Source organism: Bordetella genomosp. 6 (assembly GCF_002119705.1).
GTDB lineage: Bacteria > Pseudomonadota > Gammaproteobacteria > Burkholderiales > Burkholderiaceae_B > Bordetella > Bordetella bronchiseptica_F.
The window spans coordinates 1860643-2087634 of record NZ_CP021107.1 but is presented as its reverse complement, the minus strand read 5'-3'; the positions used below and the strand labels follow the sequence as shown (position 1 = coordinate 2087634).

At 68.5% G+C, this 226992-nt stretch carries 200 protein-coding genes and 1 pseudogene (2 of these 201 cut by a window edge); 83 read left to right on the top strand and 118 right to left on the bottom strand.

Annotated features, from left to right (window positions below; translation table 11 throughout):
• From CAL11_RS09780 to CAL11_RS24355, 4 genes are all read right to left on the bottom strand, one after another.
• Window positions 1-1145 carry the 5' portion of a capsule biosynthesis protein gene (locus CAL11_RS09780; protein ID WP_033463016.1) on the bottom strand. Its footprint begins 25 nt before the window's first position, so the window shows 1145 of its 1170 coding nt (coding positions 1-1145); the start codon lies at window positions 1143-1145; the stop codon falls past the left edge of the window.
• A 41-nt stretch (window positions 1146-1186) separates the two neighbouring features.
• On the bottom strand, window positions 1187-1921 hold the full coding sequence (locus CAL11_RS09775) for an ABC transporter ATP-binding protein (protein WP_086092790.1): 735 nt from the start codon (window positions 1919-1921) through the stop codon (window positions 1187-1189).
• On the bottom strand, window positions 1921-2691 hold the full coding sequence (locus CAL11_RS09770; protein ID WP_003811217.1) for an ABC transporter permease: 771 nt from the start codon (window positions 2689-2691) through the stop codon (window positions 1921-1923). Before CAL11_RS09770 ends, CAL11_RS09775 begins: the two co-directional genes overlap by 1 nt.
• A gap of 61 nt (window positions 2692-2752) precedes the next feature.
• Entirely contained in the window at window positions 2753-3016 is a 264-nt protein-coding gene (locus CAL11_RS24355) for a hypothetical protein (protein WP_157668849.1), read from the bottom strand.
• Here CAL11_RS24355 and CAL11_RS09765 point away from each other — a divergent pair.
• The 3 genes from CAL11_RS09765 (at window position 3015) to CAL11_RS09755 (ending at window position 8747) form a co-directional block, all read left to right on the top strand.
• Window positions 3015-4328: a glycosyltransferase family 2 protein gene (locus tag CAL11_RS09765; protein WP_086092789.1), complete on the top strand. Its 1314-nt coding sequence runs from the start codon at window positions 3015-3017 to the stop codon at window positions 4326-4328. The genes CAL11_RS24355 and CAL11_RS09765 overlap by 2 nt on opposite strands.
• 26 nt (window positions 4329-4354) lie before the next feature.
• Entirely contained in the window at window positions 4355-6439 is a 2085-nt protein-coding gene (locus CAL11_RS09760) for a glycosyltransferase (protein WP_086092788.1), read from the top strand.
• A 139-nt stretch (window positions 6440-6578) separates the two neighbouring features.
• On the top strand, window positions 6579-8747 hold the full coding sequence (locus CAL11_RS09755) for a capsular biosynthesis protein (RefSeq protein ID WP_086092787.1): 2169 nt from the start codon (window positions 6579-6581) through the stop codon (window positions 8745-8747).
• Between the two features lie 223 nt (window positions 8748-8970).
• On the opposite strand, the gene CAL11_RS09750 is transcribed toward CAL11_RS09755, so the two are convergent.
• Complete coding sequence (locus CAL11_RS09750) at window positions 8971-9471, bottom strand: Dps family protein (protein ID WP_033466321.1); 501 nt, start codon at window positions 9469-9471, stop codon at window positions 8971-8973.
• Between the two features lie 131 nt (window positions 9472-9602).
• The gene (locus CAL11_RS09745; protein WP_086092786.1) at window positions 9603-11117 is read right to left on the bottom strand and encodes a CoA-acylating methylmalonate-semialdehyde dehydrogenase; all 1515 of its coding nucleotides are present in this window, start codon (window positions 11115-11117) and stop codon (window positions 9603-9605) included.
• A 137-nt stretch (window positions 11118-11254) separates the two neighbouring features.
• Between CAL11_RS09745 and CAL11_RS09740 the strand changes: the two genes are divergently transcribed.
• On the top strand, window positions 11255-12142 hold the full coding sequence (locus tag CAL11_RS09740; RefSeq protein ID WP_086094545.1) for a LysR family transcriptional regulator: 888 nt from the start codon (window positions 11255-11257) through the stop codon (window positions 12140-12142).
• A gap of 4 nt (window positions 12143-12146) precedes the next feature.
• On the opposite strand, the gene CAL11_RS09735 is transcribed toward CAL11_RS09740, so the two are convergent.
• The 6 genes from CAL11_RS09735 to CAL11_RS09710 form a co-directional block, all read right to left on the bottom strand.
• Window positions 12147-13100 (bottom strand): LysR substrate-binding domain-containing protein, encoded by a 954-nt coding sequence (locus CAL11_RS09735; RefSeq protein ID WP_033466314.1) that lies wholly within the window; start codon window positions 13098-13100, stop codon window positions 12147-12149.
• 51 nt (window positions 13101-13151) lie between these two features.
• The gene (gene recG / locus CAL11_RS09730) at window positions 13152-15149 is read right to left on the bottom strand and encodes an ATP-dependent DNA helicase RecG (RefSeq protein ID WP_244172952.1); all 1998 of its coding nucleotides are present in this window, start codon (window positions 15147-15149) and stop codon (window positions 13152-13154) included.
• Window positions 15150-15257: 108 nt separating this feature from the next.
• The gene (locus CAL11_RS09725) at window positions 15258-15644 is read right to left on the bottom strand and encodes a Rid family detoxifying hydrolase (protein WP_033466310.1); all 387 of its coding nucleotides are present in this window, start codon (window positions 15642-15644) and stop codon (window positions 15258-15260) included.
• 176 nt (window positions 15645-15820) lie between these two features.
• The gene (locus CAL11_RS09720) at window positions 15821-18604 is read right to left on the bottom strand and encodes an autotransporter outer membrane beta-barrel domain-containing protein (protein WP_279629044.1); all 2784 of its coding nucleotides are present in this window, start codon (window positions 18602-18604) and stop codon (window positions 15821-15823) included.
• A gap of 226 nt (window positions 18605-18830) precedes the next feature.
• Window positions 18831-19634, bottom strand: coding sequence for a 2,5-didehydrogluconate reductase DkgB (gene dkgB, locus CAL11_RS09715; RefSeq protein WP_086092783.1), 804 nt, complete (start codon window positions 19632-19634; stop codon window positions 18831-18833).
• A gap of 79 nt (window positions 19635-19713) precedes the next feature.
• Complete coding sequence (locus CAL11_RS09710) at window positions 19714-20877, bottom strand: MFS transporter (RefSeq protein ID WP_068926004.1); 1164 nt, start codon at window positions 20875-20877, stop codon at window positions 19714-19716.
• A gap of 101 nt (window positions 20878-20978) precedes the next feature.
• Between CAL11_RS09710 and CAL11_RS09705 the strand changes: the two genes are divergently transcribed.
• Window positions 20979-21881 carry a LysR family transcriptional regulator gene (locus tag CAL11_RS09705; RefSeq protein WP_086092782.1) on the top strand — a complete coding sequence of 301 codons (903 nt, stop codon included), beginning with the start codon at window positions 20979-20981 and terminating at the stop codon, window positions 21879-21881.
• Window positions 21882-21942: 61 nt separating this feature from the next.
• On the opposite strand, the gene CAL11_RS09700 is transcribed toward CAL11_RS09705, so the two are convergent.
• Window positions 21943-22719 (bottom strand): ferredoxin--NADP reductase, encoded by a 777-nt coding sequence (locus CAL11_RS09700; RefSeq protein WP_033466299.1) that lies wholly within the window; start codon window positions 22717-22719, stop codon window positions 21943-21945.
• Between the two features lie 322 nt (window positions 22720-23041).
• On the opposite strand from CAL11_RS09700, the gene CAL11_RS09695 reads away from it, so the two are divergent.
• The 3 genes from CAL11_RS09695 (at window position 23042) to CAL11_RS09685 (ending at window position 26666) form a co-directional block, all read left to right on the top strand.
• Window positions 23042-24091, top strand: a complete 1050-nt coding sequence (locus CAL11_RS09695; RefSeq protein ID WP_033466297.1) for a Fe(3+) ABC transporter substrate-binding protein — start codon at window positions 23042-23044, stop codon at window positions 24089-24091.
• Between the two features lie 123 nt (window positions 24092-24214).
• Window positions 24215-25885: an ABC transporter permease gene (locus CAL11_RS09690; RefSeq protein ID WP_086092781.1), complete on the top strand. Its 1671-nt coding sequence runs from the start codon at window positions 24215-24217 to the stop codon at window positions 25883-25885.
• A gap of 4 nt (window positions 25886-25889) precedes the next feature.
• Window positions 25890-26666: an ABC transporter ATP-binding protein gene (locus CAL11_RS09685; RefSeq protein ID WP_033466294.1), complete on the top strand. Its 777-nt coding sequence runs from the start codon at window positions 25890-25892 to the stop codon at window positions 26664-26666.
• Between the two features lie 19 nt (window positions 26667-26685).
• Here CAL11_RS09685 and CAL11_RS09680 read toward each other — a convergent pair whose 3' ends face one another.
• Together CAL11_RS09680 and CAL11_RS09675 are read right to left on the bottom strand one after the other, a co-directional pair.
• Window positions 26686-27591: a pirin family protein gene (locus CAL11_RS09680; RefSeq protein WP_086092780.1), complete on the bottom strand. Its 906-nt coding sequence runs from the start codon at window positions 27589-27591 to the stop codon at window positions 26686-26688.
• 77 nt (window positions 27592-27668) lie between these two features.
• Window positions 27669-28367: a pirin family protein gene (locus tag CAL11_RS09675; protein ID WP_033466290.1), complete on the bottom strand. Its 699-nt coding sequence runs from the start codon at window positions 28365-28367 to the stop codon at window positions 27669-27671.
• Window positions 28368-28526: 159 nt separating this feature from the next.
• On the opposite strand from CAL11_RS09675, the gene CAL11_RS09670 reads away from it, so the two are divergent.
• Window positions 28527-29471, top strand: coding sequence for a LysR family transcriptional regulator (locus CAL11_RS09670; RefSeq protein WP_033466352.1), 945 nt, complete (start codon window positions 28527-28529; stop codon window positions 29469-29471).
• Window positions 29472-29480: 9 nt separating this feature from the next.
• On the opposite strand, the gene ntrC is transcribed toward CAL11_RS09670, so the two are convergent.
• The 5 genes from ntrC to rdgB form a co-directional block, all read right to left on the bottom strand.
• Window positions 29481-30968, bottom strand: a complete 1488-nt coding sequence (ntrC, locus tag CAL11_RS09665; RefSeq protein WP_167382479.1) for a nitrogen regulation protein NR(I) — start codon at window positions 30966-30968, stop codon at window positions 29481-29483.
• On the bottom strand, window positions 30968-32035 hold the full coding sequence (glnL, locus tag CAL11_RS09660; protein ID WP_086092778.1) for a nitrogen regulation protein NR(II): 1068 nt from the start codon (window positions 32033-32035) through the stop codon (window positions 30968-30970). Before glnL ends, ntrC begins: the two co-directional genes overlap by 1 nt.
• A gap of 63 nt (window positions 32036-32098) precedes the next feature.
• Complete coding sequence (gene glnA, locus CAL11_RS09655; protein ID WP_086092777.1) at window positions 32099-33511, bottom strand: type I glutamate--ammonia ligase; 1413 nt, start codon at window positions 33509-33511, stop codon at window positions 32099-32101.
• 185 nt (window positions 33512-33696) lie between these two features.
• Window positions 33697-34917 (bottom strand): radical SAM family heme chaperone HemW, encoded by a 1221-nt coding sequence (gene hemW, locus CAL11_RS09650; protein ID WP_086092776.1) that lies wholly within the window; start codon window positions 34915-34917, stop codon window positions 33697-33699.
• Window positions 34918-34938: 21 nt separating this feature from the next.
• On the bottom strand, window positions 34939-35589 hold the full coding sequence (gene rdgB, locus CAL11_RS09645; protein WP_086092775.1) for an RdgB/HAM1 family non-canonical purine NTP pyrophosphatase: 651 nt from the start codon (window positions 35587-35589) through the stop codon (window positions 34939-34941).
• Between the two features lie 117 nt (window positions 35590-35706).
• Here rdgB and CAL11_RS09640 point away from each other — a divergent pair, with 117 nt between their 5' ends.
• Window positions 35707-37509, top strand: a complete 1803-nt coding sequence (locus tag CAL11_RS09640) for an EAL domain-containing protein (protein WP_086092774.1) — start codon at window positions 35707-35709, stop codon at window positions 37507-37509.
• 180 nt (window positions 37510-37689) lie between these two features.
• Here the strand turns inward: CAL11_RS09640 and CAL11_RS09635 are convergent.
• Together CAL11_RS09635 and CAL11_RS09630 are read right to left on the bottom strand one after the other, a co-directional pair.
• Window positions 37690-39075: pseudogene (locus tag CAL11_RS09635) on the bottom strand (methyl-accepting chemotaxis protein); the annotation flags it as partial.
• Between the two features lie 82 nt (window positions 39076-39157).
• Window positions 39158-40063 (bottom strand): LysR family transcriptional regulator, encoded by a 906-nt coding sequence (locus CAL11_RS09630; protein WP_086092772.1) that lies wholly within the window; start codon window positions 40061-40063, stop codon window positions 39158-39160.
• A gap of 124 nt (window positions 40064-40187) precedes the next feature.
• Between CAL11_RS09630 and CAL11_RS24350 the strand changes: the two genes are divergently transcribed.
• Window positions 40188-40325, top strand: a complete 138-nt coding sequence (locus tag CAL11_RS24350; RefSeq protein ID WP_157668848.1) for a hypothetical protein — start codon at window positions 40188-40190, stop codon at window positions 40323-40325.
• A gap of 2 nt (window positions 40326-40327) precedes the next feature.
• Window positions 40328-41704: an MmgE/PrpD family protein gene (locus tag CAL11_RS09625; RefSeq protein WP_086092771.1), complete on the top strand. Its 1377-nt coding sequence runs from the start codon at window positions 40328-40330 to the stop codon at window positions 41702-41704.
• 132 nt (window positions 41705-41836) lie between these two features.
• Here CAL11_RS09625 and rph read toward each other — a convergent pair whose 3' ends face one another.
• Window positions 41837-42574, bottom strand: coding sequence for a ribonuclease PH (gene rph / locus CAL11_RS09620; RefSeq protein WP_033462313.1), 738 nt, complete (start codon window positions 42572-42574; stop codon window positions 41837-41839).
• A gap of 137 nt (window positions 42575-42711) precedes the next feature.
• Here rph and CAL11_RS09615 point away from each other — a divergent pair, with 137 nt between their 5' ends.
• From CAL11_RS09615 to CAL11_RS09600, 3 genes are all read left to right on the top strand, one after another.
• Complete coding sequence (locus CAL11_RS09615) at window positions 42712-43638, top strand: YicC/YloC family endoribonuclease (RefSeq protein ID WP_033462298.1); 927 nt, start codon at window positions 42712-42714, stop codon at window positions 43636-43638.
• A gap of 273 nt (window positions 43639-43911) precedes the next feature.
• Window positions 43912-44256, top strand: coding sequence for a type II toxin-antitoxin system RelE/ParE family toxin (locus CAL11_RS24345; RefSeq protein WP_157668847.1), 345 nt, complete (start codon window positions 43912-43914; stop codon window positions 44254-44256).
• Window positions 44253-44537: a helix-turn-helix domain-containing protein gene (locus CAL11_RS09600; RefSeq protein ID WP_003811141.1), complete on the top strand. Its 285-nt coding sequence runs from the start codon at window positions 44253-44255 to the stop codon at window positions 44535-44537. Before CAL11_RS24345 ends, CAL11_RS09600 begins: the two co-directional genes overlap by 4 nt.
• A gap of 58 nt (window positions 44538-44595) precedes the next feature.
• Here CAL11_RS09600 and CAL11_RS09595 read toward each other — a convergent pair whose 3' ends face one another.
• Complete coding sequence (locus CAL11_RS09595) at window positions 44596-46086, bottom strand: AMP nucleosidase (RefSeq protein ID WP_086092770.1); 1491 nt, start codon at window positions 46084-46086, stop codon at window positions 44596-44598.
• Window positions 46087-46330: 244 nt separating this feature from the next.
• On the opposite strand from CAL11_RS09595, the gene CAL11_RS09590 reads away from it, so the two are divergent.
• Window positions 46331-46930 carry a C40 family peptidase gene (locus CAL11_RS09590; RefSeq protein WP_086092769.1) on the top strand — a complete coding sequence of 200 codons (600 nt, stop codon included), beginning with the start codon at window positions 46331-46333 and terminating at the stop codon, window positions 46928-46930.
• Window positions 46931-46934: 4 nt separating this feature from the next.
• Here CAL11_RS09590 and CAL11_RS09585 read toward each other — a convergent pair whose 3' ends face one another.
• Complete coding sequence (locus CAL11_RS09585) at window positions 46935-47705, bottom strand: SDR family oxidoreductase (protein WP_003811135.1); 771 nt, start codon at window positions 47703-47705, stop codon at window positions 46935-46937.
• 236 nt (window positions 47706-47941) lie between these two features.
• Here CAL11_RS09585 and CAL11_RS09580 point away from each other — a divergent pair, with 236 nt between their 5' ends.
• The 5 genes from CAL11_RS09580 to CAL11_RS09560 all read left to right on the top strand — a co-directional run bounded on the left by CAL11_RS09580 (window position 47942) and on the right by CAL11_RS09560 (window position 52890).
• Entirely contained in the window at window positions 47942-48658 is a 717-nt protein-coding gene (locus tag CAL11_RS09580) for a c-type cytochrome (protein WP_086094543.1), read from the top strand.
• Window positions 48655-49572, top strand: a complete 918-nt coding sequence (locus CAL11_RS09575; protein ID WP_068925980.1) for a c-type cytochrome — start codon at window positions 48655-48657, stop codon at window positions 49570-49572. The genes CAL11_RS09580 and CAL11_RS09575 overlap by 4 nt, the downstream gene beginning before the upstream one ends.
• Before the next feature lie 136 nt (window positions 49573-49708).
• Window positions 49709-50341, top strand: a complete 633-nt coding sequence (gmk, locus tag CAL11_RS09570; protein WP_164872511.1) for a guanylate kinase — start codon at window positions 49709-49711, stop codon at window positions 50339-50341.
• Between the two features lie 41 nt (window positions 50342-50382).
• Window positions 50383-50586, top strand: a complete 204-nt coding sequence (rpoZ, locus tag CAL11_RS09565; protein ID WP_003811126.1) for a DNA-directed RNA polymerase subunit omega — start codon at window positions 50383-50385, stop codon at window positions 50584-50586.
• Between the two features lie 24 nt (window positions 50587-50610).
• Window positions 50611-52890 carry a RelA/SpoT family protein gene (locus CAL11_RS09560; RefSeq protein ID WP_033462289.1) on the top strand — a complete coding sequence of 760 codons (2280 nt, stop codon included), beginning with the start codon at window positions 50611-50613 and terminating at the stop codon, window positions 52888-52890.
• 12 nt (window positions 52891-52902) lie between these two features.
• Here the strand turns inward: CAL11_RS09560 and glnQ are convergent, their stop codons facing one another.
• From glnQ to glnH, 3 genes are all read right to left on the bottom strand, one after another.
• The gene (gene glnQ / locus CAL11_RS09555) at window positions 52903-53631 is read right to left on the bottom strand and encodes a glutamine ABC transporter ATP-binding protein GlnQ (protein ID WP_033462287.1); all 729 of its coding nucleotides are present in this window, start codon (window positions 53629-53631) and stop codon (window positions 52903-52905) included.
• Window positions 53628-54287: a glutamine ABC transporter permease GlnP gene (glnP, locus tag CAL11_RS09550; RefSeq protein ID WP_033462284.1), complete on the bottom strand. Its 660-nt coding sequence runs from the start codon at window positions 54285-54287 to the stop codon at window positions 53628-53630. The genes glnQ and glnP overlap by 4 nt, the downstream gene beginning before the upstream one ends.
• A 68-nt stretch (window positions 54288-54355) precedes the next feature.
• Entirely contained in the window at window positions 54356-55108 is a 753-nt protein-coding gene (gene glnH, locus CAL11_RS09545) for a glutamine ABC transporter substrate-binding protein GlnH (protein ID WP_033462282.1), read from the bottom strand.
• A gap of 187 nt (window positions 55109-55295) precedes the next feature.
• Between glnH and CAL11_RS09540 the strand changes: the two genes are divergently transcribed.
• On the top strand, window positions 55296-56327 hold the full coding sequence (locus CAL11_RS09540; protein ID WP_086092768.1) for a C45 family autoproteolytic acyltransferase/hydolase: 1032 nt from the start codon (window positions 55296-55298) through the stop codon (window positions 56325-56327).
• 13 nt (window positions 56328-56340) lie between these two features.
• On the opposite strand, the gene CAL11_RS09535 is transcribed toward CAL11_RS09540, so the two are convergent.
• On the bottom strand, window positions 56341-59964 hold the full coding sequence (locus CAL11_RS09535; RefSeq protein WP_086092767.1) for a hydantoinase B/oxoprolinase family protein: 3624 nt from the start codon (window positions 59962-59964) through the stop codon (window positions 56341-56343).
• Between the two features lie 78 nt (window positions 59965-60042).
• Entirely contained in the window at window positions 60043-60555 is a 513-nt protein-coding gene (locus CAL11_RS09530) for a winged helix DNA-binding protein (protein ID WP_033462277.1), read from the bottom strand.
• A 143-nt stretch (window positions 60556-60698) separates the two neighbouring features.
• Between CAL11_RS09530 and CAL11_RS09525 the strand changes: the two genes are divergently transcribed.
• The 8 genes from CAL11_RS09525 (at window position 60699) to CAL11_RS09490 (ending at window position 68287) form a co-directional block, all read left to right on the top strand.
• Window positions 60699-61631: a LysR family transcriptional regulator gene (locus tag CAL11_RS09525; RefSeq protein WP_033462275.1), complete on the top strand. Its 933-nt coding sequence runs from the start codon at window positions 60699-60701 to the stop codon at window positions 61629-61631.
• A gap of 164 nt (window positions 61632-61795) precedes the next feature.
• Window positions 61796-62500 (top strand): DUF4286 family protein, encoded by a 705-nt coding sequence (locus CAL11_RS09520; RefSeq protein ID WP_050458068.1) that lies wholly within the window; start codon window positions 61796-61798, stop codon window positions 62498-62500.
• Window positions 62501-62520: 20 nt separating this feature from the next.
• Window positions 62521-63486: a TRAP transporter substrate-binding protein gene (locus CAL11_RS09515; RefSeq protein WP_086094542.1), complete on the top strand. Its 966-nt coding sequence runs from the start codon at window positions 62521-62523 to the stop codon at window positions 63484-63486.
• A gap of 13 nt (window positions 63487-63499) precedes the next feature.
• On the top strand, window positions 63500-63991 hold the full coding sequence (locus CAL11_RS09510; RefSeq protein WP_086092766.1) for a TRAP transporter small permease: 492 nt from the start codon (window positions 63500-63502) through the stop codon (window positions 63989-63991).
• Complete coding sequence (locus CAL11_RS09505; protein WP_086092765.1) at window positions 63984-65282, top strand: TRAP transporter large permease; 1299 nt, start codon at window positions 63984-63986, stop codon at window positions 65280-65282. The genes CAL11_RS09510 and CAL11_RS09505 overlap by 8 nt, the downstream gene beginning before the upstream one ends.
• 229 nt (window positions 65283-65511) lie before the next feature.
• Window positions 65512-66486, top strand: coding sequence for a TRAP transporter substrate-binding protein (locus CAL11_RS09500; RefSeq protein ID WP_068927766.1), 975 nt, complete (start codon window positions 65512-65514; stop codon window positions 66484-66486).
• Window positions 66487-66492: 6 nt separating this feature from the next.
• On the top strand, window positions 66493-66993 hold the full coding sequence (locus CAL11_RS09495; protein ID WP_033462270.1) for a TRAP transporter small permease: 501 nt from the start codon (window positions 66493-66495) through the stop codon (window positions 66991-66993).
• Complete coding sequence (locus CAL11_RS09490) at window positions 66986-68287, top strand: TRAP transporter large permease (RefSeq protein ID WP_086092764.1); 1302 nt, start codon at window positions 66986-66988, stop codon at window positions 68285-68287. The genes CAL11_RS09495 and CAL11_RS09490 overlap by 8 nt, the downstream gene beginning before the upstream one ends.
• 25 nt (window positions 68288-68312) lie before the next feature.
• Here CAL11_RS09490 and fhaC read toward each other — a convergent pair whose 3' ends face one another.
• The 6 genes from fhaC to CAL11_RS09460 form a co-directional block, all read right to left on the bottom strand.
• Entirely contained in the window at window positions 68313-70067 is a 1755-nt protein-coding gene (gene fhaC, locus CAL11_RS09485) for a filamentous hemagglutinin transporter protein FhaC (RefSeq protein WP_086092763.1), read from the bottom strand.
• Window positions 70060-71190 (bottom strand): fimbrial protein, encoded by a 1131-nt coding sequence (locus tag CAL11_RS09480; RefSeq protein ID WP_086092762.1) that lies wholly within the window; start codon window positions 71188-71190, stop codon window positions 70060-70062. Before CAL11_RS09480 ends, fhaC begins: the two co-directional genes overlap by 8 nt.
• Window positions 71171-73792, bottom strand: a complete 2622-nt coding sequence (locus tag CAL11_RS09475) for a fimbria/pilus outer membrane usher protein (RefSeq protein WP_086092761.1) — start codon at window positions 73790-73792, stop codon at window positions 71171-71173. The genes CAL11_RS09480 and CAL11_RS09475 overlap by 20 nt, the downstream gene beginning before the upstream one ends.
• 63 nt (window positions 73793-73855) lie before the next feature.
• Window positions 73856-74680 carry a fimbrial biogenesis chaperone gene (locus CAL11_RS09470; RefSeq protein WP_086092760.1) on the bottom strand — a complete coding sequence of 275 codons (825 nt, stop codon included), beginning with the start codon at window positions 74678-74680 and terminating at the stop codon, window positions 73856-73858.
• Window positions 74681-74842: 162 nt separating this feature from the next.
• On the bottom strand, window positions 74843-75448 hold the full coding sequence (locus tag CAL11_RS09465) for a fimbrial protein (RefSeq protein WP_033462260.1): 606 nt from the start codon (window positions 75446-75448) through the stop codon (window positions 74843-74845).
• A 351-nt stretch (window positions 75449-75799) separates the two neighbouring features.
• Window positions 75800-86410: a hemagglutinin repeat-containing protein gene (locus CAL11_RS09460; protein ID WP_086092759.1), complete on the bottom strand. Its 10611-nt coding sequence runs from the start codon at window positions 86408-86410 to the stop codon at window positions 75800-75802.
• Window positions 86411-86827: 417 nt separating this feature from the next.
• Between CAL11_RS09460 and bvgA the strand changes: the two genes are divergently transcribed.
• Window positions 86828-87457 carry a virulence response regulator transcription factor BvgA gene (gene bvgA / locus CAL11_RS09455; protein WP_010930609.1) on the top strand — a complete coding sequence of 210 codons (630 nt, stop codon included), beginning with the start codon at window positions 86828-86830 and terminating at the stop codon, window positions 87455-87457.
• An 8-nt stretch (window positions 87458-87465) separates the two neighbouring features.
• Window positions 87466-91176, top strand: a complete 3711-nt coding sequence (bvgS, locus tag CAL11_RS09450; protein ID WP_086092758.1) for a virulence factors two-component system sensor histidine kinase BvgS — start codon at window positions 87466-87468, stop codon at window positions 91174-91176.
• A 70-nt stretch (window positions 91177-91246) separates the two neighbouring features.
• Here bvgS and bvgR read toward each other — a convergent pair whose 3' ends face one another.
• From bvgR to CAL11_RS09410, 8 genes are all read right to left on the bottom strand, one after another.
• Window positions 91247-92122, bottom strand: a complete 876-nt coding sequence (gene bvgR, locus CAL11_RS09445) for a virulence regulation phosphodiesterase BvgR (RefSeq protein WP_033467889.1) — start codon at window positions 92120-92122, stop codon at window positions 91247-91249.
• Window positions 92123-92256: 134 nt separating this feature from the next.
• Window positions 92257-93051 carry a putative hydro-lyase gene (locus CAL11_RS09440; protein ID WP_033467892.1) on the bottom strand — a complete coding sequence of 265 codons (795 nt, stop codon included), beginning with the start codon at window positions 93049-93051 and terminating at the stop codon, window positions 92257-92259.
• 56 nt (window positions 93052-93107) lie between these two features.
• Window positions 93108-94457 carry an amidase gene (locus CAL11_RS09435; protein ID WP_068925953.1) on the bottom strand — a complete coding sequence of 450 codons (1350 nt, stop codon included), beginning with the start codon at window positions 94455-94457 and terminating at the stop codon, window positions 93108-93110.
• A 60-nt stretch (window positions 94458-94517) separates the two neighbouring features.
• Window positions 94518-95204: a DUF2848 domain-containing protein gene (locus CAL11_RS09430; protein WP_068925951.1), complete on the bottom strand. Its 687-nt coding sequence runs from the start codon at window positions 95202-95204 to the stop codon at window positions 94518-94520.
• Between the two features lie 55 nt (window positions 95205-95259).
• The gene (locus CAL11_RS09425) at window positions 95260-96543 is read right to left on the bottom strand and encodes a TRAP transporter large permease (protein ID WP_068925949.1); all 1284 of its coding nucleotides are present in this window, start codon (window positions 96541-96543) and stop codon (window positions 95260-95262) included.
• Window positions 96540-97160 (bottom strand): TRAP transporter small permease subunit, encoded by a 621-nt coding sequence (locus CAL11_RS09420; RefSeq protein ID WP_086092756.1) that lies wholly within the window; start codon window positions 97158-97160, stop codon window positions 96540-96542. Before CAL11_RS09420 ends, CAL11_RS09425 begins: the two co-directional genes overlap by 4 nt.
• Before the next feature lie 108 nt (window positions 97161-97268).
• A complete protein-coding gene (locus CAL11_RS09415) occupies window positions 97269-98318 on the bottom strand; it encodes a TRAP transporter substrate-binding protein (RefSeq protein WP_086092755.1) in 1050 nt (349 codons plus the stop codon).
• Between the two features lie 342 nt (window positions 98319-98660).
• A complete protein-coding gene (locus tag CAL11_RS09410; protein ID WP_033467907.1) occupies window positions 98661-99569 on the bottom strand; it encodes a LysR family transcriptional regulator in 909 nt (302 codons plus the stop codon).
• A 100-nt stretch (window positions 99570-99669) separates the two neighbouring features.
• Here CAL11_RS09410 and CAL11_RS09405 point away from each other — a divergent pair, with 100 nt between their 5' ends.
• Window positions 99670-100632, top strand: coding sequence for a DMT family transporter (locus tag CAL11_RS09405; RefSeq protein ID WP_033467910.1), 963 nt, complete (start codon window positions 99670-99672; stop codon window positions 100630-100632).
• A gap of 3 nt (window positions 100633-100635) precedes the next feature.
• On the opposite strand, the gene CAL11_RS09400 is transcribed toward CAL11_RS09405, so the two are convergent.
• On the bottom strand, window positions 100636-101307 hold the full coding sequence (locus tag CAL11_RS09400) for an ABC transporter ATP-binding protein (RefSeq protein ID WP_010928863.1): 672 nt from the start codon (window positions 101305-101307) through the stop codon (window positions 100636-100638).
• Between CAL11_RS09400 and CAL11_RS09395 the strand changes: the two genes are divergently transcribed.
• Complete coding sequence (locus CAL11_RS09395) at window positions 101306-101974, top strand: arylesterase (protein ID WP_167382477.1); 669 nt, start codon at window positions 101306-101308, stop codon at window positions 101972-101974. The two genes, CAL11_RS09400 and CAL11_RS09395, sit on opposite strands and share 2 nt — an antisense overlap.
• On the opposite strand, the gene CAL11_RS09390 is transcribed toward CAL11_RS09395, so the two are convergent.
• Window positions 101956-103971: a SurA N-terminal domain-containing protein gene (locus tag CAL11_RS09390; RefSeq protein ID WP_086092754.1), complete on the bottom strand. Its 2016-nt coding sequence runs from the start codon at window positions 103969-103971 to the stop codon at window positions 101956-101958. The two genes, CAL11_RS09395 and CAL11_RS09390, sit on opposite strands and share 19 nt — an antisense overlap.
• A 182-nt stretch (window positions 103972-104153) precedes the next feature.
• Here CAL11_RS09390 and ugpQ point away from each other — a divergent pair, with 182 nt between their 5' ends.
• Together ugpQ and CAL11_RS09380 are read left to right on the top strand one after the other, a co-directional pair.
• Window positions 104154-104903, top strand: coding sequence for a glycerophosphodiester phosphodiesterase (gene ugpQ, locus CAL11_RS09385; protein WP_086092753.1), 750 nt, complete (start codon window positions 104154-104156; stop codon window positions 104901-104903).
• Between the two features lie 12 nt (window positions 104904-104915).
• On the top strand, window positions 104916-105779 hold the full coding sequence (locus tag CAL11_RS09380; protein ID WP_086092752.1) for a 23S rRNA (adenine(2030)-N(6))-methyltransferase RlmJ: 864 nt from the start codon (window positions 104916-104918) through the stop codon (window positions 105777-105779).
• Between the two features lie 13 nt (window positions 105780-105792).
• On the opposite strand, the gene CAL11_RS09375 is transcribed toward CAL11_RS09380, so the two are convergent.
• The 3 genes from CAL11_RS09375 to CAL11_RS09365 all read right to left on the bottom strand — a co-directional run bounded on the left by CAL11_RS09375 (window position 105793) and on the right by CAL11_RS09365 (window position 108405).
• Entirely contained in the window at window positions 105793-107208 is a 1416-nt protein-coding gene (locus tag CAL11_RS09375; RefSeq protein WP_086092751.1) for a dihydrolipoyl dehydrogenase, read from the bottom strand.
• Window positions 107209-107338: 130 nt separating this feature from the next.
• The gene (locus CAL11_RS09370; RefSeq protein WP_033467916.1) at window positions 107339-108067 is read right to left on the bottom strand and encodes a redoxin family protein; all 729 of its coding nucleotides are present in this window, start codon (window positions 108065-108067) and stop codon (window positions 107339-107341) included.
• A 137-nt stretch (window positions 108068-108204) separates the two neighbouring features.
• Window positions 108205-108405, bottom strand: coding sequence for a heavy-metal-associated domain-containing protein (locus CAL11_RS09365; RefSeq protein ID WP_086092750.1), 201 nt, complete (start codon window positions 108403-108405; stop codon window positions 108205-108207).
• Window positions 108406-108577: 172 nt separating this feature from the next.
• Between CAL11_RS09365 and cueR the strand changes: the two genes are divergently transcribed.
• A complete protein-coding gene (gene cueR / locus CAL11_RS09360; RefSeq protein ID WP_033467922.1) occupies window positions 108578-108976 on the top strand; it encodes a Cu(I)-responsive transcriptional regulator in 399 nt (132 codons plus the stop codon).
• Window positions 108977-108999: 23 nt separating this feature from the next.
• Here cueR and rlmD read toward each other — a convergent pair whose 3' ends face one another.
• The 7 genes from rlmD to surE form a co-directional block, all read right to left on the bottom strand.
• Entirely contained in the window at window positions 109000-110400 is a 1401-nt protein-coding gene (gene rlmD, locus CAL11_RS09355) for a 23S rRNA (uracil(1939)-C(5))-methyltransferase RlmD (protein WP_086092749.1), read from the bottom strand.
• Between the two features lie 118 nt (window positions 110401-110518).
• Window positions 110519-111271 carry a TorF family putative porin gene (locus CAL11_RS09350; RefSeq protein ID WP_086092748.1) on the bottom strand — a complete coding sequence of 251 codons (753 nt, stop codon included), beginning with the start codon at window positions 111269-111271 and terminating at the stop codon, window positions 110519-110521.
• Window positions 111272-111561: 290 nt separating this feature from the next.
• A complete protein-coding gene (locus CAL11_RS09345; RefSeq protein WP_033467931.1) occupies window positions 111562-112161 on the bottom strand; it encodes a hypothetical protein in 600 nt (199 codons plus the stop codon).
• Between the two features lie 104 nt (window positions 112162-112265).
• The gene (locus CAL11_RS09340; RefSeq protein WP_086092747.1) at window positions 112266-113045 is read right to left on the bottom strand and encodes a 3'-5' exonuclease; all 780 of its coding nucleotides are present in this window, start codon (window positions 113043-113045) and stop codon (window positions 112266-112268) included.
• Window positions 113042-113926: a peptidoglycan DD-metalloendopeptidase family protein gene (locus CAL11_RS09335; RefSeq protein WP_033467937.1), complete on the bottom strand. Its 885-nt coding sequence runs from the start codon at window positions 113924-113926 to the stop codon at window positions 113042-113044. The genes CAL11_RS09340 and CAL11_RS09335 overlap by 4 nt, the downstream gene beginning before the upstream one ends.
• A gap of 17 nt (window positions 113927-113943) precedes the next feature.
• Complete coding sequence (locus CAL11_RS09330; RefSeq protein ID WP_033467941.1) at window positions 113944-114717, bottom strand: protein-L-isoaspartate(D-aspartate) O-methyltransferase; 774 nt, start codon at window positions 114715-114717, stop codon at window positions 113944-113946.
• Complete coding sequence (gene surE, locus CAL11_RS09325) at window positions 114702-115460, bottom strand: 5'/3'-nucleotidase SurE (RefSeq protein ID WP_086092746.1); 759 nt, start codon at window positions 115458-115460, stop codon at window positions 114702-114704. Before surE ends, CAL11_RS09330 begins: the two co-directional genes overlap by 16 nt.
• Window positions 115461-115585: 125 nt before the next feature.
• Between surE and plsY the strand changes: the two genes are divergently transcribed.
• Window positions 115586-116233, top strand: coding sequence for a glycerol-3-phosphate 1-O-acyltransferase PlsY (plsY, locus tag CAL11_RS09320; RefSeq protein WP_003811015.1), 648 nt, complete (start codon window positions 115586-115588; stop codon window positions 116231-116233).
• A gap of 114 nt (window positions 116234-116347) precedes the next feature.
• Here the strand turns inward: plsY and tsaD are convergent, their stop codons facing one another.
• Entirely contained in the window at window positions 116348-117388 is a 1041-nt protein-coding gene (gene tsaD / locus CAL11_RS09315) for a tRNA (adenosine(37)-N6)-threonylcarbamoyltransferase complex transferase subunit TsaD (protein ID WP_086092745.1), read from the bottom strand.
• Between the two features lie 132 nt (window positions 117389-117520).
• On the opposite strand from tsaD, the gene CAL11_RS09310 reads away from it, so the two are divergent.
• From CAL11_RS09310 to CAL11_RS09300, 3 genes are all read left to right on the top strand, one after another.
• Complete coding sequence (locus CAL11_RS09310) at window positions 117521-118813, top strand: NCS2 family permease (protein ID WP_033467952.1); 1293 nt, start codon at window positions 117521-117523, stop codon at window positions 118811-118813.
• Window positions 118814-119016: 203 nt separating this feature from the next.
• On the top strand, window positions 119017-120042 hold the full coding sequence (locus CAL11_RS09305; protein WP_086092744.1) for an LLM class flavin-dependent oxidoreductase: 1026 nt from the start codon (window positions 119017-119019) through the stop codon (window positions 120040-120042).
• A 135-nt stretch (window positions 120043-120177) separates the two neighbouring features.
• Complete coding sequence (locus tag CAL11_RS09300; RefSeq protein WP_003811007.1) at window positions 120178-120561, top strand: thioredoxin family protein; 384 nt, start codon at window positions 120178-120180, stop codon at window positions 120559-120561.
• Between the two features lie 18 nt (window positions 120562-120579).
• Here CAL11_RS09300 and CAL11_RS09295 read toward each other — a convergent pair whose 3' ends face one another.
• The 6 genes from CAL11_RS09295 to CAL11_RS09270 all read right to left on the bottom strand — a co-directional run bounded on the left by CAL11_RS09295 (window position 120580) and on the right by CAL11_RS09270 (window position 126480).
• Window positions 120580-121167: an IMPACT family protein gene (locus tag CAL11_RS09295; RefSeq protein ID WP_033467958.1), complete on the bottom strand. Its 588-nt coding sequence runs from the start codon at window positions 121165-121167 to the stop codon at window positions 120580-120582.
• Between the two features lie 37 nt (window positions 121168-121204).
• The gene (locus CAL11_RS09290; RefSeq protein WP_086092743.1) at window positions 121205-122053 is read right to left on the bottom strand and encodes a transporter substrate-binding domain-containing protein; all 849 of its coding nucleotides are present in this window, start codon (window positions 122051-122053) and stop codon (window positions 121205-121207) included.
• Between the two features lie 36 nt (window positions 122054-122089).
• Window positions 122090-122863, bottom strand: a complete 774-nt coding sequence (locus CAL11_RS09285; protein ID WP_003811003.1) for an ABC transporter permease — start codon at window positions 122861-122863, stop codon at window positions 122090-122092.
• On the bottom strand, window positions 122860-123858 hold the full coding sequence (locus CAL11_RS09280; protein ID WP_086092742.1) for an ABC transporter substrate-binding protein: 999 nt from the start codon (window positions 123856-123858) through the stop codon (window positions 122860-122862). The genes CAL11_RS09285 and CAL11_RS09280 overlap by 4 nt, the downstream gene beginning before the upstream one ends.
• 85 nt (window positions 123859-123943) lie before the next feature.
• Complete coding sequence (locus CAL11_RS09275) at window positions 123944-124720, bottom strand: ABC transporter ATP-binding protein (RefSeq protein WP_086092741.1); 777 nt, start codon at window positions 124718-124720, stop codon at window positions 123944-123946.
• Window positions 124721-124875: 155 nt separating this feature from the next.
• Window positions 124876-126480 (bottom strand): ABC-F family ATPase, encoded by a 1605-nt coding sequence (locus CAL11_RS09270; RefSeq protein ID WP_167382475.1) that lies wholly within the window; start codon window positions 126478-126480, stop codon window positions 124876-124878.
• Window positions 126481-126859: 379 nt separating this feature from the next.
• Between CAL11_RS09270 and CAL11_RS09265 the strand changes: the two genes are divergently transcribed.
• The 4 genes from CAL11_RS09265 to CAL11_RS09250 all read left to right on the top strand — a co-directional run bounded on the left by CAL11_RS09265 (window position 126860) and on the right by CAL11_RS09250 (window position 131473).
• Window positions 126860-127984: a TRAP transporter substrate-binding protein gene (locus tag CAL11_RS09265; protein WP_033467972.1), complete on the top strand. Its 1125-nt coding sequence runs from the start codon at window positions 126860-126862 to the stop codon at window positions 127982-127984.
• A gap of 124 nt (window positions 127985-128108) precedes the next feature.
• Window positions 128109-128732 carry a TRAP transporter small permease subunit gene (locus CAL11_RS09260; RefSeq protein ID WP_003810992.1) on the top strand — a complete coding sequence of 208 codons (624 nt, stop codon included), beginning with the start codon at window positions 128109-128111 and terminating at the stop codon, window positions 128730-128732.
• Entirely contained in the window at window positions 128729-130630 is a 1902-nt protein-coding gene (locus CAL11_RS09255) for a TRAP transporter large permease (protein ID WP_033467974.1), read from the top strand. Before CAL11_RS09260 ends, CAL11_RS09255 begins: the two co-directional genes overlap by 4 nt.
• 48 nt (window positions 130631-130678) lie before the next feature.
• Window positions 130679-131473 carry an enoyl-CoA hydratase/isomerase family protein gene (locus tag CAL11_RS09250; RefSeq protein WP_033467976.1) on the top strand — a complete coding sequence of 265 codons (795 nt, stop codon included), beginning with the start codon at window positions 130679-130681 and terminating at the stop codon, window positions 131471-131473.
• A 12-nt stretch (window positions 131474-131485) separates the two neighbouring features.
• Here the strand turns inward: CAL11_RS09250 and CAL11_RS09245 are convergent, their stop codons facing one another.
• The 10 genes from CAL11_RS09245 to CAL11_RS09200 all read right to left on the bottom strand — a co-directional run bounded on the left by CAL11_RS09245 (window position 131486) and on the right by CAL11_RS09200 (window position 140569).
• Window positions 131486-132487, bottom strand: a complete 1002-nt coding sequence (locus CAL11_RS09245; RefSeq protein WP_086092740.1) for an LD-carboxypeptidase — start codon at window positions 132485-132487, stop codon at window positions 131486-131488.
• On the bottom strand, window positions 132484-132990 hold the full coding sequence (tadA, locus tag CAL11_RS09240; protein ID WP_086092739.1) for a tRNA adenosine(34) deaminase TadA: 507 nt from the start codon (window positions 132988-132990) through the stop codon (window positions 132484-132486). The genes CAL11_RS09245 and tadA overlap by 4 nt, the downstream gene beginning before the upstream one ends.
• On the bottom strand, window positions 132983-133831 hold the full coding sequence (locus tag CAL11_RS09235; protein ID WP_033467983.1) for a haloacid dehalogenase-like hydrolase: 849 nt from the start codon (window positions 133829-133831) through the stop codon (window positions 132983-132985). The genes tadA and CAL11_RS09235 overlap by 8 nt, the downstream gene beginning before the upstream one ends.
• Window positions 133832-133928: 97 nt before the next feature.
• Entirely contained in the window at window positions 133929-134483 is a 555-nt protein-coding gene (locus tag CAL11_RS09230; RefSeq protein ID WP_086092738.1) for a hypothetical protein, read from the bottom strand.
• Window positions 134484-134586: 103 nt separating this feature from the next.
• Window positions 134587-134913 (bottom strand): monovalent cation/H(+) antiporter subunit G, encoded by a 327-nt coding sequence (mnhG, locus tag CAL11_RS09225; RefSeq protein ID WP_003810977.1) that lies wholly within the window; start codon window positions 134911-134913, stop codon window positions 134587-134589.
• Window positions 134910-135194 carry a K+/H+ antiporter subunit F gene (locus tag CAL11_RS09220; RefSeq protein ID WP_003810975.1) on the bottom strand — a complete coding sequence of 95 codons (285 nt, stop codon included), beginning with the start codon at window positions 135192-135194 and terminating at the stop codon, window positions 134910-134912. Before CAL11_RS09220 ends, mnhG begins: the two co-directional genes overlap by 4 nt.
• On the bottom strand, window positions 135191-135670 hold the full coding sequence (locus tag CAL11_RS09215) for a Na+/H+ antiporter subunit E (RefSeq protein ID WP_080699990.1): 480 nt from the start codon (window positions 135668-135670) through the stop codon (window positions 135191-135193). The genes CAL11_RS09220 and CAL11_RS09215 overlap by 4 nt, the downstream gene beginning before the upstream one ends.
• Window positions 135667-137295, bottom strand: coding sequence for a monovalent cation/H+ antiporter subunit D (locus CAL11_RS09210; RefSeq protein ID WP_033447540.1), 1629 nt, complete (start codon window positions 137293-137295; stop codon window positions 135667-135669). The genes CAL11_RS09215 and CAL11_RS09210 overlap by 4 nt, the downstream gene beginning before the upstream one ends.
• On the bottom strand, window positions 137292-137636 hold the full coding sequence (locus tag CAL11_RS09205; RefSeq protein ID WP_033447542.1) for a Na+/H+ antiporter subunit C: 345 nt from the start codon (window positions 137634-137636) through the stop codon (window positions 137292-137294). The genes CAL11_RS09210 and CAL11_RS09205 overlap by 4 nt, the downstream gene beginning before the upstream one ends.
• Window positions 137636-140569: a monovalent cation/H+ antiporter subunit A gene (locus CAL11_RS09200; RefSeq protein WP_086092737.1), complete on the bottom strand. Its 2934-nt coding sequence runs from the start codon at window positions 140567-140569 to the stop codon at window positions 137636-137638. The genes CAL11_RS09205 and CAL11_RS09200 overlap by 1 nt, the downstream gene beginning before the upstream one ends.
• A gap of 421 nt (window positions 140570-140990) precedes the next feature.
• Here CAL11_RS09200 and CAL11_RS09195 point away from each other — a divergent pair, with 421 nt between their 5' ends.
• Complete coding sequence (locus CAL11_RS09195) at window positions 140991-141974, top strand: Bug family tripartite tricarboxylate transporter substrate binding protein (protein WP_033446886.1); 984 nt, start codon at window positions 140991-140993, stop codon at window positions 141972-141974.
• Window positions 141975-142011: 37 nt separating this feature from the next.
• Here the strand turns inward: CAL11_RS09195 and CAL11_RS09190 are convergent, their stop codons facing one another.
• From CAL11_RS09190 to CAL11_RS09180, 3 genes are all read right to left on the bottom strand, one after another.
• Window positions 142012-144648 (bottom strand): AAA family ATPase, encoded by a 2637-nt coding sequence (locus tag CAL11_RS09190; RefSeq protein WP_086092736.1) that lies wholly within the window; start codon window positions 144646-144648, stop codon window positions 142012-142014.
• Window positions 144645-145766: a metallophosphoesterase family protein gene (locus CAL11_RS09185; protein ID WP_086092735.1), complete on the bottom strand. Its 1122-nt coding sequence runs from the start codon at window positions 145764-145766 to the stop codon at window positions 144645-144647. The genes CAL11_RS09190 and CAL11_RS09185 overlap by 4 nt, the downstream gene beginning before the upstream one ends.
• A gap of 76 nt (window positions 145767-145842) precedes the next feature.
• On the bottom strand, window positions 145843-147147 hold the full coding sequence (locus CAL11_RS09180; RefSeq protein ID WP_086092734.1) for a D-amino acid dehydrogenase: 1305 nt from the start codon (window positions 147145-147147) through the stop codon (window positions 145843-145845).
• 135 nt (window positions 147148-147282) lie between these two features.
• On the opposite strand from CAL11_RS09180, the gene CAL11_RS09175 reads away from it, so the two are divergent.
• The 3 genes from CAL11_RS09175 (at window position 147283) to CAL11_RS09165 (ending at window position 149800) form a co-directional block, all read left to right on the top strand.
• Window positions 147283-147750, top strand: a complete 468-nt coding sequence (locus CAL11_RS09175) for a winged helix-turn-helix transcriptional regulator (protein WP_003810957.1) — start codon at window positions 147283-147285, stop codon at window positions 147748-147750.
• Window positions 147751-147821: 71 nt separating this feature from the next.
• Window positions 147822-148535, top strand: a complete 714-nt coding sequence (locus tag CAL11_RS09170) for a DUF502 domain-containing protein (protein WP_086092733.1) — start codon at window positions 147822-147824, stop codon at window positions 148533-148535.
• A 119-nt stretch (window positions 148536-148654) separates the two neighbouring features.
• Entirely contained in the window at window positions 148655-149800 is a 1146-nt protein-coding gene (locus CAL11_RS09165; protein WP_086092732.1) for a hypothetical protein, read from the top strand.
• Window position 149801: 1 nt separating this feature from the next.
• On the opposite strand, the gene CAL11_RS09160 is transcribed toward CAL11_RS09165, so the two are convergent.
• The 6 genes from CAL11_RS09160 to CAL11_RS09135 form a co-directional block, all read right to left on the bottom strand.
• Entirely contained in the window at window positions 149802-151532 is a 1731-nt protein-coding gene (locus CAL11_RS09160) for an ABC transporter substrate-binding protein (RefSeq protein WP_086092731.1), read from the bottom strand.
• A 116-nt stretch (window positions 151533-151648) separates the two neighbouring features.
• Window positions 151649-151957 carry a DUF2160 domain-containing protein gene (locus CAL11_RS09155; protein WP_086092730.1) on the bottom strand — a complete coding sequence of 103 codons (309 nt, stop codon included), beginning with the start codon at window positions 151955-151957 and terminating at the stop codon, window positions 151649-151651.
• An 11-nt stretch (window positions 151958-151968) separates the two neighbouring features.
• Window positions 151969-152781, bottom strand: coding sequence for a carbohydrate ABC transporter permease (locus CAL11_RS09150; RefSeq protein WP_003810948.1), 813 nt, complete (start codon window positions 152779-152781; stop codon window positions 151969-151971).
• Entirely contained in the window at window positions 152774-153664 is an 891-nt protein-coding gene (locus CAL11_RS09145; protein ID WP_033465749.1) for a carbohydrate ABC transporter permease, read from the bottom strand. The genes CAL11_RS09150 and CAL11_RS09145 overlap by 8 nt, the downstream gene beginning before the upstream one ends.
• Entirely contained in the window at window positions 153661-154749 is a 1089-nt protein-coding gene (locus CAL11_RS09140; RefSeq protein ID WP_086092729.1) for an ABC transporter ATP-binding protein, read from the bottom strand. Before CAL11_RS09140 ends, CAL11_RS09145 begins: the two co-directional genes overlap by 4 nt.
• Window positions 154749-155831 carry an ABC transporter ATP-binding protein gene (locus tag CAL11_RS09135; RefSeq protein ID WP_086092728.1) on the bottom strand — a complete coding sequence of 361 codons (1083 nt, stop codon included), beginning with the start codon at window positions 155829-155831 and terminating at the stop codon, window positions 154749-154751. Before CAL11_RS09135 ends, CAL11_RS09140 begins: the two co-directional genes overlap by 1 nt.
• A gap of 125 nt (window positions 155832-155956) precedes the next feature.
• Between CAL11_RS09135 and CAL11_RS09130 the strand changes: the two genes are divergently transcribed.
• Both CAL11_RS09130 and CAL11_RS09125 read left to right on the top strand, forming a co-directional pair.
• A complete protein-coding gene (locus CAL11_RS09130; protein WP_167382474.1) occupies window positions 155957-156745 on the top strand; it encodes a DeoR/GlpR family DNA-binding transcription regulator in 789 nt (262 codons plus the stop codon).
• Window positions 156746-156783: 38 nt separating this feature from the next.
• Window positions 156784-158388: a glycerol-3-phosphate dehydrogenase/oxidase gene (locus tag CAL11_RS09125; RefSeq protein ID WP_086092726.1), complete on the top strand. Its 1605-nt coding sequence runs from the start codon at window positions 156784-156786 to the stop codon at window positions 158386-158388.
• Window positions 158389-158402: 14 nt separating this feature from the next.
• Here CAL11_RS09125 and CAL11_RS09120 read toward each other — a convergent pair whose 3' ends face one another.
• Window positions 158403-159092 (bottom strand): type 1 glutamine amidotransferase domain-containing protein, encoded by a 690-nt coding sequence (locus CAL11_RS09120; protein WP_086092725.1) that lies wholly within the window; start codon window positions 159090-159092, stop codon window positions 158403-158405.
• Between the two features lie 159 nt (window positions 159093-159251).
• Here CAL11_RS09120 and CAL11_RS09115 point away from each other — a divergent pair, with 159 nt between their 5' ends.
• Together CAL11_RS09115 and CAL11_RS09110 are read left to right on the top strand one after the other, a co-directional pair.
• Window positions 159252-160055: an NRDE family protein gene (locus tag CAL11_RS09115; protein ID WP_167382473.1), complete on the top strand. Its 804-nt coding sequence runs from the start codon at window positions 159252-159254 to the stop codon at window positions 160053-160055.
• A 59-nt stretch (window positions 160056-160114) separates the two neighbouring features.
• The gene (locus CAL11_RS09110; protein ID WP_086092723.1) at window positions 160115-160552 is read left to right on the top strand and encodes a carboxypeptidase-like regulatory domain-containing protein; all 438 of its coding nucleotides are present in this window, start codon (window positions 160115-160117) and stop codon (window positions 160550-160552) included.
• A 76-nt stretch (window positions 160553-160628) separates the two neighbouring features.
• Here CAL11_RS09110 and CAL11_RS09105 read toward each other — a convergent pair whose 3' ends face one another.
• Together CAL11_RS09105 and CAL11_RS09100 are read right to left on the bottom strand one after the other, a co-directional pair.
• The gene (locus tag CAL11_RS09105; protein WP_033465764.1) at window positions 160629-161591 is read right to left on the bottom strand and encodes a Bug family tripartite tricarboxylate transporter substrate binding protein; all 963 of its coding nucleotides are present in this window, start codon (window positions 161589-161591) and stop codon (window positions 160629-160631) included.
• 47 nt (window positions 161592-161638) lie between these two features.
• Entirely contained in the window at window positions 161639-162583 is a 945-nt protein-coding gene (locus tag CAL11_RS09100) for a dihydrodipicolinate synthase family protein (RefSeq protein WP_086092722.1), read from the bottom strand.
• Window positions 162584-162678: 95 nt separating this feature from the next.
• Here CAL11_RS09100 and CAL11_RS09095 point away from each other — a divergent pair, with 95 nt between their 5' ends.
• The gene (locus tag CAL11_RS09095; protein WP_086092721.1) at window positions 162679-163488 is read left to right on the top strand and encodes an IclR family transcriptional regulator; all 810 of its coding nucleotides are present in this window, start codon (window positions 162679-162681) and stop codon (window positions 163486-163488) included.
• Window positions 163489-163542: 54 nt separating this feature from the next.
• Here the strand turns inward: CAL11_RS09095 and CAL11_RS09090 are convergent, their stop codons facing one another.
• The 3 genes from CAL11_RS09090 to arfB form a co-directional block, all read right to left on the bottom strand.
• On the bottom strand, window positions 163543-163917 hold the full coding sequence (locus CAL11_RS09090) for an MAPEG family protein (protein ID WP_086092720.1): 375 nt from the start codon (window positions 163915-163917) through the stop codon (window positions 163543-163545).
• A gap of 104 nt (window positions 163918-164021) precedes the next feature.
• Window positions 164022-164714, bottom strand: coding sequence for a DUF2238 domain-containing protein (locus tag CAL11_RS09085; protein WP_086092719.1), 693 nt, complete (start codon window positions 164712-164714; stop codon window positions 164022-164024).
• On the bottom strand, window positions 164707-165123 hold the full coding sequence (arfB, locus tag CAL11_RS09080) for an alternative ribosome rescue aminoacyl-tRNA hydrolase ArfB (protein WP_033465773.1): 417 nt from the start codon (window positions 165121-165123) through the stop codon (window positions 164707-164709). The genes CAL11_RS09085 and arfB overlap by 8 nt, the downstream gene beginning before the upstream one ends.
• A 111-nt stretch (window positions 165124-165234) precedes the next feature.
• Between arfB and queE the strand changes: the two genes are divergently transcribed.
• Window positions 165235-165867 (top strand): 7-carboxy-7-deazaguanine synthase, encoded by a 633-nt coding sequence (gene queE / locus CAL11_RS09075; RefSeq protein WP_086092718.1) that lies wholly within the window; start codon window positions 165235-165237, stop codon window positions 165865-165867.
• A 28-nt stretch (window positions 165868-165895) separates the two neighbouring features.
• The gene (queD, locus tag CAL11_RS09070) at window positions 165896-166339 is read left to right on the top strand and encodes a 6-carboxytetrahydropterin synthase QueD (protein ID WP_033465777.1); all 444 of its coding nucleotides are present in this window, start codon (window positions 165896-165898) and stop codon (window positions 166337-166339) included.
• Between the two features lie 21 nt (window positions 166340-166360).
• Here the strand turns inward: queD and CAL11_RS09065 are convergent, their stop codons facing one another.
• Window positions 166361-167452, bottom strand: a complete 1092-nt coding sequence (locus CAL11_RS09065) for a TRAP transporter substrate-binding protein (RefSeq protein WP_086092717.1) — start codon at window positions 167450-167452, stop codon at window positions 166361-166363.
• 56 nt (window positions 167453-167508) lie between these two features.
• Entirely contained in the window at window positions 167509-168309 is an 801-nt protein-coding gene (locus tag CAL11_RS09060) for an aldolase (protein ID WP_080699885.1), read from the bottom strand.
• Window positions 168310-168444: 135 nt separating this feature from the next.
• Between CAL11_RS09060 and CAL11_RS09055 the strand changes: the two genes are divergently transcribed.
• From CAL11_RS09055 to CAL11_RS09030, 6 genes are all read left to right on the top strand, one after another.
• Window positions 168445-169068 carry a helix-turn-helix domain-containing protein gene (locus CAL11_RS09055; protein ID WP_086092716.1) on the top strand — a complete coding sequence of 208 codons (624 nt, stop codon included), beginning with the start codon at window positions 168445-168447 and terminating at the stop codon, window positions 169066-169068.
• A gap of 133 nt (window positions 169069-169201) precedes the next feature.
• Window positions 169202-169675 carry a MarR family winged helix-turn-helix transcriptional regulator gene (locus CAL11_RS09050; protein ID WP_033465783.1) on the top strand — a complete coding sequence of 158 codons (474 nt, stop codon included), beginning with the start codon at window positions 169202-169204 and terminating at the stop codon, window positions 169673-169675.
• Window positions 169672-171717: an FUSC family protein gene (locus tag CAL11_RS09045; RefSeq protein WP_086092715.1), complete on the top strand. Its 2046-nt coding sequence runs from the start codon at window positions 169672-169674 to the stop codon at window positions 171715-171717. The genes CAL11_RS09050 and CAL11_RS09045 overlap by 4 nt, the downstream gene beginning before the upstream one ends.
• Window positions 171714-171926, top strand: coding sequence for a DUF1656 domain-containing protein (locus CAL11_RS09040; protein WP_003810887.1), 213 nt, complete (start codon window positions 171714-171716; stop codon window positions 171924-171926). The genes CAL11_RS09045 and CAL11_RS09040 overlap by 4 nt, the downstream gene beginning before the upstream one ends.
• Before the next feature lie 4 nt (window positions 171927-171930).
• Window positions 171931-172824, top strand: coding sequence for an efflux RND transporter periplasmic adaptor subunit (locus tag CAL11_RS09035; protein WP_086092714.1), 894 nt, complete (start codon window positions 171931-171933; stop codon window positions 172822-172824).
• Window positions 172825-172851: 27 nt separating this feature from the next.
• Window positions 172852-174273, top strand: a complete 1422-nt coding sequence (locus CAL11_RS09030) for an efflux transporter outer membrane subunit (protein WP_086092713.1) — start codon at window positions 172852-172854, stop codon at window positions 174271-174273.
• A 6-nt stretch (window positions 174274-174279) separates the two neighbouring features.
• Here the strand turns inward: CAL11_RS09030 and ypfH are convergent, their stop codons facing one another.
• On the bottom strand, window positions 174280-174984 hold the full coding sequence (gene ypfH, locus CAL11_RS09025; protein WP_068925895.1) for an esterase: 705 nt from the start codon (window positions 174982-174984) through the stop codon (window positions 174280-174282).
• A 110-nt stretch (window positions 174985-175094) separates the two neighbouring features.
• Between ypfH and imuA the strand changes: the two genes are divergently transcribed.
• From imuA to CAL11_RS09010, 3 genes are read left to right on the top strand one after another with little or no spacing between them, the layout of a single operon-like run.
• Complete coding sequence (imuA, locus tag CAL11_RS09020; protein WP_033465813.1) at window positions 175095-175802, top strand: translesion DNA synthesis-associated protein ImuA; 708 nt, start codon at window positions 175095-175097, stop codon at window positions 175800-175802.
• A gap of 16 nt (window positions 175803-175818) precedes the next feature.
• Entirely contained in the window at window positions 175819-177204 is a 1386-nt protein-coding gene (locus tag CAL11_RS09015) for a Y-family DNA polymerase (protein ID WP_086094540.1), read from the top strand.
• Window positions 177205-177212: 8 nt separating this feature from the next.
• Complete coding sequence (locus CAL11_RS09010) at window positions 177213-180371, top strand: error-prone DNA polymerase (RefSeq protein WP_086092712.1); 3159 nt, start codon at window positions 177213-177215, stop codon at window positions 180369-180371.
• Between the two features lie 100 nt (window positions 180372-180471).
• Here CAL11_RS09010 and CAL11_RS09005 read toward each other — a convergent pair whose 3' ends face one another.
• From CAL11_RS09005 to hmpA, 3 genes are all read right to left on the bottom strand, one after another.
• Window positions 180472-181725 (bottom strand): D-amino acid dehydrogenase, encoded by a 1254-nt coding sequence (locus tag CAL11_RS09005; protein ID WP_086092711.1) that lies wholly within the window; start codon window positions 181723-181725, stop codon window positions 180472-180474.
• Between the two features lie 115 nt (window positions 181726-181840).
• On the bottom strand, window positions 181841-182278 hold the full coding sequence (locus CAL11_RS09000; protein WP_167382471.1) for an Rrf2 family transcriptional regulator: 438 nt from the start codon (window positions 182276-182278) through the stop codon (window positions 181841-181843).
• 43 nt (window positions 182279-182321) lie between these two features.
• Window positions 182322-183530, bottom strand: coding sequence for an NO-inducible flavohemoprotein (hmpA, locus tag CAL11_RS08995; protein ID WP_086092709.1), 1209 nt, complete (start codon window positions 183528-183530; stop codon window positions 182322-182324).
• Between the two features lie 147 nt (window positions 183531-183677).
• On the opposite strand from hmpA, the gene CAL11_RS08990 reads away from it, so the two are divergent.
• On the top strand, window positions 183678-184142 hold the full coding sequence (locus CAL11_RS08990; protein ID WP_033465802.1) for a GatB/YqeY domain-containing protein: 465 nt from the start codon (window positions 183678-183680) through the stop codon (window positions 184140-184142).
• Window positions 184143-184164: 22 nt separating this feature from the next.
• Here CAL11_RS08990 and dinB read toward each other — a convergent pair whose 3' ends face one another.
• The gene (gene dinB, locus CAL11_RS08985; protein ID WP_033465803.1) at window positions 184165-185250 is read right to left on the bottom strand and encodes a DNA polymerase IV; all 1086 of its coding nucleotides are present in this window, start codon (window positions 185248-185250) and stop codon (window positions 184165-184167) included.
• Between the two features lie 96 nt (window positions 185251-185346).
• Here dinB and CAL11_RS08980 point away from each other — a divergent pair, with 96 nt between their 5' ends.
• Entirely contained in the window at window positions 185347-185757 is a 411-nt protein-coding gene (locus tag CAL11_RS08980; RefSeq protein WP_033465805.1) for a PaaI family thioesterase, read from the top strand.
• A 1-nt stretch (window position 185758) separates the two neighbouring features.
• On the opposite strand, the gene CAL11_RS08975 is transcribed toward CAL11_RS08980, so the two are convergent.
• Window positions 185759-186211 (bottom strand): BPTD_2524 family lipoprotein, encoded by a 453-nt coding sequence (locus CAL11_RS08975; RefSeq protein ID WP_003810861.1) that lies wholly within the window; start codon window positions 186209-186211, stop codon window positions 185759-185761.
• Between the two features lie 159 nt (window positions 186212-186370).
• Here CAL11_RS08975 and CAL11_RS08970 point away from each other — a divergent pair, with 159 nt between their 5' ends.
• Window positions 186371-188284 carry a S9 family peptidase gene (locus CAL11_RS08970; protein WP_068925876.1) on the top strand — a complete coding sequence of 638 codons (1914 nt, stop codon included), beginning with the start codon at window positions 186371-186373 and terminating at the stop codon, window positions 188282-188284.
• Window positions 188285-188419: 135 nt separating this feature from the next.
• The gene (locus CAL11_RS08965) at window positions 188420-191032 is read left to right on the top strand and encodes a penicillin-binding protein 1A (protein WP_086092708.1); all 2613 of its coding nucleotides are present in this window, start codon (window positions 188420-188422) and stop codon (window positions 191030-191032) included.
• Window position 191033: 1 nt separating this feature from the next.
• Here the strand turns inward: CAL11_RS08965 and CAL11_RS08960 are convergent, their stop codons facing one another.
• On the bottom strand, window positions 191034-191768 hold the full coding sequence (locus CAL11_RS08960; protein WP_086092707.1) for a metallophosphoesterase: 735 nt from the start codon (window positions 191766-191768) through the stop codon (window positions 191034-191036).
• Window positions 191769-191931: 163 nt separating this feature from the next.
• On the opposite strand from CAL11_RS08960, the gene CAL11_RS08955 reads away from it, so the two are divergent.
• Together CAL11_RS08955 and CAL11_RS08950 are read left to right on the top strand one after the other, a co-directional pair.
• Window positions 191932-193113 carry a PepSY-associated TM helix domain-containing protein gene (locus CAL11_RS08955; RefSeq protein ID WP_086092706.1) on the top strand — a complete coding sequence of 394 codons (1182 nt, stop codon included), beginning with the start codon at window positions 191932-191934 and terminating at the stop codon, window positions 193111-193113.
• Window positions 193110-193322, top strand: a complete 213-nt coding sequence (locus CAL11_RS08950) for a hypothetical protein (protein WP_033467185.1) — start codon at window positions 193110-193112, stop codon at window positions 193320-193322. The genes CAL11_RS08955 and CAL11_RS08950 overlap by 4 nt, the downstream gene beginning before the upstream one ends.
• Here CAL11_RS08950 and CAL11_RS08945 read toward each other — a convergent pair.
• Together CAL11_RS08945 and CAL11_RS08940 are read right to left on the bottom strand one after the other, a co-directional pair.
• The gene (locus CAL11_RS08945) at window positions 193319-194299 is read right to left on the bottom strand and encodes an aldo/keto reductase (RefSeq protein WP_086092705.1); all 981 of its coding nucleotides are present in this window, start codon (window positions 194297-194299) and stop codon (window positions 193319-193321) included. The two genes, CAL11_RS08950 and CAL11_RS08945, sit on opposite strands and share 4 nt — an antisense overlap.
• A gap of 47 nt (window positions 194300-194346) precedes the next feature.
• Window positions 194347-195174, bottom strand: coding sequence for an aldo/keto reductase (locus CAL11_RS08940; protein ID WP_033467191.1), 828 nt, complete (start codon window positions 195172-195174; stop codon window positions 194347-194349).
• Between the two features lie 146 nt (window positions 195175-195320).
• Here CAL11_RS08940 and CAL11_RS08935 point away from each other — a divergent pair, with 146 nt between their 5' ends.
• Entirely contained in the window at window positions 195321-197138 is a 1818-nt protein-coding gene (locus tag CAL11_RS08935; protein WP_086092704.1) for an ABCB family ABC transporter ATP-binding protein/permease, read from the top strand.
• 50 nt (window positions 197139-197188) lie between these two features.
• Window positions 197189-197572, top strand: a complete 384-nt coding sequence (locus CAL11_RS08930) for a Rieske (2Fe-2S) protein (RefSeq protein ID WP_033467194.1) — start codon at window positions 197189-197191, stop codon at window positions 197570-197572.
• 8 nt (window positions 197573-197580) lie between these two features.
• Here the strand turns inward: CAL11_RS08930 and CAL11_RS08925 are convergent, their stop codons facing one another.
• The 3 genes from CAL11_RS08925 to CAL11_RS08915 form a co-directional block, all read right to left on the bottom strand.
• On the bottom strand, window positions 197581-197832 hold the full coding sequence (locus tag CAL11_RS08925; RefSeq protein WP_068925869.1) for a hypothetical protein: 252 nt from the start codon (window positions 197830-197832) through the stop codon (window positions 197581-197583).
• A gap of 99 nt (window positions 197833-197931) precedes the next feature.
• The gene (locus CAL11_RS08920; protein ID WP_086092703.1) at window positions 197932-198804 is read right to left on the bottom strand and encodes an N-formylglutamate amidohydrolase; all 873 of its coding nucleotides are present in this window, start codon (window positions 198802-198804) and stop codon (window positions 197932-197934) included.
• An 11-nt stretch (window positions 198805-198815) separates the two neighbouring features.
• A complete protein-coding gene (locus CAL11_RS08915; protein ID WP_086092702.1) occupies window positions 198816-199796 on the bottom strand; it encodes a Bug family tripartite tricarboxylate transporter substrate binding protein in 981 nt (326 codons plus the stop codon).
• A gap of 126 nt (window positions 199797-199922) precedes the next feature.
• On the opposite strand from CAL11_RS08915, the gene CAL11_RS08910 reads away from it, so the two are divergent.
• Window positions 199923-200861: a LysR substrate-binding domain-containing protein gene (locus CAL11_RS08910; RefSeq protein ID WP_033467205.1), complete on the top strand. Its 939-nt coding sequence runs from the start codon at window positions 199923-199925 to the stop codon at window positions 200859-200861.
• Between the two features lie 41 nt (window positions 200862-200902).
• Here CAL11_RS08910 and CAL11_RS24540 read toward each other — a convergent pair whose 3' ends face one another.
• The 7 genes from CAL11_RS24540 to CAL11_RS24470 form a co-directional block, all read right to left on the bottom strand.
• Window positions 200903-201118, bottom strand: a complete 216-nt coding sequence (locus CAL11_RS24540; RefSeq protein ID WP_033467208.1) for a hypothetical protein — start codon at window positions 201116-201118, stop codon at window positions 200903-200905.
• Window positions 201119-201213: 95 nt separating this feature from the next.
• On the bottom strand, window positions 201214-202332 hold the full coding sequence (locus CAL11_RS08900; protein WP_086092701.1) for an AGE family epimerase/isomerase: 1119 nt from the start codon (window positions 202330-202332) through the stop codon (window positions 201214-201216).
• A gap of 119 nt (window positions 202333-202451) precedes the next feature.
• The gene (locus tag CAL11_RS08895) at window positions 202452-202664 is read right to left on the bottom strand and encodes a hypothetical protein (RefSeq protein ID WP_003810832.1); all 213 of its coding nucleotides are present in this window, start codon (window positions 202662-202664) and stop codon (window positions 202452-202454) included.
• A gap of 160 nt (window positions 202665-202824) precedes the next feature.
• Window positions 202825-203046, bottom strand: coding sequence for a hypothetical protein (locus tag CAL11_RS08890; protein WP_003810829.1), 222 nt, complete (start codon window positions 203044-203046; stop codon window positions 202825-202827).
• Window positions 203047-203306: 260 nt separating this feature from the next.
• On the bottom strand, window positions 203307-204884 hold the full coding sequence (locus CAL11_RS08885; protein WP_279629043.1) for an autotransporter outer membrane beta-barrel domain-containing protein: 1578 nt from the start codon (window positions 204882-204884) through the stop codon (window positions 203307-203309).
• 907 nt (window positions 204885-205791) lie between these two features.
• On the bottom strand, window positions 205792-207423 hold the full coding sequence (locus tag CAL11_RS08880) for an autotransporter outer membrane beta-barrel domain-containing protein (RefSeq protein ID WP_086092699.1): 1632 nt from the start codon (window positions 207421-207423) through the stop codon (window positions 205792-205794).
• Window positions 207345-207677, bottom strand: a complete 333-nt coding sequence (locus CAL11_RS24470; RefSeq protein WP_167382415.1) for a hypothetical protein — start codon at window positions 207675-207677, stop codon at window positions 207345-207347. Before CAL11_RS24470 ends, CAL11_RS08880 begins: the two co-directional genes overlap by 79 nt.
• Before the next feature lie 175 nt (window positions 207678-207852).
• On the opposite strand from CAL11_RS24470, the gene CAL11_RS08875 reads away from it, so the two are divergent.
• Both CAL11_RS08875 and CAL11_RS08870 read left to right on the top strand, forming a co-directional pair.
• The gene (locus tag CAL11_RS08875; RefSeq protein ID WP_086092698.1) at window positions 207853-208239 is read left to right on the top strand and encodes a hypothetical protein; all 387 of its coding nucleotides are present in this window, start codon (window positions 207853-207855) and stop codon (window positions 208237-208239) included.
• Window positions 208236-208511: a hypothetical protein gene (locus CAL11_RS08870; protein WP_244172930.1), complete on the top strand. Its 276-nt coding sequence runs from the start codon at window positions 208236-208238 to the stop codon at window positions 208509-208511. Before CAL11_RS08875 ends, CAL11_RS08870 begins: the two co-directional genes overlap by 4 nt.
• A 12-nt stretch (window positions 208512-208523) precedes the next feature.
• Here CAL11_RS08870 and CAL11_RS08865 read toward each other — a convergent pair whose 3' ends face one another.
• The 4 genes from CAL11_RS08865 to CAL11_RS08850 form a co-directional block, all read right to left on the bottom strand.
• Entirely contained in the window at window positions 208524-209495 is a 972-nt protein-coding gene (locus CAL11_RS08865; RefSeq protein WP_086094539.1) for an arsenic resistance protein, read from the bottom strand.
• Between the two features lie 68 nt (window positions 209496-209563).
• Complete coding sequence (locus tag CAL11_RS08860; protein WP_230590424.1) at window positions 209564-210904, bottom strand: GGDEF domain-containing protein; 1341 nt, start codon at window positions 210902-210904, stop codon at window positions 209564-209566.
• A 427-nt stretch (window positions 210905-211331) separates the two neighbouring features.
• On the bottom strand, window positions 211332-212990 hold the full coding sequence (locus CAL11_RS08855; RefSeq protein WP_086092696.1) for a methyl-accepting chemotaxis protein: 1659 nt from the start codon (window positions 212988-212990) through the stop codon (window positions 211332-211334).
• Window positions 212991-213170: 180 nt separating this feature from the next.
• Window positions 213171-214694: an EAL domain-containing protein gene (locus tag CAL11_RS08850; protein ID WP_244172929.1), complete on the bottom strand. Its 1524-nt coding sequence runs from the start codon at window positions 214692-214694 to the stop codon at window positions 213171-213173.
• A gap of 447 nt (window positions 214695-215141) precedes the next feature.
• Here CAL11_RS08850 and CAL11_RS08845 point away from each other — a divergent pair, with 447 nt between their 5' ends.
• The 4 genes from CAL11_RS08845 (at window position 215142) to CAL11_RS08830 (ending at window position 218327) form a co-directional block, all read left to right on the top strand.
• Window positions 215142-215480: a tRNA-binding protein gene (locus tag CAL11_RS08845; RefSeq protein WP_086092694.1), complete on the top strand. Its 339-nt coding sequence runs from the start codon at window positions 215142-215144 to the stop codon at window positions 215478-215480.
• Window positions 215481-215712: 232 nt separating this feature from the next.
• Complete coding sequence (locus CAL11_RS08840; RefSeq protein ID WP_050458174.1) at window positions 215713-215949, top strand: hypothetical protein; 237 nt, start codon at window positions 215713-215715, stop codon at window positions 215947-215949.
• Between the two features lie 200 nt (window positions 215950-216149).
• A complete protein-coding gene (locus tag CAL11_RS08835; protein WP_086094538.1) occupies window positions 216150-216593 on the top strand; it encodes a DoxX family protein in 444 nt (147 codons plus the stop codon).
• A gap of 159 nt (window positions 216594-216752) precedes the next feature.
• Complete coding sequence (locus CAL11_RS08830) at window positions 216753-218327, top strand: amino acid permease (protein ID WP_086092693.1); 1575 nt, start codon at window positions 216753-216755, stop codon at window positions 218325-218327.
• Between the two features lie 41 nt (window positions 218328-218368).
• Here the strand turns inward: CAL11_RS08830 and CAL11_RS08825 are convergent, their stop codons facing one another.
• Window positions 218369-219100 carry an META and DUF4377 domain-containing protein gene (locus CAL11_RS08825; RefSeq protein ID WP_033466075.1) on the bottom strand — a complete coding sequence of 244 codons (732 nt, stop codon included), beginning with the start codon at window positions 219098-219100 and terminating at the stop codon, window positions 218369-218371.
• A gap of 227 nt (window positions 219101-219327) precedes the next feature.
• On the opposite strand from CAL11_RS08825, the gene CAL11_RS08820 reads away from it, so the two are divergent.
• Window positions 219328-219552, top strand: coding sequence for a hypothetical protein (locus CAL11_RS08820; protein ID WP_068925845.1), 225 nt, complete (start codon window positions 219328-219330; stop codon window positions 219550-219552).
• A 16-nt stretch (window positions 219553-219568) separates the two neighbouring features.
• Here the strand turns inward: CAL11_RS08820 and CAL11_RS08815 are convergent, their stop codons facing one another.
• From CAL11_RS08815 to CAL11_RS08805, 3 genes are all read right to left on the bottom strand, one after another.
• Window positions 219569-220513, bottom strand: coding sequence for a Bug family tripartite tricarboxylate transporter substrate binding protein (locus CAL11_RS08815; RefSeq protein ID WP_432206084.1), 945 nt, complete (start codon window positions 220511-220513; stop codon window positions 219569-219571).
• Window positions 220514-220579: 66 nt separating this feature from the next.
• On the bottom strand, window positions 220580-221506 hold the full coding sequence (locus tag CAL11_RS08810; RefSeq protein WP_086094537.1) for a hydroxymethylglutaryl-CoA lyase: 927 nt from the start codon (window positions 221504-221506) through the stop codon (window positions 220580-220582).
• Window positions 221507-221510: 4 nt separating this feature from the next.
• Window positions 221511-222707 (bottom strand): CaiB/BaiF CoA transferase family protein, encoded by a 1197-nt coding sequence (locus CAL11_RS08805; RefSeq protein ID WP_033466158.1) that lies wholly within the window; start codon window positions 222705-222707, stop codon window positions 221511-221513.
• 171 nt (window positions 222708-222878) lie between these two features.
• Here CAL11_RS08805 and prpR point away from each other — a divergent pair, with 171 nt between their 5' ends.
• A complete protein-coding gene (gene prpR, locus CAL11_RS08800; RefSeq protein WP_068927758.1) occupies window positions 222879-224807 on the top strand; it encodes a propionate catabolism operon regulatory protein PrpR in 1929 nt (642 codons plus the stop codon).
• 120 nt (window positions 224808-224927) lie between these two features.
• The gene (locus CAL11_RS08795; protein WP_033466083.1) at window positions 224928-225629 is read left to right on the top strand and encodes a MarC family NAAT transporter; all 702 of its coding nucleotides are present in this window, start codon (window positions 224928-224930) and stop codon (window positions 225627-225629) included.
• Window positions 225630-225702: 73 nt separating this feature from the next.
• Here the strand turns inward: CAL11_RS08795 and CAL11_RS08790 are convergent, their stop codons facing one another.
• Window positions 225703-226992: the 3' portion of an EAL domain-containing protein gene (locus tag CAL11_RS08790; protein WP_244172928.1), read on the bottom strand. It continues 129 nt past the right edge of the window; the window shows 1290 of its 1419 coding nt (coding positions 130-1419); the start codon falls outside the window, past its right edge; it ends in the stop codon at window positions 225703-225705.

Here is a 226992-nt window from a genome sequence, read left to right as displayed (position 1 = left end):
ACCACCAGCACCGCCACGATCCACAGAATGAAAAGACCCAGCAGGCCCAGCGCCGTATCGGTGAAGCGGCGCGGGTACAGCGACTCGTCGGCCAGCTGCGGCTGCGACGCGATCACCGTGTACAGCACCTGGCGCGCCGCCAGGCCGCGGGCGTCCTCCAGGGTCTTCAGGGCCCCGGTGTAGTACGCCTCGGCAAACTGCCGTTCGGTCTCGGCCGCCTCGTACTCGCGCAGCAGCTTGGACAGCGTGTTGCCGTTCTCGCTGCGGCCGCCGCTGATCTGGTGGTCATTGAGGTCCTTGAGCTGGCGCATCAGCGCTTCGTGACGCGCCTTGACGCGCTCGTAGGCCGGGCCGCTGCGCAGCCCGCCGCGCCCCATCGCGTCCAGCTCCGCTGCCGCGGTGGCCACGTCGCCACGCACCTTGGCGGCCAGCTGCAGGTTGGCCTCCGCTTCCTTGACAGGATCCAGCACGCCGGTGCGGGCCCGCAGGTCCTGAACCTGCACCCGCGCCTGCGCCAGGCGTTTTTCGGCGATGCCCACCTCGGCGCGGGCGAAGTCCACGCTGTCCTCGCGCGACTTGACCGACATCTGGTTGACCAGCTTCTCGCTGGCCTGCAGGATCGCCTCGGCCAGGCGCAGCGACTCCTCCGGCGAGAAGGCCCGCACCCGCAGGATGATCGCGCCGGTGGACATGTCGAACTCGATGTCCACCATGCGGTTCCATTGCCGCCACAGGCCTTCCGCTGTTTCGTCCTCGTCCATGCCGTACCAGAAGTCGATCATGGGCTTGGACCACATCTCGCGCAGGTTCAGCTCCTTGTCGAGCTCCTGCACGATCTGGCGCGACTTCACATAATCGACCACGGCGAACGAATCGACGAACAGCTCGGTCGCCATCGCGCCGCTGCCCATCGACGAGTGCCCGTCTCGGTTGGCGCTGGCCTGCTGCATCTGCGAACCCGCGCGCAACCCGAAGCGCGCCTCCGAGACATACTGGTCGGACGCGATGAAGAACAGGTACAAGGCCAGCAGCACGCCGGGAATGCCGATCAGCGCGATGGCGGACCAGCGCAGGTAATTGGCGGGCTTGCCCGGCGTCATGCCGGGCAGGCGCGGCCCCGTATAGGTTTTCTCCGTACTAGTCATAGTCGCTTCTGGATTCAGGTGAATTGCCGATCGGATCGGGCTCAGGATTGCTCAGCGTCGACGGTGTCGACGACCGGCTCGACCGCGGCCGCCGGCGCGGGCGCGCTCTGCGTGTAGCGTGCGATGGTTTCGTCCAAAGGACCGTAGTGCGTCATGGTGCCTTGCTGCATGATCACGCCGTGGCTGCAGAAGCGCCGCACCGTGGTGGGCGCGTTGGCCGCCATGATGATGGTGGCGCCGCGCGAACGCTCGGCGAACACCTCCAGGCATTTGCGCTTGAAATTCACGTCGCCGACCGCGGCCATCTCGTCGACCACGTACACGTCGCAGCGCAACGCCATCGAGATGCCGTAGGACAGCCGCGCGCGCATGCTGTTGGCGTAGGTCACCACCGGCAGGTCGAACGACCGCCCCAGCTCCGAGAAGTCGTGGACAAAGCGCTCCACGTCCGGGACATCGCAGCCGTAGATCCGCGCGATGAAGCGCACGTTATCGCGGCCGGTCATGTTCGAACTGATGCCGCCGGCGAACCCCAGCGGATACGAAATGCTGACCGCCCGCCGCACCGTGCCGGAGTCGGGCAGCTCCATGCCGCAGATCATGCGCAGCAGCACCGATTTCCCCGAGCCGTTGCCGCCCAGGATGGCCAGGTTCTCGCCGCCGCGGAAATCGAACGACACGTCATCGAGAACACGCCTGATGCCCTTCTTGGAGCGGTAGCCCTTGCAGACATTGCGCAGCGAAATAATGGTGTCCTGGTCCATGGCCGTCTCCATCAGCGGGTATGCAGCCGGCGGCGCATGGCGCGCTCCAGGCACAATCCCAGCACCACGCTGCCCACGGCCCACTTGATCAGGTAGCCGCGGTCCAGCGTCAGCGAGCTGAAATGGGTGAAATACCCGGCGCGGAACCACTCGATGGCATGCACCAGCGGATTCCATACCAGCACGCGGCGCGCCTGTTCCGGCAACGCATCGACCAGGTAGAAGACGCCCGACAGCAGGTACAGCGGACGGGTCAGCGCCGAGTAAAGGTGCTCCCACGACTTGAACAGCATGTTCAGCACCGCGTTGATCAGGCCCACGCCGAAACCCAGCAGGAACGTGAACAGCGCCGCGGCGGCGCACTCTTCGAGGCGCTGCGGCAGGATCAGCTTGCCGCCCAGCATCACCAGGAACAGCAGGATGGCGAACACCGCCACCCAGGTCAGCGCCTGCAGCAAGGCCTTGGCGAACACGATGTCCATGTTGGTGATCGGCGGCAGCCGCAGCAGCGACGCATTCGACGAAATCGACCGTGCCAGCCGCGACGATGTGTGGCTGAACAGGAAGAACGGCATGATGCCGGTGATGAAGAACATCTGCAGGTTGCCGACCGGCGCCTGCCTGCCCCACACCACATAGATGGTCGAAAGCACCGCCACGTGCAGGATCGGCTCGATCAGCGCCCACAGGTAGCCCAGGCGCGTACCGCCGAAGCGCACCCTCGTTTCCCGGAATATCAAAGACCCGATTACCCGCGCCTGTACCGTCAGCGCCGAACTCAAACCTGGGCTCCCGATGGCTGCATCTTTCGCTCCCTCGCGGCGCGCTTAATAACCAGGTGGATTATCGACGCGCCACTTTCATATAAACAAAAACAAAACCGTCCAAAATGTCGGACGGCGGTCGGAACGAGAGAATGATAATTTCGGCGCAACGGCCGTTGATTTCAACATATATCAAATCAACACCATCCTTGCGACGATCAATCGCTTCACAAAAATGGTGTATTGGCGGCCTATAATTCATGGCATCAGAACCGGGATTTTCCCGGGAAACCAATGCCGCGCATCCGTCGACGGCCGGGCGGCGCACTTGCAAGGCCGCCATGTTGCGCACCGCACTGCTTAATATTTATCAGAAAAGAGTACAAGCGCTTACCAGCCGCCTGCCGCTGGCGCAGTTGCTGGCGCGTGCCGCCGATAATCCCGCCGTGCTCAACCGGCTGGGACTGTTCCAGAGCGCCGCCGCCGCCCGGGCGCGCGGCGTCGAACAAGGACTGTGCCGGGCGCGGGCCGCGCTGGAATGCAGCCACGCCGCCGACCGTCCCGACCCCGCGCGGCTGCGGGGCCGCGTCTCCGACCATGCGCGGCGCCAGTACGCCCTGACCCTGGCGCGCCAGGATCCCGAAAGCGCGCGCCAATGGCTCGCGCCGGCCGACTGGGAACTGGATCTCGCCCTGGACCTGGCGGGCGGCCGCGCTGACCTGGCCTTACACAAGGCAAGGAAATCTGCGAGCAATATTAGTAAATCAAAGAATTTGCATGAAATTCTTGCTGCAGCGCACATACAGCTGGGGGATTTCCCGGCAGCCAGAAATAATTTATCGCAGCTACTGACAGATTCGCGCATTTCCGTGCCGCCCGGGGACACGCCGCTGCGACCCGCTGATTTCATAGGCCTTGCGCCGATTTCACCCCGGGCGGTCCCGGCCGGAGCCCCGCTGATAAGCGTCATAATCTGCGCCCGCGACGCCGCGCCTTATATCAACAATGCGCTGCGATCCGTATGGTCGCAAACCTATCCTAATATTGAAATTATTGCGATAGATGACGGCTCGACCGATAACACATTCCAACATCTGAGCGCCGCCGCCTCTGAAAATCCGCGTATAAATATCGCCAGGACGAAAAATCACGGCGTATATGCGGCGCGCAATATGGCCCTGCAGCGGGCAAAAGGCGATTTCATTACCTTTCTCGATGCCGACGACATAATGTTGGCGACTCGCCTGCAGGACCAGGCGGCCCTGCTGCAGGCCAGCGGCGCCTGCGCCACCGTCAGCCGCCTGCTGCGCATCACGGCCGACGGACAACTGGCCGCCCCGCGCGTGTTTCCCTTCGTCCGGCACAACCCCTGCTCGCTGATGATCCGGCGCGACGCGCTGGCCGTCATCGGGCAGTTCGAGGAAATGCGCTTCGGCGCCGATGAGGAGTACGAGCATCGCATGCAGGTTCTTTTGGGTTCCCACAGCATCGCCCGCAGCCGCGCGGTCCAGACCGTGGCCTTGCACCGGCCGCAGTCGCTGACCCAGCACGGCGAGACCGGGCTGGCTTCCGACCAGGGCAGGCAGCGGCGGATCGCCTACCGCGAGACCTGGATGCGCCGCCACGCCGGCCTGGCGCGGCTTCATACGCCCTGACGCCACGCACAACTTTCTTTGCGCTCATGGAACACGACAACAATACCGTACGCCACATGCCCGCTCCGGCCGCTCGCCGGGCGGCCGCGCCGGACCGCCTGCGCCAGTTGACCCAGGAGAACGAGCTGGCGTACTCCCGCCTGGAGCAGGAGCGCGCCGCGCGCGTGCAGGCAGAGAAGGACCTCGCCGGCGTCAAGGCGTTGCTGCGCGAAACCAACCAGCAGCTCGCCAAGCAGCGCCGCACGCTGACCTGGCAGTTCGGCGAAGCGGTCACGCGCGCGCGCACCTTGAAGGATTACGTGCTGCTGCCCTACCGGCTGATCAAACTGTCGGAAGACCATCGCCGCCAGAGCCGCCACGCCCCCGTGGTGCGCAAGCACGCGTCGGCCGCGCTGCCCGCCGAGACCGCCAACGCCATCAAGGAGGCGCTGGAGTACGTCAAGCGGGTGCGCAGCCCCGAGGTCATCCTCTGGATCGGACGCCAGCCCTGGCCGGCCGAGGTACGCGCCAAGGTTTTCTGCGAAGTGGCCAAATGGGCCCGCACCAGCTATCCGCAGGTCGCCGAGCAAATCGTCCAGCAACTGCTGGGGCTCGATCCGGCCGCCCCGCACGTGCGCCAGCTCGCGTTCAGCCTCTATGACGCAGGCATCGTCGACGCGTCCGCCCAGTTGCTGCGCGCCGCGCGCACCGCCGGAGCCGCCTTCAGCACGGCCGAACGCCTGCGCGCCGAGCGCATCGAACACGCGCAGGGCATCCTGGCCCAATCCATCGAGCCCACCGCGCGCGGAAACTACACCTTTGATTTCGATGCGCAGGGTCCCATCGTCATCCTCTCGCCCGTGTCCATCCTGCAAGGCCGCAACGCCGCCAGCAACGCGCTGCACCGCTTCGCGCTGAGCATGCAGGCCCGCTACGGCGACACCATGGTCATCAGCCTGGCCGCCCAGCAGGCCGACTCCGCCGACGCGGCGCCCGGCCAGCAGGCCGACGCCGCGCTGCACGCCCGCACCGGGCTGGTCGTCGATGGCGTGGCATACCGCCACGCCCCGGCCATATCGCGCCAGACGCCGTCGTTCCAGGACGTGTGCGCGGCCATGGCCGAAACGGTGCTGGCCGCCACGGTGCGCCAGCAGCCGCGCGCGGTGCTCGCCTGGGACGACGCCTATTGCGCGCTGGGCGCCAGCGCGGCGGCCCAGACCCTGCGCGTGCCCTATGGGCTGGTGCTGCAAAGCCTCGACTTCTTCCAGAAGACGGCGGCCAATCATCTGCTGTCCGAGCGCGCGCGCGTCGACCTCAACCTGCTGGCCCTGGCGGCCCGCCAGGCGGATCTGCTGGCCTTGGGCACCCCCGCGCTGCAAGGCGCGCTGGAGAACCTGCTGGACGGCTCGCGTCCGGTCGCACTGGTCCCGCCGCTGCCCCTGCCGCCGATGAATCATCGCAAGGAAGCCCCGCCGGACCTGGCCGCCACGCTGCGCCGCCTGGAGGGCAAGCGCGTATTCGCCGTGACCGAGGACGAGCCCGCCGTGGCAACGGCGCGCGCGCTGATCGACCTGTATGCGGAAATCTCGTTCGTGCAGCCCGATGCCGTCTTGCTGATCATGTCCAACGGCAAGGCCGCCGCGGCGATGCGCCACCATGCCGTGGCGATCGGCCTGCAGGAAGGCCAGGTGATATTCGCTCCGCCCGCCAGCGACGCCGTCTCGCGCGAGCAATTGCTGCGGCGCGTCGAGATCGCCCTGTTCCCCTACGTCGACAACCGCGCCGAAGTCAGCCTGGTGCCGTCGGTCGCCGCGCTGCTCGAATGCATGGCGCTGGGCGTGTGCCCCGCCATCGGCCCGGCGCCCGCCTACGCCGCCCATGTGGAGCCAGGCCAGAACGGCGTGCAGATCGACCTGAACGCGCCCGCCGCCGAAACCGCCTCGCACCTGCAGCAAGTGCTGGGCGAGGCCGGCGAGCTGGGCAAGCGCGCGCGCGAAAGCGTGCAGCGCCATCTGCCCTGGCACGACTACGACGAAGCCATCGGCGCCCTGCTGCTGCAGGCGGCCACGCCGCAGCCGCACGTACCCGGCCGGCGCGCCGAACCGCAACTGCTGCACCTGAAGGTGTCGTAGGCCATGCCAGCCCCGAGCCCCGCCATGTGTCGCGCCGGACAGGCCCAAGGCGACAATCCGTCGAGGGAGACGGCGCGCCCGCGCAGCGGGCGCGGCGCGGGGCCTCTTTTCCCCTGCTGTTAAGAAGGAGTATTGACCCGTGATTATTTCAACAATAGGTTCGTGCCGCGTGGCCGGCCCCATGACCAAGCTCCAGGCGCAGCGTAGTTTCGTACTGGATAACCGGCTGTTGTACGGGTTCACCCACAACACCAAGGAAACCATCCAGGCCATCCGCTTCATGCGCGGCGAGCTGCGCTTGCCCGAAAGCCTGTGGCCCTTCATTTCGGATCAACCGTTTCGCAACGGCAACAGCACGCCGCACATCCCGGACGCTCACTACGTGGTCGAGATCAGCTCCGTGAAGGTGCTGGAGCTCGACGGTCTGTACCTGCAGCTGGTGCGCTTCAAGGAAGCGCTCAGCGTCTGCCCGGACCTGCGCAAGATCTTCTTCGACCATCCTGGCGCCGAACAGCGCGGCCAGCGCCTGCAGTTGCTGCAGGCCACGCCCTCGTTCGCCCGCCTGGCCACCCACATCCAGCATGCCCTGACCCACACCGTCGTGCGCAGCCAGACCGCCGCCGAGATCGAGGAAGACCTGCACGCCATCGCCCAGCTACTGGGTCCGAAGCTGGTGCTGGTGACGCATTGCAATGCCAAGAACGCCACGGGCGAGCTGATCGCCGAACGCGCCAAGATGGTGGCCCGCGTGGCCCAGGCCGCCGCCCGCCTTGGGCTGGTCTCGGTCGACCCGGGCGCGCTGCTGGCCGGTTTCGGCCAGGAACGCGGCATGCCCGACGAAGGCCTCGACACCGCCCACTACACGCCGGCCTTCGCCAAGCTGGTGGGCAAGGAAATCAGCGACAAACTGCTCGGCCCCGCCATGACCGAGGATGCCGCCGACAGCCTGCACAACCTGGATTTCCGCGCGTGCATGGAGCGCTCCAAGCAGTCGGCCCAGGCGCACGAGTGGGATCTCGCGCTGCTCTTTGCCAACCGCGCCATCGAACTCAAGCCCGGCAGCGGATCGGCCTATGTGCTGCGCGCGCGCGCCGTCACCGCGCTGGACCAGACCGAGGACATGCTCGAAGCCTGGTCGCTGGCCCTGGCCACCGACAGCAACCGCACCCCGTACGTGCTGCGCCAGGCCGGCGAGGCCGCGTTCTACATGCGCGACCATGAGCGCGCCCGCGAATGGGCCGAAGCCTCGCTGCAGAAAGAGGACGACGACAAGACCGCCCTGCTGCTGGGCCGCGTCTATACCCGCCTGGGCATGAATGCGCAGGCCGAGCAGGTCTTCCGCCGCTGCGCCGCCAGCGATCCGGCCCGCAGCCTGCGCTTCGCCGCGCGCGCCCATACCCCGCTGGCCGACGCCGCCAGCATGGTCAATGCCCTGACCACCACGCCGGCGGCCGACCCCGGCAGCGTCGACGGCGTACGCCAGACGGTGCTCAAGCGCGCCACGCGCGAAGTCCGCCACGCCGGACGCGCCGGCGCGCTGCTGCCCTCGCTGGGCGCCTTCTACGCCGTGCGCACCCTGCCCTCGGAGCATGGCGCCGCGCACGACGCCGACCTGATCAACCAGGCCTATCGCCGCCTGCTGCGAGCCTACGAGGGCACGCCCGAGTACCAGAACAGCGACGAAGCCATCGCCCTGCTTGCCGACCTGGCGGCCCTGCCCGAAGTCGATCCGCGCTACATCCAGCGCGCCGCCAAGATGCTGCACGCGCATGGCCGCAAGCAGGCGGCGGCCAAGTGCTGGGAGCACCTGGCCGGCGCCGAGTTGCCCGCCGGCCGCGACACCGTGGCCCTGGCCGCCAGCAAGCTGTCGCAACTCGAGGCGCACCGCACCGCCGCCTCGGTGTACCGCCGCCTGGCCAACAGCGGCGCCATGGACACGGCCACCGCCCAGGAGTACATCGACAAGTGCCTGCGCGCCCTGGCCCGCAGCGTGCGCGCATGCATCACCGAGGAGCGCCTGCGCGACGCCGAACAGGCCCTGGCGTCGATCCGCGAAATCGACGCCGGCTATGCCGGCCTGACCTCGCTGCAACGCTCGCTGTCCGAAGCCCACAAGCGCGAGTTCCGCTCGCAACGGGCGCAGGCCGCCACCCCGGCCGACCTGATGGCCAGCGCCCAGCGCATCATCGAGGCCAGCCCGCTGGACCGCGACGCCAACATCGAGCTGGCGGTGCAGAACCTGCGCACGGGCAACTTGAGCGAGAGCCGCCGCATCCTGGAGCGCTTCCTGCAAAGCGCGCCGGCCTGAGCCGGCGCTCGGCGCGCCTGTCCCCCATGCGGGGACAGGCGTGAAGTTCCTGCGATGGTGTGCCTGTCCCAGTGGGGACAGGCACACGCTGCCGCAGATATCAGTCCCCATGCGGGGACAGGCCTGAAGTTTGCGGGTGCCGGTCCCCATGCGGGGACAGGCACCCGATAAGAAAAAAGCCGGCATCTTTCGATGCCGGCTTTTCATCTGGACGCGCCGCTTGCTACTGCAGCAGGCTGCGCAGCATCCAGGCGTTCTTCTCGTGCACGTCCAGCCGCTGCGTGAGCAGGTCGGCGGTCGGCTGGTCATTGGCCGCGTCGGCCTTGTCGAAGGCCGCGCGCGCCGTCTTGGCCACCGCTTCGTTGCCCTTGACCAGCATGCGCACCATCTCCAGCGCGTCGGGCACCGAATCGGGCTCGGCGATCGACGACAGCTTGGCGTACTCGCGATACGTGCCCGGCGCGTAATGGCCCAGCGCGCGGATACGCTCGGCGATGCTGTCCAGCGCATTCCACGCTTCGGTGTACTGCGTCATGAACATGTTGTGCAGCGTATTGAACAGCGGCCCGGTCACGTTCCAATGGAAGTTGTGCGTCATCAGGTACAGGGTATACGAGTCGGCCAGCAGCTTGGACAGTTCGCCGGTGATGGCAGCGCGGTCCTTGTCGGAAATGCCGATATTGATACGCGGCGCGGCGCTGCTGTTCTTGGTCGGTTTTGCCATGTAGTGCTCCTTGTCCAGGGGATGGAAACACGTCAAGAATACCACCGAGGGACGTAACAAGGCAGCCCCGTCGGCCGCGCCGACACGAGCCGCGGCCGGCCCCGCGCGCCCCCGGCGGCGCCGGCTCGGGCTCAGCCCGAACGGGGCATGGCAAACGACATGCCGGCCGCCTTGGCGGCCCAGCGCTGCATCACGCTCTTCTGGCGCGTGTAGAAACGCACGCCCTCTTCGCCGTACACGTGCAGGTCGCCGAACAGCGACTGCTTCCAGCCGCCGAAGCCCTGCCAGGCCGCCGGCACGGGGATGGGCACGTTCACGCCCACCATGCCCACCTCGATGCCCTGCACGAAGGCGCGCGCGGCCGTGCCGCTATCGGTGTACAGGCTGACGCCGTTGGCGAAATCATGGCCGTTGATCAGGTCGATGGCCTGCTCCAGCGTATCCACGTGCACGCACGCCAGCACCGGGCCGAAGATCTCCTCGCGATAGATGCGCATGGAGGGCTGGACCCGGTCGAACACCGTCGGCCCCAGCCAATAGCCGTTCCCGCAGCCCTCGCCGCAGTCGGCCGCGGCGATCTCCCGGCCATCGAGCAGCAGGCTGGCGCCCTCGTCGACCCCCGAGGCGATATACGCGGCGATACGGTCGCGCGCCGCGGCGCTCACGATGGCGCCCATCTCGGCGTCCTCCTGCATGCCGCGGCGCACCTTCAGCGCGCGCGCCTTGTGCAGGATGCGCGGCATGACCGCCTCGGACGCGCCGCCCACGAATACCGCTACCGAGATCGCCATGCAGCGCTCGCCCGCGCTGCCGAACGCCGCGCCCACCAGCGCATCGGCGGCGCCCTCCGGATCGGCGTCCGGCATCACCACCAGATGGTTCTTGGCGCCGCCCAGGGCCTGCACGCGCTTGCCCTCGCGGGCGCTGCGCTCATAGATCTGACGCGCCACCGCGGTCGATCCGACGAAAGAGACGGCCTTGACGTCGGGATGGTCGATCAAGGCATTGACGGCCTGCACGCCGCCCTGCACCACGCTGGCCACGCCCGCCGGCAGGCCTGCCTGGTCCAGCATCTCGGCCAGCGCCAGCGACGGCGATGCGTCCAGCGGGCTGGGCTTGAGCACGAACGCATTGCCGGTGGCCAGCGCCATCGGCATCATCCACAAGGGAACCATCACCGGGAAATTGAACGGCGTGATGCCCGCCACCACGCCGAGCGGTTCGCGCTGCACCCAGTTGTCGATCCCCCCGCCCACATTGACGGACATGGCGCCCTTCATGAGCTCGGGCGCGCCGCAGGCGAACTCGACCACTTCGATACCGCGCATGACTTCGCCGCGCGCATCCGAGATCACCTTGCCGTGCTCGCGCGAAATCATGCGCGCCAGCGCTTCCCGGTTGTCTTCGAGCAAGGCCAGGAAACGGTTGAGCACCCGGGCCCGATGCAGCGGGCTCCTGGCGGCCCAGGCCGGCTGCGCCGCACGGGCCGCCGCGACGGCGCGCGCCACCGTATCGCCGCCGCCCAGCCCCACCCGCGCCACCACCTCGCCGGTGGCCGGGTCATGAATGTCCTGCAGCCCGTGTTCGGCGCCGTGCGCGGCCTGTCCGCCGATCCAATGCGCCACCTGCGCGGTCTGATTCGCCATGCTTCGCTCCCACTGAGAAAGAAGCCTCAGTCTAGGAAAAGGACGCCGCCCCAGTAATCCCTTATAGTTGGAAAGACTGTTTATCTGGTTAAACAATAATGAGCGCCCCCATCTTCGACCGCCTGGCCGACCTCAAAATGCTGGCCGTACTGGCCGACACGCGCAGCTTTACCGCCGCCGCCCAGCGCCTGGGCATCTCCAAGTCCCTGATCAGCCTGCGCATGAAGGCCCTGGAGCAGGAGCTGGGCGTCAGCCTGCTGCTGCGCACGACCCGCTCGGTGCGCCCGACCGAAGCCGGCGCCCTGCTGGTCGAACGGGCCGGCCCGGCGCTGGACACCCTGGAGGACAGCCTGGGCGAAGTGCGCAATCTCACCCGCGCGCCGCGCGGCCGCTTGCGCCTGACCGCCCCCGTGGCGTTGGGCCGTCAGCACCTGGGTAGCCTGCTGGCGCGCCTGGGGCAGCAATTCCCGGACATCGCGCTGGAAGTCTATCTATCGGACCGCTTCGTCAACCTGCGGCAGGAGGGGTTCGACTTCGCCCTCAGGCACGCAGACCAGGTCTCCGATGCCTACGTGAGCAAGCGCCTGTGCGCCACCCGCGCCCGCCTGGTGGCCAGCCCCGCGTATCTCGCCCGCCATGGGCGCCCCGCGCATCCTGCCGAACTGGCCCGCCATCGCTGCCTGCTGTACCGCGGCGACGAGCGCAGCCCGCAGTGGTCGTTCGCCCCCAGGCAGGGGCGCGGCCCGGCCGTGCACGTCAAGCCGGTGGACTGCCTGAGCGTCAACAACAGCGAACTGCTGCGCGAAGGCGCGGCCCATGGCCTGGGCATCGCCATGGTGCCGGACTTCAGCCTGGGCGATTGCGCGGACCTGGAGCCGGTGCTGCCGCAGTGGGACTGCTATGCCGGCTTCGGCCGCTCGCTCTACCTGCTCAAGCCGTTCTCGGCCACGCCCACCGAAGCGCACCGCGTGGTCGAGCAGGCCCTGGCCGAGCATTTCCGGCCAGGCTTCGCCACGCCGGCCTGAGCCCTCATTCGACCTGCGTGCTGGCGGCTTCTTCGTTGAGCATGCGCACGCCCGGCAGGCCACACGCATACACCGCCTGGGCAAGCGCTTCGATGGCCGCCAGGCGCGGAAAACTGCGCCGCCACGCCAGCACGACGCGGCGCTCGGGCGTCTCGCCGTCGAACGGCAGGTAGCGCAACAGGCTCTTGGGCTGCGGCGGGTTCGGCACCGCGGTGAACGGCAGCACCGTCACCCCGATCCCGGCCGCCACCATGTGGCGGATGGTCTCCAGCGACGAGCCTTCGAAGGTGCGCTGGATGCCGTCGCTGGAAGCGGAAAAGCGCGACAACTCCGGACAGACTTCCAGCACCTGGTCGCGGAAGCAGTGGCCGCTGCCCAGCAGGAGCATGGTCTGCTGCTTGAGGTCCTGCGCGTCGATGGCCTTGCGCTGCGCCCATTCGTGGTCCTGCGGCACGGCCACCACGAACGGCTCGTCGTACAGCGGCTGCATGACCAGGCCGGCCTCGGGCAACGGCAAGGCCATGATGGCGCAATCGATCTCGCCCTGGCGCAGCAGCTCGACCAGCCGCACCGTGAAGTTCTCCTGCAGCAGCAAGGGCATCTGCGGCGTACGCGCGATCTGCTCGGGCACCAGGCGTGGCAGCAGGTACGGGCCGATGGTGTGGATCACGCCCACCCGCAGCGGTCCGGCCAGCGGATCATGGCCCTGGCGGGCGATCTCCTTGATGCTGGCGCTTTCCTCCAGCACTTTCTGCGCCTGCGCCACGATGCGCTGGCCGATGGGCGTCACGCCGACCTCTGTGCCGCCACGCTCGAACAGGGTCACGCCCAGCTCGTCCTCCAGCTTGCGGATCGCCACCGACAGGGTCGGCTGGCTGACGAAACAGGCTTCGGCCGCACGGCCGAAATGGCGTTCGCGCGCCACCGCGACGATGTATTTGAGTTCGGTCAGTGTCATAGCGCCACTCGCTCCAGGTATGCCGCGCCGCCTCGTGTCGGCGCCGGCCCTTCAAGTACGTAGAAAATCCTCGCGCCCCCGCATCCAGCGCGCCAGGTGGGCGGCCACCGCCTCGGGATGCTTGGCGCGCAGCCACACCGCCGCCTCGCGCGCCTGCTCGGCGATGGCCACGTCGGCCTCCAGGTCGGCAAAACGCAACAAGGCCAGGCCGGACTGGCGCGTGCCGAGGAATTCGCCCGGCCCGCGTTGCTCCAGGTCGCGCCGCGCGATCTCGAATCCGTCGCTGGTCTCGAACATCGCGCGCAGCCGCTGGCGCGCCACCTGCGACAACGGCGCCTGGTACAGCAGCACGCAGATCGACTCGGCGGTGCCGCGTCCGACCCGGCCGCGCAACTGGTGCAGCTGCGCCAGCCCGAAACGCTCGGCATGTTCGATGACCATCAGCGACGCGTTCGGCACGTCGACCCCGACTTCGATGACCGTGGTGGCCACCAGCAGGTCGATCTCGCCCTCGCGAAACGCGCGCATCACCTCGGCCTTCTCGGCCTGCGGCAGGCGCCCGTGGACCAGGCCGATGCGCAGGTCGGGCAAGGCGGCGCGCATCGCCTCGTGGGTGTCGACCGCCGTCTGCAGCTCCAGCGCCTCGCTTTCCTCCACCAGCGGACAAACCCAGTACGCCTGCCGTCCCTGGCGCGCCGCGTGCGCGATATGGCCGATGACCTCCTCGCGCCGGGCATCGGCCACCAGCTTGGTGACCACCGGCGTGCGGCCGGGCGGTAATTCGTCGATCACCGAAACGTCCAGGTCGGCGAAGAAGGTCATCGCCAGCGTGCGCGGGATGGGCGTGGCGCTCATGTTGAGCTGGTGCGGCACGATCACGCCGCGTCCGGTCTCTCCCTTGCGGCTCAGGGCCAGCCGCTGGCCCACGCCGAAACGGTGCTGCTCGTCGACGATGGAAAGGCCCAGCCGCTGGAACACGACGTGGTCCTGGATCAGCGCCTGCGTGCCGACCACCAGTTGCACGCTGCCGTCGGCCGCGGCGGCGGCGGCCTCGCGGCGCGCCTTGGCGCTGAGACTGCCGCTCAGCCACGCCACGGCCACGCCCAGCGGCTCCAGCCAGCCCACCAGCTTGCGGAAATGCTGTTCGGCCAGGATCTCGGTAGGCGCCATCAGCGCCACCTGGGCCCCGCGCGCAATGGCCTGCGCGGCGGCGATGGCCGCCACCACGGTCTTGCCGCTGCCCACGTCGCCCTGCAGCAGGCGGTGCATCGGATAAGGCTGCGCCAGGTCGGCGGCGATCTCGGCCACCACGCGCTGCTGCGCCCCGGTCAGCGCAAACGGCAAGGCCCGGTACAGGCGCGCCACCAGCCCGTCCTCGTCCTCGCTTGCCGGCAAGGGCTCGGCGCGCTTGACTCGGCGCGCCGCGCGCGCGGCGGCCAGCGACAGTTGCTGCGCCAGCAGTTCGTCGAACTTGATGCGGCGCCAGGCGGGATGGATGCGCTCCATCAGCTCGTGCTCGGCCGCATCCGGCGGCGGCGCGTGCAGCAGGCGCACGGCCGGCGCGAACTCGGCCAGGCCATAGCGCTGGCGCGCCTCCTCGGGCAAGGTATCGGAGAGATCGGCGCGCGCCAGCGCCTGACCGATGGCCTTGCGCAACGTGGGCTGCGGCAGGCCTTCGGTGCTGGGATAGACCGGCGTCAGCGACGCGGGCAATGGCTGGTCGGCGCTGCTCATGCGCGGGTGCACCATCTCGCGGCCGAACAATCCGCCGCGCACTTCGCCGCGCGCCCGCAGGCGCCGCCCCACCGTCAACTGCTTCTGCTGGCTGGGGTAGAAATTCAGCCAGCGCAACTGCAATTCGCCCGAGTCGTCGGCCAGTACGGCCGTCAGTTGCCGCCGCGGCCGGTACAGCACCTCGGCGCGCAGGATCTCGCCTTCGACCTGTGCGGCGAACCCCGGCCGCAAGGCAGACACCGGCGTCACGCGGGTCTCGTCCTCGTAGCGCAGTGGCAGGTGCAATACGAAATCCTCGGGCGCGACCAAGCCCAGATTATGGAGCTTGCGCTCGGTATCTGTGGGTCGGGCCGCGCCGCTGGCCTTGGCGGCCGGCTTGGACGCGGCAGGCGCGCCGTTACTGCTGATGGGCGGCTCCCGGCGTTACAGGACCAGCACCGCTTCCACTTCGAACTGCGCGCCCTTGGGCAGGCTGGCCACGCCTACCGTCGAGCGGGCCGGAAACGGCTGCGGGATCAGCTCGGCCATGATGGCGTTGGCGGCGGCGAACTTGTTCAGGTCCGTCAGGAACAGCGTCAGCTTGACAATGTCGTCCAGCGTGCCGCCCGCTTCCTTGATGACCGCCTGCATGTTGGCGAACGCCTGGCGCACCTGGGCGTCGAAATTCTCGGACACCAGGTCGCCGGTGCCCGGCTCCAGGCCGATCTGGCCCGACAGGTAGACCGTCCTGGTGCCGGTGGCGGCCACCGCCTGGGAATACGGGCCGACCGCGGCGGGCGCGGCGTCGGTATGAATGATCTGCTTGCTCATGGGGGCAGTCCTCGTGATAGGGAACATCGACTATCGGAGTTTAATCAGCAATAGGCATTTGCGAAAGTGGCTCGCCCTCAACCATTTGGACGAGCCTCGCGCGCCATTGCGCCATGAGCGAATGGTACAGAGGGCGGGCGGCGGCCGGCAATGCGCGCCCGCCATGGCTGGCCGGCTTACCAAGCGTAGCGGTAACCCAGCTGCACGGTCCACGGCAGGCTGAGCCTGGGCCCGTGCGAGTACTCGTACGATGCGTACAGATTGTGGCCCTTGCCCAGCGCGGCCGCCACGCCCAACCCCAGTTCGACCCGGCCCGCGCCCAGGTCGGTACGGTGCGCGATACCGTTGGTGCGCACCGTGCTCACGCCCTTGAGCTCCTGCACCCAGCTCAACCGCGCGTAGGGCTGCACCACCGCGCCGCCGCGCAGATCGAAGCGGCGTCCGGCTTGGGCGCCCAGCCGCGCCTGCAGCGACGTGCCGCCGTCATCCTCGATACGCAAGCCATTGCTGGCCCTGTACGTACCGCCGCCAGCGCGGAACCACGCCAGCTCGGCCTGCGGCTCGACGAACCAGTGCCGGCCCAGCGCCAGGCGCCGACCGGCTTCCAGCGTCATGCCCACGCCGTTGGCGCGGTAGCTGCCGGACACGGTGCGCCCCCCGCCCGGCCGGGCAACGTCGAACGTATTCTCGAAGCGGCTGGCGCGCAACGTGGCATCGGCGTATACGCCGTTGGTGCCGATGTAGGTGGCATAGCCGCCCACATGCACGCTGTCGGTGTGGCCCTTGCCCTGGCCGGCAAATCCGCGCCGGGCGCGCGTATAGCCTAGCAATCCACCCGCGTGCCAACGGCCGCCGGCCACTAGCCAGGCCTGGTCGGCGCCCATTTCGATGCCGCTGACGTCTTGCTGGAAATGTCGTCCCGCACGCGGACCGATGCGCTGGCGCTGGCTGAACGCCCGTCCCCAGGCGCCGCCGGCGTCCGGATTCAGGCGCAACTCGCCCATGCGCTTGCCCAATGCGTTGGCTTCGGCGTACCACAGCCCCTGCGGCGCGCCCAGCCCGCCGGTGTCCAGCGCCGCGGCGGCGGTGGCCGAATACCCCGTCCTGACCAGCCCCCAGGCGCCGTCCGGCTGTTGCGCCAGCCCGTAGCGATAGGTGCCGAAGTCGGCCCTGCCGTCGCGGTCGTCCAGCTCGAAACTGGCCGCGCTATCGGCCGGTGCGCGCACCAGCACGGCCTGCGCCTTGCCCGGCTCGGCGCCCGCCGGCGCGCGCACCCGCACGCGATGCCGCCCTTCGGCCTGTCCGGTCACCACCAGTTGATCGGCATGCTCCAGCCTGGCGTCCGCGTGCATCTCGAACGATCCGGCGCCCGCCAGCGTGCGCAGCGTCAGCGTTTGAAACCCCGGCCCGGCCGTATCGCCGAACACGACGGCCGCGCCGGGCTCCATGCTCAAATCGCCCACGCTGGACGCCGCGCTCATCCGCCATTGGCCGCCCGCGCCCAGTACCAGCCTGTCGAGCGACTGGGTCGCGCCATGCCACTGCGCGCCGTCGGCCACATCGAGTTCGAGCCGCGCCTGTTCCAGCCCGACGCGCAAGCCCGGCGGAACCTGCATTCCGAATGCATCCTTTTGCGGCGCATCTTCGGGCGCGCGCACGACATCGCCTTGCGCGACCGCCGCATCGCGCAGGACCAGCCGCACCGGTATCGGCGTGGTCTGGCGCAGCAGCTGCGCGCCACCCACACTGGCCCCGCGCTGCACGGTCACCGTCACCCCGGGCATCATGTCGTTCGGCGCGACGGCCCCGCGCCCCAGGAAAATCCGCGCGGCCCCCAGCAGGTCATCGTATTTTCCCGTGGAAAGCGCCGGCCCCTGCTCGGCGTACAACGTGCCGCCCGCGATGCTGAGCGTGCCGGCGATCAGTTCGGCTGCGGGCGCGGCCTCCGCAAGAACCTGAACGCCATCCAGGCTCGCCTGTCCGCCCGCCAGCCGCAGCGCCGGGGACTCGACGCCGGCGGCCGAAATCGAACCGCCCGCGACGCGCAGCACGGGATCCGCGCGGACAGGCGGTTCGGACGAATCGGGCGCGGCATCGCCAGCCAGGGCCGAAACCAATTCGATGGCGGCAACCTGCTGCCTGCCTCGCGCGCTTACCTCCACGTCACGCAGTTGCGCCTCGGCGTCGCCATACAGATAGAGGGCATCGCCTTCGCTCGCCGCCAGCGTGCCGCCGCTCAGGTCGGCGCGTCCCTTGCTGCTCAGCAACAGACCAGCCTTGCCGCTGAACCGCGTGTTGTGTGCTATCAGTTCGCCGGCGCCATCCACCCTGCCCGCCCGTTTGCCCAGCACCTGCGCGTCGGTCAGTCTGGCCTTGGCGGCGTGGTCCATCGACAAGCCCTCGCCATCCAGACCCCGCACGATGCTGCGCACGATGTCGGCCTGGGCCGTATTGATCAAGCGCATGCCGCGCTCGCCTTCGACCAGGCTGTCGGCCATGCTCAGCGACGCCTGCTCGCCGGCAAGGCGCAAGGCCGCCGGCTGGCGCCCGTAGTATTGCGAACCGGAGCGGTAGCGATTGCGTATGGTCGAACCGCGCACGTTCAACGCGCCGGCCCGCACCATCACCGTGGCCCGCGGCTGATAGGTTGCATTCAGGCCGAGGTCGCCGCTGGAGCTGACCATCGCCTCTTCCAGCGACAGCGTTCCCCCGGGCTGGTTCAGCAGCACGGCCATGCCCCACATGCCGGTGGTTTCCACCGTCACCTTGCGCGCCACCCACGGCCCCGGATGGCCGGCCTGATCGTCGGCACCGCCAGCGGAAAGCGATATGCCGATCTCGCCCTGGCCCGTCTTCTTGATCGTGGCACCGGACCAATGGTCGGCGCGAAGCGGGGGCGCCCACATCAGCGCACCGCCCAGCGCTGCGGCGAGCACCGGCCGCGCGGCGCCCGCCACCATTCGGGCCGGCTGGAGGCGCCCGGCAACGGGCAGGGAAAACAACGGCAAGACAGACCTGAGCATGGCATCCTCTGACGAACGCTGCGTTCCCGACGCAGCACTCCGCGCAGTCTGCCAACCGCCCAGATGCGGACCTATCATCCCTTACCGTGACGCCTGGTGAAAAACCCTAACCGCTCGCCTGTCTTGCGAACAACCCTGGAACATTTCCCAGCACCCCGATCGCTCAGTCCCACACCGGGGCCAGACCCTCGGGATCGACCTCGCGGCCATTACGCTCCAGCGCGGCAATCCGCGCCATGTCATCGGCGTCCAGCGTCAGGCCGCGGGCCAGCAGGTTGCTCGCCAGATTCTCGCGCTTGGTCGAGGACGGGATCACCGCATACCCCAGCTGCAGGGCCCAGGCCAGCGCCACCTGCGCCACCGTCGACTGATGCTTGTCCGCGATCCGGGCCAGCACCGGATCCTTCAGCACCTTGCCGTAGGCCAGGGTCATATAGGAAGTCACGGCGATACCCTGCTCCTTGAGGAATGCCGTCAGCCTGGCGCTCTGCAGATAGGGGCTGAGTTCGATCTGGTTGGTGGCGATCTCGCCCTGCCCCACCGCCGCGACGGCCTGCCTGGTCAACGCGATATTGAAATTGGAGATACCGATCTGGCGCGCCAGGCCCAGCGCCTTGGCTTCGGCCAGCGCTTCCATGTATTCGGGCAGCGCCACGCCGTTGCCCGGCGCGGGCCAGTGGATCAGCGCCAGGTCCACATAGTCGCTGCGCAGCTTGTCCAGGCTGGCGCGCAGGCTGGGCACCAGCCTGGCCCGGGCGTAGTTGTCGGTCCAGATCTTGGTGGTCACGAACAGTTCGGAACGCGCCACGCCGCTTTCGGCAATGGCCTGGCCGACCTCGGCTTCGTTGCCGTAGATCTGCGCCGTGTCGACGGCGCGATAGCCCAGGTCGATGGCGTTGCGGACCGAGTCGATCACGGTCTGGCCGGTCAGGCGGAAGGTACCCACGCCAAAGGAAGGGATGCTCATTCGAAGACTCCTTGAATGCAGAACGGATGTGAAGGTGGAAATGAAGGTTGTCGACGGCTTGCCGGCGACGCCGGCCCGCTCAGGCGCCCTGCGCCACCCGGCGGCGGCCGGCATTGCCCAGCCAGACCAGGCCCAGGCCACCGGCGGCCAGCGCCGCGCCGACCAGGGGCACGGATGCATAGCCCAGGCCCTGGCCGATGGCCGCGCCGCCCAGCGCGGCGCCCAGCGCGTTGCCCAGGTTGAACGCGCCGACGTTGACCGACGAGGCCAGGCCCGGCGCCTGGGCCGCCGCCTGCATGACGCGCATCTGTACCGGCGGAACGATGCCGAAGGCCGCGGCCGCCCACACCACCAGCCCGATGGCCGCGCCCACATGGGTGGTCAGCAGCAGCGGCAGCAGCGCCATGATGACCGCGAGCAGCCCCAGGATCAGCTTGGTGGCGCCGTCGAGCGACCAGTCGGCCAGGCGACCGCCCAGCGTGTTGCCCAGCGTGAAGCCGATGCCGATCAGCACCAGGGCGAAGGCCACGAAGTTGGGGCTGGCGTGGGTCAGGTCGGCCAGGACCGGCGCCACATAGGTGTAGAGCGCGAACATGGCGCCGGCGCCCAGCACCGTGGTGCCCATGGCCAGCAGGACCGCGGGACGCGTGAGCACCCCCAGCTCGCGGCGCACGTCCGGACGCTTGCCGGGCTCGCCCTTGGGCAGCGCCAGCCACAGCGCGGCGATAGTGACCAGGCCCAGCGCCGCCGTCCCGCCGAAGGCAAGCCGCCAGCCCACCTGCTGCCCGATCCAGGTCGCCACCGGCACGCCGCCGATATTGGCCAGGGTCAGGCCCATGAACATCGCCGCGATGGCGCTGGCCTGTTTTTCGCGCGGCACGACGCTGGCAGCCACCACGGCCCCGATGCCGAAGAAGGCGCCGTGGTTGAGGCTGGTGATCAGGCGCGACAGCAGCAGGGTCGCGTAGCTGGGCGCGAACGCCGAGAGCAGGTTGCCGATGGTGAAGATCAGCATCAGCGACATCAGGGCCGCGCGCTTGCCGAAACGGGCAAACAGCAGGGTCATGACCGGCGCCCCGAGCATCACGCCCACCGCGTAGGCCGAGATCAGCATGCCCGCGGTCGGAATGCTTACCTGCACGCCGTCGGCGATGACGGGCAGCAGCCCCATCGGCGTGAACTCCGTGGTGCCGATGGCGAATGCGCCGGTGGCCAGGGCAAACAATGCGGCCGAGGATTTCATCGCCGCTTCTCCTTGAAAAAGTCCAATGGCGACAGTGTGCCGGGTTTATATTTGCGGATTAAGCCCTGTATGAACCAAATTCTTTTGATTTGAATTCAACAATGAAAACCACCCTGGACGAATTGCAGGCCTTCGTGGCCGTCGTGGACACGGGTTCGATCACCGCGGCCGCGGAACAGCTCGGTCTGACGATCTCGGCCGCCAGCCGCACGCTGGGCCGGCTGGAGGAAAAGCTGCAGACCACCCTGGTGCGCCGCACGACCCGCCGGCTCGAGCTGACCGAGGAAGGGGCCGCCTTCCTGCAGCATGCGCGCGCCATCCTGGCCTCGGTCGACGAGGCCGAGGAACAGATGGCGGCCCGCCGCATGCGCCCGGCCGGACGGCTGCGGGTCGACGCGGCCACCCCATTCATGCTGCATGTGCTGGTGCCGCTGATAGCCGGCTTTCATGCCCGCTACCCCGAGGTGGAGCTGGAGCTCAATTCCAACGAAGGCATCGTCGATCTGATCGAAAAGCGCACCGACGTGGCGTTTCGCATCGGCGTGCTGAAAGACTCCACGCTGCACGCCCGCTCCATCGGCACCAGCCGCCTGCGCGTGCTTGCCAGCCCCGCCTACCTCGAGCGCCGCGGCGTGCCCGCCCGCCCCGCGCAACTGGCGCAGCACGCGTTGCTCGGCTTCACCCAGCCCGAGACGCTGAACGACTGGCCCTTGCGCGACGCCGACGGCGCCGTCCTGCGCATCCGGCCGACCATCGCCTCGTCCAGCGGCGAAACGCTGCGGCACATGGCCCTGGCGGGCCTGGGCATCGTCTGCCTCTCGGACTTCATGACCTGGGAGGACCGCCGCGCCGGCGCACTGGTACAGCTGTTCGCCAGGCAGACCCTGGACGTACGCCAGCCGGTCAACGCGGTCTACTACCGCAACACCACGCTGGCCGCGCGCATCACCTGCTTCGTGGATCACGTGATCGAGGCGCTGGGCACCCGGCCGTTCGACGCATGAACGCCTGCGCACGGGCAAAGAAAAACCGCCCGAGGGCGGTCGTTCCTGGCGGAGCGCGGCCTTATTTGTCCACGAACGCGCGCTCGAACACGTAGTCGCCCGGCTCGCCCACGCCCGGCGAAACCTCGAACCCGCGCTTGTCCAGCATGTCGCGGATGTCGGCCAGCATGTGCGGGCTGCCGCAGATCATGGCGCGGTCGACCGCCGGGTCCAGCTGCGGCAGGCCGATGTCGGCGCACAGCTTGCCCGAGTCGACCAGCTGCGTGATGCGGCCCTGGTTGCGGAACGGTTCACGCGTCACGGTGGGGTAGTAGATCAGCTTGTCGCGCACGATGTCGCCGAAGAACTCGTTGCCGGGCAGCTCCTTTTCGATGAAGTCGGCGTAGGCCAGTTCGCTGGCCCAGCGCACGCCGTGCACCAGCACCACTTTCTCGAACCGCTCGTAGACCTCGGGATCCTTGATGATGCTCATGAACGGGGCCAGGCCCGTGCCGGTGCCGAACAGATACAGGTGCTTGCCCGGCCTGAGGTCGTCGACCACCAGCGTGCCCACCGGCTTGCGGCTGACCAGGATGGTGTCGCCTTCCTTGAGGTGCTGCAGCCGCGAGGTCAGCGGCCCGTTCTGCACCTTGATGCTCAGGAACTCGAGGTTTTCCTCGTAATTGGCGCTGGCGATGCTGTAGGCGCGCATCAGCGGCTTGCCTTCGATTTCCAGGCCGATCATGACGAAATGGCCATTGTGAAAGCGCAGCGCCGCGTCGCGGGTGGTGGTGAAGGAGAAAAGGGTGTCGTTCCAGTGGCGCACGCTGAGCACGCGCTCGGTATTGAAAGCTGCCATGTCGTTGTAAATTACGGCGCCTTCCAGCGCACAAAGGAAGAAACGGAGGGCAGGCCGCGCCGCAAGCAGACGATGGGCGAACCTAGGGTTAATCCTGATTTTAACGCAAGCAGCTGAGAACTGCTCTTATTAATCGTAATACCCATATGCCGTTTGATCGGGGTCAAATCCCGCCCCGCCGCGACTGCCGATTGAGCTTTCAACAAGTTGAACAGCGGTCCGCTTCCTGTTATTGTGCCCGTCTCAGTTGATAATCATTTTCGTTAGCGCACGCAACTGCAATCCGCATCGGCGTGCGTTCCTGTCCTGCCGGAGTCATTCCATGCCGTCGACCAAGCGTTCCTCCCTGATCCCGCTGCTGCGCGCCCTGGCGCTCGCGGGCGTTGCCACGTTCTCCGCCCAGGCGCTGGCCGCCGATGAGGTCAGCCTCTACACCACACGCGAACCCAAGCTGATCCAGCCGCTGCTCGACGCCTTCGCCAAGGATAGCGGCATCAAGGTCAACACCGTCTTCGTCAAGGACGGCCTGCTCGAGCGCGTCAGGGCCGAGGGCGACAAGTCGCCGGCCGACGTGCTGATGACGGTCGACATCGGCAACCTGATCGACCTGGTCAACGGCGGCGTCACCCAGAAGATCCAGTCGCAGACGCTCGACAGCGTGGTGCCCGCCAACCTGCGCGGCGCCGAAGGCAGCTGGTATGCCCTGTCGCTGCGCGACCGCGTGCTCTACGTCGAGAAAGACCTCAAGCTGGACAGCTTCCGCTACGAAGACCTGGCGGACCCCAAATGGAAGGGCAAGGTGTGCATCCGCTCGGGCCAGCACCCGTACAACACCGCGCTGGTGGCGGCCATGATCGCCCATGACGGCGCCGAGGCCACCGAGAAATGGCTGCGCGGCGTGAAGGCCAACCTGGCCCGCAAGGCGGCCGGCGGCGACCGCGACGTGGCGCGCGACATCCTGGGCGGCATCTGCGACATCGGCCTGGCAAACGCCTACTACGTCGGCCACATGAAGAACGCCGAGCCGGGCACCGACGCCCGCAAGTGGGGCGACGCCATCAAGGTGGTGCGCCCGACCTTCGCCACCGCCAAGGATGGCGGCACCCACGTCAACATCAGCGGCGCAGCGGTCGCGGCGCACGCGCCCAACAAGGCCAACGCCGTCAAGCTGCTGGAATACCTGGTCTCCGAGCCGGCCCAGACGCTGTACGCCCAGGCCAACTACGAGTACCCGGTGCGCGCCGGCGTCAAGCTGGACCCGGTGGTGGCCAGCTTCGGCCCGCTGAAGGTCGATACCCTGCCCGTGGCCGAGGTCGCGAAGTACCGCAAGCAGGCCAGCGAACTGGTCGACAAGGTGGGCTTCGACAACTGAGCCGCGCTACACTCACGCCCGCCACGCCATTGCGGCGGCGCGGGCGTTGCCTGGCGCACGGCATGAACTGCCTTGTTTGTCGGCAAAGCGGCCATCCGGCCGCTTTGCATTTTTCCCCGTAGCATGCACACCATTTCCTTGCCGCGCAGTGCGCGGACCCGCTTCAGCGAACGCGGCGCCGGCTGGCTGGCCGGCGCGTCCCTCATCGCGCTGGCGGTGCTGGCGCCGGTGGCGGCGCTGGCATGGTGGGCGCTGCACGCCGACCTCTCGCACTGGACCCACCTGACCCGCTATGTGCTGCCGCAGGCCATGGCCAACACCGTGATCCTGCTGGCCGGCGTGGGCGTGCTGGTCACCATGCTGGGCACCGGCGCGGCGTGGCTGGTCACCGCCTACGAGTTCCCGACCCGCCGCACCCTGACCTGGGCCCTGCTGCTGCCGCTGGCCGTGCCCACCTACATCATCGCCTTCGCCTATCTCGACCTGCTGCATCCGATCGGACCGGTGCAAGGCGCCATCCGCGCCGTGCTGGGATACGACAGCCCGCGCCAGTTCCGCCTGCCCGACCTGCGCTCGATCTACGGCGCCATCTTCGTGCTGGGCTTCGTGCTGTACCCCTACGTGTACCTGAGCACCCGCGTGATGTTCATGACCCAGGCCGCCAGCCTGCTGGAAGCCGCCCGCACGCTGGGCGCGGGCCGCGTCGGCGTGTTCCTGCGCGTGGCCCTGCCCATGGCGCGGCCGGCCATCGCGGTCGGCGTCAGCCTGGCGCTGCTCGAGACGCTCAACGACATCGGCGCCTCCGAATTCCTGGGTGTGCAGACATTGACCGTGTCGGTCTACACCACCTGGATCACCCGGTCCGACCTGGCCAGCGCGGCGCAGATCGCACTGACCATGCTGGTGTTCGTCATCGCCCTCATCCTGCTCGAACGCCACGGCCGCAAGCGGCAGCGCTACGCCAACACCCAGCGCATGCGCGCCATGCAGCCGCGCCGGCTGCATGGCGCGGCCGCCGCGCTGGCCGCCGTGCTGGGCTGGATTCCCGTGGTGCTGGGCTTCGTGGCGCCGGCCCTGTACCTGATCGTCGAAACCTACAAGCGCCTGCACCTGGTGGGCGGCGTCTCCGACCAGCTCTGGGCCGGGTTGCGCAATACGCTGATGGTGGCCACCCTGGCCACCATCGTCACGCTGCTGTGCGGCCTGATCGTGGCCTGGGCCGGCCGCAGCCTGCGCGAGAGCGCCTCGTTCAACCCCGGCCGCACCTGCGGGCGCATCGCCAGCCTGGGCTATGCCGTGCCCGGCACGGTGCTGGCCATCGGCCTGCTGGCGCCCTTCGCCTGGCTCGACCACACCATGTCCGCGCTGTTCGGCTGGAACGGCCTGCTGCTGATGGGCACCACGGGCGCGCTGGTATGCGCCTACACCATCCGGTTCCTGGCGATCTCCACCGGCGGCATCGAAGCCGGCCTGGCGCGCATTCCCGCCTCGCTGGAGCAGGCGTCGCGGCTGCTGGGCGAGACCTCCGCCGGCACCCTGCGCCGCGTCCACCTGCCGCTGCTGCGCCCCGCCCTGGCGGCCAGCGCGCTGCTGGTGTTCGTGGACACCATGAAAGAACTGCCCGCCACGCTGCTGCTGCGCCCGCTCAACTTCGAGACGCTGGCCACCTGGCTGTACGCGGAGGCGGCGCGCGGCACCTACGAAGAAGGAGCGGTCGCCGCGCTGGCCATCGTCGCGGCCGGTCTGGTGCCGGTCATCCTGCTGGCGCGCACCAATCTGAAGATGGGACACTGATACCTTGGCCGACCTGCTAGAACTCGATCACATCCGGCTGGGCTACGACACGCCCCAGGGCCTGAAGACCATCATCGACGACCTGTCGCTGAGCCTGCCGGCCGGCCACATCGGCTGCCTGCTGGGCGAGTCCGGCTGCGGCAAGACCACCGTGCTGCGCGCCATCGCCGGCTTCGAGCCGGTGCTGGCCGGGCACATCGCGCTGGACGGCGCCGTCATTTCCTCGCCCGACGCGCAGGTGGCGCCCGAACTGCGCCGCGTCGGCATGATGTTCCAGGACTACGCCCTCTTCCCGCACCTGAGCGTCAGCCAGAACGTGGCCTTCGGCCTGCGCCGGCTGTCGCGTTCGGCGCGCGCGCAGCGCGTGGCCGAAATGCTGGAACTGGTCGGCCTGGCGCAATCGGCCGACAGCTATCCGCACGAAATCTCCGGCGGCCAGCAGCAGCGCGTGGCGCTGGCGCGGGCCATGGCGCCCTCGCCCGACCTGCTCCTGCTCGACGAACCGTTCTCCAATCTCGACGTGGATACGCGCGAGCGCCTGGCTTTCGAGGTGCGCGAGATCCTCAAGCGCACCGGCCACACCGCCATCCTGGTCACGCACAACCAGGCCGAGGCCTTCGCCATCGCCGACCGCATCGGCGTCATGGCGCGCGGCCATATCGAGCAATGGGACACCCCATACAACCTGCACCAGCACCCGGCCAGCCCGTTCGTGCGCGACTTCATCCGCCGCGAAGCCCTGGTGGAGCAGCGCCTGCAGGCGTTCGACCGCGGGCGCTAGCCGGGACGCGGCGGACCACTCAGGAGCGCGGCGGCGGCAAGGGGATGAACTCGGTCTCGTCGCCCGGCACGACCTGGCCGAAACGGTTCCTGCTCCAGTCTTCCTTGGCCTGTTCGATGCGGTCCTTGCTGCTGGAGACGAAGTTCCACCAGATGAAGCGCGGGCCGTCCAGGGGCTCGCCGCCCACCAGCGCCATGCGCGCCGCCGTCTGCGCGCGGATCGTCACCGCCACGCCCGGCGCGAACACGATCAGGCGGCCGGGCTCGTACGCCTGCCCTTCGATATCCACCGTCCCCTCCACCAGATAGGCGGCGCGCTCTTCGTGCTCGGGCGGCACCACCACCGTGGCCCCGGCCTGCAACTGCACGTCGCCGTAGAACAGCGGCGACAGGGTGCGCACGCCGGAGGTCTGGCCAAACAGCGAGCCGGCGATCACCTGGACGCGCACGCCCTCGCCTTCGACCACCGGTTGCGCCTCGGTGCCGTAGTGCACGAAGCCCGGATCCGTTTCCTCGTGCGCCTTGGGCAGGCCCACCCACATCTGCAGGCCGTACATGCGCAGCGGCGCCAGCCGGCTTTCCGGCGAGGTGCGCTCGGAATGCACGATGCCGCGGCCGGCCGTCATCCAGTTGACCTCTCCGGGCAGGATGGTCTGGACATTGCCGGCCCCGTCCCGGTGCACCAGCGCACCCTCGTAGAGATAGGTCACCGTGGCCAGCCCGATATGCGGGTGGGGCCGCACGTCCATGCCCACGCCGGCGGGAAACTGCACCGGGCCCATTTCGTCGAGGAACACGAACGGGCCCACCGAGCGCTGCTGCGCCGACGGCAAGGCGCGGCGCACTTCGAATCCGCCCAGGTCGCTGGTGCGCGGCACCACGATGGTCTGCACCGCCGATTGCGGCGCATTGTTCAAAATCGACATGGTTCTCCTCCTGTAGCGGCTGGCCGCGCGGCCGCGCCGTGGAAAAATGGGCGCCGCCAGGCGGCGCCCGTCTCACTTTACGGCAAATCAAATACCAGCACTTCGGCGCCTTCGCCGTCGCCCAGGCGCACCGCGGCCTCGTCCTGCAGCGCCAGGCCATCGCCCGCGCCCAGCTGCTGGCCATTGACGACCAGGCTGCCGCGCGCCACGTGCACCCAGGCGCGGCGCCCGGCCGCCAGCGGCAGCTCGGCGCTTTCCGTGCCGTCGAACAGGCCCGCGTACAGGCGCGCATCCTGGTGGATGCGCAGCGAGCCGTCGGCGCCGTCGGGGGAAACCAGCTGGCGCAGCCGGCCACGCTTGTCGGCCTCGGGAAAACGCTTTTCCTCGTACTCGGGCGCAATGCCCGTCACATCGGGCTCGATCCAGATCTGCAGCATGTGGGTCGCGGCATCCGGCTGCGGGTTGAACTCCGAGTGCATCACGCCGCGGCCGGCGCTCATGCGCTGCACATCGCCGGGCCGGATGGTCGAGCCGCTGCCCATGCTGTCCTTGTGCGCGATCGCGCCGTCCAGCACATAGGTGATGATCTCCATGTCCCGGTGGCCGTGCGTGCCGAAGCCCCGGCCGGCGGCGATGCGGTCGTCGTTGATCACGCGCAGCGGCCCGAACCCCATATGGGCCGGGTCGTAGTAGTTGGCGAAGGAAAACGTGTGGTGCGTATCGAGCCAGCCGTGGTTGGCATGGCCGCGTTCGGCGCTGCGACGCAGGGTAAGCATGGCGAACTCCTTGTTTCAATAATATGAATGTTTGGTGCATCGGCCGCATGCCGTGTACCGTCATTCACAACATGGGTTCATTATGCCCGGCCCTCCAGGCCTTGATGAGGGAGGGATTTGATGACATCATTCAATTAATTTGAACGATTGGACGCCGCCATGCCCAGTCCACGCGCCGCCCCGGCCGCCGGCCAGCCCATCACGCCCGACCTGCTGGTCATGGTCGACGCCATTGCCCGCCATGGCAGCTTCGCCAAGGCGGCGCGCGAGCTGGGCAAAGTGCCTTCGGCCGTCACCTACGCCATCCGCAAGCTGGAGGACGGCCTGGACGTACTGCTGTTCGACCGCAGCGGCCATCGGGCCGCCCTCACCCCCGCCGGCCAGGCCCTGCTGGCCGAAGGCCGCCACGTGCTGCAATCGCTCGACGAACTGGCCAGCCGCGTCAAGCGCGTGGCCACCGGCTGGGAAGGCGAATTGCGCATCGCCGTCAGCGCCGTGCTGCCCTGGACGCCGCTGTACGACCTGATCGAGGATTTTCGCGCCCTGGCGGGCGCCACGACCTTGCGCTTTTCCTCCGAAGTGCTCAGCGGCAACTGGGATGCGCTGGCCTCGGGCCGCGCCGACCTGCTGATCGGCGCCGACGCGGCGGGCGCGCCGTCGGGCGCCTACCGCACCCAGGCCATGGGGCAAACCCAGTTCGCCTTCTGCGTGGCGCCGCATCATCCGCTGGCCGCATTGGGGCGCCCCCTGGGCGCCCGCGACATCGCGGCCTATTGCGCCATCGTGGTGGCCGATACCTCGCGCGACCTGCCGCCGCGCACGCGCGGCCTGCTGCGCGAACAGCCCGTGATCGTCATGCCCACCATGCAGGCCAAGATCGACGCCCAGGTGCGCGGCATCGGCGTGGGACACCTGCCCCTGACCCTGGCCGCACCCTACCTCGCCCAGGGCCTGCTGGCCACCTGCCCCACCGACGACGTCGTGCCGCTCACCGAGCAGGTGGTCTACGCCTGGCGCGACCCCAAGCCCGGGCGGGCCTTGCAGTGGTGGCTGGACCGGCTGCGCTCGCCCCGGCTGTGCGAAAGCCTGCTGGGCGTGCCGTGAGGGCTGGCCCTATGCGTCGTCGATACCCAGCTCGCGCAGCTTGCGCGTGATGGTATTGCGGCCGATGCCCAGCCGCGACGCGGCCTCGACCCGTCGCCCCCGGCTCGCATCCAGGGCGCTTTGCAGCAGGATCTTCTCGAACTGGCGCGTCAGCGTCGCCATGACCGCCGGCTCGCCGCGCTCGAGCCGGAACTGCGCGTCGCGCAGCAAGGCTTCGTGCCAGTTGCGCGGCGCGGCATCCGGCGCCTCGGCGCGGGCCGGCTCCGTGCCGGCCGCGGCCGCCGCGACAGGCGCCGGCGCCTGCCGCGCCGCCGCCTGTTGGTGCTCGACCGCCCGGATTTCGGGCGGCAGGTCATTGCGGTCGATCGTCTGGCCCGGGGCCATGACTGTCAGCCAATGGCAGAAGTTCTCCAGCTGGCGCACGTTGCCGGGAAAATCGAAGCGCGCCAGCACGGCCAGCGCGTCGGGCGTCAGCCGTTTGACCGGCACGCCCAGCGCCCGCGCGCTGGTGGCCAGGAAGTGCTGGGCCAGCGCCGGAATATCCTCGACCCGTTCACGCAGCGGCGGCAGCCGCAGGCGGATCACATTGAGGCGATGGAACAGGTCTTCGCGGAACAGGCCCTGCTCGACGCGCTGTTCCAGCGGCTGGTGCGTGGCGGCGACGATGCGCACGTCCACGCGCACCGGTTGCGCACCGCCCACGCGGTAGAAACTGCCCTCGGCCAGTACGCGCAGCAGGCGGGTCTGCAACTCGATCGGCATGTCGCCGATCTCGTCCAGGAACAGCGTGCCGCCATGCGCTTCCTCGAAGCGTCCGCGCCGCAGCGTATTGGCTCCCGTGAAGGCGCCGCGCTCGTGCCCGAACAACTCGGCCTCCAGCAGATCGCGCGGAATCGCCGCGGCGTTCAGCGCCACGAACGGCCCGCCGGCGCGCGCGCCGTGCCCATGCAGGGCGCGCGCCACCAGTTCCTTGCCCGTGCCGGACTCGCCGGTGATCAGCACCGTCACCTTGGACTGCGCCAGCCGGCCTATGGCGCGAAACACTTCCTGCATCGCGGTGGACGAGGACTGCGTCATCACCCAGCGCTCGCCATTCTGCGCCGGCTCGCCCGCCGCGCCGGCATCGGCCGCGGGCTCGCCCTCCTGCATGGCGCGCTGGATCAGCGCCACGGCTTCGTTCACATCGAATGGCTTGGCCAGGTAATCGAACGCGCCGCCCTGGAACGCCGACACCGTGCTGTCCAGGTCGGCGAAGGCGGTCATGACGATCACCGGCAGTCCGGGATTGCGCTCCTTGATCTGGCGCAGCAGCTCAAGTCCGTCGCCGCCCGGCATGCGGATGTCCGACACCAGCACCGACGGCACGTCGGCGGCCAGCGCCTGCAGCACGTCGGCGGCGCGGGAGAAACTGCGGGTGGCGATGCCGGCCCGCGCCAGGGCCTTCTCGAGCACCCAGCGGATGGCCTGGTCGTCGTCGACAATCCAAACGGGTTTCATCAAAGTGGGGGCTCCATCGGTAATACCAGCCGGAATTCGGTGTGCTGCGCACGGGACTCGAATTCGATGATGCCTCCGTGCTGCTGCACGAAATCCTGGGCCAGGCTCAGGCCCAGCCCGGTGCCGCCGGCGCGCGCGGTCACCAGCGGATGGAAAATGCGCTCGCGGATGTGCTCGGGCACCCCCGGTCCATTGTCCAGCACCGACACCACCAGCGCCAGCCGGTGCTGCCGGTGCGCCAGCATGACCTGGCGCGCCACGCGCGTGCGCAGCACGACGCGCGGCGCGGGCACGTCGGCGCCCGGCTGCTGCTGCACCAGCTCCTGCGCCGCGTTGCGCGCCACATTCAGCACCGCCTGCATCAGCCGCGCCGCGTCGCCGCGCAGCTCGGGCATCGACGCGTCATAGTCGCGCACCAGTTCGACCGCGTCGCGGAACTCGGCCTGGATCAGCGCGCAGACGCGCTCGCAGATTTCATGGATGTTTACCGGCCGCGCGGCCAGCGGCACGCGCTGCGGCCCGCTCAACCGGTCGACCAGCGCCTGCAGCCGGTCGGCCTCGGTGATGATGACCTGGGTGTATTCGGCCAAGGCCGCGCTGGGCAGTTCGGCTTCCAGCAGCTGGGCCGCGCCGCGCAGGCCGCCCAGGGGGTTCTTGACCTCGTGGGCCAGGTTGCGCAGCAACTCGCGATGCGATTCGATTTCGTCGACCAGCCGCTGGTTGCGGTCGGCCAGCACGCGCTGCTCGATCTCGCGCGTCTCGATCAGTACCGGCCAGGCCTGGCCGGACAGCGACACCGTGGTGACGGTGACCTCCACCGACTCGACCACCCGCCGCAGCGAGGCCAGCTGGCGCACGTCGGCGAACTTGCCGGCGGCCGCGCTGTCGATGGCCGATTGCAGGTCTTCGGGATTGTCGAACAGCGTCGCGGCCGACAGGCCGCGCAATTGCTTGCGGGAACGGCCGAACAGGTCTTCGGCGGCGGCATTGGCGTATTCGATGTGCCCGCGTTCGTTCAGCAGGAAGACCGATGTGGCCAGCAGATCAAAAGCATCGACATTCGTCATAGGAGGCAACCGGGACGGCGCGGCCGGCGGGCCGCGGGGCCCGCCGCCGCACAGCCTCCCGGATTACAGGCTGTAGTACATGTCGAATTCGACCGGATGCGTGGTCATGCGCAGACGCGTGACTTCGCCCATCTTCAGTTCGATGTAGGCGTCGATCATGTCGTTGCTGAACACGCCGCCGCGGGTCAGGAACTCGCGATCCTTGTCCAGCGCGGCCAGGGCCTCTTCCAGCGACGCGCAGACGGTCGGGATCTTGGCGTCCTCTTCCGGCGGCAGGTCGTACAGGTTCTTGTCGGCCGGGTCGCCCGGGTGAATCTTGTTCTGCACGCCGTCCAGGCCGGCCATCATCAGGGCCGAGAACGCCAGGTACGGGTTGGCCAGCGGATCCGGGAAGCGCGTCTCGATGCGGCGCGCCTTGGGGTTGCCGACGTACGGGATGCGGATCGAGGCCGAACGGTTGCGGGCCGAATAGGCCAGCTTCACCGGCGCCTCGAAGTGCGGCACCAGGCGCTTGTACGAGTTGGTGCCCGGATTGGTGATGGCATTGAGCGCGCGGGCATGCTTGATGATGCCGCCGATGTAGTACAGCGCGAACTCCGACAGGCCGGCATAGCCGTTGCCCGCGAACAGGTTCTGGCCATCCTTCCAGATCGACTGGTGCACGTGCATGCCCGAGCCGTTGTCGCCGACGATGGGCTTGGGCATGAACGTGGCGGTCTTGCCGTATACGTGCGCCACGTTGTGGATCACGTACTTCATGACCTGGTTCCAGTCGGCGCGCTGCACCAGCGTGCTGAACTTGGTGCCGATCTCCAGCTGGCCGGGCGCGGCCACTTCATGGTGGTGCACTTCGACCGGCACGCCCATCTGCTCGAGCAGCAGGCACATTTCGGAACGCATGTCCTGGAACGAGTCGACCGGCGGCACGGGGAAGTAGCCGCCCTTGGGGCCGGGGCGGTGGCCCATGTTGCCGCCTTCGAATTCCAGGCCGCTGGACCACGGCGCCTCTTCCGACTTGATCTTGACGAAGGTGCCCGACATGTCGGTGTTCCAGGTCACGCCGTCGAACACGAAGAACTCGGGCTCCGGGCCGAAGTAGGCGGTATCGCCCAGGCCGGAGGACTTCAGGTAGGCTTCGGCGCGCTTGGCCAGCGAACGCGGGTCGCGATCGTAGCCCTTCAGGTCCGACGGCTCGACCACGTCGCAGCTCAGGATCAGGGTCGGTTCTTCGCGGAACGGGTCCAGGTTGGCCGTGCTCAGATCCGGGATCAACAGCATGTCGGAGGCTTCGATGCCCTTCCAGCCCGGGATCGACGACCCGTCGAACGCCTGCCCGCTCTCCAGCTTGTCCTCGTCGACGGCCGAGGTGGGAACGGAAACGTGGTGCTCGCGCCCGAGCGTATCGGTGAAGCGGAAATCCACGAACTTGACTTCGTTGTCGGCGATCTGCTTGAGAACGTCTTTGGGGCTTGCCATGTCATCTCCATAAGATAAAAGCGTCGAGGGCCTTGGTTGCCCGACTGGCAATAAACAGGCAAGCAAAATGCGTGCCAGGCGCCACACTCCCGGAAGGAGGCGGCGGCGGAATGCGAGAACAGAAATTTAGCACCATTATGGTGCAAAACACAGGGCGTTGATTGCCCTATTTTGGTGCGCGGCGATTACAGGAACATTTCCTGCAGATCGTTCAGGAAGCGCCAGCCCAGTGGAGTGGCGCGCAGGCGGGTCGGATCGGCGTCGAGCAGGCCGCGCCGGGTCGCCGCTTCCAATTGGTGCGCAATGGCCGCCAGCGACAGGCCGGTGCGCTCGGCGAACGAGGACGCGGCCACGCCGTCTTTCAGGCGCAACGCGTTGAGCATGAACTCGAACGGCAGTTCGCCCGCCCCGACCGCCCGGCTTTCGGCCACATGGCTGCCATCGCGCGCCATGGCGCGCTGCATCCAGGAATCCGGGTTGCGCAGGCGCGCCTGGCGTTCGATGCGGTCGTGAAACGACAGCTTGCCGTGGGCGCCGGGTCCCAGGCCCAGGTAGTCGCCGAACTCCCAGTAATTGAGGTTGTGCCGGCAACGCGCGCCCCTGCGGGCATAGGCCGAGACCTCGTAGCGCGCCAGCCCGGCCTGCGCCAGGGTTTCCTCGACCATGTCCTGCATGGCGGCGCTGGCGTCGTCGTCCGGCAATTCCGGCGGATACTTGGCGAAAACCGTATTGGGCTCCAGCGTCAGGTGGTACAGCGACAGGTGCTCCGTGCCGTAGGCCAGCGCCTGGCGCAGGTCCGCCCGGCACTGCTCGAGCTCCTGGCCCGGCAAGGCGAACATCAGGTCCAGGTTGACGCGTTCGACCGCCTGCTGCGCCATGGCGATGGCCGCCCGCGCCTGGGCCGCGTCATGGATGCGGCCCAGCCTGGCCAGCTGGGCATCGTCAAAGCTCTGGATGCCCAGCGACAGCCGCGTCACGCCGCTGGCCGCGTAATCGCGGAAGCGTCCGGCCTCGGCGGTGCCCGGGTTGGCCTCCATGGTGATTTCGGCGTCCGGCAGCAGGTTCAGGCAGGCGCGCAGCATCGCCAGCAGTTCGTCCAGCCCCGCCGCCGACAGCAGGCTGGGCGTGCCGCCGCCGATGAAGACGGAAATGACCTGGCGCCCCCAGACCTCGGGCACGGCCTGCTCCAGGTCCGCGCGCAGCGCGTCCAGGTAGGCGCGTTCGGGGATCTCGCCCGGCGCGGCATGCGAATTGAAATCGCAATACGGGCATTTGCGCACGCACCAGGGCACGTGCACGTAGACCGACAGCGGCGGCAGGCTGGTCAGCGTGGCGCCGGCCGGCGCGATGGCGCGCGCGCCGGCGGCCGGGCCGCCCAGGCTGCGGATGGGAATCGTGATGGCCATGCGCGTGCTCGCCACGGCCGGCTAGGGCCGGTCCACCGGCCCGGTCGCGCGCAGCTTGTCCAGCAGCTGCGCCAGGGCCTGCGCCCGGTGGCTGATGCGGTTCTTGTGCTCCGGCGCCAATTGGGCGGCGGTGCAGCCCTGCTGCGGCAGATAGAAATGCGGGTCGTAGCCGAAGCCATGCTCGCCGGCCGGCGTATCGACGATCTCGCCGTGCCAGAGCCCCTCGCCGATGAGCGGACAGGGATCGTTCTCGGTGCGCACCAGCGCCAGCAGCGCGACGTACCAGGCGCGCCGGTCGCCGGCGGCGGCCAGCTCGCGCACCAGCAAGGCGTTGTTGGCCGCGTCGCTGCGGGCGCCGCCGGGCTGCTGGGCGTAGCGGGCCGAATGCACGCCAGGCGCCCCGCCCAGCGCCACCACGCACAGGCCGGAATCGTCGGCCAGGGCCGGCAGGCCGGTGTGCCGGCTGGCGTGGCGGGCCTTGGCCAGCGCATTCTCGACAAAGGTGGCGTGGGGCTCCTCGGCCTCCGAGACGCCCAATTCGCTTTGCGGCACCAGCTCTATCCCCAGCGGGGCGAACAGGGCCGAGAATTCGCGCAATTTGCCGGCATTGTTGGATGCAAGCACCACACGACGCAAGTTTGGATTGAGTATTTCTGCGGACATGGGCAACATTGTAGAACGGGATGCGGCCGCCTCGGCGCGACTGGCGAACCTACGCAACATCGCGGCAATAATGACTCGTCATGATATTGACCCCGGCCTGCCTGGCCCTTCGCGCATACGCCCAGCATGATCTCGTCTTCCTCAGCAGATCTCCATGCCGACGCCGGCCTGGCCGCCATTCTCCAGGGCGGCCTGCTCAATCCCTGCTACCAGCCGGTGGCCGACCTGGCGCAGGACCGCATTTTCGGCCATGAAAGCCTGATCCGAGGGCCGCGGCAAAGCGTGCTGCACATGCCGGACGCCTTGTTCGCCGCGGCGCGCCGCGACGGCCTGCACGCCGAACTCGAACTTGCCAGCCTGCAGGCCGGCGCGCGCCGCTTCACCGAGCTGGACTCGCCCGGCAACCTGTTCCTGAATCTCTCCGGCGCCGTCCTGGTGGCGTGCTGGCGCCGCTACGGCGGCGGGCTGCCGGTCATGCTGCTGGCCGACAGCGGCCTGGCGGCCGACCGGGTGGTCATCGAGATCACCGAATACGATCCGGTGGGCGGCGACCTGCCGGCCCTGAATCAGGCCCTGGCCTGCCTGCGCGCCAGCGGCATGCGGGTGGCGCTGGATGACTACGGCGTCGGCAACGCCAGCCTGCAGCTGTGGGCCGAGCTGGCCCCCGACCTGGTCAAGATCGACCGCTACTTCTTCAACGGCATCAGCCGCGACGAGCGCCGCCTGCAACTGGTGCGCTCCATGGTGTCGACGGCGCGGCAGCTCAACTCCACCCTGGTGGCCGAGGGCATCGAGAACGCCGACGACCTGCGCACGGTGTACGAGCTGGGCATACGCTATGCGCAAGGCTGGTTCCTGGGCCGCCCCGAGAACGAGCCGCGCGCCGACCTGCCCACGGCGGCGCGTGCCTCGCTGCAGCCATCCTGCGCGACGCAACCCGCGCCCCTGCCGGGCCACACGGCGCTGGCGCTGCGGGTCGAGGCGCCGCCGGTCATGCTGGCGCGCCACACCAACGACGACGTACAGCGGCTGTTCCAGGAACATCGCCACCTGCATGCCGTGGCGGTGCTGGACAGCGACAGCCGGCCGGTAGGCATCATCAACCGGCGCGACTTCTCCGAGCACTACGCCCAGCGCTATACCCGCGACCTGTTCGGGCGCAACCCGTGCTCGACGTTCATGAACCCGGATCCCGTGCTGGTGGAGGTGCACACCTCGATCGACCAGCTCAGCCACGTGCTGCTGTCCGACGACCAGCGCTACCTGGCCGACGGCTTCGTCATCACCCGCGGCGGCCGCTACGACAGCCTGGGCACCGGCGAAGCGCTGGTGCGCTCGGTCACCGAAATGCGCCTCGAAGCCGCGCGCTACGCCAACCCGCTGACCTCGCTGCCGGGCAACATTCCCATCAGCCAGCACATCGCCCACCTGCTTGGCCATGCGCCCGACTTCGTCGTCTGCTACGCCGACCTGGACAACTTCAAGCCGTTCAACGACGTCTACGGCTATTGGCGCGGCGACGACATGATCCGCCTGTGCGCCGACACCATCAAGCGCCACTGCGACGCGCGCCGCGACTTCGTGGGCCACGTCGGCGGCGATGACTTCGTCGTCATGCTGCGCAGCACCGACTGGCGCCTGCGGGTCGAGCGCATCATCGCCGAGTTCAACCTGCGCGCCCTCGACCTGTACGACGACCAGGGCCGCCACGATGGCGGCATCCGCGCCGAGGACCGCTACGGCGTGCTGCGCTTCTTTCCCTGCGTCACCCTGGGCATCGGCGCGCTGGAAGTCAGCCCGGCCGAACTAGGCAGCCACGTTCGCCCGGAGGACCTCGCCTCGGCCGCCGCCCACGTCAAGCAGCAGGTCAAGCACGGCAACCTGGCGCTGGTGGTCCAGCGCTACCAGGTGCCCGCCCGCGCCGCCTGAGCGCGGCGCGCCCGCCAGGCGGAAGACCGCCACCGCCTGGCGCAAGGCCTGCGCCTGCGTTTCCAGCGAGGCCGCCGCCGCGGCGGTCTGCTCGGCCATGGCGGCGTTTTCCTGCGTGGCGCGCTCGGCATCCGCCACGGCCAGGTTGACCGAGGCAATGCCGGCGGCCTGCGTGGCGCTGGCCTCCGAAATGCCGGCCACCAGTTGCGTCACCCGGTCGATCGACTGCACGATCTCGCCCATGGTCGCGCCCGCCAGGTTGACCTGCTGCACGCCGCTGGCCACGCGCGCCGACGAATCGTCGATCAAGGCCTTGATCTCGCGCGCCGCCTGGGCGCTGCGCTGGGCCAGCGACCGGACTTCGCCGGCCACGACGGCGAAACCCCGGCCCTGCGGCCCGGCCCGGGCCGCCTCCACCGCCGCGTTCAAGGCCAGCACATTGGTCTGGAACGCCAGGCTGTCGACCAACCCCACGATCTCGGCGATGCGCTGCGCGCCGCTGGCGATGTCGCGCATGCTGGCGACCACCTGCTCGACCGCCGTGCCGCCCTGGCGCGCCAGTTCGGTGGCGCCGGCCGCCTGCCGGCTGGCCTGGTCGGCGTGCTCGGCGGTGGCGCGCACCGTACCGGCCAGCTCCGCCATGCTGGCGGCGGCCTCCTGCAGCGCGCCAGCCTGGCGCGCCGTGCGGCCGGACATCTCCACGCCACCGGCGGCGATCTCGCCCGAGCCGGTGTGGATCTCCTCCACGCCGTGGCGAACCGATTCGACCGCGCGGGTCAAGCCGCCCTGCATGCGCCGCATCGCCGAATACAGCACGCCGATCTCGTTGTCGCCGCGCGCCGCGATCGCGGCGGTCAGGTCGCCATCGGCGATACGGTCGAAATGGCGGCCAGCCTCGGTCAAGGGCCGCAACATCGCGCGGCGAAAGCCCAGCCGGATCACGACAGCCAGGACGGCCACCAGCGCCAGCAGGGCCAGCGCGCCCAGCCCCATGCGTTCGAGCACGCGCGCGGCGTCGGCCACGGCGGCGCGCCCCTGCTCCCGCGCGTAGCCCTGGAAGGCGTCGACCGCCTTGATGTAGCGCTCGGCCGCCTGCGGCAGCACGCGCTCGGCCAGCCGGTTGGCCTCGATCCCGTTCCAGCCCTTGAGCGCGGCATGCAGCGGCGCCAGCGCCTGGGTGGCCAGCGCGTCGTAGCCGGCCAGCACCTCGTCGTACAGGGGCGCGCCCTGCGCGGCCGTCTCGGGATTGCCGCGCAGGCGCTCCTGGCTGTCGCGGGCCTGCTCCAGCAGCGTGGCCGCCTGCGCCAGGGCCGCGTCGCGCTGCGCTTCCAGCCCGCCTTCCATATACGTCTTGGCGTCGGCCAGCACGGCGCGGGCCTGGAACAGCCAACTGGTCGTATCGCCCAGGTCGCTGGCGCGTTCGATATTGCCGCGGCCCAGGGCTTCGATGGCTGCCTGGTTATCGCGCAGCACCGCTACGCCGGCGCCGGCGGCCGCGGCGAACAGCAGCACGAAAAATGCCAGCGTGGCCGACAGCGCGGCCGCAAGTTTGAGTTTCTTTCGCATCGGGATCCGCAAGTGAGGCTGAGCCGCGCATGGCGGCGTCGCCGCCATTATGGTCAGGCAGTCTTGCAGATTGTTGACACGCTCAGCCGGCCGCGTCCCCGTCGGCCACCAAGGTTTCCACCAGCTCGCGCGCGAAGGCCGGCAGGCTGTCCAGGTTCTTCACGCAGATCTGCAGTTCGCGCACGGCCCACTCGTCGGTCAGGCCGACCAGCGCGATGTCGAGATTGCGCGCGTAGCGCAGCGCGGCCGACTCCGGGATCACGCCGATGCCCACGCCGCTTTCGATCATGCGGCAGACCGCCTCGAAATTGCCCACCTCGACGCGGAACCTGAAGGTGCGTCCCAGGCTCGCGGCCGCCTGCACCAGGAACGGATGGATGGCGCTCCACTCGGACAGGCCGACATAATCGTCGGCCAGCGTATCGGCGAACGCCACCGATTCCTCGGCCGCCAGCCGGTGGGCGGCCGGCGTCACGACCACCAGCCGATCCTTGCGGTACGGGATGAACTGCAGTTTCTGGTCCGGGACACAGCCGGCCACCACGCCGATATCGGCCGAGCCATCGGCCACCGCCCGCACCACCAGGTAGCTGAGCCGTTCGCGCAGCTCGACGTTGACGTCCGGGTGCGCCGCCAGGTAGCGCGCCAGCACGGCGGGCATGAACTCGGTCATCGCCGTCGTATTGGCCAGCACGCGCACGTGCCCTTTGACGCCGCGCGCGAACTCCTGCATGTCGCCGCGCATCTGCTCGACCTGCTGCATGACCGTGCGGGCATGGCGCAGCATGGCCTCGCCCGAGGGCGTCAGGGTCACGCCCTGGCTGGTGCGGTACAGCAACTGGGTGCCGAAATGCTCTTCGAGGTTCTTGACCCGCGTGCTGGCGGCCGGCAGCGACAGGTGCGACTTCTCGGCGCCGCGCGTCAGGCTGTGCCAATCGCCGATATGCACCAGCAGCTGCAGGTCGGTCAAATCGAAATGCGCGGCCATGCGCCCCCTCCCTTCGGTAATCCATAACCCGGTATTCGGCAATCGTAAATTGGCATGGCGCCGGGCTTGGGGCACAGTGCTCGATTACGTTTCCGCAACCCTCATCATAAAAGAAGACGCGCCCATGCCCGATACGCACCCCAACTTCCAGGATATCCGCGAGGCGGTGAGCGCGCGGGCCTATGTCAACGTCGAGGCCGCCAACGCCTGCCTGCAATGGCATGGCGGAGAGCACGTACTGGGCATGACCCGCTCATTCTGACCATGACCATGAACCCCTCCCCATCCGACCACCCCAGCGCCCGGCTGGCCGAATTCGCCGCGGACCTGCGCTACGAGGACATCCCGCCCGCCGTGCTCCGGCGCGCCGAAGACCTGTTCCTCGACAGCCTGGCGTCGATCCTGGCCGGCGCCGGCGCCCCTCCTGTGCAGGCCATCGCGCGCTATGCCGCCGCCATGGGCCCGGCCGACGGCCCATCCGAGAACCTGGTCACGCGCACCGGCACCACGCCGCTGTTCGCCGCCATGGTCAACGCCGCCGCCTGCCACGTGGTCGAACAGGACGACGTGCACAACGGCGCGGTGTTCCATCCGGCCGCGGTGGTATTCCCGCCCGCGCTGGCGGTGGCGCAGGCGCTGGGCCGCAGCGGCCGCGACCTGCTGACCGCGGCGGTGGCCGGCTATGAAGCGGGCATCCGCATCGGCGAATTCCTCGGCCGCTCCCACTACAAGATCTTCCATACCACCGCCACGGTCGGCACCCTGGCCGCCGCCGTCACCGTCGGCCATCTGCTGCGTCTCGACGCCACCCGGATGCTGCATGCATTGGGCTCGGCCGGCACGCAATCGGCCGGCCTGTGGGAGTTCCTGCGCGATGCCGCCGACTCCAAGCAACTGCACACCGCGCACGCGGCGGCCGCGGGCATCACGGCTGCCTACCTGGCGCGGGACGGCTTCACCGGCGCGCAACGCATTCTCGAAGGCGCGCAAGGCCTGGCCGCCGGCATGTCCAGCGACGCCGACCCCAGCCGCCTGCTCGACGGCCTGGGCCAGCGCTGGGCCCTGGCCGAGACCTCCTTCAAGTACCACGCCTCGTGCCGCCACACCCATCCGGCGGCCGACGCCCTGCAGCACGTGATGCGCGAACATGGCCTGCGCGCCGCCGACCTGGCCGCGGTGGAAACCCTGGTGCACCAGGGCGCCATCGACGTGCTGGGCCCGGTCACCGCCCCCGCCACCGTCCATCAATCGAAGTTCTCGATGGGCACCGTGCTGGCATTGATCGCGCTGCGCGGCCACGCCGGCCTCACCGAGTTCGACGCCGCCCCGGGCGACGCCGAGGTGGCGGCGCTGCGCGACAAAGTGCGCATGACGCTCGACGACGAAGTGGACCGCGCCTACCCCAGGCGCTGGATCGGCAAGGTCAACGTCACCACCACCGATGGCCGCCATCTGCACGGCCGCGTCGACGAGCCCAAGGGCGACCCCGGCAACACCCTCGCGCGCCCCGAAATCGAGGACAAGGCCCTGCGGCTGGCGCGCTACGGCGGCCACGCCACCGAAAGCGAAGTACGCGCCCTGATAGCCCAGGCGTGGCGCCTGGCCGAGCAGGAGCGGGTGGGCAAGCTGTTGAGCGAGTAAGGCAGTGGCCAGGACGGAAGACGGGGTGCCTGTCCCAGTGGTCGAGTGCGCATGGCACACCAGATCAGCGGGGAGGACGGGCACCCCAGATTCAGCGCGTGCCAGTCCCCGTGCGGGGACAGGCACGCGGGTTTACTGCAATGCCTCGCGCTGCGCCCGCACCAGCTGGGCGATGCCGTTTTCGGCCAGCCCGAGCATCGTGTCGAGTTCGCCGCGGGTAAAGGTGGCGCCCTCGCCGGTGCCCTGCACTTCGACGAAAGCGCCGCTGCCGGTCATCACCACGTTGACGTCGGCCGCGCAGGCCGAATCCTCCTGGTAATCCAGGTCGAGCACCGCGCGTCCATCCACCAGGCCGACCGACACGGCGGCGACCGCGTCGCGGATCGGGTTGTGCGCCAGGTCGCCGCGCTGCATCAGCAGCGCCACGGCGTCGGCCGCGGCCACCCACGCGCCCGTGATGCTGGCGCAACGCGTGCCGCCGTCGGCCTGCAGCACGTCGCAATCCAGGTGCAGGGTGCGCTCGCCCAGCAGGCGCAGGTCGAACACCGCGCGCAGGCTGCGGCCGATCAGCCGCTGGATTTCCTGCGTGCGGCCGCTCTGCTTGCCGCGCGCGGCCTCGCGGTCGCCGCGCGTATGCGTGGCGCGCGGCAGCATGCCGTACTCGGCGGTCACCCAGCCTTCGCCGCGCCCCTTGAGAAACGGCGGCACCTTCTCGAGCACGCTGGCCGTGCACAGCACATGCGTATTGCCCGCGCGCACCAGCACCGAGCCCTCGGCATAACGCGTAAAGCCGCGCTCCAGGCTGAACGGCCGCAAGGCGTCGACGGCGCGGCCGGAAGGACGGGAAAGCGTATCGGCGGAAGTGCTCACGGTTATCGGCTCCTGGAAAATATGACGATAGCGGGATTGTACGTGCCGGCGGAGCGCGCGCATCGGTTATCCTGCAGGCATCCTGCCGCCGGCCTGCGCGCGGCGGGCCTTTCATCGAATCACCCGGAAGCCTCCCCATGATCCGCAGCATGACTGCCTTCGGCAACGCCCGCGCCGACCTCGAGCAGGGCTCGCTCGCGCTCGAACTGCGCAGCGTCAACAGCCGCTACCTCGACCTGTATTTCCGCCTGCCCGACGAGCTGCGCCACGTCGAGACGCCGCTGCGCGAATTGCTGACCGCCAAGCTGGCGCGCGGCAAGGTCGAGGTGCGCGTGTCGTATACCCGCGCCGCCTCCACCGAGCTGGCCACGCTGGACCCGCAATGGCTGCGCTCGCTGGCCGTCCAGCTGGACAACGCGCGCGCCATCCTGCCCGAAGTGGCCGCGCCGCGCCTGGTCGAGCTGTTCAACTGGCCCGGCCAGCGCGGCAATGACGCGCTCGATCCGCAGGCCTGGGGCGCGGCCTGCATGCAGGCCGCCCAGCAGGCGCTGGCGCAAATGCAGGAAGGCCGCGCCCGCGAAGGCGAGCGCCTGGCCGCGATGATGCGCGAATGCGCCGACGGCGTCGGCCGCATCGTCGACGGCGTCGAAACCCACCTGCCCCAACTGCTGGCCGATCACCGCGAGAAGCTGGCGCTCAAGCTGCGCGAAGCCGTCGAATCGGCCTTCCCCGGCGGCTTCGCCCACATCACCGGGCCCGAACTGTCCGAGCGCCTGACGCAGGAAGCCACCCTCTTCGCGCTGCGCATCGACGTCGCCGAAGAACTCTCGCGCCTGCGCTCGCACCTCGAAGAACTGCGCCACCTGCTGGGCGACGGCCCGGCCAAGCCGCAAGCCAAGCGCGGCGGCAGCGCCGGCAAGCGCCTGGACTTCCTGTTCCAGGAAATGAACCGCGAGGCCAACACGCTGGGCTCCAAGGCCGGCAGCCTGGAAGTCACGCGCGCGGCGATGGATCTCAAGCTGCTGATCGAGCAGATGCGCGAACAGGCGCAGAACCTGGAGTGAGGCGACGGGAGGGCCCTGGCCTTCCCCCCCTGCCGCTTTGCCGCATCCGCCGCCACAGACTCCGAAGCGCCGCCTGATTGCCGCAAGAGACACTGCCAAATCGACCCAGAAATGGGTGACAAATTCGTCTCGGGCTCCTCAATCAGCCGGGTAGGTCTCAATACAATGCAGCCGACAGCATCGCCCCCTGCATAGACGGGGGCCCCTGAAATCCTTTTCAGTCGTTCTTGTTTCAACTAATCCATTGGATTAGAATGGAACATCTACGAAATCATGCACGGCATTGCTGAACTGCCCACCTACATTCGCTTGGCCGACAAGCTCTTGAGCCCGCAAGAGCGCCAAGACCTGATCGGCTATCCGGCCGCACATCCTGAAGCCGGAGACATCATGGAAGGCACGGGCGGCGTGCGCAAGCTGCGCTGGCACCGTGGCGGCCGAGGCAAAAGCGCAGGCGTGCGCGTCATCTACTACTACCACGATGACCTCATGCCACTGTATCTGCTGGCGCTCTTTGCCAAGGGCGACAAAGCCGATCTGACCAAAGCCGAGCGTAATGAGCTGGCCGCCCTGGTCGATGTGTTGGTGAACATCTGGAAAGGACGAGCGAAATCTTGAGCACTGCATTCAACAACATTAGGCAGGGCCTGTCGGAAGCGATCGCTCACGCCAAGGGCAATGTTCATGGCGTGCGCGTGCATCGCCCCCGCCAGGTCGATGTCAAGGCCGTGCGTGCCAAGGTGGGCATGACCCAGGAACAGTTCGCCGCCCAGTTCGGCTTCTCGCCCGCAACCCTGCGGCACTGGGAACGTGGCGACCGCACTCCCCGGGGGGCCGCGCTGGTTCTGCTCAACGTGATCGACCGGAATCCCCAGGCGGTGATCGAAGCGCTGGCCTGACTGTCACCGTTGGCGTGCGAGGAACCGCCGGCTTTATCGCAGCGCCCGCCGGCCGCGCCTACTGGAACGCCGTCTCCATGAAGGTGCGCAGTTTGCGCGACTGCAGCCGCTCCGGCGGCATTTCGCGCAGGCGCTCCAGCGCGCGGATGCCGATCTCCAGATGCTGGTTGACCTGGCGCCGGTAGAAGGCGCTGGCCATGCCGGGCAATTTGAGTTCGCCGTGCAGGGGCTTGTCGGACACGCACAGCAGCGTTCCGTACGGCACCCGGAAACGGAAGCCGTTGGCCGCGATGGTGGCCGATTCCATGTCCAGCGCAATGGCGCGCGACTGCGCGAACCGCTGCACCAGTTCGCCCTGGTCGCGCAGCTCCCAGTTGCGATTGTCGATGGTGGCCACCGTGCCGGTGCGCATGATGCGCTTGAGCTCCCACCCCGACAGGCCCGCCACCTCCTCGACCGCCTGCTCCAGCGCCACCTGCACCTCGGCCAGCGGCGGCACCGGCACCCAGGTCGGCAGGTCGGCGTCCAGCACGTGGTCCTCGCGCACGTAGCCGTGCGCCAGGACGTAGTCGCCCAGGCGCTGCGAATCGCGCAGGCCGGCGCAATGGCCCAGCATCAGCCAGGCATGCGGGCGCAGCACGGCGATGTGGTCGGTAATGGTCTTGGCGTTGGACGGCCCCACGCCGATATTGACCAGCGTGATGCCCGAATGATTGGGACGCACCAGGTGGTACGCCGGCATCTGCGGCAGGCGCACCGCCGCCGCCTCCACCGGCGCCTGTTCGCCGCGCCGCGTGATGCGGTTGCCCGGCTCGATCAGCGCGTCGTAGTCGCCGCCGCCGCTGGCCATCAGGCCGCGCGCCCACACGCAGAACTCGTCCACGTAGAACTGGTAGTTCGTGAACAGCACGAAATTCTGGAAGTGCGTGGGCGCGGTGGCCGTGTAGTGCTGCAGGCGATGCAGCGAATAATCCACCCGCGTGGCCGTGAACGGCGCCAGCGGCCGGGGCTCGCCAGGCTGGCCGCGCCACGAGCCATTGACGATGGCGTCGTCGGTAACCGCCAGGTCCGGTACATCGAACAGATCGCGCAGCGGACGCTTCAGGTTCTCGATATGCTCGCCTTCCACGTAGGTGCCGTCCGGAAAGGCGAAATGCAGCGGAATCGGCATGTCGGACTCGCCCACCTCCACCGGCACGCGGTGGTTCTGCAACAGCAGCCCGATCTGCTCGATGAGATAGTCGCGAAACAGATGCGGCTGCGTGATGGTCGTCTGGTACTCGCCCGGCTCGGCCACGTGCCCGTACGACAGGCGCGAATCGATCGGATCGTAGGTCCGCACGCCGATCCGGATGGCGGGATAGCAGGCGCGCACCCGTCCGGACAATTCTCGCCCGCCCACCACTTCGTGGAACAGCTCGCGCACGAACCCGGTATTGCGGCGGTACAGCTCGATCAGGCGGTCGGTGGCGGCGACCGCGCTGTCGAAGGCCTCGAACGGCACCGGGTCCGGGCAATGCAATTGAGCGATCGAATAGTCGGAGGGCATGGGCGAGGCGGATTCCGTAGTGGTACGACAGCTTGTCTGTTGCGTCGATTATGCCCCACCGGCGTGTCTCCGGCCGGACACCCGAGCGGCTACATGCGCTTGCCTCGATGCTGCAAGCCTTTGCAAATGTAATGGAATATTATTCCATTACAATGCTGCGCAGATCTCTCCGATTGGAGTGTCTTCGCCGCCGGCCCGCGCCTTGTCCAGCCATGCCGTCCACTGTCTTTCCCGAAGTGCCGTAATGACTCCCCCTACGCGAAAAGCCCGACTCCTGTCGCTGTCCCTGCCCGCCTTCCTGACCGCCCCGCTGCTCGCGCTGGGCCTGTCGCTCGCCCCCGATACCGCGCAAGCCGCGCTCTCGCCCAAGGCCCGTCCTTCGCTGCAAGGCCTGCGCCTGGCGGACGAACCCACCGTTCCCACCTTGCGCGACCGCGTCGTCCAGGCCGGCCTGGACGCCATCGGCACCCCCTACACCTGGGGCGGCGACGATCCCGACGACGGTTTCGATTGCAGCGGCCTGGTGCTGTTCGTATACCGCCAGACCGCCGGGCTGGAGCTGCCGCGCACCGCGCGCGCCCAGCGCGGCGCCGGCCGCACCGTGGCGCGCAAGAACCTGCGGCCGGGCGACCTGGTGTTCTTCTCGACCCGCGGCCGCGGCGTGACCTCGCATGTGGGCATCTATATCGGCCAGGACCAGTTCGTGCACGCCCCCACGCGCGGCTCCAAGGTCCGCGTCGACAGCATGGACAACAGCTACTGGAACAAGCGGTTCGTCGGCGCGCGCCGCTACCTCGACGCGCCCGCCACCGGCGGCGCCCTGCTGGCCGCCAGCGACAACTGACGACTCAGCCGCGCCCCACGAACGGCATGTTGGTGGCCATGATGGTCATGAACTGCACGTTCGTGTCCAGCGGCAGGCGCGCCATTTCGGCCACGGCGTGCGCCACGTGCGCCACGTCCATGCGCGGCTCCTGGCGGGTGCTGCCATCGGCCTGCAGGATGCCGGCGGCCATGCGCTCGGTCATCTCGGTGGCGGCGTTGCCGATGTCGATCTGCCCGCACGCGATGCCATAGGGCCGGCAGTCCAGCGAAATCGACTTGGTCAGGCCCGTGACCGCATGCTTGGTGGCGGTATAGGCGATCGAGAAAGGCCGCGGCGCATGCGCGGAAATCGAACCGTTGTTGATGATGCGCCCGCCCTGCGGCTGCTGCGCCTTCATCAGGCGGATCGCCGCCTGCGCGCACAGGAACATGCCGGTCAGGTTGGTATCCACCACGTCGCGCCAGGTCTCGACCGGCAATTCCTCGATGGGCACGGCCGGCGCGCCGCGCCCGGCATTGTTGAACAGCACGTCAAGCCGGCCGTAGGCGCGCTGCGTCTCGTCGAACAGCTCGCGCACCGATTCCTCGCGCGCCACGTCGGTCGGCACCACCAGCGCGCGCACGCCGTCCTCGCCGGCGGCAATGCGGGTCTGCTCCAGCGGCTCGCGGCGCCGGCCTGCCAGCACCACGCGATAGCCCTGTGCCAGGAATTCCAGCGCCACGGCACGGCCGATGCCCGTGCCCGCCCCCGTCACCAGTGCGACCTTGACGCCCGAATTAGCGTTGGCTTGCATGCCCATCTCCTCTTTTGTCACGTATTCGCCGCATCCTAACCCAATCGTCGGACAGGCGCTGAAAGTGCCCGTGACTTTTTCGGACGACTCCGTTCGACTGGGGATGAACCGTCGGGCTTCCAGTTAGGAAGCGGTCAGGAACGAGCCTATATAATTTTCCGATATTTGCTTATTACCCAAAAAGAATGGCCCTGGAAACCGGCATTGCCACAGCGCTTACCAAGGAGCAGGCATCCATGAACCTTCACCGGCAAGTCCGTCGCTGGCCCGCCCTGCCAACGCTGGCCCTCGCGGCCCTCTGTAGCCCGGCGGCGCACGCGCAGGCCGGCGCCGCCGACGCCGCCCGCATCGCCAGCCAGGGCGCCGACGGCGTGGCCGCCTGCGTCACCTGTCATGGCGCCAAGGGCGAAGGCAACCCGGCCGCCGGGTTCCCGAATCTGGCCGGCCTGGGCTCGGGCTATCTGTACGAGCAACTGACGGCGCTGGCCAATGGCTCGCGCGCCAACCCGGTCATGGCGCCCATCGCGAAAGGATTGAGCGACCCGCAGCGCCAGGCCCTGGCCCAGTACTACGCGGGCCTGCCCGCGCCCTTCGACGCCGACCAGCTGGCCGCCACCCACCTGGGCGAGCCCGCCAAGTCCGACGCCGGCGCCTGGCTGGCGGTGCGCGGCGCCTGGGACAAGAACGTGCCCGCCTGCAACCAGTGCCACGGCCCCGGCGGCATAGGGGTAGGCACGGCCTTCCCCGCGCTGGCCGGCCAGCCGGCCGCCTATATCGCCGGCCAGTTGCGCGCCTGGCGCCAGGGTCAGCGGCCGCCCGGCCCGCTGGCCTTGATGCCCGCCGTCGCCACCCGCCTGAGCGATGCCGAGATCGACGCGGTCTCGGCCTACTACGCCAACCTTCCCAAGCAGGCCGCCGCGCCCGCAGCGCCGCGACCGGAGGCCGCCAAATGAAGAACGCACCGATCCACCGACTCGCGCTGGCGGCGCTGCTGGCCGCCGCCATGCCGGCAGCGCAAGCCCAGGCCGCCGACGCCCCGCCCACGTTCACGCCGCCCGCGGCCGACGCCATTCCCGATAACGAGTTCGGCAAAGTGGTGCGCGAAGGCGAACAGATCTTCCTGCATACCCCCCAGCGCGCCGCCAAGTTCGTCGGCAACGACCTGACTTGCGCCAGTTGCCACCTGGACGCGGGCCGGCGCGCCGATTCCGCGCCCATGTGGGCGGCCTACGTGCTGTATCCAGCCTACCGGGCCAAGAACGAGCACGTCAACACGCTGGCCGAGCGCCTGCAAGGCTGTTTTCGCTACAGCATGAACGGCGAGGCGCCGCCGGCCGACGACCCGACACTGGTCGCCCTGCAGTCGTACATGTACTGGCTGGCGAGCAAGGCCCCCACCGGCGTCAAGCTGGCGGGCCAGGGCTATCGCAAGCTGCCGGCGCCGCCGCAAAAGCCCGACTACCTGCGCGGCAAGGCGGCCTACGCGCAATATTGCGCGGTCTGCCACGGGGCCGAAGGCCAGGGGCAGAGGAATGGCCAGCACTGGGTATTCCCGGCCCTCTGGGGCGAGCACTCGTTCAACTGGGGCGCGGGCATGCACCAGATCGGCAACGCGGCCGGCTTCATCAAGGCCAATATGCCGCTGGGCCAGGCCGGCCTGCTGAACGACCAGGAAGCCTGGGACGTGGCGTACTTCATGAACGCCCACGAGCGCCCGCAGGACCCCCGCTACAAGGGCTCGGTGGCGCAAACGCGCGCCAAGTACCACGATTCGGACGACTCCCTGTACGGGCTGGAAGTCAACGGCCATCTGCTGGGCAGCGAAGCGCCGCCGTCCGGCGGCAAGCTGCGGGCGGCCGCCAAGTAGGCGCCGCGAGGGCCTGCCGCCCATCCGAGGGGCTTTGCCGCCCTCGGCCGCCCCAAGGCGAAAAATCGGCCGGCCGCTCCCGGCGCGCCGGCCGATTTGCTATTCTTCGGTTCTGCCCCTTGTGTCGTTTTTGTCCATGTCCGCTCCCTCCGGCAATGTATTCATGGTCGTCGCTCCCAGCGGCGCCGGCAAGTCCAGCCTGGTTCGCGCCCTGCTCGACCGCGACCCCTCTCTCGTGCTGTCCATTTCGTGCACCACGCGCGCCCCGCGCCCCGGCGAGGAAGACGGCCGCGAATACCGCTTCGTCGACCAGGCGGAATTCGCCCGCCTGCGCGATGGGCAACAGTTGCTCGAATGGGCCGAGGTGCATGGCAATTTCTACGGCACCCCGCGCGACCGCATCGACGCGGCCACCCGCGCCGGCCACGATGTCCTGCTGGAGATCGACTGGCAGGGCGCGCGCCAGGTCAAGCAGCGCTACCCCGAGGCCATCGGCATATTCATCCTGCCGCCTTCCATCGACGAGCTGGAAAGCCGCCTGAAGGCCCGCGGCCAGGATGCGCCCCAGGTCATCGCGCGCCGCCTGCTGGCCGCCGGCGGCGAGATCGCGCACGCGCCTGAATGCGAATATGTTATTATTAATCAAGAATTTAGCGTAGCCCTGACGGAACTGGTGCAAATCATCAGTGCCGCGCGGCTGCGTTTTTCGTCCCAGGCCGTGCGCAACGCGCAGTTGTTCTCGCAACTGGGCATTCCCGCCGCGCACTGAGACGAACTCCCTTCCCTTTCCGTCAGCTCCAGGTATTTTCCATGGCCCGTATCACTGTCGAAGACTGTCTGAACCAGATTCCCAACCGCTTCAAGCTCACGCTGGCGGCGACCTATCGCGCCCGCGAACTGGCCCAGGGCCATGCGCCGCGTCTGGACAGCAAGGACAAACCCACGGTCACCGCGCTTCGGGAAATCGCCTCCGGTCTCACCGGCCTGGAAATGCTGCGCAAAGTCCCGACCTGATACCTACCCAGGGAGGCGGTGGCAATGGCTTTTCCCGGGCTGAAGTACGCCTCGTCAGGATTGCTTGCCGCGTTGCGCCTGGGACGGCGCACCGGTAAGAAAGGCCGCACGCCCCCCTCCCCGTCTCCCGGCGCCCAGGAAGCCGTCGACGCGGCCGCCTCGCCGGTCGCCTCGCTGGCGCCGCTGACCGAGATCATCAGCACCTACCTCGATCCCAAAGAGGTCGAACGCGTGCGCGAGGCCTACCGCTTCGCCGACCAGGCCCACCTGGGCCAGTTCCGCGCCAGCGGCGCGCCGTACATTTCCCACCCCATCGCCGTCACCGAGATCTGCGCCGGCTGGAAGCTGGACGCCAATGCGCTGTCGGCCGCCCTGCTGCACGACGTGATGGAAGACCAGGGCGTGGGCAAGCACGAGCTGGCCGAGAAGTTCAGCCCCGAAGTCGCCGAACTGGTCGACGGCCTGTCCAAGCTGGACCGGCTCGACTTCGCGACCAAGGCCGAGCAGCAGGCCGAGAGCTTTCGCAAGATGCTGCTGGCCATGGCGCGCGACGTGCGCGTCATCCTGATCAAGCTGGCCGACCGCCTGCACAACATGCGCACGCTGGATGCGGTCAACCCCGAGAAGCGCCGCCGCATCGCCCGCGAAACCCTGGAAATCTACGCCCCGATCGCGCACCGGCTGGGCCTGAACCTGTTGTTTCGCGAACTGCAGGACCTGTGCTTCGCGGCGATGTACCCCAACCGCTACCAGGTGCTGTATCGCGCCGTGCTGGCGGCCCGCGGCAACCGGCGCGAGGTCATCAGCAAGATCGAGGACGCCGTGCGCGCGGCGCTGCCGGCCGCCGGCATCGAGGCCGAGGTGACCGGCCGCGAGAAGACGCTGTACGGCGTCTACCGCAAGATGACCGAGCAGAAGAAATCGTTTTCCGAAGTGCTGGATATCTACGGTTTCCGCGTCATCGTCCATACCCTGCCCGAGTGCTACCTGGCCCTGGGCACGCTGCACCAGCTGTACCGGCCGGTGCCGGGCAAGTTCAAGGACTACATCGCCATCCCCAAGGTCAACGGCTACCAGTCCTTGCACACCACCCTGGTAGGCCCGTACGGCACGCCGGTGGAGTTCCAGTTCCGCACGCGCGACATGCACCACATCGCCGAGGAAGGCGTGGCCTCGCACTGGCTCTACAAGGATGCCGACCTGACGCTCAACGAGCTGCAGAAGCGCACCCACCAGTGGCTGCAGTCGCTGCTCGACATCCAGAGCCAGACCGGCGATTCGGGCGAGTTCCTCGAACACGTCAAGGTCGATCTGTTCCCTGACGCGGTCTATGTCTTCACGCCGCGCGGCAAGATCATTTCCCTGCCGCGCGGCGCCACGCCGGTCGACTTCGCCTACGCCATCCATACCGACATCGGCAACCAGGCGGTCGCCGCCAAGGTCAATGGCGAGTTCGTGCCGCTGCGCACCGAGCTCAGCAGCGGCGACACGGTCGAAATCATCACTTCGCCAGCCTCGCGCCCGAACGCGCAATGGCTCAACTATGTGCGCACCGGCCGCGCCCGCTCGGAAATCCGCCATTACCTGCGGACCGTGAAGTACGAGGAGTCCGTGGCCTTCGGCGAACGCCTGCTCGAACAGGCCATGATCGAGCTGCACCTGCCCATGCCCAGCGCCGACGATCCGCAATGGGACAAGCTGGCGCGCAGCTCGGGCGCCAGCTCGCGCGATGAAATCCTGGCCGATATCGGCCTGGGCAAGCGCCTGGCCGCCGTGGTGGCGCGGCGCTTCGCGCCCGAACACGATCTCATCGCCACCACCGCCGCCGCCGTGGACCAGATCACCTCGGCGCGCGCCGCGCCCATCCTGATCCAGGGCAGCGAAGGCCAGGCGGTGCAGCTGGCGCCGTGCTGCGGCCCGCTGCCCGGCGACCCCATCATCGCCGGCATGCGGCTGGGCCACGGCCTGGTCGTGCACACCTCCGATTGTCCGGTCGCGCTGCGCGCCCGCGCGCGCGAACCCGAGCGCTGGATCAACGTGGCCTGGGACGCCCAGACCGCCAAGCACCTGCCCACGCGCCTGGACATCGTCACGCGCAACGAGCGCGGCGTGCTGGGCCGCCTGGCGGCCGAAGTCACGGCGGCCGACGCCAATATCGTGCATGTCACGATGCACGACGACGCGGTATCCACGGTCTCGCTGCACCTGACGGTGCAGGTGGACAGCCGCAAGCATCTGGCGCAGGTCATCCGCGCCATCCGGCACGTGCCGCAGGTCCAGAAGATCGTACGCGTCAAGGGCTGAGCGGCGCGCCGCTCAGGATACGTGCTGCAGGAAGTCCTTCAGCCGCTGGCTGGGCGGATTGGACAGCAGTTCGGCCGGCGGCCCGTCGTGCGCGATCTTGCCGCAATCGATGAAGATCAGGCGGCTGCCCACCTTGCGCGCGAACTCCATTTCGTGCGTGACCACGATCATGGTCATGCCCTCCTCGGCCAGATCGCGCATCACCTTCAATACTTCGTGGCGCAGCTCCGGGTCGAGCGCCGAGGTCGGCTCGTCGAACAGCATCAGCTTGGGCTTGATGGCCAGCGCGCGGGCGATGGCCACGCGTTGTTGCTGGCCGCCCGACAACTCGGACGGATAGTGGTTCATGCGTTCGGCCAGCCCCACCTTGCCCAGCAGTTCCTCGGCCTGCCGGCGCGCCTCGGCGCGCGCGGCGCCGCGCGTATGCAGCGGGCCGAACATGACGTTCTCCAGCGCCGTCATCTGCGGAAACAGGTTGAATTGCTGGAACACCATGCCCGCCTCGCGCCGGATCTCGCGCACCTGGGCGGCGTCCCCCTTGACGCTTTGCCCGCCGACCAGCAGGTCGCCGTCGTTGATGGTCTCCAGCACGTTGATGCAGCGCAGGAAGGTGGACTTGCCCGATCCGGACGGCCCGACCACCACCACCACTTCGCCCGCGTCGATATCCAGCGTGATGCCGTCGAGCACCGTCGAATCGCCGAACTTCTTGGTGACATTGTGGAATTCGACCATGCTCATAGTATGCGCATCCTTTTCTCCAGCATCCGCAGGCCCAGGGCCATCGTCCCGGTAAGGATCAGGTACACGATGGCCACCGCCGACCAGATCTCGACCGCGCGGAAATTGCTGGCCATGATTTCCTGGCCCTGGCGCGTCAGTTCGGCCACGCCGATCACGATGAACAGGGAAGAATCCTTCAGGCTGATGATGCACTGGTTGCCCAGCGGGGGAATCATGCGGCGGAAAGCGACCGGGCCGATGATGTACAGCAGGATCTTGTAGAACGGCAGGCCCATCGCCTGCCCGGCCTCCTTCAGGCCCTTGTGCACCGACAGCAGCGAGCCGCGCACGATCTCGGCGATGTACGCCCCGGAGTTGATGATCAGCGTGGCGATCGCCGCCGCCACGGCGTCGACGCGCATGCCTTCGATCATCAGCGGCAAGGCGAAGTAGATGAACATCACCTGCACCACGATGGGCGTGCCGCGGATCACGGCCACGTATACCTGCGCCAGCCCAGCCAGCCACAGCGGCCCGTAGGCCCGGGCCACCCCGACCAGGGCGCCCACCACGAAGCCGCCCACCAGCCCCCAGAAAGTGATCTTGACGGTCATCAACGTGCCGTCAAGCAGATTGGGCAATGCCGTCCCGATTACCGACCAATCGAAATCCACAGTCTTCCCCCTGCCAGCGGATGCGGGTCAGGCCGGCGCCATGCGCCGGCCCGCGGATGCCAGCCGGCTCAGGGCTGCTTGCCGAACCACTTGGTGTAGATGGCGTCGTACTGGCCGTTGGCTTTCAGCGTGGCCAGCGCCTTGTTCACCTGCGGCACCAGTTCGCTGCCCTTGGGGAAGGCGATGCCGTAGAAGTCGCCGCTCTTGACCGTGCCGACCACCTTCACGCGGCCCTTGCCCGCCGTGTTGGCGTAGTACTGCACGTTGGGCGTGTCATGCACGGCCGCGTCGACGCGGCCGGTGGCCAGTTCGAGATAGGCGTTGTCGATATTGGGGAACAGCTTCAGCTTGGCGTCGGGCACCTGCGACTTCATGAAGTCGACCGTGGCGGTGCCGGTCTTGACGGCCACGCTCTTGCCGGAGAGGTCCTTGGCCGCCTTGATGCTGTCGTTCTTCTCGCTGACCAGGATGGCCAGCCCGCTCTCATAGTAGGGATCGGAGAAGTCGATGACCTTCTTGCGGTCGTCCCGGATCGTGATGCCGGCAAGCGCCGCATCGATGTTCCTGGTCTGCAGGCCGGGGATGATGCCGTTGAAATCCATGGGCTGCAGCTTGTACTTCAGGTTCAGCTCCTTGGCGATGGCCGCCCACAGATCAATGTCGAAGCCGGTATAGGTGTTGCCCTGCTTGAACTCGAACGGCACGAACGCGGTGTCGGTGGCGACCACCAGTTCCTTGCCCTGGGCCGATGCCGTGGACACGGCGCCCAGCAGGGCCGCCGACGCGCCGATCAGTACGGCCGCAACTTTCGCTTTGATCATGGAACTCTCCTCTTGGGGTCTGCTCAGGCCCCAGCCATTTGTTGTAAGGGGCTACCATCTCCGAGTCCGTGCCGCATGGGTAATCCGGCGCGGACCTGCGGATCATCTTAACGCATACGTCCCCCGCCGCCATCCCCCCGCGGGTCATTACAATCAAAGCAGAAGCGACCCACGACAGGAGCTTGCCATGGCTTTCAAACCCGTCAGCATCACCGGTACGCGGCGCCAGACCGGCCAGGCGCTGGGCAAGCTGGCGCGCCCGCTCATGGCCACCTACCTGGCGCAGAGCACCGTCTGGGCCGCGCTGCGTCCCTGGCGCGGCCACGCCTACCTGGAAGCCCTGGCGCACGAAGCCAGCCAGGCCCTGCCGGAAATCTGGGACGAACTCGAAGGGCTGGCCGAAGGCCTGCGCATGCCGCCTGTCGACACCCTGCTGTGGAACTGCCGCGGCGACCTGCTGCACAAGACCTCGGACGGCTGCACATCGATCGCATGGCGCGGCGACGAAGACGCACGCTGGATCGCGCACAACGAAGACGGCGATCCCTTCCTGTACGGCCGCTGCCACATGGTGGACGTGCGGCCGGACGACGCCCCCGGCTATATCGGCTTCTACTATCCCGGCTCGCTGCCCGGCCATACCTTTGCCGCCAACCGCGCCGGGCTGGTGCAGACGATCAACAATGTGCGCATTCGCCAGCGGCACGCCGGCGTGCCGCGCATGCTGCTGGCGCGCGCGGTGCTCGACTGCGTCACGCTGGACGACGCGCTGGCGGTGCTGCGCGACCATCCGCGCGCCGGCGGCTTTCACCACACGCTGGGCGCGGCCGGCGACCCGCGCCTCTACAGCGTCGAAGCGTCGCCGGCGGCCTGCTCGATCGGCGATATCGCGCGCGGCAACGGGCATGCCAACCACCTGGTGCATCCCGGCGGCGAGGCCATCGGCCAGGTGATCACCGATTCGTCGCGCAGCCGCCAGCGCCGCCTCGAGAACCTGATGGACCACTGGCAGCCACCCGTCGACGGCGCGCGCCTGGTCGCCACGCTGCTTGACCGCGAAGGCGAGCTGCCGATCCTGCGCTGCGCCGCCGACGACCCCGACGAGGAAAACACGCTGGCCACCGCCCTGTTCGAAATGCGCGATGGCGGGCTGACCCTGCAGGTCCATGACCGGCGCAGCCAGCCCGCCTTGCGCGTGACGGTGTGTCCGGCCGCGTGAATCCGGCGCCCGCTCAGGCCGGGCCGTAGCCTCCTCCGCCGGGCGTCTCGACGACAAACACGTCGCCGGCGGCCAGTTCCGTGCTGTCCTGCGGGCCCAGGGGCTCGACGCGGCCGTCGGCGCGTTCCACGTAGTTGCGCCCCATCGCCCCCTGCGCGCCGCCCGCCAGGCCGAACGGCGCATGGCGGCGGTTGTTCGACAGGATGGCGGCCGTCATGGGCTCCAGGAAGCGCACCCGGCGCACGCCCCCGTCGCCGCCGCGATAGCGGCCGGCCCCGCCCGACCCATGGCGGATCTCGTACGACTCCAGCCGCACCGGAAAGCGTAGCTCCAGTACTTCGGGATCGGTCAGGCGCGAATTGGTCATGTGCGCCTGCACCACCGACGTGCCGGCAAAGCCGGCATCCCCGGGGCCCGTCGCGTCGATGCGCAGCGGCCCGGCGCCCGTGCCGCCCGAGATGGTCTCGTAGTATTGGTAGCGCGCGTTGCCGAACGTGAAGTTGTTCATGGTGCCCTGGCTGGCCGCCAGCACGCCCAGCGCGCCATACAGCGCATTGACGATGCACATCGAAGTCTCGACGTTGCCCGCTACCACCGACGCGGGCGGATTCGGACGCAGCATCGAGCCCTCCGGGATGATGATCTCCAGCGGCTTGAGGCAGCCCGCGTTCAGCGGGATCTCGTCATCGACCAGGGTCCGGAACACATACAGCACCGCCGCCACCGCGATCGCGCCCGGCGCGTTGAAGTTGTTCTCCAGCTGATCCGAGGTCCCGGTGAAATCGACGACCGCGCTGCGCGCCTGGCGGTCCACGCGCACGGCCACCTCGATGACCGCGCCGTTGTCCAGCCGGTAGGTGTAGCGCCCGTCCCTCAGCACCGAGATCACGCGCCGCACCGCTTCCTCGGCGTTGTCCTGCACATGTCCCATGTAGGCCCGCACCACGTCCAGGCCGAAGTGGTCGCACATGCGCAGCAGCTCCTGCACGCCCTTCTCGTTGGCGGCGATCTGCGCGTGCAGGTCGGCGATGTTCTGGTCCGGGTTGCGCGCCGGCCAGCGCCCGGAGGCCAGGATCTCGCGCGCCTCGCGGTCGCGGAATTCGCCGTTGCCGACCAGCTGGAAATTGGTGAACAGCACGCCTTCGTCTTCCACCGTCCGGGAGTCCGGCGGCATCGAGCCCGGCGTCGTTCCGCCTATGTCGGCATGGTGGCCGCGCGAGCCCACGAAGAACAGGATATCCCGGCCGGCGCGGTCGAACACCGGCGTGATGACCGTCACGTCGGGCAGGTGCGTGCCGCCGTGGTACGGATCGTTGACGACGTAGGCGTCGCCCGGCCGCATGCGCGACGCATTGGCGCGCATTACCGTCTTGATCGATTCGCCCATCGAGCCCAGGTGCACCGGCATGTGCGGCGCGTTGGCGATCAGGTTGCCCTCGGCGTCGAAGATGGCGCACGAGAAGTCCAGGCGCTCCTTGATGTTGACCGAATAGGCGGTGTTCTGCAGGCGGTACCCCATCTGCTCGGCGATCGACATGAACAGATTGTTGAAGACCTCCAGCATGACCGGGTCGGCCTGCGTGCCGATGGCGCGGCGCTGCGCGCGCGCCTCCACGCGCCTGAGCACCAGGTGGTCGCGCGGCGTCACCTCGGCCTGCCAGCCCGGCTCGATCACGGTGGTCTGGTTCGGCTCGGAGATGATGGCCGGCCCGGCCATCACGTCGCCGGGCGCCAGGTCTTCGCGCACGTACAGGGGCGTCTCGCGCCACTGTCCGGCGCTGAACATGCGTACCGTGCGGCGCGCCGCCAGCGGCGCGGCGCGCATGCGCGTCACCGGCGCCTCGATGGCGGCCTCGCCGCCGCCCGTGGCCTCGACCGAAATGGTCTCGACCACCAGTTCGCGATCGGGCATCAGGAACGAGTAGCGCTGGCGGTAGCCTGCCTCGAACGCCGCGCGCACCTGCTCCAGCGGGCCGAACGCGACCTCCAGCGCGGTGTCGGTGCCGCGGTACTTCAGGTGCAGGCGTCGCTGCACCGCCACCTTGTCGGCCGGCACGTGCTGGCGCAGAAGCTCCGCGCCGGCCTGCCCGGCCAGTTCGTCCAGGCCGGCCTCCAGCTGCGCCATCAGCGCGGCATCGAGCACCTGCTCCACGGTCTTCTGGCGCATTTCCGTCTGGTCGGCCAGCCCCATGCCATAGGCCGACAGCACGCCGCCCAGCGGATGGGCGAACACCGTCGTCATGCCCAGCGCGTCGGCCACCAGGCAGGCATGCTGGCCGCCGGCGCCGCCGAAAGTGGTCAGCGCATACCCGGTCACGTCGTGGCCGCGCTGCACCGAAATGCGCTTGATCGCCTCGGCCATGTTGCCCACGGCGATCTCCAGGAACCCTTCGGCCAGTTGCTCGGCGCTCATCTCGCGCCCGGTGGCCGCCCGCACCTCGTCGGCCATGGCCGAGAAGCGCGCGCGCACCACCGCCACGTCCAGCGGTTGGTCGGCGTCCGGGCCGAACACGCTGGGAAAGAAATCGGGCTGGATCTTGCCCAGCAGGACGTTGCAGTCGGTCACCGCCAGCGGGCCGCCGCGCCGGTAGCAGGCCGGCCCCGGACTGGCCCCGGCCGAATCGGGGCCGACGCGCAGGCGGGCGCCGTCGAAATGCAGGATGGAGCCCCCGCCGGCCGCCACGGTATGGATGCTCATCATCGGCGCGCGCATGCGCACGCCGGCCACCAGCGTCTCGAACTCGCGCTCGAACTCGCCGGCGTAGTGCGACACGTCGGTGGACGTACCGCCCATGTCGAAGCCGATCACGCGGTCAAAGCCCGCCAGCTCGCTGGTGCGCACCATGCCGACGATGCCGCCGGCCGGACCGGACAGGATGGCGTCCTTGCCGCGGAAACGGTGCGCGTCGGTCAGGCCGCCGCTGGATTGCATGAACATCAGCCGCACGCCCGGCAGCTCGCTGCCCACCTGCTCGACATAGCGCATGAGGATGGGCGACAGGTAGGCATCGACCACCGTGGTGTCGCCGCGCGAGACAAACTTGATCAGCGGACTGGCCTCGTGCGAGGTCGACACCTGGGTAAAGCCGACCTCTCGCGCGATGGCGGCGGCGCGTTGCTCGTGGACGCCTTCCTTCCAGGCGTGCATGAACACGATGGCGACGGCGCGGATGCCGTCGTCGAACACGCGCCGCAGGTCGGCGCGCAGGCCGTCCTCCTCCAGCGCGCGCACCACCGTGCCATCGGCGTCGAGCCGCTCGTCGGCCTCGACCACCGTTTCGTACAGCATCTCGGGCAGTTGCACGTTGCGGTCGAACAGGCGCGGCCGGTTCTGGTAGGCGATGCGCAGCGCGTCGCGAAATCCGCGCGTGGTCACCAGCAGGGTGCGCTCGCCCTTGCGTTCGAGCAAGGCATTGGTCGCCACCGTGGTGCCCATCTTGACGCACTCGACCTGGTCGGCCGGCACCGGCTGGCCCGGCGCGATGCCCAGCAGCTTGCGGATGCCGGCCACCGCCGCGTCGCGATACTGTTCGGGATTCTCCGACAGCATCTTGGCGGTCACGGTGGCGCCGTCTGGCCGGCGCGCCACGATATCGGTGAACGTGCCCCCACGGTCAACCCAGAATTGCCACTTCATAGCGTCCTCGGATCTACAGGCGTAACAGGTGAAAAGGCCGCGCCCCGCCCGGCGGGCGCGCGCCGATGCATGATGGATTTACAGCGAGGTGGCCGCCCGCGCGGCCTGGTCGTACAGCCCCGACAGCGAACGCAGGGTATGCGCCAGCTGGCGCGTGAACTCCAGCCCGCCGGCCGCGCCCGCCTCCAGCCCGTCGAGCAGGCATTGCTCGCGCACTTCGGCGTAGCGCTTGATGATTCCGGCCCCCTTCGGCGTGACGCTGTAGAACACCTCCTTGCCGCTGCGATCGCCGCGCACCACGTCGTGGCGCTCCAGCTTCTTGAGCGAATAGCTGACGATGTGCGTATCCTCGACGTTCAGCGTGAAGCAGATGTCGGCCAGCTTCTTGGGACGCTGGCGGTGATACACGTGGTGCATCACCATGACGTCGTTGGCGGTCAGGTCCGGCAGGCCGGCGGCCGCCATGCAGCGCACCGTCCAGCGGTTGAAGGCGTGGCTGGCGATCATCAGGCCGAACTCGACCTCGGACAGATCGGGCGCGCGGCCGCTGGCCAGATGGGCGGAGGAAGCGATCAGGGGCGTGCTGCTCATGACGGGTGGCCGGAAGTTCTTGTAGACGAAATACTAATAATTTATCTATATTTCATCAACAAAAAACACACAGCAATGCCTGGCCGAAGCACTGGGGATTACCCGCACGGTCCGGCCGCCGCGGCTCGCGTACGGGGGATGCCATGAATATCCGCTTTCTCGAAACCTTCATCTGGGTCGCCCAGCTACGCAGCTTCAAGGCCGCCGCGGGCAAGCTGAACCTGACCCAGGCCGCCATCTCGGGACGCATCGCCGCGCTCGAAAACGACCTGGGCGAACTGCTGTTCGAACGGGGCAGCCGCGATACGCGGCTGACGCCGGCCGGCCGCACCCTGCTCGACTATGCCCAGCGCATGCTCGACACCGACCACGCCATGCGCCAGGCCCTGCGCGGCAGCGCAACCCTGCGCGGCCGCGTGCGCCTGGGCGTGGTCGAATCCATCGTCCATACCTGGTTCACGCCATTCATCCGCCGCCTGTCGCAGGCGCACCCGGAACTGGAGATCGAGCTGACCGCCGAATCGACCCGGCGGCTGCAGGACCTGCTCAAGCACGGCAGCATCGACGTCGCCCTGCAGACCGACCCCATCGTGGGCGACGATGTGCGCAACCGCGACATGGGCATGCTGAAGATGGGCTGGATCTGCAGCCCGACGGCGGGCATTCCCGCGCAGGCCAGCGTCGCCGAACTGGCCACCCATTCCCTGGTCACCTTTCCGCGCCATTCGCAGCCGCACCTGCAGCTGCTCGATGTGCTGGACGCGGCAGGCGTACAGGCCGGGCGCATCCATTTCGTCTCGTCCATCGCCGCGTGCACCCAATTCATCGAGGCGGGCCTGGGCGCGGCCACGCTGCCCCTGGCCGCCGTGCGCGCCGGCCTGGCCGCGGGGCGCTACCGGCAAGTGTGCTGTACGCCGGACCTGCCGCATCTGCGATTGGTGGCCAGCTGGCGCCCGGACCGCGTGGCCGGCCTGGCCGAGGCGGTGGTCCGGCTGGCCCTGGACGAGATGCGCCTGTACGCGCGGCACAACGACGACGCGCTGCCGCCGCTCGACAGCGGCGTGCTGGCGCTGTGAAGCCCGAGCACGCCGTCTTGGGGGTTTTCCCCAGCGCGGCAAGACGGCCCGAGCGGCGGCGGCCCCCCGCCACGCGGGCCGCGCGCGCGATAACTTTTTCTTAATCCGCCGCACCGGAATAAACCGTTTGTCGCTACCGGCGCCGGTGCCGAGAATCAGCCTCCATGACGGCCCCTCCAGGCCGCGCGATGGAGAAACACGTGGCAGCACCAATCCGGCAAGACCGCGACGCCATGGGCGAACTGTTCATCTGGACGGACATCGACCCTGCGCACGAAGAAGACTTCAACCAGTGGTACGACCGTGAACACATGGCCGAGCGCGCCGGCATCGCGGGCTTTCGCTGGGCCCGCCGCTATCGCTCGCAGCACGGCCTGCGGCGCTACCTGGCGCTGTACCGCACCGAGGACCTGCACGTATTCGGCAGCGCCGCGTACCGACAGGCATTCGAACACCAGACGCCGTGGTCGCTGGCCAATTTCGCGCGCATGCGCGACACCAATCGCCGCGTCATGATTGTTTCGCCGCTGGCGGGCGCCGGCACCGGCGCGGCGCTGGGCCTGCTGCGCCTGGGCAGCGTCGAGCTCGCCGCCCGCGCCGCCGCACTGGCCGCCAGCGCGCACGAAATCGAAGGCGTCCTGGCGCTGCGCGTGCTGACCCCCGATCCGCAGCTGTCCACCCCGCTGCCTTCCGAAGACCCCGCCGCGCGCGTGCTCGACCCCGTCCTGATCATCGACGCGACCACCGAACCGGCCGCCGCCGCCGCCACCCGCTTGCTGGCCGAACAGCTGGAACTGCCCACCGACGGCATCCAGACCTTCCACTTGCTGTGGGACCTGCGCGCGGACGATCTGCGCGCCGCCCCTTGAACCTGCCCCAGGAGACCGCCATGAAAACGCCCTTCGCCGTACTTGCCGCCGCCCTCGCCTTCTCGGCTGGCGCGCAAGCCGCCACCAGCTGGACCATGACGGCTGAGCAGCCCGACGCCAACTACCTGACCCAGAATGCGCGCCAGTTCGCCGACGAGGTCAAGGCCGCCACCGCCGGCGCGCTGGAGATCAAGGTGCAGTCCAACAGCACCCTGCTCAAGCGCCCCGAAGTCAAGCGCGGCGTGCAGCAAGGCGTGGTGCAGATCGGCGAGGTGCTGGTCTCGGCGCTGGGCAACGAAGACCCCTTGTTCGAAATCGACAGCGTCCCGTTCCTGGCGTCCTCCTTCGACGAATCGGAAAAACTGTGGAAGGCCACGCGACCCCTGCTGGCCCAGCGCCTGGACAAGCAGGGCATCGTGCTGGTGTACGGTTCGCCCTGGCCCCCGCAGGGCATCTACACCAAGAAGCCGGTGGCCGCGCTGGCCGACCTGAAGGGCACACGTTTCCGCGCCTACAGCGCCTCGACCAGCCACATGGCCGCGCTGATGGGCGCGGTGCCCACCACCGTGCAAACGCCCGAAGTCCCGCAGGCCTTCTCGACCGGCGTGATCGACGCCATGCTCACCTCGCCGGCCACCGGCGTGGACAGCCAGGCCTGGGACTACGTCAAGTACTACTACGATGCCCAGGCATTCATCCCCCAGAGTTTCGTCATCGCCAACAAGCGGGCCTTCCAGCGCCTGCCCGCCGAAGTGCGGCAGGCGGTCCTGGACGCCGGCGCCAAGGCCGAAATCCGGGGCTGGCAGACCGCGCGCGCCAAGACCCGCGAACTCACCGACACCCTGGCGCGCAACGGCATGACCGTCGAGCCGCTGCCCCCGCAACTGGCCAAGGAACTGCAGGCCATCGGCACGGCCATGGTCTCGGACTGGAGCAAGAAGGCCGGCACCGAAGGCCAGCAATTGCTGGATGCCTACCGCAAGTAAGCCGGACGACCCCATGCCCATACTCGATCGCATCGCCGTCGCCAGCGGCGCCGTGGCCGCGCTGTTCCTGGCGCTGATCGGCGCCATCATCGCCGCGCAGATCGCCAGCCGCCTGCTCGGCATGCAGATCCCGGCGGCCGACGACTTCGCCGCCTGGTCGATGGCGGCCTCGGTGTTCCTGGCCCTGCCCTACGCCATGCTGCGCGGCGACCATATCCGCGTGACCCTGTTGCTGCAGTTCCTGCCCAAGGCCGCCCACCGGCCCTACGAGCTGGCGGCCACCGCCCTGGGCCTGGCGCTGTCGGCCTGGGCCGCGTGGCAGGCGGCCGGCTTCGTCCACGAGTCGTTCGCCTACGACGAAGTGGCGCAGGGCATGCTCCGCGTGCCGCTGTGGATTCCGCAGCTCTGCATGCCCATCGGCCTGGCCCTGCTGACGCTGATGCTGGCGCGCCGCCTGGCCATGGTGGCGCGCGGCCAGCAACCGGAGGAGACCCCTCATGGGTGATCTCGCGCAAAGCCTGGTGCTCATCGCCAGCCTCCTGCTGTTGCTGGCCGCCGGCGTATGGGTATCGCTGGCGCTGGTGGCCAGCGGCCTGGTGGCCTTGCTGCTGTTCACCGACGCGCCGGCCGGCATCATCTTCGCCACCAAGAGCTGGGACGCCTCGGCCAACTGGGCGCTGACCGCGCTGCCGCTGTTCATCTGGATGGGCGAAATCCTCTACCGGACCCGCCTGGCCGAGGACATGTTCAGCGGACTGGGCCCCTGGGTGCGCCGCCTGCCGGGACGCCTGGTGCACGTCAACGTGCTGGGCTGCGGGATCTTCGCCGCGGTCAGCGGCTCGTCCGCCGCCACCGCCGCGACCATCGGCCGCATCTCGCTGCCGGAGCTCAAGGCACGCGGCTATGACGACGGCCTGGCCATCGGGTCTCTGGCCGGCGCCGGCACGCTGGGCCTGCTGATCCCCCCCTCCATCGTCATGATCGTCTATGGCGTGGCGGCCCAGGTTTCGCTCATCAAGCTGTTCATCGCCGGCATCCTGCCCGGCCTGCTGCTGATGGCGCTGTTCTCCGGCTACATCGGCGTATGGTCGCTGCGCAATCCCGCGCGGGTGCCGCCGCGCGAGCCCGCGGTCCCCTGGCTCGCCATGCTGGCCCGCCTGCGCCTGCTGCTGCCGGTGGTGGCGTTGATCGCCGGGGTCATCGGCTCGATCTATGCCGGGATCGCGACGGCCACCGAGGCCGCCACGATCGGCGTCATCGGCGCGCTGGCGATCGCCGCCTGGGGCAAGTCGCTCAACCGCAAGTCGTTCATCGACAGCCTGATGGGCGCGACCCGCACCTCGTGCATGATCTCCTTCATCCTGCTGGGCGCCGCCTACCTCACCAGCGCGATGAGCTTCACCGGCCTGCCGGCCAACCTGGCCGAGTGGATCTCGTCGCTGGGCCTGAGCCAGTATGGCCTGATCGCGGTGCTGACCGTCTTCTTCATCCTGATGGGCGCTTTCCTCGACGGCATATCCATCGTCGTGCTGACCACCGCCGTGCTCATGCCCGCCATCCAGGCAGCGAACATCGACCCGATCTGGTTCGGCATTTATCTAATCCTGGTGGTCGAAATGGCACAGATTACGCCGCCCGTCGGCTTCAACCTGTTCGTGATCCAGGGCATCACCGGGCGTAATTTGTTCGAGCTGGTGCGCATGGCCTTTCCGTTCTTCCTGCTGCTGGTGCTGGCCACGGCGCTCATCACCGTATTTCCGGCCATCGTGACCGCGCTGCCGCTGGCGATGCGGTGAGCGCGGCCGGCCGCGACGACCATTCAAGCCTAAAACAATTCGGCCGATGCGCCAAATTACCTAGGAATTACCCCTAAAGCCCGCGCGGGACCGTGTAGCGGCGCGCGCAGGGACTTAGAATTGCAGCGTTTCAAGGGCGCGGCCAACCGCCCGCCCCTGGTTGCCCATGCCTTGCGGTGTGCTCCGCGGTATGCCGCAATTTGAAAATCCCATCACGAAGGACGTCTCCATGTACAAGAAGCTCTCCTTGCTGGCCGGCACCATTGTTCTCGCCTTCGGCGCGGGCGCGCAAGCCCAGACCAAATGGGATCTGCCGACCGCCTATCCCGCCAGCAACCTGCATGTCGAGAACCTGACCCAGTTCGTCAAGGACGTCGACAGCCTGTCCGGCGGCAAGCTGAAAATCACGCTGCACAACAATGCGTCGCTCTACAAGGCGCCCGAAATCAAGCGCGCGGTCCAGGGCAACCAGGCCCAGATCGGCGAGATCCTGCTCACCAACTTCGCCAACGAAGACCCGGTCTACGAACTGGACGGCCTGCCGTTCCTGGCCACTGGCTACGATGCCTCGTTCAAGCTGTACCAGGCGCAGAAACCCTTCCTCGAGAAGAAGCTGGCCTCGCAGGGCATGATGCTGCTCTACTCGGTGGCCTGGCCGCCCCAGGGCATTTTCGCCAACCGCGACATCAAGCAAGTGTCCGACATGAAGGGCCTCAAGTGGCGCGCCTACAGCCCCGTGACGGCCAAGATCGCCGAACTGGTCGGCGCGCAGCCCGTCACGGTGCAGCAGGCCGAACTGGCGCAGGCGATGGCCACCGGCGTGATCGACTCGTACATGTCGTCCGGCTCGACCGGCTTCGACACCAAGACCTACGAGTACATCAAGAAGTTCTACGATACCGAGGCCTGGCTGCCCAAGAACGCCGTGCTGGTCAACAAGAAGGCCTTCGACGCGCTCGACCCCGCCACCCAGCAGGCCCTCAAGAAGGCCGGCGCCCAAGCCGAAGAGCGCGGCTGGAAGCTGTCGCAGGAGAAGAACAGCTGGTACAAGGAGCAACTGGCCAAGAACGGCATGGCCATCATCGCGCCCACCGCCGAACTCAAGAGCGGCCTGAGCGAGGTCGGCAAGCGCATGCTGGACGACTGGCTCAAGAAAGCCGGCCCCGACGGCCAGGCCATGATCGACGCCTATCGGAAGCAATAAAGCACGATGCGCCGTCTCCTGGATCGCCTGTACGGCGCGGCCGGCCTGCTGGCCGGCCTGTGCACCATCGGCGTGCTGGTGTCCGTGCTGGCCGCCATCATCGCCCGCCAACTGGGCCTGAACATTCCCGGCACCGATGCCTATGCCGGGTATTTCATGGCGGCCGCCGGCTTCCTGGCCCTGGCCAGCACCTTCAAGCATGGCGAACACATCCGCGTCACCCTGCTGCTCAACGCCCTCTCCGCGCCGGGCCATCGCCGGCTCGACATCTTCGCGCTCTTCGTCGGCACCATCCTGGCCGCGGCCTTCGCCTGGTTCAGCGTAAAGCTGGCCCACGACTCGTGGCTGTTCAACGACGTCTCCACCGCCAACGACGCCACGCCGCTATGGATTCCCCAGCTGACCATGGCCGCCGGCACCGTGCTGTTCTTCGTCGCCCTGGTCGACGAGCTCGTACGGCGCATCCGTGGGCAGGGCTTCGCAACATCGCAGCAAATCCATGAATGAAATCCTGATCGTCACCTTGCTGGTCGTATCGATCTTCGCACTGCTGGGTTGCGGAGTCTGGGTCGGCCTCACGCTGGCCGGCACGGCCTGGATCGGCATGGAAATCCTCTCCAGCCGACCCGCCGGCGACGCCATGGCCGTCACCATCTGGGGCGCCTCGTCGAGCTGGACGCTGACCGCCCTGCCGCTCTTCCTGTGGATGGGCGAGATCCTGTTCCGCACCCGCCTGTCCGAGGACCTGTTCAAAGGGCTTGCGCCGTGGCTGAACCGGCTGCCCGGCCGGCTGCTGCACACCAACGTCATCGGCTGCGCCATCTTCGCCGCGGTTTCCGGCTCGTCGGCCGCCACCTGCGCCACGGTGGGCAAGATGACCATTCCCGAACTGACGCGGCGCGGCTATCCGGAAGACAAGATCCTCGGCACGCTGTCCGGCGCCGGCACGCTGGGCCTGCTGATTCCGCCGTCCATCATCATGATCGTCTATGGCGTGGCGGCCGACGTCTCCATCGCCAAGCTGTTCATCGCCGGCATTTTCCCCGGCCTCCTGCTGGCGCTGCTGTTCATGGGCTATATCGCCTGGTGGGCCCTGAGGAACCCCGGCGCCGTGCCTGCCGCCGATCCGGGCATCTCGTTCATGCAGAAGCTGAAGCAGTCGCGCCACCTGATCCCGGTGCTGCTGCTCATCGGCGCGGTGCTTGGTTCCATCTACACCGGCATCGCCACCGCCACCGAGGCGGCGGCCGTGGGCGTGGTCGGCGCGCTGATCCTCTCGGCCCTGCAGGGCTCGCTGACGCGCGCCAGCTTCATGACCTCGCTGCTGGGCGCCACGCGCCTGTATTGCATGATCGCCCTCATCCTGGCGGGCGCCCAGTTCCTCACCCTGGCCATGGGCTACATCGGCCTGCCGCGCGCGCTGGCCGAGTGGATCGGCGGGCTGGGCCTGTCCCAGTTCGGCCTGATCATGGCCTTGATGGTGTTCTTCATCGTCCTGGGCTGCTTCCTGGACGGCATTTCCATCGTCGTACTGACCATGGGCGTGCTGCTGCCCACCGTGCAGGCCGCCGGCATCGACCTGATCTGGTTCGGCATCTTCATCGTGTTCGTGGTCGAGATGGCGCAGATCACCCCGCCTGTCGGCTTCAACCTGTTCGTGCTTGCCGGCATGAGCGGGCGCGAGCTGCCCTACATCGCCCGCGCCTCGCTGCCGATGTTCATCCTGATGATCCTGGCCGTGCTGCTGCTGTACTACCTGCCCGGCATCGCCACCTGGCTGCCGCGGCACATGACGCTGTAGCGTCGCGGCCGCGTTCTCGCCGGACTCAGAAACTGAGGCCCGCGTTGATGTACCAGACCGGCGCGCGCGGCGCGCCGCCTGGCTGCGCGCCCACGGGCTTCGAATACGTGAACGACATGCGCGCGTATGGCAGGTCGAACCGCACGCCGGCCGCCAGGCCCGCCATGTGCATCGTGCGCGCGTCGGAGTGATTGCTCTTGAGCGCCCCCACATCCACGCCGACGAACGGCGCCATCGACGCCTGCTTGCCGAGCAGGCTGAACTGCACCGGCACCGTCAGCGTATTGCTCAGGTACACGCCGCTGTCACCGCTTTGCGACGTCCTGAGGTTGTAGCCGCGCACCGTGTACTCGTCTCCCACGGTGATCTGGTAGCTGTTGAGCAGCTGTTGGCGCGAGTACTGGAACCCCAGTTGCGACGCCCACTGGATAGGCTGGCCGGCCAGCGCCATGTAGCGCGTCCACGCCAGGCTGCCGTTGAGCCGCGACACGTTGCCCTGCGGGCCGCGCTCGTCGTAGGCGGCATACTTGCCGTTGTTGATGCCCACCCCGCGCGTGAACGACAGGTCGCCGAAATAGGCGTTGACGCCCCGCTGGATGGAGTATTGCATTCCCACCGTGACGTCACTGTAGTGCTTGCTGCTGACGTCCAGGCGCGTGCCGGCCAGATAATTCTTGTTCTGGCGCAGTTTGAGACCGCCGTACACGCTGAACTGCGACCGAGTATCGCGATACAGCAGGCGGGTAGCCTTCAGGCCGAAACTGCGCGAATTGCCGGCGGACTGGTATTGGCCGTAGCGGGTCTTGAGCAGATTGCGGTAGGTACTGTAGCCGGCCTGGAAATCCAGGCGAGTACGCCCCAGCGGCACGCTGTACATCAAATCGTAATTGCGTTCGGCGTCGTGGCCGGCGTCGCGATAGTAGCGGTTGCCGAAATACAGGCCCAGCGTGTCGTTGACGCCCAGCAGGTCGTTGGCCGTCACCGAAGCGTTGTACTTGTAGCGGCCATTCTCGGGCGTGCCTGGACCGGAGTTGTCCATGCCCAGCGAGACGCGTGGCAGCGCGCGCCGCTGCAGTTGCAGATCGAGATAGGAATAGCCGTACTCATCCGCGGGAACGATGGTGATGTTGCCGGTCTTGCCGCCATTGTTGATGTTATAGATCGCCTGGTCGATATCGAATACGTTCAGCACCTTGTCCTGCCAACCCGGCATGGCCGAGAACACCATCATGCGGTCGCGTGTCCTCTCCAGCGGCTTGCCGTCGATCAGCCATCCCTTGATGCGGCCCCACTCCACCTTCAGCTTGAGCACGCCGTCCACCACGCCCGGCGGCACGAAAGTCACGATGCTGGTCGCGTAGCCCCGGTCGTACAGGGCCGCGCTCAATGCCTTGACCAGCAGGAACAACTGCTCATTGTCCAGTGGACGGTTCAGATAGTCCTGGACCAGCGGCGCCGGATCGAACAGCCGGCCCTCGACGCCGAAGTCCAGGTCCACGGCATGTACCGTCACGGTGTGGCCGGACGCGGCGTCCGGCCCGGGCGCCGGCGAAACGCCCTCGGACTGCGGGTTCAGTTCCACGGGAGGCCGCGTCAAGGCGCGCTCGATGTCGCGCTGCAATTGCTCCTTGCGCTGTCTATCGTCGATACGGTTGAGGTCGCGCGCGCCCGGCAGCAACTGCGCCTGCGCACAGGCGGCCACGGCGAACAGCAGGCTGGCCCGGACGATCGCCCGAACGGCGGACCGGCCCGGCGCGAAACGGGTCGTTGCGTCAGTCATAATTCAAGGTCACGGTATAGGTGACGGACAGCTTGCCCGCCGAGGTTGAAGCGGAGGTCTGGTAGTACTGCGCCTGCATGGGCAGCGAGAACGTCGCCGAGTCGGTCTGCTGCGCTTCGCGCAAGGCGATCTTGCCCTGCAGGCCCAGCTGGACAGGCTGCTGCGTCCTGCCATTGATCAACTGAACGCCCACGCCACTGGCCATGCCAGCCGCCTGGCCGGTCGCCGGCAACGCCACGCCGTCGACGCCGGCCTGCGTATTCGCCGCGCTCAGGTACACCGATACCTTTGGCCGGCCATAGCACCAGAACGGCATGTGGAAATCGGTCGTACCCAAGGTCGTACCCACGCCGCTCAGCGCCGTACGCTGAATGGTGGGCAGGCTGACCGTCTGCGAGGTATAGCGGCAGGTTTTCAGGTCGATGGTGCTGGTGGCGACGTCGGTGCTTATGGTCCCCGTCGCCAGCACGCGCTCCTGGCTGGTCCCGCGCTTGAACACCCACTTGTAGGTGAACAGGTTCGAAAACTGCGACAGAACCAGCTTGCGCGGCCGCTTGAGTGGCCCGACCTTGATCGCCTGATAGCGAATCTCCGAGTTGTCGCCGTTGATGGCGAGCGCATCGAAGAGCACTTCGCCTTTCTGGGGATAGAGCCACTGCCGTTCGCCAATCTGCTGCATCGGCGAGCTGCCGAAATCGATATAGATGGCGATGCCTGTCTCCTCGGTGGATCCGGTCGGCAGGTCCACCACGATGCCCGGGTGGCCGTAGGACTGCGGCCGTATCTTGTACCCACTGCCCAGTTCCAGCACGATGTCGACCGGTTCGCCATCATGTTTGTCGCTGAGTTCGTCCTTGATGTCATCCGGCGTCTCGCAGCTCTTGGACAGCACAGCCCGCCCGACCACGGGCGTGCCAATCAGCGTCCCATCCGGTGTCTGGTCGGAGATGATCGACGTGCTCGACCAGAAATGCAGGCCTATCGCCCGGCCGCAGTCCACCGGCGGATCGACGGCCATGGCCGGCTGCGCGGCCAGGCTAGCCCAGACGGCAAGCACGGCCCCCCAGAAGGAAAATGCGCGCGCGGGCGCGGTGGCCCGGCGGTCAGTGAATATCTGGCTCATGATCTTTGCCAGAAATGGAGATAGCAGCCGGCTGCGCCACGGCCGGGACCGCCGCCCGTGCAGCGGGGTCGCCGCCGCCTTGCGGCGCGCACGCCAGCGCAATGCGCGGCAGGCCGCGCACGGCCTGCCCGGCCGTTTTCAAGTCGTACGTGGCGCGGCATATCGAACCGTCCGCGCGCGTCACCTCCAGCGTGCCCGCTGCCGCCATGCCTCTGACCAGCGCGCTTGCGCCCTGGCCGGCCACGCCCACCACCTTGCCGGCGCCGTCGCGCACTTCGGTGCCGAATGCCAGCGCGCCTTCGCTGCCGGGTTCGGCAACCAGCATGGCGGCGACATCGTGACGCGTCGGAAAGCGCAGCGCCACGACGGCGCCCGCGCGCGGGATGACTTGCTCCACCGTGGACTCCAGCTGGACGTCCAGGGGCAGGTCCTGCGGAGACAGTTCGACCTCGTTGAGGGAATACGGCGTCAGCGACACCAGTCCATAGCCGCTGCGGTCGACGGCGGCGTTGCGCGTATTGACGACCTTCGCGCCTGCCGCCGCGTCGGCCTGGATCAGGCCGATGGTGCCGGCCTGGTACTGGCCGAAGGTCACGCCGCCCGAGTGCGCCACCAGCCCGCCGCTGCCGTTGATCTGGTATTGGCTGTAGCTGCGTCCATGGGTGAGCTGCCCGCTTACCTCGCCATAGGTGCCCGACCACGAACCGTTCAGCGCATACTGCGCGCTCGCGCCGGCGCGCTGCACGCCCAGGCCATAGGTGTACTGGTCGCGCTCGCCAGACATGCCGCTGTAGTTCACGCTTTGCTGCACAGGCGCCGAGCCGGTGCGAACCAGCGACCCCGTCACCACGCCGCTGGAAGTCGCGCCATAAAGCGGAATCGACAGATTCAGCATGACCTGGTGCTCGACGCTGTGACGGTTCTCCGTACGCGAGACATCCAGGTTCACGCCCACCCTGCCGACCTGGGTCGCATAGCCCAGCTGGGTCTGCTGGTCGACCCGCGACGACCCCCAGTAGGTGCGCCGCAACCCCGATACGTACAGGCTGCCGTATCCGCCCAGCGGCTGGCTCAGCGTGACGCTGAAGTCGCCGCGCGGCCGCTCGCGGCCCAGCAGCGAATGGAAGCCGAATCGCCCGTCGCGCCCGTTCGGCGCGACCGCAGCGGCATTGACCGCATCGGCGAAGTTCCAGAACCCGCTCGACGAGTAGCGCAGCGTGGCCAGCCGGATCGCCGTGTTGGTGCCGGACAAGGTCTTGCTATAGGAGAACCTCAGGCTCGACCCGTTGGCGTTGCCCGTGGTGGACAACTGGCTGCGCGACAGCGTGGCGTCCGCCGCCATTGCCCCCCAGGGCGTGTTCCAGCTCAGGCCGGCCAGGCCGGCCTGGTACGCCTGGGCGATCAGCAGGCCGCCGTACAGGTTGACGCCGTCGGCCACGCCATGGCGGCCCGTCAGCTGGGTCACCCAGGGGCGGTCCTGCTCATCGTTGCGATAGTTGTGATAGCGCCCGGCGCTGAACGACCACTGCGTCTGGCCCGGCAGGATCAGGCGCACCGCGCTCGCATACGGCACGGTGAACGTCTGGACCGCGCCATTCGCCTCGGTTACCACCACCCGCAGGTCGCCGCCATACGAGGCCGGACTGTAATCGTCGATCGCGAACGGCCCGGGAGGTACGGCGTCCTGGAAAACCAGCACGCCGGCCTGGTACACCTTGACGTTGGCCCGGGTGCGGGCAACGCCGCGTATGGTCGGCCGGTACAGCCGCTCCGAGTACGGCAGCATGGCGGTATCGCTACCGACCAGCACCCCGCGCATCGAGTACGGCGCGAAGTACTCGCCGCTGGAGAACACATCGCCGAACACCAGGCGCGCGCGCCAGGACGGAATATCCGTTTGCAGGCTGGTACGCTGGCTGCGGCGCGTGAAGCGGCCCTGGCCCCATCCCAGCGTCGAGCTGTTGCGCAGGTACCAGCCCTTGAAGTTGAACCCGCTGTAGAGGTTCAGGTCGAACCGCCGTCCCGAGCGCAAGCCGCCGATGTAATCGGCGTAGTTGTACTGGTATCCCAGGCGGAAGGCGGTAATGCCGCTATCCCACTCATCGGGCGAGATGTCGCGCCGGAAGCGATTGATCGTATAGGCTTGCGGTATGCTCACTTCCAGGCGGTTCTCGCCAAAGTCGAACGACTCGCGGCTGTCCGGAAGCAGCTTGCCGAGCACCTCGCAACGTCCGCTGGACTTCAAGTCCGCGACGACCTTGGGATCGAGCGCACGCAACCGGACCTGCATCGCCTCCAGCTGGTCGTAGGTGAAGCACGCCACCGCCGGCGCCGCCTTCAAGCCCTGCCCGGAAGCCTGCGCCGCGACGAATCGGACCTGCTGCCGGATCAGCGGATAGTTGTTGGCGTAAATGTCGACGATGTAGTTGCCCGGCCGCAGCGCGTTGCTGTAGTTGAACCGGCTCAGATCCGCGCCATTGGCGCCGCCCCACAGCATGGCCGAGTCGAAGTTGACCGCGGCCTGCGGATCCGGCGCGGGTTCGCCCTTCGCCACGCCAGCGAACGCAAGGCTCATCGCGAGAATCAGTGGTATCTGTTTCATGATCCAGCTCCGGCATCGGCAACGCGCTTTTGGCGCGCGCCGGTCCCGATGCCCCCGTGTTCGTCAGTTCGCAATGGCCGCCTGATAGGGCGTCACGCCGCCAAAGTCGTCGATGGCCCAGTACTGCACCGACTTGGCCCCCGTCCCTTTCAGCCGCAGCTCGTCCGAAGAGAGCGGCGCCAGCATCCACGGCGTCTTGCTGCCGTGCACGCCGTTCTCGCCCACCTCCAGCTTCTGCAGGTTCACGTAGTACGGCGTCGGGTTGTGCACCTCCAGCACGCCGTTGGCCTTGCGCTTGAAGGTAAGGTCGGCGGCCGCCGTCAGCGGATTGCCGGGCAGGCCCTTGGGCCGATAGAACAGCTTCAGGCGCGAGCGGATAGTCAGCTGCAGGACCCCGTGGCCTTCCTCCGGCGTCGCCTTGGGCGGCACTTCGAGGACGTTCAGCCAGAAGACCGATTCGCGGTCGGATGGCAGCGTCTTGCCATCCGGGTAGCCGTTGAAGAAAATGCGCAAGGTCTGCCCCTTGCCCGGATCCACCCGCGCCAGCGGCGGCGTCAGAAAGAACGGCACCTGGACCTCGTCCGGCTTCGCTTCGGCATTGCCATCATCGATCCATGCCTGCATCAACGCGGGCGCCTGCCCCTCGTTGCTCATCTTCACCGTGGTCTCGGGCGAGCCCGCGTTGTAGATCACGCGCGTACCCGTGATCACGAGGCTGGCCCGGGCGGCGGGCGCCAGGCCGGCCAGTACGGCCGCGCCCAGCGCCGCGGCGCCCAGCCGCCGGCGCCAGCGTGCCGCGCCGCCTTGCCGCTTTACCGTAAATGCAGGCGTAAACCATCCCTGGGGCCGGCTCTGCGCGAGCGCCCCGTCACAAGCGTACGTATTCATGGCTCAAGAATCGCGACCGCCCGAAACCATCGATGCTTCGCATGCATCAAGCTGGCAATGCGGCCGCGTGCAAAGAAAGAAAGAAATGGAGAACAAGAGTCTCGTGACAAGCCGACCACCCGTACCGGAGCCACCCGCAATGGGTGGCCCCTCTTTCACGGGCTACGGATACATCACGGAGAACCCCACCTGGCTGCGGAGATTCCCCGCAACAATGGGGCCAGCGCCCGAACGGATGTAGCGTGCCAGATAACGCAGGGTCGTCCCGTACGTCGATGCTCCTGCCGTCTGCGATACCAGAAACGTCTGAGCAGCCTGGTCACCCTTGTTGCGGCCCAGGTGAATGGCGGACCCATCCAGATTGGCAAGCTGGAATTGCACGTTGTCGGCTTTCGTCTGCGGAACCTGCTGGGCGCCATTACCATCTGCCTTGTACGCGAACAGGTTTCCCGACGTATAGTCAACCGTGCCACCGGGTTCGAAGAACAATCCCACTTGTTGGCCATTCAATACCTGCGGACACTCGGTCAGTTTCACATCAAAAACTGTCCCGCCTGCCGTCGACCCGACGTCCTTGAGCGCGGTGCGCGAAATGGTCGGCAATTGCACCGCCACGTTGGTGGGAGGCTCCGTGCCATTGATCTTGCACGTCGTATCCGTGATGGCGCCGGTAATCACGAGCGTGCCGTCCGCCGCGAGAGCCTGATGCTGGTACGTCAATGCACAGGCGCTCAGGCCCAGTGCGATTCCTGCAAATTTGAGATTCATGATCGACCCCTGTTGATCCGAAAACCAGGCGATCCGCGCTCCTTGAAAACGAATCCAGAAATGGAGCCCGATGCCAGGAAATATTCATCTGTAGACGAAGGAAATAAACTGACTACGGAAAGAATTCTAAAAATTCACAGCCAGTTTTCCTGTAGTCCTACACGCAATTTCGCGTAGGCGAATTCAATTGGATTTGTAGGAAATTTCAACAAAAAGCCCATCCGCAAGGATGGGCTGGAGTAAGGTCCAAAGGCGGCGCCATTGGCCGGCGTTGCCTGGCGCATGGGATCCCTGCGAATCCTCATGCGCCGGGCCGGCGACATGCCGCCGCGGCGCGCAGGCCACGACTACCTACTTGTTGGTTTCATAGAAAACCCGGTAGTTCTTGCCGCCAACGTCCTCGACCCGCAGGCGGAAGGTCTGCTCCAGACCCTGTGTCGTCTTGGTGGACAGCACCTTGCCATTGAGCTTCATCAGGTCTTCGCGCCGGTTGATCGTCAGCGTCTGCGGCTTGCCGTTCTCGTCGGTCAGCTTGACGATGACCGGCTTGGGCAGTTTCCCGCCAGGCAGGCTCTTGGTGTTGTTGATCTCGCTCGCTTGCCGCTGCAAGACCTGCACCTGCTGTTGCACCACGTGGCGCCCGCTCAAGGGCGTCGTCTTGCCCGGCTTCGGACGCTCGGCCTTGGCCTTGGGCTTGGGCTTCGGTGCGGGCGCGGGTTCCGGCGCGGGCTGCGCCTGCTTGACCACCGGGGCCGGCTTGGGCGGCGCGCTCTGCACCGGCACCGTCGTGACGGTAGCCTTGCCGACCTCGGCCACGGGACCGGGGGTTGCCGTTTTCGGCTTGGCCGCAGGCAGCGGCTGGGCGGTCTCCACGACCGGCGGCGACGCTTCCCGCACCTTCGCCACCGGCAGCGGCTTGGGCAACGGCTTGGCGGTTTCCGGCTTCACCGGCGGCACCGTCTCCGCCTTGGCGAGCTGGGGCTGGACCGCCGGCGTCGTCACCTTCTCGGCCACTACCGGCCGGGGCGGAAGCGGCTGCGCCGTTTCAACCTTCGGCCGCGGCACGACGTCCACCTTGGCGACTTCCACCTTGGGAGGCGCCACCGGCACCGTCTGGGCCGCCACCGGCCGGGGCGGAAGCGGCTGTGCCGTTTCAACCTTGGGCCGCGGCACGACGTCCACGCTGGCCACGGACGCTGGCGGCGGCGAGCTGACCTCGACCTTCGCCCGGATCGGCTGCGGCGATGCCGGCGGCGTGGCCGGGCGGCTGGGCGGTCCATCCACGGCATCCGGCCGCGGCGTTGGCGTCACCGGACGCACCCGGTTCGGTTTCTTCAAGGATTTCCCTTGTACGGAAAACTCGGATCCGCCTCCGGCCCAGTGCTTGTCGCGCTGAACGACCGTGGTCTTGGCGGCATCCTGATTGAGGGCGCCCGTGATGCCGCCGCCGACCTGCAGGCGCGAAGGATTCCTGGTCTGACCGACGTCGATCGTGGCACGTTGCTCGGCCTGATAATCCTCTCCGGCCACCCTGCCGAACGACACTCCCACGGTGGGCGCCAGCGTGGTGGAGGAAATGCCCACGTTCAGGCCGCCGCTGCCGCCGTCCTTGTCGCGGTAGTCTTTCAGATTCTGCGCGTTGACTGCGCCGTCGACCTTGAGATTGCCCTGGCCCGACAAATCGGCAATGGTGGCGCCGATCAGGTTGGCGTCGCCTTGCACATGGCCCGTCAACCCGTCGGTGGCAACGACACCCGCCGCCCCGTCATTGGTCAGGCGCGAATTGTCGTGCTCCGTATTGAAATTGAAGCCGGCAGATCCCACTGGCGCGACCAGCGTGCGGTTCTGAATCGCCACGCCTGCCGAGGCATCCCAACCGCCACCGCTGGAGTTGTAGTTGCGGTCGTCCTGCTTGCCGGTCGCATTGATATCGCCCTCGACACCCAGGGCAACACGCGTACCCCGCACGCGGGACCCGGAGAGATTCAAATCCTTGCCCGCCTCGATCGACACGTTCGCCGCATCCAGAGAGGTTCCGGCGTAGGTCTTGCCGGTTTCGTTCGTAATCTGATGCGACGTCCCCACGCCCGCCGTCAACCCCAGGCCAACGGCGCTCTGCATGGCGTTGGCGCCGAGATTCGCATCGGCGGAGGCGTGGAAGTTATGGCTCTCCGAATGCGATTCGAAGGTCGATTCGGCCGCCATGAGGTTCACGTTCTTCGCTGCCTTCAGGCTGACCTGGTCGCCGCCGCTGAACTTCGCGCCCACCAACGTCGCATCGCCCTCGGTGGCCTCGATGGACAGGTTCCCACCCAGATACTGGGTATTCTGCGAGGTGGAGCGGCTGTGGCTGCTGTTGACGTCGGCGCTGATCCCGGCGCTCAGCGCCAGCGCCGCCGTGTCGGCGGTTAGCAGTTGCGTGGCCTCCGCGGCGACTTGCGCGGCCATCAGCTCGCCGCGGATCTCGCGGCCGTCCTCGACATTCTGCGCCACGCTGTCGCCCAGGCGCGTGGCGGCCGTCAACACGCTGGAACGGGCACTGGCCGTCGCCGCCAGTTCCACGCTCCAGCCGGAGCTTTGGCTCGTCTGCTCGCTGACGTACTTGGTGGACTCGACCTTCCTGGCGCGCATGCGCAAGGCCTCATCGGCTCCATTTTTCCCGTTCGCGGCGCCACCGTACCGGTTCCGGTTGATGTCGGCGCCGCCGATATCCAGGACATTGCCAGCCTCGACAGTGCCTCCGCCGAAATTGAGGTCCGCGTTGCGATAGGACTTTTCGGTGTCCGATGATTGTTCGTGCGATGCCTGATAACCCACCTTGAATTCAGCGCCCGCGGTCATGCCGCGGCCGGCGTGCGCTTCCGGACCGCTTTCGCTGCCCAGGCTGAAACCCGCCTCGTAGCCGCCGGCCCCCACCTTGGCACTCAGGGACAGCTGGCGCACGTCCTTCTCGTGCTCGGCGTGCGCGAGATCCGCGGCGGCCTTGAACGTCGCGTCGCCGGCCACGGACACGTCCGTATGCGCCGCAGCGACCGAACCGCCCTCGATCTCCAGATTCCGCATCTTGCCTTCCAGCGCACCGGCTTCGATGCGCGTACCGTAATGGTTCGCGCGCGCCGATTGGCTGGTTTCCGTCGTTGAGGACAGGATGGCGAACAGGCTGCCCAGCGGCGTCGAACTCTTGTGCTCGTAGCTGGACCCCGCCTCGTACACGCCGCCCAGCTTGACCTCATCGACATCCAGCTTCACCTTGCCGCCCTTGAGGGTCGCGCCGGCCGTCTCCAGCCGCTTGGCCTCGATGTGCAGCTTGCCCCCTTGCGCATCCAGGGCGCCGTCGCCGCGCGCCGCCAGCCTGCCCTTGCCGTCGTAACGCATCGAGGTCGCGACCTTGACCTTGTCGGCCTTGAGCCCGACATTCTTGCCGCGCAGCCTGCCGCCCTCGATGTCGATATCCTGGGCCGATACGTCGAGGTCCTCATCGGCCTCGATGCCGCTGCCCATCCCCTTGCTGTCGGCCACCAGGACCTTACCCTTGCCGGCGTCCACCTTGACGCGCTTGCCCTGGATCAGCCCGTTGACCGAACTGACGTCATGGCCGTTCGTGTCCACGTTCACGTCGCCGCCGGAGGCAATCAGCGCCCCGCCGCCGGCGTACTGATCCATGATGCCCTTGCGCGTCGCCTCGGTCAGGTACAGCCGGGGCGCGAGGACCTTCTGGCCATCGATCATGGTGTCCACGTACCAGACGAAATCGCGATCCGCCTGCCTGAGCTGCTGCGCGGTCGGTTCGACACCCACTTTCAGGCCCAGCGCCTTGCCGACCTTCCCGGCCGACTCCATCAACTGCGCCACCAACGCGATACCGCGCACGGGCAGACGGCTTTCGTAGCCGCCCAGGGCGCGCCGCACCTGCTCGCGCACCAGCGTGGTATCGAAATAATTGTCGCCCGCCACCCGCGCGGCGCGATCGGGCTGGTAGCCGATCTGCTCGAAGAAGTAACCCGAGCCATAGAATTTGCTCTGATCGATATACTTGAGGCGGGTTTCGAACAGCGGCCGCGGCAACGCAACGGCCGGCGGGGCGATCCGAACCGCCCCGGCATGCTCCGCGCCAACACCGGCCGCCCCGGCAGCAGCCGCCGCCGCGACGGCGGTCTGCGCGGCAAGCCCGGCGTCCGCCACCTGCGCATTGCGCTTGCCGGAAACCTCCGGTCCCTGCGCCGCGTCCAGGCTGGCCAGAGAAGCGAGCGCATCGGCGCTGCCCAACCCTTGCGCACCCACCATGCCGTCGGTTCCCAGCGCTTGCCTGGCCTGCCGCGCCAGCGCCGGCCCGGCGGCGCCGTCGGACAGGGAGGCCTGGGCCGCCCCGATCCGCGTGAAGATATGCGGATTCACGAGCACGGCAGCCAGTGCATCATCGATATCCAGCCGCTTTTCCAGCCCAACGTCGCGCAAGGCATCGAACGAGCCGCCGACCGAAGCCGCCGAGTGTTCGCCGATTTTCAGGTTTTCCGGCCGGCCGCGATTCTGCGCGGCGTTCTCGCCGTTGTGGACCGCCCCGTTGGACAGGGTCAGCCCGGCGCCGGCCGCCAACACGGTCTGCTCCTTGGGATAGAACGCGATGTCCGCGCCGCGCTTGCCCGCCTTGAAATCCTTCCAGCGCTGCATCAATTCGGCGTGGCCGAGCGCGCGCCAGTCGGCTCCCAGCGCCGCCGACAGCGCCTTGGCCAGCATGACCCGGCCAGGCTGGATCGCTTCCAGCCGCACCGCGTCGATCTTCGACTTATAGCGCTGGGCGACCTTATCCGCCTCCGCGTCGATGGTCGCCTGGTCGGTCTGCTTGGCATAGACCGTGCGCAGATCCGCGGCAAACGCCTGGATGATGCCATCGACCTCCTTGGTCTCGGCATCCATCCCGTCCAGGGCCGCGCCGTAGCGCTGGCCCAGCTGGTCATGGACCCGCCGGGTGGCTTCGCCGTAAGCCTCCACCGCCTGGGCGGCCGCCTTGGCCTTCTCGTACTCGCCTTGCAGCTTCTTGTACTCGCCAAAGATCTTCCGGCCTTCGGCCGACTCCGGCGCATGCCCGCGCAGATCGAGCGTGGGCATCTTGGGCACCGGCGGCGCCGTGGGAGCCGGCTTGGCCTGGTAGCCCAGGTCGAGGTTCTTCAGCGTATTCACCGACCACTCGGTGTAGGTCGGATACACCCCCCAGATGTACTCGTAGCGATTCTGGTCCAGCAGATAATCCAGGAGTTCATACGTGGACTTGAAGTTCCAGGTCGCCGGCGACAGGCCGGCACGGTTGTCCAGGGCAGTCAGGCTCACAGGCAGCGGGGTCTTGAAGTACTCCATGGTGGACACGGTGCGCACCACCGACCGGTTGTCCACGTCGCCGCCGATGTGGCCATGGCCGCCCGCCTGGATCACGCCTTCATTGAGCAGATGGCGATGTTCGTCCTTGCGCGCATCGGCATTCAGATAGAGATCCTTGCCGACCTCGATGAGCGATTGTTCGGCGGTCAGGTCACTGCCGTACCACGGCGCCGCGATAGCGCCGGAGCCGGAACTCAAGTGGTAATTGACATACCCGATACCGCTCCACCGGCCGTACTTGCCGCCCCCGACGTACTGCACGCCTTTGGCTTGCACGCGGCCGTTCAGCTTGGCGGTGTTCTCGATGCGCGGCGCATCCAGGCGCATGTCCCCGCCCGCGCGAATTCGGCCCAGCTTGTTGAGCAAGGCATCGGCCGCCGTCAGCCGAGCGTTGCCGCCGGCCTCGATCAGCGCGGCCCGTTCATTGGTGATGTTCCGCGCCTTGACGGTCAGGTCCTCGGCAGCCCACAGCAGCCCCGCTTCGTGGTTGATCAGGTCGCCCCGAGCCGAGTTCAGCGTCAGGCTCTTGCCCACCGCGATGGCCTGCTTGTTGTCGATGTTCTCCTGGATATCCGCAATCAGGTTGCCCGGATTGCCGGTCTCGATTTCGGTGCTCAGCGACTTGGCCTTGACCCGCAAGGTCTCCTGCGCCACAGGCAGGATATGCTCCTGGTCCACCACCAGATCGCGCTGCGTGCCTTGCGCAAGCGTCAGCGTCGCGTCATGCTCGGCATAGAGGGATCCCGTGTTGGTGAAATCCTCCACATCCAGAACGATATCGTTGCGCGCATCCGCACGCCCGGCGTTCTCCAGCTTGGCGCTGTTGATGATATGAATGTCGTGTCCCGCCACGAGCTGGCCCGTATTGCGCAGGTGCGGCGCCGTCAGCGTGGCGTCGTGGCCGGCGGCCATGGTGCCGCTGTTGTCGATACGCTGGGCCTGCATCGTGAAATCGTGGCCTGCCTTCAGGCTGCCCCGGTTGTCTGCCTGTCCGCTCGCCGTGACCATCAGATCATGCTTGGCATCGAGGCCCCCGGCGTTGCCAAACTGTTCTGTCTTGATGACGATGTCCTTGTTGGACTCCATCTTGCCGTCGTTATCGAATTTTCCGCGCGAGGTAACAGCGAGATCCGCGCCGACCGTGAATGTGCCGGGATTGGAGACACTGGCGGCGACGATCGTGGCGGCCTCCTTGACCTTCGTCTGGCCAGCGTTGCGCACGGCCCCGGAGGTCATTACCTCGGCGCTCTTGGCCATTACCTCGGCCCCAGCCTCGTTGTCGAACGACGCCGCCATCACGCGCACTCCCTCGCGCACTTTCAGATTGCCGGTATTGGTCACCGCGCCGCCGGCGTCGACCTGCAGCGGCCCCATCAGGCGAATGTTGTTGGCGAAGCGGGTATCGTGGCGCGAGGTCAGGTGCGCGGCGCCGCCACGCTGGGTGACCTGCGCCGCCAGCGCGATGGCGTCGGCCGAGACCGAGTAATCGCCCTGTATCGAGAGCTTGCCGTGCTCGGCATAGCGCCCGGTCAGCATGACCTGCGCGCCGCCCTTCTTGATATCCAGGCTGCCTGCGTTGTCCCAGCTCGCCGCGTCGACACTCAGCTTGTGCGCGCTGATCGCCGCCTTTGCGGCGGCGGTGACGGACGGAGACCCGCCGCCCTTGCCAGCGATCCGCATCTCGCCTTCGGTAGCCATGACACCTTCGTGCACGATGGCCTCGGCCGCGTTGACCACCAGGGCGCCAGCCGTACCGGACGGAGCCAGGCTCTGGAAGGAGCCCTTGTTCTCGATGCGCTGCGCCTCGATACGCTGGGTGCCGTTCGAGCTGACCAGGAACTCGTTCGTCAGGGTGCCGCCCACGTCGAGCTGGCCCTGCTTGCCAGCCGAGATGTAGCCCTTGTTGACCACGTTGCCAGTCGTGCGCACGGTGACGTTGGCGCCATCCCCCTTGTTGCGGCCGTTGCCGATACCGCCGGCATGGCTGACCAGCTCGCCGGCCTCGACCACGATCGGACCGCCATCGGCCACGAGCGCGGCGTCGGACACGACCGATTCGTCTCTACGCTCTACGCCCGTGACCGCGTCGGTGATCCGCGGACGTCCGTCCACGACGTCGATCTGGCGCCCGGGCATGGTTTCCTCATTGTCGTTGACCGCCCGCAGCGTGCCATTGAGGAACAGCTTCTTCGCGACCTTCACCGACACCGCCGGCTTGCCCTTGCCCACCTTGGCTTCCAGCGCCTGCTGGCTGATCTTGCTCTCGATGGTGGCATGCTCGAGCACGGCCGAGTCGGCCGATATGGTGGCCGTCCCGTTCTCGGTCACCGCATCGTTGCGCAGCAGCAATGTGCCGCCCTGCGCATCCATGACGATATCGCCCTGGGCCAGCACGCCCTGATGCGGATCGCCGCGTCCGACCGTGACATTTCCCCGGGCACGGACCACTACGCTGCCGGGCGTGGAGAGATTCTGCCGCAGCGCACGGCGCTCCCGCCGTGGCGCGGCGGCCTCGACAGCGCCTGCCTTCAGCGCGCCGATGCCGACCGAGCCGGTGCTGTCGATGCGTGCCCGGCCGGCGCTGGCTCTGTCCACGGTTACGCCGTGGCCCGAGAGTTCCAGCGCTCCCGCGACATCAGCTGCCGCCAGGCTGAGCGCCTCGCCGGCGGCGGCCTGAAGGCCGCCATCGGCCTTGACCGAGCCGAGCTCCAGCGTCCGCTGCGCGCGCGCCTGCAGATCGCCGGTCGCGTCGACGGTACCCAGCGTCATGGAGCGCCCCGCTTGCAGGCCGGCGCCTGCATCGGTCACCAGCGTCGCAACGCGCACGTCTCCCGCGCCGTTGACGTCCACGGCTCCTACGGCGGCCAATGTCCCCAGATCCAGGTGCTCGCCGCCATGCACATGCAGCGCGCCGCCAGCCTTGGCCGATTGCAGCGCCACGCCGGCGCCGCCGTCCAGCGCCAGCGCACCGCGCGCCTGGACGTCCCCCAGATCGAGCCTGCGATCGCTCGACACATGCAGACCGCCCCCGGTGGTGGCGGCCGTTACGCGCACCGCGTCCTTGCCGCTGACCCGAACGTCGCGATTGGCGCGCAGCGAGTTCGCCGCCACCGTGGATCCGCCGCGCACTTCGATCGAACCGGCGGCCTCCACCGCGCCCAGCGTGACGCCACCTTCCGCCCCCAGCGAAATGTCGGCAAGACTGCGGCCCTGGTCGACCCTGACCGCATCGCGCCCGGACACGGTGATCGCGCCGTCGGAACCGAGGGAACCCGCCCCGACCGCGCCCCAGCCTTCGATGTCGATGCCGCTCCTGGCGGAAACCTTGCCCACGTCCAGCGCACCGTGCGCCGAAATGGCGACCCTGGATCCACTGTTGACGTTCCGGACCGATACGCGTTCGCCGCCCGCCACGGAGATGTTCTCGAGAGATTGCAGCCCCGCCACGGTCGCCGCGCGCGCGGCCGATACCGTCAGCGCGCCCTTGGCCTCGAGACTGCCCAACGCAGCCTGCCCGTCGCTGGAGACCCGCAGTCGCCCACCCGCCTGCGCGCGATCCAGTCGCACGCCATCGCCGCCGCTTACGTCCATGGCGCCGGCCGACTTGAGGGACCCGGCCTGCAACGCGCCGCCGGCCTGCAGCGCGAGGCCGCCGGCAGCCGTGGCGTCCCGCACGGCCATGGCGCCCACGCTGGAGGCGCGGACCTGCCCGCCCGACTGGACGCCGCCCAGGCTGACGGGGCCGCCGCCGCTGACCGTCACGGCGCCATGGCTGCGCATTTCCTTGGCCGACACGCTCCCGCCTCCGTTGACGCCGATCGCGCCGCGGGCCGCCACGCTGTCGATCGACAAGGCGCCGCGTGCGGCGACGGCCACATCGCCATCGCTGTGCGCCTGGCCGATCCTGACGCGTTGCTCGCCGGCGATATCCACGCCGCGCGCTGCGCTCAAGTCGCCCAGATCGACCTGGCCGCGCCCGGAAACGTGCAGTGCCGCATCGCTGTTCGCGTTGGCCACGCTGACCGCCTCTCCGCCCTGTACGCGGATGGCGCCTTTCGATTGCAGGTTGCGGGCCGCCAACGCCCCGGCGGCAGCCACGCTCATGCCGCGTACGCTCGACACCTCGTCCAGCGAGACCTCTCTCTGGCCGCGCACCTCCAGCCCGGCATTGGAGACCAATTGCTTCGCCTGCAGGTTTCCGCCCGCACTCACGGACAGCGCGCCGCCGCTGACGGCCGAACCCAGCGTGACGGCCTGCTTGCCGTCCACCCCGACCCGCCCCGCCGCCGACAGCTTGTCCGCCTGGAGCGCGGCGTCCGCGCTCACGGACAGCGTCTGGCGGCTGCTTGCCGCACCAAGCCGGACAGCCTGGCGGCTCGATACCTGGAGCGGGCCGCCCGCGTTCAACTGCGTGGCCTGCACCCCGCCGCCACCTTGCACCGTGAGGCCTCCAACGCTGCTGGCCGACGCGAGCTTCACCGCCCCGCCCCCGGTGACGCTCACCGCGCCACCGGAGGCCAGCTTGCCGGCCGACACGGCTCCCGCGCCCTTGAGGCTGAGCGGGCCGCGCTGGACCGTGGCGTCGCCCAGCGCGATTTCACCGCGGGACGACACGGTAATGGCCGATGGCGAGGACATGCTGCCGAGCTGGCGCACGCCCAGGCCCGAATCGCTGGACACCAGCGTGATGTGCTTGCCGTACATGGCGCCCGCCGCCGTGCCGTCGATCGCATAGGCGCCGGCGGCGCCACCGCGCGACGCCCCGCCGATCGGCGTGGCGCGGCGCGTCGCGTGGTCGTAGCGGTTGGCGCCGGCGACCACCGCGATATCGGCCAAGGGCTTGCCCTGTTCGCTCGACACGGCCCCCTGCAGCTTGACCAGGCGCGCCACCACATCGAAATAGCCCAGGCCGGTGACGTTGACGCCGCCGCGCTCGATCGTGACGGCGCCCTGCTGGACATCAAGGCCGATATGGCCGCCGTTGACACTGGGACGGCCCGTCGTGAGGGTCAGATTGTTGGCGTTGAGCGTGCTCAGGCCGTTGACGCTGATGCCGTTGGGATTGGCGATGATGAGGTCGGCGCCCTTGCCATAGACTTCGAGCGTGCCGGCCAGGCGACTGGGCGAAGTGCCGGTGACTTCGGCAAGAATGGCCGAGGCCTGGCGGGTCAGGCTGGGGTTCTTGGTCAGCGCCCCGCCGATCCTGGACACGCCGTCGGTCAGGCTGTTGTTGAAGACCACGCCCGGATTGGCGACATTGAAGCGTTCGAACTTGTTGTGCGATACGCCGCCGGAGTTCGGATTGGCGATATTGACCACGGGAACGTTGTTGCCGCCCGTCTGCACCCGCGTCTGCCCCTGGGGAACCAAACCCTCGGCGTATGCAACTAACGAGACGCCCGTACACGCCAGCGCCAGCGCCCAGGCCAGCGCCTTGGGGGGGACGGGCCAGCCAGACCCAGCACAGGAAACACCGGACTGCCCCCGATCGCGGGGCGAGGAGGATCTTCCGACAGTGCAATGCTCACAGACAGGAACGAGCATGCCACGGACGCGGCTGAAAACCAGCCTGTAGAAGTTCGTATTCATTTTCCGATCAGCGAAGAGGAGAAGCGGCAAAACCCGCCTTGGGGGGCTTGCTCGTTCTAGGTTTTGAATTCAGCACGCAGTCTGAATAAACCCCTGCACTTCGTCTGCCGGCAATGCGCCCAAACTCAGCAGGATTTTTCCATTACGGACGTAGGCAATTTCCTACAGAGATAATCCTGGCGTCGTGGAACATGCTTTCCCCGCACCCGCAACACACACGCTTGCGCCGCCACAAGCACAAGGGTTAGGCATTTTCCTAAATCGGTGTAGGATATTGTTTAGTAGCACTCACAACCATATCGTCGCCTGCTGACGTATAGGAGAATGTGAAATTTCGCAGCCGTTCCTTTGACGCACCCATGTGGTTCGCGTTGTAGGAATCTCTTTTTTGCCACGAAACTCAAGCATATTCTTCTTATGTACAACAAAGTCCTCATCATCGACGATCACCCGGTACTGAGATTCGCTGTTCGAGTCCTGATGGAGAAAGAAGGATTCGAAGTCATCGGCGAAACCGACAACGGCATCGACGGGCTCAAAATCGCCCGCGAGAAAATTCCCAACCTGGTCGTACTCGACATCGGCATCCCCAAGCTGGACGGGCTGGAGGTCATCGCCCGGCTGCAATCGCTGGGCTTGCCGCTGCGCGTACTGGTGCTGACCGGCCAGCCGCCTTCGCTGTTCGCCCGTCGCTGCCTGAATTCCGGTGCCGCGGGGTTCGTCTGCAAACACGAGAATCTGCACGAAGTCATCAATGCCGCCAAGGCGGTGATGGCCGGCTACACCTACTTCCCCAGCACGACGCTCAGCGAGATGCGCATGGGCGACAACGCCAAGAGCGACAGTACGCTCATCAGCGTGCTGTCCAACCGCGAACTGACCGTCCTGCAGCTACTGGCGCAAGGCATGTCCAACAAGGACATCGCGGACAGCATGTTCCTCAGCAACAAGACCGTCAGCACATACAAGACGCGCCTGCTGCAGAAACTGAATGCCACGTCGCTGGTAGAGCTGATAGACCTCGCCAAACGCAACAATCTCGCCTAGCGCCGCGCATGCCCGTCCTGCATCGCCTGTTTCCCCGCAGTCTGATCTGCCTGGCCCAGGCGCTGTTGGCATGGACCCTGCTGGCCTGGGCGCCCGCGCATGCCAGCCAGGAGCTGACCCTGGTCGGCAAGGCCGCCTTGCCCGACGTCGAGGTGGCGCTCGACGGCGACGATTGGCGCTGGCTGGCGCGCAAGCGGGTACTGACGCTGGGTGTGTACGCGCCGGACATCCCTCCGTTCGATGTGACCCATGACGAACGCTACGAAGGCCTGACGGCCGACTACATGGCGATCATCGCGCATAACCTGGGCGTCCAGGCGAAAGTGCTGCGATACCCCACGCGCGAGCAAGCCGTCAGCGCACTGGAAAGCGGCCAGATCGACCTCGTCGGCACCGTCAACGGCATCGAGGGCCGGCAACAGAGCCTGCGCCTGAGCGTTCCCTACGCCGTCGACCAGCCGGTGCTGGCCACGCCCATCGGCGCACGCCGCGCTCCACCCCCGGACCTGGCCGGCCAGCGGCTGGCGGTCGATGTCAACTACCTGCCCAGGGAAACACTGGAGCGGGTCTACCCGCAGGCAACGCTGCGTTACTACCCATCATCCGAGCAGGCGCTGGCCGCGGTGGCTTATGGCCAGGCCGACGTATTCATCGGCGATGCACTGACCACCTCGCACCTCGTCTCGCAAAGCTACTTCAACGACGTACGCGTGGTCGCCCCGGCGCAGGTCGTGACGGGCGGGGAATCCTTCGGCGTGCGAGCCGACAACACGCGCCTGCTGCGGGTCGTGAATGCCGTGCTCGAGGCCGTCCCGGCCTCCGAGCGCCGCAGCCTGATCTACCGCTGGGGCCTGGGCAGCAGCATTTCGCTCGATTTCGAGCGCCCTGCCTATTCGCAGCGCGAACAGCAATGGATGGAGCGTCATCCGGTCGTCAAGGTGGCGGTCCTGAACCTGTTCGCGCCCTTCACCCTGTTTCGTACCGACGAACAGTTCGGCGGCATCAGCGCCGCCGTGCTGCAGCTGCTGCAGTTGCGCACCGGCCTGGAGTTCGAGATCATCGGCGTCGACACGGTCGAAGAATTGATGGCCAAGCTGCGCTCGGGAGAGGCCGACATGGCCGGCGCCCTGTTCGTCAACACCGCGCGGGAATCCTTCCTCAGTTTCAGCCGGCCGTATGTGCGCAATGGCCTGGTGATCGTCACGCGCCAGGACCCCGCCGCGCCAGCCGACGCCGATCACCTCGACGGCCGCACGGTTGCGATGGTGCGCAACAGCGCCGCCATCCCGCTCATGAAGCAGCGCTATCCCCGGGCGAAGGTGGTGACCGCCGACAACCCGACCGAGGCCATGCTGCTGGTGGCCGACGGCCAGGCGGATGCTGTCGTGCAGACGCAGATCAGCGCCAGCTACTACGTCAACCGCTACTTCGCCGGAAAACTGCGCATTGCTTCGGCGCTGGACCTGCCCCCGGCCGAGATCGCGCTGGCGACGGCGCGCGGCCAGACCGAACTGATGTCCATTCTGAACAAGGCGCTCTACAGCATTTCGAACGACGAGCTCGCCTCCATCGTCAGCCGCTGGCGCGGCAGCGACGGCGATCCGCGCACCTGGTATGCCTACCGCAACGAGATCTACCTGCTGGCGGGCCTGGGCCTGCTGTCGGCCCTGCTGTTCCTGAGCTGGATCATCTACCTGCGGCGCCAGATCCGCCAGCGCAAGCGCGCCGAACGGGCGTTGAACGACCAGTTGGAGTTCATGCGAGTGCTGATCGACGGCACGCCCAACCCCATCTATGTGCGCGACATGGAAGGCCGCATGCTGCTGTGCAATAACGCCTACCTCGATACCTTTGGCGTCACCGCCGACGCGGTGCTGGGCAAGACCATCCCCGAGGCCAACGTGGTGGGCGACCCGGCGCTGGCCCGCGAGATGCACGAGTACCTGCTGGCGCGCATGACCGCCGAGCGCGAGCCGCGCTTCGAGGACCACGATGTCACGCTGCATGGCCGCACCCGCCACGTCTACCAATGGACGGTTCCGTACGGCGATTCGCTGGGCGAGCTCAAGGGCGTCATCGGCGGCTGGGTCGACATCACCGAACGCACCGAGCTGCTGCGCGAACTGCACGACGCCAAGGAAAGCGCGGACGCCGCCAACCGGGCCAAGACCACGTTCCTGGCCACCATGAGCCATGAGATCCGCACGCCGATGAACGCCATCATCGGCATGCTCGAACTGGCGCTGCTGCGTCCGGCCGACCAGGAGCCCGACCGCAAGTCCATCCAGGTGGCGTACGACTCGGCCCGCAGCCTGCTGGACCTGATAGGCGACATCCTGGACATTGCCAAGATCGAGGCCGGCAAATTCGACCTGGCGCCGACACGCACGACGCTGCGCACCCTGCCCGAGGGGGTAGTGCGCGTCTTCGATGGGTTGGCGCGCCAGAAAGGCATAAGGCTGGCATTGAAAACCGACATCACAGGCGTCGACGATGTACTGATCGACCCCTTGCGCATGAAGCAGGTGCTGTCGAATCTGGTCGGCAACGCCATCAAGTTCACCACGGAAGGCCAGGTAACGCTGACCTTGACGGCCCGCGCCGAAGGCGACACCGCGCATGTGCAGTTCAGCGTGAGCGACACCGGCTGCGGCATCAGCGAGGCCGACCAGCAGAAACTGTTCAAGCCGTTCTCCCAGGTCGGCGGCGGCAGCGAGGCCGGGCCGGCTCCCGGCACCGGCCTGGGCCTGTCCATCAGCCGCCGCCTCGTCGAATTGATGGGGGGCACGCTGGTCATGCGCAGCGCGCCCGGCGTGGGCACGACGGTGTCGGTGGACCTGCAGCTGACCATGCTCGAAAAGCCGGCCCAGGCCACGCCGCCCGCCCCGGCCGAGCAGGCCGCGCCGCAGCAGCCGCGGGCGTCACTGCGCGTACTGGTCGTCGATGACCACAAACCCAACCTGATGCTGCTGCGCCAGCAGCTGGACTACCTGGGCCAGCGTGTCATCGCCGCCGACTCCGGCGAAGCCGCCCTGGCCCTGTGGCACGAGCATGCGTTCGACGTCGTGATCACCGACTGCAACATGCCCGGCATGAGCGGCTACGAATTGGCGCGCCGCATACGCGCCGCGGAGGCCGCGCCGGGCTATGCACGCGCGCCGTGCATCCTGTTCGGCTTCACGGCTTCGGCGCAAATGGACGAAGCGCAGCGCTGCCGCGCCGCCGGCATGGACGACTGCCTGTTCAAGCCGATCGGCGTGGACACCTTGAGTCAGCACTTGAGCGAAGCCGCGGCGCGGACGCAGCCGCCCTTGCCCCAGGCCGCGGCGACAGCCACGGACGACGCCCCGCCGGCGTTCTCGGCCGAGTCGATTCTTGCCTTGACGCAGAACGACGACGCGCTGATCCGGCAATTGCTCGAAGAGGTTATCCGCACCAACCGGGCGGACGTGGCGCAATTGCAAAGGCTGCACCAGGAAGCCGACTGGCCGAAGGTCTCGGACATGGCGCACAGGCTGGCCGGCGGTGCGCGCGTGGTCAGTGCCAAGACCATGATAGACACCGCGTTGGCGCTGGAGAAAAAAGCACAGGGACAGGCCGCTGGCCCCTCGCCCGAAATCGACGGCCTGGTGCAGGCGCTTGCCGCGCAGTCCGCCATGCTGGAGGCGCAGCTGACCGCCTGGCTGGAGGAACGACCACGCCCGGAGAAGCACGCCTGAGGCCCCGGCGCGAGGCGCCTTGCCAGGCTGGCCCCGCCCTGCCACACGGGCCTTACGGGCCTTACGGGCCTTACGGATAATTGGGCGGCATCTCGCGGTGGTAGTACCAGTACAGAAAGCGCTGGTCTGTCATGGGCGGGGCCACATGGTCGCCCAGCAGGTACCGACACGGCAACAGGCCGGCCACCTGGGCTGCGGCTTCGTCGGCCACGCCGGTGGCCATGACGGGAATCCGCCGCGCCGAGGCAAGCTGCGCAATGGCATGGCAGGCCTCGCCGGCCCTGCCGCCTTGGCACAGGGCATACATGAGCTCGGGCATCAGGGCGATGCCGCAGATTTCCAGCGTATCCAGCTGCAGCGGCGATTCGGCATCGAACGTACTGATGGTGAAAACAAGGTTGCACCCGGCCCGCTGCAGCCGTCGCAGGCTGAGCAGGCTTTGCTGGCCGTAGGGAGACTGCAGCAGGCTGGGCGAAACCGCCAGCGTCAATCCAAACGCGGGCAAACCCCTGTTATCCAGGTTGCGCAGGACATCATCGCTGTAGGTGCGGCTCATGAGGCATATGGGCTCTGGCTGGATGAACAGCCCCACATGGCGGTTGCCGCGGCGCATGGCGGCCGCCAGGTCGAAGACCTGCGCCAGCAGCTGCTGCGCCAGCACGATATGGAGGTTGTCGCGCATCACGGCGGCCATGTAGCGGTGCTCGGGCACCAGCCCCCAATACCGATGCGCCCACTGCATGGCCGTGGCCACGCCGAACAGATTGCCCGTGCCGGCGTCGACCACGGGCTGGAACGCTGGAATGAATTCGTCGCGCTTGAGCGCGGCGCGCAGTTCGGCGCCGGTGGGCCCTTCGACCGGCGCCTGCCTGGCGCGTACGGCGCGCCGGCACGAACTGAGGGAGGCCTCGAAACTGCTGCGAGCGCGGTTGGTCCAGTGGATCATGAAGCAGTACTGACGTTGGCGAAATGAACAACGTCATATTGGAAATGACCGTTGCCAGCCTCGCCATAGGACACTCCTCACATGCCCGCCGGACCTTTCCCAATCGTACTGGGTGGATGCGCTCGCCTCCTCTCTTAGAAGGCGGCCAGCCTGCTGTTGAGCAGATCGGTGACCAGCATGTGGCCGGGCGCATGGGTGATGCAGAACTCCGGACGCACGGCCGCCACGACCGATTGCGGCGTTACGCCGCAGGCCCAGAAAACCGGTATCTCGCCGGCGCGGATGTCGACCGCGTCGCCGTAGTCCGGCCGGCCGAGGTCGGCGATGCCGATCAATGCGGGGTCGCCCAGGTGGACGGGCGCGCCATGTACGGACGGAAAGCGCGATGTGACCTGGATGGCGCGAATCGCGTCGGCAGCCTTCAGCGGCCGCATCGAGACCACCAGCGGTCCCGAGAACGGGCCGGCCGGATGCGTGGCGATGTCGGTGCGGTACATGGGTACGTTGCGGCCCTGCTCGATGTGGCGGACCGGCAGGCCGTTCTCGAGCATGGCCTCCTCGAACGAGAAGGAGCAGCCGATGAGAAAGGCCACCAGATCGTCGCGCCACAAGCCGCGCACGTCGAGCGGTTCGTCCACCAGCTTGCCGTCGCGCCAGACGCGGTAGCGCGGCACATCGGTGCGGATGTCGATATCGAGGCCCAGTTCGGGCAAGGACGGGTCGCCGGGCTCGGAAACCGCCAGCAAGGGGCACGGCTTGGGATTGCGTTGGCAGAACCGCAGGAAATCGCCCGCCACCGCTTGCGGCAGGATGGCCAGGTTGGCCTGCACATGGCCGGGCGCGAGATTGGCCGTGGGTCCGGTCAGTTTCCCGCCACGCGCGTCCAGGCGCGCCTGATGGCCAGCGCCGGCCAGGGAGAGAATCGTCATGTTGGCAGCAACTCGATGGTGAGGGGCGGACCGGCGCGGCGCCGGCCCGCCGAAGGTTACCCGCGCAGCAGGTCTTCGATGGCCATGCCGATGGCGAGCACGCGCCGATCCGAGCCATTGGCCGCGGCGATCATCAACCCCACTGGCGCGGTGCCGGCCTCGTGGCAAGGCAGGCTGAGCGCGCTGCCGTCGAGGAAGTTGATCAGCGTGGGATTGCGCAGGATCAGCAGGTTGGTGGAGCCAAACAAGGCGTCGGAGGCCTCCAGGTCGGCGATGGCGGGCGCGACGACCGGCACGGTCGGCAGGACCAGGGCATCGAAGCCGGCGATACGCGCCTCGACCTGCTCCCGCCAGGCCTGCCGGGCCGCCAAAAGATCGATGTAGTCGGCCGCGGACATCTCGGCGCCGCGGCGGATGCGCGCCACGACGCGCGGGTCGTAGCGATCGGCGGCGCGCTCGATCAGGCCGCGGTGCCAGGCCCAGGCCTCGGCCGCCGTAAATCCGCCCTTGCTGTTGATGTCGGCCAGCTGGGCGAACTCCGGCACGGCGATTTCCTCGATATGCGCCCCCGCCTCGGCCAGTTTCGCCAGCGTCGCGGCAAAGGTGGCCGACACATGCGCATCCAGGCCGTCGAGCGCCAGCGTGGTCGGCACCGCCAGGCGCAGGCCGCGCAGCGCGGCCGGCGCGGGCGTGTCCGCGTCATCGTCGCCGGCCAGGATGGCGTCGAGCGTGGCGCAGCAGCGTACCGAGGGCGCCAGCGGGCCGATCGAATCGAGGTTGGCCGACAGCGGCAGCACGCCCTGCATGGACACGCGCTGCGCGCTGGGCTTGAAGCCCGCAAGGCCGCACAGCGCGGCCGGGATGCGCACCGATCCGCCGGTGTCTGAGCCGATGGCGCCGCTGGCCATGCCGTCGGTCACCGAAACGGCCGCGCCCGAGGAGGATCCGCCGGGAATGCGTCCGGTGCCGCGGTCCCAGGGGTTGCGGGGAGTGCCGTAGTGCGGGTTCAGGCCCAGGCCCGAATAGGCGAATTCGGTCATGTTGGTGCGCCCGACGATGACCGCGCCGGCGGCGCGCAGGCGCCGCACCACCACCGCGTCGCGCGCGGCGGCGGGTTCGCCCTGGCGCGCGACCGAACCCGCCATGGTGGTTTCGCCCGCGACGTCGAACAGGTCCTTGATCGAGATGGGCAGGCCGTCGATGGCCGAGCGCGTGACGCCGGCGGCGCGCAGCGCATCGGCCGCGCGGGCCTCGGCGCGGGCCTGCTCGGCATACACACGCGTAAAGACGCGCGCGCCCTCCCCGGCCGGATCGGCGGCGCGCGCCAGGGCGGCCTCGGTCAGTCCGGTGGAAGTGTCGCGGCCTTCCTGCAAGGCCAGGCTTTGTTGTGTCAACGTCGGTTGCATGGGAACAATCCGTATGCCGCGCCGCGGCGGTTGGAGGTTAAGGAAAGGCCCGCCGGCCGCTCAGGCGATTTCCGGCAGTACTTCCACATCATAGCGGTGGCGCAGGCTGCGCTGGCGGCGCGGGTCGTGCAGCTCCATGATGAAGGTGGTCGAGGCGCGGATGCCGCCGATGGCGGCCACCGTGCCGCAGGTCATGCCCGTGCCTTCGGGCAGCGATGCCTGGCCTTGCGTGTAGCCGGCGATCAGGTCCTGCGGCGTGCGCAGCGAGGCCAGCGTACCTTCCTGGTACAGCACCTCGGCGCCGTTCTCCACGATGTAGGAGCGCAGCACCAGTTCGTCCCAGTATTCGGCCACGTCGGCGTGGCGCCATGCGTCGCTGGCCACCGGCTTGACGCAGACCTGCTTGGACAGGGCGACGCTATGGGCCTCCAGCTTGCGGTCCGTATGATCGGAAGCCAGGCTGACGTACAGCTCGCCGCCGGCGCTGAAAACAAAGGTTTCGGCCTCGCCCGAGGAATCGGGGCCGACGGCCTGCACGCGGGCGGCCTGGCTCAACTGGTTCTCGGCGATGCGGTAGTACAGCGGCACGCTGCTCGGACGCGGCACGCCCAGTTCAGCGAGCTCCTCGATGTGGTGTTCGATGGCGGCGCGGTCGCGCCCGGCCCAGCCGGCCACGACCAGGTTGCGGATTTCGGTCTCGACGGTGCGGGTGGCGCCATCGGCCTGGACTTGGAATGCGATTTTCATTTGATACCTTGCAGTAAAGCGCGCGGCCGCGATGGCCGCGCCTGTTTCCAGACGATTACCCGAACACGCGCGGCAGCCACAGCGCCAGGTCGGGGAAGAAGGCCAGCAGCGCCAGCATGACGAACATGGCCAGCACGAATGGCAGCGCCCCGTTGATGACGGCCGTCATCGAACCGCTCTTGCGCAGGCTTTGCACCACGAACAGATTCAGGCCGACAGGCGGCGTGATCAGGGCCGCCTCTACCAGCACGATGATCAGGATGCCCAGCCAAATCGGGTCATAGCCCAGCGCGATCATGATGGGCGCCACGATCGGGATCGTAGTGATCATCATGGACAGCGTTTCCATGAAACACCCCAGCACCAGATAGAAAATCACCACGATCAGCAGCATCCAGCCCGGCGACAGCCCCAGCCCCGTGATGGACTGCACCAGCGCATCGGTCAGGCCGGTGGCCGACATGACGAAGTTCAGGAAGCTGGCGGCCAGCACGATCAGCATGATCATGGCGGTCGAGCGCATGGTGCCTTCGATCGCCTCGCGCAACATGGTCCAGGTCAGGCGGCGGAACCAGGCGGCCAGGATCAGCGCGCCCAGCACGCCGAGCGCGGCGGCCTCGGTCGGCGTGGCCAGGCCGGCGTAGATCGACCCGACCACCAGGAAGAAGATCGCCATGGGCGGCCCGAGGTGCACCAGGCTGGCGATGCGCTCGGCCCAGGAGGCCTGGATGCGGTGTCCGCCCCACGACGGCCTGGCGACGCATGCCACCACGACCGTCGCCATGAACAAGGCCGCCATGGCGAACCCGGGGATGATGCCTGCCAGGTACAGCTTGGGCACAGACGAGTTGGTCAGCACGCCGTAGATCACCAGATTGATGGACGGCGGGATGAGGATGCCGAGCGTGCCGCCGGCGGCCAGGCTGCCCAGGAACAGCGGCTCGTTGTAGCCGTACTTCTTGATCTGCGGGATCGCCACCGTGCCCACCGTGGCGGCGGTGGCCACGCTGGAGCCCGACGTGGCGGAGAACAGCGTGGAGGCGCCGATGTTGGCGTGCATCAACCCGCCCGGCAGCCAGGACAGCCACAGGCTCATGGCGGCGTACATGCGTTCGGCGAAACCGGCGCGCAGCAGGACCTCGCCCAGCATGATGAACAGGGGAATGGCGACCAGCAGGAATTCGTTGTTGGCGCTCCAGGTCACCTCGCCGATGGCGCGCGTCAGCGGCAGCATCGAGTAAAGCGGATCGAGGATCAGGCCCAGCACGCCTAGCGCGGCGCCCACCGGAATGGAAATGCCGATCAGGACCAGCAGCAGGATCAGGGCGGTGGCAATCATGCGGAGGCTCCCTTGACCATGCGTTCGCCGGCTGCGGCTTCTTCCTCGGCTTCTTCCTGCGCCGAGCGCACGCCGCAGATTTCCTTGACCAGGTCGAGGTCGCCGGTGATCAGCGCGGCAGAGGCACGCACCAGCATCAATGCCACGGTCACGCACATCCAGGCCAGGCCCAGCGCCCACAGGCCTTGCGGGACCCACAACGGCGTGGCCAGGGGCGTGTTGGCGGTCGATTTCTGCGCCCAGGAGGTCTGCACGACCTCATAGGCGTAATACGTCATGAAAACCATGAAAACGCCCAATGCGACCAGCGCGATCCAGTCGAGCACGGCCGATACGCGCACGGGCAGGTATTGATAGACGACGTCCACGCGCACATTGGCGCGCTGCAAGGTGGCAAACGCCAGCGCCCACGAGGTGCTGATGGCGAAGGCGTAGCTCGACAGCTCGTCGGCGCCTCCGGTGGTGAAGCCAAAGAATTTGCGCGCCAGCACGTCGAAGGAAATCAGCAGCACGCTGGCGATGGTCAGCGCGCCGCCGACCCAGACGGCCAGGCGCGACAGCGACTCGGCGCGCCGCAGCAGCCCTCCCAGGGCGCGGAAGTGTTCGGATCGGGTCATGAATGAACCTCTGCGGGCGAGCCCGCGGTGGCGAAAAACCAGGCGCGCCGCGACCGGGCCGCGGCGCGCGTGCAGCAATGGCGCGGGCCGGCCGGCCCGCGCGCGGACTTACTTCTTGGCGACCAGGCCCAGCGTCTTGCCGATGGTGGCGTTGAAGTCGCTGACGCACTGCGCCGAGCACCGGGCGGCCCACTTGGGCAGCACCGCCTCTTCGGTCACCTTCTTCAGCAGCGCGCGGTCGGCGTCGGTGGGCTGCACCAGGACCATCTTGCCCTTGACCGGATACGGGCACGCGGCCGCGCCGGTATTGCAGTCATAGCCTTCCTGCGTCTGGCGTGCGGCGGCATCCCAGATCTGGTCGACCAGGTTCTTGATGTTGTCCTGCAGGAACGTGCGCACCTTGGGGTCCAGCTTGTCCCAGGCCTTCTGGTTGACGGCGTGGATCTGCTGGTTCCAGTTGATCGGCAAGGCATACAGGTGCGTCGACACTTCGTACCACTTGGCCGAGTAGCCGGACAGCGAACCGGTGATGGCGCAATCGACCACCTTGTTCTGCAGGGCCGGAACGACCTCGCCGAACGCCATGGTGACGCTGGAGCCGCCCAGCGCCTCGACGAACTCGGCGGTGGTGCGGCTGCTGGTGCGCACCTTCTTGCCCTTGATGTCGGCCAGGCCCTTGATCTCGGCATTGCAGAACAGCACTTGCGCCGGGTAGGTGGAAATGCCCAGCAGCTTGACGTTGGCGCCTTCGCCGTACAGCTTGGCATACACCGGCTCGAACGCGTCGGTCACCTGGCGCGCCGTCTTGGCATCGGGCGCGAGGCCGGCCAGGTCGATCGCTTCGTTGATGGGGTTGTCGGAAGCGAAGTACGCCAGCGTCGCGGTGCCGAACTCGATCACGCCCTGCGACATCAGGCGCAGGATCTCGGGCCCCTTCAGGCCCATCTCGTTGAAACCCTTGATGTCGGCGGTGACCTGCCCCTTGGACAACTCGGGCACGGTCTTGGTCCAGAACGGCTTTTCGTAATCGTTGTAGGCAGTCAGGTTGCTCAGCCCGCCGACCACCTTGACCTTGGTCTTGGGCAGGTCCTGCGCATGCACGGCGCCGGTCAAAGCGGCCACGGCAAAGGCGGCGGCGAAAACAAGAGGCTTCTTCATGGGCAACTCTCCTAGCAGGCGGGATATCCGATACGCGCCGGGGCCCCGTTACCCTGGCGGCGCGCGTATGCCATCGGCCTTGTCAATCGGCGCCATTGCACTGCACGCCACTGGCAGCGTCCAATCGTTAGTTGGGATGAGGGGGTATAAATTTTTCTTAACCCTCGCGGCGCGGCGCCCGGGCGTATCGCGCAAAGCCAGTATCCACGTGGCTTGCGGGGCGACGGGCCGAACGCGGCAAGTACGCCAGGGCGCCGCGTCCGGTCCCGGGCGCGGGCCTCTCTTCAGGGAAATCCCCTAGGCGCCTGCGGCGCCCGCAACGGCGAACGCAGCCCCTTGGGGCTAGCCGGCGCCGATGGCGCCGCCGTGCTCGGCCGCGGCGCGCTGCGCCAGCAGTGCGATGGCGCGCGCGGCATGGCTGTCCGGCCCTTGCACCCAGGTGGCGGTGAAAGCCAGCTCGGGCAGCGGGTCGGCCTGCACGTTGAGCAGGCGCAGCTCGCCCCTGGCCAGTTCCTCGTCGAGAAACACCGGCGCGATCACGCTGGTGCCGATGCCATCCTTGGTCATGCGCACCACCATGGACAGCGACGCGCTGCCGTACATGCGCGGCGCCGCGACGCCGGCGCGCGTGAGCATGTCGCGCACCTGGCGGTACGGTTCGCTGCTGGACGGATAGGTAATGACGGGCAAGGTGCCGATGCGCTCGAGCGTCAGCGGCTCGGGGCCCAGGTCCAGCAAGGGGCTGGCCACCCAGGCCAGCGGATAGGCGCACAAGGGAATGTTCTCCATGCGCGCCTCCAGGATGGGGCCCATCAGGAAGGCAACGTCGATCTGGCGCGCCATCAGTTGCCCGCGCAGCACATGCGTGGTGTCGACCTCGATCTGCAGCACCAGCGCCGGATAGGCGGCGTGCACGTGTTCGATCAGCGCCGGCAGCCAGGTCTGGACGATGGTTTCGGCCACGCCGATGCGCACCGTGCCGCTCATGACATTCTGCTCGCGCGCGGCCTGCATCAGGTCGTGGCGCATCTGCAGCATGCGCTCGGCATGCGAGAGCAGCTCCTGCCCCTTGCCGGTCAGCGAGACCCCGCGGGCGTCGCGCTCGAACAGGCGCACACCGAGGTCGGCTTCCAGCGAGGCGATGCGCTGCGAAATCGCAGGCTGCGTGGTATTCAGTTTCTCGGCCGCGGCGCGGAAACTGCCCAGCGTGGACACCCAGAAGAAGGTCTCGATGTGTTTGAGGTCTATCATGTGCCGTTCCTATAGCCGGATGAGCGTATCATGACCGCCGTGCCGGATCGGCCGCCCGCCGGCGGCCGCCGCGCAACCGCGATCGAAACAGGAGACCACCATGCACCGGCGCCAGTCCGGCCTGGCCGCGCGCCCGCCGGCCTCGACCACCCCGACGCCCTTCACCGCGCGCCCGCTGATCGGGGTGGCGCTGTTGATCCTGTCCATGTGGACGCTGTCGGGGCTGGATGCGAGCGGCAAGTGGGTCATGGCCGCCGGCGTACCGCTGCTGGTGCTCTGCTGGGTGCGCTACCTGGTGCACCTGGTGCTGGTGCTGACCCTGGTGCTGCCCACCCGCGGCCTGCGCATCCTGCGCGCCACCCGCCCGCGCGAACAGATCGTACGCGGCGCGGCCATGTTCTGCGCCACCCTGCTCTTTTTCACGACGCTGAGCTACCTGCCGCAGGCCGAGGCCACCGCCATCAATTTCCTGGCGCCGCTGATCGTGCTGTCGATCGCGCCCTGGGTCCTCAAAGAGCCGCCGCGCCTGTCGCGCTGGGTGGCGGCCGGCGTGGCGTTCCTGGGCGTACTGATCGTCATCCGGCCCGACGGCGGCCTGCATCCGCTGGGCGTGATGTTCGGCCTGCTGACGGCCTGCTGCTTCGCGGCCCAGTACATCGCCACCCGCAAAGTGGCCGGCGACGATCCTTATACCTCGCTCATCTGGAGCGGCGCGGTCGGCGCGCTGTGCCTGACCGCGGCCCTGCCCCTCATCCTGCCGCCGGCCCTGCCGGTGCTGCGCGAACTGAGCCTGGGCAACTGGCTGCTGCTGCTGTCGACCGGCGTATCCGGGGCGCTGGGCCACCTGCTGCAGATCGGCGCCTACCGCAACGCGGCCGCTTCCACGCTGGCCCCCTTCGTGTACCTGCAGATCGTCAGCGCAACCACCATAGGCTGGCTCTTCTGGGGGCATTTCCCCGACGCGATCACCTGGCTGGGCATTGCCATCATCTGCGCCAGCGGCAGCGTCATCGGGGTGCTGGAATGGCGCCGCGGGCGCCGCCTGGCGCCGGCCGCCACCTGAAGCTCAGTCCTGCAGGCGGCCCGCGGCCAGCACCAGTTGCCGGCCGCAGCGCGCGGCCAGTTCGGGGTCGTGGGTAACCAGCACCAGCGTCGTGCCATGTTCGCGATGCAGGTCGAACATCAGGTCGATCACGGTTTCGCCGGTGGCCGCATCGAGGCTGCCGGTGGGTTCGTCGGCGAACAGCAGGTCGGGCTGGACCACGAAGGCGCGCGCCAGCGATACCCGCTGCTGCTCGCCCCCCGACAAGGTCCGCGGGTAGTGATGCAGCCGCTCGCCCAGGCCCACCCGCCGCAGCATCGCCTGCGCGGCCTCGCGCGCCGGCTGGCCGGCCAGCTCCAGCGGCAGCATGACGTTCTCCAGCGCGGTGAGGTTGGGCAGCAACTGGAAAGACTGGAACACGAAGCCCACGTGACTGGCGCGCAGGCGCGCCCGGCCGTCCTCGTCCAGGGCGAAGAGGTCCTGGCCGGCCAGGTGGACGCTGCCCGACGAGGGAACATCCAGGCCCGCCAGCAGTCCGAGCAAGGTGGACTTGCCCGAGCCGGAGCTGCCGGTGATGGCCACGGCGCTGCCGGCCCTGACCGTAAAATCGATGCCATCGAGGATCGACAGTTCACCGCCTGCGTCGGCCACGCGCTTGCCCAGCCCTTTCACTTCAATCGAGTTGCCGTTATCCATGCGCATTGTTTTCCGTTTGCTCGTACCTTGCCTTGCCGCCACCGCGCTTGCCGCCGCCTTGCCGGCCCAGGCTCAGACCGCGGCCGCGCCCGCAGGTTCCGCAGCGCGCGCCGTCCTGGTGGTCGGCGACAGCCTGTCGGCCGAATACGGCCTGCGGCGCGGGTCCGGCTGGGTGCCCATGCTGGCCCGGCGGGTTTCGCAACAATACCCCAACTACCGCGTCGTCAATGCCAGCATCAGCGGCGATACCACCAGCGGCGGGCTGGCGCGCCTGCCGGCGCTGCTGCGCCAGCACGCGCCGGCCGTCGTCGTGCTCGAGCTGGGTTCCAACGACGCCCTGCGCGGCCTGGCGCTGGACATGACCGAGCGCAATCTGCGCGCCATGGCGCAGGCGTCGCGCCAGGCCGGCGCCGCGGTGCTGCTGGTCGGCATGCAGATCCCGCCGAACTATGGCCGCGACTACACCCAGCGCTTCGCACAGGTTTTCCCGGCCGTGGCCGAACAGGAAAAAGCCCGGCTGGTGCCGTTCCTCATGGAAGGAATCGCCACCAACCGGGCCATGTTCCAGGCCGACGGCATCCATCCCAACGAGGACGCCCAGCCGGCGCTGCTTGACAATGTCTGGCCCGTGCTCGAGCCGATGCTGGCTCAGCCCGCGGCCGACTGAGCGTCGCCCTTGATGGCCTCGGCGGCCTCCGGCAGGACCTGCACCTTGTACTGGTCGCGCAGCTGCCTGAGCACCGCCGCGTCCTCGGCCTGGCCCCAGGCGCCCGAGAGCTGCGTCTTGAGCAGGTCGAGATCCTGCTCGGTGCTCTGGCCCGCCTCGATCTTCTCGATGCGCGCCACGACGTAGTCGGCGCCCAGTTCCACCCCGGTATAGGCGGGCAGCGGCGACGGCGCCTGGCGCATGACGGCGTCGAGCACGCGGCGCGGCAGGTTCTGCGCATCCTGGCGCGACACCACGATGGCCGGCGCGAAGCCCTCCGGCGTCGCCGAGGCGTCGGCCTGCAGGCTCTTGAGCGCGGCCTCGCCGGCCTCGCGCGCAGCCTGGGCGGCGCGCTCGCCGAGCAGGCGGTCCTCGATGCTGGCGCGCACCTGATCCAGCGGCGGAATATGCGAGGGCTCGACCGCCGCCACACGCACCGCCAGCATCGTATCGGGCGTGATCTCGATCACGCCGGAATTGAGCTTCTCGCGCAGCACGTCGGGCGAGAACAGCACCTGGCGCACGCGCGGATTGTCCAGCAGTTGCGCATCGTCGCTGCCCGCGGCGGAGCCGGCGCCGGCCTGCTCGGCCGACAGCAGGCCGGTGCGGGTGATGCCGCCGGCGGTACGCAGCTTCAGGCCCAGCTTGTCGGCGGTGGGCTGCAGGCTGTCGCGCTGGTCATAGACCAGCTTGGTCATATCGGTGGCCATGTCGGCGAAGCGGGCCGAGGCCAATTGCTTGCGGATCTCGCCCACGACCTCGTCCTTGACTTCGGCCAGGGGCTTGACCGAACCCGGCTGGAAGTCGGTGACCTTGAGAATGTGGAAGGCGGTGGGCGTGTCCACCACGCCCGAGACCTGGTCCTTGGCCAGGGCCTGGGCGGCCTGCTCCAGGGGGCCGGGCAAGGGCGCCCAGCCCAGGTCGCCGCCCTGCGCGGCCGAGCCCGTGTCCTGCGAGTTCTTGCGCGCCAGCTCGGCGAACGCGGCCGGGTCGGCCGCCGCCTGCGTGGCGATTTCCTGCGCCTTGGCCGCGGCGGCCTTGCGGGCCTCCTCCGAGGCGCCAGGCGGGATGGAAATCATGATGTGGCTGACGCGCCGGCGCTCGGGCTGGCCGAAGCGCGACTTGTTCTGCTCGTAGTAGCTGGCGACGTCCTCGTCCTTGACCTGCACGCCCTCGGTGGCGGCCGCCTCGTCGAGCACCAGGTACTGGGCCTGCACCTGCTCGGGCACGCGCAACTGCTCCTGGTTGGCGTCGTACCAGGCCTGGACGTCCTGCGGGGACACGGTAACCTTGGCGCGGAAGTCGGAGGCCGCGAACTGACGCAGCTGCACCGTGCGCCGCTGCGTCAGGGCGGCTTCGACCGACCTGGCCACTTCGGCCGGCACGCTGGCCGACTGGCTGATGGGGTCGAGCACGCGCGCCACCGCCAGGTCGCGCCGCAGCCCGGCTTCGAACGAGGTCGGGGACATGCCTTGCGCGGCCAGCACCTGGCGATAGCGCTCGGGCGAGAAGCGGCCGTTGTCCTGGACCTGCGGGATGGCGGCGATCGTGTTGCGCAGCGTGCCGTCCGATACCGAGAAGCCATTGTCGGCGGCGACCACGGCCAGCAGGCGCTGGTCGATCAGCTGGTTGAGCAATTGCTCGCGCATCGCCGGGGTATCGATCATGGCCGGGTCGAACTGCGAGCCCAGCCGCTGGCGCAGCTGCTCGAGCTGGTTGCGGTGGGCCTGGTCGAACTCGGAGCGGGTGACGGGCTGCCCGGCCACGGTGGCCAGTTCGGGTTCACGATTGATGAAACTGTCGTAACCTTGGACGCCGACCAGCATGAACGACGGCACGATCAAGAGCAGCAGGATGAGTTGCATCCAGCGTCGATGGGTGCGAATTATTTCAAACATGGAACCCCTGTTGCCGCGCTTGCGCGAACCTTCGCCGCGCCAAGCCGCAAGAAAACGCATAAAAAAAGGCGAACCCGATTCGCCTTACTCCGTGCCGGAAACTGTACCGGATCAGCCGCCGGAGTTTACCACCAACAGGCCGGCGAACCACCCCCGCCGTGCACGGAAGAAGGCGGCGTTCGGGGTATGCTTGCAGGCTTGAGCGCGGCTGTGCGCAGCCCCATTTCCCGAAACCGAGCATCATGACCGCACCCCTTCCCGCCTGGCCCTATTCCCCCTATATCGCGCACCGCGGCGGCGGCCGCCTGGCGCCCGAAAACACCCTGGCCGCCATGCGCGTCGGCGCGGCCCACGGCTTCACCATGTTCGAATTCGACGTCAAGCTCAGCCGCGACAATGTCGAGGTGTTGCTGCACGACGACGACGTGGACCGCACCAGCAATGGCCACGGCCCGGCGGCGTCCAAGACGTACGCAGAGCTGGCCCAGCTGGACGCCGGCGGCTGGTATTCGCCGCAGTACGCGGGTGAACCCGTCCCTACTTTCTCGGCGGTGGCGCGCTATGCGCTGGCCAACGGCATCGCCTGCAATGTCGAGATCAAGCCCTGCCCGGGCCGCGAAGCCGAGACCGGCGCGGCCGTGGCGCGCGCGGCCGCCGCGCTGTGGCAGGACGCCCAACCCGCCCCGCTGCTGTCCTCGTTCGCCGAGCCCGCGCTGCACGCGGCCCGCGGCGCCGCTCCGCAGTTGCCCCGCGCGCTGCTGGTGGAACGCGTGCCGGCCGACTGGCTCGAACGGCTGCGCAAATACGACTGCATCGCGCTGAACATCAACCAGCGCGACGCCACCCCCGAGCTGATCGACGCCGTGCACCAGGCCGGCTACCGCATCGCCGCCTGGACCGTCAACGACCCGGCCCGCGCCCGGCTGCTGCTGGATTGGGGCATGGACGCCATTTTCACCGACGAGCTGGCCGCGATCCGGCCCGCCGCCTGACGCGGAGCCCTCTTGTTCAGTTACCGACACGCCTTTCACGCCGGCAACCACGCCGACGTCCTCAAGCACGCCATTCTGGTCCACGTGCTGGACTACATGAATCGCAAGGAAGCCCCCTATTGGGTCGTGGACACCCACGCCGGCGCCGGCCTGTACGCGCTCGGCAGCGACTGGGCCAGCAAGAACGCCGAGCATGCCGACGGCGTGGCGCGCCTGTGGGAGCTCGCCGGCCTGCCCCCGCTGCTGTCCGACTATGTGGCCCGCATCCGCGACTACAACACGGACGGCGTCCTGCGCCATTACCCGGGCTCGCCCTGGCTGACCCTGGATGTGCTGCGCGAACGCGACCGGCTGCGCCTGTTCGAGATGCACCCGAGCGAATCGGACGTGCTGGTCAGAAACCTGGAGCGGCGCAACGAGCGCACCGCCCTGCGCCAGACCACGGTCTTCGCCGCGGACGGCTTCGAAGGCGTCAAGGCGCTGCTGCCGCCGCCGACGCGCCGCGGCCTGGTCCTCATCGACCCATCCTACGAGGACAAGCAGGACTACCGGCGCACGCTGACTGCCGTGCGCGAAGGCGTCAAGCGCTTTGCCACCGGCACCTTCGCCGTCTGGTATCCGCTGGTGCAGCGCCGCGAGGCATCGGAGATGGCGCGCCAGCTGGAGCGGCTGCCGGTCAAGAGCTGGCTGCACGCCACGCTGACCGTGCGCAAGCCCGCCGCCGACGGCTTCGGGCTGCACGGCAGCGGCATGTTCCTGGTAAATCCGCCCTGGACGCTGCACGACGCGCTCAAGCCTGCCATGCCGCTGCTGGCGCGCGAACTGGCCCAGGACGACCGGGCCGGTTTCACGCTGCAGTACCGCGAGAACCCCTGAGACGCCGGGCGGCTCAGGCGGCCAGGCGCTGCGGTCGCGCCTGGCCCAGGCGCGCCGCGGCGTCGCGCAAGGCGGTGCGCAAACCTTCTTCCACCACGGGGTGGTAGAACGGCATTTCCAGCATCTGCGCCACCGTCAGCGACTGCTGCGCCGCCCAGGCCAGCAGGTGGCCGATGTGCTCGGCGCTGGGGCCGACCATCTCCGCGCCCAGGAAGCGCCCCGTTTCGATATCGGCATAGACGCGCAGCATGCCGCGGTTGCGCAGCATGACCCGCGAACGGCCCTGGTCGCCAAAATCGACTTCGCCAGCCACGAAGGTATCGCTTTCCAGCCGCGCGAACGGCGTGCCCACCAGCGCGATCTGCGGATCGGAGAACACCACGCCCAGCGCCGCCCGGCGCATGCCCGGCGCGACCTCCGGATAGCGCGCGGCGTTCTCGCCGGCGATGCGCCCTTCGTCGGCCGCTTCGTGCAGCAAAGGCGCGTCGGCGTTGGCGTCGCCGGCGATGAACACCGGCGCCTGGCCCGCCTGCATGGTGTGGCGGTCGAAATGCGGCACGCCGCGCGCATCGAGCGCCAGGCTGGTGTTGTGCAGATCGAGGCCATCGACATTGGGACGCCGGCCGGTCGCCACCAGGGCGTAGTCGAAACGTTCGGTGCGCTCGGTATTGTCCAGCGCCACGTAGCGCACTTCGACCTCGTCGCCGATGCGCTTGGTTTCCAGCACACGCGCGTCCGGATCCAGGTAGAACTCCTCCTGGAAGGCCTTGCGGGCGCTCTGGCGCACGCGCGGGTCGGTGATGCCGCCCAGGCTGCCGCTTACGCCGAACACGCGCACCTGCACGCCCAGGCGCGCCAGCGCCTGGCCCAGTTCCAGTCCGATCACGCCGGGCCCGAACACCGCCACGCGCGCCGGCAGCGCGTCCCAGGCGAATACGTCGTCGTTGACCACCAGGCGGTCGCCCAGGGCCAGGAACGGCGGGGGCACCGCGGGCCGCGAGCCGCTGGCGATGACCACGCTGCCGGCGCGCACCTCGGTATGCCCGTCCACGCGCAACACCGTGTCCTCGGCAAAGCGCGCCATGCCGCGCAGCTTGTCCTCGGCCGGGATGTTCTCCACCCCCTCCAGCACGAAACCGACGAAGCGGTCGCGCTCGGCCTTGACACGCGCCATCACCTGCGCGCCGTCGATCCGCACCGCGCCATCGATGTGCACACCGAAGGGGCCGCCGTGGGACGCCGCATGGGCCGCCTCGGCGGCCGCGATCAACAGCTTGGACGGCATGCAGCCCACGCGCGCGCAAGTCGTGCCGTACTGGCCGCCTTCGATCAGCAAGGCGCGCTTGCCGGCGGCGCGCGCGGCGCGATAGGCCGCCAGGCCGGCCGTGCCGGCACCTATGATGGCCACGTCAGTATGCAAGGTTTTCATCGATTATCCTCATGAGTGCGGGCGAGCCGCCCAGGCGGCGCGCGGACAGGCAGACGCGCTGGCCGCCGCAAGGCGGCCAGCGTCGGCATGAAGGGAGGGGAAAGCCGGCGGCAGCGCCGCCGGCCAGGCATCAGGCCAGGTAGGCCTTGAGGGCGTCGAAACCGCCGATCAGCTTGCCATTGATGAACACCTGGGGCGCGGTATCGCCACCCGAGACGGCGCCGATCACACGGCCGCGCACCTTGTTGTCGAGCGGGATCTCGATCGGATCGAACCCCTTGCCCTTGAGCAGGGCCTTGGCATCGACGCAGAACGGGCAGCCCGGCTTCGAGAACACCACGACCTGGTCGGGCTTCCTGGCCTGCGGCGCGATGTAGGCGAGCATCGTGTCGGCGTCCGAGACTTCGAACGGATCGCCTTCCTTCTCGGGCTCGATGAACATCTTCTCGACCACGCCGTCCTTGACCAGCATGGCATAACGCCAGCTGCGCTTGCCGAAGCCCAGGTCCTTCTTGTCGACCAGCATGCCCATGCCCTCGGTGAAGTCGCCGTTGCCGTCGGGCAGCAGCGTCACATTGTCGGATTCCTGGTCTTTGGCCCACTCGTTCATGACGAAGGTGTCGTTGACGGAAACGCAGACAATGCTGTCGACGCCGGCGGCGAAGAAGGCGGGAGCCAGTTCGTTGTAGCGCGGCAGGTGCGTGGACGAGCAGGTCGGCGTGAAGGCGCCGGGCAGCGAGAACACCACGACGGTCTTGTTCTTGAACACGTCATCGGTCGTCACCTGTTTCCAGGCATTGTTTTCACGGACGGGAAACGTCACGCTCGGTACACGTTGGCCTTCGCGATTCTGCAGCATTCATATCTCCTTGGATCGGGTTTGCGGCTTCTGTGGAACAACCACCATGAAGACATGATAAGCGCTAACTATCAATTAATCAAATTTAATAAATCTAATTAATTGATAGCCTAAAACAATCGAAATATAAATTCTGATTAAACCGTTTGTGCATCATAGCCGGCGGCGCGGATCGCCTGGGCGACCGGCTCGGCCGCCGCCGCCCCTTCCACCGTCACGCGGCGCGCCGCCAGGTCGATCCGGACCAGCGCCTGGGGCATGGCCTGCTGCACCGCCTGCGTGATGCTCTTGACGCAATGGCCGCAGGTCATGTCGGGAACGTGAAAGGCGATAGTCATGGTTTTCTCCTGGGTGGGGCCGGCCTGGCGCCGGCGGACAGCGTCCGGCTTCGAACGTTACGGAGAGCTTAAACCTTCCCATGATGTTAAGGTCAAGCGTAGAATGGAAGCGACGCCTTCCATGCGGGAAGGCGCGCAACCGGCCAGCCGTCGGCGGCCAAGGACACCGCCCATGAATATCGGAGACGCCGCCCAGGCCTCGGGCATTTCGGCCAAGATGATCCGCTACTACGAAAGCATCGGACTGATCGGCCCTGCCGCGCGAACCGAATCCGGCTATCGCGTCTATGGCGATGCCGAGCTGCATACGCTGCGCTTCGTGCGTCGCGCACGCGACCTCGGTTTCTCGGTCGAGCAGATGAACGAACTGCTGGCGCTGTGGCGCGACCGCAGCCGCGCCAGCGCCGACGTCAAGCGCATCGCCCTGGAACATGTCGCCACCCTGGAACGCAAGGCGGACGAATTGCGCCAGATGGCCGACACGCTGAAGCACCTGGCGCACCATTGCCATGGCGACACACGGCCCGACTGCCCGATCATCGAAGAACTGAGCAGCACCGGGCAGCGCTGAACGCCGCTGCCCGCGGAACCGCCTCAGGCGGCGGCCGCCTCGGCCAGGCGCTCGGCCTGCTCGCGCGCCTTCTGCCGCGCCTGTTCCTGCGCGTGCAGCACCGCCGCCTCGTCGAGCGACTCGAACACCGCGATCGACTCGACGTGGCCGGTGTGCGGGAACATGTTGATGACGCCGGCGCTGCGCAGCGCATAGCCGCCTTCGTGCACCATGATGGCGGCGTCGCGCGCCAGGGTGGCCGGGTTACAGGAGACGTACACGATGCGGCGCGGCCGCTCGCCCGGGGCCAGCAGCGACAGCGCCTGCGCGACAGCCTGCGCGCCTTCCCGCGGCGGGTCGATCAGCATGCGGTCGAAGTAGCCCAGCCCGCGCAGCCATTGCACATCGACCTCGAACAGGTTGAGCGTGGCGAAGCTGGTACGCGCGGCCAGTCCATGGCGCGCCGCCGCCTCGTGCGCGCGGTCGGTCAGCGCCTTGCTGCCTTCCACGCCTACCGCCTCGCGCCCCTGGGTGGCCAGCGGCAGCGTGAAATTGCCCAGGCCGCAGAACAGGTCCGCCACGCGGTCCTGCGGCTGCACATCCAGCAGCTTCAGGGCGCGCGACACCATGGCGCGGTTGATGGCGTGGTTGACCTGGGTGAAGTCCGTCGGCCTGTAAGGCATGCGCAGCCCGAACTCCGGCAGGGTATAGGCAAGCGCGTCGGCATGCTCGCGCTCCAGTGGATGCACGGTATCCGGGCCCTTGGACTGCAGCCACCACTGCACCCCGTGCTCGGCGGCAAACGCGCGCAGCACGGCGATATCGCCATCGGTCAGCGGCAGCAGGTGGCGCAACACCAGCACGATCGTCTCGTCGCCCAGCGCGACCTCGATCTGGGGCATGCGGTCCGGCGCCGACATCGCCGCGATCATGGCGCGCAGGGGCAGCAGCAGGCGGCTGACCGCGGGCGGCAGCACATGGCATTCGCGCATGTCGGCCACGTAGCTGCTCTTGCGTTCATGAAAGCCCACCAGCACCCCGCCCTTCTTGGGCACGACGCGCACCGACAGGCGGGCGCGATAGCGGTAGCCCCAGGTGGGCCCATGGAGCGGCGGCAGGATGCGGGCCGGCTTGAGCTTGCCCACGTGCCAGAAGGTGTCTTCGAGCGCGCGCTGCTTGATGGCGACCTGGGCCGCGGGCGCCAGGTGCTGCATGGCGCAGCCGCCGCAAACGCCGAAATGCGGGCAGCGCGGCACCGCGCGCTGCGAGGACGGCCGCAGGATCTCCTCGACCTTGGCAATCTCGTAGGACGGCTTGCGGCGCACCGTCTGCGCCGTGACCCGCTCGCCGGGCAAGGCGCCTTCCACGAACAGCACCTTGCCGTCACGGTGGGCTATTCCCCGGGCCTCGAGGTCCAGGGATTCAATATTCAAAACGTCGACCATCTCGCACAGTCCAGATACACAGGCAGGCCGGCATTGTAAAAGAGCGCGGGCCATGCCGGAAACGGCTGTCCGGACGGACGTCCGGGCCCCGGGCGGGCCGGACGTCCCGGGCGGCGCCTCAGAAGGTCCGCGCCACCGAAAACACCGCGCCCAGCCTGCCCGAAGGGTGCCCGTTCTTGGTGGGCAGCCAGTTGTCGCGGCTCGCGCCCACGGCGGCCAGGCCCAGCACCCAGCCGCTCAGGTCCTTGGTCACGCCCAGCTTGTAGTCCACGTAGTGGCCCAGCGCGTCGCCGTCCATGTCCCGGGCCTTTTTCAGCTTCTGGTAGCCCAGGTGGCCGACCAGCCCCCAGCCATCGCCCAGGTCGAACGTCGCCGTGCCGTCCAGGTACCAGGTGCCCTTGGTGTCGGGCGTGCTGAAGAAGTCGCCGGGCGTGTACGAGTACTTCAGCGAGTAGTTCGCATAGCTCACGCCCAGGTACAGATCGGTGTTGTTGTAGTTGCCGCCCTTGGGCGAACTGGAGCCCGGGTAGTAGTAGTGCAGCACGCCCACGTCCAGGCCGACGCCGCCGCCGACCTCGCCCTTCCAGCCGCCGTAGAAGTCCATTTCGAGATTGCCGTCGGTGAAGACGAAGTCGGAGACGTTCGAGTTCCAGTTGCCCAGGTAGAGGCCGGAAGTGTGGTTCAGGTCGAACCCCAGCTGGATGGCGGGCCGGAAATCGGTCTGCGAATAACCCCGGAAACGGTAGTCGCTGACCATGGCGGCGTTGCCGCTCAGCGAGAATCCCGCCCCCAGGTCGGTCGGCTCGGCGCGCGCGCCCGCGGCGGCGCAGACGGCCAGTACCAGGGGCAAGGCGAACAAGGGCTTTTTCATGATGTGCGGTTCCTGATCGATTGGAATAAGGACGCGGCATGCAGCCGTCCTCCCAGCCGCCGGGCAAGTCCCCTCCCCTGGCGGCTTACCGCAGGAAAAGCACATTCCATGCCAGCCCCGCCGCGCCGGCATGGCGCGCGCGCAGGGTGGCGCGCCGCACCGCCGCGGTGCACGCCGCGACCCGGCGTCGCCTTGTTTCGGCGCACGGCGCGCCAGGCTGGCCCGCGCGCCCACGCAAACGCCCCGGGGCTTTGCAGCCCCGGGGCGTCATCCCTGCGGGTTGGCGCGGGTCAGTTCGCCGTGGCGGCGCCGGCCGGCGCGGCGGACTGGCCGCCTTCGGCGTGCCGCTTCTGCATGCGTTCCTGCATGCGGGCGTGGCGCTCGCTCATGCGGGCCTGGTTGGCCTTGGCGATCTCGGTGACCTGGCCACGCTGGGCCTCGTTCAGGCTGTCCCAGACCGCCAGCCATTTGTCGCGTACCTGGGTGGCCTGGGTGCGGAACTGCTCATGCCGCTTGTCCGACTCAGCCAACAGCGCGCGCGGATCCAGCTTGCCGGCGTCGAGTTGCGCTTTCAGCGCGTCGCGGCCCGTGGCGCCGGCGTCGCGGCGGCTCTTGTGCATGTCGCGTTGCGCCTGGCGGGCCTGGTCGACCAGCCCCTGCTGCTGCGCGTCCAGCTTGAGCGACTCGATCTGCGCCTTGGACAGCGGGCCGACGCCCGGCAGCCAGACGCCGTCGCGCATCATCTTCTTGTGGTGGTGCCGGCCCTGCTCCTTCATATGGCCGGCCGCGGGGCCTTCCTGGGTGGCCGCAAGGGCGGGAGCCGCCACGACGCCCGCCGAAAGCGCCAGGGTCAGGCCTGCCAGAGTGGAACGGATAGCGTGTCGGGACATGGTGATCTCCTGAAAGGTTGAAACGCGCTGCCATTGTGCGGGCGGCGCGGTTTCAGCCGGGTTTCGCCCCCGGCCCATCTGTTTCAGTCGATTGCCGACGCGCCTTACGCGTCGTCCCAGGCCGCCAGGTATTCCTTCCAGTGCGGCGCGTCGCTGGCCGCGAGCGTGTCGCGCACCAGCGCGATCTCGGCGTCATAGGCGACGCGGTCGAGCTCGCCGCGCAGGAAGCGGAAGCGGCAATACACCAGCCAGGTATTGACCACGTCGGTCTCGCAGTAGGCGCGCACTTCGTCGGCCTTGCCCTGGTTCCAGGCTTCCCAGACCTTGCTGCCGTCCATGCCCAGCTTGCCGGGAAAGCCGCACAGCTTGGCCAGTTCGTCCAGCGGCGCATTGGCGCGGCCGTTGTACTTGGCCAGCAAGTCCATCAGGTCGATGTGGCGGTTGTGATAGCGGCTGATGTAGTTGTTGAACTTGAAGTCGCGGTCTTCGTCGCCCATGTCCCAATAGCGCGGCGCCGGCACGCCGTGGATCAGGCTGCGGTAGTGCAGCACCGGCAAGTCGAAGCCGGACCCGTTCCAACTGACCAGTCGCGGCGTGTAGCGCTCGATGGTCTTGAAAAAACCCGACAGCAGCGTCGCCTCGGGGTCGTCGGGCTGGCCCAGCGTCTTGACGCGGAAGCCCTGGTCGTCGCGGAACACGCATCCGACCACCGCGACCTGGTGCAGGTGCAAGGGCAGGAAGTCGTGCCCCACCGCTTCGCGGCGCGCGGCGAAGGCGCGCTCGACCACTTCCAGGTCGGACACCTCGCCGCCCCATTCGTTGAGCCGGCGCAGGCCGGCCACGTCGGGGATGGTCTCCAGGTCGAAGACGAGCGTGGGCGTCATCGCGGCGGCAGGTACTGCATGGGGTCGACCGGCGTGCCCTGGCGACGGATCTCGAAATGCAGGCGCGGCGACGTGGTGTCGGTCTGGCCGATTTCGGCGATCTTGGCGCCGCGCTTGACGTTCTGGCCGGTCTTGACCAGCAGCGCACGGTTGTGCGCGTAGGCCGTGATGAAGCCGTTCTGGTGGTTGATGATGATCAGGTTGCCCAGGCCGCGCACGCCATTGCCGCTGTACATCACCTTGCCATCGGCCGCAGCGATCACCGGGTCGCCCAGCGAGCCGGCCAGGTCGATGCCCTTGGTGTTGCTGTTGAAGGTCTGCAGGATGGCGCCATTGGCCGGCCAGCCCCAGTTGATGACGGCGGCATCGGCCGCGCGCGCGGGCTTGGGATCGGGCACCGTCGCCGCGGGCGGTGTGGTGGCGCCGCCGGTTTCCCCGCCGGCGCCGGCTTCCATGCCGCCGGCCGGCGTTTCGGTGGTTCCCTGGTCCAGCGGCTTGGGCTGCGGCTTGGTGGAGGTCACCGGCGTGGTCTGCGCGCCGCCGGCGCCCGAGCTCGACAGGCGCAGCACCTGGCCGACACTGATCTGGTTGGGATCGGTGAGGTTGTTCCAGCGCTTGAGGTTCTCGATATCGACGTTGTTGGCGCGCGCGATCTTGTAGAGCGTATCGCCAGGCTTGACGACATAGCTGCCGTCGGTCGGGCCGGAGGCGCCCGGCTGCCCGGCGAGGTCCACCACGGGCGCGCGCGGCCCCTTGGAAGCGCAGCCGGCCAGCAAGACGATGGCCAGCATGCCCGCCCAGAGAACCGGGCGGGAAGCGGCGGCGGCGGATGCGCCTGCCACGGATTGGGATTCGGTCAGTTGCAACTGCCCGTTGAGCATACGATTCTCCTGTTTGCTCAAGATTGTATTCCGGCCCTGAGGGGCACAAAACGTACAGCTTCGAGTTCTTTTCGGTTCCAGGCGGTGGCCCCGGTGCGTTCGATCAGCACCAGCCGCTGGTGGGTGGACCCCTCGGGCGCGATCAGCCGCCCGCCCGGCGCGAGCTGGTCCAGCAAGGCCTGCGGAATGGCCAGGCCCGCCGCAGCCACAACAATAGCATCGAACGGCGCCACGCCGGGCACGCCCAGCATGCCGTCGCCATGGATCAGGCGCACCCGGGTAGCCAGGCGCAGCGCCCGCAGATGGCCGCGCGCCAGCTCGTACAGGCCGCGGATGCGCTCGATGGCGTGCACCTCGCGCACGATCTGGGCCAGTACCGCCGCCTGGTAGCCGCAGCCGGCGCCGACCTCGAGGACCCGGGCCGGGGCGCGGTCCTCGCAAACGGCGGCGATCATGCGCGCCACCACCCACGGCTGCGAAATGGTCTGCGAGTGCCCGATGGGCAGCGCCGCGTCTTCGTAGGCGCGGCTGGCCAGCGCTTCGTCGACGAACAGATGGCGCGGCACCGCCGCCATGGCGTTGAGCACCCGCTCGTCGACGATGCCCTGCGTACGCAGCCGCTGCACCATGGCCTGGCGCAGCCGGTCGGAGTTCAGGCCCAGGTTGCCGCTGGCCAGCGGCGCTGGCTGCGCGGGCGCGCGCGGCAAGGCGCCGGCCGAAATGCGGGTGTTGCTGTTGGCCGGCGTGATGCCGGGCGCGAGGCGGCCCGGCGGGTCTACGCGTTTACGCATAGCGGCTCCGCCCAGTTGCGCACGTCGTCGAGCTGACTGTGCTGGGTCAGGTCCAGGCGCAGCGGCGTCACCGAAACCTGTCCCTGCGCCGTGGCGTGGAAGTCCGTTCCCGGGGTGGCGTCGGCGGCCAGGCCGACCGGGCCTATCCAGTACACCGTGTCGCCATAGGGCGTGGTGGTGCGCACCACCGGCTCGGAAGGATGGCGCTTGCCCAGCCGCGTGACGGCGTAGCCTTTTATGTCCTCGTAGCGGCGATTGGGGATATTGACGTTGAGCAGGACCGGCGCGACCAGCGGCTGCGCGATCTGGCGCTCGACCACCTGGCGGGCGGCGCGCGCGGCCGATTCGATGTGCTGCCAGCCTTTCTCGATCAGCGAGAAGGCGATCGAGGGAATACCGAACAGATAGCCCTCGCTGGCCGCGGCCACCGTGCCGGAATAAAGCGTGTCGTCGCCCATGTTGGCGCCGTTGTTGATGCCGGACACCACCAGGTCGGGGCGCGCATCCATCAGGCCGGTCAACGCGACGTGCACGCAATCGGACGGCGTGCCATTGACGTAGATGAAGCCGTTGGCCGCGGTGCGCACCGTCAGCGGCCGGTTCAGGGTCAGGGAATTCGAAGCGCCGCTGTGATTCGTCTCCGGCGCGACCACGGTCAGTTCGCCCAGCCCGGATAGCGCCTCGACCAGCGCCTCCAGCCCGGGAGCGTTGTAACCATCGTCGTTTGAAACCAGAATACGCATCAATCTTCCTGAATCGTGGGGATCGCCACAAACCGCGACCGATTGTACCGTCATGAAGCGGCATCATCGCGTCGGAATCGCCGCGCGATGTAGAATCCGCAGCCAAACGACGCAACCGTAACGGAATGCCTGCCACCATGGTCCTGACCGCCCCTTCGCTCCTGTCCAGTTCGGCACTGATCGTCCTGGCCTATCTGATCGGCTCCATCCCCTTTGCCGTGGTGGTCAGCAAGCTGATGGGCCTGCAGGATCCGCGCAGTTACGGCTCCGGCAACCCGGGCGCCACCAATGTGCTGCGCACCGGCAACAAGACGGCCGCCGCGCTGACCCTGCTGGGCGACGCGGCCAAGGGCTGGTTCGCGCTGTGGCTGGCCCGCGCGCTGGTCCCCGAGCTCTCCTGGGGCGCCTACGCGCTGGTGGCGCTGGCGGTATTCCTGGGCCACCTCTACCCCTTGTTCCTGCGCTTCAAGGGCGGCAAGGGCGTCGCCACGGCCCTGGGCGTCCTGATGGCGATCGAGCCGTGGCTGGCCGTGGCCACCATCGCGACCTGGCTGATCGTGGCCGTGTTCTCCCGCTATTCTTCCCTGGCGGCCCTGGTTGCCGCATTCTTCGCGCCCGTCTACTACGTATTCGGCTCGGGCGCCGCCTGGCATGCGCGGCTGGAAGTCGGCCTGGCCATCGCCGTGATCAGCGCCCTGCTGTTCTACCGCCACCGCGCCAACATCGCGCGGCTGCTCAAGGGCACCGAGAGCCGCATCGGGAAGAAGAAGTAACCCACTCAGGCGCCTGTCCCGGCGCGGGCAGGCGCCTGCCGACCGCCGACCCGCATGGGCAGCGACACCTGCGGCAAGGGTGCCGGTCCCCGCCGGGACAGGCACCCCGTCAGCCTACCCGGCCTGGATCTCGGCCAGATCCCAGCGCGGCCGCACCGTGAAGGCATGGTCGCCCTCGCGCAGGTCGGCCAGCCCGGCCTTGACCCGCTCGGCCGCCGCGAACGCGATCATGGCGCCGTTGTCCGTGCATAGCGATAGCGGCGGAAAATAGGCTTCGGCCCGCAAGGGCTTGAGCGCGCGCGCCAGGTGCGCGCGCAGCAGCGCGTTGGCGCCCACCCCACCGGCCACCACCAGGCGGCGCAGGCCCGTCTGCTTCAAGGCGCGGATGGCCTTGGCCGCCAGCACCTCGACGATGGCGGCCTGCGTTGCCGCCGCCAGGTCGGCGCGATCCTGCTGGCCCAGTTCGCCGCCGTCGCGCGTGGCCGCCTTCACACGGGTAAGGACCGCGGTCTTCAACCCGCTGAAGCTGAAATCCAGGTCGCCGCTGTGCAGCATGGGGCGCGGCAGGTCGTAGCGGCTGGCGTCGCCCTGCTCGGCCATGCGCGCCAGCGCGGGGCCCCCCGGATAGCCCAGGCCCATCAGCTTGGCCGATTTGTCGAAAGCCTCGCCGGCGGCGTCGTCCAGCGTCTCGCCCAGCAATTCATAGCGGCCCACGCCGTCGACCCGCATCAACTGGGTATGCCCGCCCGAGACCAGCAGGGCCACGAACGGAAACTCGGGGCGCGGCTCGGCCAGCAACGGCGACAGCAGATGCCCTTCCAGGTGGTGGATGCCGATGGCCGGCAGCGCGCGCGACCAGGCCAGCGCCTGGGCCACGCTGGCGCCCACCAGCAGGGCGCCGGCCAGGCCCGGGCCGGCGGTGTAGGCCACCGCGCCCACGTCGTCCAGGGTCAGGCCCGCCTCGGCCAGCACCTGGCGGGTCAGCGGCACGACGCGCCGGATGTGGTCGCGCGAGGCGAGTTCGGGCACCACGCCACCATATTCCTGGTGCATGGCGATCTGGGTATGCAGGGCGTGCGCAAGCAGGCCGCGCTCGGTGCAGACGGCGGCCACGCCGGTTTCGTCGCACGAGCTTTCAAAGCCGAGAATGATCATGGGCGCAGAGTTTACAACCAGGGTCCGCGGGCCCTGGTGCGAAAATACGGGTTTTGCGCTTACATTATCGCCTGCGCGGCAGGCGGCGCCGGCGCAAACACAACAACCGCTCTCAAACCCCCGGGGACTTCCATGCTGGAGAAGCTATTCCAACTGCGTGACCATGCCACGACCGTACGCACGGAGATCGTGGCCGGGCTGACGACATTCCTCACGATGTCGTACATCATCTTCCTGAACCCCGACATCCTGTCGAGCACCGGCATGGATCGCAATGCCGTGTTCGTGGCGACCTGCCTGGCCGCCGCGCTGGGTTCGCTGATCATGGCGCTGGTGGCCAACTGGCCCATCGGCATGGCGCCGGGCATGGGCCTGAACGCGTTCTTCGCGTTCACGGTGGTCAAGACTATGGGCTACACCTGGGAGCAGGCGCTGGGCGCCGTGTTCATCTCGGGCATCATCTTCCTGTTCCTGACCATCTCGGGCATCCGCGCCTGGCTCATCCGCGGCATCCCGCATTCGCTGCGCAGCGCCATCGCCGCAGGGATCGGGCTGTTCCTGGCCATCATCGCGCTGTCCAACGCCAACATCGTCGTCGCGCACCCCGCCACCAAGGTGACACTGGGCGACCTGCGCGAGCCCGGCCCGCTGTTCGCCATCCTGGGCTTTTTCATCATCGCGGCGCTGGACGCGCTGCGCGTGCGCGGCGCCATCCTGATCGGCATCCTGTCGGTGACCGTGCTGTCCATGCTGCTGGGCTACAACCAGTTCAACGGCATCTTCTCCTCGCCGCCCAGCCTGGCGCCGACGTTCATGCAGCTGGACATCCTGGGCGCCCTGCACACGGGCTTCGTGCATGTGATCCTGGTGTTCGTGCTGGTCGAGGTGTTCGACGCCACCGGCACGCTGATGGGCATCGCCAAGCGCGCCGGCCTGGTGCCGGAAGACCGCCCCAACCGCCTGGGACGCGCGCTGTTTGCCGACAGCACCGCCATCGTGGCCGGCTCGATGCTGGGCACCAGCAGCACCACCGCCTATGTGGAAAGCGCCTCGGGCGTGCAGGCGGGCGGCCGCACCGGCCTGACGGCGCTGGTCGTGGCGCTGCTGTTCCTGGCCGCGCTTTTCATCGCGCCGCTGGCCGGCTCGGTGCCCGCCTACGCCACCGCGCCGGCGCTGCTGTACGTCGCCGGCCTGATGATGCGCGAGCTGATCGACATCGACTGGAACGACGTGTCCGAGGCCACGCCGGCCGCGCTGACCGCGCTGGTCATGCCGTTCACCTACTCCATCGCCAACGGCCTGGCCTTCGGTTTCATCAGCTACGTGGTGCTCAAGACCTGCACCGGCCGCATCCGCGAAGTGCACCCGGCCACCTGGCTGGTGGCGATCCTGTTCATCGTCCGCTACGCCTTCTTCCCCGAATAAGGCAGGACCGCGCCTCGTCCCGCAAGCAGGCCGCCTCGGGCGGCCTGCCTGTTTTCGAGGCCGTCAATCGCCGCGATACAGCGAGGCTATCGACCCGATGGCGCCCAAGGTTGTTCGGGTGCGCGGTTGAAATCGCCGATACACTCTCCATATATTCCTGACCCGTCGGGCGCGCCGCGCCGCGACACAACCGGAGCACCCGCATGAGTGTATTGGCCAGCGTACCGTTCTCGGTCCTCGACCTTGCCCCCATCGTGCAGGGCGGCACGGCCGCGCAGGCGTTTCGCAACACCGTCGACCTGGCGCGCCACGTCGAAGGCTGGGGCTATCGCCGTTTCTGGCTGGCCGAGCACCACAACATCACCGGCGTGGCCAGCAGCGCCACGGCGGTGCTGATCGGCCACGTCGCCGCGCACACCAGCACGCTGCGGGTGGGCTCGGGCGGCGTGATGCTGCCCAACCACGCGCCGCTCATCATCGCCGAGCAGTTCGGCACCCTGGAGAGCCTGTTTCCCGGCCGCATCGACCTGGGCCTGGGCCGCGCGCCCGGCAGCGACGGAGCCACCCAGCAGGCGCTGCGGCGCGGGCCGCGCAGCGGCCTGGACTTCCCCGAACTGCTGCACGAGCTGCGCGCGTACCTGGCGCCGGCGCGGCCGGGCCAGCCGGTGCGCGCGATTCCCGGCGCCGGCACCGACGTGCCCATCTGGCTGCTGGGCTCGAGCGATTTCAGCGCGCGGCTGGCCGCCGAGCTAGGCCTACCCTTCTCGTTCGCGGGACATTTCTCCCCCGAGGGCATGGCCGCCATGCGCCTGTATCGGCAACTGTTCAAGCCGTCGGAGACGCTGGCGCGTCCCCATGCCATGATAGGCGTGCCGGTGGTGGCGGCCGACACCGACGAACAGGCACGATTCCTGTCCACCACCCAGCAACTGAAGTTCCTGTCCCTGATCCGCGGCAACCGCCTGCCGCTGCAGCCGCCGGTGGAAAGCATGGACGGCGTATGGAACGAGTGGGAACGCTCGGCGGTCCAACAAAGACTGGGCGCGGCCATCGTGGGCGGCCCCGATACGGTCAAGCGCGAACTGGAAACCCTGGTCGCGCAGACCCAGGCCGACGAGGTCATGATCGTTTCCGATTTTTACGACTTTTCCGATCGGTTGCGTTCGTACGAGATCGTCGCCTCGCTCAAGCAGGACGCAGGCGTATCGACCCGCACCGCGAACGCCTGACCGGCACGGCGCGGGATCGCGCCACGCGTTTCGCCCACCGACCACGGACGGAACATCCACCGCGCGGCCCCGGCCGCGCCAACCGGGCCCACCGGCCCCAGACGCCACCCCACGCGGGCGGCAAGGACGACACGCATGAGCATCGTTGAACTGACCAAGGACACCTTCCAGGACGCCATCACGCCCGACGGCACCCTGATCATCGACTTCTGGGCCCCCTGGTGCGGCCCCTGCCGCGGCTTCGCCCCCGTGTTCGAGCAGGCCGCCGAGCAGCACCCCGACGTGACCTTCGCCAAGGTCAATACCGACGTCGAACAGGAACTGGCCGGCGCGCTGGGCATCCGCTCGATCCCGACCCTGATGGTGTTTCGCGAGAAAGTCCTGCTGTTTTCGCAACCCGGCGCCCTGTCGGCCGGCCAGCTCGGCGAACTGCTGACCAAGGTCAAGGAAGTCGACATGGCCGAGGTGCATCGCGATATCGCGCAAGCGCGCGAAAACGGCGAAGGCGAACAGGCCTGAGGCCGCGGCGGGCCCGGTTCAGGCCTGCACGTCCCAGCCGCCGCGCCCGCGGGTGATGTTGGCGAATGTGCGCGCCAGCTCTTCGAGCGCGGCGCGCGGGACTTCCAGTTCCAGTTGCGCGCCGTCGGCGTCGAAGGTTTCGCTGCGCACGCTGGCGCCTGCCTGCGCCAGCCGCGCCTGCAGCAGCGGCAGTTCGGCAAAGCCGCAGCGGCAGCGCACCGTCGCCAGCGCGATGACCGGCAGGCGCTCGCCGGCGCGCAGGCAGTTGGCGGCGCAGCCGCCATAGGCGCGCACCAGGCCGCCTGCGCCCAGCTTGATGCCGCCGAACCAGCGCACCACCAGCACCGCCACGCGGTCCAGGCCCTGCCCGTCTATGGCCTGCAGAATGGGCCGCCCGGCGGTGCCGCCCGGCTCGCCGTCGTCATTGAAGCGGTATTCGTTGCCGATGCGGTAGGCCCAGCAATTGTGCGTGGCCGCCGGATCGCTGTGCGCGGCAAAATGCGCCATGGCCTCGGCGATCGTGCCCACGGGCGCGGCATAGGCGGCAAAGCGGCTTTTCTTGATTTCTTCCTGGTGGCGGCAGGCGGCGGCAAGCGTGTGCATCATACGGCGCCATTGTACGTGGCGGCGCCGTGCGCGCCGCTTAGCCGTGGCAGTCGGGCACTTCCTGGTCCAGGTACACGTCGAAGGCCACGTCGCGGGCCCATTTGGCCGTCATGGCCGTCCAGGCGCCATCGCGGCGCCAGGCCTGCATCTGCGCGGCCAGCCAGGCCGCGTCGCCGGGCGCGGCCAGCCATACCAATTCGGCGCGCGGGCCTTGCGGCGCCAGGGTGGCCGAGAATTTCTTCCATTCGGGAAACTTCATCAGCGGCGCCCACACCGCGTCGTCAATCAACGCCAGGTCGCAGGCGCCTTCGCGCACCGCCACCAGCGCATCGGACGGCGCGCGATAGGTGCGCACGGTCGCGCCGTGGCGCTGCGCCAGCGCCTGCGCTGCTTGCGCGGCGTCGGCCATGCACACGCTGTGCCCGGCCACGTCCTGCCAGCGCCGCAGCGCGGTATCGCCACGGATGACGGCCTTGGGCGCGGTGGCGTAGCCGGTCCCGACCACGGCCATGCCGGGCGCCTGCGCGGCCAGCGGCGCGCCGTCGCGCCGATCCGCCAGCACCAGGTCGACCGCGCCCGAGGCCAGCTGCCCGGCGGCGTCGCCGGCCGCCAGGCGGCGCAACTGCAGCGGCAGGCCCAGTTGCCGGGCCAGCCGCTCGGCCGCCGCGCCATCCAGGCGCTCGGGCGTGCGCACCTTCGCACCGGCCAGCGGCGCATCGGCCAGGAACGGCACGCCGACGACCAGCACGCCGCGCGCGCGCGCCGCGGCCAGCGGGTCGGCCGCGACGCCCGGCTGGGCATCCGCGCCGGGCAGTCCGGGCAACGCCACGGCCAGCAGCGCGGCCAGGCACGGACGAAAAAGACGGAAGGAGGACGGCGCGATCATGGCGATGAAGGCGCGGGCGCCAGGCCCGCGCGTGGTTCAGACGTATTGGTAGCGCAGCAGGCGGTGCTTGAGGTTTTCCAGCACGAACTGGTCGATCAGCGCGGCCAGCACGGCGATGACCAGGATGTTGGTCATCACGCCGGTCATGTCGGCGATCTCGCCCGAGTAGGCCAGCGAACGGCCCAGCCCCTTGCCGAAGCCGATCAGCATCTCGGCCGAGATCAGCGCGCGCCAGGCATTGCCGAAGGCCAGTTGCGCGCCGGTGATCAGTTCGGGCATGACCGCGGGCAGGTAGACGCGCTTGACCAGGCCCCAGCGCGTCGCGCCCATCACGCGGGCGGCCGAGACGTGCACGCGCTGCACGGACTCGGTCGCGTTCATGACGCTCAACGCCGCCGGGAAGAACGCCGACAGCGCCACCACCACGATGATGGGCGTGTTGCCGAAGCCCATCACGATGAGGAACAGCGGCACCCAGGCGATCGAGGGAATCGATTGCAGGATGACGATGGCGCTGCGCAGCACTTCGCGGAAGAAGAACAGCACGGCGGCGACCAGGCCGAAGCCGATGCCGGCGGCCAGCGCCAGGCCGTAGCCGGCGCCCAGGCGCCCCAGCGTGCCCAGCAGGCTTTGGTGGAACGAAGCCTGGCCCAGGTCCTCGACCAGGCGTTGCGCCACGGTGGGCACGCCCGGCATCAGGAAATCAGGCAGGACCCAGGCCGCCGCTTGCCACAGCGCCAGGATGAACAGCACGCCAAGCACCCCGGCGAGGTGCTTGCGTGCGCCGGTTACGCGGGTGGAGGAGCTCAAAGCTTGCGCGCCTCTTGCCAGGACAGGTCGACGATGCTCGACACGTCATACGGCTTGCCGTCGCGCGTCTTGAGCGAACCCTGGGCCTGCAGGATATCGGCGATCTCCTGCATGCGGTTGGTGTCCTTGTCGGTCAGCTTGGGAGTGAATACCTGCGTGCTGATGGCTTCGGAAATCACCGTCTCGCGCGGCAGTTCGCCACGGGTCAGGGTCTTGAGGGTGGGCTCGGCGATGAAATAGGAGGCGATCAGGCGCGACGCCTCGGCCGGCTTGTTCTGCAGCAGCTCGATGGCCTCCTTCTGGGCGTCGAGCGCCTTCCAGACATCGTCCTTGCGCTTGGCCAGCACGTCGCCGGAGGTGATCACCACCATGCAGGGGAACGGCCAGGCCTGCCCCACTTCGTAGATCTGCTTGACCGGCGCCACCAGCTGGGCGATGCGGTCGTACGGCTCGAACAGGAACGCGGCGTCCACGCGCTTGCCGACCAGCGACTGCACCGCGACGGCGGGACTGACGCCCATGACATTGACGTCGTCGGCGCCCAGCTTGCCTTCCTTGAGCACCACGCCCTTGAGCACCACGTCGGCGGTGCTGCCTTCGGCTTGGGAGGCCAGGGTCTTGCCCTTCAGGCCGGCGATATCCTTGATGCCGGAATCATCGCGCACCAGCAGCGAGTGGTAGCCCTGCTGCGCGCCGCCCACCACCTTCAGGTCGGCGCCCTTCGAGGCCCAGGCCACGGCATTGGTGAAACCCAGCACGCCGATGTCGAGCTGGCCGCCCACGATGGCCTTGATCAGGTCGGTGCCCGACTTGAATTCGATCAGCTCCGAGTCCAGCCCGGCCTTCTTGTAGTAGCCGCCTTCCTGCGCGACGATGGCCTGCGCGTCGTCCATCACGCGCAGGTAGCCCACGCGGAATTTCTCGGCGGCCATCGCCGGGGCGGCGGCCAGCAGCGCCGCGGCCAGCGGCAGGGACAACCATTGCTTCAGTTTCATGATGCGAATCTCCAGGGATCGGCGAATGGGCCGCGGGCCGGCGGGCCCGCGACACGGTATCGGTATGAGGGAACGGGGTCCTGCCTCAGGCGGCCAGCGCCACCTTGGCGCCATGGCCATGGCCATGGTTGTCGACCTCGATGCCAAGCAGGCGCAGGATTTCCCGCTTCTCGCCGGCCAGGTCGGACAGGTCGTGGCTCCTGGCGCGGTTGGCCAGGTTGAATTCGCGCAGCACCCGGGCCGGGCGCTGGCTGAACACGACGATGCGATCGGCCAGGAACAGGGCTTCGTCGACGTCGTGCGTGACCAGCACCACCGACGGCTTCTCCTGTTCGATCAGCTGGCGCAGCACGTCCTGCAGGCTCAAGCGGGTCAGCGCATCCAGCGCGCCGAAGGGCTCGTCCATCAGCAGGGTCTGCGGCTGGGCGATGAAGGCGCGCGCCAGGGCGGCGCGCTGGCGCATGCCGCCGGAGACCTGATGGGGATAGTAGGCGTCGAAGCCGCCCAGCCCGACGCGCTCGAGCCAGTGCACGGCCTGCTGGCGCGCCTGCGCCTTGGGCGCGTTCTGGAATTCCAGCGCCAGCGCCACGTTGTCGCGCAGCGTCAGCCACGGATAGAGGGCGTGTTCCTGGAACACCAGGGTGCGGCTGGGGTGCGGGCCCTGCACCGGCTTGCCGTCGGCCAGCACGCGGCCCTGCGAGGCCTGCTCCAGCCCGGCGGCCAGGTGCAGCAGGGTCGACTTGCCGCAGCCCGAGGGGCCGACCAGCGCGACCAGCTCGCCGGTCTTGAATTCGCTGGAAAAACCGTCCACGACATTGAGCGAGCCGAAGCTCTTGTGGACGTGATCGAAAGTCAGATTCATGGGCTTGCTCGGGCGCCGCGGCGCCAAACGAAAGGACAGGCCCTAATCTAACAATCGGTTATATGAACACAAACTATATTTATAGAATGTTTTAACTACCTGTCGTTATAAGCATGCCGCGGGCGGCCGACCAGGCCGCCCGCAGGCGTCCCCGCTTAGGCCTCGATGCCGCGCGAGGCCAGGTAGTCCTCGTAGCCGCCGCGGTAGTCGACCAGCTCGCCGCCAGGCAGGATCTCGATGATGCGCGTGGCCAGCCCCGAGACGAATTCGCGGTCGTGCGACACGAAAAACAGGGTGCCCTCGTATTTCTCCAGCGCGAATTGCAGCGATTCGATGGACTCCATGTCCAGGTGGTTGGTGGGCTCGTCCAGCAGCATGACGTTGTGCCGGCCCAACATCAGGCGGCCGAAGGTCATGCGGTTCTTCTCGCCGCCGGACAGCACCTTGGGCGCCTTGGGGATGTCGTCGCCGGAGAACAGCAGCCGGCCCAGCGCGGAACGGATCGACTGGTCGTCGTCGCCCGGCTGGCGGTGCTCCGCCATCCAGTCGAACAGGTTGATGTCGCCCTGCTGGAACTGGTCGGACACGTCCTGGGCCATGTAGCCGAGATCGGCGTTCTCGGACCACTTCACGGTGCCCGAGTCCGGCGCCAGGTCGGTCGCCAGCATGCGCAGCAGCGTGGTCTTGCCCACCCCGTTGGCGCCGATGATGGCGACTTTCTCGCCGGCGTCGACCATGGCGGAGAAGTCGCGGATGACCGGCTGGTCGTACGACTTGGACAGCTTCTCGACCGTGACCGCCAGGCGGTGCATGACCTTGTTCTGCTCGAAGCGGATGTACGGGTTCTGGCGCGACGAGGGCTTGACCTCGACCTGGTCGGCCTTGATGCGGTCGATCTGCTTCAGGCGCGAGGTGGCCTGGCGCGACTTGGACTTGTTGGCGGCGAAGCGGCGCACGAAGTCCTGCAGCTCGACGATGCGCTCCTTGGCCTTGGCGTTGTTGGCCGTCAACCGCTCGCGGGCCTGGGTGGAGGCCAGCATGTAGTCATCGTAATTGCCGGGGTAGACGCGGATCTCGCCATAATCCACATCGGCCATGTGGGTGCAGACCTGGTTCAGGAAGTGCCGGTCGTGGCTGATGATGATCATCGTGCTCTGGTAGCCGTTGAGCACGTTCTCGAGCCAGCGGATCGTATTGATGTCCAGGTTGTTGGTGGGCTCGTCCAGCAGCAGCACGTCGGGGTTGGAGAACAGCGCCTGCGCCAGCAGCACGCGCAGCTTCCAGCCGGGCGCGATCTCGCGCATCAGCAGGTTGTGCTGGTCCACGGCGATTTCCAGGCCCAGCAGCAGTTCGCCGGCGCGCGCCTCGGCCGTGTAGCCGTCGTACTCGGCGAACCTGGCTTCCAGGTCGGCCGCGCGCATGTAATCGTCTTCGGTGGCCTCGGGGTTGGCGTAGATCGCGTCGCGCTCGGACATGGCCGCCCACATCTCGGTGTGGCCCATCATGACCACGTCCAGCACCCGCACGTCCTCGAAGGCGAACTGGTCCTGGCGCAGCTTGCCCAGCCGCACGCCGGGTTCGAGCGACACGTTGCCCGCCGAGGGCTCGAGGTCGCCGCCGATGATCTTCATGAAGGTCGACTTGCCGGAACCGTTGGCCCCGATCAGACCATACCGGTTGCCTTCCCCGAACTTGACGCTGACGTTTTCGAAAAGCGGCTTGGGGCCGAACTGGATAGTGAGATTGGCAGTGGAAATCACGGTGTATGTGCGAGCCTGACGCGCCGCAAGGGCGCAATGGAGATAAACCCGGTAGTGTACCAAGTTGCGCCAGGCGCCTCGCCAACGCGCCGCGACCACGGCCGCGGAGATATCTGTACAAGTGCTAGGGTTATTCCCGACGTTAGGCTGATTGTCAGGCAGCGCCATGCAAGGTTTAATCCCCCAGGGCCGATTGATAATGAAAGGCTACTGAAAGAAACACTGTTTTGTATGCAAATGTCTGCATACCCCGCCCGGCGGCGCCAGTGCTCCCTCAGTATTCATTCTCGATCGGCTGCGCAGCGGCGCGATCCCTCGCGCAGACTTACCGCAGTAACAAAAAGCTGGTCCTTGTAGTCCACTCAGGAGACAACACGCCATGCAACACGTTACGCAGTCCCGTCGCAAATTCATTTCCGGTGCCGGAGCGGTCGCGGGGACCGCCGTGCTGGGATTTCCCGCCGTCACGCGCGCCCAGGGCTCCCCGGTGAGCCTGCGGTTCCAGAGCACCTGGCCCGCCAACGATATTTTCCACGAGTTCGCCCAGGATTACGCCCGCAAGGTCAACGACATGGCCGAAGGCCAGCTCAAGATCGAGGTGCTGCCGGCCGGCGCGGTGGTCAAGGCTTTCGACCTGCTCGACGCGGTATCGGCCGGCACGCTCGACGGCGGCCACGGCGTGGTGGCGTACTGGTATGGCAAGAACACGGCGGTGGCGCTGTGGGGCTCGGGCCCCTCGTTCGGCATGGACGCCAACATGCTGCTGGCCTGGCACGAGTATGGCGGCGGCAAGGAACTGCTGACGGAAATCCAGAAGGCCATGGGTGTGAACGTGGTGTCGCTGATGTACGGCCCCATGCCGACCCAGCCGTTCGGCTGGTTCAAGAAACCGATCACCAAGGCCGACGACGTCAAGGGCGCCAAGTTCCGCACCGTGGGCCTGGCCATCGACATGTACAGCGCCATGGGCGCGGCGGTCAACGCCCTGCCTGGCGGCGAAATCGTGCCCGCCCTGGACCGCGGCCTGCTCGACGGCGCCGAATTCAACAACGCCTCGTCCGACCTCGCGCTGGGTTTCCAGGACGTCTCCAAGATCTGCATGCTGCAGAGCTTCCACCAGAGCGCGGAGCAGTTCGAGATCCTGTTCAACAAGAACAAGTACGACGCCCTGCCCAAGCATCTCAAGCACATCCTGGCCTACGCGGCGCAGGCGGCCAGCGCCGACATGTCGTGGAAGGCCGCCGACCGGTACTCGCAGGACTACATCAAGCTGCAGAAGGACCACAACGTCAAGTTCTACAAGACGCCGGACGCCATCCTGCAGCAGCAGCTCAAGATCTGGGACGAAATGATCGCCAAGCGCTCGGCCGAGAACCCGTTGTTCAAGAAGGTGCTGGAGTCGCAACGCCAGTTCGCCGAACGCGCGGGCCGCTGGAGCAACGATACCAACGTCAATTTCCGCATGGCGTTCAATCACTACTTCGCCCGCAAGCAACCCGCCTGACCGGACCGGCACGTCGGCGCTGCCTGCCGCCCCGCGGCGCGCAGCGCCGGCGCAAGCCGTGCCGCGTCGCGACGCGCCCGCGCAGCGCGTTACTCCTCCCATCCCATGAACGGGGCCCGCGCTCATGCTGCGATTGATACGTTTGGTAGACAGGCTGTCCACTTTCGTGGGCCAGGCCTTTGCCTGGCTCATTGTCGTCCTCACCCTGCACATATGCTGGGAAGTCTCGGCGCGCTACATCCTCAACACGCCCAGCGCCTGGGCCTTCGACCTGCAACTGATGTACTACGGCATCCTGTTCATGATGGCCGGCGCCTACACGCTGGCCAAGAACGGCCACGTACGCGGCGACATCCTCTACGGTTTCCTGCCGCCGCGCGTGCAGGCCGGACTGGACTTGCTGCTGTACATCCTGTTCTTCATTCCGGGCGTCGTCGCCATGGTGTGGGCCGGCTGGTACTACGCCGGCGAGTCGATCGCCATCCGCGAGCACTCGTCGCTGATGGCCAACGGGCCGCCCATCTATCCATTCAAGGCTTTCATCCCGATCGCCGGCGCGTTCCTGCTGCTGCAGGGCCTGGCCGAGATCGCGCGCTGCCTGCTGTGCCTGCGCAAGGGCCAGTGGCCGTCGCGCGCCGAGGACGTGGAGGAAGTCGACGTCGACAAGCTCAAGGAGATGGTGCACGTCAAGGACGAGGACATCGCCGAGCTGGACCAATACGTTGAAAAGGGAGAGCAGACCCGATGAAAATCCACAAAGCACTGTGGTTCGGTTTGTCGTGCATCGGGCTGGTGTTGTTGATGATCGTTTTCCTGACCCCGTGGGATCACCTCACCACGGGGCACATCGGGCTGCTGATGCTGGCCCTGATCGTCGTCGCCATCATGCTGGGCTTTCCGACCGCCTTCACGCTCATGGGCATGGGCGTGCTGTTCACCTTCCTTGCCTATTTCATGCAGCACGAGGATGGCGCGCGCGCGGTGCGCCAGACGCTGGACCTGATGGTGCAGCGCACGTATGCCACCATGACCAACGACTCGCTGATCTCGGTGCCGCTGTTCGTGTTCATGGGCTACCTGGTGGAACGGGCCAACCTGATCGAACGGCTGTTCCGGTCCATGCACCTGGCGCTGGCGCGCCTGCCCGGCGCGCTGGGCGTGGCCACCCTGATCACCTGCGCCATCTTCGCCACCGCCACCGGTATCGTCGGCGCGGTGGTCACGCTGATGGGCCTGCTGGCCATGCCGGCCATGCTCAAGGCCGGCTACAGCGTGCGCCTGACCGCGGGCTCGATCACGGCCGGCGGCTGCCTGGGCATCCTGATCCCGCCTTCGGTCATGCTGATCGTCTACGGCGCGACCACCGGCGTGTCCGTGGTTCAGCTGTACGCCGGTGCGTTCTTCCCGGGCATCATGCTGGCGGGCCTGTATGTGCTGTACGTCATGATCGTGGCCAAGCTGCGCCCGGACATGGCGCCGCCGCTGTCCAAGGAGGAACGCCATATCCCCCTGCAGCCGGGCGCCGAGGCGCTGCAGCGCCAGGGTTATCGCCATGCCGTGCCGGGGCTGCTGGCGGGGCTGTTCAAGCGCCGCGACCCGCAAGTCACCGGCAGCTTCCTGGCGCGCAACCTGATGCTGGTGGTCGCGCCGCTGGCGGCCTTCGTGCTGATCACCGGCGCCACCTACAGCACGGTGACCGAACCGCCGATCGTCTACGAGATCCCGGATGAGCTGCGGCTGGGCGGCGGCGACAGCTTCGACAGCGGACTGGCCGAGCCGCCCAGCGAGGACGGCGGATTGGCCGAGCCGCCCGGCGCGGCCGCCGCCCCCGAGGCAGCAACCGCGCAGGCGGAAGCGGCCGAGGCCGCCGAGGACGCCGCCGCCGAACGCTTGCCGGCGCCTTACGGATTCTGGATCTTCTTTGCGGTCTGCGTGGCGCTGCTGCTGGTTTTCTATGCGCTGCTGAACTGGACCCGCCTGGAAGTGGTCCGGCTGCTGATGGGCTCGTTCTTCCCGCTGGCGCTGATGATCGTGGCGGTGCTGGGCTCGATCGTGTTCGGCCTGGCCACGCCCAGCGAAGCCGCCGCCATGGGCGCGCTGGGCGGCGCCCTGCTGGCGCTGGCCTACCGGCGCCTGACCATGCCGGTGCTCAAGGAGTCGGTCTACCTGACGGCCAAGACCAGCGCCATGGTGTGCTGGCTGTTCGTCGGCTCGTCGATCTTCTCGGCGGCCTTCGCGCTGCTGGGCGGCCAGGGCATCGTGGAGCAATGGGTGCTGTCGCTGGGGCTGACGCCGATCCAGTTCATGCTGCTGGCGCAGATCATCATCTTCCTGCTGGGCTGGCCGCTGGAGTGGACCGAGATCATCGTGATCTTCATGCCGATCTTCGTGCCGCTGCTCAAGGCATTCGGCATCGACCCGCTGTTCTTCGGCCTGCTGGTGGCGCTGAACCTGCAGACGGCGTTCCTGTCGCCGCCGGTGGCCATGTCGGCCTTCTACCTGAAGGGCGTGGCGCCGCCGCACGTGACGCTGAACCAGATTTTCCTGGGTATGATGCCATTCATGGGCATTCAGTTGCTGGCCATCTTCCTGCTGTACATGTTCCCTGGCATCGGCCTGTGGCTGCCCACGGTCCTGTACCGCTAGAACCCCTGCCCCGCGTGGCCGGTCCCCGTTTCATGGAGTCGTCGTCGTATGCTGCAAACGTTGGAAGTTGCCTACGGGCCGCAGACCGCAGTGGTCTGGTTGAACCGGCCCGATGTGCGCAATGCGCTGGATCCTCGGATGATCGCCGAGCTGACCGAGACCTTCATGACGCTGGGGGCCGACAACGAGGTGCGCGCCATCGTCCTGGCCGGACGCGGCAAGGCGTTCTGCGCCGGCGCCGACCTCAACTGGATGCGCCGCAGCGCGCAGGCCGGCGACGCCGAGAACCGCGCCGACGCGCAGACGCTGGCGACCATGCTGCACACGATCTACACCTGCCCCAAGCCCACCATCGCGCGCATCCATGGCCCGTGCATGGCGGGCGGCATGGGCCTGGCCACGGCCTGCGACATCGCCGTGGCCTCGCACGAGGCGCGCTTCGCCCTGACCGAAACGCGCCTGGGCCTGATCGCCTCGGTGATCTCGCCCTACGTGCTGCGGGCCATGGGCGCGCGCACCGCCAGCCGCTGGTTCCTGAGCGCCGAGGCCTTCGAGGCCGCCGAGGCCTGGCGCATCGGGCTGGTGCACGAACTGTGCGAGGCGGACCGGCTGGACGGCCAGATCAACGAATTGCTGGGCAGCTTCATGCTGACCTCGCCCCACGCGGTGGCGCAGGCCAAGCGGCTGATCCGCGACGTGGCGGGCGCGCCGATCGACGCCGCCCTGCTGGAAGAAACCGCCGCCCGCATCGCCGAGCAGCGCGCCAGCGCCGACGGCCGCGAGGGCCTGGCCTCTTTCCTGGAAAAGCGCCAGCCCGCCTGGGTGCCCCAGCAGGACCAGTAGCCGGGCCCGCGTTCAGTGGGTGTGCTCGTCGATGACGAGGTGGGCCATGCCCCGCTCGGTGGCCAGGCCCACCTTCTTGCCGATGGGCAGCGTGGCCTTGGTATCGGTGTGGCCGTACGGCAGGCCGGTCACGACCGGCACCTTCACCGTCTTGCGCAGCCACCCCACCACCGCCGGCATGTCGTAGCCATTGTCGTGCGCCGCCAGCCGGTAGTCGGAGAAGCTGCCCAGCACGATGGCCTTCTGGCGTTCCAGCACGCCGGCCTGCCATAGCTGGGCCAGCATGCGCTCGACCCGGTACGGGTGCTCGGCCACGTCTTCCAGGAACAGGATGCCACCGCGCACCTTGGGCATGTACGGCGTGCCCAGCAGCGACACCAGCGTGGCCAGGTTGCCGCCCCACAGCACGCCGCGGCCGTCGAAGGCATCGGCGTCGCGCGTCTCGAAGCTGAGGATCTCCAGCTCGCCGCGCATGATCTCGCCAAACAGCGCCACGGTCAGCTCATCGGCTTTCGCCAGCCCGAAGTCGCGCACGGCGGTCGCGCCGCTGTAGCTGACCGCGCCGGTCTGGGCCAGCAAGGCCAGGTTGAAGGCGGTGAAATCGCTCATGCCGACGAAACGCTTGCCGCTGTCGGCCATGGCGCGCCAGTCGATCATGGGCAGCAGGCGGATCAGGCCGTAGCCGCCGCGGGTGGCCATCACGATCGGATGCTTTTGCCGGATCGCCCGCTGCAGGCCGGCCACGCGCTGCTTGTCGGTTCCGGCGAAGCGCTGGTGCACCGCCAGCGCGGCGCGGTCGACCTTGGTCCTGAACCCTTCGGCGGCCAGGCGCTGGCAAGCCAGTTCCAGCTCGGCCGCGTCGCGCACCGCCGACGACGGCGACACCAGGTAGATGCCGCTGGCCTGCGCCGGCGCGTGGGCGCAGCCCGCGTCGCAGACATGGCCAGGTTCGTGGCCGTGATGGTCGTGGTGGTCGTGCCCGTGGGAGGCTGGCGGGTTTTTCTTCTTGCTCATACTGGGGATTCCTTGGCGCGGCGGGCGCGGAAAAAACCGCGCAGCAATTCGCCGCAGGGCTCGGCGAGCACGCCGCCGATGATGGTCGTGTGATGATTCAGTTGGCCGACGGCCCCCACGTCGAGCACGCTGCCGCAGGCGCCCGTCTTGGGATCGCGGGCGCCGTAGACGACCCGCGCCAGGCGGGCGTGCAGCATGGCGCCGATGCACATCACGCAGGGCTCCAGCGTGACGTACAGCGATACGCCGGGCAGCCGGTAGTTGTCCAGCCGGCGCGCCGCGGCGCGCAGCGCCACGACCTCGGCATGCGCGGTGGGATCGCGGTCGAGGATGGTGCGGTTGTAGCCCGCGCCCAGCACCTCGCCCCGGGCATCGACCACCACGGCGCCGACCGGGACTTCGCCCAGCCGCGCGGCCTCTTGCGCCTGCTCCAGCGCCAGCGCCATCAGGCGCGCGTCGTCGGCGACGCGCGCATCGGTTTCGCTCGCGGGCGCATCAACCACGATAGACCCGCGACTTCAGCGCGATGCGTCCGGCCAGGCTGGTGACGGCCTCTTCCAGCCACTGGTACAGCTCGGCCTGCTCGTCGTAGCGCGCCTGGTTGAGGTTGGACACGCGCCCTTCCTCGATGAAGCCCCAGGCCCGGCTGCGCTTGTCGCGGTGCTTGGGATCCCAGACGCCGAAGGCGAAGCCGCCGGCGCTGCGGATCAGCGAAAAGCATGGAATGTCGGTGTAGCCGTCGCCCACGAACACCATCTGGTCGAACGGCACGCGCAGGCGGTCTTCCGGCACCTTGCGGTTGACCTCGAACGGCTTGTTGCGATACTCGCGGCCGATCAGGCCCTTCTGGATATGGAACAGGTAGCGCGTCTTGTCGGTGAAGCTGACGATGCGGCGCGGGAAACTGATGCCGCCGTCTTCGCCGTAGACGAACTCGGAGGCCCAGATTTCGGTGAACTCGTGGGCGATCGGCGTGGCGCGCACCACGTCGCCGATGCCGCTGGAGATCAGGTAGAACTCCAGCTGGACCTGCGGGTGCTCGGCGCGCACCGCGGCGCGCAGGCGGCCGAACAGCGTCTGCACCCCGTCGTGCAGCGCCAGCCGGGCGCCCCACTCGCGCAGGCGCTCGCGCGTGATCAGGCCATGGCTGCCCTGCCTGGACAGCTGGATCATCTCGTACAGGTAGGCCGGCACCGGGTCCCAGTCCTGCTGCGAGAGCAGCGGATCGACCTGGTCTTTCCAGAACGACGCCGTATCGACGCCGATGCTCTCGAGAAAGCCGGTGGTGCTATCGGAGGCCAGCGTGTCGTCGAAATCGAAAACCAGGGCGATGACGTCGGACATGGATAAAGGTCGAAAAGGGTAGGACAGCCGACATTTTGCCTGAATGCGAGCGGGCCCGGCACTGGCCGGGCCCGCTCGCGCCTGCGGTCATGCCCGTTCAGCGCATGACCGGCGGCGGCGCCACCGTGCCGGCGGGCGGCGGCTGCAGCCCGCCCGGGGCGGCGCCAGGCATCTGGCCGCTGGGCATCTGGCCGCTGGGCATCGGCGTGCCCGGCGTCGAGCCCGGCGTGCCGGCCGGCACCTGGATGACGGTTTCACGCAGCACGCCCCCGCCGCCGACGCTGCCGCGCGTGGTGGTATTGCCGGAAGTCATCTGCGTGATGCAATCCTGTTGCTGCGAGGCGGGCAGGTTCTTGCAGCGCATCATGGCGTTGTCCTGGTAGCGCCCTTCCTGCTTGTCGTCCAGCCGGTTGCGCTGGCTTTCCTGGCGCGCGGCGCCGGCCTCGCGCAGGCAGGTGGCGCGATCCTGGTTGGTGTCGCCGCTATTGCAGCGCTGCACGTCCATCTGGTACTGGCTCTGGCCGGAGCCCGTGCCGGCCGCGTACGCCCCGAAGGCCATCAGACTGCCCGTGCCCAGCGCCAGGGCCCCGCACCATCGTTGGATACGAATCTTCGACATGTTTCGCTCCTTGAAGTAGGCGGCGGCCGCCATGGCCTGCCGCTGACCTTTCTACCATAAGGGATTACCCGGCCGCCCGGGCTACGAAAATGTTACAAGACCCTGGCACACGTAAACCCGCGGCCGCCCTCTGCCCTCAGGCGCTGTCGTCCGCGCGCCGGGCGCGGTACACCGCCGCACGCATCAGCAGCATGCCGGTGACAGGCGAAGTCAGCACCAGCAGCATGCCGATCACGAACTCGTGCACCACCGGCCGCATGGACAGGCTGGAGAACACCAGGATCGAAGCGGTGAGCACGCTGCACGCCCCCATGGTGTTGCCCAGCGTGGGCGCGTGGATGCGCGCGTAGAAATGGCCGAAGCGCAACATGCCCAGCGCGCCGGTCAGGGTCAGCAGCCCGCCCAGCACCAGCAGGATCGCGGCCGGGATGCCGGCCCACAACGGAATGTCGACGTCGATCATGGCTCGATCACCTCGCCGCGCAGCAGGAACTTCGCCATGGCCGTGGAGCCGACGAAGCCGAACAGCGCGATCAGCAGCGCGATATCGAAATACACCGGGGTGCCGGCGCGGATGCCGAACACCAGCATGGTCAGCATGCCGCTGACGTACAGGGAGTCCAGCGCCAGCACGCGGTCTTGCGCGGTCGGTCCGCGCAGCAGCCGGATCGCCGCGCAGGCCATCGCCAGCGCGAAGCACAGCAAGGCGAACGACGCCGACCAGTACAGGACGATGTTCATCATTCGAATACCTCTATCAGGGTGCGTTCGTAGCGCTGCTTGACCAGCGCGATCCAGGCCTCTTCGTTCTGCAGGTCCAGCACGTGCAGGACCAGCTTGCCGTCGATGATGTCGACCCACACCGTGCCCGGCGTGTAGGTCACGATACAGGCCAGGATGGCCAGGCCGTGCGGGTCGTGCAGGTCGAGCGGAATGGCGATGAAGCCGGGCGAGAAATCCGGGCGCCGCTGCCACACCAGCCGCGCCACCGCGACGTTGGAGCGGACGATGTCGGCGAACACCCGCGCGGCCAGCCCCGGCAGCAGCCACACGCGGCGCGGCTTGCCGCGCAGCGGCCGCAGGCGGCTGGACGCCCAGCCCAGCCACAGCGCCAGCGCCGCACCCAGCGCCAGCTGGCCGACCGAGGCGGATTGGTTGAGCAACAGCCACAGCGCCAGCATGGCCAGCGGCAGCAAGGCAAGGTAGTAGCGCCGCATCACAGGCCCTCCGACAGCGCGCGCGCCGGTTGCTTGGCGAGCACCGCGTTCACGTAGGCGGCAGGCCGGTCCAGCGACTGGGCGGCGGCGTCCAGGTAGGCCGACACCGGCCCGGCGCCGGCCGCCAACGCCACGCACAGCAGGATCAGCACCGCCACCGGCCCGGCCTCCATCAACCGCAGGCGGGGCGTGACGCGGTCATCGGAACTCCAGAATATCCGTATGCCGACGCGGCCCAGCGCGATCAGCCCGGCCAGGCCCGACAACAGCACCAGCGCCACCAGCACCCAGGCGTCGAGCGCCACGGACGGCGTATTGGCCGCCGTCACCGCCGCCGACAGGAGCGAGAACTTGGCCACGAAGCCCGACAGGGGCGGCAGCCCCGTCACCAGCAAGGCGCAGGAAACGAAGGCCAGGCCGAGAAAGGCCATGGCCGCCGGAATCGCCACGCCCACGACGTCGTCGGAACGGTTGGGCGTGGACGGATCGTCCAGGTCGAACAGGTCCATGGTGACGGCCAGCACGTTGGCCCCGAAGCTGCGGGTGCGCTCGATCAGTTCGATCAGCATGAAAAGCGCCCCGGTGGCCAGCACCGAGCTGATCAGGTAGAACAGCGCCGGCCCGGTCAAGGTCACACCGGGCATACCCAAGGCCGTCAGCAGCGTGCCGGCCGAGACGATGACGCAATAGCCGGTCAGCTTTTCGAGCTGCTGGTTGGCCAGCAGGCCCAGCCCGCCGAACACCAGCGTGGCCAGCCCCGCCGCGAACATCCAGTCCAGGCTGAAAGCCGCCGGCGCGCCGGTAGGCAGCAGCAGCGAGCCGATGCGCAGTAAGGCGTAGATGCCGACCTTGGTCATGATGGAAAACAGCGCCGCCACCGGCGCGGCCGCCGAGCCGTAACCCTTGACCAGCCAGAAATTGAGCGGCCAGGCGCCGGCCTTGACCAGGAACGCCACCCCCAGGATGGCCGCGCCGGCTTCGAACAGGCTGCGCTCGCCGCCGGTCAGCGTGCCGGCGCGCAAGGCCAGGTCGGCCAGGTTGAGCGTTCCGGTCACGCCGTAGATCAGCGCGATGCTGATCAGCAGCAGGAACGAAGCCACCAGGTTGACCGCGATGTATTGCAGGCCGGCCGTGACGCGCGCGATGCCCGAGCCATGCAGCATCAGCCCATAGGAAGCCGCCAGCAGCACCTCGAAGAACACGAACAGGTTGAACAGGTCGCCGGTCAGGAAGGCGCCGTTCAGCCCCATCAGCAGGAACTGGTACAGCGAGTGGAAATGCACCCCGGCGCGGTCCCAGCGGGCCAGCGAATAGATCAACGCGGCCAGGCCCAGCACGGCGGTCAGCGCCAGCATGACGGCGGCCAGGCGATCGACCACCAGCACGATGCCGAACGGCGCCGGCCAATCGCCCGGCAGGTACACGCCGATGCCATCGGGCCAGACGCCGCCGGCGCCGGCGGCCAGGCTCAGCAAGGCAATGGCGCTGGCCAGCTGCAGCAGCGAGGACAGTAGGCCGATGCCCGCGCGGGTCTTGCGCTGCGTATCGGGCAGCAACAGCATGAGCGCGCCCGCGATAAGGGGCACGGTGATGGGGTAGATGGGCAGGTGTTGCAGCCAGTCGATCAAGATTCAGGCTCCCGGCCGTCGACGTGGTCGGTGCCGGTCAGCCCGCGCGAGGCCAACAGCACCACGAGAAAAAGCGCCGTGGTGGCAAAACCGATCACGATCGCGGTCAGCACCAGGGCTTGCGGCAAGGGGTCGGCATAAGCCGCGGCGTCGACCGGCGCCGCGGCGCTGACCACGGGCGGCCTGCCCACCGTCAGGCGGCCCATGCCGAAAATGAACAGGTTCACCGCGTAAGACAGCAGCGACAGGCCCATGATGACCTGGAAGGTGCGCGGCCGCAGCAGCAGCCATACTCCCGAACCGGCCAGCACCCCTATGGCCAGGGCATAAACGATTTCCATCAGGCAGGACTCCCGGTTTGCGCGGCCGCCTGGGCCTCGACGGCCGCCTGGCGTTGCGCGCGCAACGATTGGTGCGCCAGCGCCACCAGCACCAGCACCGTGGCGCCGACCACCAGCATGTAGACGCCGATGTCGAACAGCAGCACGCTGGACAGGTGCACGTGGCCGACGACGGGCAGCGCCACGTCCCAGGCCAGCGCCGACAGGAAGGGCCGCAGCGCCAGCCAGGCCGAGACCGCGGCGCCGCCGGCGGCCAGCAGGCCCAGGCCGACCCAGTGCTGCGGATTGAGGCGGCTGCGCGACTCGACCCAGTACACGCCGCCGACCATGTACTGCAGGATGATCGCGGTGGCCATGACCAGGCCGCCGACAAAACCGCCGCCGGGCAGGTTGTGGCCGCGCAGCAGCAGGTAGACCGACACCAGCACCGCCACCGGCAGCAGCAGCCGCACCAGCACGGCCGGAATCATCATGGGCCCGGCCGGCAGCGGCGACTTGGTGTCCGGCGCCGGCCGCTCGCCCGTTTCGTCCACGGCCGGCGTGCCGTCCTGCTCGCGCTGCTGATGCGGCAGCTCGACGCTTTCGGGCGCGGGGCGGAAGCGGCGCAGCAGCGCGTAGACCGTCAATGCCACGATGCCGAGCACGGTGATTTCGCCCAGGGTGTCGAAACCGCGGAAATCGACCAGGATCACGTTGACCACGTTGGTCCCGCCCCCATCGGGCAGCGCGCGCTCGGTAAAGAAGCTGGAGATCGTGTCGCCCACCGGACGCGTCAGCACCGCGTAGGCCAGTCCGGCCATGCAGGCGCCGGCCACGCCCGCCAGCCCCAGGTCGCGCAGGCGGCGCACCCGCGCACGCACGTCGGGACGCTCCTGGTCGCCGCCGGTCTGGATGCGCCGCGGCAGCCAGCGCAGGCCCAACAGCAGCAGCACCACCGTCACCACCTCCACGGCCAGCTGGGTCAGCGCCAGGTCGGGCGCCGAGAACCAGACGAAGGTCAGGCAGGTGATCAGCCCCGCGCCGCCGGACAGCGTCAGCGATGCGAGGCGGTGGTACTTGGCCTGGTAGGCCGCGCCCAGCGCGCAGGCTGCCCCGACCACCCAGAGGATCGCGAACGCGGGGTCGGCCGGCGTCAGGCGCGCCTGGCCCGACAGCCAGCCGCCGGCGCGCAGCGGCAGCCAGGCCACCCACAGGGTGCCCAGCACGATGACCAGCATCTGCACCTGCATGCGCGAGGACGCCAGGTAGCGCAGCAGCCAGGCGGCCGCCACGCTGGAGGCGTCGAGCAGATACTCGAAGGTACGCCGGCCGTCGAAGCGGTAGATGAACGGCACCAGCCCCGGATGGGCGCGCTGGCGCGCCCGCAGCGCCAGGTACAGCAGCACGCCGGCGGTCAGCGCGACGAAGCTCATGGCCAGCGGCAGGTTGAAGCCATGCCACACCGACAGGCTGTACTGCGGCATGTGCTCGCCCAGGATGCTGCTGGCGGCCAGGTGCAGGATCGGTCCCAGCGTCACGCCGGGCAGCACGCCCACCACCAGGCACACCATGACCAGCAAGGCGCTGGGCAGCAGCATCCAGCGCGGCGGCTCGTGCGGCGCGCGCGGCAGGTCTTCGGCCGGCGGACCGAAGAACACCTGCAGGATGAATCGCAGCGAATAGGTCACGCTGAACGCGCCGGCCAGCGTCGCCATCAGCGGCAAGCCCCACCGCACCAGCACATCGCCGCTGACGAAGGTGGTCTCGGCGAAGAACATCTCCTTGGAGATGAACCCATTGAGCAGCGGCACCCCGGCCATCGAGGCGGCCGCCACCATGGCCAGCGTGGCGGTGATGGGCATGGCCCCGTACAGGCCGCTCAGGCGGCTGACGTCGCGCGTGCCGGTTTCATGGTCGACGATGCCCGCGGCCATGAAGAGCGAGGCCTTGAAGGTGGCGTGGTTGACCATGTGGAAGATCGCCGCCACCAGGCCAAGCGAACTGTTCAAGCCCAGCATCAGCGTGATCAGCCCCAGGTGGCTGATGGTCGAATAGGCCAGCACGCCTTTCATGTCCTGCTGGAAAATCGCCGCGTAGGCGCCCAGTACCAGCGAGCACAGGCCGGCGCCGCCGATGATCCAGAACCATTCGTCGGTGCCGGCCAGCACGGGCCAGAAGCGCGCCAGCAGGAAAACCCCCGCCTTGACCATGGTGGCCGAATGCAGATAGGCCGACACCGGCGTGGGCGCGGCCATGGCGTTGGGCAGCCAGAACTGGAACGGGAACTGCGCGCTCTTGGTCAGCGCGCCCAGCGCGATCAGGACCAGCACCGCCGGATACCAGGGGTCGGCGCGCACGATATCGCCCGCGGCCAGCACCTGGTCCATGTCGTAGCTGCCGACGATATGGCCGAGCATCAGCACGCCGGCCAGCAGGCTCAGGCCGCCGGCGCCGGTGACCGTCAGGGCCATGCGCGCGCCGCGCCGGGCGTCGAGCCGGTGATGCCAATAGGCGATCAGCATGAACGAGGCCAGGCTGGTCATTTCCCAGAACATGACCAGCTGGATCAGGTTGCCGGACATCACCACGCCCAGCATGGCGGCCATGAACGCCTGGAAGAACGAGAAAAAGCGCGGCACCGGGTCTTCCGGCGACATGTAGTAGCGCGCGTACAGCACGACCAGCGCGCCCATGCCCGAGACGATCAGGGCGAACAGCCAGGCATAGCCGTCCATGCGCAAGGTGAACTGCAGCCCCAGCGCCGGCGCCCACGGCAGGTCGGCGCGGATCACGCCGCCAGCGGCGATCTGGGGATACAGGCTGGCCACCAGTACGGTGCAGGCCAGGGCGATCAGGCCGGCCAGCCAGGCTTCCGCATTGCGGGCATTGGCGGGCAGCAAAGCGGCACACAGACTGCCGAGAAACGGCAGGGCGAGTACTAGTAATAGCGACATGGCGCTCCGGGAAGGGTCCGGCCCTCTCTCTCGCGGCGGCGAAAGGCGAGCGTGGCCGGGGGGCTATCGGCGGAACCCTGGCCCAGCACGTCGCAACAACTCACTACCGCGCTCGAAGGCAAGATCGCCTGGAGAACAAGCGCTGTCAATCGAAATATAAGGTAGCGTTCTGGCAAGACCGGCCAAGAATCTCACCCGAAAAATATCAGATTCTCGTAAGTTACGCACGGATCTATGCAAAAGCGGGCTGTTTGCGACAGTTTCCCCCTACCTGTCAACAGGCTGAATGAGGGGTTCTGGCGGCTTGGGGTTGATCCGCATTTCCGGTTCCCGGCAATTTCGGTGCAATGGCGCACCCCAAGACGCGGCCGTCACGAACGGCCGCCCATGCAGCCCCCTCTGGAACAACCAGGAGACAACCTTGAGCAAACCCGCTTCCATCAAGATCCTGCTCGGCGCGCTGGTGGCCGGCGCCTGTGTGACAGGCGCCGCCGCCCAGGCCCAGTCCTATCCCAACCATGCGGTGCGCCTGATCGTGCCGTTCGCGGCCGGCGGCACCACGGACATCGTGGCCCGCATCGTGGCCGAGGGGCTGGGACGCGAACTGGGGCAGCCGGTCGTGGTGGAAAACCGCGGCGGCGGCGGCGGCGCGATCGGCGCCGACGCGCTGGCCAAGGCCACCCCGGACGGCTACACGCTGGGCGTGGCCACGGTAAGCACCATGGCCACCAACCCGGCCACCAACCCGCAGACCCCGTACGACCCGCTGAAGGACTTCACGCCCATCACCAACCTGGTCAGCGTGCCCAACGTCATGACCGTCAACCCCAGGATCGCCGCGCAGACGCTCAAGGAATTCATCGCCCTGGTCAAGGCCAACCCGGGCAAGTACAGCTACGCGTCCTCGGGCACCGGCAGCATTTCGCACCTGGACGGCGAACTGTTCAAGTCGCTGACCGGCACCGACATGGTCCATGTGCCCTACCGCGGCTCGGGCCCGGCGCTCAACGACACCATCGCCGGCCAGGTCAACGCCCAGTTCGACAATCTGCCGTCGTCCATCCCGCACATCCAGGCCGGCAAGCTGCGCGCCCTGGCCGTGGCCGCCCCCAAGCGCGTCAGCGCCCTGCCCGACGTACCGACCTTCGGCGAAGCCGGCTACCCCGCGATGGACAACATGGCCTGGTACGGCCTGGTGGCCCCGGCCGGCGTACCGCCCGAGGTCGTCAAGCGCGTGCATGACGCGGCCGTCAAGGCCCTGCAGGACCCGAAGATCCGCAAGCGCCTGGAAGACGGCGGCTCCATCGTGGAAGGCAGCACCCCGGCCGAATACGCCAGCCTCATCAAGCGCGAACTCGAACTGCGCAAGCGCATCGCCACCGAACAGAAAATCCAGCTCAACTGACGGCGCGCCTGTCCCCGCGGGGACAGGCGCCCTTGCCTCACCCGCCCGCGGGCAGTTCCCGCAAGGGGACGCCCATGTCGCGCCAGGCTTCGGCGTGGCAGGTAAACAGCAGCACCTGGTGCCGCGAGGCGGCGTCGAACAGGGCGCGCTTGACCAGGTCGCGCCGCGCGTCGTCGGCATGGACCAGCGCGTCGTCCAGCACCAGCAGCGCGGGCCGCCCGGCCTGCGCCAGCAGGTCGGCGTACGCCAGGCGCGCCAGCACGCCCAGTTGCTCGCGCGTGCCGAAACTGAGCGCATCCAGCCCATCTTCCAGGCCGCCGCGCCGCAGCGCCACCGGCATCAGCGTCTCGTCCAGGCGCCATTGCGCACCCGGGAACAACAGGGCCAGGTAGTGCTGCAGGCGCCGGGCCAGGGGTTCGAGCAGACGCTGGGTGGCGGCGGTGCGCTGTTCGTCGAGCAGGCGCCACAGCAAGTCCAGCGCCTCGGCGCGTTCGACGTATTCGGCGCGCCGCCGGGCCAGCCGCTGCAGGTCGGCCTCGGCCACCAGCAACTGCTCTCCCAGCCCCTGGGCGCCGGCCTGCTCCAGGCGGCCCTGCAACTGCAGCAACTCGCCATGGCGGCGATGCTGGGCGTCGCGCTCCAGCGCGGCCGAACGTTCGTAGCGCCGCAGGTCCTGTTCGACCAGTTCGGGCTGATGCGCCGCCAGCGCCGCGCCGGCCTCCTTGGCGCGCCGGGCCAGGCTGTCGCGCACGGCGCGCGCCTCGACCAGGCGGGAGCCCCGCTGGGCACGCTGCGCGCTGCGCTGCTCGCCCGCGTAATCCTGTTCGCGCGCCTGCCATTGGGCCTGCAGCAATTGCGCGCGGGCGGCCTGGGCGTCCAGTTCGGTGCGCGCCGCCACCGCTGCCCGCGCGCCATGCTCGGCGGCCTGCTCGGCCGCGCGCAGCGCCTGCCGGATTTCGGCCAGCGGCGGCATGTTCTCCGCGGGCGCCGGCGGCAAGGCCTGCAGGCGCGCCTGCAACTGGTCGTGGCGCCGGGCCGTGGCGGCCTGCTCGGCCTGCAAGGCCGGCACACCGTCGGGCGCCTGGATGCGCAAGGCCTTGCGCGCCATGTCCAGGTCGCGCCTGGCCTGCTCGCTGGCCGCCAGGCGCGCCTCGGCGCCGGCCAGGTCGGGCACGCCCAGCTTGCCGAGCAGCGCATCGCGTTCGGCGCCGCATGCGCGCAGCTCGTCGAGCACGGCCGGCAGGTCGCGTCCGCCGGGCAGGATTTCCAGCTCACCCACACCCTCTATGCGCACGCGCGCGGCGCTGGTGATCAGCACCTGCGCATCGCCGGCCAGCGCCACGCCGTCGAGTTCGACCTGTCTGCCGGGCAGCAGCCGATGGTGCAGGCGCGTGGCCATCGCGCGCTGCTGGGCGCGTAACTCATTGAGCAGGCGTTCCTGCTCGCGCAGGCGCCCGACGGTATCCGCGTCGATGGCCGACTCCGCCAATTGCGCCTGGTAGCCGGCGACCGCGGCGGCCAGTTCCGCGGCCTGCCGCAAGGCCTGTTGCTGGCGCTGCGCGTCGGCCTGCAGGCGGGCCAGCTGCTCGGCCAGGTCGCCCCGCTCGGCGCCGGCCTGCGCGCTGGCCAGGCGTTCGCGCCAGTGCGCCACCTGGGCAGCCAGCTCGCCCTGCCCGGCCTGCGCGCGTTCGAGCGCGGCCCGGGCCGGCTCCATGGCCTGCTGCGCCGCCTGCGCGTCGTTGCGCAACTGCGCCAGCGCCTCGGCGTCATGCTGGTCGCGCCCGACCTGCTCGGTCAGCAGCGCCAGCGTCTCGCCGGCCTGCGCCAGTTCGCGCTGCAATTGCTCCAGGGCCTGGCGTTCGCGCGCGATGCCGTCCAGGCGCTGGCGCGCCTGCTCGGCCCGCTCGGCCAGCGCCTGCCAAGGTTGTTCGCGCTGGGCCCGTTCGTACTCGGCGCGCAGCCGCGCCAGCCGGTCGACATCGTCGTCGATCTGGCGCTTGGCGGCGGCCAGTGTCTCGCATTGCGCGCTGGCCCGCGCCCAGGCTTCCTCGGCTTCCTTGTAGGCCCCCTTGGGCTTGCCGCCGCGCGCATCCAGCAAGGCGGCGCGCTCGGCCGCCACGCGCTCGAACAGGCGATCGCCATCGGTGGCGGCCAGCTCGCCCGACACCTCGGTCAGCGCCGCGCGCACGTGCGTGCCGGCATGGCCGGCCGGCGCCAGCAGGGTCTGCCCTTCGCCCTGCTGGATCCACAACAGGCCCGGCACTCCGGCGTGCTCGGGCCGGCTCAGGCCGCGGCCCGCGAATTCGTAGCCCAGCAGCCGCGCCAGCAGATTTTCGGCCTCCTCGCCTTCATGGCGCTGCGCGCCGCCGTCAATCAGCAGTTCGCAGCGCGCGCGGTGCAGGAACTGCTTGCGCAGCGAATACTCGTGCCCGTCGTGCGTGAAGTCCACCGTCACCGCGGGGCGCGCGTCCGGCATGTCCCAGGGCGCCAGGTCGGCCAGCGGCTTGTTGGTGGCGTAGCGTTCCAGGAAGGCGGCGCGCAAGGCCGCGACGAAGGTGCTCTTGCCCGCCTCGTTGGGGCCCACGATGATGTTCAGGCCGCCGTCCAGGTCTTCCAGCGCGACAGGCTGGCGGAATTTGCGAAATGCCTCCAGGGCGATGCGGCGCAGCTTCACGACGCGCCCTCCGCCAGTTCGCGCTGGTATTGCAGCAGCAGCCGCAGCGCCGCGCGCGCGGTGGCGGCCTGCGCGCCGTCGGCCTGCATGGCCTGCAGGCGCGCGGCGGCCGCGCCCACGTAGCCATCGACCGAGAGCGCGGCCAGGTCGGCCGCATCCGGCTCCAGCACCAGTCCGGCGCTGTCGGCGACCAGCGCGCGCACGCGCGCCGCGGCGCGCTCGACATCGCCGCGCAACGCGTCCCAGCGCGCCAGCGACAGCGCGCCGTGCAGTTCCAGGCGCAGCACGTCGCCGGCCCGCAGGCTTGCCAGGCGGTGGCCCAGATCCTCGGCATCGGAAGCCAGATCAAGCCGTTCGACCCAGTGCGACCAGCGATACCTGCCGACCTCCAGCTGGCGCACCTGCGGCGGCGCGCCGGGCGCCGCCACCTCCACGAGCAGCGCGTACCCCGGCGCATTGCCGCGAAAGCGGTCCGGCTCGGGCGTGCCGGCATACCAGGTGCGTTCGTCGATGCGCAGGCAGCCGTGCCAGTCGCCCAGCGCCAGGTAGTCCAGCCGGGCGCGCTGCGCGCGGTCCGGCGCGATCGGATTGGCGGCATCGGCCTGCTCGGGCAGCCGGTCGGCCACGCTGCCATGCGCCAGCCCCACGCGCACCAGGCCCGCGGCGCTGTCCATGGTGTCGAACGCGGCGGTCACATCGTCATAGGTATGGCGCTGCGTCAGCGGCGCCGCCAGCACGGCCAGCCCCGCCCGCGGCAGCTCGAGCACGGTCGTGCCCTGCGGAACGTGGACGTTGGCCCCGATGCAATCGAGCCGCCGCGCGCGCGACCAGACGCTGTCGGCCAGCGCCGCATCGTGATTGCCGGCGATCAGCACCCACGGCCCCTGGTAGGCCTGCATGGCGCCGAACAGGCGCCGGATCGTGCGATCGGAAACGCTTTGCGTATCGAAGACGTCGCCGGCCACCAGCACGGCGTCGACGGCCAGTTCGCTGGCCTGGGCGGCAATGCGCGCCACGGCCTCCAGCCGCGCCTCGGCCAGCACGGCCGCGTCATCGCTGTCGAACTGGCCGTACTGGCGGCCGATCTGCCAGTCCGCGGTATGAATGAATCGGGTCACGAAGCTCCGGTCGGGCGCGCGCCGCGCCTGTCGTCATGCCCGGATTGTGGCACAAGCGCCGGCGCGCGCCGGCGGCTCAGGCGGCGTTGTGCTGCGCGCGCGCCACGCCGCCGCCCGCCGGCCCGCCGACGGTGTAGCGCGACAGCGCCAGGTCGTCGGCGCGGATGGCCGGCTGGCGCCCGCATACCTGGTCGGCCACCAGTTGGCCCGACCCGCAGGCCATGGTCCAGCCCAGGGTGCCGTGGCCGGTGTTCAGGAACAGGTTGCCGTACTTGGTGGCGCCGATGATGGGCGTGCTGTCCGGCGTCATCGGCCGCAGGCCGGTCCAGAACTCGGCCTGCCCGACCGCGCCGCTGCCGGGGAACAGATCATTGACGACCAGCTCCAGGGTCTTGCGGCGCGCCTCCTTCAGGCGCAGGTCGAAGCCCGCCAGCTCGGCCATGCCGCCGACGCGGATGCGCTGGTCGAAGCGCGTGACCGCGACCTTGTAGGTTTCGTCCAGGATGGTGGAAACCGGCGCGGCGGACTCGTCGGTCATGGGAATGGTGAGCGAATAGCCCTTGACGGGGTAGACCGGCAGGTCCAGGCCCAGCGGACGCAGGAACCCGCGCGTATAGCTGCCGAACGCCGCGACGTAGCGGTCGGCGGCCAGTTGCTCGCCGCCCACGCGCACGCCGACCACCTGGTCGCCGCGCACGTCCAGCCCCTCGACCTGCTGGTCGAAGCGGAACCGCACGCCCAGCGCCTTGGCCTTCTCGGCCAGTTGCAGGGTGAAGCGCCGGCAGTCGCCGGTTTCGTCGTTGGGCAGGCGCAGGCCGCCGGCCAGCTTGTCCAGCGCGCGGACCAGCGCCGGCTCGGCCGTCGGCAGGCGGTTGCGGTCGAGCAACTCGTACGGCACGCCGCATTCCTCGAGCACGGCGATGTCGCGCCGCGCGGCTTCCATCTGCGCGGCGGTGCGGAACAACTGCAGCGTGCCCTGGGTGCGCTGCTCGTACTGAATGCCGGTATCGGCGCGCAGGGTGCGCAGGCAGTCGCGGCTGTATTCGGCCAGGCGCAGCATGCGTTCCTTGTTGACGGTGTAGCGGCCGGCCGAGCAATTGGCCAGCATCGCCGCCAGCCAGCGCCACTGGTAGAAACTGCCATCGGCGCGGATGGCCAGCGGCGCGTGTTTCTGGAACATCCACTTCAGCGCCTTGAGCGGGATCCCGGGCGCCGCCCACGGCGTGGAATAGCCGGGCGACACCTGGCCGGCGTTGCCATAGCTGGTTTCGTCGGCGGGACCGGCGCGGCGCTCCAGCACCGTGACCTGCGCGCCCTGGCGCGCCAGATAGTAGGCGGTCGTCGTGCCGATGACGCCGCTGCCCAGGACGATGACGTGCATAGAATCTCCCACACTCTTTTACATACGTGAATTCCCGTAGTCTAGGAGGCCATAGGCAGCGATAATCACTAAAATAACCCCAACGAACCAGCTTTATCACTGGGCACCGTGGGTTTTCTTACCTTTGGAAGTGAAATGCGCGAACTGGACCGCATCGATCGCAAAATCCTCGATATTCTGCAACGTGAAGGGCGTATATCCATTACCGAGCTGGCGGAGAAAATCAGCCTGTCGGCCACGCCCTGTTCCGAGCGCGTCCGGCGCCTGGAACGCGAAGGGGTGATTACCGGCTACCATGCGCGCATCAATCCGGCGGCGCTGGGCAAGACGCTGCTGGTGTTCCTGGAAATCCGCCTGTCGGCCAAGTCCGGCGATGTGTTCGACAAGGTCAAGCAGGAACTTCTGTACGTGCCCGAGGTCATGGAATGCCATCTGGTCTCGGGCGACTTCGATTACCTGGTCAAGGCGCGGCTCTCGGAAATGAACGAATACCGCCGCTTGCTGGGCGAGATTCTCAAGCGCCTGCCCGCTTCGGCGGAATCGCACAGCTACGTGGTCATGGAAGAAATCAAGGAAACCCTCTACCTGCCTGTGGACCGCTGAATCGCGCAGCCCGCCCTGAATCAGGGACACTTCACTGTTTTTCTGTACCATTCCGTGCCGTATTTCATTTCATGCCCGTCGTCCGCGCCCGCCGGCGCGGCGCAGGAGCCCCATCCATGAGTCGTTTGTACCGATATTTCTTCCGCGGCCTGATCACCGTCCTGCCCATCGCGCTGACGCTGTATCTGCTGTTCATTTTCCTGGCCTGGACCGAAGCGCTGGCGCTTACCCTGCTGCGTCCGTTCATCGGCAGCTTCTACATCCCCGGCATGGGCCTGGCGCTGGGCATTCTCGGCATCCTGGCCATCGGCTACCTGGTGTCGAAACAGCGCGTGCAGCGCTGGCTGCTGCTGCTGGAAATGCCGTTCACCAACCTGCCGGTCGTCAAGAGCATTTATTCGTCGCTCAAGAGCTTCGCCGATTATTTTTCGCCCAGCGCCAAGACCAGTTCGCAGCAGGTCGTGATCCTGCGCATGCCGGGCAACCCGCTGGAGCTGGTGGGCCTGGTCACCCGCCGCACCGTCGACGGCCTGCCGGCCGGATTCACGCAGGGCGAGCGCGTGGCCGTCTACCTGCCCATGGGCTACATGATCGGCGGCTACACCGTGTTCGTGCCTACCGAGTGGGTGCATCCGATCCAGATGTCGGTGGAGGAAGCGATGCGTTCATCCCTGATCGCCTGGATGGCGCGCGCCGAGAACGGCGCGGCCAGCGGCACGGCGGCCACGCCGCCGACGCCGCCCGCGCCCCCGGCCCCGCCGGCGGCGGGCGGCCCGCTGGCCTGACCCATCCCCCTGGGCGGCGCCGATCGGCGCGCCGCCTCTTGCGGATTTCGCGCCGATTGGCAATGATTGCTTCCCGCGCCGGGCCCCTCCGGCGCCACGACGGCTCGGGGAGCCTATCCATGTCCACCGCAGCGCCCGTTACGGGCGGCATTCTGATCGCATGCGCCGCTGCCGCGGCCGACGCCAACCGGCAAGCACTCCTGCAATATGTCCATGGCCTGGGCCTGGCCGACGCCGTCTCGCTGGCCTGCGTCCGGCACGGCGAAAGCGCCGCCCTGTCGATGGCCCTGGCGCCGGCGTTCCAGGCGCGCCATGCGCCGGGCCACGACACGACCGGCATCGCCGCCTCGCTGGGCTTGCGCCCCGGGCAGGACAGCGGCGACCTCGAACGCGAGATCCTGCTCGCCATCCTCGCCAGCCCGGTGGCCTTTGCACTGCCCGACGCCGCCGAGCTGGCCTCGGCGGTGCGCATCCGCCGCCACATCGTGCAGGCGGCGCGGCGCACCGCCCTGGCCTTCGACACCGAGCAGGCCGAGCGGCCGGAGGACGACTGGGTCTACGACGAACAGCGCGGCTTCACCGTGCTGCCGGGCCACCCGCTGGTCGAGGCGCTGCGCAAGGCCACCCAGCCCGACGAGTCGGGCCGGCTGTATTCGTTTTCCTGTTACCGCGCCACCGAATACGTGACCGTGCTGGGCATCGCCCAGGAGCTGCAGGCCTGCAACCCCGAGCTGGCCGCGCGCCTGCAGCGCCAGTGGGAAACCCGCGCGGTGATGTCCGGCCTGTTCCACGACACGTTCCTGCGCGAGTACGGCTCGCTGCAGGACCCGCTGCCGCCGCGCTACTACGTGCCCGGCGACCGCCTGTGGTTCCGCAACCCGGACGAGCACTCGTCCAACGTCGAAGGCTACGAAGGCTCGTGGGTGTTCTACCTGGGCTCGGGGCTGTTCAACAACTTCTGGAAGCGCGACCAGCCGTACACGCTGGCCGGCAAGTGCGTGGAGATCTACCACTGGCGCCACGGCGCGCGCCGCAACGAGGCAGGCAAGCTGATCATCGACGAATCCATCGTCGAGGCGCGCGTGCACGCGACCATGGCCGACCCGCAGGCGACCGCGCGCGTGCTCGAACGCATGGTGCGCATCCGCGATCCCCAGGGCGTCTACGCCGAGGGCGGCTGCATCGACGCCACGCGCGAATGCGCGCGCTGGGTCGGGCCGGGGCATGCCGATATCGTGCTGCCCGACTTCCCCCGGCCCGCCTGACTCAGCGCACCTTGCCCTCCTTCCAGGCCTGCAGCAGCTTTTCATACGCGATGGTCTGGCCCTGGGGCTTTTCGTTGGCCAGCTTCTTCCATGGCGCATGCTGGTCCGACAGCCACTTGGCCGGATCGCTCTTGGGGTTCAGCTTGGGCGCGCACTGCGCCATGCCGGCGCGCTCCAGACGCGCCAGCACCTGATCCATTTCGTTGGCCAGCGCGTCCATGGCCTGCTGCGGCGTCTTCTCGCCCGTGACGGCGGTGGCCACGTTCTTCCACCACAGCTGCGCCAGCTTGGGATAGTCGGGCACGTTGTTGCCGGTGGGCGTCCACGCCACGCGCGCCGGACTGCGATAGAACTCGATCAAGCCGCCGTAGTTGGCCGCGTTCCTGGTGAAGAACTCGCTGTTGATGTCGCTGTCGCGGATGAAGGTCAGGCCGGTGATGGACTTCTTCAGCGACACCGTCTTGGACGTCACGAACTGCGCGTAGAGCCACGCGCCGGCCAGCCGGTTGGCGTCGGTGGACTTGAAGAAAGTCCACGAGCCGACATCCTGGTAGCCGTTCTGCATGCCGTCTTTCCAGTACGGTCCATAGGGTGACGGCGCCATGCGCCATTTCGGCGTGCCGTCTTCGTTGACCACCGGCAGCCCCTTCTTGGTCATGTCGGCGGTAAAGGCGGTGTACCAGAAGATCTGCTGGGCGATCTGCCCCTGCGCCGGCACCGGGCCGGATTCGGAAAAGGTCATGCCGGTGGCCTGCTGCGGCGCGTACTTCTTCATCCAGTCCACGTACTTGGTCAGCGCATAGACCGCGGCCGGGCTGTTGGTGGCCCCGCCGCGCGCCACCGAGGCGCCCACCGGCGTGCACTTGTCGTCGGCCACGCGGATGCCCCATTCGTCGACCGGCATGCCATTGGGCAGGCCCTTGTCGGCCGCGCCGGCCATCGACAGCCAGGCGTCGGTGAAGCGCCAGCCCAGCGACGGATCCTTCTTGCCGTAGTCCATGTGGCCATAGACCCGCTTGCCATCGAGCTCCTTGACGTCGTTGGAGAAGAATTCGGCGATGTCCTCGTACGCCGACCAGTTGGTCGGCACGCCGAGTTCGTAGCCGTACTTGGCCTTGAACTTGTCCTGCAGGTCCTTGCGCGCGAACCAGTCGGCCCGGAACCAGTACACGTTGGCGAACTGCTGGTCGGGCAGCTGGTACAGCTTGCCGTCGGGCGCCGTGGTGAACTTGGTGCCGATGAAGTCCTTCAGGTCCAGCCCGGGGTTGGTGTACTCCTTGCCCGCCCCCGATATGTAGTCCGACAGCGGCAGGATGGCGCCGTACCGGTAGTGCGTGCCGATCAGGTCCGAATCGGAGATCCAGCCGTCGTAGATGGACTTGCCCGACTGCATGGACGTCTGCAGCTTCTCGACCACGTCGCCTTCCTGGATCAGGTCGTGGTTGACCTTGATGCCGGTGATCTCGGTGAAGGCGCGCGCCAGCGTCTTGGCCTCGTACTCGTGCGTCGTGATGGTCTCCGACACCACGTTGATCTCGTTCACTCCCTGGGCCTTCAGTTTCCGGGCCGCGTCGATGAACCACTTCATTTCCGCCATCTGCTGGTCCTTGGACAGCGACGAAGGCTGGAACTCGCTGTCCACCCATTTCTTCGCCTCCGGCTCGCCAGCCCAGGCCGCCTGCGTCCCGATCAGGGCGATGGCGGCCGCCATGGCATGCATCCGCATTTTCATGACCTGTCTCCTCGATGCGCCTCCCCTGTCTTTGCTGCGGGACGCCGGGCCGGGGAAGGCTGGGCCGTTGTCCTGTAAGACCCCCAACGATTTTCCGGGGCAGCGGATGCGTGCCGCTACCCTTTGCGCATCACCAGCGCCAGCACCACCATCGACAACGCAAAACCGATCCAGACCGTAGGCGGCTCGTCCAGCGCGAACCACTCCATCGCCTTGCCGCCCAGCCCGACGTAGGCGAGATTGATCCACGCCGCGATCATCAGGCCGATGAACAGGCGGTCGCCACGCGTGGTGGCGATGGGCAGGAATCCCTTGCGCAGGCGCGTCGGCGCACGCAGCTCCCAGACCGTCATGCCCACCAGCATCAGCGCGATGCAGGTGAAGAACACCGCCACCGGCGTCGTCCATACCATCCAGCCGAACATGGCGCCTCCCCTCAAACCCGGCCCATCGCGAAGCCTTTCGCGATGTAGTGCCGCACGAACCAGATCACGATGGCGCCCGGCACGATGGTCAGCACGCCGGCGGCCGCCAGCACGCCCCAGTCCATGCCCGAGGCCGACACGGTGCGCGTCATGGTGGCCACGATAGGCTTGGCGTTGACCGAGGTCAGCGTGCGCGCCAGCAGCAGCTCCACCCAGCTGAACATGAAGCAGAAGAACGCCGCCACCCCCACCCCGGCCTTGATCAGCGGCAGGAAGATGGTGAGGAAGAAACGCGGGAAGCTGTAGCCGTCCACGTAGGCGGTCTCGTCGATCTCGCGCGGCACGCCCGACATGAACCCCTCCAGGATCCACACCGCCAGCGGCACGTTGAACACCAGGTGCGCCAGCGCCACCGCCAGGTGGGTGTCCATCAGCCCCAGCGAGGTATACAGCTGGAAGAAAGGCAGCAGGAACACCGCGGGCGGCGTCATGCGGTTGGTCAGCAGCCAGAAGAACACGTGCTTGTCGCCGATGAAGCGGTAGCGCGAGAACGCATAGGCGGCCGGCAGCGCCACCGCCAGCGAGATCACCGTGTTGATCAGCACGTAGATCAGCGAATTGATGTAGCCCGAGTACCAGGCCGGATCGGTGAAGATGGTGCGATAGTGCTCGACCGTGAAGTCGCTGGGCCACAGCGTCAGGCTGCCGAGGATCTCGGTATTGGTCTTGAACGACATGTTGACCATCCAGTACAGCGGCAACACGGCGAACAGCAGGTACAGCGCGAGAAAGATCCCGCGCCAGGAGGAACGGCGCTCAGCCATGGCGGCTCTCCTCGTCCAGCCCGCCGGCGGTGCCGGCGCGCTGCATCCAGTTGTACAGCACGAAGCACAGCAGCAGGATGATCAGGAAGTAGACGATCGAAAACGCCGCCGCCGGCCCCAGGTCGAACTGCCCCACCGCCTTCTGGGTCAGGTACTGCGACAGGAAGGTGGTGGCGTTGCCGGGCCCGCCACCGGTCAGCACGAAAGGCTCGGTGTAGATCATGAAGCTGTCCATGAAGCGCAGCAGCACGGCGATCATCAGCACGCCGCGCAGCTTGGGCAGCTGGATATAGCGGAACACCGCGAAGGCCGACGCGCCGTCGATGCGCGCGGCCTGGTAGTAGGCGTCCGGAATCGCGCGCAGGCCCGCGTAGCAAAGCAGCGCCACCAGCGGGGTCCAGTGCCATACGTCCATGACCAGGACGGTCAGCCACGCGTCCAGCGCGTCGCCCGTGTAGTTGTAGTCCAGCCCCAGCGCCGCCAGGGCCGCGCCCAGCAGGCCGATATCCGTGCGCCCGAACACCTGCCAGATGGTACCCACCACGTTCCAGGGAATCAGCAGCGACAGCGCGATGACGACCAGCACGGCCGAGGCCCGCCAGCCGCTGGCCGGCATGGCCAGCGCCAGCAGGATGCCCAGCGGGATCTCGATCAGCAGCACCGCCAGCGAAAAGCCGACCTGGCGCCACAGCGCGCCATGCAGTTCTTCGTCCTGCAGCACCGCGGCGAACCATTCGGTGCCCACGAAGACGCGCCGGTCGGGCGCGATGATGTCCTGCACCGAATAGTTGACGATGGTCATCAGCGGCAGAATGGCCGAGAACGCCACGCACAGCACCACGGGCAGCACCAGCAGCCAGGCCCGGTGATCGATTGGTTTCATCGGATCAGCTCCTCGTCGCGGTAAAAGCAGGTATGGCGATTGAGCACCGCCAGCCAGACCGTGTCGCCGGCGCCTGGCAGCGCCGCATCCAGCGGCAGGCGCGCCCGCAGCGCGATGGACTCGAACTCGGCGCCCAGCAAGGCATAGGTGCCGACGTCCTGCACTCGCGTCACCCGCGCCGGCAGCGCGCCGGGCGCGTGCGGGGCGGCCACGCGCAGGTACTCGGGCCGCACGCCCAGCTGGACCGGCCCGCCCTGCGCCAGCGCCTCGGCCTGGCTGGCCGTCAGGCCCTCCAGGCGTTGCGAACCGATGCGCAGCGCGCCGTCGCGCCATTCGGCCGGCAGGAAGTTCATGCCCGGCGAACCGATGAAATGCCCCACGAACGTATGCGCGGGCCGCTCGAACAGGTCGTCCGGCGTGCCCACCTGCACCGCGCGTCCGCGCGACATCACCATCACCCGCTCGGCGAACGTCAGGGCCTCGGTCTGGTCGTGCGTGACATAGATCAGGGTCAGCTTGAATTCGTGGTGGATTTCCTTCAGCTTGCGCCGCAGCTCCCACTTCAGGTGCGGGTCGATCACCGTCAGCGGCTCGTCGAACAGGATGGCCGACACATCGCTGCGCACCAGGCCGCGCCCCAGCGAGATCTTCTGCTTGGCGTCCGCCGTCAGGCCGCTGGCGCGGCGCTCCAGCACCGCCGACAGCTCCAGCATTTCGGCGATGCGGCCGACCCGCTCGCGGATATGCGCCTGCGGCACGCCCCGGTTGCGCAGCGGAAAGGCCAGGTTGTCGGCCACGGTCATGGTGTCGTAGACCACCGGGAACTGGAACACCTGGGCGATGTTGCGTTGCTGCGGCGTGCGGCCGGTCACATCCTGGCCGTCGAACAGCACCCGGCCCTGCGAAGGCCGCAGCAGGCCGGACACGCAATTGAGCAAGGTGGTCTTGCCGCAGCCCGACGGTCCCAGCAAGGCGTAGGCGCCGCCGTCCTCGAAGGTGAAGCGCAGCGGCAGCAGCGCGTAGTCGTCCTCGCCGCGCGGGTCGGCGCCGTAGGCATGCGCCAGGTCGAGCTCGATGCTGGCCATCAGCGCGCCTCCCCGGCGCGGCGCGGCGCCGCCAGCAGCGCGCCGTCCGGCCCGAAGGCGTAGCTGTCGGCCGGATCGAAATACAGCGTCAGGCGCGAATCCAGCGGATAGCGGTGCACGCCGGTCAATTGCGCCACGACCGGGCCGGCGGGCGTGCGCACGTGCACGAACGAATCCGATCCGGAGATCTCGGCCAGCTCGACCACGCCCGGCAAGGCCACGTCGGCGGCGCGCCCCTCGGTGCGGAACACCCCGGCGCGCAGCCCCGCCGTCAGCGCATCGTCGCCGGTCTCGGGCGGCGGCAGCGCGCACGGCACCGCCACGCCCGAGGCCAGCATGAAGCCGCCATTGGCGCGCCGCGCCGGGAACAGGTTCATGGGAGGGTCGCTGAAGGCCCGGGCCACCCGGATGGAATTGGGGCGATGGAAGACCTCGGCGGTCGGCCCGTATTGCAGCAGGCGGCCGGCATCGAGCACCGCGGTATGGCCGCCCAGCAGCAAGGCCTCGGCGGGCTCGGTGGTGGCATAGACCACGGTCGAGCGCCCCTGGGCGAACAGGCCGGCCAGTTCTTCGCGCAGGGCTTCGCGCAGCTTGTAGTCCAGGTTGACCAGCGGCTCGTCCAGCAGCACCAGCGGCGCCTCCTTGACCAGCGCGCGCGCCAGCGCCACGCGCTGCTGCTGGCCGCCGGACAGTTCGGACGGATAGCGATCCAGCAGGTGCCCGATATGCAGGCGTTCGGCCATGGCCCGCACGCGCGCCGGGATATCGGCGGCGCCGCGCAGGCGCAGCGGCGAGGCGATGTTGTCGGCCACCCGCATCGAGGGGTAGTTGATGAACTGCTGGTACACCATGGCGACGTTGCGCTGGCGCACCGGCACGCCGGTGACGTCGGCGCCGTCGACCAGCACCTTGCCCTCGGTGGGGCGGTCCAGCCCGGCCATGACGCGCATCACCGAAGTCTTGCCGGCCAGGGTCGCCCCCAGCAGCACGGTCATGGCGCCCGGCGCGGGCCGCAAGCTGAGCGGGTACAGGTGTACCTGTGACCCCGCGCGCAGTTGAATTCCGTCCAGAACCAGCTGCATCTCTCCTCCGGCAAACGCGGTACGATTGCTTTCGTTGCTTTCTTTGCGTTTTAACGAACAAGCGAAAGAAAAACAATCTTGCACTGCGTCATTATTTTTCGGTTTTGTTGTTTTATGATGCGAACATGACCCTCAATCCCAGACAAAGCGCCTTGGTCGAACTGGTTCGCACACAGGGCTCGGCCACCATCGAAGCGTTGGCGCGACATTTCGACGTCACGCTACAGACCGTGCGGCGCGACGTAAACCTGCTTTCCGAAGCGGGCATGCTGTCGCGCTTTCATGGCGGCGTGCGGATCGAGTCGTCGACCATCGAGAACATCGCCTACCGCAAGCGCCAGGGGCTGCATGCCGAGGGCAAGCGCCGCATCGCCGAGGCGGTGGCCCGCGCAGTGCCCGACGGCTGTTCGCTGCTGATCAACATCGGCACCACCACCGAGGCCATCGCGCGCGCCCTGCTGCGCCATCGCGGCCTGCGCGTCATCACCAACAACCTGCACGTGGCCGACATCCTGTCCGATAACCCGGATTGCGAAGTCATCGTGGCCGGCGGCGTGGTGCGCTCGCGCGACCGCGGCATCGTCGGCGAGGCCACGCTGGACTTCATCCGCCAGTTCAAGGTCGACATCGGCCTGATCGGCATATCCGGCATCGAGGCCGACGGCACCTTGCGCGACTATGACTTCCGCGAGGTGCGCGTGGCGCGCGCCATCATCGAACAATCGCGCGAGGTCTGGCTGGCCGCCGACAGCAGCAAGTTCCAGCGCCAGGCCATGGTCGAACTGGTGCACGTCTCGCGCATCCACCGCTTCTTCACCGACGCCCAGCCGCAAGAGCCGCTGGCCCAGGTGCTGCAGGACGCCGGCGTGCGCTGCGACGTCGCCGCGCAATCGGCAGGCGCCGCCACGGCCTGAACGCCCGCCCAGCCCTTTTCCCGCCCCGAACAGAATCCATGACCGCCCCTACCCTCGCTCCCATCGACCCGCCCGCGCGCGCGCGACTGCTTGCCGACCTGCAAGGCGCCCCTGATTGGGATGTCATCGTCATCGGCGGCGGCGCCACCGGCCTGGGCACCGCGGTCGATGCCGCCGCGCGCGGCTACCGCACCCTGCTGGTGGAGGCCGCCGACTTCGCCAAGGGCACCTCCAGCAAGGCCACCAAGCTGGTGCACGGCGGCGTGCGCTACCTGGCGCAGGGCAACATCAGCCTGGTGCGCGAGGCCCTGCACGAGCGCGGCCTGCTCAACCGCAACGCGCCGCACCTGGTGTGGCCGCTGGGCTTCGTGGTGCCGGCCTACAGCCTGCTGGACCAGCCGTTCTACGGCGTCGGCCTGAAGATGTACGACATGCTGGCCGGCAAGCTGAACCTGGCGCCCAGCCGCTGGCTGTCGCGCGGCGAAACGCTGCGCCACGCCGCCACCGTGGCCGAGCGCGTCAACGGCCGCGCCTTGCGCGGCGGCATCCTGTACTACGACGGCCAGTTCGACGATGCGCGCCTGGCCATCGCCCTGATGCGCACCCTGTACGACCTGGGCGGCGTGGCGCTGAACTACGCGCGCGCGGTCGGCCTGACGCGCACGGACGGCCGCGTCGACGGCGTGACCGTGGCGGACGCGCTGGGCGACCTGCGCGTCACCCTGCGCGCCAAGTGCGTGGTCAACGCCACCGGCGTGTGGGTCGACGCGGTGCGCCGCATGGACGACCCCGATGCGCAGACCATGGTGGCGCCCAGCCAGGGCGTGCACCTGACGCTGCCGCGCGACTTCCTGCCCGGCGCGGACGCCATCCTCATTCCCAAGACCGACGACGGCCGGGTGCTGTTCGTGGTGCCCTGGAACGGCCACACCATCGTCGGTACCACCGACACGCCGCGTACCGACCTGCCGCTCGACCCGCAGGCCGGACAGAGCGAAATCGACTTCATCCTTGCCACCGCGGCGCGCTACCTGAGCCGCAAGCCCACCCGCGCCGACGTGACCAGCGTGTGGGCCGGCCTGCGCCCGCTGGTCAAGGCCACCGGCGAAGCCTCGACCAAGTCGCTGTCGCGCGAACACACCATCGTGGTCTCCAAGGGCGGGCTGGTCACGGTCACCGGCGGCAAATGGACCACCTACCGCAAGATGGCCCAGGATGTGGTCGACACCGCCATCCAGCACAAGCTGCTGGCCGCGGCGCCGTGCCGCACGGCCGAGCTGCCGCTGCATGGCGCGCCGGCCGAGGGGCAGTCCAGCGGCGCGCCCCACGGCACGCCCGACAGCTACTACGGCACCGACCTGGCCGCGCTGCGCGCGCTGCCGGGCGCCGACCGCATGCTGGTCAAGGCCAGCGCCCTGACCGAGGCGCACGTGCGCTACGCCGCCCGCCACGAGCTGGCGCGCACCGTGGAGGACGTACTGGCCCGCCGCAATCGCGCCCTGTTCCTGGACGCCGAGGCCGCCGTGCTGGCCGCGCCCGAAGTGGCCCGCATCCTGGCGCAGGAACTCGGCCATGACGAAGCCTGGAGCCGCGCCACGCTGGCCGAGTTCGAAGCCGCGGCCGCGCACTACCGGCTGGCCTAGCCCCGGTAGTAAGCCTAGCCGTGGCCGTTGTCCAGCGCGGTCAGCATGGCGCGGGCGGCGCGCTCGGACGAGGCGGGGTTCTGCCCGGTGATGAGCAGTCCGTCGCTGACCACGTAGGCGTGCCAATCCTCGGCCTTGCTGTAGCGCGCGCCCAGGGCGACCAATTCGTCTTCCACCAGGAACGGCACCACCTCGGTCAGCTGCACGACCGCTTCCTCCGTGTTGCTGAAGCCGGTCACTTGACGGCCCGCCACCAGCGGCGCGCCGTCGGCGGCGCGGGCGTGCCGCAGCACGCCGGGCGCGTGGCACACGGCCGCCACCGGTTTGCCGCCGGCCAGGAAGGTCTCGATCAATGCGATCGAATGCGCGTTCTCGGCCAGGTCCCACAGCGGGCCATGCCCGCCCGGATAGAACAGCGCGTCGAAGTCGGCCGCGCGCATGTCGGCCAGCCGCGCCGTGCGCGCCAGTTCGCGCTGCGCCTGGGTGTCGGCCGCGAAGCGGCGGGTCGCCTCGGTCTGGGCGTCGGGCTCGTCGCTCTTGGGATCCAGCGGCGGCTGGCCGCCGGCTGGCGAGGCCAGCGTGACACGTGCGCCGGCGTCGACGAATACGTAATAAGGCGCGGCGAACTCCTCGAGCCAGAACCCCGTCTTGCGGCCGGTATCGCCCAGCCGGTCATGTGAAGTCAGCACCATCAGTATTTTCATGCGTCGCTCCTGGGGAAGAGGCAGTCCGCGGCATGGGCGGCCGGCCATGACCCGCCCATTACACCATCGGCCGGCGGCGCCATGGGACAGACACAAGAATTCTTACGCCTGCGGCGTATCATCGCCCTATCGAGCCTGCTCGCTTCACGGAAATCCGCCATGTGTCTTGCCGTCCTGGCCCTGCACGCCCTTCCCGGCCTGCCGGTGCTGATCGCCGCCAACCGCGACGAATTCCATGCCCGCCCCACCGCCGAGGCAGCGCGCTGGCCCGGCAGCCCCGCCCTATACGCCGGCCGCGACCTGCTGGCCGGCGGCACCTGGATGGGCGTCAGCGACCAGGGCCGCTATGCGGTAGTCACCAATTTCCGCGACCCCGGCAACATCCAGCCCGACGCGCCCTCGCGCGGCGCCCTGGTGGAAGCCTTCCTGCGCGGCGAGGCCAGCGCGCAGGAGTACCTGCACGACATACACGCCCGTGGCGCGCGCTACAACGGCTTCAACCTGATCGTCGGCGACGCCGGCGGCGCCTGGTACTGCAGCAACCGCGACGGCGCGCCGCGGCGCCTGGCCGATGGCGTCTACGCCCTGTCGAACCATTTGCTCGATACGCCCTGGCCCAAGCTGGCGCGCACCAAGGCCGCCTTCGAACGCATCATCGCCGCCACGCCGCAACCCGATCTGCCCGCGCTGTACGCGGCCCTGGCCGACCCCACGCCGGCGGCCGACCACGAATTGCCGGCCACCGGCCTCGCCCTGGAGCGCGAACGCCTGCTCAGCAGCCCCTTCATCGTCAGCCCCGACTATGGCACCCGCAGCGCCTGCGTCCTGGCGCTGCATGACGATGGCCGGGGCGAACTGCACGAGCGGCGCTTCCGTCCCGACGGCGCGATCGCCGGCCAGACCGACCTGGACTTCTCCTGGCGCGGCGCGCGCGCCGAACTTCACCGCGCCTCCTGTGTCTAAGTAGTTCCTATCAGGGCGCGCGGCCGGCCCTGCGCGCCCGCCTTACAGGAGAACTCTCCATGAACAAACGTCATGAACGCGCATGGATGGCGGCGGCGCTGGCCGCCGGCAGCATTGCGCTGGGCGGCGCCGCGCAGGCGCAAGGCGCGCTGCCCGCGGTGCAACAGCAAGGCAGTGTCCAATTCGTAACCGGCGGCGTCGGCCTGGACGAATCCGAGGCCATGAAGGCCGCCAGCAAGGACTATCCGCTGGCCCTGACCTTCGCGGCGCGCGGCGATGGCCGCAGCGGCCTGTACCTGGCCGATGTCTCGGTGCAGATCCTCGACCGTAGCGGCAAGTCCGTCCTCGATGCGAAAGCCGACGGCCCCTACCTGCTGGCCAAGCTGCCGGCCGGCACCTACCGCGTCAAGGCCACCTCGGGCGGCGTCGAGCAGACCCGCCAGGTCAGCGTGCGTCCGGGCAGCACCGCGCGCGCGGTGTTCGAATGGAAGGACTGAGGCCGCACCGGCGCCAAGGCGCGGCCGGCCCCGGACGGGGCCTGACGCCCAGGATCTGGGCATCAGGCCGCGGCCGTCAATTCGCGCGGATCCCGCGCTCGTCGATCAGCTTTTTCCAACGCGCGGTCTCGGACCGCACGAACTCGCCCAATTGCTCGGGCGTGCCGCCGGCGCCGTAGGCCCCGATGGCCGCCAGGCGCTCGCGCGACGCGTCCGAGCGCAGCACGTCGTTGACCGCCGCATTGATCTCGCCGATGACCGCGTCCGGCGTGCCGGCCGGGGCCATCAGCGAGAACCAGGAACTGACGTCGAACCCCTTGTATCCCAGCTCGTCCAGGGTGGGAACGTCCGGCAGCACGTCGGAGCGCTTGATGGTGGTGACGGCCAGCGCCTTGTACTTGCCCGACTTGATCAGCGGCTGGGCGGTGGGCACGACATCGAACATGAAATCGAGCCGGCCGCCCAGCATGTCCGTGATGGCCGGCGCGCTGCCCTTGTAGGGAATATGGTTGGCGGCCAGCCCGGCGCTGCTCAGGAAGTACTCGCTGACCAGGTGGGTGATGTTGCCGGTTCCCGCCGAGCCATAGTTCAAGCCGCCCGGCTGCGCCTTGGCCTGCTTCACGAATTGCGCGACGTCGTCGACCGGCGCCGAGGGCAGCGTCACCAGCACCGCCGGCGTCTTCGCCAGCAACACCACCGGCGCCAGCTCCGTGGCCACGTCGTAGCCGACCGGCCCCAGGCTGGGGTTGACCGTGACCGGACCGACCGAACCCAGCAGCAGCGTGTAGCCGTCGGGCTTGGCGCGGGCCACCGACTGGATGCCGATGGCGCCGCCGGCGCCCGCCTTGTTCTCGACCACGACCGACTGCGACCACTTCTCGGACAAGCCCGCCGCCACCGTGCGGGCAACGATGTCCACGGCGCCGCCCGGCGTGAACGGCACCACGATGGTCACGGGCCGTTGCGGAAACGAATCCGCCGGCGCCGCGCTCGCCAAGGCGCTGCCCAGCAGCAGCGCGGCCATCAGGCCTTTCTGCATCACTCTCACCCTTTTCTCCTTGTATGGTTTCCCGGATCAGCCGTCGCTCAGGCCGGCAGCCTGCCCGCCTGGACCAGCGCGGCCCGAACGCGCGCGCGCTCGGCGTCGCTCAGGTCGACCCACGGCAGGCGCACGCGGCCGCTGGGCAGGCGGCCCAGCATGACCAGCGCCTCTTTCATGCGCGTGTGCATGTCGAGCGTCGGTGCGCTGTAGAAGCAGCTGGCCATGGGATAGATCTGGTCGTTGATGGCGCGCGCGGCCGCCAGGTCGTTGGCCTGCACCGCCTCCCAGAGGGCGACATGCAGGTCCGCGTGCACGCTACCGGAACCCGACAGGATGCCGTTGCAGCCCAGCACGAGCGACGGCATGAGCCATGCGCTGTGCGTCGTCAGCACGTTGACCGGGCGCGGCAGCGATTGCAGCACACGGATGTTGCGCTCGTGCTCGATCGGATTGTTGCTGCGGTCCTTGATGGCCATCACCGACGGCACTTCCTCGGCCAGCTTGACCAGGGTGTCCAGCGGATGCGCCATGCCGGTCGAGGTCTCGTACTGGAAAACGATCAGCGGCAGGTCGGTGGCGTCGGCGATGGCCTTGTAATGGCCCAGCGTCATCTCGGGCAGCATGGCCGCCCCGCGCGCGAACACGGCGGGCGGGAACACCAGCAGGCAGGAAGCGCCGCCGGCCTCGGCCTGGCGCGCGATCCGCGCGGCGTCCAGCGGACCGTGCGCATACACGCCGTGCATCAACGGGACCTGGTCGCCAACCTCGTCGGCCATCACGTCCAATGCGCGGCGCTGCTCGTCGAGCGTGAGCCCCGGGATCTCCTGCGAGACGCCGTTGACGCAGAGCGCGGAAATGCCGCGCACCGACGCCAGCTCGCGAATATGCGCGCGCAGGGATTCTTCGTCGATGGAAAGGTCTTCGTTGAACGGCATCAGCGCCGCGGGGATCACGCCCGCGGGGACATAACCGGGAAATCTTGCTGCCATGAGTGCTCCTGGGTTTCCGAAAATAATGCACAAAACGCAGGCGGACTATAGGAAAATCGCCCAAGAGCCTCAATTGAATTGTCCACTAAGTAAACATGAAAAACAGTCCCGCATCGACCCCGCGCGATACCGCGCAATCTCTGCGCAGATCGATCGAAATCCTGAAGGCTTTGTCCGCGCCGATGAAGCGTGGGTTTTCACTTAGTGAACTATCGAGAATGACCGGCCTGCCGCACCCTACGGTGCTGCGGCTGCTGCGCCACCTGACCGGCCTGGGCATGGTCGCCTGGGATCCCGCGACCAAGATCTACCGGCTGGGCACGCTGACCTTCGAGCTGGGCCTGGCGGCGGCCGAGCATTGCGACATCCGGGGCCTGTGCGGCGATGCCCTGGACCGGCTGCAGGCCGAGACGCAGGACACCTGCTACCTGACCATGCGCAGCGGATTCGACGCCGTCTGCATCGACCGGCGCGAGGGCGCCTCGCCCATACGCGTGCTGACGCTGGACATCGGCAGCCGCCGCCCGCTGGGCGTGGGCGCCGCGGGGCTGGCCATCCTCGACTGCCTGCCCGAGGAAGAAGCGGAAACCGTCATCCAGGCCAGTGAATCCAAGCTGGACCGGTACAACCGCATGAGCACCGACATCATGCGCATGCTGCTGCACGAAACGCGCGAACGCGGCTATGCGGTGTGCGGCAACTGGGTCACGCTGGGCGTGACGGCGGTCGCCGTGCCGATCTGCATCGAGGACGGCCGGCCGATCGGATCGCTCAGCGTGTCCGCCGTGAGCCACAGAATGCCGGCCGACAGATGGCCCGACATCGCGCGCGCGCTGCAGCGGGAACTGCACGACATACACCGCAAGCTGCAGGGGCCGTCGAGCCGGCCGGGATACCACGGGTGAGCGCCGCGGCGCGGCGCCTGCCCTCGCCGGGGCAGGCGTCCGCGCGCAGCATGCTCAATGCCCGGCCAGCAGTATCGCCACGTTGACCAGCAGCGCGGCCAGCCATACCAGCGAGCGCAGATTGCCCCAGCCGCCGATGTACAGCGCCACATAGACCAGGCGCGCGACCAGCCAGGCGCCCATCAGCACATGCAGCGTGGCGGCGGGCGCCTGGGTGTACAGCGCGTAGAGCGTGGCGGCGAAGAAAAACGGCAAGGCCTCGAAGGTATTGGCCTGGGCCGAATTGGCGCGCGCTCGCCAGCCGTCCTGGCCAGCCAGCCAGGGGCGCGGATCGTTGTTGTCGTAGCGGCGGCCGCCGGCCTTGGCCGCGATCGCGGGAACCAGCGGCAGCAAGGCCGCCGCGAGCAGGAATGCTGTGGTTGCGTTCATGGAAGTCCTTTGCGGCGCCATGCGCGCCTGGTGGGTCCAGGGCCGGAGCCCGAAGGCTCCGATCTTGCCGCCGCCGGCCGTGGCGCGTCAATGGCGGCGCCCCGCTACGAATGCCCGGGTTTCATGCGGTCGACCCAGTCGCGCGCCGGATCGCGCCGCGCGCCGCGATTGAACACGGCGGTCAGGACCATGGCGATCAGCGCCCCCAGCCCGGCCAGGGCCATGTCCTTCTGGGCATCCCAGATATCGCCCTGGGTGCCCAGGTACGCCACGCCCAGTTCGCCGCCGAAGAATTCGGCCGCGCCCCATTCGATCAGCTCGTACAGGGCCGAGGTGGACAAGGCCACGTCCAGCGGCAGCAGATAGCCCCAGAAGCCGCGCACCTCGACCACGCGCAGGAAGACCTCGCGGATCGGGTACGCCAGCAGCAGTCCATACGAAAAATGCACCAGCCGGTCGAACTGGTTGCGCTCCCAGCCCAGTAGCTGATCCAGGCTGTGGCCGGTAAGGCGTTGCCACCAGGCGTCGTAGGGCACCAGCGAATAGGTGTAGTGCGCGCCCACGGCGTGCAGGCACAGGTACAGGAAGATCAAGGTGTAGGACACCCGCGAGAACACGAACCAGCGCCGCGTCGCGTACAGCGCGACGCCGAACGCCAGCACCAGGGCGTTCTCGAGCAGCCAGTCGGCGCGGTCATGGGGGTCGATGGCCAGCGCCAGCCACAGCGCCGCATACAGCACGGCCAGCGCCGGCAGATAGCGCCGGCGGGCAAACAGCCCGGCGCGCGCTTCAGTCATCGCGCACCCGGCCGCGCAGGCGCTTGGTTTCCCCGTGCTGGACCTTGCTCTGCACGCGCCGGCGCTGCGAACCCAGGGTCGGCCGGGTGGCGCGGCGCGGCCGCACCGGCCGCAGGGCATCGCGCAGCAGCGCCAGCAGGCGCTCGACGGCGTCGGCGCGGTTCTTCTCCTGGCTGCGATACGTCTGCGCCTTGATGACGATGACGCCGTCGCTGGAAATGCGCCGGTCCGCCAGCGCCAATACCGTCTCCTTGGCGCTGTCGGGCAGCGAGGAGGCGCGCACGTCAAAGCGCAGATGAATGGCGCTGGACACCTTGTTGACGTTCTGTCCGCCCGCGCCCTGCGCCCGGATCATGTCGAAATCCAGTTCGCGTTCGTCCAGATAGAGGGAACCCAATACATGCAGCATAGGGCGCCAGTCTACGCCTGTTGCCGGAAGCGGCAAACGCCCGGGCCGCCACCCCGGTAAAATGGTGGATCGATCCACCTATCCTGGCCCTGGCGACGCCGGACCAGCATCATGACCTACTCCGTCAAAGAACTCTTCAAGACCCTGCAAGGCGAAGGCGCCCAGGCCGGCCGCGCGGCGGTCTTCTGCCGCTTTGCGGGCTGCAATCTCTGGACCGGACGCGAAAGCGACCGCGCCGGCGCCGCCTGTACATTCTGCGATACCGATTTCGTCGGCACCGATGGCCAGGGCGGCGGCAAGTTCGCCGACGCGGCCGGCCTGGCCGACGCCATCGCGGCGTGCTGGGGCGACAACCCCGCCAGCCGCTACGTCGTCTTCACCGGCGGCGAGCCGCTGCTGCAGCTGGACCAGGCCCTGCTGCAGGCCGTGCACGCGCGCGGCTTCACGGTGGCCATCGAAACCAACGGCACCTTGCCGCCGCCGCCGGGCATCGACTGGATCTGCGTCAGCCCCAAGGGCCGGGCGCCGCTCGTCGTCGAGCGCGGCCACGAGCTCAAGCTGGTATTTCCGCAGGCCGACGCGCGCCCCGAGGCGTTCGCCCACCTGGCGTTCGAGCACTTCTTCCTGCAGCCCATGGACGGCCCCGCGCGCGCGGCACACACCGCCCAGGCCGTGCAGTACTGCCTCGATCACCCGCAATGGCGCCTGAGCCTGCAAACCCATAAATACATAGGTATTCCATGACTGTCCGCCCCATCGCCGGAGATGCGCGATGATTTCCGTCACCCGCCGGCTCGAGTTCGACGCCGGCCACCGCATTCCCGATCACAACAGCCAGTGCCGCAACCTGCACGGACACCGGTACGTGCTGGAAGTCACGCTCAGCGGCGACATCGTGCAGGCGCCCGGCGCCTCCGACAATGGCATGCTGATGGATTTTTCCGAGATCAAGCGCATCGCCAGGACGCACATCGTCGACGTCTGGGACCACGCCTTCCTGGTCTACGAGGGCGACCACGCCGTACGCAGCTTTCTCGATACGCTGCCGGACCACAAGACGGTGGTTCTCGACCGCATTCCCACGGCCGAGAACCTGGCCAGCATCATTTTCGCGACGCTGGCGCCCCACTACCACGGGCACTACGGCGCGGACCTGCGCCTGACCCGGGTGCGCCTGTACGAAACGCCGAACTGCTGGGCCGACTGCGGCAGCTGACGGCCCCCGGCGCGCGGCCGCCTACAGGCCGTTCTCGCGCGTGGCCAGCAGGTAGCGCTCGGCGGCGCCGTCGTTGACGCTGGCCCACAGCAGCTGGTCGGCGCGGAAGGCGCGCCACGACTCCAGCACCTTGGCGAAACGCGGACTCTTGGCGGCGTACTCTTCCAGTACCTCGCGCGTGGCCTTCTGCATGGCCGCCATGATTTCGGGCGACCACGATTGCAGCTTGGCGCCCTGCCCCACTAGGCGCTTGAGCGCCGGGATGTTGTGGGCGTCGTACTTGGCCAGCAGCTCTTCGCCGGCCATGGCGCAGGCGGCCCGCAACGCCGCCTGGTAGCGCGCCGGCAGCGTCTGCCAGGCCTCGCGGTTGACGTTCAGGCACAGGTTGGCGCCCAGTTCCATGACGCCCGGGCCGTAGTAGTACTGCGCCACCTTGGCGAAACCCAGCTTCTCATCGTCGTAGGGACCGACGAACTCGACGGCGTCCAGCGAACCCTTCTCGAGCGCGGGATAGATGTCGCTGCCGGCGACCTGCTGCGGAATCGCGCCCAGCTTCTGGTACACCATGCTCAACAGGCCCGGCGTACGGATGCGCAGGCCCTTGAAATCCTCCGGCGTGCGCATCTGCTTGCGAAACCACCCGCCCATTTGCGCGCCGGTGTTGCCGCAGGGAATCGCGATGGCGTTGAAGCCCGCGTACAGCTCGTCGATCAGCGCCTGGCCGCCGCCTTGCAGCACCCATGCGCTGTGCTGGCGCGGCGTCAGGCCGAAGGGCACGCCGGTATCGAACACCAGCGCGGGCTCCTTGCCCATGTAGTAGAAGCCGGCGGTATGGCCGCACTCGGTGGTGCCGTTCTGCACCGCGTCCAGCACCTGCAGGGGCGGCACGATTTCGCCGGCCGGAAAGGCCCGGATGGCGAACTTCCCGTCGGTCAGTTCGCTGACGCGGGCGGTAATGGCCTCGGCCGCGCCCCACACCGTGTCGAGCGAGCGCGGGAAACTGCTGGGCATGCGCCAGCGTATGGTGGGCGCCTCTTGCGCCACCGCGGGCGCGGCCAGCACCGCGCTACCCGCGCCGGCGGCCGCCGCGGTCAGAAAACGACGTCGCTGCATGATGATGATCCCTCTTTCTTTGGTCTATGGCTGAAAAACTGGCGGCGGCGCGCGCCTCAATCCAGGCAGTCGGGCGCGGCCCGCAGCGCGCGCCGCGCGAAATAGGCGAAGGTCAGCGACTGGATCTTGGGTTTGACCAGGAAGTCGTGCGATTCCTGCGCCAGCTCGCCGGGCACCGCCTTGACCGGCCCGATGGCGCGCGCGCGCAGCTGCAGCATCGCCGCCTGCTCCATCCACAGCGCCATGACGGCGGACTCCTCGATCGAACTGCCGGCGGTCAACAGGCCATGGTTGGCCAGCAGGATGGCGCGCTTCTCGCCCAGCGCGGCCGAGATCACCTCGCCCTCGTCATCGCCGATGGGCAGGCCCGGCCACTCCGGCAGGTAGGCGCAATCGTTGTAGAACGGCGTGGCGTCCATATGCGCCACCACCAGAGGCTCGCCCACCATCGACAGGGCCGAGACGGCCGGCGGATGGGTGTGCACGATGCACTGCACGTTGGGCCGGTGCCGGTAAATCCAGATGTGGAAGCGGTTGGCGGGGTTGGGCAGCGATTTGCCGTCGAGCGGATTGAGGTCCTCGTCGATCAGGATCAGTTCGCTGGCGCGCGCCTCGTCGGCGCCCACGCCGAACGGCAGCGTCCAGAACGTGCCGGGCTCCTCGCCGCGCGCGGTGATCTGGCCGGCCAGCCCGCCATGCCAGTGGCCCTGCTCGGCCAGCATGCGGCAGGCGAGCGCCATTTTCTGGGCGCGCGTCCATTGCGGTTCGCTCACGCGCGACTCGATTTCGCGGTCGACGCGCGCGCGCAATACATCCTTGTCCTGCACTGTGTAAGAAGACGACATCATGCTTTCCATCCGGTTTCGTCTCGCCAGGGGCGAGCAATTTATTGCCTTATTATTGCCTAATAGGCAACTTGTTGCCCAACATACAAATAATTGCCCAAACCCTCAACGAGGGAAAACCCGCAAGACGGCGGGCCGCGTCCAAAAATGGCATCATGCGTGCTGACGCATTCCCCGCCACCGCCCATGACCGCCAAATCGCCGCCCATCCCCGCGCCCAGCCCCGAACAGATCGGCCTGCGCATCCGGGCCCTGCGCAAGCGGCAGAAACGCACCCTGGCCTGGCTGTCGGCGCAATGCAGCCTGGACAAGGGTTTCCTGTCGCGCCTGGAGCGCGGCGAGAAGTCGGCCTCGGTCGGCACCCTGCATACCGTGGCCGGCGCGCTGGGCAGCAGCCTGTCGGCCCTGCTGGGCGAGGCCGATCCGCAGACCGAGATCCAGATCGTGCGCGCCGCCGACCGGCACCGCATGACCACCGCCCCCGGGCCGGGCGAACATATCTACGAAGCCATCACCCTGGGCAGCTCGCACAGCGGCCTGTCGGTCATGGTGGTCGAGGTCGGCACGCATGGCGCGCGCACCGAGGTCCACCATGCCGGCGACGAACTGATCTTCGTGCTCGACGGACGCATCCGGGTGCATTTCGGCGGCCATACCGTGCTGCTCGAACGCGACGACAGCGTGCGCTTTCCCGGCTACCTGCCGCACAGCCTGAGCGCCGAGGGCCGCAAGCTGGCGCGCGCCCTGGTCGTCATCGCCAGCGGCGGCTGACCTTCCTGCCCGGCGTGCCCGGGCCCCGCCTTTCCCCGCCCACGCCCCCGATTGTCCCGCCCGGCACAATGCCCGCCAATTATCCATACAGACTAATTAATAGGATGCTAATAAATAGGATACAATCTAGATCATGAAAACCGCCACCGACAACCGCCTCATGGCCGTGACCGCCAACCTGATGGTGCTTTCGCGCGCCTATCGCAGCGCAGCCGACAAGGCCCTGGCCGACTTCGGCCTGTCCCAGGCCACCGCCTGGCCGGTCATCCTGACCGGCCGGCTGGGCGATGGCGTGCGCCAGGGCGCGCTGGCCGAGGCGCTGGGCGTCGAAGGCCCGTCGCTGGTGCGCGTGCTGGACCAGCTGGTCGCCGCCGGCCTGATCGAGCGCCGCGAAGACCCGCAGGACCGCCGCGCCCGCACCCTGCATCTCACCCCCGCCGGGCAGTCCCTGCGCGAACAGGTCGAGAACGTGCTGGTGCAATTGCGCCGCCAGCTTTTCCAGGGCATCGCCGACGCCGACCTGGAGACCTGCCTGCGCGTGTTCGATTCGCTCAAGTCGGCGCTGGGACGGGAGTCGGCCGCCGCGCGGGAGGACTACCGCCAATGAAGCTGCCTACCGCCGACGAGGCGGTGTTCTCGATCAAGTGCTACCTGGGCGCCATGCTGGCGCTCTATCTGTCGTACTCCATCGGCCTGCCGCGTCCGTTCTGGGCCATGACCACGGCCTATGTCGTTTCGCAGCCGTGGTCCGGCGCCGTGCGCTCCAAGGCGGTGTACCGCCTGGGCGGCACTTTCTTCGGCTCGGCCATGACGATCTATACCGTGCCGCGCCTGGCCAACTACCCCGTGCTGATGACGCTGGCCATGGTGCTGTGGGTCGGCCTGTGCCTGTACATCGCCGTGCTCGACCGCACGCCGCGCTCGTACCTCTTCATGCTGGCCGGCTATACCGCCGCCATGATCGGCTTTCCCAGCGTGACCGATCCGGCGCTGGTGTTCGACACCGGGCTGGCGCGTGTCGAGGAAATCAGCCTGGGCATCATCTGCGCCACGCTGGTCCACAGCGTGGTGCTGCCGCGCGGCATCGGCCGCGCCATGATGGGCCGCCTGGACGCCACCGTGCGCGACGCGCGCAGCTGGATCCAGGACGTGCTCGGCCAGCGCGGCGCCGCGCAGCACGCCAGGGACCGCCGCACGCTGGCCAACGACATCACCCAGCTGCGCCTGCTGTCGACCCACGTACCGTTCGACACCGGCAATATCCGCTGGACCGCCAACGCCCTGCGCGCCATGCAGGAACACATCACCGCGCTGACGCCGGCCGTCTCGGCCGTCGAGGACCGCCTGCAGGCCCTGCAGGCGCAGGGCCGCGCGCTGCCGGCGCCGGTGTCCAACGTGCTGGCCGATATCTCGGCCTGGATGGACGACAGCGGCCACGCCACGCGCGAGCAGGCCGTGCAACTGCGCGCCGCGCTGGCGCGCCTGGCGCCCGCGATCGACCGGCAGTCCGGCTGGCACGATGCGCTGCTGGCCAGCCTGGTCGCGCGCTTGCGCGAACTGGTCGACAGCTACGACGCCTGCCTGGTGCTGCGCCAGGACATCCGCGCCGGCCTGGGCGGCGCGCCGACCGGGCGCACCCGCCGCCTGACGCGCGGCGCGGCCCTGCATCGCGACCACGGCCTGGCGCTGCTGTCGGCGCTGGCCGCCGCGCTGGCCATCTCGGTGTGCTGCCTGTTCTGGATCGGCACCGCCTGGACCAACGGCGCCACCGCCGCCATGATGGCGGCCATTTTCAGCTGCTTTTTCGCCGCGCAGGACAACCCCGTGCCCGGCATCATGCAGTTCCTGACCTACACGATCTACTCGATCCCGCTGTCGGCGCTGTATCTGCTGGGCATCATGCCGGCCCTGCATTCGTTCGAGATGCTGGCGCTGGCCATTTTCCCGGTGGCCTTCGTCACCGGCGTCTACATCGCGCGCCCCACCACCACCGGCAAGGCCATGGCCGTGTTCTTCGGCCTGTCGGGCACGCTGGCGCTGCAGGACACGCACACGGCCGACCTGGTGTCGTTCGTCGACACGGTGGTGGCGCAGATCATCGGCGTGGCCGTGGCGGCCATCATCGCGGCGGTGTTCCGCACCGTCAGCGCCGAATGGAGCGCGCGCCGCATCCAGGCCGCCAACTGGAAGGAGCTGGCCGCGCTGGCCAGCGCCGGCCGCGCGCCGGCCCGCCTCGATTTCACCGCCCGCATGCTCGACCGCATCGGCCTGCTGCAACCGCGGCTGGCGCTGAGCAAGCGGCGCGACGACCAACTGGCCGACGACGCGCTGCGAGACCTGCGGGTCGGCAAGGACATCGCGGAACTGCAGCGCGCCCGCCGCCACCTGCCCATGGCCGATCCGGCCATCCAGCCGGTGCTGCGCGCGCTGGCCGGCCTGTTCCGCAGGCGCCCGGGCGGCCACGACGGCGGACGGCCGGCCGAACTGCTGCAAACCATCGACCGGGCCCTGTACAGCGTAAGCAACACGCCGGTCGCGCATGCGGCGCGCGAACGCGCCGTGGTGGCGCTGGTCGGCCTGCGCCGCGCGTTCTTTCCCGAGGCCGCCGCCTACCGGCCCGGCCGCGACGTGGAGTCCCCTGCATCATGATCGGCGAGTTCAATCTGTACGGCGTCTATTTCCCCTGGCTGCTGGTGCTGGGCGTGCTGACGCTGGGCGTGGCCTGGATCGCGCGGCGCGCGCTGGCGCGCATCGGCTTCTACCGGCTGGTGTGGCATCCGGCCTTGTTCGACCTGGCGCTGTTCATCGTGCTGCTGTATGGCGCCTCGCTGATTTCCCCGCATATTTTCCAGAGATGAGAAGATGAAATTCCCGCAATCGCTGCGTCCCGCCGCGCTCGGCAAATTCGCCGTCACCGCTGCCGTCGTGGCCGCCGCCGTGTATGCCGGCTGGCAGCTATGGGCGCATTACGAACTCGAACCCTGGACCCGCGACGGCCGGGTCAAGGCCTATGTGGTGCAGGTTGCCCCCGACGTCTCGGGGCTGGTGACCGCCGTGCCGGTGCGCGACAACCAGGATGTGCGGGCCGGCGACGTGCTGTTCGAGATCGACCGGGCGCGCTTCCAGCTGGCCTACGACCAGGCGCAGGCAGCGCTGCGCGCGCAGCAGGTAGCGCACGAGCAGGCGCTGCGCGATGTCAAGCGCAATCGGGCCCTGGGCCAGTTGGTGGCCGCCGAAGCGCTCGAACAGAGCCAGACGCGCCTGCGGCAGATCGAGGCCGCGCGCGCGCAGGCCGAAGTGCAGCTGGATACCGCCCGGCTCAACCTGGCGCGCAGCCGCGTGGTGGCGGGCGTGGCCGGACGGGTCACCAACCTCGACCTGCGCGCCGGCTCCTATGCCAGCGCCGGCAAGCCCGTGATGGCGCTGGTCGACGCCGGCTCGTTCTACATCGAGGGCTATTTCGAGGAAACCAAGCTGGCGCGCATCCACGAAGGCGATGGCGTCACCGTCACGCTGATGGGCGATTCGCGCGCGATCCGCGGCCATGTCGAGAGCATCGCGCTGGGCATCGCCGACCGCGACCGCAGCACCGGCGCCAATCTGCTGCCCAACGTCAACCCGACCTTCAACTGGGTGCGGCTGGCCCAGCGCATCCCGGTGCGCGTACGGATCGACCAGGTGCCCGCCGGCGTGCGGCTGGTGGCCGGCCAGACCGCCACCGTCGCCATCGACGAAGCCGGCCCCCGCCCATCCTGATTCCGTTTTTTTCGCATCGTTGTTGTCATGTCCATACGCTCTCTCCTGCCGCTGACCCTGGCCCTGGCTCTGGCCGGCTGCGCCGCCGTCGGCCCCGACTATCGCCTGCCCGACCAGGCGGCGGCCAAACGCTCGGCCGCCGCCGCGCCATTCGTGCAGGCGCGCGAGCAGGCGGTCTACCGGCAGGACGAACTGCCGCCGCACTGGTGGCGCCTGTACCAGGACGGACAGCTCGACAGCCTGGTCGAGCAGGCGCTGGCGGCCAACGCCGATCTGCGCGTCGCCGCCGCCAACCTGGAGCGCGCCCAGGCCGTCACGCGCCAGGCCCAGGCGCGCCAGCAGCCCACGGTGGATGTGAGCGCGGCGCCGGCCTTCGGCCATGCCTCGGGCGTGCAGGAGCTGCAACCCGGACTGCGCCCGCAGGACCGCTGGTCGTACTCGGGCGGAATGGGCGTGTCCTATCAGCTGGACCTGTTCGGCCAGATCCGCCGGGCCATCGAGGCCGCGCAGGACGACGCCCAGGCCGCCCAGGCGGCCTATGACGCCGCGCGCGTGACGGTGGCCGCCGAGACCGCGCGCGCCTATGCCGACCTGTGCGCCGCCGGCATGCAACTGGACTCGGCACGCCACTCGGTACAGGTGCAGCAGCAATCGGTCGATGCCGTGCGGCGCCTGCTGGCCGCCGGCCGCGGCACCACGCTGGACGTCGCGCGCGCGCGCAGCCAGCTCGAACAACTGCAGGCCGAACTGCCGCCCTTCCAGGCAGGCCAGCGCACCGCGCTGTACCGCCTGGCGGCGCTGACCGGCCACGCCCCGGCCGAATTGCCGCAAGGCCTGCTGGCCTGTGTCCGCCCGCCGCGGCTGGCCCAGGCCATTCCGGTGGGCGACGGCGCGGCGCTGCTGCGCCGCCGGCCCGACATCCGCCAGGCCGAACGCAGCCTGGCCGCCGCCACCGCCCGCATCGGCGTGGCCACCGCCGATCTCTATCCGAAGATTTCGCTGGGGCTGTCCAGCGCCTCGGCCGGCCCCGCCGCGCTGTTCGGCGAACCGGGCACCTTCAGCTGGAGCGTCGGCCCGCTGATCAGCTGGACCCTGCCCAACACCGGCGCCGCGCAGGCGCGCATCGCCCAGGCCGAGGCCTCGACCAAGGGCGCGCTGGCGCGTTTCGACGCCACCGTGCTCAATGCCTTGCGCGAGACGGAAAGCGCGCTGGTCACCTACGCGCGCCAGCTCGATCGCGACGCCGCGCTGCGCGCCGCGCGCGAGCAAGGCGCGCAGGCCGCCGCGCAGGCCCGCCAGCTGTTCCGGCTGGGCAAGACCGATTACCTGACCGTGCTCGATGCCGAGCGCACGCTGGCCGGCAACGAAAGCGCGCTGGCGGCTTCGCAGGCGCAGCTGGCCGGCGACCAGATCGCCGTGTTCCTGGCGCTGGGCGGCGGCTGGGAATAAGCGCGTTCAGTGCAGCGTGGAGCCGTCGGGCGGGGCCTGCTTCAAGCCCAGCGCCTCTTCCCAGCTGCGCAGCGGCACGCAGGTCTGCAGGCGCACGATGGCGCGCTCGATCAGGGCCGGATGCAATTGATGGCCCACCTGCGTGGCCACGTCGATGGTCGAATCGCCATGCAGGGTGTCCAGGCGTTCTTGCGCGGCCTGCGCATGCGCCACGTTCATTACCGCGTCGGCCGCGCCGTGCAGAAGGTGGATGGTGGTGTACTGCGGGGCGCTGCGCGGCAGTTGCGCATAGCGGCCCGAGAACGCCAGCACCCGCCCGGCCAGCCCGTCGTGCGCGATCACGGCCTCCAGCGCCATGATCGCACCCTGCGAGAAACCGGCCAGCGCCGTGTCGGACTGCAGCAGGCCCAAGCGCTGCTGCGCGGCCCGGACATAATCGAGCAGCGCCGGCATGGCCCGCGCCACCCGTTCGGGACGGTTCTCGTCGGTGATCCCCTGCAGCGCGAACCACTGCCGTCCGCGCGGCCCGCCATCGTAGGGCTCGAAGCCTTCGGGAATCATCACCGCCGAAGCGGGAAAGGCGGCGCGCAGCGCCTGGGCCAGCGCGGCCATGTCATCCGGCGCGCCGCCGGCGCCATGCAGCAGGATGAACAGCTGCCGGACGGGAATATCGGGATTGGGCAGAATTTCGATGGAAGCGCTTGGCACCATGCACGACTCCAGGCGGGCCGCCAGGCCCTGGAATTTTCCATTCTATAGCGCGCCGGCTCCTGGTAATCCCAAAAATACTGTATATTCATACAGTGAAATAGAGATTGACCATGCTGGCCCCCGAACGCATCCATCCCGCCCTCTGGCGCGCCACGCAACTGGCGCACGGCCCGACGCGCAAGCTGCCCACCGGCTACGCCGACCTGTCGGCCCAATTGCCCGGCGGCGGGTGGCCGCTGGGCGCCCTGGTCGAACTGCTGCTGCCCCAGCCTGGCAGCGGCGAGATCCGCCTGCTGCGCCCGGCCCTGGCCCAACTGGAGGCCCGCCGCGCCATCGCGCTGGTGCAACCGCCGCATGCGCCGCATATCGCCAGCTGGGCAAGCTGGCGGCTGGATCCGCGCCAGCTGCTGTGGGTGGCGCCCGAACGGCCCGCCGACACCTTGTGGGCGGCCGAACAGATCCTCAAGGCCGGCAGCTGCGCCGCCCTGCTGTGCTGGCTGCCGCAGGTCCGCCCCGAATCGCTGCGCCGCCTGCACCTGGCGGCCCAGGGCGGCGACGCCCTGTTCGTGGCCCTGCGCCCGGCCGCCGCCGAACAGCACGCCTCGCCGGCCGTGCTGCGCCTGGCGCTGGCGCCGGCGCCTGGCGGCCTGTCGATACGCATCGTCAAGCGCCGCGGCCCCGCCTGCGAACACCCTGTCCACATCGGCCTCGAAACCGGCGCCGGCCTGTCCGTTTTTCCCGCTCCCCATGCGCCTCTGGATCGCCGTCTTCCTGCGCAGCCTGTCGCTGGACGCCGTACGCCCGCACTGGTCTCGTGACCAGGGCGTGTGCGCCGTGCTCGAGCGCGAATGCGTCAGCGCCTGCTCGCCCGCCGCGCGCCTGGCCGGCATCCGGCCCGGCATGCGGCGCGCCGGCGCGCTGGCCATTGCCCCACAGGCCATCCTGCTGGAACGCGCGCCCGCGGCCGAAACGCAGACCCTGCAGGATGCCGCGCTGGCGTTGCTGCAATACACCCCGCAGGTCGCCCTGGCCGAAGACGGCGTGCTGCTGGACGTCGGCGCCAGCCTGCAGGTCTTCGGCGGCCCGCGCGCCCTGCACCGGCGTGTCGCCGCCACCTTGCGCACGCTCGGCCTGGATGCCAGCCTGGGCATGGCGCCGCATGCGGCCGGCGCCTGGCTGCTGGCGCGCGACCCTGCCCGCGGCGCCGCGCGCCGCGTCCTGCGCGACGCCACGCTGGCGCGCCGCCTCGACCGCCTGTCGCCCGCGCTGCTGCCACCGGCCCAGGCGCGGCTGGACTGGCTGCACGATATCGGCTGCCAGACGCTGGGCCAGTTGCGCGCCCTGCCGCGCGGCGGCCTGCAGCGACGCGGCGGCGTCGAGCTGCTGCGCGCGCTGGACGCCGCCTATGGCCAGGCCGCCCAGGCCCATGCCTGGGTCCGGCCGCCCGCCAGCTTCGCACGCCGCATCGAACTGATGGACTATGTCGAACACGCGCCGGCCCTGTTGCATGTCGCGCAACGCCTGTGCGAACAACTCAGCGGCTGGCTAGCGGCGCACCAGCGGGCGGTCGAGCGCATCGTGCTGCGCCTGGACCACGAGCGCGGCCGGCGCGCCTGCGCGCCCACCGAACTGACGCTGGCGCTGGCCCAGCCGGCCTGGCAGACGCCCCATCTGCTCGGCCTGCTGCGCGAGCGGCTGGGGCGCCTGGTCCTGCCCGCGCCGGCCATCGCCGTCGGCCTGCACGCGCCCGACACCGTGCCCCAGCCGGCCGCCAGCACCTGCCTGTTCCCCGAGCCCGGCGGCACCCCGGCCGACCATGCCCGCCTGCTCGACCTGCTGGGCGCCCGCCTGGGCCGCGAACGGGTGCTGCGCGCCCGCCCGGCGGCCGATCACCGTCCCGAACAGGCCAACCGCTGGCAGGCCGCGCACGACCCGCCACCGGCGGGCCCCGCCACGGGCCAGCCCGAGCCGCTGGAGCGCCCCTTCTGGCTGCTGTCTCCCGCCCAGCCCCTGGGCATGCAGCAGCACCGCCCCAGCCATAACGGCCAGGCGCTGCGCCTGGTGCGCGGCCCCGAACGCATCGAAAGCGGCTGGTGGGACGCCGCCCTGACCGTGCGCGACTACTTCGTGGCCGAGGACGCCGCCGGGGCGCGCTATTGGCTGTACCGCGAACGCGACGCCCGCCAGGCGCGCTGGTTCCTGCACGGCCTGTTTGCCTGAGAAGCGCCATGTCCGCCGCCCTGCCCGGCTACGCCGAACTGCATTGCCAATCGAACTTCTCGTTCCTGCAAGGCGCCTCGCACCCCGAGGAGCTGGTCACGCGGGCGGGCGAACTCGGCTACGCCGCGCTGGCCCTGACCGACGAATGCTCGCTGGCCGGCGTGGTGCGCGCCCACGTCGAGGCGCGCGAGCAAAAACTGCCGCTCATCATCGGCAGCAGCTTCATCCTGCAGGCCGGCGCCGACGTGCCGCCGCTGGGCCTGACCCTGCTGGCGCAGAACCGCGAAGGCTACGGCAACCTGGCCGAACTGATCACGCTGGGGCGCGGCCGCGCCGCCAAGGGCCAGTACCTGCTGACGCCGGCCGACATCGAAGCGCCCGCCGGCGACAACGCGCATCTGCGCGGCATGCCCGACTGCCTGGCCATCCTGACGCCGCCGCCCGGCCTGGCCGCCGAGCGCCTGGCCGAACAGGCGCGCTGGCTGGCCGCGCAATGCCCCGGCCGCGCCTGGATCGGCCTGACCCTGCTGCACCATTGCCGCGACGACCTGCACCGCGCCGCCGTCGAGCACGCCGCCCGCGCCAGCGGCCTGCCCATCGTCGCGCTGGGCCAGGCGCAGATGCACCGCCGTTCGCGCAAGCCCCTGCACGACACGCTCGCGGCCATCCGCACCGGACGCAGCGTCGGCCAGTGCGGCTATGACCTGGCCGTCAACGCCGAACGCCACCTGCGCTCGCGCCTGCGCCTGGCCAGCCTCTATCCGGCCCAGGCCCTGGCGCAAACGCTGGCCATCGCGCGGCGCTGCACCTTCTCGCTGGACGAATTGCAATACGAATATCCCGACGAAATCGTGCCCGCCGGCCATACGCCGGCCTCCTACCTGCGCCAGCAGACCTACCTGGGCGCCCGGCAACGCTTTCCCGATGGCATGACGCCGCAGGTCGCCGCCCAGATCGAGAAAGAGCTCGGCCTGATCGCCGAGCTGCGCTACGAAGCCTATTTCCTCACGGTCCACGACATCGTCGGCTACGCCCGCTCGCAAGGCATTCTGTGCCAGGGCCGCGGCTCGGCGGCCAACTCGGCGGTCTGCTATTGCCTGGGCATCACGGCGGTCGATCCCGAGCGCGGCAACACGCTGTTCGAACGCTTCATCAGCAAGGAACGCAACGAGCCGCCCGATATCGATGTCGACTTCGAACACCAGCGGCGCGAGGAGGTCATCCAGTACATCTACGAAAAATACGGCCGCCAGCGCGCCGCCCTGACCGCCGTGGTCATCTCGTACCGGCCGCGCAGCGTGCTGCGCGATACCGGGCGCGCGCTCGGCGTGGACAACGCCATCATCGACGCCGTGGCGCGCGCGCACCAATGGTGGGACGGCAAGAAGGAAATGCTGCGCTCGCTCGCCGCCTGCGGCCTGGACCCGGCCTCGCGGGTGGCGCGCCAATGGGCCGAGCTGGCCGAAACGCTGATGGGTTTTCCGCGCCACCTGTCGCAGCACCCCGGCGGCTTCGTGATCTCGCGCGGCAAGCTGTCGCGCCTGGTGCCGATCGAGAATGCCGCCATGCCCGGGCGCAGCGTGGTGCAATGGGACAAGGACGATCTCGACGCGCTGCGGCTGCTGAAGGTGGACGTGCTGGCGCTGGGCATGCTGTCGGTGCTGCGCCGCGCGCTGGCGCTGGTCGGCCAGCGGCGCGGCCGGCCGCTGGCGCTGCACGAGATTCCGCCCGACGACAACGCCACCTACGACATGATCTGCGCGGCCGACACGATAGGCGTCTTCCAGATCGAGTCGCGCGCGCAGATGAGCATGCTGCCGCGCCTGCGGCCGCGTCAATACTACGACCTGGTGGTGCAGGTGGCCATCGTGCGGCCCGGCCCAATCCAGGGCGGCATGGTGCACCCCTACCTGCGGCGGCGCCAGGGGCGCGAAGACATCACCTACCCCGGGCCGGCGGTGCGCAAGGCGCTGGCGCGCACGCTCGGCGTGCCGATCTTCCAGGAGCAGGTCATGCAGATCGCGGTCGACGCCGCCGGTTTCACGCCCGGCGAAGCCGACGCCCTGCGCCGCTCGATGGCGGCCTGGCGGCGCAAGGGCGGCGTCGACAAGTTCCGGGCCAAGCTGGTGGGCGGCCTGCTGGCGCGCAACTATACGGCCGAATTCGCGCAGGCCCTGTTTCGCCAGATCGAAGGCTTCGGCGAATACGGTTTTCCCGAAAGCCATGCCGCCAGCTTCGCGCTGCTGGCCTACGCCAGTTCCTGGCTCAAATGCCATGAGCCGGAGGCCTTTCTCGCGGCCCTGCTGAATTCGCAGCCCATGGGCTTCTACGCGCCGGCCCAACTGGTGCAGGATGCCCGCCGCCATGGCGTTCGGGTGCTGCCGGCCGATGTGGTGCACAGCGGCTGGGAAGCCTGCCTGCAGGACGCGCCGGGCGCGGCGCGGCCGGCCGTGCGATTGGGCCTGAACCTGGTCAAGGGGCTGCGCGAAGACAGCGCTCGCGCCATCGAACAGGCGCGCGCGCGCCAGCCCTTCGCCGATACCGCCGACATGGCGCGCCGCGCCGCGCTGCCGCGCCAGGCGCTGGACGCACTGGCCGCCGCCGATGCCTTGCGCACCCTGGCCGGCCATCGCCGCCTGGCCAGCTGGCAAGCGGCCGCCAGCGCGCAAAGCCGCGACCTGCTGCGCGAAGCCGTGATCGTCGAAACCGAAACGCCCGCGCTGCCGGCGCCGTCCGAAGGCCAGGCCATCGCCGCCGACTACCGCAGCGTCGGGCTGACCCTGGGCCGCCATCCGCTTGCGCTGCTGCGGCCGCAACTGGCCGCGCGCAACTTCCAGACTGCCGCGGTCCTCGACACCTACCCCAATCGCCGGCTGGCGCGCGCCTGCGGCATCGTCACGGTGCGCCAGCGGCCGCAGACCGCCAAGGGCACCATCTTTGTCACGCTCGAAGACGAAACCGGGCCCATCAATGCCGTGGTGCGCCCCGAGCTGATCGAACGGCAGCGCCGCGAACTGCTGGGCGCCACGCTCCTGGGCATCTACGGAACCTGGCAGAGCATCGATGGCGTGCGCCACCTGGTGGCGCAGCGCCTGGTCGACCTGAGCAGCCTGCTGGGCCAGCTCAGCCAGGATGGCCTGGCCGCCTCCAGCCGCAACTTCCACTGAACGCGGAAAACGCAGCGGGTGCCGGTGGGGGGCCTGTCCCGGTGCAACGCAGGCACGCCCAGATTCAGCGGATGCCTGTCCCCATGCGGGGACAGGCACGCTAAAGGTGGGGCGCGAACGGCGTGGCGTCGATGGGCAGTTCCAGGCCCGACATCTGGGCGGTCAGCAGCGCCGCGCTGCCGCAGGCCAGCGTGAAGCCCAGCGCGCCCTGGCCGATGTTCAGCCACAGGTTGTCGGCCGCGCGGCTGGCGCCGATCAGCGGCTTGCCGGTCGGCGTGGCCGGCCGCAGGCCCGCCCAGGCCACGGCCTGGCCCAGGTCCAGCTGCGGAAACGCCTCGGCTACCTGCCGCTTGAGCAGGTCGATGCGCGCGGGCTCGATGGTGGCGTCGGTGCCGCCAATATCCACCATGGCGGCAATGCGCAGCACGCGGCCGATGCGCGCATAAACGATGCGCCGTTCGTAATCGGTCACGCTGATCGCGGGCGCCGTCGTATCGCCGACCGGCAGCGGCACGCTCAGGCTGTAGCCCTTGAGCGGATACAGCGGCACGTCCTGGCCCAACGGCTTGAGCAAGGCGCGCGTGCCCACGCCGGTGGCCAGCACCACCGCGTCCACGCCGATATCGCCCTGCGCGGCCTGCACCGCCACGATGCGCCGCCCTTCGCGCCACAGTCCGCGCACCGGGTTGGACATCAGGCACTGCACGTTGTCCAGCTGCCGCAGGCGCGCGAACAGCGCTTCGGTGAACTGGCGGCAATCGCCGGCCTCTTCGCTCGGGGTGTAGACGGCGCCGGCCAGGTTGGCGCCCAGCCCGGCCAGGGCCGGCTCCAGCGCCAGCGTCTGCGCGGCATCGAGCACCTGCTGCTCGGCGCCCAGCGAGGCCTGGTAGGCCACCAGCCGGCGGGCCTTCTCCAGCAAGGCGTGGTCCCGATAGGCGATCAGCTTGCCGTTGCGCACATGGCCGAATTCGAGTTCTTCCTGCGCCAGCAGGCCGTCCATGACGTCGCGGCTGAGGTAGGACAGCGTCTGCAGCTGCGCGGTCGAACGTTCGGCCACCGAAGCGCGGCAGGCCAGCGCGAACTGCAGGCACCAGCGCCACTGATGCGGATCCAGCCGGGGCCGGAAGCGCAGCGGCGAATCGCTGCGCAGCAGCCAGCCCGGCACGCTGGGCAGCACGCCGGGGCCGGCCAGCGGCGCCACATAGCTGTAGCTGAGCTGCCCGCCGTTGGCGTAGCTCGACACCTCGGCCGGCTGCGCATGGCTGTCGACCAGCACCACCTCGTGCCCCTGGCGCGCCAGGAAATAGGCCGACGTCACCCCCACCACACCAGCGCCAACGACGCAGACGCGCATGTCATATCCCGCAAAAAATCATCCAGGCGTCATTGTGGGATAGCGGCGCGCGCCGCGCCAAATAGCAATCCGGGCAGCGGCCATAACCTAAGGTTGGCCGCCGGCGCGGCCCGGCCTACGCGGCCCGGTGCAGGCGCACGATGGCCAGCGCCGTGGGCGCGCGCACCAGGTCCTCGAGCGTATAGCCATCCAGCGTACGGTAGAACGCCTGCAGGCTCTCGGCCAGCGCGCCGCTCAGGCGGCAGGCGCCATTGAGCACACAGGGGGGCTGGGCGCAATTGACCAGCGCCCCCTGGTCCTCGAGCACGCGCACCAGTTCGCCGATGCGGTAATCGGCCGCGTCGCGCGCCAGCCGCAGCCCGCCGCCCTTGCCCCGCGTCGCCACGATCCAGCCCTGCTGCGACAGGAAATGCACGACCTTGACCAGATGGTTGCGCGAAATCTCGAACCGCGCGGCGATTTCGGGAATCGTCACGGGGACGGTGCGGTCGCGGCATTGCGTCAGGTACATCATGACGCGCAGGCCGAAGTCAGTGAAGCGGTTCAGTTGCATGGCTGGCGCGGGATGGGCGGCGGGACGCGGCAAGCATACACCGCTATGCCACGCCGCCGGTGCCGAACACTTCGGCATGGATGCGGTGCTCGGCCACGCCCAGGTCGGCCAGGGCGCGCCGTTGCGCCTGCATGAAGGGCAACGGACCGCACAGGTAGTAATCCGCGTCGGGCAGGATCACCTCGTCGCGGATCGCATGCAGGTCGACCCGGCCTTCGTAGTCGTAGTCGACGCCGCGCCGGTCGTCCGCGCCCACGCGCTCGTAGAACACCGCCTTGCGCACATTCGGCCGCTTGGCGGCCAGCGCATTGATGTGCTCCTTCATCGCATGCACGCCGGCCTCGCGGCAGGCATGCACGAAGCGGATCTGCCGGCCGTCGTCGCGCGCCGTCAGGTGGTTGAGCATGGACACCATCGGCGTCAGCCCCACCCCGCCGCTGAGCAGCACCACCGGCCGGCCGTCCTCGGCATCCAGCGTGAAATCGCCCTGCGGCGGCGAGACGTCCAGCACATCGCCCTCGTTGATGCGGTTGTGCAGCGTGCCCGACACCATGCCGGCGGGCGAACCGGCCTCGCGCTTGACCGAAATGCGCAACTGCCCCGGCATGCCCGGCGCCTCGGACAGGCTGTACTGGCGCGGCTGCATCAGGCCCAGCTCGGGCACGTAGACCCGCACCGACACGTATTGGCCGGGCAGGTAGTCGGGCGTGGCGCCGCCGTCGGCCGGCGCCAGGTAGAACGAGGTGATCTCGGCGCTTTCCGGCGTCTTGCGCACGACCTTGAAGGCGCGCCAGCCGGTCCAGCCGCCATCGCGGGCAGCGGCGGCGGCGTACAGCGCGCGCTCGCGTCCGATCAGCAGATCGGCCAGCTGGCCATAGGCGGCCGCCCAGGCGTCGATCAGTTCGTCGCTGGCCGCCTCGCCCAGCACCTCGCGGATCGAGGCCAGCAAATGCTTGCCGACGATGGCGTAGTGCTCCGCGCGCACGCCCAGGCTGACGTGCTTGTGGGCGATGCGCTCGACCACCGGCAGCAGGACCGAGGGATCGTCGATGTGCTCGGCATAGGCCGCCACCGCGGCGGCCAGCGCCTGTTGCTGCTGGCCGCTTTGCTGGTGGCCTTGGTTGAACAGCTGGCGCAGCTCGGGGTTGCCGCCCAGCATGCGCGTATAGAAATGGCGCGTCAGCGCCTCGCCGTGTTCTTTCAGGACGGGCGCGGTGGCCTTGACCAGCGCGCGGACTTCGGGGCTCAACATACTGCGGTTCCTTCGATGTGGCTGCGAAAAATCAAAACATGCATTTATTCTACATCTTTTATCGGGCCCCGCATGGCGCGTCGTTTGCGGCCCCGCCCCCGGCCGGCGAAAATAGCGGCTTGCCGTCACCTATCCAAGGATTCCGTCATGAGCCACGATACGCTCAAAGCCCGCCTGTCCGACTCGGTCAAGGACGCCATGCGCGCCAAGGCCACCGAGCGCCTGGCCACGCTGCGCTTCCTGCTGGCCGCCATCAAGCAGCGCGAAGTCGACGAGCGCCGCGACCTGAGCGACGCCGAAATCACCACTGTCATCGAGAAGCAGGTCAAGCAGCGGCGCGAATCGATCGCCGCGTTCGAGCAGGCCGGGCGCACAGAAACCGCCGAACACGAGAAAGCCGAGCTGGCCGTGCTGCAGGAATTCCTGCCCCAGGCGGCCGCGCCCGAGGAAGTGGCCGCCGCCGTCGACGCCGCGCTGGCCGAAGTCGGCGCGCAAGGCGTCACGGGCGCGCCCGCCATGGGCAAGGTCATGGCCATCCTGAAACAGAAGCTGGCCGGACGCGCCGACATGGCCGCGCTGTCGCAGCAGGTCAAGGCGCGCCTGGTCCCCTAGGGCGCGCGGCCGGCCAGGCCGCCTAGAAAGCGTCGCCGAACAGCTCCGCCTGGCGCGGCGCCTCGGCCTGGGCGTCGGGGAAATTGCTCATCCCCACCCCGGCCAGCCGGTAGCGCGTGTGCGCCGGCAGGTCCACCCGGGTACAGAGCTGGCGCGCAATCGCCGCCAGCTCCGCCGCCGAGCCCGGCGGCTGCATCAGCGTCAGGCTGCGCGTCAGGATGCGGAACCGGTCGGTCTTCAGCTTCAGCACCGTGGTGCGCCCGATGCGCCCTTTCTTCGCGCCCTGCTCCCATACCTTGGCCGCCAGCCGCTCCAGCGCCTCGCCCAGGGCCTCCAGCGCCAGATCGGTGTCGAAGGTCGTCTCGGCCGAAACCTGCTGCGCCAGCTGGTCCGCCTGCACCGCGCGCTCGTCGATCCCGCGCGCCAGCTCGTACAGGCGCACGCCATAGCGCCCGAAACGCTGTTCCAGCTCGGCCGCCGAATGGCGGGCCAGGTCGCCCACGGTCTGGATGCCCAGTTGCTCCAGGCGCGCCTGCATGACCTTGCCCACGCCCGGCACCTTGCGCACCGGCAGGGGCTGCAGGAAGTCGAGCACGCGCGACGGTTTGATCACGAACAGGCCGTCGGGCTTGTTCCAGTCGGAGGCGATCTTGGCCAGGAATTTGTTGGGCGCCACGCCCGCCGAGGCGGTCAGGCCGGTCTCCTCGCGTATCTGGCGCCGGATGATCTGCGCCACCTCGGTGGCCGAGGCCAGGCCCAGCTTGTTGCACGTCACGTCCAGATAGGCCTCGTCCAGCGAAAGCGGCTCGATCAGGTCGGTATGGCGCGCGAAAATGGCGCGCACCTGGCGCGACACCTCGCGGTAGCGATTGAAATCGGGGGGCACGTAGACCGCGTCCGGACAGAGCCGCTGCGCGCGCGACGCCGCCATCGCCGAATGCACGCCATAGCGCCGCGCCTCGTACGAGGCCGCGCACACGACCGAGCGCGGCCCGGTCCAGGCCACCACGACCGGAAGGCCGCGCAATGCCGGATTGTCGCGCTGCTCGACCGACGCATAGAACGCATCCATGTCGATGTGCACGATTTTGCGCTGGAGCTGGGACATGACTGAAAAGCGTCGCCGCCTGCCGCGGCCGGAAAAAGCGATATTATGGCCCGCCTCTTACCTTTACTACAGATCCGTCACGCAACCCCTACCATCATGTCGACACCTAACACCGACTTTTTCGGCCTGACCATTCCCTTCATGCAGTTGCTCGGGGTGGTTCCCGAACATTCGGGCAACGGTACCGCCCGCACCCGGCTGCCGGCGCGCGCCGACCTGGTCAACAGCCGCGGAGATGTCCATGGCGGCACGCTGATGAGCGTGCTGGACTTCACCCTGGGCGCCGCCGTGCGCGGCGACACCCCCGAAGTCGGCGTGGCCACCATCGACATGAACACCAGCTTCATGTCCCCGGGCCGCGGCGACCTGGTCATCGAAACGCGCTGCCTGCGCCGCGGCGCGTCGATCGCCTTCTGCGAGGGAGAAATCCGCGACGGCGCCGGCGAACTGGTGGCCAAGGCCACCGCCACGTTCAAGATCATCCAGCGCCGCCCCGGCGGCGACTGAGCTAGCGGTTGGGCAGGCGCCAGACTTCCTCGGTCGGCGCCGGATCGCCCGGCATATAGGCCACGCAGGACGGCACGCCGTACACGACCGCTTCGCGCATGGCGCGCAGCGCGTCGGTGTTCCAGATGCTCTTGCCCCACATGCCGATATAGACGTTGGAGCTGTGCGCATCGATGGCGCCGATTTCCACGCGCGCCATCTCGCCGTCGAAGAACGGCGCCACGACCCGCACCAGGCCGGTGCGCGCGTTGTCGTCGAGCTCGCCCACCACCCGGTAGCCGCCCTGGCCGACCAGGCAGCGCTCGGCCTGCACCGTCGCATAGCGATAGGCGTCCTGATAGTTGGTCTGCAGCTTGTAGTTGCCGGACACGGCGCCGGCCCCTGGCGCGGTGCCCACCGAGCAGCCAGCCAGCCCCACCACCCCCGCAACCGCGGCAATCCGTGCAATGCGCATGATTTCTCCCGATGACATGGGCGCGATTATCCCGCATATCGGGGCCGTTCGACACTGCCGGCGCGCCTGTGGCATGATCGACACGGTCGCCGGCGCCGGCGGCACGCCCAACGCCGTATCGCGCGGCCGCGCCGCGCCCGCATTCTCCGGAGGTTCCCCTTGCTCACCCTCATCAAGCGCACCGTCCTGGCCGCCGGCCTGATCGGCACCACGCTGGGCGCGGCCGCCCAGCCCCCGCGCGCCTATCCGCTCAAGGACTTCTTCCGCAACCCCGAGCGCGGCTACTTCCGCCTGGCCGACGACGGCAAGACGCTGGGCTTCATGCAGCCCGTCAGCATCGACGGCCAGCCGCCGCGCATGAACATCTACGTGCAGGCGCTGGCCGACGGCGTACCGGCCGGCGAGCCGCGCAAGCTGACCAGCGAAACCGCGCGCGACATCAGCAATTTCTTCTGGAAGGGCGACGACACCGTGCTCTACCAGAAAGACTTCGGCGGCGACGAGAATTTCCACGTCCTGGCGGTCAACGCCCGCACCGGCCAGGTCACCGACCTCACCCCCTACGAGGGGGTGCGCGCCTCGATCGAGGACGATCTGCCCGACGACCCCGACCACGTGCTGGTCAGCCACAACCAGCGCGATCCGCAGGTGTTCGACGTCTACCGCGTCAATGTGCGCACCGGCGCGGCCGAGCTGGTCGCGCAGAACCCGGGCAACGTGGTGGGCTGGCAGACCGACCATGCCGGCAAGGTGCGCGCCGCCATCACCAGCGACGGCCTGAACACCACCCTGCTCTACCGCGACGACGAGGCCGCGCCGTTTCGCCCGCTCATCACCACCGACTATCGCGTGAGCGTCAGCCCGGCCTTCTTCACCTTCGACGACAGGAAACTGTACGCCCTGAGCAACCGCGGCCGCGACAAGCTGGCCCTGGTGGTCATCGACCCGGCCGCGCCCGACGCGGAAGAACCCGTCTTCGAACCGGACGAGGTGGATCTCGACGCGGCCGGCTATTCGCGCAAGCGCAAGGTGCTGACCGTCGCCTCCTACCAGACCGACAAGCCGCGCCACCGATTCTTCGACGCCGAGACCGAGGCCCTGTACGACCGGCTGGCGCGCGCGTTGCCCGGCTACGACTTCGCGCTGCAGGGCTGGAACCGCGACGAGAACACCTTCATCGTGGCCGCCTACAACGACCGCACGCCCGGATCGCGCTACCTGTACGACGCGCGGCGCGACAGCCTGCACAAGCTGGCCGACATCAATCCCGCCATCCCCGAGGCCGACATGGCGCCGGTGCGGCCCATCAGCTACCAGAGCCGCGACGGCCTGACCATCCACGGCTATCTCACCCTGCCGGCCGGCCGCGCGCCCAAGGACCTGGCCTGCATCGTCAACCCGCACGGCGGGCCATGGGCGCGCGACGGCTGGGGCTACAACCCGGAAGTGCAGTTCCTGGCCAACCGGGGCTTCTGCGTACTGCAGATGAACTTCCGCGGTTCCACCGGCTATGGCCGCGAGTTCTGGGAAGCCGGCTTCGGCCAATGGGGCCTGAAGATGCAGGACGACATCACCGACGGGGTGCAATGGCTGATCGACCAGGGCATCGCCGACCCCCGGCGCATCGGCATCTACGGCGGCAGCTACGGCGGCTACGCCACGCTGGCCGGCGTCGCCTTCACGCCCGACCTGTACGCGGCGGCGGTCGACTACGTGGGGGTATCCAACCTGTTCACCTTCATGAACACCATACCGCCCTACTGGAAGCCGCTGCTGGCCAAGATGCAGGACATGGTGGGCGACCCGGTGCGCGACAAGGCGCGCCTGGAGGCCACCTCGCCCGCACTGCACGTCGACCGCATCAAGACGCCGCTGTTCATCGCCCAGGGCGCCAAGGACCCGCGCGTCAACAAGGCCGAGAGCGACCAGGTCGTCCAGGCCCTGCGCCAGCGCGGCGTCGAGGTCGAGTACATGGTCAAGGACAACGAGGGCCACGGTTTCCACAACGACGAGAACAAGTTCGAGTTCTACGCCGCCATGGAAAAATTCTTCACCGAGCACCTCAAGCCATAAGCCCGGCCCCCGCCCCGGCGGGGGGCCGGATCAATCCGTCCCGCATTACGCCGGCCGGGCGCCGTGCACGTTTGGTTACGGAAACCAAATCCCCCAGATGCCGGTCTATGGTGTTCTGCCCTAGAATCGGCACCGATGAATACGTCTTCGCAATCCCCCAAGCCGCCCCCGCCCGGCGGGCCGCGGCTGTTTCGCAAATCCCTGTTGATCAAAGCGGGCGTGGCCGTGGCCGGCCTGGGCGCGGCCGGCGCGCTGGCGCTGGGGCTGGCCCTGGCGCTGGCCTGGCCCAGCCTGCCCGAGCTGCACGCCATGACCGACTACCGGCCGCGCGTGCCCCTGCGCGTCTATACGGCCGACGGCGTGCTGATCGGCGAGTTCGGCGAGGAACACCGCAACGTGCTGCGCGCCGACGAAATCCCGCAGGTCATGAGGCAGGCCGTGCTGGCCGCCGAGGATGACCGCTTCTACCAGCACGGCGGGGTGGACTGGATGGGCGTGGCGCGCGCCGTGCTGACCAACATGGTCAAGCTGTCCAAGAGCCAGGGCGGCAGCACCATCACCATGCAGGTGGCGCGCAACTTCTACCTGTCCTCCGAGAAGACGTACTCGCGCAAGTTCTACGAACTGCTGCTCACCTACAAGATCGAAGCCGAGCTCACCAAGGACCAGATCCTCGAGCTCTACATGAACCAGATCTACCTGGGCCACCGCTCGTACGGCTTTGCCGCCGCGTCGCGCACCTATTTCGGCAAGCCGCTGTCGGAGGTCACCCCGGCCGAGGCCGCCATGCTGGCCGGCATTCCCAAGGCGCCCTCGCGCGCCAACCCGCTGGCCAGCCTGCCGCGCGCCACCGCGCGCCAGCAATATGTGCTGGGCCGCATGCAGACGCTGGGCTACCTGACCCCCGAGCAGGTGCAGGAGGCGCGCGCCCAGCCCATCGTGCTGCGCGGCAGCGAGGGCGGCCCGGCGCACGGCTTCGCCGTCCACGGCGAGTATCCCGCCGAGCTGGTGCGCCAGCTGATGTACAGCGTCTACCAGGACGGCGCCTATACGCACGGCATCGACGTCTACACCACCATCGATTCCAAGGCCCAGCAGGCCGCCTATCGCGCGGTGCGCGCGGGCGTGCTCGACTACACCCGGCGCGCGCCCTACCCCGGCCCGCAGGCGCAGATCGACCTGCCCGACGGCATCGAGCAGGACGCCCAGGCGTTCGACGAAATCCTCGACAGCGTGCAGGACCAGGCGCCCGACAGCGACGACCTGCTGGCCGGCGTGGTGCTGTCGGCCAGCCCCACCTCGGTGACCGTGGCCCGCACCGCCGCCGACATCGTCACCGTCGACGACAAGAAAGCGCTGGCCGTCGTGGCCCGCGCGCTGGCCCCCGGCGCCAAGGATGCGCAGCGCATCCGGCGCGGCTCGGTGGTGTACCTGCACAAGAACGACGACACCTGGGAAATCATCAACATGCCGGCGCTGCAGGCGGCCCTGGTGTCGATGTCGCCGGCCGACGGCGCGATCAGCGCCATGATAGGCGGCTTCGATTTCCACCGCGGCTCGTTCAATCGCGTCACCCAGGCGTGGCGCCAGCCCGGCTCCACCATCAAGCCGTTCGTCTACGCCGCCGCGCTCGAGCGCGGCATGACCCCGGCCACCCAGGTCAACGACCAGCCCTTCATGCTGACCGCCGAGCAGACCGGCTCGCGCGCCTGGCAGCCCAAGAACGACGGCAACCGCTACGAGCCCATGCTCACCTTGCGCGAAGGGCTGTACCGGTCCAAGAACATGGTGTCGATCCGCATCCTGCAGGCCATCGGCCCCGAGTACGCGCGCGACTATCTCACCCGCTTCGGCTTCGAGCAGGCGCGCTGGCCCGCCGTGCTGCCGCTGGCGCTGGGCGCCGGCGGCGCCACGCCGCTGCAAGTCGCCAACGCCTACAGCGTGTTCGCCAACGGCGGCTACCGCGTCACCCCCTACCTGATCGACCGCGTCACCGACCGCGCCGGCAAGGTGCTGATGCAGACCACGCCGGTCAAGGCCGGCGACGAAACCGCGCGCGCCATAGACCCGCGCACGGCCTGGGTGATCGACGACATCATGCACGACACCACCACCAAGGGCACCGCCGCGCGCGTCTATCGCACGCTCAAGCGCAACGACATCGCGGGCAAGACCGGCACCACCAACGACGCGGTCGACGTCTGGTTCTCCGGCTACACCGCGCAGCAGACCACGACCGTCTGGATGGGATTCGACCAGCCCCGCTCGCTGGGCACCAACGAATTCGGCAGCGGGCTGGCGCTGTCCACCTGGCTCGACTACGAACAGCCCACGCTCAAGGGCACGCCCCAGGCGCCGCGCGCGCCGCGCCCGCAGGGCCTGCTGGTCGACAACGGCGAGTACTACTTCAGCGAATTCCCGCCCGGGCAGGCCGTGGCCGCGCTGGATCTGTCCAGCGGCGACGAGCTGACCGACTTCCTGAACAATATGCGCCCCAGCGACGGCGCGCCCGCGCGCGTGCAGCAGCCCGGGCAGCCACCGGCCGGCTCCTCGCCGGACGGGCGGCTGCCCATTCCGCCGATTCCGGTGCCCCGCGCCGACCTGCCCGACGGACAGGCCACGCCGGCCAGCCTGCCGCTGGACGCCTCGCCCGCGGCCGCTTCCGCGCCGCCTGCCGCGCCCGCCGACGGCGGCGCCTCGGCCCAGCCCGTCACCCTGCCGGGCCGGGTCGGCGCCACGCCGCTCTAGCTCAGCCGGGCGCGTCCGGCGCGCCGGCCCGCGCCGGACGCGGCCACGCGCTCAGCGTGGCGAGATCGAGCAGGGTGAAATAGCCATGCGGGCGCCAGCCCTGGGTGTCGATGTGATAGACGTTGCCCAGCACCACGGGCTCGCTGACCGGCGTATGGCCCGCCACCACGGCGCGGATGCCATCCACGCCGCGCTCGTCGCCGCTGGCCAGCCGCTCGCGCGACCACTGGCAGACCGAACGGGCCCGCTTGGGCCGCGCCTGCAGGAAAACCTCGAGCCGGCTCCAGTCCCGCACCGGGCAATCGGCGTGCAGCAAGCCCACCGGGCCGGCCTGCGTCGCCACTTCGATCACCACCGGCAAGGCCGCGAACGCGCCGGCCCAGGCGCGCTGGCGCTCGGGCGCGGCATCGAGAAACCAGCCGCCGCCATAGCTGCGCCAATTGTCCTGGTCGACCAGGCCGGTGCGCACATGGCGGATCGCATAGTCCTCGTGATTGCCCTGCACGGCGTAGAACCACGGCCGGGACAGCCACTGCACCGCAGCCTCGCTGTCCGGCCCCCGGTCTATCAGGTCGCCGACCGAAAACAGGCGGTCGCGCCGGGGATCGAAGCCGCATTCGTCCAGCGCCTGCTCGAGGCGGGAGAAATGGCCATGGATATCGCCCACGGCGAAATCGCGTCCGGAAGGATTGCGCGGCAAGCGCAGGAAAGCGGGGTGCTGCAGGTTCGGGGACATCGCAAGCCAGGGCCGAATCCCTGGAAAGAATCGGTGCCGTCACTGTAACCCGGATGGCGACAGGCCAGCGCGCCCCGGTCCATACGGCCAGCTTACAAAAAACTGATGAGAATAAATATTATTCGTGATACTTTTCCGCTTTTAGGCCCACTTCCATCATTCCATGAGTACAGCGTCGACCATCAAGACTTGGTACCTCGTCCATAAATGGACCAGCCTGGTCTGTACGCTTTTCCTGCTGATCATCTGCATCACCGGCCTGCCCCTGGTCTTCCATCACGAGATCGAGCACCTGCTCGACGAGGGCAAGCCCGTGGCCCAGGTGGCGGACGGCACGCCCAACGCCAGCCTCGACACCATCGTCGCGCGCGCCCAGGCGCTCTACCCCGACGAATACATCGACTACGTTTTCCTGGACGACGAGGAACCCCAGGTCTATGTCGGCTTCACGCCCAGGCTGGGCCAGGCGGTCGAGGCCGGCCACGCGGTGCGCGTGGACGCCCGCACCGGCGACATCCTGCACGACGGCCCCAAGTATTCGGCCGACCGCTTCAGCTTCATGGGCATCATGCTGGCGCTGCACGTGGATCTCTACGCCGGCCTGGCCGGCGAACTGTTTCTTGGCCTGATGGGCCTGCTGTTCGTCATTGCCATCGTCTCGGGCGTGGTGCTGTACGGCCCGTTCATGAAGAAACTGGACTTCGGCACGGTGCGCGCCTCGCGTTCGAACCGCCTGAAATGGCTGGACCTGCACAACCTGCTGGGCATCGTCACCCTGGTCTGGGCCTTCGTCGTCGGCCTGACCGGCGTCATCAACGAGCTGTCCACGCCGCTGTTCCGCCTCTGGCAACAGACCGAACTGCAGGCCATGACGGCCCCTTACGAGGGCAAGCCCGTTCCCCGTCCGGCCGAGCTGTCGGCGCCGCAGCGCGCCGCCGACACGGCGCTGGCGGCCGTGCCCGACCGCGCCCTGACCGGCATCTCGTATCCCGGCAATGCCTTCGGCAGCCCGCAGCACTTTATCGTCTGGCTAAAGGGCAATACGCCGCTGACCTCCAAGCTGAACACGCCGGTGCTGGTCGACGGCAAGAGCGGCGAGCTGGCCGCCGTCGCCAGAATGCCGTGGTACCTCACCGTCCTGGAACTGTCGCGCCCGCTGCATTTCGGCGATTACGGCGGCATGCCGCTGAAAATCATCTGGGCCCTGCTCGACCTGGTCACCATCGTGGTGCTGGCCAGCGGCCTCTACCTGTGGCTGGCGCGCCGCAAGGCCACCGACGCGCGCGTGGCCGAGCTGGTGCGCCGCCACCGGCAGGCGGCCGAGCCGCAAAGGACGCCCGTATGACGCCGCGCCAGCATTTCTATTTCGTCTGGGGCATGCCCATCGTGCTGGGCGCGCTCAGCATATTCGGGCTGCTCGCCGCGCTGCTGGGCACCGGCGTGTGGCACTGGGCCTCGTGGCTGGCGCTGGCCTGGCTGCTGGCGGTGATCGCGCGCTTCTGGATCGTCCCGCGCGAACGCCGCCCCGCCCCCGGCCCGCGCCGCAACGCCTAGGCGAATCCCGCCACCGGATGCGGCGCATAGGCCGCTTCCAGGCGCGCCGCCTCCTCGTCGGTCAAGCGCAGGGCCAGCGCCGCCAGCGCGTCTTCCAGGTGACGCGGCTTGCTCGCTCCCACGATGGGCGCGGTCACCGCCGGCTGGCGCAGCAGCCAGGCCATGGCCACCTGCGCGCGCGAGACGCCGCGCTGCGCCGCCACCTCGCCCACCGCGTCGATGACCGCCCGGTCGGCCTGCTCGGTGGCGCTGTAGAGCCGCTTGAGCACCTCGTCGGTGTCGGCGCGCGCGCTGCCCTCGGCCCAGTCGCGCGTCAGGCGGCCGCGTGCCAGGGGACTCCACGGCAACACGCCCACGCCCTCGGCGCGGCACAGCTTGAGCATCTCGCGCTCTTCCTCGCGGTACAACAGGTTGTAGTGGTTCTGCATGGTGGAGAAACGCGTCCAGCCATGCCGGTCGGCCAGGTACAGCGCCTTGGCGAACTGCCACGCATGCATCGAGGAAGCGCCGATATAGCGCGCCTTGCCGGCCTTGACCACATCGTGCAGGGCCTGCAGCGTCTCCTCGATGGGCGTGTCGTAGTCCCAGCGATGGATCTGGTACAGGTCCACATAGTCGGTACCGAGCCGCCTCAGGCTGGCGTCGATCTCGCGCATGATCGCCTTGCGCGACAGCCCGCCGCTGTTGGGGTCCTTGCGCAAGGGGAAGAACACCTTGGTCGCCACCACGACCTCGTCGCGCGGCACGTACTCGCGCAGGGCGCGCCCCAGGAACTCCTCGCTGGTCCCGTCCGAGTAGCTGTTGGCGGTATCGAAGAAATTGATGCCGGCATCCAGCGCCTGGCGGAAGAACGGCCGGCTCTGCGTTTCATCCAGCGTCCAGGCATGGTTGCCGCGCGCCGGCTCGCCGTAGGTCATGCAGCCCAGGCACAGGCGCGACACCTTCAGTCCGGTGCTGCCCAGTCGTACGTATTCCATGGTCTCCAAGCTCCTTGGCCGCCCCTTCCGGGGCGGCGTCGCGGGTATCAGCCGGTGAAGGTGGCGGGGTCGGGCCCGAGCCGCGGGCCTTCCGGCAAGGCGTCGATGTCGGCCATCTCGTCGGCCGACAACTCGAAGTCGAATACATCGATGTTGGCCTGGATGCGCGCCGGCGTCACCGACTTGGGAATCACGATCAGGCCATTCTGCAGATGCCAGCGCAGCGTCACCTGCGCCGCCGACTTGCCGTGGCGCGCGGCGATCGCGGCTAGCGTCGCGTCGTGCATGACGGCGCCCTGGCCCAGCGGGCTCCACGATTCGGTGGCGATGCCCTGTTCGGCATGGAACGCGCGCAGCTCGCGCTGGGCGAACCCCGGATGCAGTTCGACCTGGTTGACCGCCGGCACCACGCCGGTTTCCTCCACCAGGCGCCGCAGGTTGTCGATCGTGAAGTTGGACACGCCGATCGAGCGGGCCCGCCCGTCCTCTTTCATGGCCACCATGGCGCGCCAGGCATCGACGAACTTGTCGCTGCCGGCCACCGGCCAGTGGATCAGGAACAGGTCTACGTAGGCCAGGCCCAGCTTGCGCAGGCTCTCGTCCATGGCGCGCTGCGCCTCGTCGTAGCCATGCCGGTCGTTCCACAGCTTGGTGGTGATGAACAAATCCTTGCGGGCGACCCCCGCGGCGCGCAGCCCCTCGCCCACGCCGGCCTCGTTGCCATAGATGGCGGCCGTATCGATCGATCGATAGCCGGCCGCCAATGCGGCCTTGACACTGGCGGCCGCCTGATCGTTAGGAACCTGCCACACCCCCAGGCCCAGCTGGGGCATTGCGTTACCGTCGTTCAGCTTCAGTACCGGTACTTGCGCCATAAAACCCTCCCTGGTGTAGATGAATCTGATGGGATGAAAAATCCGACACTCTTGCAGGACATTCTCGCGGATGATAACCCCGTGGCCCATAATGCCAATGTGAAAGCCTGTTTCCGGCCCTGTTTTCCAGGCGGGCGCCCCTGCCATTGATGCCATCCCCCTCTCCGACTCCAGCCGGGCGAAACAGCCTGGCCACCCTGCGCACGCTGGCGCCTTATCTCTGGCCCGCCGGCCGCCCCGGCCTGAAAGCCCGGGTCGTCATCGCCATTCTGTGCCTGTTGGCGGCCAAGGCGGCCGTCGTGTATGTACCCATTCTTTACAAGTCAGCGGTCGACCGGTTGGGCGGCGGCGCGCCCGGCGCCGTCACGGTGCCGCTGGGACTGATCCTGGCCTACGGCGCCGCGCGGGTGCTGTCGCTGCTGTTTTCCGAGCTGCGCGACGCCGTGTTCGCCCGCGTCGGCCAGCACGCCATCCGCGCGGTGGGCCTGCAGATCTTCCGGCACCTGCACGCGCTGGCGCTGCGGTTTCACCTGGCGCGCCAGACCGGCGGACTGACGCGCGCCATCGAGCGCGGCACCAAGGGCATCCAGACCCTGCTGACTTTCCTGCTGTTCAACGTGCTGCCCACGCTGTTCGAGATCGGCCTGGTGTGCGCGGTGCTGTGGAAAATGTTCGACGGCTGGCTCGCGCTGGCCACCGGCGTGACGGTCACCCTGTACCTGGCCTATACGCTGGTGGTCACGGAATGGCGCACGCGCTTTCGCCGCCAGATGAACGAGACCGACTCCGAGGCCAACACCAAGGCGGTCGAGAGCCTGCTGAACTACGAAACCGTCAAGTACTTCGGCAACGAAGAGCACGAGGCGCAACGCTACGACGCCTCGCTGCGCCGCTACGAACGCGCCGCGGTACGCAGCCAGGTCAGCCTGTCCATTCTGAACATCGGCCAGGCCGTGATCATCTCGGCCGGCCTGACGCTGGTCATGTGGATGGCCGCCCGCGGCATCGCCCAGGGGCGCTACACCCTGGGCGATTTCGTGCTAGTCAATACCTATCTGCTGCAGCTGTACGACCCGCTCAGCTTCTTCGGCTTCATCTACCGCGAAATCAAGCAGGCCCTCATCGACATGGAACGCATGTTCGAACTGCTCGGCGAAGGGCGCGAAATCGCCGACCCGCCCGGCGCGCTCGCGCTGCGGCTGGAAGGCGGCGCGGTGGAGTTCCGCGACGTGTATTTCGGCTACGACCCGCGCCGCCCCATACTCAAGGGCGTCAGCTTCCGCATTCCAGCCGGCAGGACCGTGGCCGTGGTCGGCACGTCGGGGGCCGGCAAGTCGACGCTGGCGCGCCTGCTGTTTCGCTTCTACGACGCCGACCGCGGCGCCATCCTGGTCGACGGGCAGGACGTGCGCGGCGTGACCCAGGCCAGCCTGCGCGCGGCCATCGGCGTCGTGCCGCAGGACACCGTCCTGTTCAACGACACCATCCACTACAACATCGCCTACGGCCGGCCCGGCGCGAGCGACGGCGAAGTCCAGGCGGCGGCGCGGCTGGCCCACATCCACGACCTGATCATGGCCATGCCCGACGGCTACCGCACCATGGTGGGCGAGCGTGGCCTGAAACTGTCGGGCGGCGAGAAGCAGCGCGTGGCCATCGCGCGCACGCTGCTCAAGAACCCATCCATCTTCCTGTTCGACGAGGCGACCAGCGCCCTGGACACGCATACCGAACGCGAAATCCAGGCCAACCTGCGCGAGGTCAGCCAGGGTCGCTCCACCCTGATCATCGCCCATCGCCTGTCCACCATTGCCGACGCCGATGAAATCATCGTGCTGGGCGATGGCCGCGTGGTCGAGCGCGGCCGCCACCAGGCGCTGCTGGCCCAGGGCGGCATCTACGCCGGCATGTGGGCGCGCCAGCAGGAAGCCAACCGCCCGGCCGCCGTGGCCCTGGACGATTGACAAGCGCCGCCGCGATGCCCAAGATGCGCGCTTTTGCCGCCCCTGCCGCCATGACTGATTCCACGCCCGCCGTACGCGTCTGTGCCGCCACCGACCTGGTCGACGGCGGCCTGGGCGTGAAAGTCCCGGTCACCGACGGCGCAGGCCAGGCCAGCGCGTTCTTCGTGCGCTACCGCGGCCAGGTCTACGGCTACCTGAACCGCTGCGCGCACGTCGGCGTCGAGCTGGACTGGGAGAACAGTTTCTTCACCCGCGCCGGCGATCTCATCATGTGCGCGCGCCATGGCGCCACCTACGAGCCGGACACCGGCCTGTGCGTCGGCGGCCCGTGCAGGAACGGCCGCCTGACGGCCTTGCAGGTCGACGAACGGCCGGATGCCGATGGCGTGGCGGTGTACTGGCTGCCCAGCGGCAGGATCCAGCCGCGCGGCTAGCGCATTCCTCAGTCCGGCAGCGGCGCCGGTACGCCGTCCTGGTCCACCGATACCACCCGGTCCAGCGCGTTGCGCGCCGCCGACATGGCTTCCACCGCGCTGCGAAAGCGGCGCGCCAGGAAAATCTCGAACACCTGCGGCTCGGCCTGCCCGGCGTCGTCCACGGGCGCTGTCTGGATGAACGCGCGCGGCGGCATGCCGTGCTCGGGCTGGGTGGCGAACGCGACGACGGCGAAACCGTTGAGGACCTTCTGAACCATGGCGCCCTGGCCTGATTGGCGGCGCTTGCCGCGATACCTCCATTACGGCAGGCAGCGCCCGGAACTTAAGCCGGCGCGCGCCGACGCGCCGCGGCAGGATCAGGCCGGCGCGCCCGCCACCCGGTCGCGCACATAGGCGGCCACGCTGGCCAGCACCTCGCTCACGTCGCGGCGCAGGCGCTCGAATCCCGCATTGCGCTCGCGCGTGCGCTCATCCATGTACAGCGGGCGGCGGATCTCGATCTGCAGGCTGTGGCGGTTGAGCGCCGGCTGGCCGATCTGCGCGATCAGCTGCACGCCCTTGTACGGATCGTTGCGCGCCACCGTGTAGCCGCGCGCCAGCAATTGCGCCTCGATCAGCGCCACCAGCCCCGGCTCGCAGGTCGTACCGTCGCGATCGCCCAGCACGAAGTCGGCCAGCGGCCGCGTGCTCGCGATGCCCAGGCGCTCGTAGGCGTCATTGGGCATGGAATGCAGGTTCAGGTGCCAGACGCCGCCAAAGCGCGCGCAGGCCTGTCGCACGGCCTCGGCCAGCGCGGCATGGTAGGGGCGGTAATAGGCGTCGATGCGGTGGCGCACCTCGGCCAGCCCCAGGCGCCGGTCGTAGATCGGCGTATGGGGGTCCAGCCGGCTCCAGATCAGCCCCTTGCCCAGGCGGGTCTTCTCGCCCGGCGCCAGCGGCTCGGGCCAGGGCTCGGCCAGCAGATCCGGATCGAGGTCCTGCAGCGTGCGATTGGGATCGATGTACACGCGCGGAAAATTTGCCGCGATGAGCGTCGCGCCCAGGCGCGGCGCCGCATCCCAGAGCGCCTCGACGTGCGTATCCTCGCCCTGGCGCAGGCGCGTCAGGTCGGCGGCCGCGCCGAAATCCGCCGGATACTGCACCCCGCTGTGCGGCGAGTCGCACACCAGCGGCAAGGCCTCGCCGGCCGGGGCGTGACGGAAAAACGGCGTGATCGGCGCTGCGCTCATGGTTCGGATCCTCAATCTGCCTGGATATCGGCGGCCTTGGCGACCTTGGCATAACGCGCCAGCGCCTCGTCGATCTGCTGCTGGAACTCCTGCGGCGTGGTGGGCATCAGCGTGCCGCCGACTTCCTCGGCCTTCCTGCGGAACTCGGCGTCGTTCATCGCGGCGCGCACCGCCGCGTTCAGGCGCTCGATCACCGTCGGCGGCGTGCCGGCCGGCGCGACCAGGCCGAACCAGCCGCCCGTGCCCATTTCAGGGTAGCCCAACTCCTTGTAGGTCGGCACGTCTGGCAGCAACGGCGAGCGCTCCAGACCCAGCACCGCCAGGGCACGCAGCTTGCCGCCCCGCACCTGGGGCAGGGTCGAGGACAGGTTGTCGGTGATCGCATCGACCTGGCCGCCCATCACATCGTTGAGCGCCGGACCCGCGCCCCGGTACGGCACGTGCAACAGCCGCATGTCCGCGAGCATCATGAAGTTCTCGATGTTCACGTGTCCCAGCGAACCGATGCCCGGCGAGGCGAAGCTGTATTTTTCGGGCTGGGCCTTGGCCAGCGCCACGAAGGCCTGCATGTCCTGGGCCGGCACGCCGGGATTGATGGCGAAGATGCTGGGCACGGCCAGCACATTGGCGATCGGCGCGAAGTCCTTCACCGGGTCGTAGTTCAGCTTGCGGAACACGGCCGGGTTCGAGCCGTGCGTGCTCATGGTCGCCATGCCTATGGTGTAGCCGTCGGGCGTGGCGCGCGCCACCTGCTCCATGCCCAGCGAGCCGCCGGCGCCCGCCTTGTTCTCGACCACGATGGTCTGCTTGAGCTCGCGGCCGGCGTACTCGGCCACCAGGCGCGCCACGATGTCGGTGGAGCCGCCGGCGGCAAACGGCACCACCAGCTTGATCGGACGCGCGGGAAAGTCCGCGGCCAGCGCCGGCGCGGAACAGGAAACAGTGGCAAGCAGGCCGGCCAGCACGGCGCGGCCGAAATCGCGGCGGAACATCAGTATTCTCCCGGTAGGTTCAGACGCCCGAGAGTGTGCGAACTTTACCGTGCAGCGACAAACGACTATATTGCACGCCTTCATTACCAATCGTCATGCTAACCAGCCGCCGCGGCGACCGCCCCCATGCGACTGCACTCTCCGTCCATGTCCGAGCTGCACGCGTTCGCCACCGCGGCGCGCCTGGGCAGCTTCACCCGGGCCGCGCAGAACCTGTGCGTCACCCAGGGCGCCGTCAGCCGCGCCATCGCCCGCCTGGAGGCCCATTTCGGCCAGCCGCTGATGCAGCGCAATGCGCACGGGCTGAAGCTGACCGCCACCGGCCGCGCCCTCTACGACGCCATTGAACAACCGCTGCGCGCCATCGAGACCGTCAGCGCCTCGCTGCGCGCGCAGGATCGCCGCGGCCACCTGACGCTTTCGGCCGTGCCCACCCTGGCCAGCGTATGGCTGGTGCCGCGCCTGCCGGACTTCCATCGCCGTTTCCCGCACATCCGGCTCAGCTTCGTGCCGTATCGGCGCGACGAGGATTTCTCCGGCGCCACGCCGGACGCGGCCATCCTCAGCGGCACGCCCGCGCAATGGCCGGGTTGGCAATGCGATTACGTGATCGGACGCGAAATGGTGGTGATCTGCCATCCCGCGCGAGCCGCCCGGCGCCGCGCCGGACAGGGCTGGAACCAACCCGCCGACCTGCTGGCAGAGCCCCTGCTCTATCACACCAGCGCCCCGGACAACTGGGAGCACTGGATGCACGCGCTGGGCGTGACCGCCCCGGCCATTACGCTGTCACAGGGCTTCGACCAAGTGTCGATCGTGATCCGGGCGGTGATGGCTGACATGGGCGTCGCGGTGCTGCAGCGCTGCCTGGTGCGCGAGGAACTGGCCGCCGGCGCGGTCGTCGCGCTGTTCGATGTGCCGGTGCGGCGGCCGCGCGGCTACTACCTGTGCGCGCCGCCCCAGCGGCGCGACCATCCGGCGCTGGCCTGCCTGCGCGAATGGCTGCTGGAGACCGCCGCCAGCGATCCCGACGTGCTGGCCGCGCAGCATGCGGCGGCCGGCTGAAATGCAAACGGGCGGCCTGCCGGCCGCCCGTCGCGCGCCCCTCAAGGCGCCAGTCTGAATCCGAGGTCCACGCCCCAGCGATCGGTTTCCCGCAACCACTTGGCGCCACACTCGATGCAACGGAAATGATCTTCGCGGTTGGCCTCGCGTCCCTTCTGGCTGGGATGCGTGAAGCCTTGGTGGCCCAACCGCGAATGCGGTTCGACGCCGGACGAGCCTGCATTGATGGCCTGGCATGCCGGGCACATTACGCTCATCGCCCACTCCTACACATTTGGTAGCCAAATTGTAAAGGATTTCGGCGAATCACGTTGCTGGCGTAACTTTATGCGACTGCTGCCGTGCCGAAGGCTCATGCCTGGCCGGCCAGCGCCTCCTCCAGCGCGGTGTAACACGTCGCCAGGTGGTAAGGCGTGGTGGACGGCATGTCGGCCCGGCTCACATTGCCCTGTGCGTCCAGGCATTCGTGCCAGCCGTCCTGGTGCAGGAAACGCGCCTGGAACGCGCGCAACTGCGCGGCCAGCTCGGGCCACTGCCCACTCAGGGCCAGATAGCGTGCGTACTCCGTCTGGGCCCAGATGCGCTGGGTGGCGTCGCGCACGGCGCCCGTCTCGTCGAGCACCGCCGCCACGCCATGGCTGCGCGCATCCACGCCATGTTGCCGCACCCAGACACAACCCCGCCGCAAGGCGCTGCCGAGCTCGAGGTCGCCGAACAGGTCCGGAGCGCCATGCAGCAGCGAATACCACTCGAACTGATGGCCGGGCTCGAACCGCGGCGGCTGGTCCAGCGGCTCCTCGGCGATGCACAGCCGCGGCGGATGAAGAAACGTCGACGCGACGTCCTGCGTCAAGCGTCCCAGCGCCTGCGCGAACCAAGCCGGCTCGACCACGCCCGCGGCGGCCAGATAGGCCTCGGTCAGGTGCATGACCGGATTCTGCGCCGGGCCGCGCACGACCTGCGTCCAATCGGCGGACAGCGCCGCCACATAGAAGCCTTCGCGGGTACGGAAACGCTGCTCGATGATATCGACGGTGGCCAGCAGCGTCTTGCGCGCCCGCGCATCGCGCGTGCGCGCGAAATACGCCGCGCAGGCGAACACCACAAAGGCATGCGTGTAGAGGTCCTGCGTATCGTCGAGCGGCTGTCCCCGCGCATCGACGCTGTAGCGCCAGCCTCCCTGCTCCGCGTTCTGGAAATACCGCAACAGCGAGGCAAACAGCCGCTCGGCATGCGCCGCGGCGCTCGCGCCGTCGGTACGGGAAAACACATACAGCTGGCGCGCGCACGCCATGGCGCGATAGCGCTGCGCGGGCAGCGGCGCGCCGCGGGCGTCGAGCGCCTCGCAAGGCAGGCCCAGTCCGGCGTCGAAGCCGCGTTCGAGCCAGAGCGGCACGATGACGGTATTGAAATGCTGGCGCAACTGCGCCACGAGGGCGGGCAGATCGGTGTGGAAAGAGGCGGCTGACATGGGAGTACGACGCGCATGCAAAAGGCGCTCCAGGCGGCGCAACCGCGACGATAACCCAAATCGCCGCAGCCACCGCCCAAGCGCCTTTCGCCCTGCCATTGCCGGCGCTCCCGCGCCGGTCAGCGGTAGATGTTCTCGCGCAGCCAATCCTGCGCGAATGCCTCCGCCCGATCGCGCGCCTCATCCAGCGAGGCGCAGGTTCCAAGATAAGAAAACGCTGCATCGACTTCGGTGCCGCCTTCGGCAGTCACCGTCAACAGCACGCCGTACCCGCCAGTGTCCATGGCGGCCGTCGAAACGTCGATCAGTACTTCCTGGTCACGATGCTGCATGGCGCCCTCCCAGTCCGTTACTTGCAAAACGCGTGCGGCTGCTACGCGCGACGTCGGCGGGTGGTGCTAATCCCGCTTCTGGTAATTGGACTATGCTGCCACGCACAAGTTCCTTCTCACTCATGCGTGTCCTGCAACAATTCGCGGGAAAAGAAAACTGTTATTGGCGATGCAGGGCCCCAGGCTCCTCCATATGCAAGGCCAGGCGCCCCTTTTCCGTTACAACCAGTTGGCCTTGCGCATTGCGTTCGATGCAGCGCAGCGTGGTCAATGCCGTCACGAACTGCTCCGGCACCGGTATCTGCGGCGCGCCCGGCTCGCCGTTTTCGGCCACGACGTTCAACCAATATGCCAATTCGCCTCGCTGCATCACGTCACCCACTTGCGCCTACGCTACCTCGATGCGCGAACGATATCACGTGGCCAGCCGTTGGCTAGCTGTGATTTTCCCCTGGATGCCACGGAAACAATTTTGCGCTTGCGGCGCCTGCCCGTCGGCACTACATTGAACTTGCCAGGTCTTCTGACACCCATGCGTGCGAAGGCCGGCAAGAACGCCCCAGACTCATCCGCGAGCTGGGGCGTTCTTCCATTTGCGCCGTGCTTGCGCTGCCTGCCCGGCGGGGGCAGGCGACATACCGGCTACCAGGTGTAGCGATAGCCGACGTGGAAGGTCCACGGCATGGTCTGGCGGCTGCCCTTGGCGTACTCGTACGAGCCGAACAGGCTGCCGTGCTTGCCCAGCTGCGAGGCCACCCCCACGGCCAGCTCGGCGCGGCCGCCGTCGAGGCGCACCTTGTGCCGGATGTCGTTGGTGCGCACCGTGCCCTTGCCGTCGAACTCCTGCACCCAGCTCAGCTTCATGTACGGCTGCACCACGCGCCCATCGCCCAGGTCGAACTGCCGCCCCACGTGCAGGCCCAGGCGGCCCAGCATGGAGTTCGTGCCATCGTCCTTGATGCGCAGGCCGTTGCTGGCGGTGTAGTCGGCCCCTTGCGCATGGAAGGCGGCCACCTCCAGCTGCGGCTCCACGTACCAGGCGCTGGGCCACGTAAAGCGCTTGCCCAGCTCCAGCGACGCGCCCACGCCATTGCCGCGGTAGCGGCCGCGCACGCGCCGGCCCTGTGCATCGTCCACCTTGAACTCGTGGCGGATGCGGCTGACCCGCACGATGCCATCCATGTAGAAGCCGCCGTCTTCGATATAGGTGGCGTATGCGCCCACGTGCACGCTGTCGTCGTCGCCCGAACCGCCGCGCTCGAACTTGATGCGGCCGTTGGTGTAGCCGGCCACCGCGCCGATGTGCCAGCGCCCCTCGGCCACCGGCAAGACGGTGTCCGCGCCCAGTTCGAAACCGCTGATGGTCTGGCGGAACTCGCGCGCCACACGGTTATCGACGTCCTGGCGCCGGCCGAAGGCGCGGCCCCATACGCCGCCGGCGGCCGGCGTCAGGCGCAGCTCGCCCATGCGCTTGCTCAGCGCGTTCATCTCGGCCTGCCATAACCCGTGCGAACTGCTGGCCAAACCCACCGCCGCAGCGGCCGGCGTGCTCAAGGTATGCGTACCCGGGTCATAGACGCCGTTGCCCGCGGGCGGCGCCGGCGCGACGGGAGGAGCCCCCGGCGCGTCCTGCTCGCCGTCGCCTTGCTCGCCGTCGCCCTGCGGCGGTTGCGGGCCCGCGTCGTCGTTGCCCGCGGGCGGTCGCGGACCATTGCCGCCGGCCTCGGGCGGGTTCGGGGCCGCGCCATCGCCGCCGCCACCCTCGGGGCGATCCGGACCTGCGCCACCACCAGGCGGTTTCGCCCCTGCCTCGCCATCTCGAGGCGGCACGGGAGCCATCGCGCCATCAGGCGCTTGTCCATTCGCCTTGCCTGCGTCTTTCTGCGGCGGTTGATCACCGCCACCGGGCTTGCCGCGCTCAGCCGGAGGCTGGCCATCAGAACCTGGATGCTCCGGTTTACCGCCCTGAGCCGGCGGCACGGCGCTGCCGCCCGCATCACCCGGACCACCACTGGGTTTGCCCCCAGTCGAAGGAGGGTTGGGAGGACTGTCACCGCCGACCGCCCCCGATGGCACGCTACCGCCGCCACCACCGCCGGGCACTGGCGATCCCCCCACCCCGCCAGTCCCGCCTCCCGGACCTTTCCCTTGCCCTCCACCTGCGGGCGCGGTTTTGTCCGACGGAGAATGCGCTGCACCCGCGCTTTCCGGCGAACCCATCCCAGGCGCTACGCCGGCCACAGGCCCCGGCGCAACGCCGGGCGAAACGGCAGCACCGCCCGGCGGGCCGGAATCGGGATGTTTTGCCCCACCAGGCGCGCCACCGGCAACTACGCCGGGCCCCGAAGCAGAACTCCCAGCTCCATCACTCGCACTTCCTACACCATCAGGTCCATTTTCATGCCGAGAATTGGAGCCCCCCCCCCCAACTGACGAACCGCCGACAGCGGATTCGGAAGATGACGCATTGGCCTTGGGGGAATCCGATTGATGCCCATGCTCACCACCAGTTGCTCCCGCAGCTCCGCTCTTGGGCGCCGACGAAGGCTGCAACGATGCGACGCTGCCAGGAGCCCACTGCTCCATCGTGCGCTTCATCTCGTCCAAGGTCATGCCCTCGGGCAATACCAATGCCAACTCTTCGTCAGTCAACGGACGCAGATCGGCGGCTTGTGCGGCGAACGGCGTCGCCCCTATGCCCGCGCTGGCCAACGCAAGCACGAGAGTTCGCAATGACTTGGCAACCGAGGCGCCACGGACGGACCCGGAAACACAACCGCCGCGTTTCATGGTTTGATCGTTTGTAGGAGAAATCATGTTTTTGATGTTGCTGTTGGCCTGCCATTGCGCGAAAGCACAACGCACAAGCGACGAGGGTGATGGAACGGGCAAGCGCCGCGACACGTCGGGAAAATCGGGTCACTTGCGCCACCGGAGAGTGTGGTTCGCTTCTCTTCGACAGACCACCAGCAATCTCTTGCAAGACCGTTGCCTTTGCTGCCCGGCGATCAGAATTCGCCTGCAACCTGAGGCGAAACAAACCCATCGCACGGCTGGCGCGCCAATCGCCGCACAGAAGAATCCGACGCCTGTCCCAGTCGGGACAGGCACACGGCGCAAGCGCCCGCTACCAGGTGTAGCGATAGCCGATGTGGAAGGTCCACGGCATGGTCTGGCGGCTGCCCTTGGCGTACTCGTACGAGCCATACAGGCTGCCGTGCCGGCCCAGCTGCGCGGCCACCCCCACGTCCAGTTCCACGCGCCCGCCATCGAGCCGGCTCTTGTGGCGTATGCCGTTGGTGCGCACCGTGTTCTTGCCGTCGAACTCCTGCAGCCAGCTCAGCTTCGCGTACGGCTGCACCACGCGCCCATCGCCCAGGTCGAACTGCCGCCCCACGTGCAGCCCCGCCCGCCCCAGCAACGAGGTCAGCCCGCCGTCCTTGACGCGCAAATCCTTGCCCGCGCTATAGCTGCCGCCTTGCGCATGGAACACCGCCATCTCCAGTTGCGGCTCCACGTACCAGGCATCGGCCCACGTGAAGCGCCGGCCCAGCTCCAGCGACGCGCCCACGCCATTGGCCCGGTACCTGCCCCGCGCGCGCCGGCCCTTGGCATCGGGCGCCTTGAACGCATGCGCATAGCGCGCCACCCGCACGATGCCGTCGAGATAGAACCCGCTATCCTCGATGTAGGTCGCGTAAGCCCCCACGTGCGCGCTGTCGCCCTCGCCCGTGGCGCCGCCGCCGAACTTCAGCTTGCCGTGGCTGTAGCCGGCCACCGCGCCCACGTGCCAGCGCCCCTCGGCCGCCGCCAGCGCCGTGTCCGCGCCCACTTCGAAGCCGCCCACGGTCTGGCGCAATTCCCGCGCCGCGCCGTTGTCCAGCTTCTGCCGCTGCGCGAAGGCCCGACCCCACACCCCGCCCGCCGCCGGCGTCAGGCGCAACTCGCCCATGCGCTTGCCCAGCGCGTTCATCTCGGCCTGCCACAGGCCTTGCGCCGCACTCGCCGTGCCCAGCGCCGCGTCGGCCGTCGGCGTCAGCGTGCGCGTGCCCGGCAGGTACACCGCGTCGCCGGCCGGCCGCGCGGGCTGGACGGCCGGCGGCTCGACTGCAGGCGGCTCGGCCGGCTCCGGCATCACCGGCGGCGCTTCGGGCGGCGCATCGGGTTGCGCATCGGGTTGCGCATCGGGTTGCGCATCGGGTTGCGCATCGGGTTGCGCATCGGGTTGCGCCGCGGGAGGCGCGTCGGGCAAGGCTTCTGGCCGGGCCTGAGGCGGCTTGCCGGGTGACGGCGCGGGCGACGATGCGGAAGGCTTGCCATCGTCGCCCGAGCGATCGGGCGTGCCGGACGGCGCATCCCCGGGCGACGGCACCACGGGCCCGCGTGATGGCGGCCCTGGCGGCGGTGTGGGGCGAGCGTCGTCCGAACCGAACAGATCCTCCAGATCCGCCAGGTCGTCCGTCAGCGGGCCGGGCCGCGGGCGCGGAACGGAGTCTTCGTCTTCGTCGAAAACGCCGTCGGTCCCCGCGTTGTGAGGCCCCGCCTGCGCGCCGGACGACCAGTATTGAGCCTGGGCCGCGGGCAGCCACAGCAATGCGCTCATACTCAACAGCAATACCTGAATGGGCGCGGCGCGGCGGCGCGGCGCATGGTGAAACGGATTCATGGACGATCGAGGCCTCAATAAGCGAGGCGCTTCGGACCTGCGGACTCGCGGGCCGGCACGCCTACGGAAACACGCGCCATCCGTTGATGGCACAGCTTCCGGCGCGCGGCATGGGGCGGGAAGGAAAATCGGGCAATGGGGGGCGATTCATGGAGGAGGTCGAGGCGGCGCCGCGGCACGATGTAGATATTGGATTGACGGGCCGCGCCAGTCTCACCCGACTCGCTACGACATGCCAGCAGCCCCCTGCCTGAAGATTCGTAGCCGCCTTCCGTGATCGAAGCACTGTGGTAGATATCCGATACGCGAAGAAGAAAAGCCACGCAATGAAAACCAAGTTCAGACAAGGAAAACGCCAAAATCCTTATCGCAACATCCCGATCGAAGGTCTAGGATGCATCTGTGCTCGTCTGGCATTCTCCCCTCCCCCCTTTCGCCAGGCGGGCACGCTTGTACAGCGAAGGTTGATATCCCGGCCGTAACACGCCGGGATTTTTTTCATGCCTGGCCGCACCATCCGGCATGAACCATTCGGACGATAAGACCGATTTCGGCCATATGGTCGATAGTGCGCGGCGCAAGCGCGGTGGGACACTGCCATGGCCTCCCGCCCACCTGGTGATCGCCATGCATATCCTGCCACGCATCCTGTGCGCTTTCGCCGTGATGGCCTGCACAGCCTGCTCGTCGACCTCGACCAGCCGCTCCGACGGCCAATACTCCAAGGAAGCGGCGGCGCGCGCGCGCTGCGAATACGAAGCCAACATCCGGATCGGCGACTTTCAGTCCACGCCCGTGCAGGATGACGATGCCGCCGCGGCTCGCGACGTCAGTCCCGCCGCCATCGCCCGAACCAAGCAGCGCATCATCGGCGAATGCCTGCAAAAGACATTCCACACCAGTCTATGAACCTGCTGTGCGCCATTCTTCCCGAAGGCAACACCCGCAACCGCGTCGGCCGGCGATTGGCCGACCTGCTGGTGCAGGACGCCCAAGGCAGGCTGTATCGCGTCGAGCGCCATCGCATCGAGGGCGGCCATCCGGATCTGGTGGGCGGCATCGACTACATCTATTGCCGCCTGGCCGGCGGCGGCGCGGTGCGCCGTATCGACGAGCAGACCTACGAATTGCCGGACGGCACGATCGCGCACGTGGTGCCCGACAGCACGCTGCGATCCTGAGCCGCGCGCGCCTCAGCCCTCTCCGGCGCGGCCGGTGCCCGCCCGGCCCAGCACGCGCACATACAGCAGCTCGGCGCACAGCTCGACCAGCGTCTGCGCCACGATCAGCGCGGGCAGCAGCGGCGCCCCGCCAGGCACCGCGAGGGCCAGCGGCAGCACCACCAGCGAGTTGCGCGTACCGGCGCTGAACGCGACCGCGCGCGCCTGCGGCGCCAGCAGGCGCGCGCGGCGCGCGGCCAGCCAACCCACGGCCGGCGCCGTGACGGCGAACAGCAGATACACCGGAACGACGCGCAATACGGCCTCGCCGGCCAGCGCCATGCGCGGTGCGACGGCGGCCACGATGGTCGCCAGCACCAGCGCGGTGGCGGGCACCGGCAGCAGGCCGAGCGCACTGGCCGCGCCCCGCCAGGCGGCCGACCTGGCGGCGGCCCACTGCACGCCCGCGGCACCCGCCAATGGCAAGGCAATCAGCCAGACGAAGGCTTGCACGAACGGGCCGGGACGGATCAGCGCGGCGGCGTCGGTACCCAGCATCGCGTTCAGGTAGAGCGGCAGCGACAGCATCTGCGCGCACAGCAGCACCGGGGTGGCCGCCAGCAGGGCCCGGGCGTCGGCGCGCCCCAGTTGCGCGAACGTCACGACATAATCGATGCAGGGCGCGAGCAGCACCAGCAGGACCGCCAGGCGGATCATGGGATCGGCCGGCAGCAGCGCGGCCAGGCCCCAGACCAGGGCCGGCACGGCGACGAAGTTCACGCCCAGCAGCACCCCCAGGAAACGCATGCCGGGCAGCGTGGCGCGCCAGCCTGCCAGCGGCACCTGCATGAAGGTGGCGAACAGCATGCCGGCCAGCATGAGATTGAGCGTGGTCTCGCCCGCCTGCAGCCCGGGCAGTCGCCAGGCCAGCGCCGCGCCCAGCGCCATCGCCGCCAGATAGATACCGACCTGCCTTCGTTCGAGCGACGCCTGCACGCGCTGCATGATGCTTTCCACCGATATGTGCCGTCCTGCCTTATAGCAGACGGCGGCAGCGCGCGCGGCGGGGCGGGTCAGCCGAAGTAGACGACGGCGCGGTCGCGGCCGCGCCGCTTGGCCTCGTACAGCGCGGTGTCGGCGCGCCGCATGACGTCGGACACCGCGGTGTCTTCCGGCGTCGCGAACGCGATGCCCACGCTGACCGACAAGGGCACGGCCTGGCCCTCGGTCGTGAACGGATCGTTGCGCAGCGCCGCCCGCAGCCGGTCGGCCATGGCCAGCGCGGCGTCGCCGTCGCAGCCCGGCAACAGCGCCAGGAATTCCTCCCCGCCGATGCGGCCGACGAAATCCGTGCCGCGCAGGTTCGAGCGCAATTGGTCGCTGAAATAGCGCAACGCCGCATCGCCGACCAGGTGGCCGTGGAGATCGTTGAGCTGCTTGAAGTGATCCAGGTCGAGCATCACCACGGCCAGCGGCTGGTCGGGATGCTGGCGCAGCCGCGTGATTTCCTGGCGCAGGATCTTCAGTATCTCGGCGCGGTTCCAGCAATCGGTGAGGCTGTCTATCGTGGCCAGCCGGGTCAGCGCCAGTTCGGCGCGCTTGCGTTCGGTGATGTCCAACCCGATGTTCACGATCGTGCCGGACTCCAGCACGATGTTGGACCACAGCGTGGACAGCACCTTGCCGGCGCGGGTCACCGGATGCCATTCCTCGAAGGCCCGGCCCGGCGCCTGGCTGACCGAGGCCACGACGCGCGCGCGCGTCTGCGGATCAGGGTAGAACAGCGCCAGCGGCTCGGGGTGGTTGTTGACTTCCTCCATCGACCAGCCGAACTTGCGCTCGCATTCCAGGTTCCACAGGATGCATTTGCCACGCGCGTCGAAGGCGTTGATCAGTACCGGCGCCTTCTCGAACAGGGCCTGGTAGCGGCTGGCAAGCTGGAGCGCCTCCTGGCGCGCCTTGCGCTCGGTATCCAACGCAAGCACGGCCCGCTCGGTAAACGATGCGCAGGCGCTCAGCGCGCTCACATAGATGGCCGGATCGGCAAGCGGTTCACTGAACACGAACGCGACGTGCCCGCGCTGCAGCCCCGATTCGTCGCGCAAAGCGTGCGCCACGCAGGCCTGCGCGCCCAGGCGCCGCAGCGCCAGGTCGCCCGGCACATGCCGCTCCAGGTCGCGTGCGCACACATACTGGGTCGCATGCGACAGTACGCCGGCCAGCGCGCTCTGGCCCGTGGCGAGGTAGCTCTCCGCCCCGTTCCAGCGCATGCGGCAGTTGGCGCTGAGCACGGTCCTGGCATGCTCGCCCGTGGCGGCGCCATGCAGCACCACCCACGCGTAGTCCACGCCCAGGCGCTGGACCGCGCGGTTGACCAGTTCGTCCAGGAAGTCCCGCCCGGGGGAAATGGCCATCAATCCGGCGAGCTCATGCAAGATATGAGCCGGGTCGGGACCCAGCGCAGCGCCTGGCGCGCCGCCACGATTCGCATCGGAAATGGCCATATTGCAACGTGCTCGGAAAGAAAGCCTGACGTTCCCGGTGGCATAAAGCCCGCCGGTCATTGCCGCGGCTCCGGACGACGGGATTTATGGCCGCTCCGGAGTTACAGTAACTAAAGTATACGAGGATGAACAATTTGGCATTGTCAATTTTGGCAAAGCCAGGCCAGAACGCCACGGCCCGACGCCCCGGGAGACGGGAAATACCGTCAAGGGGCCGCACAAAATACGCAAATTGTTACATAAAGCATGGGATGTCCACACGACGCGCGCGCCAGGGCGCGGGCGGACAGGACCGCCCTGCCCGCGGCGGCGAACACGGATTCGGCCGCGGGCAGGCTCAGGGATGTTCGGCCAGCAGCAGGGCGCGCGCAGGCGTGCGGCGCGGCGCCTGCTCGGGCATGCCGATCGCGCGCGAGCCCGCGCCAGGGGTGCGGAATACGCCAATGGCCTCGACCAGCGAACCCGACTCCTGCCCCAGATGCTCGGCGACGTGGGTCAGTTCGCCCACCATGGATACGTTCTGCTGCACCACTTCCTCCATGCGATGCACGGCGGAACTGATCTGCGCCACGCCAGTCGATTGCTCGCCCGAAGCGGTGGAAATCTCGGCCATCAAGGCGGTCACGCGCTCGACCGACTGCACCAGCTCGCGCATGGTCTCGCCCGCCCGTCCCGCCTGCGCCGACCCGGTGGACATGCGCCCCACCGAGTCGTCGATCAGCACCTTGACCTCCTTGGCCGCCTGGGCGGTGCGCTGCGCCAGGCTGCGGACCTCGGCCGCGACAACGGCAAAGCCCTTGCCCTGTTCGCCGGCCCGCGCCGCCTCGACGGCGGCGTTCAGCGCCAGGATATTGGTCTGGAAGGCGATTCCTTCGATCACGGACACGATCTCGGCCATCTTGCGCGAACTCGCGTCCAGGCCCTGCATGGTCGCCACCAGTTCGCCGACCACGGCGCCGCCTTGCGCGGCCACCTCGCTGCTTTCCTGGGTCAGCCGGGCCGCCACGCCGGCGCTTTCGGCGTTGCGGGTTACCGTCTCGGCCAGTTGCTCCACGCTGCTGGCGGTATCCTGCAGCGCCGCCGACTGCGCCTCGGTGCGCGCAGCCAGGCCCTGGCTGTCCTCGCGCAGGCGCGAGATGGTGTGCACATGCTCGGACGTCTTGCCGATGACCTCGGTGGAGATGCCGATCAGGCTCTTGCGCATGATGTCCAGGTAGAAATACAGATTGCGCATTTCGCCGCCGACGCCGGAATCCACCTCGTTGACCAGGTTGCCGGCCGCGATCTGGCGCGCCACTTCCTCGGCGTTGCTCAGCTGCCTGCCGAAGCGGCCGCCCAGCGCCATCGCCGCCAGCACCGAACCCAGCGCGCCCAGCGCATAGGCGCCCCAGCCATAGGGCGCGGTCCCCGGCGGCATGGCGTCGATGGCGAAGTACGCGGGGACGGCCGCCAGGCCGCACATGGCGGCCACCAGCCGCAGCAAGGCAGGCCGCAGGCCTTTGCGCAAGGGAAACGTCAGCGCGCGCATCATGCGCCGCCAGCCGCGCGGCACCCGCTGGCCATGGCGCAGCGCGTGGCCGCCCATCCGGCCGCTTTCGACCTGGGCGTAGAAGTGCTCGGCCGCCTCGATCTGCGCCGGCGTGGCCTTGACCCGCACCGAGGCATAGCCGGTCACGCTGCCCGCCTCGATCACCGGCATCGCGTTGGCAAGCACCCAGTAGAAGCCGCCGGACTTGTGCCGGTTCTTGACCACCGCCAGCCAGGGCTTGCGCGCCTGCAGCGTGGCCCACATGTCGGCGAACACGTCTTCGGGCATGTCCGGATGGCGCACGATATTGTGCGGCTGACCCAGCAACTCCTCGCGCGAGAAGCCGCTGATGGCGATAAAGGCCGGGTTGCAGTAGGTGATGCGCCCCTTCAGGTCCGTCTTGGAAATGAGATACTGGTCATCCTGCAATACGAACTCGTGCTCGGTGACGGGCAAATTCTTGCGCATGGCATCCCCCTCCTGGCGGGTGGTCCGGCACCCGGCTGCTCTTGGTCTGTACCCAGTGTATCGGCGCCCCCCGGGGTCAATTCAGGGATCAGATGTCACGCACGGCCACTTATCCCCGCATCTCGCGTCCGGGCGCCGGATAACGATATTCCCCCCGCGCCGCGGCCGTGACCGGCCAGGCTAGGCCCGCCGCGCCGCGAGCGGCGGCCGGCGCGCCATCGCCAGCAGCTCGTTGAGCGGCATGGGACGCCCGAACAGCCAGCCCTGCGCATAATCGACCCCATGCTCGCTCAGGAAGCGCTGCTGCCCGGCGGTCTCGACGCCCTCGGCGACGACCCGCAGGCCCAGCGACTTGGCCATTTCTATGATGTGCACCGACACGCTGCTGCTGGGCGCATCGCGCCCGATGGCGTCGACAAAGCGCTTGTCGATCTTCAGGCCATCGACCTCGAACGAGGTGAGGTACGCCAGGCTGGAGTAACCGGTGCCGAAGTCGTCGATGGCTACCCGCACCCCCATCTTGCGTATGATCTTGATCGCCGCCACCGCCTCGTCGGAGTGCAGCAGCGCCCGTTCGGTCAGTTCGACCACCACCTGCGACGGCGTCAACCCCGTGCGCGCGAACATTTCGCTCAGCAGGCGCTCGGCCGCGCCCGAAGCCATGTCGGCCGCCGATACATTGATGCTGATGTAGAGATCGCCCAGCCCGCCGCGCCAGCGCTGCACGTCGCTCGAGACCAGTTCGAATACCCGCTCGGTGATCTTGCCGATCAGCCCGACGCGCTCGGCCTCGTCGATGAAGACATCGGGCGCGATCAGGTCGCCGTTGCGGCGGCGCCAGCGGATCAGCGCTTCCAGCCCCACGCAACGGCCGCTGCCGACTTCGACGATGGGCTGGTAGACCATGTAGAACTCGTTGCGCCGCAACCCCGAGCGTATCAGTTGGGGAAGGCTGAATTGCCGGCGCGCCAGGATGACGGCGCCGACCAGCAGTCCCAGCCCGGCCGCCGCGCTCAGCGGCACCAGCAGGATGGCCAGCCGCTGCAAGGCCTCGCCGCCCGGCGAGGACGCCACGGCGGCCAGCGCCACCAGCCCCTGGGCGGTTGAACGCTGCACCGCAACAACGTATTTGTCGTCGACGAACGTGGTGTTTTCACGCGCCCGCTTGAACCATGCGCGAGGCAGCTCGCCCCATACGATGGCGTCTTCGGCCGTGCCCGAGAACGAGACGGCGGCCATCGCTTGCGGCACCGCGCCACCGAGCTGGTTGGTGCTTTCGCGCTCCATGATGATGGCGTAGCCTTCCTTCGCGAACACCCTGAACGGCGTCTCGGGCGCGGCCGGCAACACGGCCGAGTTCCACACCGAGATACGGTTGCCCGTGGTGAAATCGCTTGGTCCCAGATCGACGCCGGTGACCGTGTCTCCCAGCGAGGAACAGATCACCCGGCCTTGCTCCACGTAGGCAACGGCGCGCACATCCGGAAAACGCAGCACCTGCTGCTGCATCAGGTTGGTGGAGTATGGCGCGCAAGGGCTGGAGCCCCCGGTATGCACCAGCTCGCGGTGGATGCGCAGCAGGCGGTCGGCAGTCAGGCCGATGCGGCCCAGCAACCGTTGCGCCAGCACCTGAGCCTGTTCGCGCTGTTGCCGCAGCCCATACTCGCGCACCATGTCCACGGCGAGCAGACTTGGTCCGATCACCGCGCCCAACGCGGCAGCAGTCCATAACCCGGTTAACAAGGCCTTGCGCAAGGGAAAGTACATCGTTTGTCCCAAAGCTGAGTCGCACTGCTGCGCCTGGCATCGCTGACGGCGCCGGTTCGTATTATGCTGATCTTCCCGCCCGCGAACGCGACTGCGCACCGAGGGTATCGCCATTCCTCGCACGCGTTGCGGCACTGGTGAAGATGCGCTTCGTTTCAAGCGCCCATAACCGTCGTTGATTTGCCGGGAATAGTCAAGATCGATCGGACATCCAGGCTGCCGCCGCGGCGGCCGCGCCCCCGCCATCGAACCGCGCGGTCCCGCGGATACGAGGCAGCGTGCCCTGCCCGCGCAATGTCAAGGATGGTCAAGCGATATCGCCCGCGCCGACGCGCAGGCGCGCTAAGATCGGCGCCTGCCCACTAGCAACGGATCGAACCAACAATGGAACTCATAGACTGGACGGATTTCGCCAAGGTCGAACTGCGGGTCGGCCGCATCGTGCAGGCCCTGCCGTTTCCCGAGGCGCGCAGGCCGGCCTATATCCTGCACGTCGACTTCGGCGCCGAGATCGGCGTGAAGAAGTCCAGCGCGCAGGTCACGCACCTCTACCAGCCCGAAACGCTGCTGGGCAAACTGGTGGTCGGCGTGGTCAATTTTCCAAAGAAGCAGATCGGCCCCTTGCAGTCGGAATGCCTGATCACCGGCTTCCACAACGCGCAGGGCGAAGTCGCGCTGTGCGTGCCCGACCGCGACGTCCCGCTGGGCGCCAAGCTGCTGTAGCCGCCCTTCACGACAGTTCCGGCCGCCGCGCCATCGGCCATAAGCACGCCCCCCTCCGCCATCGGAATGACGACCGGCCCGCCAGCGCGCCAGCGCGGCCGGCGCGTACCGCCGCCATGTCGGCGCGCCCTGTCGCGCCTGCGCAACTACGCGTGCGCCCTATCCCCGTGCGGCCGCGACAGGCATATAAGAGTGCTGCGCGGCGCGCTCGACCATCAAGGCGGTGGGACACATGGAAAGAATCATCGGCAGCATCGAACAGGCCTGTGCCATCGCACGACGGTGGGCGATCCGTACCGGCAACAAGGAAGCCACCTGCGCGGCCCTCGCCGCCGCCTGGTACGAGGGCCAGGCCGCCCGGCCGCCAACGTCCGCCGCATTGCTGGCGCATCTGGCCGCGCGCATCCAGGAAAGCCGGCAACGCATGGCCGTACCGCGGCCCGCGCCCATCCCGCCCGCCGAAGACTGATCGGGCGCGGCCCGCGACCGCTCTGCCCCCCTGCCCACGCCTACGCCTAGCGGAAACCGCGAACCAGACAATGCCTTAGTTGCGCGGGTTACTTCCTCGACGCCAGCACGACCGTTTACGTCCGCCATGCCGTGCCCATAATGGCGCCTCCTGAAACCCATGCGCGGCCGGATGGCATTCCGGCCAAGGAGGAGCACGCCGTGCCGAGCAGAGAGATCCAGCTCACGCTGATACGTGTCTATATCGGATTGGACTTCATCCATCACTTCGCCGAGAAGTTCGGCTTGCTGGGCGCCCAGGCATACGCCAACGTCCTGCACTATTTCTCGACCGTCACCGCCCACCCGCAGCCCATGCTGCTGCTTGCCGGCCTGTGCGAATTCGCGGCCTTCGTCGGTTTCACGTTCGGACTATTCACCCGGGTCGCGGCGGTCGGCACGGCGACGTACCTGGTCGTCGCGCTGTTCATGGGCAATCACCAGCATCTCGGCTTTACCTGGGCCAATCCCGGCGGCGGCTGGGAGTTCCCCGCCATGTGGGCCTTCGTTTGCCTGTCCTTCGTGCTGTCCGGAGGCGGACGCTGGTCGCTCGACCGCGTGCTGCTCCCGCGTCTGCCCGCCGCCCTGCGCTGGCTGTCGCGCTGACACGGCGCCTGGGCGCGCGCGGCCAGGCGCCCACCCTGATCTGGCCCCGTTTCCGTTCGCGGAAAGGGGCCGCTTTGCGTTATGCTCGCCGGCTGCCTGGAATTCTCGAAGGGCGCCCGGGCCACAAGCCGCGCGCGCCCATGACGCAAAGGAAACACAATGGCTCCACCGGACCACGTCGTCCCCAGCCCGGCGAACGGCCGCCGCCATAACGCCGGGCCTGCCACGCCCCCGCCCGAACCGTCGAGCCTGCGCCGCACCCTCTCGGCGCGCCACCTGACCATGATCGCGGTCGGCGGCTCGATCGGCACCGGCCTGTTCGTGGCCTCGGGCGCCACCATCGCCCAGGCCGGACCCGGCGGCGCCCTGCTGGCCTATGTGCTGGTCGGCATCATGGTGTACTTCCTGATGACCAGCCTGGGCGAACTGGCGGCCAGCATGCCTGTGGCGGGCTCGTTCTCCACCTACGGCGCCAAGTATGTCGACGAAGGCTTCGGCTTCGCGCTGGGCTGGAACTACTGGTACAACTGGGCCGTGACCGTCGCGGTGGACCTGGTCGCCGCGCAGCTGGTCATGGCGTACTGGTTTCCCGAAGTGCCCGGCGTGCTCTGGAGCGCCGCCTTCCTGGCGCTGATCGTCGGCCTCAATGCCCTGTCGGCGCGCGGCTTCGGAGAGGCCGAGTTCTGGTTCGCGCTGGTCAAGGTGATCGCGGTCCTGGCGTTCATCGCCATGGGCGTACTGATGCTGCTGGGCATCATCCGCGGCGGCGAGCACGGCGGCCTGGCGTACTGGACCCTGGACGATGCGCCGTTCGCCGGCGGGTTCGCCGCGCTGATCGGCGTGGCCATGGTGGTGGGCTTCTCGTTCCAGGGCACCGAGCTGATCGGCATCGCCGCCGGCGAATCCAGGGACCCGGCCCGCAACCTGCCGCGCGCCGTGCGCCAGGTGTTCTGGCGCATCCTGCTCTTCTATGTACTGGCCATCGCCGTCATCGGCCTGCTGATTCCCTATACCGATCCGCAATTGCTGCGCAACGAGGTCTCCGACGTCAGCGTCAGTCCGTTCGCGCTGATTTTCGAGCGCGCCGGCCTGCTGGCGGCCGCCTCCATCATGAACGCGGTGGTGCTGACCTCCGTGCTGTCGGCCGGCAATTCCGGCATGTATGCCGCCACCCGCATGCTCTACAGCCTGGCCCGCGACGGCAAGGCGCCGGCGCGCTTTGGCCGCCTGTCGCGCAGCGGCGTGCCCCTGTGGGCGCTGCTTGCCACCACCGCGGTCGCCGCGCTGTGTTTTCTGTCGTTCCTGTTCAGCCCCAAGGCGGTGTACATCTGGCTCCTGAACACCTCGGGCATGACCGGATTCATCGCCTGGCTGGGCATCGCCATCAGCCACTACCGCTTCCGCCGCGGCTATGTCGCCCAGGGCAACAACCTGGCCGACCTGCCGTATGTCTCGCCCTTCTTCCCGTTCGGCCCGCTGTTCGCGTTCGTCCTGTGCCTGGTCATCACGCTCGGCCAGAACTACCACGCGTTCCTGCAGGACCGCATCGACTGGACCGGCGCGGCCGCCACCTATATCGGCATTCCGCTGTTCCTGGCGATCTGGCTGGGCTACCGCCTGGTGCGCGGCTCGCGCTTCGTGCGCTACCGCGACATGCGGTTCCCCGATCTGCGCATGCGCAATCGCGAGCTGAACGCCATGCTCAGCGGCGACTGCGCCGAGCCCCGCCGGTAGTCCGCGCGCGGGCCGCCCGGCGAGCCCGCGCCGGCCTGGCGCTAGCGCTTGCCGCCGGGCGCCATTTCCTGCTCGACCACCATGTCCAGGACATACACCGTGGACGGTGCGTCGGCGGGCGGGTTCTTCCATTCGTAGCGCTTGGTGCGCAACACCGTGCGCACCCCGTCGCGGTGCTCGTAGCCTTGCACCGGCTGGTACAGCGGATGCCAGTCGTCCTGCGCGGGCAGTTGCAGGCCCGCGGCATCGTAGCGGCGCTCGCGCACCTGCAGGCAACGATGCTGCGGGATCATGGGATGGCTGCACTGCACGCGCTGCGCGGCCACTTCCAGGAACACGGTCTCGCCCTCGCTGCCATACAGGGTCTCGGGCGTGGGCTCGCCATCGAAGCTGAGCGTATCGCCGTTGTCCGCCACCAGCACCAGCCGGGGCTGTCCGGCCGCCTCGCCCAAGGTCGCGCGCAGGCTGCCCTTCAGGCGCTCGCCTACCGCCGCATCGAGCGCCATCAGCCCGGGTTCGCAGGCCTTCATCGTGGCAGCCAGGTTGGCGATCTCGAGCCTGCCCTTGCCATATGTGTAGCCGCCGAACTGTGCGTTGCAGCCGCCGCTGATGTTGATGGCGCGCTCGGAGAAGGCCAGCCGCAAGGGCCGCTCCAGGCCGACCTGCAGAGGCGCGATGGGTCGGCCCTGGCCGTCGACCGCCGCCGCCAGCCGCCATGTGTGCGTGGTCAGCGTTGCCGGCTGGGCGGCCGCCGTGGATGAGTGGGCAGGCATCGTGGCGGGATCTCCGGATACGGTCGGGGACGAGGAGCAGGCTTGCAGCAGCACTGCCAATGCGGATAGGGCAAGAATACGCTTCATGGCCTCGGGATCTTGAACATGGAAACGCGACTGATTCTACCCGCGGGCCCGGCGCGCACTTGTCACACGATCTTTCATTGCGTGTCGTGGTGACCGGGCGACCGGCCGCCGCGTGGCGCGTTTGCGGCTATGCTAGGCGGATGAGCCGGTTTCGATCGACCTTCTGGCGTTGCGCCTTCGTCCTTGCCTTTCTCGCCTCCGCGCTGGTGACGGGGTGGCTGCGCCAGGCGGCCCCGTCCTGGGGGCACGCCCTGCTCTATGGCGCGATGGTGGGCGGCATCGTCCTGTGCCTGGCGCTGCTGTTCGACGACCTGGCGTGGTGGGGCACGCGCCTGCTCCAGGCCCTCAAGCGCATGCGCCCCTAGACGCCCCGCCCCACCGCTAGTCCACCCGGATTTGCGCGGCCCGCACGATCTCGCCATAGCGTTGCAGGTCGGCCTGGATTTCCTGCCCGAACTCGGCCGGCGTATTGCCAGAGGCCGAGATGCCCAGCGCGGCAAGGCGTTCGCGCGTCTGCGGCTCGCTGACCACCGCACGCAGTTCGCGCTGCAGCTTGTCGACGATGGGCTGCGGCGTGCCCTTGGGCGCCAGGATGCCGATCCACGAACTGGACTCGAATCCCGGCGCGCCGGACTCGGCCACGGTCGGCACCTCGGGCAGCGATGCCAGGCGTTGCCGGCTCGATACCGCGATGGCCTGGACCTGGCCTTTCTGGATGAACGGATACGCGCCCGCCACGGCCGTGTACAGCATGGGCAGCGTACCGCCGACCAGGTCGGCCATGGCCTGCCCGCCGCCCTTGTAGGGCACGTGGACGAAATTGGCGCCGGTGCGCATCTTCAGCAGTTCGCCGGCCAGGTGCGGCGTGCTGCCGATGCCCGCGCTGCCATACGACACGCCGGCCGGCAGCGACCTGGAATAGGCGAGCAAGTCCTGCAGGTTCTTCGCCGGCACCTTGGGGTTGGTGACGATGATGAGCACGGCATCGCCGATCTTGCTGACCGGCGCGAAGTCCTTCACCGGATCGAACGGCAGGTCGCGGTAGATGTGCGGATTGATGACCAGCGTGCCGTCGAACCCCACCACCAGCGTATAGCCGTCGGGCGCGGCGCGCGCCGCCATCTGCGTGCCGATGTTGCCCGCTGCGCCGGGCCGGTTGTCCACCACCACCTGCTGTCCCAGGCGCTGGCCCAGCTTGTCGGCCACCACGCGCGCGCCGGTGTCCGTGACCCCGCCGGGCGCGAACGGCACGATGAGCCTGATCGGCTTGTCCGGATAGGCCTCGGCCCCGGCCGCGGCGCTCCAGCCCCATGCCGCGCACAGCATCGCCGCGCCGGCCACGCGCCCCATGCCCCACCTGCCTGCAGATTTCCCTAGCATCGATGTCTCCCTTTATGGTTGTTGGACTCGAACCGCACTACCTGCCTGGCGCCGCAGCCACGCCATCGAGCGCCCCCCCAGCGGGCGCTGCAATTGCGCCTGCGCGGCGTCGACCGCGCGCAGCAGGCCGTCGAGCGAAATCCCCGACGCAAAGCCGCTGCGCTCGGCCATCAGCACCAGATCCTCCGTGGCCAGGTTGCCCGCCGCGCCCGGCGCGAACGGGCAGCCGCCGATGCCGCCCACGCTGGCGTCGAAACGGCGCACGCCCGCCTCCAGGGCCGCCCAGGCATTGGCCACGCCCATGCCGCGGGTGTCGTGGAAATGCACCGCCAGCCGCTCCAGCGGGGCCACGTCGCGCAAGGCGCGCAAGCGCGTCTTGACCTCTCCCGGCGAAGCCGCGCCAATGGTGTCCGCGATCACGATCTCGTCGGCGCCCGCCGCGTACATGGCGGCGGCCAGGCGCAGCACGTCGGCCAGCGGCGTCGCGCCCTCGAACGGGCAGTCGAACGCCACCGCCACATAGGCGCGCGTGCGCAGGCCGGCGCCGCGCGCCGCGGCCAGCGTCTGCTCGCTCACGCCGACGGCCTGCGCCAGGCCCATGTTGATGTTCTTGCGGTTCATGGTTTCGGTGGCCGACAGCACCACGGCGATCTCGCGCGCCCCCGCCGCCAGGGCACGCTCCAGGCCCTTCAGGTTGGGCACCAGCACCGAGGTACGCAGATCCGGGAGCGCCGCGTTGACCTGCGCCACCAGTTCGGCCGCGTCGGCCATTTGCGGCACGGCGCGCGGCGACACGAAACTGGTCGCCTCGACGCTGCGCACGCCCGCCTCGGCCAGCAGGCGGATCAGGCGCAGCTTCTCGTGCGTGGGCACCTGCGCCGGCTGATTCTGCAATCCGTCGCGCGGCGAGACGTCGGTGATATGGATGCGCTCTGCCATGGCCTCACCCGATCGCGCCGGCGGCACGCAGGCGCGCCAGTTGCCCGGGACCATAGCCGGCCAGCTCGGCCAGGACTGCTTCGGTATGCTCGCCCAGCGCGGGCGGGCAGGTATAGGCGCGCGGCGCGGCCGCCGACAATTTGACCGGATTGCCCGGCATGCCGAGCCGCTCGCCGCTCTTGAGCGGCACCTCGACCACCATGTCGCGCGCGCGCACCTGCGCGTCGTCGAGGGCCTGCGCAAAATCGTTGACCGGGCCGCACGGAATGCGCGCCGCGCCCAGGCGCTCCAGCCAGTACGCGGTCGGCCTGGCCTGCAGCGCGGCGCCGACGATGGCGTCGATGCGCGCCTTGGCCGCGAAGCGCGCCGGCTGCCGCCGGTAGTCGGGATCGCGCAGTTCGGGCAGGTCCATGCATTCGACGAAACGCTCGAAGAAGGCGTCGCCGATGCAGGCGACGATGATGTGCCCGTCGGCGGTGGGATAGGTGTTGTACGGCACGTGCACGAAATGGCCGTTGCCGATGCCCGCTGGCACCTGTCCCGACATGAGGTACATGGTCGCCATGTAGTTGAGCATCGAAATCTGCGCGTCCAGCATCGAGACATCCACATGCTGGCCGCGGCCGGTACGCTCGCGCTCGGCCAGCGCGGCCAGCACGCCCATGGCGCCGAACAGGCCGCCGCCCAGGTCGCCGATGGGAATGCCGCTGCGTATCGGGCCGGTCTCGGGCGTGCCGGTGATGGACATGCCGCCGCCCATGCCCTGGACCACCTGGTCGAACGCGGGACGCTGCGTCTGCGGTCCGGTCTGTCCGAAACCGGTCACCGAGCAGGTGATGATGCGCGGGTTGACCCGCGCCAGCGACGCATGATCGATGCCCAGGCGCTGCGTCACGCCCACGCCGAAGTTGTCGAACACCACGTCGGCCTGGCGCACCAGGTCCAGGAAGACCGCCTTGCCGGCCTCGCTCTTGAGGTCCACGCACACACTTTGCTTGTTGCGGTTCAGCGTGAGGTAGTACGCCCCCATGCCGTCGCGCGAATAATCGGGATCGTGCTCGAGCAGGCGGCGGGTGCCCTCGCCGGTACCGGGCGGCTCCACCTTGATGGTGCGCGCGCCCAGGTCGGCCAGCAGCATGGTGCCGTAGGGGCCGGAAAGCATGTGGGTCAGGTCCAGCACGGTAATGTGTTGCAGCGCCAAGGTTTCAATCTCCGTCATGTGCAATGCGATGCCTACCCTTACGCAAATGCCGTGCCAGCTTGCGTCGCGACGCCAAGCGCTTGATTCCTATGCATTTCCACCCAGGTCGCGCACATCGCAACGTTTCATGCAACACTCACGAAACATTTATCCGTTCCAGTGAAACACGCCATGCCCGCGCTTTCCGCCACGCAGCCGTTGCCGCGCCTGTGCTTCGTCAGCTACCGCCAGATCCGTGAGTTCGCCGCCCCGGTCATCGCCGAATACGGCAACCGGGCCGCCATCGACGTGGTGGACGGCACCTTCGCCGATGCCCTGGCCGTCGCGCGCGACCGCATCGAGCGCAATGCGGTCGATGCCTTCATCAGCGCGGGCGCCAACGCCAGCATCCTGCGCGCCAACCTGCAGGCCCCGGTGGCCACCATCCAGCTGGGCGGCTTCGACCTGCTGCAGGCCCTCATCCGGGCGCGCCGCATCGCCAGCCGGGTCGGGGTCGTCATGTATGGCCAGACGCTGCCCGAGCTCGACGCCGTCAAGGAATTGCTCAATATCGAGATCACGCAGTACGCCTACCAGACGCCCTACCACGCCCGCCAGGGCTTCGAACAATTGCGGCGCGACGGCTTCCAGGTCATCGTGGGCTCCAGCCTGGTGGTCGAACTGGCCGAGGAAGCGGGCCTGCGCGGCATCCTCGCCTATTCGCTGGCAAGCGTACGGCAGGGGTTCGAGGACGCCATCGAGCTGGCGCGCGTGGCGCGCCTGGAGGCCGGCCGCTACGAGCAGCTCAACGGCGTGCTGCACAACCTGCAGGAGGCCGTGCTGGCGGTCGACCGCGACCACCGCATCATCGCCGTCAATCCCCCCATGCGCGAGCTGCTGGGCATGCCCAACCGCACGCTGCTGGGCCAGCGCCTGGATGCCGTCGAGCCCGAGCTGTCGCTGCAGCCCACGCTGGACTCTGGCCAGGCCGAGCGCGCCGCGGTGCAGCGCTACGCCAGGCGCGACTGGATCGCCAATCGCACGCCCATCCTCGAATACGGCAAGCTGGTCGGCGCCGCCCTTACCCTGTACGACGCGCACCGCATCCAGGAAGCCGACAGCAGCTTGCGCATGCAGCAACGCCGCCGTCAGAGCGCGGCCCGCCACCGTTTCGACACCCTGCTCGGGCAAAGCCCCGCGTTCATGCGCGCCGTCGACACCGCGCGCCGCTACGCCGGCACCGACCTGCGCGTGCTGATCCAGGGCGAAAGCGGCGTCGGCAAGGAACTGTTCGCCCAGTCGATCCACAACGCCAGCGCGCGCGCCCACCGGCCCTTCGTCGCCATCAACTGCGCGTCGCTGCCCGAAACCCTGCTCGAGAGCGAACTGTTCGGCTACGAGGACGGCGCCTTCACCGGGTCGCGCCGCGACGGCAAGCGCGGCCTGATCGAGGCCGCGCATACGGGCACGCTGTTTCTCGATGAAATCGGCGACATGCCGCTGTCGCTGCAGACACGCCTGCTGCGCGTGCTGCAGGAAGGCGAAATCACGCGCCTGGGGGCCACCACGCCGGTGCCGGTGGACGTGCGCGTGCTGGCCGCCACCCACCAGCCGCTGCAGGAGCTGGTGGCCCAGCGGCGCTTCCGCCAGGACCTGTACTACCGCATCAATGCCTTGCGGCTGCCGCTGCCGCCCTTGCGCGAGCGCGGCGCCGACATTCCCCTGCTGGCGACCCGGCTGGTTGCGCGCTGCCTGGACCGGCTGGGCTCGCCCCTGGACGCCGAGGCCGCGCTCGCGCCCCTGCTGCCGCGGCTGGCCGCCTATCCCTGGCCGGGCAACGTGCGCGAGCTGGAGAACCTGTGCGAGCGCATCGCGGTGTGCCTGCTGCAGTTCGACGACACCGCGGCGATCCGCCATGACGCCTTGCGGCACGAATGCCCCGAACTGTTCGAGCACCCCGCCGCCACGGACGCGCCGCGTCCGCAGCGCATCGTGCAAGCCTTGCGCCAGGCCGGCGGCAATCGTGCTCAGGCGGCCGCGCAATTGGGCGTCAGCCGCTCGACGCTGTGGCGCTGGCTCAAGCAGATCGACGCCGCGGACGATGGCGCGCGCGGGACGTGAGCCGCCGCGCCTGCCTGTACACTGCCAGGGTCGAACCCGGGCCGGTACGGCGCATCGCCGCCGGCCTGCCAACCCGGCGCGCCACGGCGGCGCGCCACCGCATCGGCAGGAGGCGCGCGCGTGATCATCGAATACCTGCAACTGGTCGGCCTCGGCCTGGTCACCATGCTGCCCGTGGCCAACCCGCTGACCAGCACCACGCTGCTGCTGGCCCTGGGCAGCGGCTATACGCGCGATGAACGCAACCGCCAGATCGGCCGCGCCACCGTGTATGTGGCCGCCATCATCCTGGCCTCGTTCTATGCCGGCAACGCCATCATCAGCAGCTTCGGCATTTCCATTCCCGGCCTGCGCATCGCCGGCGGACTGATCGTCGCCTACATCGGCTTTACCATGCTGTTCCCGGCCACCTCGCAGAACGAGGCGCAGGCGCAAGTCGAGATGGCGCCGGACGAGCCGCACATCCAGGTCCCGGGCGCCGCCCACGCCAGCGCGCCGGCGCGCGACATCTCGTTCGTGCCGCTGGCGCTGCCGGGCACCGCCGGCCCCGGCACGATCGCCCTGATCATCAGTTCCGCCTCGACCCTGCACAGCCACGGCGGCATCACCCTCGTCCACCATTTCGCCGTCATTACCGTCACGTTGCTGCTGGCGCTGCTGTTCTGGGTCTGCCTGCGCAGCGCCGAGCGGGTCATGCGCATGCTGGGCCAGTCCGGCATCGACGCCATCTCGCGCGTCATGGGTTTTCTGCTCATCTGCATGGGCGTGCAGTTCATCATCGACGGCGTGTTCGAACTGATCCGCCATCCGCCCGGCGCCTGAGTCGGCGACGGCCAGTACGGCGACGACAACCGCGCACACGCCGGCATGCCGCGCACGCGCCGGGCGTTCCGAGTCAGGCCGCCGGCAGCGCGCTGGCCGGCCCCGGGCGCCCGAACAGCCAGCCCTGGCCGACGGCATGCGGCGCCCGCTTGAAGATATAGTCGGCCTGGCTCTGCACTTCTATCCCTTCGATGACCAGGTGCAGGTCGAGCTGGCGGGCCATCTCGATGACCTGGTCCAGCACCGGCGCCGCGCTGTCGAAATCGCCAAGGGATTGCATGAAGATCCGGTCCAGCTTGATGCCATCGACCTCCCAGCGGATGATGTTTCCCAGGTTCGAATAGCCCACGCCGAAATCGTCCAGGAAGATCCGGAAGCCCGCGGCCCGGAAACGGCGAAACAGCACCGACGGCGAGGCCGTCGAGAACACCGCCGACTCGGTCACCTCCAGCACGACGCTGCCCGGCCTCAGGCCGCGCTCGCGCACGCTTTGCGTCAGGAAATCCAGGAACGACTCGTCCTCGAGGTCCTCGGGAAAGACGTTGATGCTCAGGTAGAACGGCGCTTCGCCGGCCATCCGCCTCTTCACCCCGTCCAACGCGGTCTGGACGATGTGGCGCGTGAAAGCCTGGCGCAGGCCCATCGCCTCCACCCAGGCGAGGAAGGTGACCGGGGAAATCGGCCCGACCTCGTCGTGCGTCCAGCGCGCCAGCGCCTCCACGCCTGCCAGGCGACCCGAGTCCAGCACACGCAGCGGTTGATAGGCCACTTGTATCTTGCCCTTGCGCAGCGCGTCGACCAGGCTGGCGCGCAGCCCGAACGACCTGCGCCACCAGAGGAACAGGATCAGGCCGACCCCGGCGCCCAGCGCCATGCCTCCCAGGCCGGCGATGACGACGGCGCCGCGCGCGTTCACGCGGGCCGTGGTTTCGACGCAGATATCCGGCCCGCCCACCGGCGCGCAAGCCGCGGCCGTGCGCACGAGCTGGAACCAGCCAGCCGATCCCTGACCGTCCGCCGCCGCCGACGCGCCGAACGCTTTGTAGACATGGCCTTGCTTGCGGGAATACAGCGTGGTCCTCTGCCCGCCCGCGCGGCGCACGATATCGTCGAAGATGCCCGGAATCGTGAAAACGGCCAGCCGCTCGCTGGCCAGCACGTCGCCCGACAGTTCCGGCTGGATCGGGTTCTCCATGTTCTGCCAGAGGAAGACGCCGTCGCGCACCGTCCTGCCGCCGCGCGGCAGCACATACGGATGACGCCATACGCCCCATACCGCCGAGCAGCGCAAGGCGCCGCCGTCAATGCGGGCGATGTCGGCGACGTATTTCGAGCGAAAGACCCGTTGCCGCAAGGCGGCGAG

What these genes read in the sequence shown, in the direction of transcription:
- CAL11_RS24540 (WP_033467208.1), bottom strand. Translation starts at nt 201,118, where the DNA reads ATGAGCGTAATGTGCCCGGCATGCCAGGCCATCAATGCAGGCTCGTCC.
- CAL11_RS09615 (WP_033462298.1), top strand. Translation starts at nt 42,712, where the DNA reads ATGATCCGCAGCATGACTGCCTTCGGCAACGCCCGCGCCGACCTCGAG.
- CAL11_RS24345 (WP_157668847.1), top strand. Translation starts at nt 43,912, where the DNA reads ATGCACGGCATTGCTGAACTGCCCACCTACATTCGCTTGGCCGACAAG.
- CAL11_RS09300 (WP_003811007.1), top strand. Translation starts at nt 120,178, where the DNA reads ATGAGCATCGTTGAACTGACCAAGGACACCTTCCAGGACGCCATCACG.
- CAL11_RS09130 (WP_167382474.1), top strand. Translation starts at nt 155,957, where the DNA reads ATGACCCTCAATCCCAGACAAAGCGCCTTGGTCGAACTGGTTCGCACA.
- CAL11_RS09235 (WP_033467983.1), bottom strand. Translation starts at nt 133,831, where the DNA reads ATGTCCGACGTCATCGCCCTGGTTTTCGATTTCGACGACACGCTGGCC.
- CAL11_RS09740 (WP_086094545.1), top strand. Translation starts at nt 11,255, where the DNA reads ATGCTGGCCGTACTGGCCGACACGCGCAGCTTTACCGCCGCCGCCCAG.
- CAL11_RS09475 (WP_086092761.1), bottom strand. Translation starts at nt 73,792, where the DNA reads ATGAAACAGATACCACTGATTCTCGCGATGAGCCTTGCGTTCGCTGGC.
- dkgB (WP_086092783.1), bottom strand. Translation starts at nt 19,634, where the DNA reads ATGAGCATCCCTTCCTTTGGCGTGGGTACCTTCCGCCTGACCGGCCAG.
- ntrC (WP_167382479.1), bottom strand. Translation starts at nt 30,968, where the DNA reads ATGAAACCCGTTTGGATTGTCGACGACGACCAGGCCATCCGCTGGGTG.
- CAL11_RS08960 (WP_086092707.1), bottom strand. Translation starts at nt 191,768, where the DNA reads ATGTCCCCGAACCTGCAGCACCCCGCTTTCCTGCGCTTGCCGCGCAAT.
- CAL11_RS09090 (WP_086092720.1), bottom strand. Translation starts at nt 163,917, where the DNA reads ATGAACGCAACCACAGCATTCCTGCTCGCGGCGGCCTTGCTGCCGCTG.
- CAL11_RS09345 (WP_033467931.1), bottom strand. Translation starts at nt 112,161, where the DNA reads ATGTCCCGACACGCTATCCGTTCCACTCTGGCAGGCCTGACCCTGGCG.
- CAL11_RS09480 (WP_086092762.1), bottom strand. Translation starts at nt 71,190, where the DNA reads ATGAGCCAGATATTCACTGACCGCCGGGCCACCGCGCCCGCGCGCGCA.
- CAL11_RS09340 (WP_086092747.1), bottom strand. Translation starts at nt 113,045, where the DNA reads ATGACGCCCACGCTCGTCTTCGACCTGGAGACCATCCCCGACGTGGCC.
- CAL11_RS09310 (WP_033467952.1), top strand. Translation starts at nt 117,521, where the DNA reads ATGCTGGAGAAGCTATTCCAACTGCGTGACCATGCCACGACCGTACGC.
- cueR (WP_033467922.1), top strand. Translation starts at nt 108,578, where the DNA reads ATGAATATCGGAGACGCCGCCCAGGCCTCGGGCATTTCGGCCAAGATG.
- CAL11_RS08910 (WP_033467205.1), top strand. Translation starts at nt 199,923, where the DNA reads ATGCGACTGCACTCTCCGTCCATGTCCGAGCTGCACGCGTTCGCCACC.
- CAL11_RS09775 (WP_086092790.1), bottom strand. Translation starts at nt 1,921, where the DNA reads ATGGAGACGGCCATGGACCAGGACACCATTATTTCGCTGCGCAATGTC.
- CAL11_RS09625 (WP_086092771.1), top strand. Translation starts at nt 40,328, where the DNA reads ATGACCATGAACCCCTCCCCATCCGACCACCCCAGCGCCCGGCTGGCC.
- CAL11_RS08855 (WP_086092696.1), bottom strand. Translation starts at nt 212,990, where the DNA reads ATGCGCAAGAATTTGCCCGTCACCGAGCACGAGTTCGTATTGCAGGAT.
- CAL11_RS08940 (WP_033467191.1), bottom strand. Translation starts at nt 195,174, where the DNA reads ATGGCGCAAGTACCGGTACTGAAGCTGAACGACGGTAACGCAATGCCC.
- prpR (WP_068927758.1), top strand. Translation starts at nt 222,879, where the DNA reads ATGCCCGCGCTTTCCGCCACGCAGCCGTTGCCGCGCCTGTGCTTCGTC.
- rdgB (WP_086092775.1), bottom strand. Translation starts at nt 35,589, where the DNA reads ATGTTGCCCATGTCCGCAGAAATACTCAATCCAAACTTGCGTCGTGTG.
- CAL11_RS09170 (WP_086092733.1), top strand. Translation starts at nt 147,822, where the DNA reads ATGCCCGTCGTCCGCGCCCGCCGGCGCGGCGCAGGAGCCCCATCCATG.
- bvgA (WP_010930609.1), top strand. Translation starts at nt 86,828, where the DNA reads ATGTACAACAAAGTCCTCATCATCGACGATCACCCGGTACTGAGATTC.
- CAL11_RS09595 (WP_086092770.1), bottom strand. Translation starts at nt 46,086, where the DNA reads ATGCCCTCCGACTATTCGATCGCTCAATTGCATTGCCCGGACCCGGTG.
- CAL11_RS09535 (WP_086092767.1), bottom strand. Translation starts at nt 59,964, where the DNA reads ATGAAGTGGCAATTCTGGGTTGACCGTGGGGGCACGTTCACCGATATC.
- CAL11_RS09030 (WP_086092713.1), top strand. Translation starts at nt 172,852, where the DNA reads ATGTCCATACGCTCTCTCCTGCCGCTGACCCTGGCCCTGGCTCTGGCC.
- CAL11_RS08945 (WP_086092705.1), bottom strand. Translation starts at nt 194,299, where the DNA reads ATGGAATACGTACGACTGGGCAGCACCGGACTGAAGGTGTCGCGCCTG.
- CAL11_RS09640 (WP_086092774.1), top strand. Translation starts at nt 35,707, where the DNA reads ATGATCTCGTCTTCCTCAGCAGATCTCCATGCCGACGCCGGCCTGGCC.
- CAL11_RS09035 (WP_086092714.1), top strand. Translation starts at nt 171,931, where the DNA reads ATGAAATTCCCGCAATCGCTGCGTCCCGCCGCGCTCGGCAAATTCGCC.
- CAL11_RS09370 (WP_033467916.1), bottom strand. Translation starts at nt 108,067, where the DNA reads ATGCTGCAGAATCGCGAAGGCCAACGTGTACCGAGCGTGACGTTTCCC.
- CAL11_RS08980 (WP_033465805.1), top strand. Translation starts at nt 185,347, where the DNA reads ATGTCGACACCTAACACCGACTTTTTCGGCCTGACCATTCCCTTCATG.
- CAL11_RS09520 (WP_050458068.1), top strand. Translation starts at nt 61,796, where the DNA reads ATGACGGCCCCTCCAGGCCGCGCGATGGAGAAACACGTGGCAGCACCA.
- glnQ (WP_033462287.1), bottom strand. Translation starts at nt 53,631, where the DNA reads ATGAGCATGGTCGAATTCCACAATGTCACCAAGAAGTTCGGCGATTCG.
- CAL11_RS08810 (WP_086094537.1), bottom strand. Translation starts at nt 221,506, where the DNA reads ATGGCAGAGCGCATCCATATCACCGACGTCTCGCCGCGCGACGGATTG.
- CAL11_RS08870 (WP_244172930.1), top strand. Translation starts at nt 208,236, where the DNA reads ATGAACCTGCTGTGCGCCATTCTTCCCGAAGGCAACACCCGCAACCGC.
- CAL11_RS08930 (WP_033467194.1), top strand. Translation starts at nt 197,189, where the DNA reads ATGACTGATTCCACGCCCGCCGTACGCGTCTGTGCCGCCACCGACCTG.
- CAL11_RS08840 (WP_050458174.1), top strand. Translation starts at nt 215,713, where the DNA reads ATGGAAAGAATCATCGGCAGCATCGAACAGGCCTGTGCCATCGCACGA.
- CAL11_RS09290 (WP_086092743.1), bottom strand. Translation starts at nt 122,053, where the DNA reads ATGATCGCGCCGTCCTCCTTCCGTCTTTTTCGTCCGTGCCTGGCCGCG.
- bvgS (WP_086092758.1), top strand. Translation starts at nt 87,466, where the DNA reads ATGCCCGTCCTGCATCGCCTGTTTCCCCGCAGTCTGATCTGCCTGGCC.
- CAL11_RS09405 (WP_033467910.1), top strand. Translation starts at nt 99,670, where the DNA reads ATGCACCGGCGCCAGTCCGGCCTGGCCGCGCGCCCGCCGGCCTCGACC.
- CAL11_RS09305 (WP_086092744.1), top strand. Translation starts at nt 119,017, where the DNA reads ATGAGTGTATTGGCCAGCGTACCGTTCTCGGTCCTCGACCTTGCCCCC.
- CAL11_RS09710 (WP_068926004.1), bottom strand. Translation starts at nt 20,877, where the DNA reads ATGAAATCCTCGGCCGCATTGTTTGCCCTGGCCACCGGCGCATTCGCC.
- CAL11_RS09050 (WP_033465783.1), top strand. Translation starts at nt 169,202, where the DNA reads ATGAAAACCGCCACCGACAACCGCCTCATGGCCGTGACCGCCAACCTG.
- CAL11_RS09415 (WP_086092755.1), bottom strand. Translation starts at nt 98,318, where the DNA reads ATGAAGAAGCCTCTTGTTTTCGCCGCCGCCTTTGCCGTGGCCGCTTTG.
- CAL11_RS09700 (WP_033466299.1), bottom strand. Translation starts at nt 22,719, where the DNA reads ATGGCAGCTTTCAATACCGAGCGCGTGCTCAGCGTGCGCCACTGGAAC.
- CAL11_RS09750 (WP_033466321.1), bottom strand. Translation starts at nt 9,471, where the DNA reads ATGGCAAAACCGACCAAGAACAGCAGCGCCGCGCCGCGTATCAATATC.
- CAL11_RS09410 (WP_033467907.1), bottom strand. Translation starts at nt 99,569, where the DNA reads ATGATAGACCTCAAACACATCGAGACCTTCTTCTGGGTGTCCACGCTG.
- CAL11_RS09000 (WP_167382471.1), bottom strand. Translation starts at nt 182,278, where the DNA reads ATGCAACTGAACCGCTTCACTGACTTCGGCCTGCGCGTCATGATGTAC.
- CAL11_RS08990 (WP_033465802.1), top strand. Translation starts at nt 183,678, where the DNA reads ATGAGCCACGATACGCTCAAAGCCCGCCTGTCCGACTCGGTCAAGGAC.
- CAL11_RS09725 (WP_033466310.1), bottom strand. Translation starts at nt 15,644, where the DNA reads ATGAGCAAGCAGATCATTCATACCGACGCCGCGCCCGCCGCGGTCGGC.
- CAL11_RS08875 (WP_086092698.1), top strand. Translation starts at nt 207,853, where the DNA reads ATGAACCATTCGGACGATAAGACCGATTTCGGCCATATGGTCGATAGT.
- CAL11_RS09120 (WP_086092725.1), bottom strand. Translation starts at nt 159,092, where the DNA reads ATGAAAATACTGATGGTGCTGACTTCACATGACCGGCTGGGCGATACC.
- CAL11_RS09335 (WP_033467937.1), bottom strand. Translation starts at nt 113,926, where the DNA reads ATGCTCAACGGGCAGTTGCAACTGACCGAATCCCAATCCGTGGCAGGC.
- CAL11_RS09245 (WP_086092740.1), bottom strand. Translation starts at nt 132,487, where the DNA reads ATGAGCAAGAAGAAAAACCCGCCAGCCTCCCACGGGCACGACCACCAC.
- CAL11_RS09175 (WP_003810957.1), top strand. Translation starts at nt 147,283, where the DNA reads ATGCGCGAACTGGACCGCATCGATCGCAAAATCCTCGATATTCTGCAA.
- surE (WP_086092746.1), bottom strand. Translation starts at nt 115,460, where the DNA reads ATGCGTATTCTGGTTTCAAACGACGATGGTTACAACGCTCCCGGGCTG.
- CAL11_RS09530 (WP_033462277.1), bottom strand. Translation starts at nt 60,555, where the DNA reads ATGAGCAGCACGCCCCTGATCGCTTCCTCCGCCCATCTGGCCAGCGGC.
- CAL11_RS09585 (WP_003811135.1), bottom strand. Translation starts at nt 47,705, where the DNA reads ATGCAAGCCAACGCTAATTCGGGCGTCAAGGTCGCACTGGTGACGGGG.
- mnhG (WP_003810977.1), bottom strand. Translation starts at nt 134,913, where the DNA reads ATGATCGACGTCGACATTCCGTTGTGGGCCGGCATCCCGGCCGCGATC.
- CAL11_RS09630 (WP_086092772.1), bottom strand. Translation starts at nt 40,063, where the DNA reads ATGGCCGCGCATTTCGATTTGACCGACCTGCAGCTGCTGGTGCATATC.
- CAL11_RS09065 (WP_086092717.1), bottom strand. Translation starts at nt 167,452, where the DNA reads ATGCAGCGACGTCGTTTTCTGACCGCGGCGGCCGCCGGCGCGGGTAGC.
- CAL11_RS09125 (WP_086092726.1), top strand. Translation starts at nt 156,784, where the DNA reads ATGACCGCCCCTACCCTCGCTCCCATCGACCCGCCCGCGCGCGCGCGA.
- CAL11_RS09250 (WP_033467976.1), top strand. Translation starts at nt 130,679, where the DNA reads ATGCTGCAAACGTTGGAAGTTGCCTACGGGCCGCAGACCGCAGTGGTC.
- rlmD (WP_086092749.1), bottom strand. Translation starts at nt 110,400, where the DNA reads ATGGTCGACGTTTTGAATATTGAATCCCTGGACCTCGAGGCCCGGGGA.
- CAL11_RS08830 (WP_086092693.1), top strand. Translation starts at nt 216,753, where the DNA reads ATGGCTCCACCGGACCACGTCGTCCCCAGCCCGGCGAACGGCCGCCGC.
- gmk (WP_164872511.1), top strand. Translation starts at nt 49,709, where the DNA reads ATGTCCGCTCCCTCCGGCAATGTATTCATGGTCGTCGCTCCCAGCGGC.
- CAL11_RS24350 (WP_157668848.1), top strand. Translation starts at nt 40,188, where the DNA reads ATGCCCGATACGCACCCCAACTTCCAGGATATCCGCGAGGCGGTGAGC.
- CAL11_RS09735 (WP_033466314.1), bottom strand. Translation starts at nt 13,100, where the DNA reads ATGACACTGACCGAACTCAAATACATCGTCGCGGTGGCGCGCGAACGC.
- CAL11_RS09425 (WP_068925949.1), bottom strand. Translation starts at nt 96,543, where the DNA reads ATGATTGCCACCGCCCTGATCCTGCTGCTGGTCCTGATCGGCATTTCC.
- CAL11_RS09675 (WP_033466290.1), bottom strand. Translation starts at nt 28,367, where the DNA reads ATGCTTACCCTGCGTCGCAGCGCCGAACGCGGCCATGCCAACCACGGC.
- CAL11_RS09680 (WP_086092780.1), bottom strand. Translation starts at nt 27,591, where the DNA reads ATGTCGATTTTGAACAATGCGCCGCAATCGGCGGTGCAGACCATCGTG.
- CAL11_RS09295 (WP_033467958.1), bottom strand. Translation starts at nt 121,167, where the DNA reads ATGATGCACACGCTTGCCGCCGCCTGCCGCCACCAGGAAGAAATCAAG.
- plsY (WP_003811015.1), top strand. Translation starts at nt 115,586, where the DNA reads ATGCCTGCCACCATGGTCCTGACCGCCCCTTCGCTCCTGTCCAGTTCG.
- CAL11_RS09005 (WP_086092711.1), bottom strand. Translation starts at nt 181,725, where the DNA reads ATGCGCGTCTGCGTCGTTGGCGCTGGTGTGGTGGGGGTGACGTCGGCC.
- CAL11_RS09510 (WP_086092766.1), top strand. Translation starts at nt 63,500, where the DNA reads ATGCCCATACTCGATCGCATCGCCGTCGCCAGCGGCGCCGTGGCCGCG.
- queD (WP_033465777.1), top strand. Translation starts at nt 165,896, where the DNA reads ATGATTTCCGTCACCCGCCGGCTCGAGTTCGACGCCGGCCACCGCATT.
- CAL11_RS09095 (WP_086092721.1), top strand. Translation starts at nt 162,679, where the DNA reads ATGAAAAACAGTCCCGCATCGACCCCGCGCGATACCGCGCAATCTCTG.
- CAL11_RS09365 (WP_086092750.1), bottom strand. Translation starts at nt 108,405, where the DNA reads ATGACTATCGCCTTTCACGTTCCCGACATGACCTGCGGCCATTGCGTC.
- CAL11_RS09560 (WP_033462289.1), top strand. Translation starts at nt 50,611, where the DNA reads ATGGCTTTTCCCGGGCTGAAGTACGCCTCGTCAGGATTGCTTGCCGCG.
- arfB (WP_033465773.1), bottom strand. Translation starts at nt 165,123, where the DNA reads ATGCTGCATGTATTGGGTTCCCTCTATCTGGACGAACGCGAACTGGAT.
- CAL11_RS08865 (WP_086094539.1), bottom strand. Translation starts at nt 209,495, where the DNA reads ATGCAGCGCGTGCAGGCGTCGCTCGAACGAAGGCAGGTCGGTATCTAT.
- fhaC (WP_086092763.1), bottom strand. Translation starts at nt 70,067, where the DNA reads ATGACTGACGCAACGACCCGTTTCGCGCCGGGCCGGTCCGCCGTTCGG.
- queE (WP_086092718.1), top strand. Translation starts at nt 165,235, where the DNA reads ATGACCTACTCCGTCAAAGAACTCTTCAAGACCCTGCAAGGCGAAGGC.
- tsaD (WP_086092745.1), bottom strand. Translation starts at nt 117,388, where the DNA reads ATGATCATTCTCGGCTTTGAAAGCTCGTGCGACGAAACCGGCGTGGCC.
- CAL11_RS09055 (WP_086092716.1), top strand. Translation starts at nt 168,445, where the DNA reads ATGGCATCATGCGTGCTGACGCATTCCCCGCCACCGCCCATGACCGCC.
- CAL11_RS08925 (WP_068925869.1), bottom strand. Translation starts at nt 197,832, where the DNA reads ATGGTTCAGAAGGTCCTCAACGGTTTCGCCGTCGTCGCGTTCGCCACC.
- CAL11_RS09115 (WP_167382473.1), top strand. Translation starts at nt 159,252, where the DNA reads ATGTGTCTTGCCGTCCTGGCCCTGCACGCCCTTCCCGGCCTGCCGGTG.
- CAL11_RS09495 (WP_033462270.1), top strand. Translation starts at nt 66,493, where the DNA reads ATGCGCCGTCTCCTGGATCGCCTGTACGGCGCGGCCGGCCTGCTGGCC.
- CAL11_RS09230 (WP_086092738.1), bottom strand. Translation starts at nt 134,483, where the DNA reads ATGGCGGCCGCCGCCTACTTCAAGGAGCGAAACATGTCGAAGATTCGT.
- glnH (WP_033462282.1), bottom strand. Translation starts at nt 55,108, where the DNA reads ATGATCAAAGCGAAAGTTGCGGCCGTACTGATCGGCGCGTCGGCGGCC.
- CAL11_RS09400 (WP_010928863.1), bottom strand. Translation starts at nt 101,307, where the DNA reads ATGGATAACGGCAACTCGATTGAAGTGAAAGGGCTGGGCAAGCGCGTG.
- CAL11_RS09465 (WP_033462260.1), bottom strand. Translation starts at nt 75,448, where the DNA reads ATGAATCTCAAATTTGCAGGAATCGCACTGGGCCTGAGCGCCTGTGCA.
- hemW (WP_086092776.1), bottom strand. Translation starts at nt 34,917, where the DNA reads ATGGCCATCACGATTCCCATCCGCAGCCTGGGCGGCCCGGCCGCCGGC.
- CAL11_RS09430 (WP_068925951.1), bottom strand. Translation starts at nt 95,204, where the DNA reads ATGAAAATCGCATTCCAAGTCCAGGCCGATGGCGCCACCCGCACCGTC.
- CAL11_RS09580 (WP_086094543.1), top strand. Translation starts at nt 47,942, where the DNA reads ATGAACCTTCACCGGCAAGTCCGTCGCTGGCCCGCCCTGCCAACGCTG.
- CAL11_RS09150 (WP_003810948.1), bottom strand. Translation starts at nt 152,781, where the DNA reads ATGGCTGAGCGCCGTTCCTCCTGGCGCGGGATCTTTCTCGCGCTGTAC.
- CAL11_RS09500 (WP_068927766.1), top strand. Translation starts at nt 65,512, where the DNA reads ATGTACAAGAAGCTCTCCTTGCTGGCCGGCACCATTGTTCTCGCCTTC.
- CAL11_RS09670 (WP_033466352.1), top strand. Translation starts at nt 28,527, where the DNA reads ATGCCCAGTCCACGCGCCGCCCCGGCCGCCGGCCAGCCCATCACGCCC.
- CAL11_RS09540 (WP_086092768.1), top strand. Translation starts at nt 55,296, where the DNA reads ATGGCTTTCAAACCCGTCAGCATCACCGGTACGCGGCGCCAGACCGGC.
- CAL11_RS09275 (WP_086092741.1), bottom strand. Translation starts at nt 124,720, where the DNA reads ATGAATCTGACTTTCGATCACGTCCACAAGAGCTTCGGCTCGCTCAAT.
- CAL11_RS09010 (WP_086092712.1), top strand. Translation starts at nt 177,213, where the DNA reads ATGTCCGCCGCCCTGCCCGGCTACGCCGAACTGCATTGCCAATCGAAC.
- CAL11_RS09155 (WP_086092730.1), bottom strand. Translation starts at nt 151,957, where the DNA reads ATGTTCGGCTGGATGGTATGGACGACGCCGGTGGCGGTGTTCTTCACC.
- CAL11_RS09505 (WP_086092765.1), top strand. Translation starts at nt 63,984, where the DNA reads ATGGGTGATCTCGCGCAAAGCCTGGTGCTCATCGCCAGCCTCCTGCTG.
- CAL11_RS08915 (WP_086092702.1), bottom strand. Translation starts at nt 199,796, where the DNA reads ATGTTCCGCCGCGATTTCGGCCGCGCCGTGCTGGCCGGCCTGCTTGCC.
- CAL11_RS09110 (WP_086092723.1), top strand. Translation starts at nt 160,115, where the DNA reads ATGAACAAACGTCATGAACGCGCATGGATGGCGGCGGCGCTGGCCGCC.
- CAL11_RS08975 (WP_003810861.1), bottom strand. Translation starts at nt 186,211, where the DNA reads ATGCGCATTGCACGGATTGCCGCGGTTGCGGGGGTGGTGGGGCTGGCT.
- CAL11_RS09105 (WP_033465764.1), bottom strand. Translation starts at nt 161,591, where the DNA reads ATGCAGAAAGGCCTGATGGCCGCGCTGCTGCTGGGCAGCGCCTTGGCG.
- CAL11_RS09695 (WP_033466297.1), top strand. Translation starts at nt 23,042, where the DNA reads ATGCCGTCGACCAAGCGTTCCTCCCTGATCCCGCTGCTGCGCGCCCTG.
- CAL11_RS09135 (WP_086092728.1), bottom strand. Translation starts at nt 155,831, where the DNA reads ATGCAGCTGGTTCTGGACGGAATTCAACTGCGCGCGGGGTCACAGGTA.
- CAL11_RS09260 (WP_003810992.1), top strand. Translation starts at nt 128,109, where the DNA reads ATGCTGCGATTGATACGTTTGGTAGACAGGCTGTCCACTTTCGTGGGC.
- CAL11_RS09375 (WP_086092751.1), bottom strand. Translation starts at nt 107,208, where the DNA reads ATGAAAACCTTGCATACTGACGTGGCCATCATAGGTGCCGGCACGGCC.
- CAL11_RS09205 (WP_033447542.1), bottom strand. Translation starts at nt 137,636, where the DNA reads ATGGAAATCGTTTATGCCCTGGCCATAGGGGTGCTGGCCGGTTCGGGA.
- CAL11_RS09200 (WP_086092737.1), bottom strand. Translation starts at nt 140,569, where the DNA reads ATGTCGCTATTACTAGTACTCGCCCTGCCGTTTCTCGGCAGTCTGTGT.
- CAL11_RS09045 (WP_086092715.1), top strand. Translation starts at nt 169,672, where the DNA reads ATGAAGCTGCCTACCGCCGACGAGGCGGTGTTCTCGATCAAGTGCTAC.
- CAL11_RS09435 (WP_068925953.1), bottom strand. Translation starts at nt 94,457, where the DNA reads ATGCAACCGACGTTGACACAACAAAGCCTGGCCTTGCAGGAAGGCCGC.
- CAL11_RS09085 (WP_086092719.1), bottom strand. Translation starts at nt 164,714, where the DNA reads ATGACTGAAGCGCGCGCCGGGCTGTTTGCCCGCCGGCGCTATCTGCCG.
- CAL11_RS24355 (WP_157668849.1), bottom strand. Translation starts at nt 3,016, where the DNA reads ATGGCGGCCTTGCAAGTGCGCCGCCCGGCCGTCGACGGATGCGCGGCA.
- CAL11_RS09160 (WP_086092731.1), bottom strand. Translation starts at nt 151,532, where the DNA reads ATGAAAATGCGGATGCATGCCATGGCGGCCGCCATCGCCCTGATCGGG.
- CAL11_RS09350 (WP_086092748.1), bottom strand. Translation starts at nt 111,271, where the DNA reads ATGAAAAAGCCCTTGTTCGCCTTGCCCCTGGTACTGGCCGTCTGCGCC.
- CAL11_RS09525 (WP_033462275.1), top strand. Translation starts at nt 60,699, where the DNA reads ATGAATATCCGCTTTCTCGAAACCTTCATCTGGGTCGCCCAGCTACGC.
- CAL11_RS08965 (WP_086092708.1), top strand. Translation starts at nt 188,420, where the DNA reads ATGAATACGTCTTCGCAATCCCCCAAGCCGCCCCCGCCCGGCGGGCCG.
- CAL11_RS09490 (WP_086092764.1), top strand. Translation starts at nt 66,986, where the DNA reads ATGAATGAAATCCTGATCGTCACCTTGCTGGTCGTATCGATCTTCGCA.
- CAL11_RS09145 (WP_033465749.1), bottom strand. Translation starts at nt 153,664, where the DNA reads ATGAAACCAATCGATCACCGGGCCTGGCTGCTGGTGCTGCCCGTGGTG.
- CAL11_RS08825 (WP_033466075.1), bottom strand. Translation starts at nt 219,100, where the DNA reads ATGCCTGCCCACTCATCCACGGCGGCCGCCCAGCCGGCAACGCTGACC.
- dinB (WP_033465803.1), bottom strand. Translation starts at nt 185,250, where the DNA reads ATGTCCCAGCTCCAGCGCAAAATCGTGCACATCGACATGGATGCGTTC.
- imuA (WP_033465813.1), top strand. Translation starts at nt 175,095, where the DNA reads ATGCTGGCCCCCGAACGCATCCATCCCGCCCTCTGGCGCGCCACGCAA.
- CAL11_RS08950 (WP_033467185.1), top strand. Translation starts at nt 193,110, where the DNA reads ATGACGCCGCGCCAGCATTTCTATTTCGTCTGGGGCATGCCCATCGTG.
- CAL11_RS09460 (WP_086092759.1), bottom strand. Translation starts at nt 86,410, where the DNA reads ATGAATACGAACTTCTACAGGCTGGTTTTCAGCCGCGTCCGTGGCATG.
- CAL11_RS08895 (WP_003810832.1), bottom strand. Translation starts at nt 202,664, where the DNA reads ATGCAGCATCGTGACCAGGAAGTACTGATCGACGTTTCGACGGCCGCC.
- CAL11_RS08885 (WP_279629043.1), bottom strand. Translation starts at nt 204,884, where the DNA reads ATGGGTTCGCCGGAAAGCGCGGGTGCAGCGCATTCTCCGTCGGACAAA.
- CAL11_RS09330 (WP_033467941.1), bottom strand. Translation starts at nt 114,717, where the DNA reads ATGCGTAAACGCGTAGACCCGCCGGGCCGCCTCGCGCCCGGCATCACG.
- CAL11_RS08900 (WP_086092701.1), bottom strand. Translation starts at nt 202,332, where the DNA reads ATGTCAGCCGCCTCTTTCCACACCGATCTGCCCGCCCTCGTGGCGCAG.
- CAL11_RS09720 (WP_279629044.1), bottom strand. Translation starts at nt 18,604, where the DNA reads ATGGTGGCGGGCGCCGCGCGGCCGGTGCTCGCCGCAGCGCTGGGCGGT.
- CAL11_RS09220 (WP_003810975.1), bottom strand. Translation starts at nt 135,194, where the DNA reads ATGATGAACATCGTCCTGTACTGGTCGGCGTCGTTCGCCTTGCTGTGC.
- CAL11_RS09040 (WP_003810887.1), top strand. Translation starts at nt 171,714, where the DNA reads ATGATCGGCGAGTTCAATCTGTACGGCGTCTATTTCCCCTGGCTGCTG.
- CAL11_RS08820 (WP_068925845.1), top strand. Translation starts at nt 219,328, where the DNA reads ATGAGCCGGTTTCGATCGACCTTCTGGCGTTGCGCCTTCGTCCTTGCC.
- CAL11_RS09760 (WP_086092788.1), top strand. Translation starts at nt 4,355, where the DNA reads ATGGAACACGACAACAATACCGTACGCCACATGCCCGCTCCGGCCGCT.
- CAL11_RS09470 (WP_086092760.1), bottom strand. Translation starts at nt 74,680, where the DNA reads ATGAATACGTACGCTTGTGACGGGGCGCTCGCGCAGAGCCGGCCCCAG.
- rpoZ (WP_003811126.1), top strand. Translation starts at nt 50,383, where the DNA reads ATGGCCCGTATCACTGTCGAAGACTGTCTGAACCAGATTCCCAACCGC.
- CAL11_RS08845 (WP_086092694.1), top strand. Translation starts at nt 215,142, where the DNA reads ATGGAACTCATAGACTGGACGGATTTCGCCAAGGTCGAACTGCGGGTC.
- CAL11_RS09100 (WP_086092722.1), bottom strand. Translation starts at nt 162,583, where the DNA reads ATGGCAGCAAGATTTCCCGGTTATGTCCCCGCGGGCGTGATCCCCGCG.
- glnA (WP_086092777.1), bottom strand. Translation starts at nt 33,511, where the DNA reads ATGGCAAGCCCCAAAGACGTTCTCAAGCAGATCGCCGACAACGAAGTC.
- ypfH (WP_068925895.1), bottom strand. Translation starts at nt 174,984, where the DNA reads ATGGTGCCAAGCGCTTCCATCGAAATTCTGCCCAATCCCGATATTCCC.
- CAL11_RS08955 (WP_086092706.1), top strand. Translation starts at nt 191,932, where the DNA reads ATGAGTACAGCGTCGACCATCAAGACTTGGTACCTCGTCCATAAATGG.
- CAL11_RS09515 (WP_086094542.1), top strand. Translation starts at nt 62,521, where the DNA reads ATGAAAACGCCCTTCGCCGTACTTGCCGCCGCCCTCGCCTTCTCGGCT.
- CAL11_RS08815 (WP_432206084.1), bottom strand. Translation starts at nt 220,513, where the DNA reads ATGCTGTGCGCGGCATGGGGCTGGAGCGCCGCGGCCGGGGCCGAGGCC.
- CAL11_RS09575 (WP_068925980.1), top strand. Translation starts at nt 48,655, where the DNA reads ATGAAGAACGCACCGATCCACCGACTCGCGCTGGCGGCGCTGCTGGCC.
- ugpQ (WP_086092753.1), top strand. Translation starts at nt 104,154, where the DNA reads ATGACCGCACCCCTTCCCGCCTGGCCCTATTCCCCCTATATCGCGCAC.
- CAL11_RS09745 (WP_086092786.1), bottom strand. Translation starts at nt 11,117, where the DNA reads ATGGCGAATCAGACCGCGCAGGTGGCGCATTGGATCGGCGGACAGGCC.
- CAL11_RS09420 (WP_086092756.1), bottom strand. Translation starts at nt 97,160, where the DNA reads ATGACCCGATCCGAACACTTCCGCGCCCTGGGAGGGCTGCTGCGGCGC.
- CAL11_RS09765 (WP_086092789.1), top strand. Translation starts at nt 3,015, where the DNA reads ATGTTGCGCACCGCACTGCTTAATATTTATCAGAAAAGAGTACAAGCG.
- CAL11_RS09590 (WP_086092769.1), top strand. Translation starts at nt 46,331, where the DNA reads ATGACTCCCCCTACGCGAAAAGCCCGACTCCTGTCGCTGTCCCTGCCC.
- hmpA (WP_086092709.1), bottom strand. Translation starts at nt 183,530, where the DNA reads ATGTTGAGCCCCGAAGTCCGCGCGCTGGTCAAGGCCACCGCGCCCGTC.
- CAL11_RS09280 (WP_086092742.1), bottom strand. Translation starts at nt 123,858, where the DNA reads ATGAAACTGAAGCAATGGTTGTCCCTGCCGCTGGCCGCGGCGCTGCTG.
- CAL11_RS09140 (WP_086092729.1), bottom strand. Translation starts at nt 154,749, where the DNA reads ATGGCCAGCATCGAGCTCGACCTGGCGCATGCCTACGGCGCCGACCCG.
- CAL11_RS09440 (WP_033467892.1), bottom strand. Translation starts at nt 93,051, where the DNA reads ATGACGATTCTCTCCCTGGCCGGCGCTGGCCATCAGGCGCGCCTGGAC.
- CAL11_RS09690 (WP_086092781.1), top strand. Translation starts at nt 24,215, where the DNA reads ATGCACACCATTTCCTTGCCGCGCAGTGCGCGGACCCGCTTCAGCGAA.
- CAL11_RS09705 (WP_086092782.1), top strand. Translation starts at nt 20,979, where the DNA reads ATGAAAACCACCCTGGACGAATTGCAGGCCTTCGTGGCCGTCGTGGAC.
- CAL11_RS08860 (WP_230590424.1), bottom strand. Translation starts at nt 210,904, where the DNA reads ATGGCCATTTCCCCCGGGCGGGACTTCCTGGACGAACTGGTCAACCGC.
- CAL11_RS09180 (WP_086092734.1), bottom strand. Translation starts at nt 147,147, where the DNA reads ATGCACGTCATCGTCCTGGGCAGCGGCGTCATCGGCACGACGACCGCC.
- glnL (WP_086092778.1), bottom strand. Translation starts at nt 32,035, where the DNA reads ATGACGAATGTCGATGCTTTTGATCTGCTGGCCACATCGGTCTTCCTG.
- CAL11_RS09255 (WP_033467974.1), top strand. Translation starts at nt 128,729, where the DNA reads ATGAAAATCCACAAAGCACTGTGGTTCGGTTTGTCGTGCATCGGGCTG.
- CAL11_RS09390 (WP_086092754.1), bottom strand. Translation starts at nt 103,971, where the DNA reads ATGCGTTTTCTTGCGGCTTGGCGCGGCGAAGGTTCGCGCAAGCGCGGC.
- CAL11_RS08920 (WP_086092703.1), bottom strand. Translation starts at nt 198,804, where the DNA reads ATGAGCGCAGCGCCGATCACGCCGTTTTTCCGTCACGCCCCGGCCGGC.
- bvgR (WP_033467889.1), bottom strand. Translation starts at nt 92,122, where the DNA reads ATGATCCACTGGACCAACCGCGCTCGCAGCAGTTTCGAGGCCTCCCTC.
- CAL11_RS09060 (WP_080699885.1), bottom strand. Translation starts at nt 168,309, where the DNA reads ATGGAAAGCATGATGTCGTCTTCTTACACAGTGCAGGACAAGGATGTA.
- CAL11_RS09165 (WP_086092732.1), top strand. Translation starts at nt 148,655, where the DNA reads ATGTCCACCGCAGCGCCCGTTACGGGCGGCATTCTGATCGCATGCGCC.
- CAL11_RS09395 (WP_167382477.1), top strand. Translation starts at nt 101,306, where the DNA reads ATGCGCATTGTTTTCCGTTTGCTCGTACCTTGCCTTGCCGCCACCGCG.
- CAL11_RS09265 (WP_033467972.1), top strand. Translation starts at nt 126,860, where the DNA reads ATGCAACACGTTACGCAGTCCCGTCGCAAATTCATTTCCGGTGCCGGA.